The organism is Microbacterium sp. NPDC089695 (genome assembly GCF_044749085.1).
Classification (GTDB): Bacteria; Actinomycetota; Actinomycetes; order Actinomycetales; family Microbacteriaceae; genus Microbacterium.
In genome coordinates, this window is sequence record NZ_JBIVHG010000001.1 from 1,677,005 (window position 1) to 1,904,873 (window position 227,869).

Consider the following 227,869-nt stretch of genomic DNA (forward strand, 5'->3'; position numbering starts at 1 on the left):
TCGACGACGTGCTGGCGCGGTTCTGAGGCCCGCGCCGTCCCGCCCCGTCCGGCCTATGCATAGGAACCCGCGCGTAAACTGGGAATCGTGCCACTCGCCTCGACGGACCGTCCGATCCGCAGCGGCCGCCCCTCCCGCATCCGGCGCTCTCGCCGTGCGGTCGGTGCCGCGCTCGCCGCGGTGCTCGCCATCGGCTTGAGCGCCTGCGCCCCCGACGCGGTCAGCGACTCGTTCCTCAGCGGTGACAACACCGGCTACGTGGCGGCCGACGGCGCGATCGTCGAGATCCCCGTCGCCGACCGCGGCGAGCCCGTCGTCTTCGGCGGCGTCACGGAGGACGGCGAGGACTTCGACAGCGCCGACATCGCCGGCAAGGTGACGGTCGTGAACTTCTGGTACGCCGGGTGCGCTCCGTGCCGTCTGGAGGCGAAGGACCTCGAGACCGTGTGGCAGGAGCAGGGCGGCGACGGCGTCGCCTTCGTCGGCATCAACACGCGTGACCAGGCCGACACGGCCAAGGCGTTCTCCACCGAGTTCGGCGTGACCTACCCGAGCCTGATCGACGTCGACACCGCCGAGGCGAAGCTCGCGTTCGCCGAGGTGACGCCCATCCAGGCCACCCCCACCACGCTCGTGCTCGACAAGCAGGGTCGGGTGGCCGCGCGCATCATCGGCCCGATCGACGGCACCTCGGTCCTCTCGACTCTCGTCAAGGACGCGCTGGCGGAGGACTCGTGAGCCCGGCGGGGGCGCCGTGAACCCCGAGGCCATCATCGGCTCGGGCGCCCTGTGGCTCGCCGTCCCGGTCGCGATGCTCGCGGGTCTCGTCTCGTTCCTGTCGCCCTGCGTCCTGCCGCTCGTCCCCGGCTACCTCGGATTCCTCGGGGGAGCGGTCGCTCCCCGCGGCGGAACCACCACGACGGATGCCGCGGCACCCGCTCGTGGTCGGCTGCTGCTCGGCGTACTCCTGTTCATCCTCGGCTTCAGCATCGTCTTCATCGCCTTCACGGTGCTCGGCGGCACCGCCGGAGTGTTCTTCCTCGTCTGGGGCGACCTCATCACGCGCATCCTCGGCGTCGTCATCATCCTCATGGGGCTCGTGTTCCTGGGGATCTTCGGGTTCGCACAGCGCGAGCTGCGCTTCCACGTCGACTCGAAGTACGGCATGATCGGCGCCCCGCTGCTCGGCATCGCCCTCGGCCTCGGATGGGCCCCGTGCATGGGCCCGACACTTGCCGCGATCCTCGCGCTGTCGTTCAACGCCGGCGACCCCGTGCGTGCCGGATTCCTCGGCCTCGCGTACTCGCTGGGCCTCGGCATCCCGTTCCTGCTCGTGGCGCTCGGGTTCGGCTGGGCCAGCCGGACGGTCGGATTCCTGCGCCGCCACATCCGCGTCGTCAACATCATCGGCGGCGTGCTGCTGATCGTCCTGGGCATCCTCATGGTGTCGGGACTGTGGACCGACATCATGTCGCGCCTGACGGCGGTGATGAGCAATGTCACGACCCCGCTCTGACGATGAGAAGCCCGACCAGAGGACCCCTCGTTCCGTGAAGACCACGACCAGCGACACCAGCAGCGACCCGCTCCGCCCGTCCGACCACGTCGACGGCGGCGACGACGCGATCACGCAGCCGCGGCTCGGATTCGTCGGCTGGCTGCGGTGGGGGTGGCGTCAACTGACCTCGATGCGCACGGCGCTGATCCTGCTGCTGGTCCTGGCGATCGCCGCGATCCCCGGCTCGATCTTCCCGCAGCGCATGGCCGACCCCAACGGTGTGACGCAGTGGCAGCGCGACAACCCCGATCTCTTCCCCGTGCTCGACGGGCTGAAGATGTTCGACGTCTATCTGTCGCCGTGGTTCTCGGCGATCTACCTGCTGCTGTTCACCTCGCTCGTGGGGTGCGTGATCCCGCGTATCAAGCACCACGCGAAGGCGCTGCGCGCGCTGCCGCCGCGCACGCCCGCCCGCCTGAAGCGCCTCGCCGACTTCCGCGCGGTCGACCGCACGTCGACGGATGCCGCGGCCGACGCCGCCGCCACGATCGACGTCGCCCAGAAGCAGCTCAAGGCGCTGGGATACCGGGTCGAGCGGTATGACGACAAGCGGTCGGCTTCGGTCTCCGCCGAGCGCGGCTACTGGCGTGAGACCGGCAACCTGCTGTTCCACCTTGCTCTCGTCGGCGTGCTCATCACGATCGGCGTCGGGGGAGGGTTCGCCTACACGGGCCAGCGGGTGCTCGTCGAGGGCGAGACCTTCGCGAACACGCTGCTCGACTACGACTCCATGAACCGCGGGCGCTTCGTCGGCGACGGAGCACTGGCCCCGTACTCGATGCGCCTCGACACGTTCGACGTCAGCTACCAGCCGTTCGGCGAGCCGGGCTCCGGCCAGGCCGGCAACTTCTCGGCCAACGTCACGGTGCTCGAGAACGGCGAGGAGCGCACCGGCGCCGTGAAGGTCAACGAGCCTCTCGGGGTCGCCGACGACAACGTCTTCCTGCTCGGCAACGGCTATGCGCCGACCATCACGGTGCGCGACCCCGAGGGCGACGTCGTGTTCACGAACAGCACGCCGTTCCTTCCGCAAGACAACAACATGACCTCGCTCGGCGTCATCAAGATCCCGGACGGTCTCGCGGAGCAGGTCGGTCTCGTCGGCTTCTTCTACCCGACGACGGGTGTGCTCGAGAGCGGCGCGTTCTTCTCCGCCTACGGCGACCTGACGAACCCGACGCTGACGCTCGACGTGTACACCGGCGACCTGGGCATCGATGACGGGGTGCCGCGATCGGTGTACGTGCTCGACACCGACGGCATGACGAAGGTTACCGGGCGTGAGACGGATCTCGAATCCATCGAGCTGAGCCCGGGCGACACCGCCGAGCTGCCGAACGGACTCGGCACGGTCGAGTTCGAGGACGAGTCTCCGGCCGGAGCGACCGACGCCTCGCAGTCGGTCAAGCGCTTCGCATCCCTGCAGATCCACCGCGACGCCTCCGGTCCCTGGGTGCTCGGCTTCGCCCTGCTCGCGTTGGGCGGCCTGATGCTCGCGCTGTTCGTGCCGCGGCGCCGCGTCTGGATCAAGGCGACCCCGGGCGACGGCGCGGTCTCCCTCGAGTACGCGGGTCTCGCACGCGGCGAGGATCCCACCCTGGCTCTCGCCGTCGACGACATCGTCGCGGGTCACGCGCGCCTTCTCGACGCGGCCGGCGTCACGACGGCGGCTCCGACGACGGAGGCGGATGCCGAGGATGCGGGCGACGGGTCGTCTCGCTCCGCTCGCTCGACGACCGCGCCTGCGCACGAGCCCGACAGCCCCGCATCCGACACCCCGAAAGTAGACTGACACCATGTTCGAACTCGAAGTGATCTCTCCGGTCCTGCTGTGGACGGCGATCGCGATCTATGCGGCGGCCTTCGTGGCCTACGCCTTCGACCTCGCACGTCGGTCCCAGCTCACGGCGGATGCGGCGAGCGTGCGCGAGTTCGAGCTCGTCGGCGCCCGCGGCGGCGCGGTCACGGCGGCCGCGAAGGGCGGTGTGACGGCATCCGGTTCAGATGCCGCTCCGAAGCGGTTCGTCATGGCCCGCATCGGCACCTCGCTCACCGTGCTCGCGTTCCTGTTCCACCTCGCGGCGACCCTGACGCGCGGCTTCGCGGCGGGGCGCGTCCCCTGGGCGAACCTCTACGAGTTCGCGATGACCGGCACCCTGCTGATCGTCGCGGTGTTCCTCGCGGTGCTGATCAAGCTCGACCTGCGCTTCCTCGGCACGTTCATCACGGGTCTCGTGGTGATCCTGCTCGGTCTCGCGGCGACGAACTTCTACGTCGAGGTCTCGCCCCTCATGGACCCGCTGAAGAGCGTGTGGCTCGTGATCCACGTGTTCGTGGCCTCGCTGGGGACGGCGTTCTTCGCGCTCGCGTTCTCGCTGTCGGTGATCCAGCTCATGCAGGCGCGGCGCGAGCGTCTGATCGCCGAGGGTGCCGAGAAGGCCGGCCCGGGGTTCCTGCGCACGTTCCCGACCGCCGAGCGCCTCGAGAGCATGGCGTACCGGTTCACGATCATCGGCTTCATCCTCTGGACCTTCACGCTGATCGCCGGATCCATCTGGGCGTACTACGCATGGAGCCGCTTCTGGGGCTTCGACGTCAAGGAGACCTGGACCTTCGTGATCTGGGTGCTCTACGCCGGCTACATCCACGCGCGCGCGACGCGCGGCTGGCGCGGAAACCCCTCGGCCTGGCTGTCGATCGTGGGCTTCTCGGCCGTGATCTTCAACTTCACGATCGTGAACGTCTTCTTCAAGGGCCTGCACGCCTACTCCGGCCTGAGCTGATCCGTTCCCGGTCACAGTTTCGGAGTTCGGACCCGACACGCCGCGTATCCCTTCGGATGCGCGGCGTGTCTCGTCTCGGCTCCGAAGCCGTGCACGGACGGGGGCGCGATCAGGCCGCGGCCAGGGCGGCCTTGGCGGAGGTCGTCCGACGGAGCGTCACCGCGAGGGTCGTCACCACGAGCGACAGCACGCCCCACACCACGAGGGCCGCGGCAGCCCCGCCGTTCGCGGCGATGAGACCCGAGAACGCGGATGCCGTCGGCAGCGCCGCCCCGAGGTCGGCGAGCCATCCGGGCACGGTCGACACGACCCCGGTCGCGATCGCGAGCACGCCGACCAGCGCGCTGATCCACCGGCCGATGCCGCCGAACACGGCCACCAGTGCCTGATTGACTGCCGCGAACGCGACGCCCGCGAGCACCGCCATGCCGGCGAACGCCCACCAGGTGCCGGCGTCGTAGCCCGCGACGATCTGCACGATGAGCGACACGAGCACGCCCTGGGCGGCGCCGATCGCCGCGGCAGGGGCGAAGGCGCGTAGAGCCAGTCCCGCCGACGAGCGACGCGAGGTCAGCGTGCGGGTCGTGTGAGCGCGCAGCACGATGAACGAGGCCAGCGCGCCGAACCAGAGCACGACGGCGGCGAGCAGCGGGATCGCTGTCGGCCCGAAGATCGTGTTCCCCGACCCCTTCGCCGCGACGGGATCGGCGATCACCGAGGCGAGAGAGGTCGACTCGTCGTCGCTGAACGAGGGGAGCGAGTCGGATGCCGTCGCAAGGCCGTCCGCCAGGTCGCTCGTGCCCGTGGCGAGTGTGTCGAGGCCCGTGGTGAGCTCGGTCGCTCCGGTCGCGAGATCCGTCACACCGGAGGAGAGTTCGTTCGCGCCGGAGGCGAGGGAGCGTGCTCCGGAGGCGGACGGCACGAGTCCCTCATCGGCGAGCTGCGTGAGCCCGCCCGAGAGCTGGGTCGCGCCGGCGCCGGCCTGCGAGAGCTGGCCCGCGATCGTCGACGTCGCCACGGCGTTCGCCTGCGTCAGGCCCGCGGAGGTCCCCTCGGCCTGATCGGCGAGGGTCGAGAGGTTCGCGCAGAACTCGGCGCCCGCGAGCAGCGGCTGGCACTGGTTCGCGAGGTCACGGGCGCTCGTCGCGACGGCCGCCGCCCCGCCGCTCACCTGCGCCGGGATGACCCCCTGCGCCTGCAGCTGCTGCGCTCCGGCGGTCAGCCCCTGACCGATCGTGCTCGCGCCACCGGCGGCCTCGCGGGTCTTCGTCGTGAGGGTGTCGAGACCGGTCGCGAGCGACGACGCACCCGAGCCGAGCTGGGTCGCCCCATCGGCCAGCTGGGCTGCTCCGTCCGGGATCGCGGCGGCGCCGGTCGCGGCATCCCGTGCTCCCGAGGCGAGCTGGGTCGCACCGTCGGCCGCCTCGCCGATCTGGTCGCCGATGGTCGTGAACCCGACCAGCACGTTCTTCATGGTCGCCTCCGACAGCATGGTGCCGGTGCTGGATGCCGCGACGTCGGCGATCTGGCTCGTGATGAGGTCGTCGGCGACGAGGCCGTCTTCGGGCGTCGTGACCCGGATCGTGGCCTGCTCGGCCGTGCCTCCGCCGTCGGAGATCGCCTGTCCGGCCGAGGTCGCGGCGGCCGAGAAGTCCTCGGGGATCGTCACGACGGCCTGGTACGAGCCGTCGGCGAGACCGTCGGCGGCGTCGTCCTCGTTCGAGATGACCCAGGTGAGGTTGGAGTCGAGGTCGTCCGAGCCGTCGACCAGACCGGCGGCGAGCTGACGGCCGAGGGGCGTGAGCTGTCCGTCGATCGTGACGGGCTCGTCGAGGTTGACGATCGCCGCGGTCATCGAGTCGAGGCGCTCGGTCGGGTTCTGCAGTGCGGCGACGAGGATGCCGCCGACGGCCGCCGGGAGCAGCAGGATGCCGAGGATGGTCAGCCAGGTGATGGGCTTGCGCGATCGGGCGCGCTCGATGGGGAGGGTCATGCGTTCACCTCGGTGGTGGCGGGCGCGGCCGGTGCGGTCGCGGGGGCGTCGATGTCGATGAGGAGGGGGGACGGGCGCCCGGCGGACTCGAGCAGGTCGCGGGCGGGGTCGGCGGAGACCGCCGTGACGACCAGGGCGGTCGACGGGTCGGCATCCCGCAGACGCGCGGCGACCTGATCGCGGTCGGCCCGGCTCAACCGGTCGACCCCGTCGATCACCACGACGGTCGGGCGGCCGCGCAGGGCTTCGTCGAGCTCGGATGCCGCGGCCGCTCCGTCGGCTGCGAGGACCGCGCCGACGTGAGCGCGCACCCAGGCGGCGCGACCGGGAAGCAGGTGTCCGGCGACGCGGAGGCGTCCGTCGTCGGGCGTCACGCGGCCGGCGATCGCGAGCGCGAGCACGCGCAGCGCGCCGGACGACGATCCGGTGAGTACGGCCGATCCCGAGGGGGCGACGCGCAGGTGCACGCCCTCGACACCGGCATCCGCGATCGTGAGGTCGTCGGCCGCCACGACCGCGTCGTCTCCCGGCCAGTCCGCGAGGTGGCGCTCGCGCTCCACGGCCTCGCCCTCGATGTCGACGCTCGGCAGGATCCTCTCGAGCCAGGCGGGGATCTGCCAGGCGTGCTCGCCGAGGATCGCCATGAGGGCCGGGATGAGGGTCATCCTCACGAGGAACGCGTCGATCGCGATCCCCGCCGCGAGTCCGAGCGCGATCGGCTTGAGCGAGGAGTCGCCTTCGGGCACGAACGCGACGAACACCGCGAACATGATGAGACCTGCGGCAGTGACGACCTTGGCCGACCCGGTGAATCCGCTGCGCACGGCGCGCAGCGCGGCGGCTCGGCGGGTGAGTCGGTCGGGGCTCTTGGCATCGGGGTCGTGCACGAAGTCCTCCCGCATGCGCGAGACGAGGAAGACCTGGTAGTCCATCGCGAGACCGAACAGCACGCCCATCAGGATGATCGGCATGAAGCTGATGATCGGCCCGACCTTCGCGACGTGCAGCAGGTCGGCGAACCATCCCCACTCGAACACGGCGCCGACGATGCCGAACCCCGCGACGATCGACAGCAGGTAGCCTGCCGCGGCCGTGATCGGCACCCACAGCGAGCGGAACACGATCGTGAGGAGGATGAGCGACAGGCCGATCACGAAGATGCCGAACGGCAGCAGAGCGTGGCCGAGCTGGTCGGAGATGTCGATGCCGACAGCCGTGAACCCGGTGACCTTGAGGTCGATGCCGTACTCGTCGAGCCACTCGTCATGGTGCGAACGCAGCTCGCGTACGAGGTCGGCGGTCGCGGGATCGTCGGGCGCCGTCTCGGGGATGATCTGCACGATGCCGGTGTCGGCGGTCTCGTTCGGGGTCGAGAGTGCGACCTCCTTGACGCCGTCGATCTGCGCCACCTCGTCGCCGAGGTCTTCCATGAGGGCGAGCGGGTCGGTCGAGGTGACGATCGTGCCGGTGAGGATCAGGGGACCGTTGAACCCGGCGCCGAACTCCTCCGCGACGAGGTCGTAGCTCTGCCGCGCCTCGTTGTCCTTCGGCAGCACGCCCGCGTTCGGCAGTGCCAGGTTCAGGCTCAGCGCGGGGATCGCGACGATGCCCAGGCCGAGGACGACGGCCAGCGACACGAGGATCGGGCGCTTCGTGACGCCGCTCACCCAGCGGTCGCTGAACCGACGGCGGGGCGCGGGTGCCGGCTTGTCCTTCGCGGGCTTCCGTTCGCGGCGAGGACGCCCGACGATGCGGCCCTTCATGAACCCGAGCATCGCGGGGGTGAGCGTGACGGCGATCGCGACGGCCACCGCGACGGCGGCGGAGGCCGCGACGCCCATGGTCGTGAGGAACGGGATGCCGGCGAAGCCGAGGCCGATCAGCGCGATGAGCACCGTGACGCCGGCGAACACGACGGCGGAGCCGGCGGTGCCCACGGCGCGGGCCGTGGACTCCTCGGGGTCGACGCCGTCGCGCACCTGATCCTGATGCCGCGCCATGATGAACAGGGCGTAGTCGATGCCGACGGCGAGGCCGAGCATGAGGGCGAGCAGCGGCGTGGTCGACGACACGGTCGCGAAGGCTGTCGCGGCGAAGATCCCCGCCATCGAGATGCCGACGCCGAGCACGGCCGTGAGCAGCGGGAGACCGGCGACGACGAACGAGCGGAACGTCACGATCAGCACGAGCAGGGCGATCAGCAGTCCGACGGCCTCGGTGAGTGTCACGCCGGGTATCGAGGTCGCGAACAGGTCGCCGCCGAGGGCGGTCTGCGACCCCTCCGGCAGTTCGTCGGCGAGATCGGCGACCACCGCGCGCAGGTCGTCTTGCGTCTGAGCGGACACGTCGGTCGCCTGCCCGTCGAACTGCAGGCGGATGATGCCCGCGGTCTCGTCGTCGTTGATCATGCCGCTGACGGTCTCGTCGTAGGGCGAGGTCGCCGCGAGCACGGAGTCGTCGAGGTCGGTCAGGTGATCGACCGCATCCTCGATGTCCTGTCGATACGCGTCGTCGGTGATCGCATCGCCCTCGGCTGCCACGACGACGATCTGCGCGCTGGTGCCGCTGACCTGGGGGAAGGAGCGTTCGAGCTGTTCGAGTCCCGCTTGCGACTCCGTTCCCGGGATCGAGAACGAGTTGTCGGTGCCTGCTCCGAGCACGAGGGCGCCGGCGCCGGCGAGGCCGAGCGCGAGCATCCAGGAGACGAGCACGCGCCACGGGTGCCGGTAGGACCAGCGGCCGAGCGACGACAGGAGAGTGGACACTTTGCTCCTCGGGTGACCTGTTGGATACATGGATGTATCCGATACATATCTGTATCGTAAGGTGATTCGCCCGCCGGAGTCTGTGTGCAGGGTGTGAGAATGAATGGTCAGGAGGATTCGATGACGACGCCCGCTACTCGCAGCCGCGAGAACACCCGAGCGCGACTGCTCGACGCCGCAGCCCAGGTCTTCGCCGAAGTCGGCCTCGACGGGGCCTCGGTCGAGGCCGTCTGCGACCGCGCCGGATTCACTCGCGGCGCGTTCTACTCGAACTTCGAGTCCAAGGACGAGCTCTTCCTCATGCTCGCCGGCAGTGTCGCCGAGCAGCGCGTGAGCGCCGTACGGGCCCGTGTCGAGGAGATCGCCGCCGACGGAGGCCTCGCAGAGGACTGCGATCCGATCGAGCTCGTGCAGCAGATCATGGATGCCGGGAGCGACGACCGCCTCGGGGTCATGCTCATGAGCGAGATCCGAATCCGTGCACTGCGCGATGCGGCCTTCGGCGCCGCGTACCTCGCACAGGAGCGCGAGATGGTGACGAGCATCGCGACGATCATCACCGACATCGTCGAGGCGAGCACGCTCGAACTGCGCATTCCGGCGGAGGCGGCGGCACGCATGCTCATGATCATCTGGGAGGGCATGACCGTGCGCGGGGCGATGGCCGGTCACGATTCCGACCAGCTCCGTCACGCCGGCAGCGAGGAGCTCGGCCGCCTCGTGCAGCTGCTGCTCGTCTGAACGGTCCTAGTCCGCGGCGAGCATCTCGTGGCAGCGGCGGAGGCGGTCGAGCCACCAGTCGCGACGGTCGGCGGATGCAGCCAGACGATCGAGCGCCGCGGCATCGGGTACCGCGCGGGATGCCGGGATCGCCCCGTCGACCGGGCGCCGATCGGCCACGTCGTCGAGGAACAGGGATGCCGTGCCGAGGCCGCAGTCGTAGTCCAGTGTCGGCAGGGCTGCGGCGAGGGCCGCGCCCTGCGAGAGGCCGATCGCGGTGTCGAGGGCGCTGGAGACGACGACGGGGAGGCCGGCCGCCGTCACGATCTGCAGGGCGTGCGTGACGCCGCCCAGGGGCTGAGCCTTGATCACCAGGAGGTCGGCGGCCTTCGCCCGGGCGACTGCGAGAGGATCCGACGACTTGCGCACGCTCTCGTCTGCCGCGACCGGGATGCCCATGTACTTCACGCGTCGGCGCAGGTCGGCGAGCTCGGGCACGGCGGCGCACGGCTGCTCGACGTACTCGAGGTCGAACTCGGCGAGGGCGTGCACGGCGTGCTCGGCCTCATCGACGTTCCACAGGCCGTTCGCATCGACGCGGATGCGGCCCTCCGGGCCCATGATCTCGCGTACCGCGCGGACGCGGGCGACGTCGTCGGCGAGCGACTGCCCGGGCTCCGCGACCTTCACCTTGGCCGTCCGGCATCCGGCGAACCGTGCGAGGACCTCGGGTACCCGGGCCGCGTCGACCGCGGGAACCGTCGCGTTCACGCGGATGCCGTCACGCACCGGCGCGGGTTGGGGGCGCCACGCGAAGTCGATCGCGGCAGCGAGCCAGGTCGACGCCTCGGCGTCCTCGTACTCGACGAAGGGGGAGAACTCGGCCCACCCCTCCGGACCTTCGAAGAGCAACGCCTCGCGGGTGTCGACCCCGCGGAAGCGCGTGTGCATCGGGAGCGAGACGACGCGGGCCGAGTCGAGCAGGTCTGCGAGCGGAGGGATCATGCGCCCATTCTCGTCGATGTCTTCGACACAGACATGTGTCGTTGACAATGGTGTGTGTCACACACTAATGTGATCGACATGAACGAGACGCTCGACACGCACCTGCAGGAACTGCGCCGCGGCACCGTGGTGCTGGCGTGCCTGCAGCTCCTGCGCACCGCCGGATACGGCTACGCACTGCTCGAGCAGCTCGAGGCGCGGGGGTTCGCGACCGACGCCAACACGCTGTACCCGCTGCTGCGCCGTCTTGAGAAGCAGGAGTACCTCACGAGCGAGTGGAACACCGACGAGGCGCGGCCCCGCAAGTTCTACCGCACATCGGAGGCCGGCATCCGGCTCGCCGACACCCTCACCTCCGAATGGCGTTCCCTGACCACGGCGATCGCCTCCCTCACCTCCGAGGAGAACTGACATGCCCATCACGGCCACACTCACCGAGCGCTACATCAGTGCGACGATCCGCGGTCTGCGTCCGGAGACGCAGGACGACGTGCGCGCCGAGCTCGAAGCATCCATCGCGGATGCCGTCGAGGCCCGTATCGGGCAGGGCGAGAGCTCTGAGACCGCCGAGCGCGCCGTCCTCACCGAACTCGGCGACCCCGGACTCCTCGCCGCCGGCTACGCCGACCGGCCGCTGCACCTGATCGGCCCGAAGTACTACCTGACGTGGTGGCGGCTGCTGAAGCTGCTGCTCTGGGTCGTGCCGGTGTTCGTGCTCCTGGCCGTCGCGCTCGGGCAGATCCTGTCGGGCGCGCCGACGGGTGAGGTGATCGGCTCGTCGGTGGTCGCGACCCTCGGCGCCGTCGTGCACATCTGCTTCTGGACGACGCTCGTGTTCGTGATCCTGGAACGGTCGAACAGCGAGACAAGCCTGCCGGAGTGGGATCTCGATCAGCTTCCCGAGCCGAGCGCGAACGGGGTCGGGCGTGCTGACGCGATCGCATCGATCGTCTTCCTCGTGCTCGGCGTCGGCGCCGTGCTGTGGGACGCGCTGCTCGGGTTCTTCCCCACGGGCGGTGCGCCCATCCCGCTGCTGAACCCCGGGCTGTGGCCGTGGGGCGTGACGATGCTCTTCGTGCTGATCGCGGCCGAGACGCTGCTCGCGATCGCGGTGTACGCCCGAGGCCGCTGGACCGTCGGCCTCGCCGTCGTGAACACAGTGCTCGCGGTGGCCTTCGCGGTGTGGGCGTTGATACTACTGGTGCGCGGCGAGCTCGTGAACCCCGCCTTCCTCGAGTTCGTCTTCGCCGACGGCATCGTCGAAGACGACGTGCTGCGCATCCTCGCGATCGTCACCGGCTTCTGCCTCGTCGCCTTCCCGCTCTGGGACATCGTCGACGGCTGGATCAAGACGGCGCGCGCATCCCGCTCGTGAGCCTCGGGCGTGCAGGAATAGGCTGGATGCCGTGACCAGCGCATTCGTCTCCGACCTGTTCGACCCCGACGAGTGGACGCTCGCGCCCGGCGCCGAGGACTACACCGACATCACGGCGCACGTGACGCACGACGGCGGTGTCGCGCGCATCGCCTTCGACCGTCCGGAGGTGCGCAACGCCTTCCGCCCGCACACGGTCGACGAGCTGTACCGCGCGCTCGACATCGCCCGCCAGGACCCGCGCATCGGCGCCGTGCTGCTCACCGGCAACGGGCCGAGCCCGAAGGACGGCGGATGGGCGTTCTGCTCGGGCGGCGACCAGCGCATCCGCGGGCGCGACGGGTACAAGTACTCCGACGACGAGACGGCCGTGCACGACCCCGCGCGCGCCGGGCGCCTGCACATCCTCGAGGTGCAGCGGCTCATCCGCTTCATGCCCAAGGTCGTGATCGCGGTCGTGCCCGGCTGGGCGGCCGGCGGCGGGCACTCCCTGCACGTCGTGTGCGACCTCACGATCGCCTCGGCCGAGCAGGCGCGCTTCAAGCAGACGGATGCCGATGTGGGCAGCTTCGATGCGGGCTTCGGCTCGGCGTACATGGCGCGGCAGACCGGGCAGAAGTTCGCGCGGGAGGTGTTCTTCCTCGCGGAGGAGTACTCGGCGCAGCGAGCGTACGAGGCCGGTGCCGTGAACCGTGTGGTGCCGCATGCCGAGCTCGAACGCGAGGCGCTCGCGATGGCCCGCACGGTGCTGACGAAGTCGCCGACGGCGATCCGCATGCTGAAGTTCGCGTTCAACGCGGTCGATGACGGTCTCGTCGGACAGCAGGTGTTCGCCGGCGAGGCGACGCGTCTCGCGTACGGCACCGACGAGGCCGTCGAGGGTCGCGACTCGTTCCTCGAGAAGCGCGCTCCCGACTGGTCGTCGTTCCCTTGGCACTACTGAACCATCGGGTCTGACAGAGGCGAGGCGCACATGGTCGGGTTGATCGCGATGGATGCCGAGGATCCGGTGCTGCTGCGTGACGCTCTCGCCCGTGCTCTCGACGGCGGACCGGCTCTGGGATTCGGGATGCTCGGCGACGCGCCCGACTGGGTGCCGCGGGGCACGGCGGTCGTCATCGCGACCTCGGGGTCGAGCGGCATTCCCAAACGTGTCGCTCTGAGTGCGGAGGCGCTGCGCGCGAGCGCCGAGGCCACGGCTCGGCGCATCGGTTCGGGACGCTGGCTGCTCGCGCTGCCGGGCGGATACGTCGCAGGGCTCCAGGTGGTCGTCCGCTCGATCCTCGCGGGAACCGAGCCGGTCGCGCTGGGCGGCCGGTTCTCGCCCGACGCGTTCGCCGAGGCGACGCTGTCGATGCTGCGACCGGCACCGGGCGACGGCATCCCCGAGCTGTACACGTCTCTCGTGCCCGCGCAGCTGTCGACGCTGCTCGATGCGGCCGCCGACGCGCCCGTGCGCGCGGCGCTGCAGGCTTACCGTGCGATCCTCGTCGGCGGTCAGGCGCTGCCCGAGCCGTTGCGCGAGCGGGCGTCCGACCTGGGCGTCCGCCTCGTGCGCACGTACGGTTCGACCGAGACCAGCGGCGGATGCGTGTACGACGGCGTTCCGCTCGAGACCGTCGCCGTGCGGACCGTCGACGGCGAGCTGCGCATCGCTGGTCCGATGCTCGCCGACGGGTATCTCGGCGACGGCGAGCTCACGGCCCGGACCTTCACGCATGACGAGCACGGCATCCGTTGGTATCGCACGGGTGATCTCGGTCTGGTCGACGACGGAGTGGTTCGGGTGCACGGCCGCGCCGACAACGTGATCGTGTCGGGCGGCATCAACATCTCGCTCGACCGCGTCGAACGCATCGTGCGTCGCGTCGCGGGTCTCAGCGGCGCCGTGGTCGTTGGCGTCGAGGACGCGCGGTGGGGAGAGGCCTCGGTGATCGTGGCTCCGCGCGGAGAGGCGCTGCGGCGGAGTGAGTCCGACCAGCTCGTGCAGGCTCGCGAGGCCGTGGCCGCGGAGCTCGGCAAGCACGCGCGTCCCGACCGGATGGTGCTCGTCGACGAGCTCGAGGTGCTCGCGTCGGGCAAGCCCGATCGCGAGGCGATCCGCCGGGCCGTGGTCGACCTGCGCTGAGCGCGAGAGCGCTCCGTCGGCGAGAACGTAGGCTCGTCGCGTGGAGATCCTGCGGTTGGCCGGCGGCCCCGGCGTCGGCAAGAGCGCCGTCGCCCGGCGGGTCGCGCAGCGCCTGCGCGACGACGGTGTGCGCGCCGGATACGTCGACATCGACCAGCTCGGCATGTGCTATCCCGCGCCGCAGGCGGATCCCGATAGATGGGCACTGAAGGAACGAGTGCTGGAGCGCGTCGCACGCGGCTTCGCGGATGCGGGGATGCAGACACTCGTCGTCTCCGGCGTCGCCGAGACGCGCACTCCGCCGACGCACGGGCGCCCCGCGACCTCGATCTGGCTCGACGCCGCAGAGTCGGTCCGTCGCGCGCGCCTGGCCGTGCGCGACTGGCCCGACGATCAGACGCTCAGGGCGCTCGCCGCCGGTACCGAGGAGTCCGCCCACGCGCACGCGGACTGGATCCGCATCGCGACCGACCACCTCACGGTCGACGAGGTCGCCGACGCGGTCGTCGACGTCGTCCGCTGCGCCGACGCACCGCTCGCCGAGCAGGCGCGCCCCGCGACAGTCGTCTCGGAGGCGCATGGGAGCGTGCTCTGGGTCACCGGACCGCGCCTCGCCGGCGCCTCGACGATCGGATGGCGGTGGGCCTCCGAGCTCTGGGCCGACGGGGTCCGGACGGGATTCGCGGACGCCGCGCAGCTCGCGTTCACGGGCGACTCCGACGCCCCCTCCGACGCGCTCGCGCTCGCCGGAGTCGTCGCCCTGCACGAGTCGTTCGCGCAGGTCGGGGCCGAGCACCTCGTGGTCGTGGCCCCGGACTCGATCGCGTCGGACGACGTCACCTCGGCGTTCCCGCACGCCGAGGTGGTCGTGCTCCGTCTCATCTCCGACGCGACATCCCGACGTGCGCATGCGGAGGAGCGACGGCACGGCCGCGGCCCGCACCTGGCAGGCGACGACGTGGTCGGTGCATCCGATGCCGAGATCGAGGCGCTGCTCGCGGCGACGGCATCGAGCGCAGCGTCCGCCGCAGCTCCCGGCCTCGTGGCCGTCGACACCTCGGGCATCGACGTCGACGCCACGGTGCACGCGGTGCGCACGGCGCTCCTGGCTCACGGCCCGGCGGATCGTCGCCCCTCTGGTTCCTGACACACTGGAGCATGGCCACCTACACGCACGGGCACCACGAGTCCGTCCTCCGCTCGCACAGCGTCCGCGACATCTCGAACTCCGCGGAGTATCTGCGGCCGCACCTGCACGCCGACACGCGACTCCTCGACGTCGGGGCCGGGCCCGGCAGCATCACGGCCGACTTCGCCGGACTGGTGGCGCACGTGACCGCGACCGAGCTCGACGAGTCCGCGCTGTCGCTGTCGCGTGATCTGGCAGCGGGACTCGGGCTCACGAACCTCGACTTCTCGGTCGAGGACGTGCATGCGCTGAGCTTCGCCGACGACTCCTTCGACGTCGTGCACGCGCACCAGGTGCTGCAGCACGTGGGCGACCCCGTGCAGGCGCTCCGGGAGATGCGCCGGGTCGCTGTGCCCGGCGGGGTGGTCGCGGCCCGCGATGCCGACTACGCGGGCTTCCACTGGTTCCCGCTGCTGCCCGAGCTCGACGCCTGGCTCGATCTGTACCGGCGCGCGGCGCGCGCGAACGGAGGCGAACCCGATGCCGGGCGCCGCCTGCTCGCCTGGGCGCGTGCGGCGGGCTTCGACGAGGTCACGGCGACGGCGTCGACCTGGTGCTACGCCACCGCCGAGGACCGCGCCTGGTGGGGCGGGATGTGGGCCGATCGCATCCTCGAATCCGCGCTGGCCCGCCAGCTCGTCGACGGCGAGATGGCGTCGCCGCCCGATCTGCGGGCGATCAGCGACGCGTGGCGCCGCTGGGCCGACGACGGCGACGGATGGTTCCTCGTGCCGCACGGCGAGATCATCGCCCGCGCATGACGTCGGCATCCGCCGGCGGATACATCCCCAGGCGGATGCGAGCCGTCTGCCGCGCCGCGTAGCGTGGGGGAGTGATCCGCCCGCTCTCGCGCACAGCGCTCGTCCTCGACATCATCGGGGCGTCGCTGCTGTTCATCATCTTCACCCCGATGTCGGTCGTGTTCTACGGGCCCGGAACGACGGGCCCCACGATCGACGGCGGCGCGATCGCCGCGGTCGTGATCTCCAGCATCCTGATGTTCGGGGGCGTCGCGATCGGACGCCTCGCTCCGGGGCTCGCCCTGATCGCCGCGTGGGTCGGCGCGGTGCTGCAGATGATCGCGGGATTCGGGCCGCTGCCGTCCGATGTGGCGATCCTCCTGGTGCTCTATGCGACGTCGGCGTGGGGCTCGAGGACCGTGCTGTGGTGGGGTTTCGGATCGGCGATCGGTGGGGGATTCGTCGCCGCGACCTACATGATCATCGTGAACGGCGTCGCGTTCGGCTCCGGCAGCGGCTGGGACAAGATCACCGCGGGCACCCTGCTGCTCGCGCTCTCGCTGCTCGCGCTCGGCTTCTCGTGGGTGTGCGGTCTGCTGTGGCGGGTCATCCTCCGCGCGCGCCGCACACGGACGGCGCAGCTGCAGGCCGAGTCGCTGGCTGCCGAGGAGCAGGAGCGCGTGCGCATCGCGCGCGACATGCACGACATCGTGGCGCACTCGCTCGCCGTCGTGATCGCGCAGGCCGACGGCGCGCGCTACGCCGCGGCCGCGAAGCCGGAGATGGCGACCGAGGCGCTGGGCACGATCGCGCAGACCGCCCGCGGTGCGCTCAGCGACGTACGGCTGCTGCTCACCCAGTTGCGCCACCGGCAGGGCGACGGCCCGCAGCCGACGCTCGCCGACCTCGAGGCGCTGTTCGCGCAGGTGCGGCAGGCGGGCATCGAACCGCGCATCACGATCGACCCGACCCCGCCCGGAGAGCCGCCGGGCGCGATCCAGCTCGCCGTGTACCGCATCCTGCAGGAGGCGCTCACGAACGCGCTCCGCCACGGCGACGGCGCCGTCGACGTGCACCTCGCATGGCTCCCCGACCGCGTCGACATCCGGGTGCGCAACACGGTGGCACCGCACCGCACGGCGGCGGCGGGCGGTCACGGACTCATCGGCATGCGCGAGCGCGCCCAGCTCGTGGGCGGTAGCCTGCAGGCGGAGCGTGTGGGGGCGGAGTTCGTCGTGCATGCGACGCTCCCGATCGGAGATGGTGAATGATCAGGGTCCTGCTCGTCGACGACCAGGCGCTGTTCCGTGCCGGCATCCGCATGCTCATCGCCTCGCAGCCCGACCTCGACGTCGTGGGTGAGGCGGGCGACGGCCGCGAGGCGATCGACCTGGTGCGGTCGGTGCGCCCGGACGTGGTGCTCATGGACATCAGGATGCCGGTCATGGACGGCCTCACGGCGACCGCCGAGATCCTGTCGCAACCGGACGCCCCCCGCATCGTGATGCTCACGACCTTCGACCTCGACGAGGCCGCGGCGCGCGCGATCCGGCAGGGGGCGAGCGGGTTCCTGCTCAAAGACGCCGACCCCGAGTTCCTGCTGGCAGCGATCCGCACGGTGCATTCCGGGTCGAGCGTGATCGCCGCCTCCGCGACGCGCGAGCTGTTCGAGCACTTCGCCGAGGCGCCGAAGCCCGTGCCGCCGCAGTTCGCGGCGCTCACCGACCGCGAGCAGGAGATCTTCGCGCTCGCGGCCCGCGGGCTCTCGAACTCCGAGATCGCCGCCCGCGAGTACCTGAGCGAAGCGACCGTGAAGACGCACATCAGCCGCATCCTCTCGAAGCTGTCGCTGCGCGATCGCGTGCAGCTCGTGGTGTTCGCGTTCGAGCACGGACTCGCCTGACTCGGGTGCGACACCGCTCCGCCGGATCATCCTCCAGATGTAGGCGGATGCGCCGACAGGCCGACGCGCCGGGAGATGCCCCGGAAATAGCGTCGATGACATGGAGATCACGACCAGCGACCTCGGGCTCGCCGCCCGCGTCCAGCACCTCACGAAGACCTACGGTTCGGGCGAGGGCACGGTCCACGCCCTCGACGACATCAGCGTCGGCATCCGCCGTGGCCAGTTCACGGCGATCATGGGCCCGTCGGGCTCGGGCAAGTCCACGCTGATGCACATCATGGCCGGCCTCGACAGCCCGACCGGCGGACGCACCTGGATCGGGGACACCGAGATCACCGGCCTCGGAGACCTCGACCTCACCATCCTGCGCCGCCGCCGCGTCGGCTTCATCTTCCAGGCGTTCAACCTGGTGCCCACGCTCACCGCGCTCGGCAACATCCTGCTGCCGTTCGAACTCGACGGCCGTCGTCCGAGCGCGCTCGAGAAGGCGCGCATCGACGGTCTCATCGAGACCCTCGGGCTCGGCTCACGGCTGCAGCATCGTCCGCACCAGCTGTCGGGCGGACAGCAGCAGCGCGTCGCGATCGCCCGCGCGCTCGCCACCGCACCCGATCTCGTGTTCGCCGATGAGCCGACCGGAAATCTCGACTCGAAGACCGGTCGCGAGGTGCTGCAGCTGCTCGCCGCGGCCAGCCGCGATCACGGACAGTCGATCGCCATGGTCACGCACGATGCGATCGCCGCGAGCTACGCCGATCGCGTGCTGTTCCTCGGAGACGGCCGGATCGTCGCGGATCATCCGCGGCAGAGCGCCGAGGAGATCTCGGCGTACATGCTGGCTGCGGAGGTGGCGGCATGACCGCCGTGGCCGAACCGCTCACGCGCACCATCGTGCCCGAGACCGCGGCGACGGGACCGCGGCTCGCGTGGCTGCGCGACCGCGGCATGGGGGCCAGCATCCTCGTCGCGGCGCTGTCGGCGGGCTTCGGCGTCGTGCTCGTCGAGACCACGGCCTTCCTGGGGGCGGTGCTCCAGGCCGACCCCTTCATCGGCGACAGCGACACGCTGGCCTTCGTCGTGGCTCTGCTGTCGGTGCTCCTGACCGCCGTCGCGATGTACGTCGCGGCGATCGTGACGGCGAACACGTTCTCGACGATCATCGCCGGTCGCACCCGGCAGATCGCCCTGATGCGGTTGATCGGCGCGACCGCGCGGTCACAGCGCGCCGAGGTCGGGCGCCAGGGGTTCGTCGTCGGTGTGATCGGCGCCCTGATCGGGATGCTGGTGGGGCTCGGCGTCTCGGCCGCGGGTGTGCAGATCGGCTCGGCGTTCATCGCGCACGTGCCGAGCGACTTCACGATCGCTCAGCCGTTCGTCGTGCTGCCGGCTGTCGGCGTCGCGCTCACGACATGGGCGGCCGCATGGGCGGGGTCGCGTCGGGTGCTCGCCGTGACGCCGTTGCAGGCGATCGGGGGATCGGTCGAGCGCACGCATGACGAGGTCTCGCGCAAGAGCCGTCACGTCGGCGCCTGGGTGCTGGTGATCACGGGAGCGCTGCTGCTCGGGGGCGGCGTGCTCGCGGGACTGCTCACCCCGGCGGGCATCGTCATCTCGTTCGTCGGCGGACTGCTGTCGTTCACGGGCTTCGTGATCGGCGCCGTGCTGTTCATGCCCCCGGTGCTGCGGCTCGTCGGTCGGGCGTTCGGCTCGGGTGCCACCGCACGGCTGGCCGCAGAGAACGCGCTCCGCCACCCCGAGCGGTCGTCGCGCATGGCGATCGGCGTGGTCATGGGGGTCACGCTCGTCACGATGTTCGCGGTCGCTCTGGAGTCGGTAAAGCAGATGCTGATCGGGCAGTCGGAGGAGTCGATCCCCGACGAGTTCTTCGCGCCGTTCGACGCCTTCGCCGGAGTGATGATGGTGCTCGTCGCCGTCTCCGCCGTGATCGCGGCGGTGGGGCTCGTGAACCTGCTCACGATCGGGGTCGTGCAGCGGCGACGCGAGCTGGGGCTGCTCCGCTCGATCGGGCTGTCGAACAGGCAGGTGCGCACGATGGTGCTGCTCGAGGCGACGCACATCACGGTCGCGGCGACGCTCACGGGACTCGTGCTCGGCGTGCTCTACGGGTGGATCGCGGCGCAGTCGCTGCTGGGCTCGACCCCCACGCTGCCCGATTTCGAACCGGCCGGTCTGGTGGCACCGCACGTGCCGTGGATCCCGGTGGCGGCCATCGTGGTCGCGACCGCCGCGTTGACGCTGGTCGCGGCGGCGACGCCGACGCGCCTCGCGACCCGGGTCGCCCCTGTCGAGGCGCTCGCCGCCGACTGATCGCGACGTCTCGCTGCCCCCGTCGACATACGAGCGGCGGGGGCAGCGGCGCACCCTAGGCTGGACGGATGCCGACTCCCTTCGACCAGTCCACGTACCAGGTGCGCCTCGAGTGGGGGGTCGGCGGGCTCGCACGCCTGGCGCCCGCCGACGTCGTGGTGGTCGTCGACGTGCTGCGGTTCTCCTCGACGGTGGCGGATGCCGTGGCCTCCGGTGCCTCGATCGCGCTCGATGACGCGCTCGCGTGGTCGCGCAACGGCGCGGCCGTCGCCGCGTCCGCAGGCGACGCCGTCGTGCTGATCGGCGGGATCCGCAACGCCTCGGCCGTCGCCTCCGCCATCACGACGATCCAGGAGCGCCGTCAGGCCCGCACCTCGGTCGCGGTGATCGCCGCGGGAGAGTCGGATGCCGACGGCATCCTGAGGTTCGCGGTCGAGGACCATCTCGGTGCGGGGGCGGTGATCGACGCTCTCACGACCCGCGGCATCGATCACACCGCGCCGGACGCCGCCGTCGCCGCCGAGGGGTTCCGCGCGCTGCGGCGTGCCCTTCGCCACATGGTCTCGGCGAGCGGATCGGCGCGGGAGATCGCCGACGGCGTGCCCGCGACCGAGCGGATGTCGGCAGCAGGCGTCACCCCGACCACGGCGACCGACGCCGCACAGCTCGATGCCGTCGACGTCGTTCCCGTGCTCCGTGACGGGGTCTTCGTCGCGTTCGAGTGAGTCTGATCGACGAGGCGATGCGCTCGACGTAGGGTCGGGGCATGAGATACGTGCCCGCTCTCATCCTCGACGCCGTCTTCGTGCTCGTGTTCGCGGTGATCGGCCGCGCCTCGCATCAGGAGGACCCCGGCGGCTTCCTCATCACGGCCTGGCCGTTCCTCGTGGCGCTGCTCGCGGGTCATCTGATCGCCGCTGCGCTGCCCGCCCGCCCACGGCGTCCGTGGTCGCTCCCGTGGGGCGTCGTCGTGTGGGTCGTGACGGTGACGGGCGGCATCCTGCTGCGCCTCGCATCGGGCGACACGGCGCAGGTCGCCTTCGTGATCGTCGCGACGCTGACTCTCGGCGTGCTGCTCGTGGGGTGGCGGGCGGTCGCCGCGCTCCTGCGTCGTCGCGCGGGGCGCTCTGCCGAAGCCGATGCGGAGGCCGATGCCGATGCCGATGCCGATGCCGATCCTGATGCCGATCCCGATGTCGACGTCGAGGCGACCGGAGACCCGGGCGTCGCCGAGGCCCCGTGGGCGCCGCACGAGGGGTCGGACGAGCCGCATCCGCGCTCGTGACCGCTCCTGCCGTCAGCGCGACATCTGCGCCGCGAGCCGCACGTCGGCGCTGATCTCACGCCGGGTCCACGTGAACAGGTGCCTGGCGTCGTACGTGCGTGAGCATCGCGCGCACGAGGTCGCCCTCGACGGCCGGCGGTGTCGGTAGGTCACGTGTCCTGCAGGGCAGCTGCCGACCCACGGAGCGAGTTCGACGGCCGTCTCGCCGTGATGCGTGGTGCCGCCCACGTAGCCGAGGTCACGCGCGACACGCTTCCAGGTCGGACCGTGCGCGGCGGCATGACCGGCGAGGGCATGCGCGACCTCGTGCAGCAGCACCTGATGGATGTCGTCGTCGTCGAACCGCGCGGCGAGGTAGCGCGACACGGTGATGCGCTTCTTCGAGTAGTCGCACTGCCCTGCGCGGCGCTTCGCGTGGTCGAAACCGAACGACCAGCTGTCGTCCAGATGCAGTGCGATGAGTGCTTCGCCCCAGACGCGCACCCGTTCCAGTTCCGCCATGCGCTCAGGCTAAGCCATACCGCCGACATCGCGGCGCAGGAGGGGCATGGTCAGCCGGCGAGCAGCTCCGACGATCGCCGGCGCTCGGCCGCCTCGATCGCGAGCAGCACGGTCTCGAGCTCGCGATCGTCCGCTCCGGCCTCGCGGCGCAGGAACAGCGACTGCTTGAAGCTCTCGCGCGCAGCGTCGTAGTCACCCGACTCGTAGGCGTTGCGGCCGTGGTGGTGGTGTGCGAACGCGGCGATCGACACCCAGCGCTGGCCCTCGGCCTCCGAGGCGCAGGTCGCGAGCTCCTGCTCGGCGGCCGCGTGGGCGCGTCGATGCTGCAGCACAGTGGCGTGGAGCACGCGGGCTCGCAGCACGTCCTTGCGCGTGCCGGCCATGCGTGCCTGCCGCACGGTGTCGTCAGCGAGCGCGAGCGCCTCGTCGAGCCGATCGAGGACCTTCAGCAGCCACACGCGTTCGAGGAGTGCGGGCAGGCTGCGCTGATGGGAGATCTCGTCGAGGCGTGCCGCGCATTCATCGAGATCGACCAGTTCGCGAAGGCTGTCCCGGTCGTAGCCTCGGATGACACTCATTGCTCTCCTTCCGCAGCATCCCCACACCAGTGTGCCCTCGATGAGCCCGATGGCCGGGGCGGCACGCCCCGGCCGGGCGCATCCGATTCCGAGACGCGCGGTCAGCGCAGGAACAGCGAGGCGTCGGGGCGCGGTGAGGCGACGGCATCCGCGTCCGTCACGATGCGTGCGCCCTGGATGAACGCCGCGACCTCCGCGCCCTGCGCGATCTTGGCCGGATGGGGCCCGGCCGCGAGCATCCGCGGCAGCCACTCGGTCGGCAGCGGCGTCGCCGATGCCGCGATCACGAGGTTGCCGAAGCGGCGTCCCTTGAGCACCTGGGTGTCGGCCAACACCCCGATCTCGGGGAGCACGTCGGCGATCGTCGCGACCTGACGGCGCGCGAAGGCGAGACCAGGGCCATCGGCCACGTTCACGAGCAGCACTCCGGTCGGGGCGAGCAGGGTCCGCAGCTCGCGGTAGAACTCGACGCTCGTGAGGTGTGCGGGAGTCTGCGCGCCGGAGTAGACGTCGGAGACGACGAGGTCGCACCTGCCCTGCAGCGCGTCAGGCAGACGGCCCACCCCCTCGCGGGCGTCGCCGATGCGCACCCGGATCGCGGCGCCGCGGGGAAGGGGCAGGTGCTCCCGCACGAGGGTGGCGAGCGGCGCCTCGAGCTCGATCACCTGCTGGCGGGAACCGGGACGTGTGGCCTCGACGTAGCGCGGGATCGTGAGCGCCCCGGCCCCGAGGTGCACGGCCGTGAGCGGACCCTCGGGGAGCTGGTCGATGACCGCGCCCATCCGCACGATGTACTCGAAGTGCAGGTGGGTGGGGTCGTCGAGATCGACGTGCGACTGCGGGGTGTCGTCGACGATCAACTCGAAGCCGCTCGTGAACTCCGACGGCGCGATGCGTGCGAGCCCCCCGTGATCGAGTCGCGCGTGCGGCTGCTCGGTGTCCCGTGAGCGTGTCCTACCCATATTCCGAGACTACGCGTGCCCGGGATCGCCGTCGTTCCCGGGCTGCCAGAAGCACATATCGGTGTACCGAGATGTCGCGGGAATGCGCTGATAGCTTCGGCGGCGCAGATGACGCTGGATCTCTGCATCCCCTCGGCGCCCCGTCATCCCCGGTGCGCCGCACCCGAGAGATGAGGATGCCCGTGGGCATGAGGAAGACCCTGAGAGCGGGAGCCGTGATCGTCGTCGCGGCGGTGGCACTGACGCTCCTGCCCGGAGGGATCGGGGCCGCGATGGCCGCCGACAGCGTGGAACGCGCGGAGATCGCCTCCATAACGACAGAGCAGCTGCAGGTCCTCACGGAGGATCTCGCACTCTCGCCGGCGGTGTACACCATCCGCCGCGCGGACTTCGTGTTCCTCACGACGATCGACCCGGCGACGGGAGAGAAGATGCCGATCGCGTCGGCGGAGGCGATCGACTGGAGCACCGTCGCGCTGCAGCGCTGCTCGATGGTGCGACCGGCGGTGACGACCCCGCCGCCGCGCGCGGGTCAGCCGCGGCCTGCGGCGCCCGACTGGGCGCGGTACTGCGCGGACGCGCGGATGGCCGAGTTCACCTGGCTCGACGGCGCCGCGATGGGAGTGCCCGTGTACTACGCACACGAGCTCGACGGACGGCTCGTATGCATCAGCGCCACCGGGACGGAATGCCTGCGCAGCGCCCCGGGCGTCGACATGAACGCCCAGAGCGATCGGCTGCTCGTGAAGACCGCATCCTGCGTGTCCTCCGAACCCGCGAAGGCGCTCGCCGAGCAATGCCGTCTTCTGCGGAACGCCCTGCGCTCTCCCCAGCTCGCGGAGGCCGACGGCTCGTACGCCCGTCAGCTCGCGCGCATGGACCGACTGTTCTGGCAGGCCCTGAACGAGGCGACGTCTCGGGTCGAGAGGCAGATGAACTACACGACGCGTCTCGCTGAGCTCACGGCACGGGCTGCCGATGCTCTGAAGGCGCAGAGGAGCAGCTGTCCGAGTGGCAAGGGCAACGGCATCTGCAACCGTGCCAGAGACGCCAGGGTCGCGGCTGACGAAGAGGTGAAGGCATTCACGCGCGAACGCAATGACAAGGTCAGTGCGGCGCAGTCCGGGGCCCGACTCCATATGGCGGAGGACTGGCACCGTCTCCACGAGTCCTGGGCCGCGTCGGACGATACTCACTTCGCCGCACTCATGCGTGTCGAGAGCAAGGAACTGGCGGAGCTCAAGACCATTCGCGACGCCTACGCCCAGGCCGCGGCTGACGACCACGCGGCGTACGTCGCTCTTGAAGAGGAGTGGAAGCGCACGCGGTCGGGTATCGAGGCGGCGGAGTCGATCCCCTTGATCGGGCCGCTCATCCGCAGGATCGAAGCGTACGAGGCGAACCCGACCGGAGCGAACCTCCGCAAGATCTTCCTCGGCGGGTTCGGACTCGCCGGTGAAGCCGTCGAAGGGGCTGTCGAGCTCACGGCCGAAGGCAAGCTCTCCGACGAGAAGCAGGCGTTCCTCATGAAGGCGTTGCAGGACGTCGCGACGAACTCGGACTTCGGCACGGCGCTCGAGGCGATCGCCTCGGACTTCGAACGCGACCTCGGCGACGAGGCCGTCGAAGGGGTGCGTCAGACCGGTCTGTGGTCGAGCGACGGCTCCGCGGGCATGCCTCCGTCGTCGCCCTTCCGGGACTTCGCGCATCTGCGCGCCGAAGCGCCGAGGATGCAGATCTTCGATTGGCTGGCGAAGAACGACCAGGCGGCGCAGTTCCGTTCGAAGTTCACCCCTCCGGCGGGGGCGGCGGCGTTCGCCGATCCCGTCGGCGACGAGCAGACGATCGCGGACATGCGACCGACGGTCGCATTCGAAAGGGGCATCGAGGCGGTGTTCGCGCACGCCATGGGCGCGGGCTACGCCGACGTCGCGCATCAGAACCCGACCTACGCGGGGTGGGATCAGCGACGCGTGACCCGCGAACTGATCAAGGTCGTCACCGACAAGGCGTACATCCAGCAGATCGAGCCGCGCTGGGTCACGTCCTCGACGCTCGGAGACCGACCGGCGGGGATGATCTTCGACGCGGATCATGCTGTGATCGTTCTGAACTCCGACCGGGTCAGCGCCGACAGTCCCGAGCTCGGCAAGTACTACTTCGAGGAGCTGGGGCACCTCGCAAACTGGTGGCGATGCGAGATCTTCGACGTGCCGATCGCTGCCTGCACAGGACAGGGAGACGTCGGAGCGAGGTTCCGCGACGCGGTCATGCTCGACCCGACGCTGTCCACGGAGCCGTTGTCCGCCCAGCTGCTGAGACTGCCCGAGCATGCGGAGTCGGATCTGGGGGCGGTCACGTTCGCTGACAGATCGGTCGTGAAGATGGAGGGATGGTCGTCGTTCCGGACTCTCAACCAGCATCTCGCGGGCCGCGGCAAGTTCAGTTTCCTCATGCGTGCGGGCATCGACCTGGAGAGCAGGTATCCGGGCCTCAGCGACGAATTCGATCTCGAGATGGTGGTGGGAGCTCCATCCATGACCAAGCTCGGAGACCCGTGGAAGACGTCCTCCAAGGGGGAGTGCGCGGTCTCCGACCTCGGGACGGCGAAGGACTGCAACGTCCCGACGCTGACCATGGCTTTCGCGTTCCGCGATGTCATCAAGGCCTCGGTCACCAGCATGCCGAAGGTCAAGGACTCGCGGGTGGCATCATCCGGGATCGTCGACCTCTCGCCGAGCCTGATCCGCAAGCACGGTGTCCGACTGTTCTTCCAGCCCCGACCCGGTGATTTCGAAGGGTGGGAGCTGAAGGCGGAGCATTCGATCTACTTCAAGGAGTTCTCGGCGTCGCTCGATGCCAAGCTCGATTTCTCGAAGGTCGTGGAGGCTGCGACCGACCGGAAGCTCCCTGCTCCGCACACCCTGCAGTTGGCGAGCAAAGCCGCGGTCGAGGGGCTGTATGTCGTCGAGATCCCCACGAACGACAAGGATCTGCTGGCGCTGTGGCTCTCCTTGGACGTGGGTTCCGCCGCACTGGGATGCGTGGCGGGCATCGCTGTGGCCGCGGTCGCGGAACAAGACCCCTTGGCCTTCTGCCACGCAGGCTCCGACGTCGTGGAGGGCATCGAGACCGCGCTCGAGAGCTTCGACAAGCGCTCGACCGCGCTCTTCGCGGTTGACACGACGGTGGCAGTCCCGCTGTCCATCGAGTACAAGGTCGCCGTGGGCGCGAAGCCGACGTCACAGACGGGGGCACCGCGCGTCTGGCCGCACGATGACATCCCCCTGGATCACATCATCACCGGGGGCGCGGTTCCGGATACACCCGTCAGGGCGCAACCGGCATCCGTCGTGCAGGCGAAGACGTTCGGCACCAAGGTCTCCTCGGCCTTCAAGAAGCTCAAGGAGACCAGCCTCACGGGCCTGGTCCTCTTCCGCCCTCGGGTCGGCTGGGACATCGCGGATCGGGTGATCAACCGGGGCGACCACCTTCTGCCGTCGTCCAGCATCAAGGAGTGACGACGAGGGTGACCGCCCGAGACGCCGGCCGGTCACCCTCGCCGGCGTCGCCGACTCAGCGGCTCTGGTTGCCGACCGAGCAGGTGTCCTGGTCGACGCTCTGGCCGGAGATCTCCGGGGGGAGCGTCGCTCGGGGCGCCGCGCTCGGATCCGGCGTCGCGGCACCGTCGTCGGGGGCGGGCGTCGCGAGTTCGACACTCCTGTTGGTGGCGACGTCGCCGGACAGGGTGATCGGCTCGCCCGCCGCGAGCGCGGCCCACAGCGGTGCCGCGGTCTGCTCGTCGGGCACGACCTTGACGCCGGGGTTGTCGGGATCGTCGAGGTTCGGGTACTGCACGAACACGAAGTCGGAGAACCGCACGTCCTTGAGGGCGAGCGCGAGTTGGCTCATGGTCAGCGGGTTGCTCAGCTTGTCGCTGGGGACGATGTTGTCGGCGACCGTGTTCGCGAGCCGCAGCACCGTCGACGGGTCGCTGAGCGTCTCGGCGCTGAGGATCTTCTTCGCCAACCGCGACATGTACTGCTGTTGATTCGAGATGCGCGCGAGGTCGCTCTCGTCCCCCACACCGTGACGGGTGCGGAGGAACGCGAGCGCGGACGCGCCCGATACGGTGTGGGTTCCGACTCCCAGTTCGATGCCGGCCTGCGAGTCGCGGATGCCGTCGCCTGCGACGCACACCTCGACACCGCCGATCGCGTCGGTGATCGCGATCACGCCGTCGAAGCTGATCTTGGCGGCGAACTCGATCGGGATGTCGCTGAGCTCCGTCACGGTCTTCGCGACGCACGAGATGCCCGCGTGCTCGAAGACGGAGTTGAGCGGCGCCTTCGACATCGAGGACGCCGTCGATCCGTCATCCCTCGTGCACTCGGGTACCGCGACCATGAGGTCGCGCGGGAACGAGACCACCGTGACGTTGCGCGGCGCCGCCGACACGTGCACGAGCAGGTTCACGTCGTTGCGCACGCCTTCGTCGGTGTCTTCGCACCGCTCGCCGCGCAGCTGGGTCGAGATGTCGCCGCACTCGTCGGTGCCGACGACGAGGATGCTGAACGCCTTGTCGGCCGGGTACGCGCCGAGTGAGGGAGGCGCGACCTCGCCGCCGCCTTCGAGCGCGACGGCGCCCTCGCCCGCACGGTTCACGAGGTCGCCGACCACGAAGCCGGCGACCGCGATGGTCGAGACCAGCAGCACGCTGAGAGAGACGCCCAGGATCTTGAGGAAAGATGAGAAGGCTGTGGGCGTCGGGAGAGTCGCATGACGCGCGACAGTGGACCGTCTCGGATCGTCGAGGGCGCCTGACATGCCGCAGAGCCTACCCGCGAAGCCTGACGAAGCCTGACGAAGCCTGATGTTACGGCTGCGTGACGTTTCTGAGAATAACTTGCAGGGAATTAGTTAGTCGTGAATACTTTTTCCTACGTGGTAGGCACCCCGATGCCTCCAGGACGTTCAAAGAGGAGATCCCTGATGCACAAGCGCATTCTTCCGGTCGTGGCGCTCGGCGCCGCGGCCACCCTGGGCCTGGCGGCCTGTGCCGGCGGTGGCGCCGGTGGTGACGGCGGTGCCGTCGACGGAGAGGGCCAGGAGCTCACCGTCTGGATCATGAAGGGCACCAACCCCGACGCGAGTGCCTTCTACGACGAGGTCTCCGCCGCGTTCGAGGAGGAGACGGGAGCCACGGTCACGATCGAGGAGATCCAGTGGGCCGACGCCCACGACCGCTTCGTCACGTCGATCGCCGGCGGAACGACCCCCGACATCGCCGAGACCGGCACCACCTGGACCGCCGAGTTCGCCGACGCCGGCGCCCTCGAGCCGCTCGACGCCTACGTCGACGCCGACAAGGGCCTCCGCGACGACCTCGTCGAGGGTCTCGCCGTCGCCGGCACCTACGAGGACGAGCTCTACGGCATGCCGTGGTACGCGGGCGTCCGCTCGATCGTCTACCGCACCGACGTGTTCGACGAGCTCGGCCTCGAGGCCCCGAAGACGTGGGACGACATCGTCGCCGCCGGCGAGGCCATCAAGGCCGCCAAGCCCGACATGCTGCCGTTCCCGGTCGCCGGTGACGCCGAGTTCCAGGTCTACCCCTGGGTCTGGGGCGCGGGCGGCGAGGTCGCCACGCAGGACGGCGACGAGTGGACCAGCGAGCTCGACAGCAAGGAGTCGCAGGCCGGCATCGAGTTCTACACCGGACTCGCGACCGAGCACGGCTTCTCGTCCGCAGGCGCCACCACCTGGAAGGAGACCGACCTGCGTGACGCGTTCACCCAGGGCAACGTCGCCATGATGCTCTCGGGCTCGTGGACCCCGAAGGCACTCATCGAGGCCAACCCCGACCTCGAGGGCAAGATCGGCGCGGCCGTGATCCCCGGTGAGGACGGCGGCATCGCTCCGTCCGTGCTCGGCGGCTCGCACCTGTCGGTGTTCAACACGACCAAGAACGCCGACCTCGCGTGGGAGTTCGTCAAGCTCATGACCACGGGCGAGTTCGCCGAGAAGTGGGCGAACGAGACCGGCTACTTCCCGGGCGTCCAGTCGGCGATGGAGGAGGCGCTCGCCTCGACCGACCCGCTCGTCGCACCGTTCGCGCAGCAGATGGTCGAGGGCGGCGCGTCCGTGCCCGTCACTCCGAACTTCGGCGCCGTGCAGGCGAAGAAGACGACCAACGCCATGATCCAGGCCATCCTCAGCGGGCAGAAGGACGTCGCCACGGCGACGAAGGATGCCGCTGCTGAGATGACCCAGCTGCTCAACCAGTAAGACAGTTAGGCATTACCACCCCATGTCGATGGTGCAAGCGCCACTGCCGGCCACGAAGGCGGAGTCCTCCTCCGCCTCCGTGGCCGGCGGCCGGCCGCGCAAGCGAGGCCTCTCGCTGATCACGGCCCGCCCCTGGCTCCTCCTCGCTCCCGGGCTGATCATCCTCGCGGTGCTCATGCTCTGGCCGCTCGTCCAGGTGTTCATCTACTCCCTGCAGGACTACGGGCTGCGTGAGATCAACACGGGCGAGAGCAACTGGATCGGCTTCCAGAACTATGTCGAGGCGCTCACCAACCCGACCCTCTGGACCGTCGTCCTCCCGAACACGGTCGGCTTCGCGGCCGTCGCCGTGTTCGCCACCGTCGCGGTGGGCACTCTCGTGGCGCTGCTGCTCGCGCGGCTCGGGCCGGTGTGGCGCACCATCGTCTCCAGCTGCATCATGGTCGCCTGGGCGATGCCCGCGGTGACCGGCACATACGTCTGGACCTTCATCTTCGATGCCGACCGCGGCATCTTCAACACCGTGCTGCAGAACCTCGGCCTCATCGACGGCGCCGTGAACTGGTTCACGAACCAGTGGTCGTTCTACGGCATCGTGCTCCTCAACGTCGTGCACCACGGCTTCCCGTTCGTCGCCATCACGGTCCTCGCCGGTCTGCTCGGCGTCTCGAAGGAGATGCTCGAGGCCGCTGCCCTCGACGGAGCCAATGCCTGGACGCGCTTCTGGAAGATCATCTTCCCGACGCTCAAGCCCGTGTTCTCGGTCGTCATCATCCTGTCGACGATCTGGGACTTCAAGGTCTTCGCGCAGGTCTACCTGATGCCCGGCGGAAGCGGCGGCAACCGCCAGGTGCTCAACCTCGGCGTGTGGTCGTACGTGGAGTCCTTCGGGCAGAACCGCTACGGCTTCGGTGCCGCGCTCGCGGTGCTGCTCACGCTGGTGCTGATCGGCATCACGATCGTCTACATCCGCTCCCTCATGAAGGAGGACGAGCTGTGAACCCGCGCCCCCGGCTGCGTTCGCGCATCGGCGTCGGGATCGGCGTCGCCGCCGTCCTGATCTTCACGCTGTTCCCCGTCTACTGGATGGTCTCGAGCGCCCTCGACAAGAAGGCGTCCTCCGGCGGCCAGTCCCTGCTGCCGCAGGAGTTCAGCTTCGACAACTTTGCGTTCGTCCTCACCGAGGGCGGGTTCGGCACGTTCCTGCGGAACTCCGCGATCGTGGCGCTCGTCACGGTGCTCGTCAGCGCCCTGGTCTGCCTGCTCGCCGCCGTCGCCGTCGCGCGTTTCAAGTTCAAGTTCCGCACGACGATCCTGATGATGATCCTCGTGGTGCAGATGGTGCCGCTCGAGGCGCTCGTGATCCCGCTGTTCCTCCAGGTCAAGACGCTCGGCCTGCTCAACAGCATCCTGGGCCTCATGGTCGTGTACGTCGCGCTGTCGCTGGCTTTCGGCATCTGGATGCTGCGCGGCTTCGTCGCCGCGGTCCCCGTCGAGCTCGAGGAGGCGGCGTACATCGACGGCGCGAGCTGGTGGCGCATGTTCCGTTCGATCCTGCTGCCGCTCGTCATGCCCGGACTCGTCGCGACCAGCATCTTCAGCTTCATCACGGCGTGGAACGAGTTCATCTTCGCGATGACGATCCTCGGCGCCCAGACCGACCAGTACACCGTGTCGATCGGCCTGAAGTCGTTCTTCGGCCTGTTCGCGAACGACTGGGGGAGCATCATGGCCGCCTCGACGATCATCACGCTGCCGGTCATGGTCTTCTTCATCATCGTGCAGCGCCGTCTCTCGGCCGGCATGGTGGCGGGAGCGGTGAAGGGATGAGCGACGAGCTCGAGCAGCTCGCGAACCGCGTGCTCTGGCCCGGCTTCTTCGGCACGGAGGCGCCGGAGTGGCTGCTCGCTGAGCTCCGTGACGGCCTGGCCGGGGTCGTGTACTTCGGGCAGAACATCGGCGAAGGGCTTCCGGCGCTGAGCGCCGCGATCCTCGAGGCGAACCCCGACGCGCTGATCGGCATCGACGAGGAGGGCGGCAGCGTCACCCGGCTCGAGTCCTCGACCGGCTCCACCCTGCCGGGGGCGGCACAGCTCGGGCGTCTGGACGACGTCGAGGCCACGCGGGCGACCGGTGCGGAGCTCGCGCGTCGCGTCGGCGCGATCGGCGGCAACGTCGTGCTCGGCCCCGTCGCCGACGTCAACACCGATCCGCGCAATCCCGTGATCGGCGTACGCTCGTTCGGCGCCGACGAGGCTCTCGTCTCGCGGCACGCGGTGGCCGAGGTCGAGGGGATCCAGGGCGGCGGCGTCGCCGCGTGCGTCAAGCACTTCCCGGGGCACGGCGACACGCACCTCGACTCGCACCACTCGCTGCCGGAGATATCTCTCGACATCGAGGAGTTCGAGCGCGTGCACCTCGCGCCGTTCCGCACGGCGATCGACGCGGGTGTCGACTCGATCATGACGGCGCACATCGTCGTCCCCGAATGGGGCGACGCGCCGGCGACTCTCAACCCGCGGGTGCTCGGGATGCTGCGCGAGTGGGGCTTCGACGGCGTGATCATCACGGACGCTCTCGACATGGCGGCCGTTCGCGAGACCGTCGGCATCGGCGGGGGAGCGGCGCTCGCCCTCGCGGCCGGCGCCGACCTGCTGTGCATCGGCAATCCGACGAATCCGGGGGAGGCCGCGCTGGCCGATCAGGACGAGCGGGACTTCCGGGCGGCGCGTGACGGCATCGTCGCGGCGCTCCGCGACGGCTCGCTCTCGCGGGAGCGCGTGCAGGAGGCGGCGCACCGGGTGCGCACTCTCGCTCGGACGCTGCGTGAGCGGATGGCCGGTGCGACCGCGCAGACAGCCGATGACGCTGCGTTCGACGCTCGCGAGATCGTGCGACGCACGATCTCCGGGGCCGAAGCCCAGGCATCCTCTCTCGCGGTCGTCGATGCGCGGCGGCGCTCGTCGCTCGCGGTCGACAGCGCCTCGGCGTACGTGGCCCGTGCGCTCGCAGGAGACGACCACAGCGAGCGCCTCGATGTCGCCCGCGCCACACTCGAGGAACAGGATGCCGCGCTGGACGCGGCCGTCGCGGCGGACGGCCTGACCGTCGTCCTGATCGACCGTCCCGACGCCGATCCGGCGCAACGCGACCTCGTGCGGCGCGCAGGGCTCCGCGACCCCGATGCGGTGGTCGTCAACGTGGGCCTCGCGCCCGAGCACGACCTGCCGCTGCCGCTCGTGCAGGTGGGGGCGGCGAGCCGGATCGCGGCCGAGCTGGCCGGCGAGCGCCTGCGGCGTGCATCGGTTTCATCACCGAACGGTGCAGTCGAGGCCGACTGAGGCAGGATGGCATCGTGGACGCTGACGTTCTCGCGCTGGTACGCCGATCGATCCCCCGCCTGACTGCCGCCGAGGCACGGGTCGCGGAGACGATCCTCGGTGACCCCACGCTCGTCGTCGACCTCGCCATCAACGACCTCGCGCGGCTGTGCAACACCTCGCTGTCGACGGTCGCCCGCTTCGCGCAGTCGCTGGGCTTCAGCGGCTACCGCGAGCTGCGTGTCGCGGTCGCACGCACCGTGACGCTCGCGCAGGCGCAGCAGGCCCGGTTCAGTCTCGACACCACCGCGATCGACCGCGACGACGAGCCGCCGGCCATCGCGGCCAAGCTCGCGGCGCAGGCGATCGACGCGATCGAGAAGACGGCGCTGGGGCTCGACGCGGCGGCGCTCGATCGCGTGGCGCACGCCGTGGTCGCCGCCCGGCACATCGACGTCTTCGGCCAGGCGGCATCGTCGCTCACGGCGCAGGACCTGCAGCAGAAGCTCGCCCGCATCGGCTGCTCGGTCGCGCATTCCGCGGATCCGCATCTCGCGCTCACCTCCGCGTCGCTGCGCACCCGCGAAGACGTGGTGATCGCGTTCTCGCACGGCGGTGAGACGCAGGAGGTCGTGCGTGCGGCGGAGCTGGCCCGCGATGCCGGGGCACTGACGGTGGCCGTCACCAGCGTCCCCGACTCGTCGCTCGCCCTGGCCGCCGACGTGGTGCTGCTCACGTATGCGCAGGAGTCTCCGTTCCGCATGGCGGCGATGTCGAGCCGCATCGCACAGCTCGCGCTCGTGGACGTGCTGTTCGTGCGGGTCGTGCAGCTGCGGGGCGAACCGGTCGCGATCCCGCTGCAGCTCACCCACGACGCCGCGGCCGCGCGTCGTCGCGCTCCCCGCCGCTGACGCTTCGAGGCGCGCACTCAGTCGATGTGGTCCCGAGTGCTCGTGAGCGCCCGCGTCGCGATGCGGTGCGCCCTCGCGAGGCTGCCCTCGAGTGAGAGACCGGTGAGCACGCCGGCGAGGAATCCTGCGGCGAAGGCGTCCCCGGCCCCGATCGTCTCGACCACAGGGACGTCCAGGGCGTCGCTCTGCAGCCGCTCGGTGCCGTCGAAGGCGACGGCACCGAGCGGATCCGTCACGAGCAGGAAGCGCGGCTCGGGCACGAGCGCTCGAACCGCGTCGGGGTCGTCGGTGCCGAACACCGCCTCGGCGTCGTGGCGGGTGCAGAAGACGACGTCGGCGCGATGGGCGTACTCCGTGAGCACGCGCCGCCCCTCCTCCTCGCGTCCCAGCCACAGCACCGCTCGCCAGTTCACATCGAAGCTCAGCATCCGATCGCGGCCGTCGGCGGCGAAGAGCGCGTCCTGCGCCGCGCGGGCCGACGCTGAGAGCGACGGCGTGATTCCCGAGGTGTGCACGAGCGCGGCCTCGGCGAGCAGCGCGGCCGCGGCCGGCGTCGCGAGCGTGTCGGGCGACAGGCCGGCGGCCGCCGAGCCTGCCCGGTAGTAGTGCATGGTCGCGTCGATGCTCCCGTCGACGGCTGCCGTCAGCTCCTTCACGTAGAGCCCGGTCGGGGCGTGCGGATCGATCTCGACGGCGGTCGCGTCGACGTCGAGCCGTCGCAGCTCCCCGGTGAGGAATCGACCGAACCCGTCGTCTCCCACGCGTGACACGACGGCGCTGCGGATGCCGGCCGAGGCCAGCGCGATCGCGGCGTTCCACTCCGCTCCGGCGAGCGAGCGGTGGAAGGTGCGATTGTCCTCGAGGGGCGCGGCCGTGGCAGGGACGAGGGAGACCAGGCCCTCGCCGACGCACACGGCGAGGGGAGACGTGTCGGGCACGTTCTGGAGGTTACCGGATCGCCCCCGCGACGGTCAGGCCGATATCGGATCGAGATACGCAGGTGTTTGGTTTATCGGAACGGGCTGGGTAACTTCGAAGGAATCACCGTGAGCCGGGGTGAAAGCACCCCGATCGCGCAAGGAAGCGCCCCACAGGGAAGGTCATACACATGCACCACTCGATCACGCGTCGGCGAGGTCTGATCGCCGTCACCGGAACGGCGCTGGCCGCGCTGGTCCTGTCCGGTTGCGTCGCCAGCGAGCGCGGCGACGGCGACGGCGGAGCAGCGGGCGATGTCGACGGCACGTTCGTGTTCGCCGCCTCGTCGGACCCCGCGAGCCTCGACCCCGCCTTCGCGCAGGACGGTGAGACGTTCCGCGTCTCGCGCCAGATCTTCGAGGGCCTCGTCGGCACCGAGCCCGGCACGGCCGACCCGGCCCCGCTGCTCGCCGAGAGCTGGGAGTCGTCGGACGACGGCATGAGCCACACCTTCACCCTCAAGCAGGATGTGACCTTCCACGACGGCACGCCGTTCAACGCCGAGGCCGTCTGCGCGAACTTCGACCGCTGGTACAACTGGACCGGTCTCGCCGCCTCCGAGGCGCTGGGCTACTACTACAACAAGCTCTTCAAGGGGTACGCATCCGACCCCGCGAACGCCGTGTACAAGTCGTGCACGCCCGACGGCGACTACTCGGTCACGATCGACCTGAACAAGCCGTTCGCCGGTTTCGTCGCTTCCCTCTCGCTGCCGGCTTTCGGCATGCAGAGCCCCTCGGCTCTCGCCGAGTTCGGCGCTGACGAGGTCAGCGGCACGGCCGAGGCTCCCGTGCTCTCCGAGTACGCCATGGGCCACCCGGTCGGCACCGGCCCGTACCAGTTCGAGGAGTGGGCGCCGGGCGAGCAGGTCACGCTCAGGGCCTACGGCGACTACTGGGGCGACGCAGGGCAGATCGACGAGATCATCTTCCGCACCATCGACGACCCGACGGCCCGCCGCCAGGCGCTCGAGTCCGGTTCGATCGACGGCTACGACCTTGTCGGCCCGGCCGACACCAAGGCGCTCGAGGACGACGGCTTCACGATGGTGTCGCGTCCGCCGTTCACCATCCTGTACCTCGCCTTCAACCAGGCCGTCCCGGAGCTGCAGGACCCGAAGGTGCGCGAGGCCCTGTCGTACGCGATCGACAAGGACGCGCTGATCAGCCAGGTCCTCCCCGAGGGCACGGAGAAGGCGATCGAGTTCGTTCCCGACACGGTCAACGGCTACAACCCCGACGTCACGACGTACGATTACGACCCCGAGAAGGCGAAGGCGCTGCTCGCGGAGGCCGGCTACACCGAGGCCAACCCGCTGACGCTCGACTTCAACTACCCGGTCAACGTCTCGCGTCCGTACATGCCGGACCCCGAGCAGATCTTCACGGTGCTGTCGTCGCAGCTGTCCGAGGTCGGCGTCCAGACCACGCCGGTGTCGCAGGAGTGGGGCGAGTACCTCGACCGCATCACGGGCACGCCCGACCACGGCATCCACCTGCTCGGCTGGACCGGCGACTACAACGACACCGACAACTTCGTCGGCGTGTTCTTCGGCCAGCAGAGCGCGGAGTGGGGCTTCGACAACGCTGAGCTGTTCCAGAAGCTCACCGAAGCGCGTGGCGTCCCGAGCCTCGACGACCAGACGGCTCTGTACGAGGACATCAACGAGATGGTCGCGGAGTTCATCCCCGGCGTCCCGCTCGCGCACCCGGCGCCGACCCTGGCGTTCGACCCGCGCGTGAAGAGCTACCCTGCCAGCCCGGTGAACGACGAGGTCTTCACGGACATCGTCCTCACCAAGTAGGTCTGACCGACGGATGCCGACCCGGACTCCCGCATCGCGGGGGTCCGGGGAGGCGTACCCTCTGATCGACGGAGTTCTTCGTGCTGCGCACCATCGGCAGGCGACTGCTGTTCCTCATCCCCACCCTCGTCGGCCTCAGCATCCTGTTGTTCGCCTGGGTGAGGGCCCTCCCCGGAGGCCCGGCCGTCGCTCTTCTCGGTGAGAAGGCGACCCCGGAGGCCGTCGCCCGGATCAACGAGCTGTACGGCTTCGACAGGCCGATCATCGAGCAGTACTTCGTCTGGGTCGGCCGCCTCCTGCAGGGCGACTTCGGCACGTCCATCCAGACGAACCGGCCCGTCGTCGAGGAGTTCTTCCGACGTTTCCCCGCGACGATGGAGCTGAGCGTCATGGCTCTCATCTTCGCGGTGGGCGTCGGCATCCCCCTCGGGTACTGGGCCGCTCGACGTCACGGAAAGCTCACCGATCACGCATCGGTGGTGCTGAGCCTGATCGGCATCACGATCCCGGTGTTCTTCCTGGCGTTCATCCTGAAGTACGTCTTCGCGGTGCAGTTGGGCTGGTTGCCGTCCGACGGCCGCCAGAACCCGCGCATAGACGCGACGCACGTGACCGGCTTCTACGTGTGGGACGGGATCATCACGGGGGAGTTCGACGCCTCGTGGGATGCGATCCTGCACCTGATCCTCCCGGCGCTCGCGCTCGGCACGATCCCGCTCGCGATCATCGTGCGCATCACGCGCGCGAGTGTGCTCGAGGTGCAGAACGCCGACTACGTCCGCACGGGGCGCGCGAAGGGCGTCGGATCCTCGACGCTCCGCAACCGCTTCATCCTGCGCAACGCGATGCTGCCGGTGGTGACGACGATCGGACTGCAGACCGGTCTGCTGATCTCAGGCGCCGTGCTCACCGAGACCGTGTTCGCATTCCCCGGCATCGGCTCGTTCCTCGCGAGGGCGATCTTCACGAGGGACTTCCCGGTGCTCCAGGGGTTCATCATCTTCATCGCGATCGCGTACGCGCTCATCAACCTGGCGGTCGATGTCTCGTACAGCATGATCGATCCGAGAGTGAGGGTGCAGTGATGGCCCGGCTCGCACACGAGAAGGAGGCGACGTCATGAGCGTCTCGCTCCCCCCGGCACAGGGCCCGTCCGCCGCAGGCGGCGAGCTGATCGACACGGTCGCCGTCGCCCAGGCCGGCCTCAAGGAGGGCCCCGGCGGCTTCTGGCGCGACGTGTTCCGCCGCCTGCGGCGCAACCCCACCGCGTGGATCGGCGCGGCGATCGTCTTCGCGTTCCTGCTCGTCGCGGTGCTCGCGCCGATCCTCGCGCCCTATCCCGAGACGGCGCTGCCGGGCGCGAAGTTCATCACGCCGACGTACATCCCCGGCCCGGGAGAGCTCCCCGAGTTCCCGCTCGGCCTCGACCGCTTCGGCGGCGACGTGCTGTCGAAGCTGATCTGGGGTGCGCAGGCGTCGCTGCTGGTCGGCGTCATCTCGACCGCGCTGGGTCTGGTCGGCGGCATGCTGCTCGGACTCATCGCCGGGACCTTCGGCGGGTGGGTCGACACGATCATCATGCGTGTGGTCGACATCATCCTCTCCGTGCCGAACCTGCTGCTGGCGGTCTCGATCGCGGCGATCCTCGGTCAGACTCCCTTCGCCGTCATGATCGCGATCGGCGCCTCGCAGGTGCCGATCTTCGCGCGACTGCTGCGGGCGTCGATGCTGCAGCAGCGATCGAGCGACTACGTGCTCTCGGCGCAGACCCTCGGTCTCGGCCGAGGACGCATCACGATGTCGCACGTGCTGCCCAACGCGATCGGCCCGGTCATCGTGCAGGGCACGCTCACGCTCGCGACGGCGGTGATCGACGCCGCGGCACTGTCGTTCCTCGGGCTCGGCGGCGGTCGCCCCGAGACCGCGGAGTGGGGCCGCATGCTGACCTACGCGCAGAACGAGCTGGCGATCGCCCCGTGGCTCGCCTTCCTCCCCGGCATCTGCATCGCGATCACGGCGCTCGGCTTCACCCTGTTCGGTGAAGCGCTGCGAGAGGCCATGGATCCGCGCACGAGGGCTCGATGAACCGGGGCGAGGGCGTGATGAACGATACGAAGGAGAATCGGATGCCGGGTGCACCCCTGCTGTCCGTGGAAGGTCTGGCCGTCGACTTCTCGACCATGGACGGCGTCGTCCATGCCGTCGAGGGCGTCGACCTGGAGATCGCGGAGGGCGAGACGGTCGCGATCGTCGGCGAGTCCGGTTCGGGCAAGTCGACCACGGCGATGGCCATCATCGGATTGCTCGCCGGCGGCGGCCGCGTCGCCGCGGGCAGCATCCGTCTCGACGGTCGCGAGATCGCCCACGCGCCGGAGAACGAGTTGCGCACGATCCGCGGCCGCGACATCGGTCTGGTCCCGCAGGACCCGATGTCGAACCTCAACCCGGTGGCGAAGATCGGCACGCAGGTCGCCGAGACGCTGCTCGCCCACGGTCTCGCGACCAGGCAGAACGTCGACGCGAAGGTGGTCGAGGCGCTGACGGCGGCGGGCCTGCCCGATCCCGAGCGTCGCGCGAAGCAGTACCCGCACGAGTTCTCGGGCGGCATGCGCCAGCGCGCCCTCATCGCGATCGGGCTGGCGTGCAAGCCGCGGCTGCTGATCGCGGACGAGCCCACGAGCGCGCTCGATGTGACGGTGCAGCAGACGATCCTCGACCAGATCGGCGCGATGACCCGCGAGCTCGGCACCGCGGTGCTGCTCATCACGCACGATCTCGGCCTCGCCGCCGAGCGTGCGGAGCGGGTCGTCGTGATGCACCGCGGCCGGGTCGTCGAGCAGGGGCCAGCGCGGCAGATCCTCGAGGCTCCGCAGCACCCGTACACGCAGTCGCTCGTGAAGGCCGCGCCCTCCGTGGCCGCTGCGCGTCTGCGCCCGGAGGCCTTCCAGGTCCAGGAGCGCACCGAGGAGCCGACTGCCGCTGACACGGCGCCGACGGCTGTCGACAACATCGTCGAGATCGAGAACCTCACCAAGGTCTACCCGGTGCGGGGGCAGAAGGAGGACTTCGTCGCGGTGAACGACGTATCGCTCGCGATCCCGCGCGGCGAGACCGTCGCGATCGTGGGCGAGTCGGGCTCCGGTAAGACGACCACGGCGCGGATGCTGCTGAAGATCATCGAGCCGACGAGCGGACTCATCCGCTTCGAGGGCAAGGACGTGTCATCGCTGAGCCGCGCGGAGACGAAGGACTTCCGCCAGCGGGTGCAGCCGATCTTCCAGGACCCGTACTCGAGCCTGAACCCGATGTTCACGATCGAACGGCTGATCTCCGAACCGCTGGAGTTCTATCGCCGGGGGAGCGGCGCGGAGCGTCGGGCGAGGGTGCGTCAGCTCCTCGACGACGTCGCCCTGCCGCAGTCGATGCTTCGCCGCTACCCGTCGGAGCTCTCGGGCGGCCAGCGCCAGCGCGTCGCGATCGCCCGGGCGCTCGCGCTCTCGCCCGACCTGATCGTGTGCGACGAGCCGGTGTCGGCGCTCGACGTGCTCGTGCAGGATCAGATCCTCACGCTGCTGGGCGACCTGCAGCGGGAGTACGGACTCAGCTACCTGTTCATCTCGCACGACCTCGCGGTGGTGCGGCTGATCAGCGACTACGTGTGCGTCATGAAGGACGGCGCCCTGGTCGAGGCCGCGTCGTCGGAGGAGATCTTCACGAATCCGCGCGACCCCTACACACGGCGTCTGCTGTCGTCGATCCCCGGCAACGAGCTCGACATCGCGTCCTGAGACGGCGCGTCCGAGGCCGGTTTCGGATGCTTTTACCGCAGCATCCGAAATTGGTCAAGGACTTCGCTTGCCATGTCGCACAATCGCGTCTATAGTTGGTAGTTGCGCTCGCTTCTCCGTGCCCTCATATGGTGGTCGGCATCTCGTTGAGTATTCGAGCGCGCACTCCACCTGACGACAAAGGAATCGAGAAGCCCTGCGGGGCTCACGGAGGTTATTCCCTTGGCTGCTGCTCGCAACGCATCCACATCCACCACCACCAAGAACGGACGCGGAGCATCCCGCCTCTCGTTCGCCAAGATCTCCGACACGCTGACGGTCCCCGACCTTCTCGCCCTGCAGACCGAGTCCTTCGGTTGGCTCGTCGGCAACGACGCCTGGAAGGCTCGTGTCGAGGAGGCCAAGCAGGCCGGTCGCACCGACGTCAACGAGGTGTCCGGGCTCGGTGAGATCTTCGAGGAGATCTCCCCGATCGAGGACCTCGGCGAGACGATGCAGCTCTCGTTCACGAACCCGTACCTCGAGCCCGAGAAGTACTCGATCGAGGAGTGCAAGGAGCGCGGCAAGACGTACGCCGCCCCGCTGTACGTCGAGGCCGAGTTCATGAACCACCTCACGGGTGAGATCAAGACGCAGACGGTCTTCATGGGCGACTTCCCGCTCCAGACCGACAAGGGCACGTTCATCATCAACGGCTCCGAGCGCGTCGTCGTGTCGCAGCTCGTCCGCTCGCCCGGCGTCTACTTCGACAAGACCCCCGACAAGACGTCCGACAAGGACATCGTGTCGGCGCGCGTGATCCCGAGCCGTGGCGCATGGCTCGAGTTCGAGATCGACAAGCGCGACCAGGTCGGCGTCCGCATCGACCGCAAGCGCAAGCAGTCCGTGACCGTCTTCCTGAAGGCGCTGGGCATGACGAGCGAGGAGATCCTCGCCGAGTTCGCCGGATTCCCCTCGATCGAGGAGACCCTGGCGAAGGACACCATCGTCACGAAGGAAGACGCGCTCCGCGACATCTACCGCAAGCTGCGTCCGGGCGAGCAGGTGGCCGCCGAGGCCGCCCGTGCGCTCCTCGACAACTTCTACTTCAACCCGAAGCGCTACGACCTCGCCAAGGTCGGCCGGTACAAGATCAACCACAAGCTCGGCCTCGACTCGCCGCTGTCGGACTCGGTGCTCACCGTCGCCGACATCGTCGCGACGATCAAGTACCTGGTGCGCATCCACGCCGGCATCGAGACGTTCGACGGCATCCGCGGCGGCAAGCAGTCCGAGATCCGCATCGCGACCGACGACATCGACAACTTCGGCAACCGTCGCATCCGCGCGGTCGGCGAGCTGATCCAGAACCAGGTCCGCACCGGTCTCTCCCGCATGGAGCGCGTCGTCCGCGAGCGCATGACCACGCAGGACATCGAGGCGATCACGCCGCAGACCCTGATCAACGTGCGCCCCGTCGTCGCCGCGATCAAGGAGTTCTTCGGAACGTCGCAGCTGTCGCAGTTCATGGACCAGAACAACCCGCTCGCGGGTCTGACCAACAAGCGCCGCCTCTCGGCTCTCGGCCCCGGTGGTCTGAGCCGTGACCGCGCCGGCGTCGAGGTCCGTGACGTCCACCCCTCGCACTACGGCCGCATGTGCCCGATCGAGACCCCGGAAGGCCCGAACATCGGTCTGATCGGTGCTCTCGCGACATTCGCGCGCATCAACTCGTTCGGTTTCATCGAGACCCCGTACCGCAAGGTCGAGGGTGGCGTCGTCACCGAGCACATCGACTACCTCACGGCATCCGAGGAGGTCGACTTCAACATCGCGCAGGCCAACGCGCCGCTCGATGCGAAGGGTCGCTTCACCGAGAGCCACGTGCTCGCGCGTCCCAAGGGCGGCAGCGGCGAGGTGGACCTCTTCCTGCCCGAGGAGATCGGCTACATCGACGTCTCGCCGCGCCAGATGGTGTCGGTCGCGACCTCGCTCGTGCCGTTCCTCGAGCACGACGACGCGCAGCGCGCGCTCATGGGCGCCAACATGCAGCGTCAGGCCGTGCCGCTGCTGCGCAGCGACTCGCCGCTCGTCGGAACCGGTATGGAGGGCTACACCGCCATCGACGCGGGTGACGTGCTCACCGCCGAGAAGGCCGGTGTCGTCTCCGAGGTCTCCGCTGACCGCGTCGTCGTCATGCTCGACGAGGGCGGCACGCAGGAGTACCACCTGCGCAAGTTCGACCGCTCGAACCAGGGCACGTCGTACAACCAGAAGGTCGTCGTCAGCGCCGGTGAGCGCGTCGAGGTCGGAGAGGTCATCGCCGATGGCCCCGCCACCGAGAACGGCGAGCTGGCCCTCGGAAAGAACCTCCTCGTCGCGTTCATGACGTGGGAGGGCTACAACTTCGAGGACGCCATCATCCTCAGCCAGGACCTGGTGAAGGACGACACCCTCTCCTCGATCCACATCGAGGAGTACGAGGTCGACGCCCGCGACACGAAGCTCGGCAAGGAGGAGATCACCCGTGACCTCCCCAACGTCAGCCCCGAGCTCCTGAAGGACCTCGACGAGCGCGGCATCATCCGCATCGGCGCCGAGGTCCGCCCCGGCGACATCCTCGTCGGCAAGGTCACGCCGAAGGGCGAGACCGAGCTGTCGGCCGAGGAGCGTCTGCTCCGCGCGATCTTCAACGAGAAGAGCCGCGAGGTCCGTGACACCTCCCTGAAGGTGCCCCACGGCGAGCAGGGCACGATCATCGCCGTCAAGGAGTTCAACGCCGAGGACGGCGACGACGAGCTCGGCTCCGGCGTCAACCGCCGCGTCGTGGTCTACATCGCCCAGAAGCGCAAGATCACCGAGGGCGACAAGCTCGCCGGACGCCACGGCAACAAGGGTGTCATCGCCAAGATCCTCCCGATCGAGGACATGCCGTTCCTCGCTGACGGCACGCCGGTCGACATCGTGCTGAACCCGCTCGGCATCCCGGGTCGAATGAACTTCGGCCAGGTGCTCGAGACCCACCTCGGGTGGATCGCGAAGCAGGGCTGGAAGGTCGAGGGCACTCCGGAGTGGGCTGTGAAGCTCCCGAAGGACGCGTTCGAGGCCGCCCCCGGCACCAAGGTCGCGACCCCGGTGTTCGACGGTGCGAGCGAGGAGGAGATCTCCGGTCTCCTCGACGCCACCACCCCGACCCGTGACGGCGTGCGCCTGATCGACTCGACCGGCAAGACGCAGCTGTTCGACGGCCGCTCCGGCGAGCCGTTCCCGGCGCCGATCTCCGTGGGCTACATGTACATCCTGAAGCTCCACCACCTGGTCGACGACAAGATCCACGCGCGTTCGACCGGTCCGTACTCGATGATCACCCAGCAGCCGCTCGGTGGTAAGGCGCAGTTCGGTGGACAGCGCTTCGGTGAGATGGAGGTGTGGGCCCTCGAGGCCTACGGTGCGGCATACGCGCTCCAGGAGCTCCTCACGATCAAGTCCGACGACATCCTCGGCCGCGTCAAGGTGTACGAGGCCATCGTCAAGGGCGAGAACATCCAGGAGCCCGGCATCCCCGAGTCCTTCAAGGTGCTCATGAAGGAGATGCAGTCGCTCTGCCTGAACGTCGAGGTCCTCTCGGCCGACGGCACGGCTGTCAACCTGCGTGACACCGACGACGAGGCCTTCCGTGCAGCGGAAGAGCTCGGAATCAACATCTCCTCCCGCTTCGAGGCCGCCTCGATCGACGAGATCTAAAGGGCGGGGCCGCCGCTCTCGGCGGCGGCCCACCCACTCGATTTCTCAACAGAATTTCCGACACAGGAGAACTAGTGCTCGAGTCCACAACTTTCGACGAGCTTCGCATCGGCCTGGCGACCGCCGACCACATCCGCGCGTGGTCGTACGGCGAGGTCAAGAAGCCCGAAACCATCAACTACCGCACCCTCAAGCCGGAGAAGGACGGTCTTTTCGGAGAGCAGATCTTCGGCCCGTCCCGCGACTGGGAGTGCGCCTGCGGCAAGTACAAGCGCGTCCGCTTCAAGGGCATCGTCTGCGAGCGCTGCGGCGTCGAGGTCACCAAGTCCTCGGTGCGCCGTGAGCGCATGGGTCACATCGAGCTCGCCGCTCCCGTCACCCACATCTGGTACTTCAAGGGCGTGCCCTCGCGTCTCGGCTACCTGCTCGACATGGCTCCGAAGGACCTCGAGAAGGTCATCTACTTCGCGGCCTACATGGTCATCTCGGTCGACGAGGATGCTCGTCACCGCGACCTCGGCACGCAGGAGAACAACATCCGTCTCGAGCTGAAGACGCTCGGCGACCGCCGCGACTCGAAGATCGCGGAGCGCCTGGCCAAGCTGGAGGAGGAGCTCGCGGCACTGGAGGCCGAGGGCGCCAAGGCCGACGCCAAGAAGAAGGTCAAGGACGCCGCCGAGAAGGAGATGTCGCTCATCCGCAAGGGTGCCGACGAGGCGATCGCCAAGCTCGAGCGCGTGTGGGAGGACTTCCGCACGCTCGAGGTCGGCGCACTGCGTCCCGAGGACGACGTCTTCCACGAGCTGCAGGACCGCTTCGGTCAGTACTTCGAGGCCTACATGGGCGCCGAGTCGATCCAGCGTCGCCTGGCGTCGTTCGACCTGGCCGCCGAGGCCGAGAGCCTGCACCTGCAGATCTCGGAGGGCAAGGGCCAGCGCAAGATCCGCGCGATCAAGCGTCTCAAGGTCGTCAACTCGTTCCTGGAGACCGGCATGAGCCCGGCCGCCATGGTCCTCGACGTCGTGCCGGTGATCCCGCCGGAGCTGCGCCCGATGGTGCAGCTCGACGGTGGCCGCTTCGCGACCTCCGACCTCAACGACCTCTACCGTCGTGTGATCAACCGCAACAACCGTCTCCGTCGTCTGATCGATCTCGGCGCTCCCGAGATCATCGTCAACAACGAGAAGCGGATGCTGCAGGAGGCCGTCGACGCCCTGTTCGACAACGGCCGTCGCGGTCGTCCCGTCACGGGTACCGGTAACCGCGCCCTGAAGTCCCTCAGCGACATGCTGAAGGGAAAGCAGGGTCGTTTCCGCCAGAACCTGCTCGGCAAGCGCGTCGACTACTCGGGCCGTTCGGTCATCATCGTCGGCCCGCAGCTGAAGCTGCACCAGTGCGGTCTGCCCAAGCAGATGGCGCTCGAGCTCTTCAAGCCGTTCGTCATCAAGCGCCTGATCGACCTCGGTCACTCGCAGAACATCAAGGCCGCCAAGCGCGCCGTCGAGCGCACGCGTCCCGAGGTCTGGGACGTGCTCGAGGAGATCATCCGCGAGCGTCCCGTGCTGCTGAACCGTGCGCCCACGCTGCACCGTCTCGGCATCCAGGCGTTCGAGCCGCAGCTCGTCGAGGGCAAGGCCATCCAGCTGCACCCGCTCGTCTGCGCGGCGTTCAACGCCGACTTCGACGGTGACCAGATGGCCGTGCACCTGCCGCTGTCGGTCGAGGCTCAGGCCGAGGCCCGCGTGCTGATGCTCGCGTCGAACAACATCCTGAAGCCGTCCGACGGCCGTCCGGTCACCCTGCCCTCGCAGGACATGATCATCGGTCTGCACCACCTGACCACGGTCAAGGAGGGCGCAGCCGGTGAGGGCCGTGCGTTCGGTTCCGTGGGCGAGGCGATCCTGGCGAAGGACGAGGGCACCCTCGACCTGCAGGCCAAGGTCCGCATCCGCATCCCGGGTCTGACGTTCCTCGAGGGCGAAGCCCCCGAGGGCTACGACCGTCACGGTCTCGTCGACGCCTCGCTGGGTCAGGCCATCTTCAACGACGCGCTGCCGAAGGGATACCCCTTCGTCCGCGAGGTCGCCGACAAGGGCAAGCTCTCGCAGATCGTCAACAAGCTGGCCGAGGAGTACCCCAAGGTCGAGACGGCTGCGTCGCTGGACCGCATCAAGGACGCCGGTTTCTACTGGGCCACGCGCTCGGGTGTGACCGTCGCCCTGAGCGACATCCTCACCCCGCCGAACAAGGCGGAGATCGTCGCCGGCTACGAGAAGCAGGCCGCGAAGGTCCAGTCGCAGTACGAGAAGGGCCTCACGACCGACGCCGAGCGTCGTCAGGAGCTCATCAAGATCTGGACCGAGGCGACCGACGAGGTGCAGGCCGCGATGCGTGCGCACTTCCCGCAGGACAACACCATCAACCGCATGGTGTCGTCGGGTGCCCGTGGTAACTGGCTGCAGATCCGCAACATCGCGGGTATGCGAGGCCTGGTGAACAACCCCAAGGGTGAGATCATCCCGCGTCCGATCATCTCCTCGTACCGCGAGGGTCTGTCGGTGGCGGAGTACTTCATCGCCACGCACGGTACCCGTAAGGGTCTCGCCGACACCGCTCTGCGTACCGCCGACTCGGGTTACCTGACCCGTCGTCTGGTGGACGTCTCGCAGGACGTCATCATCCGCGAAGAGGACTGCGGCACGTCGAAGGGCCTCGAGCTCCCGATCGCCGCTCCGAACTCGCAGGGCGAGCTCGTGCGCGACGCGAACGTCGAGAACTCGGTGTTCGCTCGTACGCTGGCGTCCGACGTGGTCGACAGCAAGGGCGAGGTCCTCGCGGCTGCCGGCGACGACGTGGGCGACGTGCTCATCGACAAGCTGGTCGAGGCGGGTGTCGAGACCATCAAGGTGCGCTCGGTCCTGACCTGCGACTCCGCCGTCGGTGTCTGCGCGCAGTGCTACGGCCGTTCGCTCGCGACCGGCAAGACCGTCGACATCGGCGAGGCCGTCGGCATCATCGCGGCCCAGTCGATCGGTGAGCCCGGTACCCAGCTGACGATGCGTACGTTCCACACCGGTGGTTCGGCATCGGCGGATGACATCACGCAGGGTCTGCCCCGTGTGCAGGAGCTCTTCGAGGCCCGTACCCCCAAGGGTGCGTCGCCGATCGCCGAGGCCGACGGCCGCATCACGATCGACGAGACCGACAAGGCCAAGAAGGTCATCCTGACGCCCGACAACGGCGACGAGCCCGTCGTCTACCCGGTGCTGAAGCGTGCGACGCTCCTCGTCGAGGACGGCCAGCACGTCACGGTCGGTCAGCCCCTGCAGGTCGGCACGCTCGACCCCAAGGAGGTCATGCGCGTCATGGGTGCCCGCGAGGTGCAGCGTTACCTCGTCGGCGGCGTCCAGGGCGTCTACCGCTCGCAGGGTGTGCCGATCCACGACAAGCACATCGAGGTCATCGTCCGCCAGATGCTCCGCAAGGTCACCGTCGTCGATCACGCCGACACGACCCTGCTGCCGGGTGAGATGGTCGACCTCAAGCGCTACCAGACGATCAACCGCGAGGCCGTGGCAGAGGGCAAGCGCCCCGCGTCGGGTCGTCCGGAGCTGATGGGTATCACGAAGGCGTCGCTCGCGACGGAGTCGTGGCTGTCGGCCGCATCGTTCCAGGAGACGACCCGCGTGCTCACGCAGGCCGCCATGGAGGGCAAGCGCGACCCGCTGGTCGGTCTCAAGGAGAACGTCATCATCGGAAAGCTCATCCCTGCCGGAACGGGACTCTCGAAGTACCGCGACGTCACGGTGGAGGCGACCGAGGAGGCCAAGAGCGAGCGCTACCCGAACCGGATCTTCGCATCCGACGGGGCGTACGCCGACGGCGACTTCGGTTACGTCGACTTCGACGCGTTCTCGACCGACGACATCACGCCGGGCACGTACAACTGATCACGTGCTGAGTGAGTGAGAAGGCCCCGGGCATCCGCCCGGGGCCTTCTTCGTGTGCTCGGTGCTCGGGACTCGCGGTGTCAGTCGAAGAGATGCGCGACGATGCTGGCCGTATAGCCCGTCGGGGCGAGGTTCGAGTAGCGCGTGTCGATCAGCACGTCGTCGCGCCAGAAGAGGGTGCGTCCGTCGGTGACCGGGTACTGCGGGTTCTGCCAGGTCTTCTCGCAGCGGGTGCCGCCGTCGGGTGTGAAGCACGTGAAACCCTCGTTCGTCACGAGAGCGTTGAGCATGTCGAGGGCGGGGCCACGGTTCATGCGCGCGATCGTCGTCACCAGGTTGGTGGTGTCGGCGCCCGGATCGCCCCAGATGCACGTGAGGGTGCCGTTCTCGCCGACGCCGGACGGGCCGAACGCGGCGTCGTTGAGAGGGATGCCGTCGAGCTGCGCCAGCACGTCGTCGGAGAGGATCGCGCGGCAGTCGGTCGGCAGCGTGACCGCGTCGGTGGCCGTCGGCGACGGCGTGGGGGATGCCGTGTCGTCGGGTGTGGAACTCGTGGTCGGGTCGGGCGCCGAGCTGGGCTTCGCATCGTCCGTCCCTGTCGCGCCGCACCCGACGAGCACTGTGGCCAGCAGGAGGGCCGCGGCGGAGGCGGCGAGTCGACCGTTCATGGCCCCACCGTACCGCCGGGTGGTCGCGGATGCCGTCATTCGCTGCGTGGCATCGCCGCCGACCGGTAATCTCGGCTGAATGAGCACTGATTCTGCCGCGGTCGTCATCGGCGACGCCCTCATCGACGAGATCCATGACGCCGGCGGTGTGCGCGAGCTGGTCGGCGGGGCGGCGCTCAACGTCGCGGTCGGCCTGCGCCGGCTGGGCGTCGAGACCGCACTCATCGCGATGGTGGGCGACGACGAGGCAGGGGATCACATCCGCGAGTACCTCGCAGACCACGGCGTGCGGCTGATCGAGAGCGTGGCGCCGCTCGGGTCGTCGCGCGCGATCGTGCAGCGCGGCTCCGACGGTGAGCCCGTGTACCTCTTCAACGAGGCGGCGCAGCGGCGCAGCATCCGGTACTCCGACGAGGCGCGGGAGGCGATCGCTCAGGCATCCCTCGTCGCGGTCAGCTGCTTCCCGTTCGACGTGCCCGCCGAGGTCGACGCCCTCGCCGACGCCGCCGGGGGAGCGCGCCTCGCGATCGATCCCAACCCGCGGTCGGGCATGCTCAGCGACCGTGACGAGTTCGTGCGCGGCTTCGAGCGTCTGGCGGCCGACACCGCGATCGTGAAGGTCGGCGCCGATGACGCGGCGCTGCTGTACGACGGTGACCTCGACGCGCTGCGCGCGCGACTGCGAGGGCTCGGCGTGCGCGCGGTGCTCGCGACCGCAGGAGCCGAGGGCGCGATCCTCGAGACGGATGCCGTGACCGTGCACGCACCGATCTCGGCGCTCCCCGGCCGCGTGGTCGACACGGTCGGCGCCGGCGACGCGACGCTCGCCGCGGTGGCCGCGGGGCTCGTCGACGGCACTCCGACGGCCGCCGATGACTGGCAGGAGCTGCTCGACCGGGCCATGGATGTCGCGGCCGCGACCGTGCGCGCGGAGGGCGGTCTGCTGCGCACCCCGGAGTCGCTGGGGGAGTCCGAGAAGGGCGTGCGCGGCAGCTGACGTCTCGATTTCTCCGGCCCGCCGCATCCGGGTATGATTGTGACTCGTGCCCCCGGTTGGCTGTCGAAGTCGGACGGGCGCACAACGGCGAGTTACCCAAGCGGCCAAAGGGATCTGACTGTAAATCAGACTGCACTGCATTCGGGGGTTCGAATCCCTCACTCGCCACCAGACCGTAGAGGCCCGGAATCTCGCAGAACTTTGCGAGTCCGGGCCTCTGGCTTTGGTGGAGGACGATCAAGCCATCCCCTCGGGAACCCCTCGGAGCGATGTCGATACCCGTGGGGATACCTGGTTCGCTAGATGTTGTGGTTTACTCGCATTACCGCGCTGCATGACCAAGGAATGAGCCTTGACTGACGCTTCTCCACGTAACGTTTCGCCAACCCCCGCTCCACTCGGGGCGATGGTCGAGACGGAGCAGAAGAACCAACTGAGTTTGGCGTACCTTCAGATGGTCGCGGCGGCTGCCGGTTTCGAAGTTGCGTACTGGCAAGCGGACTACAACGGAGTAGACGCGACGCTTCGTAGCTACGCTTCGTACGACATGCAGGACGGTGCCGAGATGGACCTCCAGCTGAAGTGCACGAGCCACACGGGACATGTGCATCCTGAGTACATTTCGTACTCGCTGGAACGTGCGGTGTACGAGAAGCTGTCAAGCACGCGACGATTCCAGCTCGGTGCCCTAGCAGTTCTTGTCGTCCCCGAGGATGCTTCGACCTGGCTGCATCAGGATGAGGAAAGGTTGTTTGCGCGAGGCTGCATGTACTTCAGCCCCGCCACCGAGTGGGATCCGATCGAGGGCGATGCTCAGACGAAAACCGTTCGCTGCTACCGAGAGAACATTCTCTCCGTGGAAGGCCTAGCCACCTTACTGCACGCGTCAGCCGCCTATCGGTGGACAGTATGAACTCATCTCACGGCATCGATGCACTGAGCGATCTGGAGTCGTCGCTAACGCCAGCTTCTGTTAGGCAGTGGTTGGCGGCGCAGCGTTGGAGTCTAGTCCAGTCTGATGATGGAGTTGCTGAACTTTGGGCGCGACCGGAGTCGGAGGATTTGGGTCCCATACGCAACGTGCTTCTTCCGCTCGCGACCACGTACGTTGACTTTCACAGGCGGTTCCGTTCTGCTCTCGATGACCTGCGCCGCGCGTATCAACTCAGCATTTCCGATCTAGCGCAAGATATCGCATCAGTCAGCACCGATATTTTCTTCGTTCGGCTCGACCAGACAACCATGGACGGCACGATCCCCTTCAAGCAAGCGACTGCCCTCCTCGGTTCGATTCAGAAGATGGTTCGAGCAGCAGCGACCACAGCGGCGAACCCCGAGCATTCACACACGGGACGCCGTCCCGCCGCCGTCAACGAGTTCCTTGAGGATGATCTGCGCTTCGGCCACACGAAGCGCGGCTCCTTCATCATCACTGTGGCTGCTCGTGTCGACGATCCGCAAGCACATGCTGGACCCCAGGCGCTAGACATCGTTACGAGGGAAGCATCTGAGCCGGGCCTCAAGCCTTTCTCTCGTCGAGTGATGGAGACGCTCGCTTCAGGTCTGGCGGCGACGAAGCGTCATCTCGCGGACGGCGAAGACGTCGCTGAATACGAGGACTTCGAGTCCGCTCGCGTGGATGGAATGAGCTACGAACTTGTGCAGTCGCTTCTAGAAGTAAGTGATGTAGACGGGCTGCATTCGGTTGACCTGTCATTCCAGTGGGCCACCGCGGGTCCACCCGCACCTCCGATTACCGACGAAGTGACGATTCGCGCCAGCGAGCTCGACCGTCTACAGGTAGTACGGGATCGATTGAAGAAAGTGGACGTTCCGGAACAACAGACGCTCACCGGTCGAGTCACTGATCTCAGCCGCGAGGAGTTGGGCGGGGGACAAGAGGAACGCTCGATCTTGCTGGAAGCCGAAGTCAACGGCGGTCTGAAGAAGATCAAGGTTCCATTGACTGCGCCCGAGTACGACTGGGCAATCTTCGCACATCAACGGCGGCTTCTCTTGACGGTCTCAGGAACGCCCGTTCGACGTGGTCGTTGGGTCCTCGATGGAGAGGTTTCCGTAGATACTCGCTTTCTCGAGATCGCCAAGCGTGAAGAGGAAGCTTCTGGGCGATCGGTCGATGACCGCGACTAGCTCATCCCGATGCGGGGGAGCGGCTGAATCGGCGTGGCCGCGGCGCTGAGGGCATCGAGTCCGGCCATGTCATGCGTTCCGGCGAAGAGGTGCATGTAGGTGCTGTAGGTCACGTTAATGTTTGAGTGCCCCATCCACTTCGCCACGTCGTGAATGTTGTATCCGGCGGCTGCGCACGCGCTCGCGTAGAAGTGGCGAAAGGCGTACCAGACCACTGGCTCGATGCCGACAGCCTCCATCGCTGGCAGCACGTAGCTGCGGTGCACAGACTCGTGGCGGAAGGGTACGTCGTAGCTCAGCGGCGCGCGGCTACCGGGAGCGCCGCCCTTGCGCCTCCCTGGCCATAGGAGCGCGTCGGGGTCGGCCCGGTGAGGGTGCCGGGCGATGTGCTCGCCGAGCGCCGCGAGAAGGCTGGGCGCGAGCGGCACGTCACGGACGGACTTGGCCGACTTGGGCGTGAGGTACTCCCAACCGACGCCCGGTGTGCGCTGCGCCTGGCGGCGAACTTCAACGTGGCGGCGCAGGAAGTTGATGTCGCGAATGCGCAGAGCCTCCAGCTCGCCGGGTCGCACGCCAGTGTACGCGGCGAAGCGCACGACGAGTCCGTACGGTGCGACGTCGTCCAACCACTCTGCGATCGCTCCCACCTGCCCCGGCGTCAGAAACACCGGTTCCTCGCGGACCACCTGCGGCTTGTCGATGACGGCGCAGGGGTTCGTGGAAATCAGTCGGTGCTTTACGGCGTAGCGGAAGACCTTCGAGAGTGCGATGACGATACCGCGCCGCGTGCTGGCGGACAACGGCTGCTTGCGCTTGCCGATCTTCAACTCCAGGTCGGCCATCCAAGATTCCACGTCCAGCGATGTGATGGTGTTGATCCGCCGGTCGCCGAAGGTCGGATAGATGTGCAGTTTGTACGCGTCCTCGTAGCCTCGCCGCGTCTTCGGCTTTAGGCGAGTGCTCGCGTCCAAACTCGCTCGTGCAACCTCGCGAAAGCGCCTTGCATTCTTGACGAGGGCGTCGGTGCTCTGTCCGTCTGCAAGTTCGTTCTCGATCCGCAGGGCGAAGCGTTCCGCCTCGCGCTTGTTCGGGAAGGTGCGCTGACGGAACTTGCCGTTGGCGTCCTTCCAACGCGCTTCGAAAGCGATGCCGCCTGAACGGGGTACTTCTCGAACGTGTGCCATGTTCATGCTCCTTGGTGAGGGCGATCAGGGGTTGGTGTCGGTGGGGCGGGGTGGTGTGCGGTACTCGCCGGGGAGGGCACGGGCGACGCGCTCCTGAGCGCCGAAGTCGCCGAGGGGCCAGTGCGGGGCGTGGGGAGGTTCCCAGATGTAGCGCCCCCAGACGTGGACCCCGCCGTGAGCGCGCAGCATTCGCGTGACAACTGTCGGGCACTCAGGCTCCAACACGACGACGTCGCCGGGCTGCAGCCGCTGGGCCTCGACCGGCCGAGTGTCCGGCTTGAGGTTGTAGCGCGTGCCGAGCGTCTTCCGTGTGGGAAACGGGCGGTGCACGGGGATCACTCCTCTGGAGCCTCGGGCACGGCGCGGAGGAACGTCTTGCCCAGGGCCAGGTAGCCCGAGCGCCCGATTGCCCGCGCGGGTAGGGTCGCACCGAGCAGGTTACGGACGACGACGCGGACCATCGGCGGCGAGAACGTGGCGACGGAAGGTTGCAGCCGGACGACCTCGACAGGGTGGCTCGGCTCCTTGGTTTGGAGGTTGTGGCGGGCGAAGATCAGGTCGCCGACTTCGAGGTCAGCAACGGCGACGGTCGCGCCGGGTGTGTAGTGCTGGGTCATGTGGTGCTCCTTGTTCAGGCGGCGGGTGCCGCTGTGGTGTCCTTGGTGGTGAGGCGCTTGTGCACCTTCGCGACGGTGTTGACGGTCCAGGCCTCGCCGGTCGCGGTCGTGAGGCCTTCGGCGTTCAACGCATCGGCAGTGCCGGCCAGCGTCAGACCGGAGCGCTTGAGCGCGAGCAACCGGTCACCCGTGGCAGTGGGCAGGGCAGAGAGACGGCCCATGTGCTTGCCCTGTCGAGCCGCCGCCTGCATCGCGGCCGAGGTTCGTTCGCCGATGATGCGGCGTTCCCACTGAGCGACGGACATCATGACGTTGGCGATGAGCTCGCCGGTCGGGGTTGATGTGTCGACGCCCAGGTCGATGGCGACGAGGGACCAGCGGCGTGCTCGGGCAAGCTCCAGCACGCCCGCGAAGTCGGGCACGGAACGGCTCAGGCGGTCGAGCTTGGCGACGACCAGGCCCGCGACATCGCGCTTCTTCGGGTGCAGACGGGCGAGTGCTGACTGAAGCTCCGGCCGGTCCATGTTCTTCGCGGACTTGCCCTCGTCCACGTACCAGGCGATGTCCCAGCCGTGACTGACGGCGTAGCGCTGGATCGTGTCGCGCTGCGCCTTCAGGCCGAGGCCGGACGCAGCCTGCTCCTCGGTGCTCACGCGCAGGTAGCCGATCATGGTCGTCATCGGTCGGTCTCCTCGAAGTCGTCGTTGATCTGGCCGGTGAAGTTCTCGCGGAGCATGGCGTCGAACTGTTCTCGCGCGTCCAGGGGCATGTAGATGAGTTCCGACATCTGCTTGAGCAGTGCATCGAACTCGGGGTTCTGATCGAACATGACCTCTCCTTGGTGTGGCGTCAACCTATGTTGACGAGAGAAGAATGCCTGAAGGGTCCCCTTATGGCAAACGTGGCCGGTCAGAGGGGGTTTCCGGCCTCGTGGCTAGGTGGCCATATGCGTGGTCGGCGGGGTCAGCCCGCACCCGGTGCCTCAGCCGGTGTCGTTTGGCCCAGGAGCGCCATCCTCGTGTGGCGCCGGGGCATCTTCGCGACGAGCCATGACCAGATCGAACAGACGCCGGGCGTATATCTCGGCTTCAAGCCAGAGATCGGGGTCGTCTGCGATGATCAGGAGCCGTTCAATGCTGATGCCGAGCTGCCAGCGACGGCGAACCCGGTCGAGCTTGTCGGCGCTCATCGCCGCTTCCGTCGGTTCGGCTGAGTCATGGTCGCCTCGGCGTTGCGGGGGTGGCGATCTCCGGCCCGGTCAGCGTTGCGCTCGCGCTCGGCGCGCCTCACCCGACGCAGTTCGTTGTCCTCGCGGTCCTGCTGCTCGGCCATCGCTGCGTCGTCGTCGCTCCGACCGCCCGCGCGACGCGACCTCGAATTCGCGGGAGCGCCGCTCAAGACCTCTCGCTCCGCAGCTTCCATACGGGCGCGTTCCACCTGACTCAGGGCACGCTTGGGGTCGCGGCTGCGGGCGCGCTCTACCTGTGCGTCCAGCGCTCGGTCGTGGCGATTGCCCTCGTATGTGGCGTCAGAGTTTCGCGGCATCAGCGGTGCGTCGTCGTCTTCGATCACCACCGCGTCCACGATGTTGGAGTCGTCGTCATCCGCAACATCCACGAGGGCATCCCCAACGAAGTCCAAGAACGACTTCGGCTGCTCTACGCCGATCTGCAAGACGGTCCTCTCGGACACACCCGCACGGTTGAGCAGGTCTTGTGCAATCTGCGTTCGAGTCTTCACATCGATGTCAGGATTCGCCATCATCTCGACCAGCAGATCGGCCGCATACCCGGACGCTTGCTGAATGCGCTCGGCAGCCTTCGCCTTGGCCTGGCGCGTCGCCCCGCCGTGCATCACGCAGACACGTAGACCCTTCATCGCATACCGTCCGCACTGCTGGCCGGTGTGCTTGCTCATCGCCGTGCACTGGCGCTTGGGTGACAGGTACATGTCCTGAATCGAAGTCACCTTCAGGTCTGCATCACCTAGGGGTTCCGAAGCCTTCCGTGCTGCTTGGCTTGAGGCAGGCTTCTTGGAACCTTTGTCCTCGGGCATGTTGTCCTCGTTCTTCTTCCTCATGGTCTGCAACCTTTCTGTTCTGTCTTCTTTTCAGGGATCTCGTGCGAACCGATACCGCGCCCGCCTATAAGAGGCGCGGGCGCGGTCAATCGGTAGCCGAGCCCGGGCGCGGTGTGGGCGCGGTCAGGCGCGGTGGGCGCGCTTCTCACTTCTCGCCCTCTTTCGTCAGCGTGAGAAGTGGGCGGGGCACATAGAAGTGGCACGACTTCTGCCCCTGCTTCTCGACGCGGATGGTGCCGTTCGCGATACCCAATTTGATCGCGGCATCAATCTGCGTGTTGCCGCCGTCGACTTCCTCGCGGATTGTGCGCAGCCCCGCACCGGGGTCCTGGACCAGGTAGTCCTCGACCAAGGGGAGGAGCCGCTCACCTTTGCTCTGGGCGCGGGTGATGGTGCCGGTTGAGAGGCGACTACTGGCAACATCGAACTCAAGCGAGACCTCGTCTGCGCCGACGCCGTTGCGACCCTCCGCGCGGAAGTACCGTCGCCCCGTGTTGTCGCGGGTCAGGAGCCAGCGAGCGTCGGCGTCGTCATCCACCACCGTGGCTCCACGGCCATGCTCAGCGCCGACTTCGTGCTGCATCCGGCCGGTGTGAACGGGCATAAGCGTGCCGAGGATGCCAGCGCGCTCCACAATCTCGTCGATGGTGTCGAGGAACACCCGCACGTCGTCGTTCGCGTTCTCCGAGCCGAAGCCGCGCAGCGCTCGCCCGAAGGGGTCGAGCACCCAGTAGACGATGTCGTGGGCTGTGAGCCAGCGCACGGCCTGCTCTCGGTGGAACTCGTTCGCGAGCGAGAGACCCTCACCGCGGAGGGATTCCAGGAACACCCGCTTCGTACTGCGCAGGCCGAGAGCGCCGTACATATCCAGGGCGTCATCTTCGGTCAGCTCGTAGTCGAAGATGCCGATGTTGCCGGGGAGTTCGAACACCTCGAACCGATCGAGGAACGGCTCGCCGTCCGCGAGCGACCGCACGAGGTTGCCCGCCAGGGTCGTCTTCCCGGCCTTGAACTGGGCGGTCAGAGTCGCCTTGTGGCCCTGCATCTGCAAGCCACGGACGATGGCCGGCTTGACCTCACGCGGTTTCGCGAGCGCCTCGCGCAGCGATACAGAAGCGAACCCGGAGAAGGTGGCCTTGGCGACCTCGGCGGCGAGCAGCGCACGAGCCTCGCGCTGCACGCGCATGCTCTCGGCAGCTTCTGCGATGCGGCTTTCTCTTTCAGTCTCAGCATCAGGCTCCGTGGCAGCAGCCTCTGCGATCTCGGCGCGCAGCATCTCGGGTGTGACGATCTCGAAACCGTCATCGGGGGCATACTTGCCGACGACATCCGCAGCGTCCTTACCCTCGACCGGATAGACAAGCTCGGGTTCGAGTCCCGTTACTCGAACAACGGACTCGTAGACCTCCAGCGCGTGCTTCTGGCCAGGCTTTGAGGCCTTATCGTCGTTGTCCACGACGATGACGAGACTGCCCTTGAAGCCGCGAAGGTGCGCAGAGTGGGCGTCAGTCCACTTCCCAGCTCCACCGCTGTTGCACGTGGCCACGGCCTCGTAGGCGAGTTCCAGCGCCTCGACGTCCTTTTCTCCCTCGACGATCCAAATGTCATCGACTTCGGTACCGTGCGCGACCAGCTCGGCAACCGCTGGCAGTCGGTACGGAATGGGGTCGGCGTCACCAAGTCCCATTACCCACCGCGCACCATCCCAATGCTCCTGGAAGAAGCCCTTGGGATCGGTACGGTTGACCCGATTCTGCCTGCGACCGTCCTCGTCCTCGTAGACGTACCTCGCAACGACCTCGCGCTTCGGGTCAAGTTCACGCTTCGTGAAACCAAGCGCGGCGACGATCTCGGCGAAGGTACAGTTTGCATGGCAGGTCGCGACGACTTTGCCCTTGTCGCCCCACGCCACAGACAGCGAAGCATGGTCGTCGTCGTGGCTCGGGCATCGGGCCTTGTACTGCAGGTCCCCTTGATAGGAGACCTCCTGCAGTTTGTCGAGCCACTTCTGGAGCAGCGGCGGTACTTCGGTGTTCACAGTGATTCCTTCGATGCGGAGCGCTGAGCCTTGATGGACGCTCGGGAGAGGTCGGGTCAGGCGTCGTTCGAATGCGCAGCGATGAATGCCTCAACCTGGGCAGGCGTGTGACGCGCCGCAGCGCCCGTGATGCGGACGCATTTGAGCTTCCCGCTCTGTCGGAGTCGTGCGACCTGACGTTCGCTGATGTGCAGGATGTCCGCGACTTCGGCGGTGTCAAGCAGCCGCGACGAGGCAGGGTGCTCGGGGTTGATGATCGACATTGCAGGTCTCCTTGGAGAGAGCTGCGCTTAAATGCAGAAAAGGCGCACGGTGGGAGTCGCCACCCTCAGATTGAAGGTGGTTCTCCACTCGCCCGTACGCCTGTACTCCGGAGGATTCAGCGTGAGCAGCCTCGAATTAGTCGAGCCTGGATATGTCGTAGTGGTGCTGCATTTGGTGTTGCTCGTCAGCTTCGGTTACGTATGGAGCCGTGCGTTTCGTATATCGCCGAGCCGGATCTCCGGCTCGCTGTCAAGCCTACTTGATCTGCTGCGGACGCCGCTGGTCAGGCCTGGCCAGGCCGATGCGGCATGCCCGAAAGCAAAGGTTCGACATTTGTTTTCTACGTGAGTGGTCACGCTCGTCAGCGGGCGTGAGTTCGCTTCGCTCGCATCCATGCAAGGTTGGCAGAGCGGCAATTTCGAATATCGCCGTCGAGGTGTATCACCTGACGATGCCGGTAGAACGGTCGAGGTCGCGCGACGAACGCGCGGGCGACCAGGATCGCCACGGGTATCCAGGGCTTGTTGCGCTGGGTCGGGGTGGATATGTCCACACAGAGCACCCCGCCCACGATCCGCGGTCTCAGTCGCTGGCCGTCGCGCTTCGTGTAGATCCAACCGCTCGCATCGGCGCGCAGCCCCGGGAACCCCGGCACCGAGCGCGGGGCGCTGGCGCGAGAGTAGGGTTTCTCCCGATCGTCTTGCTTCGTGTTCATGATTGCGATCATCTCCTTCATCGGGTTGGGGAACAGCGGCTCGCTCGGCTTCGGCTGGCGGGCCGCTGTCTGCTTCAGTAGCCGACGAGTCCGGCGGCGCGGCCGAACGCGAGCGGCATCAGCGAGTACAGGTGCTGGGCATGCTCGACGGGGTCCGCCAGTGCGGCGCGGACGGTGTGGGCCTCGCTCGCCATGCCGCGAAGCACCTTGATCTCGCGGGCGCGGATGTGGTTATCGAGTTTGTTGAACTCCTTGACGACGACGCTGGTGTCCTCGCCTGCCTGCAGGCGGTCGCGTAGTTCCTCGATCTTGTCGAGGTAGGCCAGCGCCTGCCCGGTGCGCCCCTTGTTGTGCTCCAGCATCGCGTCGGCGCGAGCGATGGTGTGCCGCTCTGCGACTCGTACCTTGTCGAAGAGCTCCTCGTCGGTCTTGCGGATCGCCTCTGCCTCCTCGGTGCTGCCGCCGTATCGGCGCTGACGTACCTGCTTGCGCAGACTGTCGATAGACCGTGCCGGAACGCGGGCATCGAAGTAGGTGCCTTCGTCTCCGGAGCGCGACACGGTCGCCGCGCGGCTCTGGCCGTCGCGGTAGTCGTCGGGGTCTGCGCTGGTGCTGACCTTCTTGATGGTGGTCATGGGGTAGCTCCTCTCAGCCGATCCGGTTCATCCGCTTGCGGTGATCCTGCAAGATCTGGGGGTTCGCGGTGTTCTTCATCCGCTCTTTGACGGCGCGGCGCTCGTCCTCCTTGGCGAAGGCGGCAGCGAAGTCGTCGGTCATGGCTTCGAGTGCCTCGTCCAGAAGTTGCGCGGCCTGGGTGTAGTCCTGTTCGGCCTCTTCGAGCCGGGCGATCTGTGTGTGTCCCATCGCGGGGTACTCCGGGAGGTCGTCGTGGCGTGGGTCGAGGTATGCGCCGAACGGGTTCGTCGATGACACCGGCTGCTTCTCACGCACCGGCGTCGCCTCGTCCTCTTCGCGCCAACGGGCCTCCTGGTCGCGACGCCGCGCTGCCGAGATGCGCCGGTTGCGTGCGAGGTCGAACTCGCTTGTGAGCACCTCACGGTCCGCCTCCGCTACGTCTGAGCCGAAGCGCTGAACGAACTCCTCGGTGGTCTCGTTGCTGTCCAGCGAGGTCTGGAGCACCTCGCGCTCCTCCGGCGTGAGGAACGTGAACGTGGTGAAGGCATTCACCGATCGGTTCCCCTTGCGCCGGTGAGCTTCCAGCTCGTGCTTGGTCAAGGTCCGCTTGATAGGCATCGTCAGTTCTCCTTCTTGTAGGTGGTCGTGGGTAGTGCAGCGGCGATCTCGAGCGAGATCAGCCGGTACGGCTCGAGACCCGCGTGAATCAGGCCGCGCAGCACCGTGCGCTTGTTCGTGCGGCTGATCTTTGCGAGCAGGTCAATGGCCTCGCCGGTAGCGACGGGCACGCTGGTTTCCACTCGCACGACGTCTTCAGGCAGCACCTTCGGGCGGTGGCTGGGGTTGGTCATGTCGTCTCCTCGTCGGGGCATTTCCCCGTGGTTAACTCTCGCGTGGGTTGTCGGCAGAAAGCAAACGCGATTCATCGTCTGACCTGGGCAAAGTTGGAACGTTGAGATACGCGTGCAGGATCGCGGATGTAGTAGAAAGGACGCGAACCGACACCCGACCAGGAGGAATCATGACCCCGAACTACGACCAGACATTCCAGGACCGCAGCGAGTATCAGGGCGAACGCGGCCCGCAGTACCGGACACCCGCCGGCCAGCCGCGAGCGCTGAGTGTGGCCGAGCGAGCGCGGCTCATGCGCTCCGCAGGGATCGCGGACAGCCTGCCGAACGGCACCGACCCAGAGGAATACGGCGAGCGGCTCGCGTAGACCCGCCACCGCACCCAGGAGAATGGTCAGGGTGTGAAGAACGCCCCGACTCCGGTACGCCGGGACGGTCGGGGCGTTCTACGTGGGCAGGCTGGCGCTGCCGCAGCGCCCCGATACAGTCAGTCATGTGGAACGCAAATTTCAAGTATTCGTGAGCTCGACGTACACCGATCTGGTCGCAGAGCGCCAAGAGGTGATGCAGGCGTTGCTTGAGATGGACTGCTTACCTGCTGGAATGGAGATGTTTCCGGCCGCCGATGAGGACCAGTGGACGCTGATCAAAGAAGTCATCGACGAGTGCGACTACTACATCGTCATCGTTGGAGGTCGATACGGTTCGGTCTCCGCCGAGGGTGTTAGCTACACCGAGATGGAGTACGACTACGCGGTGGCATCCGACATACCGGTACTTGGATTCGTCCACGGGAATCCTGACGACATTCCAGCGGGCAAGTCCGAGTTGGGCAAGGAGGCCCGCGAGAAGCTCGATGCGTTCCGCGCAAAGGTCATGACTCGGATGGTGAAAAGGTACGCCTCTCCGACAGAACTCGGATCAGTAGTTTCGCGAGGCTTGAACCGAGCGATCAAGCGCAATCCCCAGCCCGGATGGGTCCGTGGCGACCAGGCGATGACCCCAGAGGTTCGGACTCAGATTGCCGAGTTGAAGGCGGCTCTCGCGGACGCCAAGAGAGAGAAGGCCGAGGACGAGGCCGCCGCACGCGCGAAGCCCACTGAGCTGAATCTCGAGTACGAACACGGAGCAGATCAGGTTACTTTCGAGTTCCACCTCGATGGTTGGGAAAGCAGTCGCGGGCGCAGCATCGATATGACTGCCGAACTTACGTACGAGTGGGACGAGGTCATTGAGGTTCTTGGCCCGTTCATGATTGAAGAAGCACCTGAGCCAAGTCTCCGGGAACGTTGGGACTCGCACATGTTCAACGACACGCAACGACTCGACGACTGGCCGAAACTGCGAAGCAACGATACGGCAAGCATCACTGACAACTCGTGGGGCGCAATCATCGTGCAGCTGCGCGCCTTGGGCGTGATTGCCGTTGGCGACAAGAAGCGAACTCCTTCCGACAAGTCGATTTACTGGAAGCTCACACCCGCTGGCGACGAGTACGTGGTGAAGCTGCGGGCAAAACGTCGTGAGGAAGAGAGCGAAGATCCGGCCATCGAGGAAGCTCCTGTTGCCTAGGTTTGACCTCACGGCTTCTGTGCGCCTCGACGGCTGGGGTTCGAGTGCCGGGAACCCCTCCGAAACCCCTCCGACCACGCTTGACCAGCGCTCTCCGATGGGGTGCGTTCTCGCCCACTCAGCCCTGTGAGGGCGGGCGAGAACGTACGTCAGTGGTCATCCCTGGTCGGCACCGGCTTGCTGGGAAGGGGCGTTACCGAACAGCTGTAAATCAGACTGCACTGCATTCGGGGGTTCGAATCCCTCACTCGCCACCACCGGGTGTTCTCGGATCTACAGCTCACATGTTCTCGCATCTAGAACACGACAGCAGAAGGGCCATCGGATATCCGATGGCCCTTCTTCGTTCTCAAGTTGCGAAGTCCCGCACTCCACGTGAGTAAATCTTCGCTCTCGCCGTGACCGACTTCGTCCTCGATCCGTGCATAGCGGCGTCGATGAAATCGAGACGCAGCGGGATGCGCGCATGCTGGCCTAGTTCGCGACGGATTAGACCTGACACCGGTCGCGTGCGCTGAGTGTTCATGCGCCATCATGGGGATCATGAGCAGGAACACTCTCGAGCAGGGCAAGCCGCGTATCGGTTGGATGATTGACGGAGACCCGCAGACTCCCGAAGTAGCAGTGATGCTCGAGCTGACTGAGGACGCGATTCACCTCACGATCCCCACCAAAGGGATGTTTGGGCCGGACGACCCCTACGCGCGCTGGTTCAGCAACGGAACGCACTACGGGGACGATCCAGATAAGACGAAGTACCGGTACTCACCCCCAAAGAACCTGCTCTTCTACGACCACCTGGGCCCCGTCGTTCTCGTCGGCTGCTGGGCGGGCGCATCATCTTCGAGCTCGAACGGCGCCGGATTCGGCCGTGTATCCGCCGAGTACGCCGCAGTCGGGCAACACGACCGGAACCTCGACCAGATCAACGGCATTAGGGCGGAGATGCCCGCGCTGAACGCGTGGACGGGGATCAGCAGCAGATCCTCAAAAGTGACCTTTGACGCGAAACAGCGAACCCGCATCTTGACCGTTGAGATGAGCTCACCAGCGACGACACGCTTGTCTCGAACGAAGAACTTCACTCTCGCGCCCACGTGGAGGACGTCTGCCCCCGAGTCAGATACGCATGCCACGCATGATGTCGTGCAGCTGGTGACCGAAACCCGCCGAGGCGACGACTGGGAGGCGCACCTCGCGCCGCACCGTGCAGTCCAGGACCTCATCTCGCTGTCCGCGTGGCGGCAGCTCGGTTTCTCTCGCATCGAAGTAGGGAAAATGGAACCTGTGCACCCGCGCCGGCGCGAAGCTGTGGGCGCGAGCGAAGAGATCCGTTGGTCAGAGCTCATCACCCACAGGCTGCGCAAGCACACGCCTTGGAAGACTGATCCGCGGTTCTTGTTCCGCTACGACGACATCGGTGCCGCTGGCGTCGCGCGATGGCTGCGGCTACGTGTGAAGTATGAACGCGCCATGCTCCCCCTGGCCAGCGTCATCGGGCAGCACGGGATGTTCGTAGAAGCCGCCGTGTTGCAGACTGGGATCGCGGTCGAGGCGCTCGGGTATCAGCTCGCCAGCGAGGCAGTGCCCTCGGGGTTGAACACGCGCGGGCAGATCTCGTACAACGACGCAATGGACCGCGTCGTCAGCGAGCTGTCCTTCGTGCCGGTCGCTGACGTCGAGGTGTGGAAGTCCCGGTCGAGGCGCAGCTACATGGGCGTGAAGCACGCGGATCAGCCCACACCCGACATGCTCACCCTCGCGAACGCCTACCGCGAGAACGCTCTCGTTCTCCGCTACTGGATCGCGGGACGCCTAGGCTGCAAGGCGAGCACACTTGAGGCGCGACTGGCAGGGGACCCGCTCGGATTCGAGTACGAACCAGTGTCGTAGTGGCGCTCCAGGACTCGTCGCAGGAGCACTGAAGTATCGCCCGACCTCAATTGTCGGTCTGCCTTCCCGCCATCGTGCTGACGCAACCGAAGGCCGAGACGCGGTCGAGTTCTCCCCCGCGCAGATTTGCGGCCGCCCCGTTCGGCTGCTCTCGCGCGGGGGAGACAGCCCATCAAACCCGGGACTGGGGGCCGCCGTCTGTGCGTGAGTGTATTCGCCAGCGACTTGGGCACCGAAGCCAGCCTGTAAGCGCCGCCCTTGCGTGGCGTGCTCCTGCGGTGAGGAAATCGGAGGTCGCATCGACATGTTGAGCGGTTCTGTTGACGGAGATGGTTCAGTGGGTACATGGCTCGTGGCTCTCGCCGTCAACGGCAAAACTTCACCGCAGCGTACGTCGCCGAGGAGGAGAGCGCCCTCGACACGCATCTGGAACGCATGATTGCCGACGTTCATCAGTCAGATGATCCCGTCGGCATGCTCAACGCCCGAATCGACGAACAGCTCGCGATACTCGTCGCGCAGCTGGCGCATCACCGTCCGGAGCGGGTGGTAGAGCTCGCGAGAGTGGTGTGCCTACCCTGGCAGTTCGGGACTTTCGAGAAGCCCAACACAGATGGAGGGCCACCAAAGATCGAGCTCTTGGCATTGTTCGCTCTCGTCGCGAGCACGACCACTGAGAATGGCTCATCCCGGAAAGAAGCATTCAACGGTCTCTTCATGGAAGCTAACGAATGGGTCGACTCCGCTGGCACGCTTCTACAGCTGTCGCAGGCGCTCCTCGCTGTGAAGGCAGAGGATAACCCCGTGGAGCGCGTTGCCGCCACGGCCCGGGGGAGGGAAGTGTGGGTTCGAAACTCGTCCTACCCGGACATGGTGTCGCGAACACACCGCCGCCTGTTTGACCACGCGGAGACCGCCGCTCACCTTCGGAGCTCCATCGGGTTCGATGCAGATGAAGCGACGCGCGTCCTCAGCGCGCTCCATCGGCTGCAGTCTGACGCCGTGACCGCACGTCTGGGCGTGTACACCGACACGTTGAAGGCGCGCCCGGAGTTATTGGCCGGGATGGAACTGTACGGGCTGACGCTGGAGGAGAAAGTCGCGTTCAACCAGTTCTTTCAACCGACCGCCGACGTCGTCGCGTTCTCGACGGCGGACGTCGATGCTCTGGTGCAGTGCGGAGAGAGAGTCGTGAAAAGGGTCCTTGACCACTTCAGCGTCTCGTCCGGCACGCGAGTGAGCAGGGAGATCTTGGACGCGTTCGCTTCCGGAGATAATCCTCTGCGAACCCACCCCGTGCTTCGGACGGCCGAAGGTCGCTACACCCTCGTCCACGAGGCGCTCGTGCAGCCTGCTGTGCGAGAGAACCTCGAACAGACGATGAGGGCCACCAAGACTGTGTGGGAGCCGTACCAGAAGCGGCGCGGAACAGTTCTAGAGGAGATCGGAAAGGAGGCCTTTGAGCGTATGCTGCCCGGGATGACCACCTACTTCGCATTCGACTACTTCGTCCCGGTGAATGACGCGGAGGAGCTCCTACCTCCCGAGAAGTACACGAAGAAGGTCGAAGGTGACATGCTGTTCGTCATCGACGACGTCGCCATCATCGTCGAGGCGAAGGCGGTAGCGATTACGCCGGACGCGCGGGCGGGCATCACCAGCAAGCTCCGGCGGAACCTGGCGGACATCGTCACGACGGCGGCGAACCAGGCGAACAGGCTCCGTCGACGAATCGTCGAAGACGGCGGGGTGCGGTTGAAGGCCGGCGGATGGGTGGACCTGTCGCATGTGCGAGAGATTCACACTGTCGCCCTGAGCCTGGAAGACCTCACCGCGGTCGCGACCGGAACTACGGCACTGGTGGAGGCAGGCCTGCTTCGAGCTGATGAGGTGCCGTGGGTGGTCTCGATTCACGACCTGCAGATCATCGCGCAACTCATCGACCGTCCCGCCGATCTTCTCCTGTACCTTCGCCGGCGTCGTGACCCGGAGATGCCGGCGTTCTATCGCGCCGTGGATGAGCTGGACCTGTTCCTCTTTTACCTCGATGCAGGCCTCTACGTCGCGCCAGACCCGAAGGTGATGGCCGCCGAACTCTCTTACGCATCGGCCGACGACGCTCGCGACCTGCGTCTTCGCGAACAGCAGCAACCTGCCATCATCCACCCAAGGACCAAGCCGCTTGACGCATGGCACCAGTCGCAGATCGACCCCGCGGCGCCGAAAGCCCCCAAGCCCCACCGCACCGCCCGCCCCATGGACAAGCTCACCGCAGAACTCGCCTCACGGAAAGACTTTGGCTGGTTGAGTATCGGCGCCACACTCCTGGCAGGCGACATGGACACGCAGAATGAGTTTGCGCGGATCCCTCGGATGCTGTTCGCTAAACGACGCGGCGACGGGCAGGGGCGCAGTCGCTTCGCGGATGCAGGCAACACACTCGCGGAGTCATGGGCGCTGGTGTGGGTGACGCGTCCTCGTCGCCAAGCGGCGGAGGAGTGCAGGGCAGAGGCGGCCACTTATCTCCGGGACAAGAAGTACCAGACGAGGATCCCCAGGGGTGCAGCCTTCATTTTCGATGAGCACACCAAACGCCTCGTCGACGTCGTCTATGACGGAGAAACCTTGCCGCGGAGCGCTGAGATGGACGAAGCGACGAAGTATCTGGATCCGCTGCCGACGGACGCCTCGAAATAGCTGGCACCCCGGCATTGGGGAGGGCGCTGACTCCACACCGGGCGTCGCAACGGTCGACGAGAGAGCTGCAGATCAGGAGACCGTTACTCACGTGGACGACGGTGCCTGGAGGAATAGCGTCGTCGCTCGAGAGGATTCGCCGCGTACATGGGCGTCATGACCCCTGTAGCCTCAGGGCCTCCCGGAGATCCGCGAACACCCCACCACAGGGGTGTTCGCGTGTCCAGAGGGTCCGCGTTCACCGATCTCTCACATCGATCATCGACCGCCAGCACGCTGGCGGCCTCCACTCAGGGTCGAAGTCGACCGCACCGCTATGACTTTGCCGCCTCGGGTGGGCGCGGCCCGCGGCGGTGTAAGCGCCATGTCAGACGCTTTCTGCCTCGTCTACGGGTCGCGGATGCGCGTCATTGGCGAGGTACGCCGCGTAAGCCCGAACCCCTTCATCCGTCCCATAGTGCTAAAGCGCGAGGCGACTCAGGCGTGACTGAAGATCTTGGAACTGTTGCCACGGGTCGGGCTGGTTTCCGAGGCGTGCGGCGTACGCAGCGCTGATCCGAGTGATCTCTGCGAGCTCGACCTCTGCCACTCTTCCAGCGTTGATGCTTTTGTTCAGGTACGCCTTGACGCGTCGCTGCTGGCTTTCGCTGTGCTGGTGCGCTTCGTCGAAGGTCACCAAGGACTCGCTGCTGCGCCTGTTCGCACTCATGCCTGCACCTTAACGCTGTCGCGGAACCAGGAGCCGTCGCCTCACTCGCGATGAGCGGCTGCGAGTCGACTCATAGCGTTGCCGGTCTCTTTCTCACGTGCTCCGCCCGTCGGGGAACCTGTGGTCCGAAGGCAGCCTGGAGGTGTAGACCCAAGTGGCGCTCGCGCCACGGTTCTGGCACCATCCGGAGGGTGCGCAAGAGCCGACTGATCGTCATCATCGCGTCGGTCGCTCTGCTCGGGGGTTGTGCGGGCCCGGCGCCGACGCCGCACGAACCGGAGTCACCAGCAACGGAGCAGACTATGATTGACGAGAACGCGCTGCCCGCAGCGGCGCCGACTTTCGCGGCCCACTTCACCGACCCGATCTACGACGACCCCGCCGACGAGTTCGCGCCCTTCGGCACCGACGAGGGGTGGGAGATCCTCCACGAGTGGGCGGAACGCCGCGGTGAACTCCACCCGAAGACCACGCTCGAAGACCTGATCGTCGAGAGCGGATTCGGCGACATCGTGGCGGAGATCGACACCGATGCAGGGCCGGGGATCCCCGAACCGGGAGGGCAGATCGACGCAGCGACGATCGTCGTCGGCACGGGCTTCACAATCCTGCGCCTGACGGGTCGCATCGACAAGGAGGGCCTCGAGCAGACGCTCAAGGCCCTCGACATCCTCATCGACCACTACGGGCCGTCAGAGGCGCTCGTGCGCCAGCGCGCCGACCTCGAGTCCTGGCGTCAGTAGTCGGCGTGCAGCCGCAACCTCGTCGCGATCTCGGCGGTCTGCTCCTGCGGCGTGGCATCGATCGCGACCTCGATGGCCTTCTCGTCGGCATCCAACGCCTGCAGCGTCGCGAACTGCGAGTCGAGCAGCGCTGTCGGCATGAAGTGCCCCTGTCGGCGCATCATCCGCTCGAGGATGAGCTCGCGGTCGCCGGCGAAGTGCACGAATGTCACGGCGTCGCGGCGCAGCACGTCGCGGTAGCTGCGCTTGAGAGCGGAGCACGTGATGATGCCGGGCTCTCCAGCTGCAATCCGCTCGTCGATCCAGTCGGCGATGCGGTCGAGCCACGGCCAGCGGTCGTCGTCGTCGAGCGGGTGGCCCGACGCCATCTTCGCCACGTTCGCCGGCGGGTGCAGGTCGTCGCCCTCTTCGAACGTCCAGCCGAGGCGACCGGCGAGCATCGCCGCGACCGTCGACTTGCCGGTGCCGGCGACGCCCATGAACACGAGCACGGGAGGCTGCATGGTCATCATGATCACACGACCAGACTCAGCAGCAGCGTTCCGGCGAGACCGGTGACCGAGATGAGGCATTCGAGCACGGTCCACGACTTGAGCGTCTGCGGGATGCTGAGTCCGAAGTACTCCTTGATGAGCCAGAACCCGGCGTCGTTGACGTGCGACAGGAAGACCGAACCCGAGCCGATCGCGAGCACGAGGAGCGCGACCATGGGGGAGTCGAGCGTCTCGGTGAGCGGCTGCAGGATGCCGGCGGCGGTGATCGTCGCGACGGTCGCGGAGCCCGTGGCGATGCGGATCACGACGGCGACGAGCCAGGCGAGGATGAGCACCGAGACCGACGAACCCGACACGAACTCGGCGATCACGCCGCCGATGCCGGTGTCGACGAGCACCTGCTTGAACCCGCCACCAGCGCCGACGATCAGCAGGATGCCGGCGATCGGCCCGAGAGACGAGCCGACGATGTCGTTGATGCGCTGACGGTCGAACCCGGCGCCGCGGCCGAGGATGAAGAATCCGGCGATCACGGCGATCAGCAGCGCGATCACAGGGGTGCCGAGGAAGTCGAGGGCGAGCTTCCACGGGGCGTCGGATCCGGCGGCGCCGATGTCGGCGATCGCCTTCCCGAGCATGAGGATGACGGGGAGCAGGATGCTGAACAGCGTCGCGCCGAACGAGGGGCGGCGCTTCGGCTCGTCGCCGGCATCCTCCGCCGTGACGAACAGTTCGGGCACGGGCACGTCGACCCAGCGGGCGGCGAACCGGGCGAACAGCGGTCCGGAGATGATGACCGCGGGGATCGCGACGATCACGCCGAACGCGAGCGTCAGCCCGAGGTTGGCGCCGAGCGCGTCGATCGCGGCGAGCGGGCCGGGGTGCGGGGGAACGAGGCCGTGCATCGCCGAGAGGCCGGCGAGGGTCGGGATGGCGATGCGCATCAGCGATTGGCCCGAGCGCCGCGCGACGAGGATGATCACGGGGACGAGCAGCACGAGCCCGACCTCGAAGAACATCGGCAGGCCGATCACGGCGCCGATGAGACCCATGACCCAGGGGAGCGAACGGGCACTGGCCTTGGAGACCAGGGTGTCGACGATGCGGTCGGCGCCGCCGGAGTCCGCCAGGAGCTTGCCGTAGATCGCGCCGAGGGCGATCAGGATGCCGACGCCGCCCATGGTCGAGCCGAAGCCGGCCGAGAAGCTCGTGACGGAGTCGCCGATGTTCATGCCGGCGATCGCGCCGGTCGCGAGGGCGCCGACGGTGAGTGACAGGTACGGGTGGAGTTTCACCCAGGTGATGAGGGCGATGATGATCGCGATGCCGATGACGGCGGCGGCGATGAGCTGCCCTGCGGGCTGCGCGGGCGCGACGGTCTCGGCGGCTGCCGCGAGCGTGCTGGTGGTCGGGATGAGCGATGCCATGAGCTTCCTTGATCCGGGCGAGTGAACGGCCTTATGTCGTACATAATAAGCACGCCGCACTCGACATGTAAAACATATACGCGTCCGCCGATGATCACACTCGTCGTGATGGGCATCCTGCAGGCATACTCGAGATATGACCGCGCCCCGGAACGGCAGCCCGCTCCACGATTCCCTCGTGGACGAGCTCGGTCGTGCGATCGTGCACGGCGTTCACGCACCGGGGTCGCGGATGCTCACGGTCGAGATCGCGGAGCAGCGTGGCGTCTCGCGCTCCGCCGCGCGCGAGGCCGTGCGGGTGCTGGAGTCGTTCGGGCTCGTGTGGGTGCGCCGCAAGTCCGGGGTCGAGGTGCGGCCCCGCGCCGACTGGAGCGTGTACGCCCCCGAGGTGATCGCCTGGCGACTCGACGGCCCGGGCCGCGACGAACAGCTCCGCGAGCTCAGCCAGCTGCGGTCGGCGATCGAGCCGTTGGCCGCGCGCCTTGCGGCGGAGAACGCGACCGCCGAGCAGAAGGTCGATCTCGTCGCCCTCGTCGTCGAGATGGGGCAGGAGGACCACGAGGCCGATCATGAGCGCTACCTCGCGGCCGACGTCCGCCTGCACCGCCTCCTCCTCGAGGCATCGGGCAACTCCATGCTCGCAGCGCTCGGTGACACCGTCGAGGCCGTCCTGCGCGGGCGCACGCTGCATGACCTCATGCCGCACGTGGCGAACCAGAGCGCCGTGCAGTGGCATCGCGACGTCGCGTTCGCGGTCGCGAGCGGCGACGCGGATGCGGCCGCCGCCGCGATGCGCGACATCGTCTCCGAGGCCGACGAGGCGATGCAGCGCGCCGCAGACTGAGCATCGCGGATGCGTGACACCGAGGCCCCGCATCCGCCACACTGAGTGCCATGGGATCAGCGTTGACCACCATCGGACTGCCCGTCGCACTGGGCATCATCATGCTGGGCCTCGGGCTCAGCCTCACTCTCGCCGACTTCGCCCGGGTGCTGAAGCAGCCGAAGGCGGTGATCGTCGCCCTGCTGTGCCAGCTCGTGCTGCTGCCGGCCGTCTGCTTCGGCCTCGTGCTCCTCTTCCAGCTGCCGCCCGTGCTCGCGGTCGGCATGATGATGCTCGCGGCCTCGCCGGGCGGGACCACGGCCAACCTCTACAGCCACTTGTTCCGCGGCGACATCGCCCTCAACATCTCCCTCACGGCCGTGAACTCGGTGATCGCGGTGATCACGCTCCCCGTCATCACGAACCTCGCGATCGCCTACTTCGAGCCCTTCGACGACCAACTCGGTCTGCAATGGTCGAAGGCGCTCGAGGTCTTCGCGATCGTGCTGCTTCCGGTCGCTCTCGGCATGCTCATCCGACGGCTCTGGCCGCGGTTCGCCGCAGGCATGGACAAGCCCGTGCGCATCGCATCCATCGTGATCCTCGTCGTCGTGATCGCCGGCGCCGTGGCCTCGAACTGGGAGCTGCTGGTCGACAACGTCGCGCGGCTCGCCCTGATCACAGTGCTCTTCTGCCTGGTCAGTCTGGCGATCGGGTTCTTCGTGCCGCGGCTGCTCCGGGTGGGACGCCGCCAGGCGATCGCGTCCTCCTTCGAGATCGGCATCCACAACGCCACGCTCGCGATCGTGATCGCGCAGTCCGTGCTCGGATCCGTCGAGCTGAGCCTGCCGGCCGCGGTCTACGGCGTGCTCATGTTCTTCATCGCCTTCGGGTTCGGCTTCCTGATCCGCGAGAGGGCGGGATCGTCGGAGGCGAGCGCGTCGTCCGCATGAGGAATCGACCTGCCTAGACTGGGCGGATGCGAGCACTCACCGAGGCAGAGGTCCGTGCGTCCTTCGTCAACGCGGATGCCGACGAGCTGCGGGTCATGGAGATGCCGCACGACTTCGTGCTGATCGACTGGGACTACCTCGACTTCTTCGCCTGGAGGGACCCGAGCGCGGGGCGCCGGGGATACGTGCTCACGCAGCGCGACGACGGCATCAGCGGCATCGTGCTGCGCTCCACAGACCCCGGTCGCGCGCGCTCCGGCATGTGCAACATCTGCCACACCATGCAGCCGGGCAACCAGGTGTCCCTGTTCTCGGCACGCCGCGCGGGGGATGCCGGCGCGCGCGGCGACTCGGTCGGAACGTACATCTGCGCCGACCTCTCCTGCCATGAGAACGTGCGGCTCGCGCATCCGCTCGCGCCGAACGAGGTCCGTGCCGCCGGGCAGGTCGACCACCGCCTCGACGGCACGCGGCGACGCATGGAGGCGTTCGCCGCGCGCGTGTGGGCGACGGCCTGATCGCGATTAGCCTGGGGGCATACGTCCTGTGCTCGAAGGAGAAGCCATGAGCGATGTCATCCTGTTCACCGTCGACGAGGGGCTCGCGAGGCTCACACTCAACCGACCGGCGAGACTGAACGCCTTCAACGCGGAGCTCGCCCACGCGTGGCGTGATGCGACGATCGAGGCGACGAGCAGAGATGACGTCGGGGCCGTGCTGATCGACGCCGCAGGGCCGGCGTTCTGCGCAGGTGGAGACGTGATCGAGATGGCGACGACCGGCGGGTCCGAGAGCGACATCGCCGCGCTCGCCGAGGTCATCAACACCGGCATCCGCGCCCTCACGGAGTCGTCGCTGCCGGTGGTCGCGGCGGCGCACGGTACCACGGCCGGAGGAGGGCTCGGCATCCTCTTGAGCAGCGACTACGCCGTGGTCGGCGCCCGCTCGAAGCTCGGCAGCCTCTATGCGAACATCGGCCTCACGCCGGATCTGTCGGTCTCGGCGCAGCTCGCGCGAGCCGTGGGTCAGCGCCGTGCGCTGCAGCTCGTCCTGCAAGACCGCCTGCTCACGGCCGAGGAGGCCGTCGATTGGGGGCTGGCGGCCGAGGCCGTCGCGGGGGAGGATGCCGCGGCGGAGGCGTCGCTCGTGCGGGCGCGCGCCGAGGAGGTCGCGCGCTTCTGGCTCGCCGGTGCCGCCGCGGCGTACGGGCAGGCCAAGCGGCTCGTGCGCTCGCAGCCGGAGCGCACCTTCGCGGAGCAGCTGAGCGAGGAGGCGCGGTCGATCGGAGCGGCGATGGCCACGAAGGACGCGCAGGCGCGCATCGCGGCCTTCGCATCGTCGAGTCGTGGTGCCCGCTGACTCCAGCTGCACATCGTCCGTCGAGGGCGCGCTGTCCACGACGGATGACGGATCGCGGCCGGTCACGACGGTTCCGGTGACCTCCGTGCAAGGATGAACGCAATGCCGCTCAACGAGAGGAACGCGATGTCCCAGCCGGAGGTCGCCCAGCAGCCGCAGCAGCTGGCCGAGAAGAAGAACATGTCCCTCCTCATCCGAGGGGCGATCTGGATCGCGATCGGCGCTCTCATCGCTGCCGCTCTCGTCTGTGTCGTGTGGGTGCTGATCGGTGACCAGGACGGTCTGATCGGACGAGCGTTCCTCACGATCCTGCTGCTCGCCGCGTTCGCGGGCATCGCGATCCTCGAGGCGGGACTCGCACCCAACCGCCCCGACTGGCTGGCGCTATCGAGCATGGTGACGTGGATCGTCGCTCTCCTGGTCGGCGCGGTGAAGATCTGGCTGCCGGAGGACGACGGGTACTTCGCCGGGGCCGAGCGGTTCTTCCAGCTGCTGCTGGTGATCGGCATCCTGCAGCTCGCGCTCCTGCATGTGCGCCTGTTCACCCCGGCGGCCGAGCGCCACCGCACCTCGTTCACGCGGGTCATCTACGTCTTGACCCTGGTGTTCCTCGCCGGCCTCGTCGGGATGCTGGTGTTCTTCCTCACCTTCCCGCACACATTCGAGTACCGCGAACTGTACTGGCGGATCGTCGTGGCTCTGACGATCTTGGCCGCCGTGGGGACGACGCTGATCCCGCTGCTCAACGCCCTGTTCGCGCCCAAGAAGCCCGCCGTGCGCTCGCACGGCATCGCGCAGGCGCCCGCGTGGCCCACCTACGCCGATGGGGTCACCCCGCTTCCCGCGCTGCCCGACGGATCGCCCGACTGGAACGCGTACTACACGGGGCAGCCCTCGGCGCTTCCGCCCGCACAGCCGCAGTTCGCGGTGGCAGCGCCGCAGCCGTTCCCGGTGCCGGTCGCTCCGCAGGCGGCGGTCCCGACATCGCCTCCGCCGCCGGCCCCACCCGCGCCGGCTGCGCAGATGCCACCCGTGCCGCCGGCCCCCGACGGCCCTGCCGCCTACCCGCCGGCTCCGCCGCTGCCTCCGCAGTGAGCGGCGTCATCGAATTGCGCGACCTCGCCGGCGAGGTCGCGCGGGAGGCTGGCGAGCTCGCACGACGGCGTCGCGCAGAGGGAGTCCATCTCGCTGCCACGAAGTCATCGCTGGCCGACATCGTCACCGAGGCCGACCGCGAGGTCGAGGGCCTCATCCGCGACCGTCTGCGAGCCGCGCGTCCGGGCGACGGGTTCCTCGGCGAGGAGTCGGCTCCGGACGCCGGGGCGACGGGGATCACCTGGGTCGTCGACCCGATCGACGGCACGGTGAACTACGCATACGGCATCCCCTCATATGCGGTCAGCATCGCCGCCGTGCGCGGCAGCACGGCGCCGGCGGAGTGGGAGGCGCTCGCGGGAGCCGTGTACGCGCCCGCCACCGACGAACTGTTCCATGCGGCGAAGGGCGAGGGTGCGCATCTCGCGGGTATGCGACTGTCGGTCACGTCCGAGACGCCGGCGGGTGCACTCCTCGCGACCGGTTTCGGCTACGACCCGGCCACGCACGACGGCGACCTCGCGACGGTACGACGTGCGATGACCATCGCCCGCGATCTGCGGCGAGCGGGCTCCGCGGCGCTCGACCTGGCATTCGTCGCCGCAGGGCGGCTCGACGGGTACTTCGAGCGCGGACTCAAGCCGTGGGACCTCGCAGCGGGCGCACTGCTCGTCTCGGAGGCCGGCGGTCGGGTCACGATCCTCGACACCGAATCGACGAGACCCATGCTCATCGCGGGTGGCATCCGGGTTCACGACCGACTTCGGGCTATCGTGGGGGAAGAAACGTGAGCGATTCATGGCTTTCCCAGCCTCCAGGGGTTAGTGTTTATCCGATCGTTACTTTCATCGGCCCGAACGATGAAGTCCTCAACGCCCTGCGGCGTGACGTCTGACCCGAGAGAATTCGCTTTGCCCTTCGAGAACCCCCAGGCTGCCTCTGCGCCCACGCGCCGGTCCAGCCGACTCCGCACTGCGCCTGTAGAGGTGCCCGCGGTCGAGGCGACGGCAGCCGACTCCGAAGACACGACCCCCGTCTCCGCAGCCCCGCTGTCGCGCCGCGCCGCCCGCCAGCGACTCAACACCGCTGAGGTGTTCGTCGCCGCGACAGCGGTCGCCGCCGCCACCGCCGCGACGGATTCCGCGCCGGCTGCAGAGGGCGAATCGGCACCCGGGAGCCCGGCCACCGCCGAGGCCGCCGCGGTCACCGAGTCCGAGGCTCCTGCGGCCGCCGAACCCGAGGTCGAGACCGTCGCGGTCTCCGAGCCCGCTGAGCCCGCCGCGCTTCCCGAGCCCGAGACCATCTCCGAGCCCGCTCCCGAGGTGGCGGCGAACGCCGACGCCTTCGAGACGGCATCGCGGGCATTCCGCACCGTCGCGCCGCAGACCGCTCCGACGCAGACCAGCTCCACGGCGGACGAGGCTTCGGCCGCAGACGAGGAGTCGGCCGCAGACGAGGGTTCCGAGGCCGCAGATGCCGTGCCCGGCATCCATGTCGCTCGCCGTCGTCCGTCGGCACGCAAGTTCTTCGCGGCCGGTGCGACCGTCGGTGTGATGGGGCTCGCCGGTCTGCTCGCCGTCGGCATGACGCTTCCCGCCGAGGCCGTGGCCGCGGTGCAGGGTGCGACGCCGCTCGCTGCGACATCGCTCGTCGCCTCCGACGCGGTCGCAGCCGACGACGACGAGATCCAGGCCTTCGTGACGTCGTCCGACGTGCAGAACGAGTCGCTCGCGCGCTCCGACAGCTTCTCGACCATGTCCCTCGTCGAGGTGGCGTCGGAAGAGGGCATCAACTACTCCAACGAGGTCTTCACCAACGACCCCGACGCGGCGATCCAGTGGCCGTTCAAGGTCGGCGTGGGCATGAGCTCCGGATACGGCATGCGCTGGGGCCGTCTGCACGAGGGTATCGACTTCGTCCCGGGCGAGGGCGCTCCGATCCAGGCGATCGCCGATGGTGTCGTGCGCATCGCGACCGAGCAGGGCGCCGCCTACGGCGTGACCGTGTACATCGACCACGTGATCGACGGACAGGTCATCACGAGCCACTACTCGCACATGCAGTACGGCTCGCTTCAGGTCAAGGCCGGGCAGACGGTCAAGGTCGGCGACGTCGTCGGTCACACCGGCAACACGGGCCGCTCCTACGGCGCGCACCTGCACTTCGAACTCATCATCAACGGGTCGACCATCGATCCGCTCCCGTGGCTGCGGGAGAACGCCGGTCGGTACTCGTACTGACCCTCTCGATTTCATGAGGACGCCATCGTGATGGTATTCTCGTGTGGTTGCCCCGCGAGGGGCAGCACGCCCCGATAGCTCAGTGGCAGAGCACTTCCATGGTAAGGAAGGGGTCGTCAGTTCAATCCTGACTCGGGGCTCGCAACATCCGCAGAACACCGCGGAGGCAGTGCGGCAGGGTAGCTCAGTTGGTGAGAGCGCACGACTCATAATCGTGAGGTCGCGGGTTCAAGCCCCGCTCCTGCTACAGGACGAAGCCCCGGATGATCCGGGGCTTTTCTGCATCCGGGGGAGTGCGAGCGGCACGCGCACCGAACCTCGCCTTCTGAACAGGTGTGCGAAGCGGGCTCCTCGATTCGGGCCGGTTCGCCTCGTCGCCCCCGATCGGTCCGGTCGCGTTCACCCGGATGTCACCTCGCGGCGGTTCTGTCGCGTCGAGAGGGCGGATCCAGCCTTCTTCCGACGTCATCCCACGGGTGCGTCGGGACGCTCAGGAAGGAACGCAGACATGCCCTCGTCACCCGCCCCCGGGACGCACCGCCGCCGTCGCATCCCGCTGCTCGCCGCGGTGATCGCCGCCGGAGCGCTCATCGCATCGCCGCTGATGCTCGCGGCACCGGCATCCGCCGCCGAGGCCTCCCAGATCACGCTCGCGAGCACCGAGGTCGCCGCCGGCGATGCGCTCACGGTCGACTTCGCCACCGACCGCCCGACCGCGAAGAACTGGGTCGCCATCTACCCGACGTCGAAGCCGGAGCCGTGCGACGCCTGCGGCATGGCCTGGGCGTACGCGCCGGGCGCCTCCGGGTCGCTCACCCTCCCGACGAAGGACCGCGCGGGCAACGACCTTCCTGCGGGGAGCTATCGTGTCGAGTACCTCTACAACGACGGGTACACACGCGTGAGCGCACCGGCCACCTTCACGATCGCCGACGAGCCCTACGAGGGCCCGGAGGTCGACCCCACCAAGCCCATCAACCTCTCGGTCATGCAGCTCAACCTGTGGGGCAAGTCGACGGACGCCGTCATGCTCGACGAGATCGGCGCCGACCTGATCTTCGTGCAGGAGGCGCAGAACGGTGCCGTGGCGATCGCCCGCGACCTCGGTTTCGACGTGCACTCCACCGGCGGCAGCGCCGCGGTCATCTCGCGCTACCCGATCGTGGATGCCGGTGTCGTCACCGTGCCGGGCACGCAGGGCGGCTGGATGAAGGCCATCGTGCAGGTCGGCGACACGCAGATCGCCGCCTACGGCGGACACCTCGAGTACCGCTATTACGCGACGTACCTGCCCCGTGGCTATGCGGGTGACGTGCTCGCCCCCGGGTTCCCGACCGAGTGGCGGGGCTGGAACAAGCTCAGCGCCCCGGTGACCGATGTGGAGCGGATCCTCGCGGCCAACGACGCCTCGGGGCGCCCGGCCGCCGCCGCCGCATTGACCGCCGATATGGCCGCCGAGCGCGAGGCCGGACGCATCACGATGATGGGCGCCGACATGAACGAGCCGTCCGCCCTCGACTGGACCGACAGCACGGCCGACCTCTACGACCACAACGGCGTCGTGGCGCCATGGCAGACCACCGCCGTCCTCCGCGACGGCGGCCTCGTCGACGCCTACCGGGCGATGTACCCCGACCCGGTGACGCACCCCGGCTTCACGTGGCCCGCCGACACCCCCGGCGTCGACGTGTCGCAGCTCGCCTGGGCGCCTGAAGCCGACGAGCGCGATCGCATCGACTATCTCTTCTTCGCGCCGGACGAGCGGCTGACCCTCACGAGCACGCGCCTCGTCGGACCGGTCGGCGACATCGTGCGAGGCGCCCGCGCGCTCCCGGTGTCGGACGAGGAGATCTTCACCCCGCAGACGCGATGGACCAGCGATCACAAGGGGCTGCAGTCCCAGTTCGTCGTGTGCGGCGAGGCCTGCCAGGCTGCCGCCGAACCGGGTGAGCTCGTGGTCGGCACCCCGACCGTGACGGGTACGGCGAAGGTCGGCGCGACGGTCACCGCCGACCCGGGCGCGTGGACGGCCGGCACCGCGTTCGCGTTCCAGTGGATGCTCGACGGAGAGCCCGTGGAGGGCGCGACCTCGGCGGCGTTCGCGATCGCGCCGGACGCGACCGGTCGTCAGTTGTCGGTGCGGGTCATCGGCTCGCTCGACGGCTACGCCCCTGCTGAGGCGACGAGCGCGTCGGTGACGGTGACGGAGGAGGGCGAGGAGCCCGGTGCCGAGAAGCCGACCGTGACGCTCGGGACGCAGAAGGTGACGGCGGGTGGGACTCTCGAGATCAGCGGCAGCGGCTTCGACGCCGGAGCGGTGCTGCGTCTCGAATTGCACTCCACGCCCGTGTCGCTCGGGTCGGCGACGGCCTCGGCGTCCGGTGACTTCGCGAAGACCGTCACGATCCCCGCGTCGATCCCGGCCGGAGCCCATACCCTCGTCGTGATCTTCCCCGACGGCACGCAGCTGCGCACGCCGGTGACCGTGGCGGCCGCCCAGGGCGGTGCGACGGCCGACGAACTGGCGCAGACCGGCGGAGCGCTGTTCGGCGCCGCACTGTGGGCGGCGCTGGCGGCGCTTCTCGTCGGAGGGATGCTGGTGCTCCGCCGACGCGTGCAGCAGCGATAACCGCCTCCACCCGCGTGGCCGCCCCGATCGTCTCGGGGCGGCCACGCGCATGTCCGTGGTGCGTGCGACGATTCGTCTCTGATCGGATCTCGGACGGGAGGCGCCATGCGCGACGAGGCCTCCGTGCTGCATGCTGATCTCGATGCGTTCTACGCCTCGGTCGAGCAGCGCGATGCCCCCGGGCTGCGAGGTCGTCCGGTCATCGTCGGCGGCGGCGTCGTGCTGGCCGCGAGTTACGAGGCGAAGGCCCGGGGCGTGCGCACCGCGATGGGTGGGCGGCAGGCCCGCGCACTCTGCCCCGACGCCGTGGTCGTGTCGCCGCGCATGGATGTCTACGCGCGGGCGAGCACCGATGTGTTCGCGATCTTCCGCGACACCACGCCGTTGGTCGAGGGCATCTCGATCGATGAGGCATTCCTCGAGGTCGGCGGGCTCCGACGCATCGCCGGGACGCCGGAGCAGATCGCGGTGCGCCTGCGCGAGCGGGTGCGCACCGAGGTGGGCCTCGCGATCTCGGTGGGCGTCGCGCGCACGAAGTTCCTCGCCAAGGTCGCGAGCGCGGTGAGCAAGCCCGACGGGCTGCTCGTCGTCGAGCCCGATCAGGAGCAGGCGTTCCTGCTGCCGCTACCCGTCGAGCGGCTGTGGGGCGTCGGTGCGAAGACGGCCGAGAAGCTGCACGGCCTCGGCATCCGCAGGGTGGGCGAGCTGGCCGAGCTCGAAGCGGCGACAGCCGAGCGTCTGCTCGGGCGCGCGGCCGGGGCACACCTGCACGCCCTGGCGCGATTGCGCGATCCGCGCGCCGTCGACACCGCTCGCCGCCGCGGCTCGATCGGCTCGCAGCGTGCGCTGGGCACGAGACCGCGCACACCCGAGGAGCTCGACATCATGCTCACGCAGATCGTCGATGGGCTGTCGCGGCGACTGCGGGACCGCGATCGGGTCTGCCGCACCGTCGTGCTCCGGTTGCGCTTCGGCGACTTCGCGAAGGCGACGAGGTCGCGATCGTTGCGCACGCCGACCGGTCGCACGTCCGTGCTCCTCGCTCTCGCCCGAGGTCTGTTGGCCGGAGCGCTCGTCGAGATCGCGGATCGCGGGATCACCCTGATCGGCGTCTCACTCTCGCAGCTCAGCAGCGCCGCGGACGCGCCCGCCGAGCTCGCTTTCGACGATGAGGAGGGCGGCGAGCGGCTCGACACCGTGCTGGACGCCGTGCGGGAGCGGTTCGGCGCCGCGTCGGTGTCGCGGGGCACACAGCTCGGGCGCGATCCCGGGTGGTCGACGCCCGTGCTCCCGGAGCACGAGTGACGGCGTTGTGGGTCAGGGTCGCGGCGGACTCCACGGCTCGCCGGGGCCGACAGCGGTCGCGACCCGGCGCGCGAGGGCTCCGAGCTGACGCGCCTGCGCCGCGGTGAGGGTGTCGAACACGAGCTCGCGGACCAGCGCCTGATGGCCCGGGGTCGATGCGGCGACCTTCTCGTGCCCGGCGGACGTGAGCCTTCCCCGCGTGTACCGGCCGTCGTCGGGGTCGACCTCCCGCCGCACCCAGCCCTTGCCCTCGAGGCGCGTGATCGCGCGCGAGAGGCGCGAGAGGGTGCAGCTCGCGTAGGCGGCGATGACGCTGAGTCGCAGCGTCCGGTTCGGCGCGAGGTCGAGGGCCTGCAGAATGCCCTGCTCGAAGTGCGTGAGGCCGCTGTCGCGTTGGAGCTGTGCGTCGAGCGCAGCGGGGAGGCGCTCGAGCAGCGAGGCGACCGAGGCCCAGATCTCGAGCTCGTCGGGCGAGAGTCCGTCGGACGTGGAGCCGGGCATCCCTTCACCATACCTGACTTGCCTGAGCAAGTTAAATCAACTACCGTGACGTGCTCAGGCAAGTGAAATTCGACGTGTCAGGCGTCGATGACGGGAGTGGACATGGACCTCGGACTGCGCGGCAGGTCGGCATTCGTGAGCGGTTCGACCCAGGGGATCGGCTATGCGATCGCGTCGGCGCTCGCTGTCGAAGGGGTGCGCGTCACCCTCAACGGTCGGACAGCAGACCGCGTCGATGTGGCGGTCGCGGGGCTGCGGGCGGAACACCCCGGTGCGGAGGTCACGGGAATCGTCGCCGACTTCGCGCGAGCAGAAGAAGTCGAACGGGTGACCGCCGCGCTCGACGACGTCGACATCCTGGTGAACAACGTCGGGCTGTTCGGACTCGCGGCTTTCGACGAGATCGACGACGACGAGTGGATGCGCTACTTCGAGGTCAACGTCATGAGCGGGGTGCGTCTCTCGCGCCGCGCGCTTCCCGGGATGCTCGACCGCGGGTGGGGGCGCGTCGTGTTCATCGGCAGCGAGTCCGGGGTCAACGTGCCGCCTGACATGGTGCACTACGGCACGACCAAGGCGGCGATGATCGCGCTCGCCAACGGCCTCGCGAAGCTCACCAGGGGCACGGCCGTCACGGTGAACACGGTGCTGGGCGGCCCCACGTACTCCGAAGGCGCGGCCGCGGGAGTGGCTGCGGCGGCGGAGGCGCAGTCGATGTCCGTCGAGGCGATGCGCGATGCGATCATCGGCCAGAACACGACCACGCTGCTCGAGCGTTTCCTCGAACCCTCCGAGATCGCCCACCTCGTGACATACCTCGCGAGCCCGCGGGCATCCGCGACCACCGGCGCCGCGGTGCGCGCCGACGGGGGAGTGCTCACCGGCATCCTGTGATCCGAGCGTCCGCCGCGGGGATGTCAAGGGGATCGCCACCCTCGCGAGAGGGACCGACGATGGTGCTCCTGAAAATCGACGACGGGAGCGATCATGTCAGACCCTCAGCAGTCCCAGAACGGCGACCCCGGGATCGACGCCACGGGTGTCGACGCCGACTTCGTGACCAACGACCCGGACCCGGCCCCGGACGAGGCCACGCCGGGCCCAGAGCAGGTCAGCGGCGACGGGGACGGGGATGCCGACGATCCGGATTTCGATCTCTCCGACCTGCCGTAGGGTCCCTGCCGGTCACCCGCGCGTGCGGGCGACGAGCTGTGCGCGACTGCTGCACCCCGTCTTGCGGAGCAGGTTCGACACGTGGAACTTCGCCGTGTTCTCGCTGATCGACAGCGTGCGGGCGATGTCGCGATTGCGGTTGCCGCCGACGAGAAGCTGCAACACCTCGCGCTCGCGCTCCGTGATCTCGGTCGGGAGATCCCCGTCGAACTGCGCGGCAGGCGGATCCAGCGGCACCGTGATGGCTATCTCCGAGCCCCACCCGTCCGTCGAGGAGACCTCGATCTGCCCGTCCAGGGCGACGACCCGCTCGGTGATGGGCCTGAGCGCTTCGTCTCGAGCGCTCATTCGTCCCCGGCCGTCATCGCGGATCCGGATCAACAGGTTCAGGCCGTCGCAATCCCACTGGATGCGCACACGCTTCGCCTCACCGTGGTCCACGATGGCGAGCACAGCGCTGCGGACGATGGCACGCGCGGCGAATGCGATCTCTCCCGGCAGCGCTCTGCCGGTACGGGGAGGTTCGACGAACTGCACGTCGAGGTCGCCGTAGCGCATGAGCGGTCGCAGCGTGGCCTGGAGACGTTCGAAAGCGCGAGTGACGGGTTCCAGCAGCGAACGCTGGCGGTCGTCGGCCGCAGACCGCAGGCGGATCAGCGCGGAGGTCGCGATTTCGATCGCGGTGGTCCGCGAGGCGTGGTCGTCGAGTCGCGGGGAGCGGAGTGTCGCGAGGATCGACTCGAGCGTGACGGCGTGGTCGTCGAGGTGCTCGTCGATCGCGCGGGAATCACGGGGTGACATCGTCGCCTCCTCCTCGTCCGGGTAGGCCTACACGTTCAGGTAGGTAGAACTCCTCCATCGTAGGTGACGGCGGAGCAGCGGGCCAGGCGAGGGTGAGATCATGAACGCGGAATCCGAACTCGACGTCGTCCGTTCGATCGAACTCATCAAGGGCGAACTGGCCGACCTGCTGGAACGGATGGTGGGCTCGACCGACGATTCCGCGCGCTCGATGACCGTCGCCGCCGAGACACTCGTGCGGGCGCGGAGGGTCTTCGTCCACGGCGCCGGCCGCTCCGGGCTCGCGCTCCGGATGGTCGCGATGCGACTCATGCATCTCGGACTCATCGTGCACGTCGTGGGTGATTCGACGACTCCCGCGATCCGATCGGGAGATGTGCTGCTCACGGCATCCGGTTCCGGGACGACCGCAGGAGTCGTCCGTATCGCGCGGGCCGCTGTCACCGCGGGAGCCGATGTCGTGGCCGCCACCGCCGTCGCGGGCTCTTCGCTCACCGACCTCGCCGCCGTGACGATCGTGATCCCGGCGGCGCAGAAGCTCGATCGCTCGGATGCCGTCTCAGCCCAGTACGCCGGGAGCCTCTTCGAACAGGGCGTCGTCGCGATCGGAGACGCGTTGTTCGATGCGCTCCAGCGGCGGTCGCACGAGACGACCGCCGAGCTGTGGGCCAGGCACGCGAATCTCGAATGACGTCGTCAGGCCTACGCGAGGGCGACCGCCCACGCGTGTCACCGAAGGAGAAAAACCTATGAAACTGCAGTTCGCGATCGACACCCTGTCCACCGACGACGCGCTTCGGCTGGCCGCCGCGGCTGCGCCGCACGTCGACATCCTCGAACTCGGAACGCCCCTGATCAAGAGTGAGGGACGCGCCGCGATCACCGCGATCAAGCAGGCCCACCCGGAGAAGCTCGTGCTGGCGGATCTCAAGACCATGGATGCCGGAGAGCTCGAGGCCGACCTCGCTTTCGCCGCCGGCGCCGACTACGTCACGGTGCTGGGATGCGCGGGCGACAGCACGATCGTCGGCGCCGTCGCCTCGGCGAAGAAGCACGGGAAGGGCGTCGTCGTCGACCTCATCGGCGTTGCCGACAAGCCCGGTCGCGCGAAGGAGGTGGTGGCTCTCGGAGCCGACCTCGTCGAGATGCACGCCGGTCTCGACGAGCAGAGCGAGGAAGGGTTCACCTTCGCGACGCTTCTTCGAGACGGAGCAGAAGCGGGCGTGCCCTTCGCGGTGGCCGGCGGGGTCAACGCGGAATCGGCCCCGAGTGTTCGCGACGCCGGAGCGGTGATCGCGGTGGTCGGCAGCGCCATCTACAGCGCTGCCGATCCCGCACACGCTGCGGCGTCGATCCGGCAGACGGTCGCCTGACGTCCGACGATGTGACACCCCGGCCCGGCTCCCGGGTCGGGGTGTCGTCGACGGATGCCCCGACCGGAGCGGATCGCGTACGGTGGGGGCGTGCGACGAGGGAGATCGCACCCACGGTCCTACGGACGGGAGCGGCAGTGGACATGCACGTGACCGAGAGCGCGGCGTTGCCCGACGCTCTCGCATCCTGGTGGCTCTCGCGGTCTCGGGAAGTCGCCCGAACCTGGTTCGGCGGAGGCCAGATCGGCCTGTTCGCGGCGATCGATCGCGAGCTCGTGCTCTTGGACGCTCTCGTGGCGGAGTGCGACAGAGACGCGGACCCGCAGCGGGATGCCGCCGCTCTGGAGTCGATCGCATTGCTCTGGCCGCACTGGGCGGCCGGGGGTCGGATCCTGCCCGTGCTGGCCAGGATGCGCGCGCTCAGCGCCCGGGTGGGAACGTCCGCCGCGATCGGCGACGCCGCAAGACTCGCCCAGCAGCAGGCCGGATGGGCGTATGCCTGGCTCGCTCTCTGCACGGATGACGTGGTGGCCGCGGACTGGGGCATCGAGCTGCTTCGCGCGTCGATGTCGGTGGATCCCTCGGCGAGCGAGGCCGCGAAGCTGGCGCAGATCACCGGTATCCGCGCGCTCCATGCCGGCGACGCCGACCTCGCCCGTGAGCGGTTGCACGCGGCGCTCGAGCATCACCAGGGAGGAGAGGATGCCGACGTCTTCGTCGACCTCTCGTTCCTCGCGGCGGCCGACTCCGTGGCCGGAGATCAGGAGGCGGCGTTCGACCATTGCGAGCGGGCGATCGCGCTGTGCGACGAACGCGGTGAACGCTGGATCCGCACGTACGTCGTCTGGGCGTTCGCGCTGAGCGCCTGGCGAGACGGCAACCGGCATCGCGCGTTCGTTCTCGCCCTCGACGGTGCGGAGGCGGCAGCAGACGTCGGCGACGAGTACGCCTGTGCCCTGTGCGTCGAGGTCGCCGGTTGGTACGAGTGCGTCGAGGGCGACATGCGTCGCGGTGCACGTCTGCTCGGAGCAGCGGATGCGCTACGCGCCACGAGCACGATGCCGCTGCACTTCTGGGGTACAGGCGCACAGCATGCGGATGCGATCGAACACGCGTCCCGCCGGCTCGGCCGCGGGCTCCTCGAGAAGGAGCTCGAGACCGGTCATGCTCTCGGGATCATCGAGGCGTCGAGGTCGCTGTTCGTTCCGGTCGTCGAGCAGATAGACTCCTCCGGCATCCATCCGCCGCCGACGCCGCGGCAGCGCGAGATCGCCAGCCTGATCGCCGAGGGTCGCAGCAACAAGGAGATCGCCCGACTGCTCCTGATCACGGTGCGCACGGTCGAGTCGCACATCGAGCACCTGTTCGAGAGGCTCGATGTGTCGTCTCGTGCTCAGGTCGCCGCCTGGAGCGTGCGCGAGGCTATGCGTCGATCGTGAGGCCGGCGCCGATCGCACGCGAGACGCACGGGAAGAAGCAGTCGTTGGCCTCTCGCTCAGCGGCGTCGAGCACCGAGTCGCGATGGTCGACGACGCCGTCCAGAACAGAGAGCTCGCAGGATCCGCAGATGCCCTCGCGGCATGAACTCGGCACGAACACGCCGGCTTCGCCCAGGCAGTCCAGCGCGGATTTGTCAGGCGGCACCGACACGGTGCGACCGCTGCGCGCGAGGTGCAGATCGAACGGCTGATCGTCCTCGGGCGATCTGTCGAGGGCGACCGGGACGAACCTCTCGGTCACGAGCGTGCGTCCCCGCTCGAGCGCCGCGGCCTCGACGGCCTCGATGAGCTCGGTCGGCCCGCAGCAGTACACCGTCGACCGGGGGAGTTCGTCGAGGACGGCCGCGATATCGGGGCGCCCCCGGGTCGCGCTCGACCAGATCGTCACGCGGTCGTCGTCGGGGAGACGGTCGGAGAGCGGCTGCGGAGCCGGCGCGCGCGTGGTGTAGAGCAGTCGCCAATCCGCCCCGCGGGCGATGGCGCGCTCGAGGATCGGGAGGACGGCGGTGATCCCGATGCCTCCCGCGATGAACGTGAAGCTCTCCGCATCCCGATACGGGAATGTGTTGCGGGGCGCGCCTATCTCCAACGTCGCGCCCGCATGAGCGAAATCGTGGACCCAGCGCGAGCCGCCGCGCCCTTCGGCGTCCTTGCGCACGGCGATCGACCAGCGGCCGTCGTCGGCCGGGCCGCACAGTGAGTACTGGCGTACGCCGTGGGGCGTGGGCAGATCGATGTGGTCCCCGGCCTCCCATGCGGGAAGCGTGTGGCCGGGAGTCGCCTCGAATCTGATGCGGACGACATCGTCGCTCAGCGGTGATCTGTCGACGACCTGAACCGGGATAGTCACGGTCATTGTGCACCTCTCAGGGGATCGGGTCTCGCCCTCAGCCTCGTGGCGTCGGCCGCCGCCCTCCATCCGTGATTCCCCCGATGGTCTCCGTGTGGGTGCGGTGTCACCCTGGACCCGTTGGGACGAAAGGACGAAGACATGGCCCACACGAGACTCGACCCCGCATCGATCACCCTCGCGGATCTGGAGCGCGACCCGTACGAGGTGTACGCGTCGTTGCGGCCGCAGCAGCCGATCGTCTGGATGCCGGCGCTCGACGCCTGGCTGGTGACGCGGTGGGACGACTGCGTCGCGATCGGCGGCCAGCACGACGATCTCGTCCCCGGCCACGACGTCGACGACGAGTTCTTCGGGGCGCCCAATGTGCTGCGTATCGAGGGCGATGAGCATCGCGGGCTCCGCGCCGGGATCGATGCGCGACTGCGCCCTCGCGTCGTCAAGTCGTACGTCGAGGATGCGGCGCGTCCCGTCGCGATCGACTACATCGAGCAGGTGCGTGCGAAGGGGCGCGCTGACCTCACGACCGAGGTGTTCGAGCGCATCAGCGTGCGCGTGGTGGGCGACCAGCTCGGTCTGCGCGACGTCGACGACGCCACACTCGTCCGCTGGTTCCACACCCTCAGCGAAGGACACACGAACGCCGAGGGAGACACGGAGCGCGCATCGGCCGCCGCGTCATCGCTCGCGGAGATCGACTCGTTCCTCCGCGATCGCGTCGAGCGGATGCGCCGCGAGCCGGACGGCAGCATCATCGCGCACATGCTGCACGGGGGGATCGCGCCGGGAGGCGAGCCTCGTCGGTACGAGGATGTCATCGGATCGATCCGGGTCATCATCCTGGGCGGATTCCAGGAGCCGGGGAACGCCGTGGCGAACACGTTCCTCGGACTCTTCTCACGACCAGAGCAGTTGAGCGAGCTGGCGGCCGACCCGGAACGACTGGCGAACACGGCGTTGCAGGAGGGACTGCGATGGATCGCACCGATCGGCACCGTCACCCGCACGGCGCGCAACGACATCGAGCGTGGCGGCGTGGTCATCCCCGCCGGCGCCCGGATCCAGTTGGCGGTCGGATCCGCGAACCGCGACGAATCGCGCTACGAGGAGGCGGAGCGGTTCGACCTCGATCGGATGCTGCAGCCGAACGCGACATTCGGGTACGGCGAGCATTACTGCGCAGGGCACTTCCTCGCCCGCGACATCGGGCGCATCGTGATCGAGGAGACCGTGCGCCGGCTGCCTGGTCTGCGGCCCGACCCGACCGAGCCCGCGGTGGTCTCGGGTTTCTCGTTCCGCGGCGCGAAGCACCTCCCCGCCGTGTGGGACGCGTGACCCGGACGTGGCCGCATCGCACTCGCGATTGACCGCCAGCGACCCTCGTGGAGCGCATCGCCGCTTGGATAACGTCGCAGACAACACGGAGCCCGACATGGACGCCGAATCGAAGGAGATCACCATGGCACATTCACAGACGCGAGACCTCGCACGCTACCGCGAGCTCGCCCAGGCGTCGTCGCTGCAGATGCGCAACCCGCAGGCTCGAGCCATCTTCGACCGCATGCTCTCCGCCGACGTGCGCGTCGACTGGATGCGCGATGAGCAGGCGGGCATGTTCATGGCTCCCTTCGTGTCGCCGGCGGTCGCCGCGGCGGCCGACATCGTGTGCGTCGGGATCCCGATGGAGAAGTCGGTGCCGTTGCGCTTCGGCACGGCGAAGGCTCCCGGGATCGTGCGCGAGTGGTCCCAGTGGTGTGGCCCGGTGCACGAGCCCTTCGGCACGGTCCCCTTCGATCAGTGCTCGATCGTCGACATGGGCGACCTCGACCTCCGCGGCGACTCGATCGACGACCAGGCCGCGGAGATCCAGGCGGCGTTCACGCCCTTCGCGGATGCCGGAGCGAACACGTTCGCGGTCGGCGGCGAGCACACCATGACCCTGCCGATCCTGCGTTCGCTCGCAGCGCGGGGCCCGCTCGGACTCGTGATCTTCGACGCGCACTCCGACACCGGCGGCGGTCTCGACCCCGACAACCGCGACCCGCTCGCCGTGTACGACGCATCCTGGTTGCGCCTCGCCGTCGTCGAGGGTCTCATCGATCCGGAGCGATGCATCCAGATCGGTTTGCGCGGACGCACGAACCACTTCTGGGACTTCGGGCACGAGACCGGCATGCGCATGATCTCGGCCGACGACTTCGCCGAACTCGGAGTCAGGGAGACCATCGCGCAGGCGCTCGAGGTCGTCGGCGACGGTCCGTGCTATCTGACGCTGGACTCCGACGTGATCGACCCGATCGACCTCCCGGGCGTCGGCCTGCCCGAACCCTTCGGGGTGCGCGCTCGCGACGTCCGCGACATCATCCGTGGTCTGCGCGGACTCGACGTGGTCGGGGCGGACCTCACAGAGCTCGCCCCGCTCCTCGATCCCACTGAGCAGTCGGGCAATATCGCAGCGCACCTGTGCTTCGAGATGCTCGCCGTCCTCGCGGATGCGCGTGCGCGCCGCGAAGGCATGATTCGCCAGACCGACTGGTCTCCCGAGTCGGCCTGACAACACTGACGGACCCGAATCCGTCGGTCGATGCTGCTCGACGCTGAGCGGCACGCATCAGAAAGGTGTCATCGTGAGTACATCCACCCCCCTCAGAGCCAACAGCCTCGGTGTCGTGGGGATCGCGTTCTTCGTCATGGCCTCAGCCGCGCCGATCGCCGCGTTCGTCGGCGCCGTCCCGGTGATCTTCGCCTACATGGGGCCCGCGGTGCCGCTCGTCTACCTGATCGTCGGAGGGGTCGTCGCGGTGTTCGCGATCGGCTACCTGAAGATGAACCAGTACGTGACGAGCGCCGGTGGCTTCGTCGCCTACATCGCCAAGGGGCTCGGTCCCCAAGCGGCATCCGCGTCGTCCGGCATCGTGGTCGTGACGTATGTGGCGCTCCAAGTGGGCCTGTGGGCGTCGTTCGGCGCGTTCGCGCAGCAGCTCATGACCCGGATCGGCATCGACGCACCCGTGTGGGTGTGGGTGCTGGGCACGGCCGTGGCGACGACCGCGTTGAGCATGCGAGGCGTCGACGTGAACCTCCGCGCTCTCGGTGCCCTCATCGCGTGCGAGCTGATCGTCGTCGTGATCTTCGTGGTCTCCGTGCTCATCAGCACCCGCAACCAGGATCTGTCGCTCGTGAGCTTCGACCCGGCGCAGCTCGTCAACCCCGGACTCGGCGTCGCGACCCTGTTCGTCATCACGTGCTTCACGACCTTCGAGGCGACGACCGTGTACTCCGAGGAGGCGCGGAATCCCCGCCGTACGATCCCGATCGCGCTCTACATCGTGATCGCCTTCATCGCCGTCTTCTTCGCGGTCGGAACGTGGGCGGTCAGTTATGCGGTCGGCCCCGACCGCATCCAGGAGATCTCGCTCGCGAACGTGACGACCGTGATCTTCGACGTCGCGAACCAGGCGGCGGGGCCCTGGCTCGCGATCACGATGGAGATCCTCGTCGTGACGAGCTTCATCGCGATGATCATCGGCATCCAGAACATGTTCGCCCGCTACTGCTTCTCTTTGGGGCGCGCAGGAGTGCTGCCGCGATCGCTGGCACGCGTGTCGAGCACCACCCGTTCGCCGGCGTTCGCTGCGCTGGCCAACGCGATCGTGGTCACCGTCGTCGTGCTTCCGCTCCTCTGGGCCGGGCTGGACCCGATCCTCGACATCTATTCGTGGTTCATGGCGCTGGCCACGATCGGATGGACCACGATGCTCCTGATCGCGTCGATCGCCATCGTGGCGTTCTTCCTCGTGCGCAAGGGCGAGAGCGGTCTGATCTCGACGAGGATCGCCCCCATCGTGTCCGTGATCGCGGCCGGCGCCATCGTCGTCCTCGGGATCAGCAACTACGGGGTCCTGTCCGGCGGCGGGGCGGTGGCCGCGTGGCTACTGCTCCTGCTCCCGCTCGGATTCGCGGCCGGATGGATGCGCGCGAGAGCGCGCCGCGGGCTGATCGATTTCGATGTGAAGTTCACCGAGAGCCAGATGGCCGAATTGAAGGGATGACAATGTCCGACACTTCCACCACCGCCACGGCGGATGCCCCCGCTGCCGCAGTGTCCGACGCGCAGGACTGGCAACGGCGCGACGGATACGACGGACCGGAGTCCTTTCCTCGGGAGGTGATGGGGTACGTGCACGAGGAGTCCGACGCACTCGCGGGCCGCGAGCTCGTGGTGACGACGGCGGACGGTCGGCGCATCACCGTGCAGTTCGGCGACCGGGGGACGCTCACGGTCGCGGATGCGGACGACCGTCCCAGTGGCCCCCTTCCGTACCGGGCATACGAGAGCCCGACGGATGTCTTCTTCGTGTCCTACGAATACCCGGATGACGGACGGCGCAAGTCCGTCCTCGTCGTCGATCTCGCTCACGGGACCGCGGTCATCGTGCACAGCGTGGTGCCTTCCGACACCGCCGACGGTCATCAGGTCGCACTGAGTCACATCAGTGGGACGGTCGACGTCGCTGGAGCGGACATCACGGTGGCGACTCCCGGACCGGTCGAAGGCCTGCCTGGGTTTCGCTTCGTCCTCGACTACGACGGTCAGTACGTCTACGAGATCGACATCATCTCCGAGACGCTGATGAGCTGGCGCGGGATCGTCGGCAACGTGGGTCTCCAGGACACGGAGGAGTACACCACGACCGAACTCGCCCCGGGGCTCTTCGTCCTGAGCTGGAGCGAGCACGTCGAGACGCTCGCCCTCACGATGCTCGTCGATCTGAATGCGCGGCGGAGCCACAGCACTATGGTCGGCTACGTTCCCACCGAGGACCTCGTGCTCGCCGTGGCGCTCGGCGCGGAGGTGATCGATTCGAGCCGGATCGGCGTGGCCGTGCGGAGCGTCGACGCCGCGGAGTCGGGGCCGGCCGCAGAGGCCCACCGCGACGTCATCGCCCGCTCTCACCTGCAGGTCTGGAACGAGGGGCGGTTCGACCTCATCCCCGAGATCTATCACGAGGATTTCGCCGCGCACTTCGTGACCGGCATCGAGGTGCGCGGACGAGAGGCGTTCCAGGCGTTCATCGAAGACCATCGTGTGACGTTCCCGGACTGGACAGAGCGCATCGACGACATCTTCGTGACCGGAGACCGCGCCGCCGTGCGGTACACGTCGACGGGCACCCACGTGGGGGAGTTCATGGGAGTCGCCGGTACCGACCGACCAATCGTCGTGAACGAGACGTCCCTGTACCGGATGGCGGAGGGCAAGATCGTCGAGCAGTGGGGTTTCCCGGATGCTCTGCATCTGATCCAGCAGATATCCGAGTGACGCACGCATCGGCGGGGCGAGGAGTCATCCTCGCCCCGCCGATCAGCGTGTGCGCTCCTCATCGGTGCCGCGCGACACCTCTCCCACCGTCGCCCGGTACTCGGTCGGCGTCATGCCGAGCCACGACTTGAACGCCTTGCGGAAACTCGAGGTGTCCCAGAACCCCAATCCGCGGGCGATGTCGTCGACGGTCGCCGACGAGTACCGCAGCATGTCGGTCGCCGCGTGCGTGAGGACGTCGACGCGGATCTCCGAGAAGCTCAGCTGCTCGGCCGACAGGCGCCGCCGCAGGGTGCGCGTGCTCACGGACATCTCGCTGGCGATGCTCTCCATGGTCTGCTCCCGGAACGAGGACTCCAGCATGGTCTGACGCACCCGCCATCCGAAGCTCGCGTGCCCTTCGAGGCTGGCGAGGAGCAGCGCGCACCCCTCCTCGGCAGCGGCGCGCAGTAGGTGCAGGGACTCGTCCCCGATCTCGATGTCGAGCACGTCGCTCGAGAACGTCAGGGAACAGATCGTGTCGGTGACGGGGGTGGCCCCGATGCGGTCGCGCCAGACGTCGGAGTCTCCGAGGCTCTCGAGGTCGAGTCGCAGTTCCTTCGCGGTCGCCGGCCGATCGAGGAACGAGTCGACGATGGCGTGCACCCCGCCGAAGGTCTCCTCGACCACGAGTCGGCGTGCGTGACGGTCGGTGTAGACGTCGTTGATCACGAGGCGGGCGTCGCCGCCGTCGAGGACCAAGCTCACATCGACCAGGGCGCCGAGCGTCTTGAAGTACTTCACGAAGAGCACGAGTGCGTCGCGGACGGTCTCGCAGCACCGCATGGCATGGCCGAGGATGCTGAAATGATCGAGGCGCATGCTCGCTGCGTGGTCGAGTCCCAGCCCCTGCCGATCGATCGCCGCGGCGACGTTCTCGTAGATGCGGCGTTGCTGGCGACCCGACATCACGGAGCCGAATCCGCACAGGTCGTTGGCGCTCACGCCTGAGCCTTCGAGGCACGCGCTCGTGGGGACGCCGTTCTGCAGTGCCCGCTCCACCAGGAGGCGCGCGAAGACGGACGGATACAGCGCTGAGAGGCTGTAGCCGGGTCTTTGTTCCAGCGGGCGGATGACCTGCATCACTCTGCTCCCCGGGTGGGATCGAACGGGTCTCGTCCGAATATATCGGCCCGCCGTGGCCCCGCGAGCCTGCTCGGCGGGGTGAAAGGTGCTGCTGTGCGCGATACCGGTATTCCGCTCGTGGCGCGGATTCTGCGCTCGTCACCGGGCTAGGGTGAGCATCATCCGGTGGGGGTGGTGGCGTGGTATTGGGTCTCCGAACTGAAGACAGGGCGACGTGGCGCGATTCCGTGTTCGACGACCTTCGGCTGTCCGACGACGGCCGATCGGTTCTCGACGCGGCGATGGAACGATCGCGCAGGGCGATCCGGTCGGCCCGCTCATCGCTCGCCGGCGACCCCGAGCTCCCGGAGGGGCACGACGTCGTCGCCTTCGGATCGCTCGCGCGGTTCGAACTCACTCCGCAGTCGGATCTGGATTGGCTCATCGTCGCCGCCGGTGCGAAGCACGCGTTCGACACGGCACCGATCATCGAACGGCTCAAGTCGCGCCTCGTGGAGGGTGTCACGCTCAGCAACCCGGGCGACAGCAAGCTCTTCGGCGAGATCATCTCGGTCGACGATCTCGTGACGCACATCGGCTTGCAGGAGGACACGAACCACACCACGACTCGCCGGATCCTCTTCCTCGAGGAGTCGGTGTCGCTGGCACACCCCCGTATCCACGAAGACGCGATGCGCCGTGTGCTGCACGCGTATCTGCATGCGAAGAAGGAGTCGGATCAGATCCCGCGGTTTCTCCTGAACGACATCATCCGCTACTGGCGGACGATCGCGGTCGACTACCAGGCGAAGGCCGTGCAGAAGAACCCCAAGGCGCTGAGGTACCTCAAGCTCCTGATCCCGCGGAAACTCTGCTACGTCGCATCCGTCGCGCCGCTGTATGAGCTTCATCGGCGGCGAGGGGAGCGCGACAACGATGTGAAGATCGACTACCTCGTCGACCAGTATTCGACGCCCGCCCTCGAACGGCTCCTCGACCTCCTCGCCGGCCTCGCCCGCGCGGGGGATCCGGATGTCGGAGAGCGGTGCGCGCGCGTCGCGCAAACGGCGAGCACATTCATCGAGCGCTCTGGCGACGCCGACTGGCGCGCCGCGATCGAAGCGGACTTCCTGACAGAGGATCCCCGAATGTCGGACCACTTCGGCACAATGCGTACACTGGGGAAAAATCTCCACGAGGATCTGTGCGGGATCTTCCACGCAGAGCCTTTCGCCTCCTTCTCGCGAGAGTACATGGTGATCTAGAGATGTCTTCACTCACGAGCAGTCTCGACGTCGACACGCCCTGCCTGGCGTGCGGGTTCGAGTTGTGGGAGCCCATAGTCACATCGACCCACGGGAAGCTCGGGCTGTACAACGACGATCGATTCCCGGGGCGCTGCATCCTCGCCTTCCCCCAGCACGTGGATTCCCTCGAATCCCTGCCGATGGATTCGATGCTGGGATTCCTCCGCGACATCCAGGTCGCGATGAAGGCCATTCGCCTCGCCACGGGCGCGCGACGGGTGAACGTGTCCATTCTCGGGAACCGCGACCCGCATCTCCACGCCCACCTGGTGCCCCGATGGCCGGAGCGAGAGGCGCGTCCCGATTGTTCTCCGTGGGACGATCCCCGGGAGAAGGGGATGCTCTCCGCTGATCGGGTGGAGGAGCTCAAGGACGCGATCCGCAGCAGCGTCCGTGGTGTCGACACGCGAGGGCAGCGGGTCGGCGATCTGCTTCCGTACTTCGAAGTCTGACCAGGATGCGCGGGGAGCGCCGACCGCTCGTGCGAAGCGGCCGGCGCTCCCGTCGCGCGTCAGGCGGCGCGCAGCCCCTCGACGAGCGGTGTCGTCGGGCGGCCGATCAGACGTGCGAGGGTGCCGTCGGTGTCGGCCAGCGCGCCACCAGCGATGCCCGCGTCGAGCGCGACGACGAATCCGGCCGTGCCCTCATCCAGGCCTGCGGCCTGGAGTGCGGCGAGCTGCTCATCGGACGTGAGTCGTCGGTACTCGACCTCGCGCCCGGCGATCTCGGCGATCGCGGCGGCGAGATCGCCGTATGTCCACGCGACGTCCCCGCCGAGCTCGTACGTGCGGCCGATGTGGCCGTCATCGAGGAGCACGACGGCGGCGGCTTCGGCGTAGTCCTTGCGGCTCGCTGAAGCGACGCGTCCGTCGCCGGCCCCGGAGGCCAGCACGCCGGTCTCGGCGGCGCGTGCGACGTCGGCCGCGTAGTTCTCGGTGTACCAGTTGTTGCGCAGGATCACGGCCGGAAGACCCGACGCCGCGATCGCCTCTTCGGTCGCCTTGTGCTCGGGAGCGAGCACGAGGTCGCTCGTCGTCGCCTTCGGTGCACTCGTGTACACGAGCTTCGAGACTCCGGCGGCCGTGGCGGCGTCGATCACCGCGGTGTGCTGCGCAGTGCGCTGACCGACCTCGGAGCCGGAGATCAGGAGCACCGAGTCGATGCCGTCGAGGGCGGCGTTGATCGACGCGGGGTCGGTGTAGTCGAGATGGACGACGCGCACGCCGAGACCCTCGGCCTTCGTGACGTCGCGCGCGCCGGCGACGATCGTCTGCGGGTCGGCACCGCGCTCGAGGAGGCTCTGGATGACGAGGCGGCCGAGCTGGCCGGTGGCTCCGGTGACGAGGATGGTCATGGCGTGTCCTTTCGTAGGTGACCTCTCGCACAACCTCCCATCGACCATCGAGCATTCCGATCTGCGGGTACCCACTTTGAAGTAAGGTACCTACATGACGGTGAGTTTTGCGCAGATAAAGGAGTCGATCCCGCAGGTCTTCGAGCCCGGGTGCAGCACGCGCGTCATCCTCGACCACGTGATGAGCAAATGGGGCGTGCTCGTGCTGTCCAGCCTCTCCGACGGCACACGCCGATGGGGCGAGCTGCGCCGCGAGGTCGGAGGCATCAGTGAGAAGATGCTCGCCTCGACCCTCCGGACGCTGTCGAACGACGGTCTCGTGCATCGGGAGTCGTTCCCGACGGTCCCACCCCATGTCGAGTACAGCCTGACTCCGCTCGGACGCGATCTCATGGAACGGATGCTGCCGCTCGTCGCGTGGGTCGCCGATCATGCGGACGGCATGCTGGACCGCGACTGATACGACGGAATCCGTCGCTAGAGGCTGCAAGAAACTGCGAATTCCACCACTCGAAGAAAACGATTGACGCGAGATGCGTGGGAGCCGTATGTTCTGAGCATGTCAGCAACGACGCCCATCCACCTGGAACGACCTGACGGCAAGGGCCTCGCGAGCGGCTCACTGGGGCTCTGGGGGTCGACCGTCATCGGTCTCGCCTCGACCGCCCCGGTGTACTCGCTGGTCGCGACCCTCGGATTCGTGGTGCTCGCCGTGGGCGCGCAGGCGCCGATCGCGTTCATCATCGCCTTCATCCCGATGCTGCTCATCGCGTTCGCGTACCGCGAGCTCAACAACGCCGTGCCCGACTGCGGCACGACGTTCACCTGGGGCACCAAGGCCTTCGGCCCGTGGGTCGGTTGGATGGGCGGCTGGGGCGTGGCCGTGGCCGGCATGGTCGTGCTCGCCAACCTCGCGCAGATCGCCTCCGTCTACTTCTGGTCGCTGATCGGCTTCGACCTCGAGAACAACGACTGGCGGATCATCCTCGTCGCGGTGTTCTTCATCGCGGCCATGACATGGGTGAGCTGGCGCGGCGTCGAGATCGGCGAGCGCATCCAGAACATCCTGCTCGGCATCCAGTACCTCGCCCTCGCGATCTTCGTCATCGCGGCGCTCTGGCAGTTCTTCGGCGGAACGGCGCCGAACGCGACGCCGTTCGACATCGCGTGGCTGAATCCCTTCGCGTTCACGGACTACTCCGGCTTCATCGAGGCGATCCTGCTCGCGCTCTTCATCTACTGGGGCTGGGACACGTGCCTGGCTCTCAACGAGGAGACCAAGGACCCCAAGCGCATCCCCGGTCGGGCCGCCCTGCTCACGACGATCATCCTGCTCTTCACCTATGTCGCCGTGACGATCGCGGCCATGATGTACGCGGGACTCGGGGAGGACGGCACGGGGCTCGGCAATGAGGCGAACGCCGACGACTTCTTCCTGGCCATCAAGGACGGACTGCTCGGCCCGTTCGGCTGGGTGCTGGTGGTGTCGGTCATCATCTCGGCGATCTCGTCGACGCAGACCACGATCCTGCCGACCGCTCGCGGCACCCTCGCGATGGGCGTGTACCGCGCTCTGCCGGCGAAGTTCAAGGACGTGCACCCGACCTACAAGACGCCGTCGTTCTCGACCATCGTCATGGGAGTCGTCGCCTCGGCGTACTACGTGGGCATGACGCTGATCAGCGACAACATCCTGCAGGACTCGATCCTCTCGCTCGGGCTCGCGATCGCCTTCTACTACGCGATCACCGGGTTCGCCTGCGTGTGGTACTTCCGCAAAGACATCACGCGCTCGGCCCGGGACTTCTTCTTCAAGGGCCTGTTCCCGCTGCTCGGCGGTCTCATGCTCACCTACGCGTTCGTGCAGTCGGCGATCGACATGTGGGACGTCGACTACGGCTACACCGTGCTGTTCGGCATCGGCGGCACGTTCGTGATCGGCATCGGTTCGCTCGCGTTCGGGCTGGTGCTGATGTTCGTCTGGTACCTGTTCCCGCGGTCGAAGAGGTTCTTCCGCGGTGAGAGCCTGAACCGCGAGACCGAGGTCATGGTCCCGGATGAGCCGGCGACGGCCATCCGTTCGATCGACGGGGGAGTCTGACCGCACCCGTAGGCTGGAGTCGTGCGCATCCGGCTCGACATCGCCTACGACGGAACCCACTTCCGCGGGTGGGCGAAGCAGCCCTCTCTCCGCACGGTGCAGGGGGCGCTCGAAGACGCCCTCGCCCGCATCGTCGGTTCCGAGGTGCAGTTCGTGGTGGCGGGTCGCACGGATGCCGGGGTGCACGCCTCCGGCCAGGTGGCGCACGTCGACCTCGACGAGGAGCAGTGGGCGCGCGTCGAGTCACGACACGGCCGCGCCGCCGCCGATCCGGCGGGGTCGCTCGCCGGCCGCATGCGCGGTGTGCTCGGTGCGTACCCCGATGTGACCGTGACCCGCACGGCTGTCGCCCCCGAGGGGTTCGACGCGCGGTTCTCGGCGGTGTGGCGCCGCTACCGCTACCGGCTGGCCGATCAGGCGGCCGGGTACGACCCGCTGCGCCGCCTCGACACCACGACGCATCGCAGCGTGCTGGACGCCGAGGCCATGGACGCCGCCGCACGCACCCTGATCGGACTCCACGATTTCGCCGCGTACTGCAAGCCGCGCGAGGAGGCGACGACGATCCGCACGCTGCTGGACTACCGGTGGACCCGCAATGCCGAGGGGGTTCTCGTCGCCGAGGTCAAGGCCGACGCCTTCTGCCACAGCATGGTGCGGGCGCTGGTGGGCGCGTGCGCCGCGGTGGGCGAGGGGCGTCTCGGCGTCGACGACCTCGTGGTGCTGCGCGACGCCCTCACGCGCACGAGCGACTTCAAGGTGCTCGCGGCACGCGGCCTCACGCTCACGGAGGTCGGGTACCCCGCCGACGAGCTGCTGTCGATCAGGGCGGAGCAGACCCGCGCGCGGCGCGAGACCGCAGCGGACTGAGCGCCGTACACTGAACTTCCTCCGAGCATTTTCACGCAACGACGAGGGATGTGTGATGGACGGTGTCGACGATCGAGGGAGCGCTTTCGCCGCAGCCTTCCGCGCCGCGATCGCGGAGCGGGGCATCACGCTCACCCGGCTGAAGTCGCTGCTCGCGGACGACGGCAACCCGGTCTCGGCGGCCACCCTGAGCTATTGGCGATCGGGCGACCGTCATCCGGAGGGGCCGCAGTCGCTGAGCGTCGTCGAAGGGATCGAGAACAGGCTCGGCCTCGATCGCGGGCACCTGACGAGCCTGCTCGGGCCGTCATCGCGGCTCGGGCCGGTCGCTCCGCCACGGCTGCCGTTCGACGAGGAGCGGGAGCAGCGGGAGACCGCGGAGACCCTGCACGCACTGAACGCGGCGGCGCAGGACTCGCTGCGCGACCTCTCGACGCACGTCACGGCTTTCGTGGGGACAGACGGTGCTGTCGAGCGCATCGTGATGAGATCGCTCGTGCAGGCCACTCGCGGAACGATCTCCGAGATCCCGTTGATCGACGTGGCCCCCGTCGAGAGCGACGTGATGTCGGTGATCTCCGATGTGGTCGGCGGACGTCTCGACCGGGAGTACCTGCATCCGGGTCGGCTCCTCTCCGGTGTGGTGATCGCCCTCGACCAACCCGTGACGACCGGGGGCACGACCCTGTTCGAGTTCACGGAGACGTTCCCGCCGGGGTACCCGCCGCGACAGTACGTGTGGCACGCGACGTCGCGCCCGGCACGGGAGACCGTCATCTGGGTGCGCTTCGCGCCGGACGCGATCCCCACCTGGTGCGAGGAGTACGTCGAGACCGAGGAGGAGTACGCATCGTCCATGCGTGGGATCCACGGCGGGGCGGTGCACGTGGCGCGTCACGGTTTCGGGCCGGGCGTGCTCGGCATCCGCTGGGGGTACGACGGCTGATCCGGAGCTGCCGCACAGTCGCGGGGAGTAGCGTGGAGCCGCTATGAAGGTCATCTCCTACAACCTGCAGAAGCACCGCGCCGCGGGCGAGCTGACCGCGCTCGCCGCGGAGCATGATCCCGATCTCCTGTGCGTGCAGGAGTGCGACGTGCAGCATCTGCCCGATCGCATCGGCGATCTCGCGCTCGCCGATGCGACCCAGGGCAACCGACTCGGTCTCGCCCTGTTCTACCGCGAGAGCGCGTTCCATCTGCAGGCGCTCCGCTCGATCGAGCTCAAGAAGTCGCTGCACGACCGGATCGCGAAGCCGGCCCACGAACGGGTCCTCGGGGCGCGGCTGCGCGACATCGACGCCGGTCGCGAGTTCATCGCGGCGTCGTTCCACGCGGCGCCGCTCACGGCTCTCAACTCTCTGCGCCGCCACCAGATCCGGGCGGCGCTCACCGAACTCGCGACGCTGGGCGACGGGCTGCCTCAGCTCATGGTCGGGGACTACAACTACCCGGTGTTCAAGGAGAATCTCGGACATGCGGTGCGCGAGCACGGCTACGCGCTCACGCTCAGCGACGACCACACCTACACGCGCTATCGGGTCTTCCGGGGGCACTACGACTTCGCGACGTCGTCCGGATTCGAGATCGAACGCGTCACGACGCTGCCGCAGCGGTCGAGCGATCATCGTCCGATCCTGGTGACGGCTCGCTTCGACTGAGCGGTGGGGCTGAGCGGCGGCATCCGGTTTGAGGGATCGTCGCAGATGACGTAAGCTGTCTCTTTGGTACTCGACTGCCGGGTGCCACGAACGTGAGCCCTCCACTGGCGTGTTCCCCGAAGTCCTGTCCTCAGGCCACAGGGAACCACCCCGGAGTGGGATTCACGAACCTCTCCGTTCGAACAAGAAAGCAGCTCTATCGTGACGCGCACTTTCACTCCCAAGGCTGGCGAAGTCCAGCGCGACTGGGTCGTCATCGACGCCACCGACGTCGTTCTCGGCCGACTGGCCTCGCACGCTGCAGCGCTCCTGCGCGGCAAGCACAAGCCGACCTTCGCCAACCACATCGACTCGGGTGACTTCGTCATCATCGTGAACGCCGACAAGGTCGCGCTCACGGGTCAGAAGCTCCAGAAGAAGCTGGCCTACCGTCACTCGGGTTACCCGGGCGGCCTGAAGTCGGTCACCTACGCCGAGCTCCTCGAGAAGAACCCGGTCCGTGCTGTCGAGAAGGCCATCCGTGGCATGCTCCCCAAGAACAGCCTCGGCCGTCAGCAGCTGTCGAAGCTCAAGGTGTACACGGGTGCCGAGCACCCCCACGCCGCGCAGCAGCCCCAGCCGTACACCCTCGACCAGGTCGCCCAGTAAGCGCCGTACAGACTAAGGACATACTCGTGGCTGACATCCAGGACTCCACCGAAAACCTCCAGAACTTCTCGACGTCGACTCCCGAGACCGACGCTGTCGAGGCGGCTCCCCGCCCCGTGCTCAGCGTTCCGGGTGCCGCTGTCGGCCGTCGCAAGCAGGCCATCGCCCGCGTGCGTCTCGTCCCCGGCTCGGGAACGATCACGGTCAACGGCCGCTCGATCGAGGACTACTTCCCGAACAAGCTGCACCAGCAGCTGATCAACGACCCGTTCACGGTCCTCAACCTCGCCGGCGGCTACGACGTCATCGCGCGCATCTCCGGTGGTGGCCCCTCGGGCCAGGCCGGTGCGCTGCGTCTCGGCATCGCCCGTGCCCTCAACGGCATCGACGCGGAGAACAACCGTCCGACCCTGAAGAAGGCCGGCTTCCTGTCGCGTGACGCTCGCGTCAAGGAGCGCAAGAAGGCTGGACTCAAGAAGGCCCGTAAGGCGCCTCAGTACTCGAAGCGTTAAGGTCGACCGCTCCGATGCCGATCTTTGGCACGGACGGTGTGCGAGGACTCGCCAATGGCATCCTCACCGCCGACCTGGCGCTCACCCTGGCCCAGGCGACTGCTGTCGTCCTGGGCCAGGGCCGTACTGCGGAAGCTCGCATCGCCGAAGGCAAGCGCCTCACCGCAGTGGTGGCCCGTGACCCCCGCGTCTCCGGTCACTTCCTCGAGGCGGCCGTCGCGGCCGGCCTCGCCTCCTCGGGGGTCGACGTGCTCGAGGCGGGAGTCATCCCGACGCCTGCTCTGGCGTTCCTCGTCGCCGACCGTGACGCGGACTTCGGCGTCATGATCTCGGCGTCGCACAACGCGGCGCCCGACAACGGCATCAAGATCTTCGCCCGCGGCGGCGTGAAGCTCCCCGACATCGTCGAGGAGCGCATCGAGGCCGCCATGGCGGGGGAGAAGCTGCGCCCCACGGGCGCGGACGTCGGCCGGGTCATCCGTTTCGCGGATGCCGAGGATCGCTACGTCGTGCACCTGCTCGGATCGCTTCCGAACCGCCTGAACGGCATCAAGGTCGTGCTCGACTGCGCCCACGGCGCGGCATCCGGCGTGTCCCCCGAGACGTTCCGCGATGCAGGCGCCGAGGTCACCGTGATCGGCGCCGACCCCGACGGCTGGAACATCAACGACGGCGTCGGATCGACCCACCTCGACAACCTCGCGGAGGCCGTCGTGCGCCTCGGTGCCGACATCGGCATCGCTCACGACGGTGACGCCGACCGCTGCCTCGCCGTCGATGCGCAGGGCAATGTGATCGACGGCGACCAGATCATGGCGATCCTGGCCGTCTCGATGAAAGAGCGCGGTCACCTCACCGACGACACCCTCGTCGCGACCGTCATGAGTAACCTCGGCCTGCACGTCGCCATGCGCGAGCACGGCATCACCGTGCGCCAGACCGCGGTCGGCGACCGGTACGTGCTCGAAGACATGAACGCCGGCGGATACGCGCTCGGCGGCGAGCAGTCCGGTCACGTCATCATGAGCGAGTACGCCACCACGGGTGACGGGCTCCTCACCGGACTGCACCTGGTCGCCGAGATGGCACGCCAGCAGAAGTCGATCGCCGAGCTCGCCGCGGTCATGACCGTATACCCGCAGGTGCTCATCAACGTGCGCGGCGTCGACAAGGACGCGGTCGACGGCGACGAGGTCGTGCAGGAGGCCGTGCGCGCCGTGACCGCCGAACTCGGCGACACCGGTCGTGTGCTGCTGCGCAAGTCCGGCACCGAGCCGCTCGTGCGCGTCATGGTCGAGGCCGCCGACGCGGCGTCGGCGCAGTCCTACGCCGAACGCCTGTCCGACGTCGTGCGCGAGCGCCTCGCGCTCTGACGACGCAGGCCCGAGCATCCGACGGTTCGTCGAGCGCTGGGTCAGCCCCGCTGGCCCAGCTGCTCGATGTACCGCAGCAGCACGCCTTCGCGCAGCGCCCACGGCGAGACCTCGAGCTCATCGAGCTTCAGCGCGCTCATCGCCGTGTGCAGGGACACGGCCGCCGCGACGATCTGGAACGTGCGGTCCGCGGTGATCCCCGGCAGCTCCTGCCGCGCGGATGCGGGGAGCCGGGCCAATCGGGGGATCCACGACCCCAGAGCCGCGCGAGGAAGAAGCATCCGCTCGGATCCCGACCACCCGGGCACCGGGTAGCCGACGAGCTTCGCGAGCGAGCGGATGGCCTTCGACGACCCCACGACGTGATCGGGGCGGGGGAGCGCCTCGAAGCGCGGCAGCACAGACGCGAGCGTGTCGGCCGCATGCGCGCGCAGGCGCTCGACGTCGTCCTCGCCGGGCGGGTCGCTCGGCAGGAACTGCACCGTCATGCGCCCGGCGCCGAGGGGCACGGATGCCGCGGCGTCCGGAAGCTCCTCTCCGCCTGCCGCGATCTCGAGCGATCCGCCGCCGATGTCGAGCAGCAGGATCTGACCCGCCGACCATCCGAACCACCGTCGCACCGCGAGGAAGGTGAGCTCCGCCTCGGTCTCACCGTCGAGCACCTGCAGCGGCTGGCCGAGCGCCGCCTCGATGCGGGCGATCACCTCCGCGCCGTTGCGGGCGTCGCGCACGGCGCTCGTCGCGGTGGCGAGCAGTTCGTCGACGCGCTCCTCCTCGGCGACCCGTCGCGCGCGGTCCACGGCATCCTCGAGCGCGCGCACGCCCTCCTCCGAGATCGCGCCGTCGTCTGTGAGGTAGCGCATGAGGCGCAGCACGGTGCGATCGCTCGTCGTGGCGAGCGGCCGTCCGCCCGCGCGCACGTCCGCGGCCAGCATGTGGACGGTGTTGGAACCGATGTCGAGGACTCCCAGGCGCACGCAAAGAGACTACCGCCGCACCGATGCGCCTGCGGTCGCACGGATACGATGGTGCGGTGACCACCGTCGACCCCGCGCTGCCCCTGTCTCCATATCGGGAGATCGGGCGTGACGAGTGGGCTCGACTCGCGGCGGGACTCGATCAGCCCCTCACCGAGACGGAGGTGGTCGAGCTGCGCGGCATCGGCGACCGCCTGGATCTCACCGAGGTGCGCGAGGTGTACCTGCCGCTGAGTCGCCTGCTCAGCCTGTATGCGAGCGCGACCAAGCGCCTGGGCGCCGCGACCAGCGACTTCCTGCAGGAGGATGACACCACGACACCGTTCGTGGTCGGCGTCGCCGGATCCGTGGCCGTCGGCAAGTCGACGATCGCGCGCCTCCTCCGCGAGCTGATGGGTCGGTGGCCGGGTACGCCCCGCGTCGAGCTCGTGACGACCGACGGATTCCTGTACCCCAACGCTGAGCTCGAGCGTCGCGGCCTCATGGACCGCAAGGGCTTCCCGGAGTCCTACGACCGCCGCGCGCTCATCGAATTCCTCACGGAGGTCAAGAGCGGGGCCGCCGAGGTCCGTGCGCCGTTCTACTCGCACATGCGGTACGACATCGTGCCGGATGCGCACGTGGTGGTGCGGCGTCCCGACGTGGTGATCGTCGAGGGCCTCAACGTGTTGCAGCCGCCGCCCGCGCCGAACGACGTCGCGGTGAGCGACCTGTTCGACTTCTCGATCTTCGTCGACGCCGACACCTCGCACATCGAGAAATGGTACGTCGACCGGTTCCTCGCGCTCCGCCAGGGTGCGTTCTCGAACCCCTCGTCGTACTTCAACGTGTTCGCGCACCTCACGGACGAGGAGGCGATCACGACCGCGCTCGGCTACTGGAACGAGATCAACATGCCGAATCTCGTCGAGAACGTGATGCCGACCAAGCACCGGGCACGACTCGTGCTCAGCAAGGGCGCCGACCACAACGTCGAGAGCGTCCTCCTGCGCAAGCTCTGACCCGCGGCATCCCGCTCGGTCACGGGCGTCGAGGAGTTCGTTCGGAACCTTCGCAAAATTCCCGGCTTACTCTTAGACCCATGTGTGGAATCGTCGGATACGTGGGCCCGCGGCCCAGCCAGGACATCCTGCTCGCAGGTCTCGCCCGTCTCGAGTACCGCGGCTATGACTCCGCGGGTGTCGCCGTCATCGACGGCGAGGGCACGCTGGGCATGCGCAAGAAGGCCGGCAAGCTCGCTGTGCTGCGCGACTCGCTCGCCGATGCGGCACTCGCCGACGGCAACACCGGCATCGGACACACGCGGTGGGCGACGCACGGCGGCCCCACCGACGTCAACGCGCACCCGCACCTCGCGGACGACGACCGTCTCGCCCTGATCCACAACGGCATCATCGAGAACTTCGCCACCCTGCGCGACGAGTTGATCGCCGCGGGCGTCGCCTTCCGCAGCGAGACCGACACCGAGGTCGCCGCGGCGCTGCTCGGCCGTGCCTACCGTGAGAACGGCGGCGACCTGCAGCTCGCCTTCCGCAGCGTGGTGAACCGACTCGAGGGCGCGTTCACGCTGCTTGCGATGCACCAGGACCACCCGGGCCTCGTGGTGGGCGCTCGCCGCAACTCCCCGCTCGTGATCGGACTCGGCGACGGCGAGAACTTCCTCGGCTCCGACGTCGCGGCTTTCGTCGAGCACACCCGCAAGGCGCTCGCGATCGGTCAGGACCAGATCGTGTCGATCACGCCGGATGCCGTGACCGTCACCGACTTCGCCGGTGCGCCGGTCGAGGCCGAGCCCTTCGACGTCTCGTGGGACGCCGCCGCCGCCGAGAAGGGCGGATGGCCGAGCTTCATGGCCAAGGAGGTCGCGGAGCAGCCCGAGGCCGTCGCCAACACGATCCGCGGCCGCATCCAGGGCGACCAGGTGGTCATCCCCGAGCTCGACGGTCTCGACGACCTCTTCACCGGCATCAACCGCGTCATCATCACCGCGTGCGGAACGGCGTCGTACGCCGCCCTCGTCGGCAAGTACGCGATCGAGCAGTGGGCACGGGTGCCCGTCGACGTCGAGCTGGCGCACGAGTTCCGCTACCGCGACCCGGTGATCGGCGACGACACGCTCGTCGTGTCGATCAGCCAGTCGGGCGAGACGATGGACACGCTCATGGCCGTCAAGTACGCGCGTGAGCGCGGCGCCCGCACGCTGTCGATCTGCAACACCCAGGGGGCGACGATCCCGCGCGAGTCCGACGCGGTCGTGTACACGCACGCAGGGCCCGAGGTCGCGGTCGCATCGACCAAGGCGTTCTCGGCGCAGATCACCGCGCTGCTGCTCCTCGGTCTGCACATGGGCCGTGTCCGCGGCACGGTCGGCGACGCCGCTGCCGACGTCGCCGAGCTCACGAGCCTGCCCGAGAAGGTCGCCAAGGTGCTCGAGAGCGAGCAGGAGCACGTCTCGCAGCTCGCGAGCTGGATGGCCGACACGCGCTCGGTGTTGTTCCTCGGTCGTCACGTGGGCTACCCGATCGCGCTCGAGGGTGCGCTCAAGCTCAAGGAGATCTCGTACATCCACGCCGAGGGCTTCGCGGCCGGCGAGCTCAAGCACGGCCCGATCGCTCTGATCGAGCCGGGGCAGCCGGTGTTCGTGCTGGTGCCCTCGCCGCGCCACTCGGCACTCGTGCACTCGAAGGTCGTCTCCAACATCCAGGAGATCCGCGCCCGCGGAGCGCGCGTGATCGTGGTGGCCGAAGAGGGCGACGCGGCCGTGCTGCCGTTCGCCGACGAGGTCATCCGCATCCCGCTCGCCGGAGCGATGTTCGAGCCGCTGCTCGGTGTCGTGCCGCTGCAGATCTTCGCCATGGCGCTGGCCACGGCCAAGGGCCTCGACGTCGACCAGCCGCGCAACCTCGCGAAGTCCGTCACGGTCGAGTAATCGGTCGGGGCGTCACGCCCGCATGTCGAAACGACGGATGCATGTCGAGAACCGGTGTCTCGGCATGCATCCGTCGTTTCGACCTGCAAGTGAGCGTCATGCGCGGGCGCGGGCGAGCGCCGGAAGGATCGCCGCCAGCACCGCGTCCCAGTCGTGGATGAGCAGCGCATAGTCGAAGCGCAGAGTTTCATACCCCAGGGCGGATGCGGCCGCGTCGCGGCGCAGGTCATGGTGACGCCGCTCAGCACTCGCGTGGTTCAGGCGACCGTCCACCTCGAGGATCACCCGTGATTCGATGACGAAATCGACGCGGCCCACACCGCTGATCGCCACCTGACAGTCGAGTCGGATGCCGAGCAGGTGAAGCCGTAGGCGCAGGATCGACTCGAGACCGCTCTGCGCGTCGGGACGCGCGAGATCGACGAGCCATCGCGCGGATGCCGGGAGCTCGCGTCGGATCCTCTTCCTGTCGTGCGCGGAGAGCTGGCGTCGATTCCAGGCCGACTCGTACGCCGCGAAGAACGCTTCGGCTCCCAGGCATCGATACGAGTGGATGAGCCCGACGGCGAGTGGAGCGATGCCGAGTCCTGCGGTGCCGGGGGAGTAGTGCGCGACGCACGCACAACCCTCATGAGGGTGTACACGACCCGATCCGCCGAGCCATACATGGATCGCGCCGTCGTCTTCCGGCAGAGTCCAGACGGCGTACGCGCGGAGCGCAGCGGCACACGTGAGGGCGCCTCCGTGGGCCGCGGCTGCGACGACCTTCGCGTCCGCAGTCGGCACCGCGAAGATACCTGCGCGGACGCGGACGATCGTGCCCCCGGCGACGGCCCGTCGGAGACGGTCGCGCGAGCATCCGTATTGCTGGAGGACCGTGCCCCGAGAAATGCCGTCGAGGCGAGTGAGTATCTCTGATGGATCGAGCATCCTGCGATCCTCGGACATCCGGGCCCTCCCCGGGGATGGGGAGAGGACCTTCGTGACGGATGCATCGAATCGCCGATTGTGGAGAAAGAGTCGCGCGCTCAGATGCATGCCCGAAATCCGGATGCATGCCGCAGGCCGTCAGTCCGGCATGCATCCGTGGTTTCGACCTGCGAGTGAGGGACGGTCCCGCGACCGGGCGCGCGCGAGTGTCTCAGGACGGCCGGGTGACGGGCGCGACTAGGCTGAACGGGTGATCATCGGGACCGGCATCGACCTCGTCGACATCCCGCGGTTCGAGCGGACCCTCGAGCGCACCCCCCGGTTGCGCGAGCGTCTCTTCGCGCCCGCCGAGCGTGCGCTGCGGCTGCCGTCGCTCGCGGCGCGGTTCGCGGCGAAGGAAGCGCTGATCAAGACGCTCGGCGGATCGGACGGCGTGCACTGGACCGAGATCGAGATCGCTTCGGAGCCGTCCGGGCGCCCGCACTTCGTCCTGTCCGGCACGACCGCCGCGGTCGTCGCGGAGCGCGGGATCACCCGCCTGCATCTGACCCTCACCCACGACGCGGGTTTCGCCGCCGCGTTCGTCGTCGCGGAAGGAGACCCGCTGTGACCGTCCCGTTCCGAGAGGCGCGCATCGACCTGGATGCGATCACCGACAACGTCCGGCACTTCCGGCGCCTGACCGGCGTCGACGTCATCGCCGTGGTCAAGGCCAACGCCTACGGTCACGGCGTCGCCGCGGCAGCCGTCGCCGCGCTCGCGGGAGGCGCGACCCGCCTCGGCGTCGCCGAGATCCCCGAGGCGCTCGAGCTGCGCCGACAGGGCATCACGGCGCCGATCGTGGCCTGGCTGCACGCGCCCGGCGAGCGGTTCGAGCGCGCGGCCGAGGAGGACATCGAGCTCGGCATCTCGTCGTTCGACCAGCTCGAGGCGGCGGCGGTCGCGGCCACGGTCGATCGGCCCGTGGGCGTGCACCTCAAATTCGAGACGGGCTTGTCGCGCAACGGCATCGCCCCGGGCGACTGGCAGCGGGTGCTGGCGGAGGCGGCACGCCTCGAACGCATCGGCCGACTGCGCATCATCGGCCTCTTCAGCCACCTCTCCAACACCTCGCCGCAGGACGACCGAGAGGCGCTTGCCCGCTTCGAGGATGCGGTCGCTGCGGCGGCGTCTTTCGGCATCCACCCCGAGATCCGCCACATCGCGGCGACCGCAGCGGCGATCGACCTGCCCGAGACGCGTCTGGATGCGGTGCGCATCGGCGTCGGGATCTACGGCCTGTCGCCGTTCGAGGACCGCTCGTCGGCCGACCTGGGGCTTCGCCCGGCGATGACCCTGCGCGGGGCGGTCGCTGCCGTCCGGCGGGTGCCCGCAGGCGCCGGCGTCTCCTACGGCTACGACCACCGCACGCCGCACGACACGACGCTCGTGCTCGTTCCGCTCGGCTACGCCGACGGGGTGCCTCGCCATGCCTCGGGCCGGCTGCCGGTGTCGATCGCCGGTCGTCGCCACACCAACGTCGGCCGCATCGCGATGGACCAGTTCGTGGTCGACGTCGGCGACGCCCCGGTGTCGATCGGCGACGAAGTGGTGCTGTTCGGGGATCCGACGCTCGGCGTCCCCTCGGCCTCGGAATGGGCGAACGCCGCATCGACCATCAACTACGAGATCGTCACGCGCATCGGCGCCCGAGTGCCGCGGAGGTCGGCGTGAGCGTCGACCCGGCGTTCCTGGGCCGCCACGAGATCGACACGGCCGGGGCGATGGAGCAGCTGGGGTTCCGGATCGGCGAGCAGCTCGGGCGCGGCGACCTGCTGATCCTCACCGGTCCGCTCGGAGCGGGCAAGACCACGTTCACGCGGGGGCTCGCCGAGGGACTCGGCGTCCGGGGCCCGGTGCAGAGTCCGACGTTCGTGATCGCCCGCACGCATCCTTCCCTCGTGGGGCGGGCCCCGCTCGTGCACGTCGACGCGTACCGGCTCGGTTCCGGTGCCGAGCTCGAAGACCTCGACATCGATCTCGACCGTTCGGTCGTCGTGATCGAGTGGGGTCGCGGCATGGCGGAGGACCTCGCGGAGTCGTGGTGGGACATCGAGCTCGAGCGTCCCGTCGGCGTCGACCACGATGTGGATCCCGCCGACCTCGATTCCGACGCTCCTCGCCACGTGACCATCGCTCACGGCAGGCGGGCAGCCCCGCCCCAGGCGGCGCAGACTACCCTGGAAGGGTGATCCTCGCCGTCGACACCTCTCTGGGAACCGCCGTCGCGATCGTCGCCGACGACGGAGCCCTCCGTGCCGAGGCGGCGACCGACGATCCGCTCGGCCACGCCGAGGTGATCGGCGACCTCCTGCGCGACGTCGTCGACGGCGCCGGCGCCGGCGCGATCGACCACGTCGTCGCGGGCATGGGGCCCGGACCCTTCACGGGCCTCCGCATCGGCATCGCGGCCGCTCGCACGTTCGCTCTCGGCCGCGGCGTTCCCGTCGTCGCCGTGCCCAGCCACCTCGCCGCCGCCCTGACCGCGATGGAGGTCGACGGCGTCGACGGACTCTTCGCGATCGTGACCGACGCCCGACGCCGCGAGGTCGCCGTGACGGTGTTCGACGGCCTCGACGCCGACGGCATCCCCCGCGTCGAGACCGACACGGCGCTCGTGGCTCGGGCGAACGTCGACGAGGCGCTCGCCGGCATCCGCGCGATCGAGGTCACCACGCTCTCGGCCGCCGACCTGGCGCGCGTCGGCGCGCGGGCGCTGGCGGCCGGCCGCACCCTCGCGGGCGAGGAGCCGCTGTATCTGCGGCATCCCGACGTGACGGTGCCGGGCGCCCCGAAGAAGGTGGGCCTGTGACGCTCCGCACTGCGACCCCCGACGACCTCGACGCCATCATGGCCATCGAGCATCGCTCGTTCCCGACCGACGCGTGGAGCGCGCAGGCGATGGCGCTCGAGCTCGGCAGCCCCCACGGGCGTTATCTCGTCGACGAGCACGAGGGCACCGTGATCGGCTACGGGGGCGTGCGCGCGCTCGAAGGAGCGGGGGATGCCGACATCCAGACGATCGCCTTCGACGCGGAGCACCGGGGCGCAGGCCGCGGGCGCGCGCTGCTGCGGGCCCTGCTCGAGACCGCTGCCGACCGCGGCGCGCGCGAGGTGTTCCTGGAGGTGCGCGCCGACAATCCGGGTGCCGAGGGGCTGTACCTCTCCGAGGGGTTCGAGGAGATCGGGCGACGCCCGCGCTACTACCAGCCGGATGACGTGGATGCGATCGTGATGCGGCTCGTGCTGCAGCACCGACGGGGTGCGGCCGCGGATGCCGCGAAGGAGGCGACCGCATGACCGAGCCTCTGGTGCTGGGCATCGAGACGAGCTGCGACGAGACCGGGATCGGGATCGTCCGTGGCCGCATGCTGCTGTCGAACACGATCGCGTCGAGCATGGACGAGCACGCCAGGTACGGAGGGGTCGTTCCGGAGGTCGCGGCGCGCGCGCACCTGGAGGCGCTGCAGCCGTCGATCGATGCGGCTCTCGCCGAGGCGGGCGTGCGGCTCGACGACCTCGACGCGGTGGCCGTCACGAGCGGACCGGGTCTCGCCGGGGCGCTCATGGTGGGCGTGGGCGCAGCGAAGGGGCTCGCCGTCGCTCTCGACAAGCCGCTCTATGCCGTGAACCATCTCGTGGGGCACATCGCCGCCGACATCCTCACCCCCGACTCCGCGCCCCTCGAGTACCCCACGGTCGCGCTCCTGGTGTCGGGCGGCCACACCTCGCTGCTGCATGTGCGCGACCTGACGACCGACGTCGAGATGCTCGGCGAGACCATGGACGACGCGGCAGGCGAGGCCTTCGACAAGGTCGCGCGGCTGCTGTCGCTGCCGTACCCCGGGGGCCCCGAGATCGATCGGGCAGCCCTCGACGGCGACCCTGACGCGATCCGCTTCCCCCGCGGTTTGTCGCGCGCGTCCGACATGGCGGCGCACCGCTACGACTTCTCGTTCTCGGGTCTGAAGACCGCTGTCGCGCGGTGGGTCGAGCGCTGCGAGGCCGAGGGCGTCGAGGTGCCCGTCGCCGACGTCGCGGCGAGTTTCCGCGAGGCTGTCGTCGATGTGCTCGTGACCAAGGCCCTCGCGGCGTGCACGGATCTCGGGGTGCCGCGCCTGCTGCTCGGCGGCGGTGTGATCGCGAACCGCCGGCTGCGCGATGTCGCGCTCGCCCGAGCCGAGGCCGCAGGCGTCACGGTGCGCATCCCGCCGCTGTCTCTGTGCACCGACAACGGGGCGATGATCGCAGCGCTCGCCGCCGAGCTGATCTCTTCGGGCCGCCGCCCGTCGACGCTCGCCTTCGGCGCGGACTCGACTCTGCCCGTGACCGAGATCCAGGTCGGCGAGAGCATCGCGGTGGCGTGATGGGTCGCGAGAATCCGCTCACGCCCGCAGGGGCGGACTCCGCCTCCTCGGGAGAGCCCGCGACGCCCCGCACGAGTGTCGAGAGCCCGAGCGGCGAGGTCGAACGGCCGGCGGGCTCCGCGCGGCTGCCCGGCGCTCGCCGAGACGGCTACACGAAGCTGCCCACCGGCCCGGTCGGTATCGAACCGGTCGTGGTGAGCGGTCCTGACGTCGATTCCCCGCCGCGTGAGCCGGACTGGGAGCCGACGACCGCGACCGTGGTCGCCGTCGACGACACCCGACTCGCGCCGTGGGCGCTGATGGCGGCGATCGTCGCCCTGGGCGCGTCGCTGTTCGTCGGCTGGGCCATCCCGATCGCGGTCGTCGCGGTCATCGCGGCCGTGATGTCGCTGCGTCGCCCGGTGGAGAGCAGAGCGATGGCGCGGTGGGCGCTGGTGCTGGGACTGTGCGCGACCGTCTACAGCCTGGGCTGGCTGGTGTGGGCGGGGATGCAGTTCGAGAGGCTCGGCTGAGCATGGCCGACGACGACATCCGCGAGCTGCGAGCGCTGCAGGCCAAGGCCTACGGTCGCGCAGGAGGGCTCACGGATGCCGAGGCGGCGCGCCTTCGAAAGATCGAGGGTGTTCGCACCCGCGCGAATCCGGCGCCGACGGGCACCATGGATTCACCCGCGTCCGTGGGGTCCTCGTCGATCCGCCCGTCAACCGGGTCCGCGACGGTCACGGTCGCGACCACCGCTCCGACACCCACCGCTCCGACACCCGCCGCTCCGACACCCGCCGCCCCGACACCCGCGGCTGGATCCGACTCCGACGAGGGCGCCGCTCCGCAGGCCGACACCCCGTCGCTCCGCTCGCTGCTCGCCCGGCGTGGACTCGCCGTCGCGCTCACGATCGTCGCGTTCATCGGCGTCGGCATCCTCTGCGGGTGGCTCGCGTTCGGCGATCGAGGCGGTGAGACGGCCCCGCAGCTCTCGGCCGATCAGCAGGGGTGGCAGGGAGACCTGATCGCCTCGGGGATCTACGACACCGGCTCGATCCGAGCGGTCGCGATCGAACGCGACACGGTGGTCTGGTACGCGACGCAGCGGGACGGTACGAACATCTGCCTCATCCTCGGCGACGGGGTCAAGACGGCGCCCACGTGCTCGACCCGCGAACAGGTGCTCACCGGAGGCGTGTACGGCTCGCTGTCCGAGACGTCCGGCGAGGGTGACGACGCCGACGACGTGCGGTATCGGGTCGACGCGCAGCTCTTCCTGAGCTCCCGCGGCGACCCGGCGGTGATCGCCTACAGCTACGTCGCGCCGTCCGAGGGATCCTCGATGTACGCGAACCCTGAGGAGCTCGCGATCGCCGATTCGCTCGTGGAAGCCGGATTCGACGGTCGCTCGCTCGCGGTGGTGGGATATGACGGCGACGTGCCGCTCTGGGTGGGCACGATGACCGGAACGCAGATGTACTGCCTCGTGTACGACGGCTCCCGGCCGGAGCCCGACATGGAATGCCGCGACAATCCGATCGGGATGCCTGACGAGGAGCCGCTCGTGCTCGACCGGGTCGATGGCGACGGCGAGACGACGAGGTACGAGTACACGGTCGGCTACGCGCAGCAGTATCTGACGATCAGTCACGGAGAGGGCTCCGATGCCTCCCGAGGATGACGCGGCGGAGCTTCGTGCGCTGCAGCAGCGCGCTTACGGTCGCGACGGCGGGCTGACGGCCGAAGAGGCTGCGCGGCTGTCCGAGCTCGAAGCCGCCCGGGTGGCGCGGGAGCGGAGCGCCGAGTCCGAGCCGTCGAGCTCTGCGCACGCCGCACCGGCCGACGCGGTGCCGACGGGCGCGGATACGGCCGCTGCGGAGCCGGATGCCGTGGTGCCCGAGCTCGTGGAGCCGGCGGCCGATCCCGCCCCGGCGCCGGCCCGCGCCCTGCCAGGGGCCCTCCGCGCGCATGCGTGGACGGCGGTCGCGGCATCCCTCGTGCTGCTGCTGATCGGCGTCGCCGTCGGGTGGGGAGTGTTCGGGCGTGACGACCAAGTGCTCTCGTCCGCACAGCAGGAGCGACGTCTCGAGCTGCAGCAGGGGGACTACGACGCGGGCTCCGTGCGCCTGATCGCGGAGGACGACGACGCCGTGGTCTGGTACGCGACGCGCAGGGACGGTGAGATCGCGTGCGCGGTGCTCGACGTCGGCGAGGCCTCGCAGGATCAGTGCGCGCTCGACGACGCCGACGACGGTCAGCCGCTCACCGTGTCGATGTCGGTGCCGGTCGCCGACCCCGACGATCCGGCCGACGAGTACGGCACCTCGATCTCGGCGACGGTGGGCTACTCGACGTCCGGCGAACCGCTCGCATGGATCTACCGCTGGGAGATCGACGACGCGATGCTCGGGCAGTTCGAAGGGTCGGAGCGCGAGCGGGCCGAGGCCCTGGTCGCCGAGGGATACCTCCCGGGGCTGTCGATCGTCGGGTACTTCCACGACGAGCCGGTCTGGCTGGTGGACAAGCCGGCGGACGGCACGCAGACCGGCGGCTTCGTGCAGTGCATGGTCGTGGACGCCGCGAGTGCGGCCACGGCCTGCCGGGTGTCCGACGACCGGCGCGCGGGTCTTCGCGCGCTCAGCCTGGAGACCGCCGAGGACGGAACCCCGGTGCTGTGGACGCTGCAGATCCGGTTCACGGGGTGGGGCACGCCGTACCTGACGATAGAGCAGGGCGACCCCGATGATGCCGGGGCCGCGTACGTCGAGCTGGGCGGCGAGCACGGCGACCCGATCCTCGTCGAGGTCCCTTCGGCGGGGACGGACGGCTGAGGTCAGTCCGCTGCGGGAACGCGATCCGCGAGGATCGCACGGCGCTGGTCGCCGATGCGGGTGAGGAACAGCGTGGCGGAGGCATCGCCCCGCAGCGCGAGCTTCTTGCGGAACGCGGCCGGGTCGATGTCGACGCCGCGCTTCTTGATCTCCAGGGTGCCGATGCCGTGCGCCTTCAGCACCGCGCTGATCGCCTTGGGGTTCGCGGGCATGGTCTCGCGCACGCGGAACGACTGCACGAAGGGACTCGTGAGCGCAGCGTCCGACGTCAGGTACGCGATGTGCTCGTCGAGCATGCCGGCGTCGAGGCTGCGCGCGACGTCGCCGATGAGACGGGCGCGGATGACCGCGCCGTCGGGTTCGTGCACGAAGGCGCCGAGCGCGCGCGCCGGCTCGTCGACGGCGTCCGCTGCGGCGGTGAGTTCGTGCGAGCGCTCGCCGCGGATGACGAGGGCCGAGCGACGGATGCCGTCGCGCGCGAGCGCCCCGGTCCAGAGCACGAGCTCGACCACGCTGCCGTCGGCGCTGACCCACTGCGCCTCCGCATCGGAGGGGAGAGCGTCGCGGTCGTGCCCCGGGCCGAGCTTGATGCCGGTGGGGATGCGCCCGGCGACGTCGTACGCCCAGTCGAGGGGCGGCGAGTAGTCGTCGGACGAGACGCGGCGCGTCTCGCTGTGCCCCGAGGTGCGCCGTGCCGGGTCCATCCAGACCGCCTGGCCCGCAGCCGGCGCGGGCACATGATCCTGCGCGGTCCCGTGCCGCACGGCAGCGGTCTCGGCGAACGGCGCGAGGTTGAAGGCGGCGATCGCGGCCGTCACCTCGTCGGCGTCGACGGCGGTGACGTCGAGCCCGGCGGCGGCGAACGCGAGCGCGTCGCCGCCGATCCCGCATCCGAGATCCGAGACCCTCGTGATCCCTGAGCGTCGCATCCGCTGAGCGTGCCGTGCGGCGACCGCGAGCCGGGTCGCCTGCTCGAGACCGGCGCGGGTGAACAGCATCCGCGCCGCGAAATCGCCGAACTTGGTCGCGGCTCTCGCGCGCAGGTGCGCCTGACCCACCACGGCCGAGACGAGGTCGGGGGAGTGCCCCGCCGCGCGCAGGCGCGAGACCGTACGTGCGACATCGGCGACGCCGTCGACCGGCCCGAGCCCGTCGAGCAGCTCGAGTCCCTCGGGGGTGAGCAGGGCGCGCAGCTCGGTCATCTCCACACCCTCAGCTTAGGCGGGCGTGCCCAGGGCGCCGGGTCCGTCGGCTGGCACTCGCATTGCATGAGTGCCAGCCGACGCCGTAGACTGCTGTTAGCACTCTCGGGTTGAGAGTGCGAACGAGTCTTTCGTGTCAGCGTCAAGAAAGAAGAGGTAGACCGTGTCGGTTTCCATCAAGCCGCTCGAGGACCGCATCGTCATCAAGCAGGTCGAGGCCGAGCAGACCACCGCGAGTGGCCTGGTCATCCCCGACACCGCCAAGGAGAAGCCCCAGGAGGGCGAGGTCGTGGCGGTCGGCCCCGGCCGCATCGACGACAACGGCAACCGTGTTCCGCTCGACGTCGCCGTGGGCGACCGCGTGCTGTACAGCAAGTACGGCGGCACCGAGGTGAAGTTCGGCGCAGACGAGTTCCTCGTCCTGTCGGCCCGCGACGTCCTCGCGGTCGTCGTCCGCTGAGACCACTCTTCGGAAGGGCTCGGATGCTTCGTGCATCCGAGCCCTTCCTGCGTTCAGCCACACGGCATCCGATTCCTGCCATTCTCCGCGGGCGACCGCCCTTCGGCGGATCCGGCCGACGCGCCCGCACTAGGGTTGTGCGGTGACCTCGACGAACCCCGCGACCCGCGCCACCCAGACCGCAGGGGTCGCGTACGCGGGCGGCGCCTACCTGCTGTGGGGCGTTCTCCCGCTCTACTTCCTCCTGCTCGCCCCCACGGGGCCGTGGGAGGTCGTCGCCTGGCGCGTGCTGCTGTCGCTCGTCTTCTGCATCATCCTGCTGACGGTGATGCGCGGCTGGGCCGCGTTGCGCACGATCATCCGGCAGCCGCGCCTGCTCGGCTGGACCGCACTCGCCGGTCTCCTCATCTACGTGAACTGGCAGGTGTTCCTCATCGGGACGCTCACCGGGCACGTGCTGGAGACCAGCCTCGGCTACTTCATCAACCCGATCACCACCGTGCTCCTCGGGGTGTTCGTGCTGAGGGAGCGCCTCCGCCGCCTCCAGTGGACGGCCATCGGCATCGCGGCCGTCGCCGTCATCGTGATCGTCGTGCTGTACGGGGACTTCCCGTGGATCGCACTCTCGCTCACGGCCTCCTTCGGCCTCTACGGGCTCATCAAGAAGAAGATCGGACCGGCCGTCGACGCCGTGAGCGGCCTGACGCTGGAGTCGTTCTGGCTCATCCCGATCGCCGTCGTGCAGCTGATCCTCGTGGCCACGACCCCGGAGGGCCTCACGATGGGCGCGAACGGCCCCTGGCATGTGGCCCTGCTCGCGTTCGCGGGCGTCGCGACAGCCGTGCCGCTGCTGCTCTTCGCCGCGGGTGCCCGACGCATCGATCTCACCGTGATCGGCATGATCCAGTTCGTCACGCCGGTCATGCAGTTCCTGATCGGAGCGCTGGTGCTCGGCGAGCCGATGCCGATCGAGCGGTGGATCGGGTTCGTCCTCGTGTGGGTCGCGATCGTCGTGTTCGTGATCGATCTGCTGCTCGCGGCACGCCGCGGACGACGGGTGCTCGTGACCGCTCCCTGAGCGGGGTCCCGGGCGTCGTCGGATTCTCCCGAGGATCGTTAACGCACCGAAATGTTGGCGACTCCTGATCGAGACTTTCTGCACCTAATGTGTAGAACATCCGACCGCGGTTCATATCCGCGGCCAGTCACGCAAGGGAGCATCATGACCGTATTCACGCGCTCGCGCAGCGCCAAGATCATCGCAGGGATCGCGCTCGTCAGCGCGTCTGCGCTGGTCATCTCGGGCTGCAGCAGCACGCCCTCCGACGAGGGCTCCGGCGGCGGCGACAAGCCCGCAGCCGACCTCACCCTCAAGCTCGGCTCGCTGCTGCCGCAGACCGGATCGCTGGCCTTCCTCGGCCCGCCCATGGAGTCGGGCGTGGGTCTCGCTGTGCAGGAGATCAACGACGCCGACGCCGGTATCACCATCGACCTCACCGCCGAGGACGAGGGCGACACCGACACCAAGGCCTACGAGACCTCGATCACCAAGCTCCAGGGCGCAGGCGTCTCGGCCATCGTCGGCGCCGCGGCGTCGGGTGTCTCGAAGCTCATCCTCGACGGCAACGTCAGCGCCGGCATCCTGCAGATCTCGGCGTCGAACACGTCGCCGGACTTCACGGCGTGGGACGACGACGGACTCTACTTCCGCACCGCCCCCAGCGACCTGCTGCAGGGTGAGGTGCTCGGCAACCTGATCGCCGAGGACGGCGCGAAGACGTTGGGCATCATCTACCAGAACGACGCCTACGGCACCGGCCTCGACGCGGCGATCAAGGAGACGTTCGAGGGCACCGGCGGCGAGGTCGTCGCCGAGGCGTCGTTCAACGTCGGCGATGCGCAGTTCGACGCCCAGGTCGAGACGATCAAGGCACAGAACCCCGACGCCGTCGCGATCGTGTCGTTCGACCAGTTCAAGACCATCGCGCCGCTGCTGGTGAACGCCGGCATCTCGGCCGACAAGTTCTACCTGGTCGACGGCAACCTGTCCGACTACGGCTCCGACATCCCGGTGTCGCTCGAGGGCGCGCAGGGCACGAAGGCCGGTCCCGCACTCGAGGACGACTTCACCGACCGTCTGCAGACGTACTGGACGGGTGAGGGCAACGCCGAGGTCAAGGACTTCACGTACGCGGCCGAGGCCTACGACGCCGTCGTGCTCGTGGCGCTCGCGTCGCTCGCGGCGGGTTCGACCGAGGGCGCGGACATCGCGGCCAAGATGCAGGAGGTCTCGGGCGGCTCGGGCGACGGTGAGAAGTGCACCACGTTCGCGGACTGCGCCAAGATCATCAACGACGGCGGCACGGCCGACTACGACGGCTACTCCGGCGAGGTCACGTTCGACGAGGCGGGCGACCCGCAGGGCGCCACGATCGGCATCTACAAGTACGGCGCCGACAACACCATCGAGCGCACCAACTGATCTCCTCAGCACACGCTGACTGATCGCGCGAAGGCCCCGGATGCGAGCATCCGGGGCCTTCGTCATGTGCAGGGGGACCGCGTTTCGTCTCGCTTCGCTCGCTCAACGACCGGGAAGGACGCTCGCTCGACGACCGCGGACTCGCGCGGGCACGAGAGAGGGGCGGATGCCGCAGCATCCGCCCCTCCGGTGTCTCAGGCTCTCAGGCCGCGTCGGTCCCGAGGGTGCCGAGGTACAGGCCGATCACCTTGGGATCGTTCAGCAGATCGCGTCCGGTGCCCTCGTACGCGTCCTTGCCCTGGTCGAGCACGTAGCCGCGGTCGCAGATCTGCAGGCAGCGCCGTGCGTTCTGCTCGACCATGATGGTCGTGACGCCCGCCTTGTTGATGTCGGAGACGCGGATGAACGCGTCGTCCTGGCGCACGGGAGAGAGACCGGCGGACGGCTCGTCGAGAAGCAGCACCGAGGGGTCCATCATGAGCGCGCGCGACATCGCCACCATCTGGCGCTCGCCGCCGGACAACGACCCGGCGCGCTGCTTGAGGCGCTTGCCGAGCTCGGCGAAGATCCCCGTCACGAACTCCAGACGCTCGGCGTACGCCTTGGGATTTTGGTACAACCCCATCTGCAGGTTCTCCTCGATCGACAGCGACGGGAACACGTTGTTCGTCTGCGGGACGAACGCGACGCCGCGCTTCACGAGCTTGTCGGCCTTCAGGTTGACGATGCTCTCGCCGTTCAGTGTGATCTCGCCGCTACGCACGTTGACGAGCCCGAAGATCGACTTCAGCAGCGTCGACTTGCCGGCGCCGTTCGGGCCGATGATGCCGATCAGCTCGCCCTGACGTGCGACGAGGTTGGCGCCGTTGAGGATGTTGACGCCGGGCAGGTAGCCCGCGTGCACGTCCTTCAGCTCGACGACGACGTCATCGTTCCCGGGTGCCGTGCCGTTCACGGGTGTGGTGTCGCTCATGCGCGTCCCTCCTCGGACTCCTCGGCGGCCAGCTCGGCGTCCGCCTCCGCCTCGATCTGCTCGCGCAGCTTGACCGCCGCGGTGTCGGCGAGCACGGGGATACGCCCGGTGACCGCACCGAGGTCCACGTCCTGGTGGGCACCGAGATAGGCGTCGACGACCGCCGGATCCTCCATGACCTCCTCGGGCGGACCCTCGGCCACGACCTTGCCCTCGGCCATCACGACCACCCAGTCGGCGATGTGACGGACCATGTGCATGTCGTGCTCGACGAACAGGACGGTCATGCCCTGTTCCTTGAGGTCGAGGATGTGGTCGAGCAGCGACTGCGTGAGCGCGGGGTTCACGCCGGCCATGGGCTCATCGAGCATGACGAGCGTCGGGTCGCTCATGAGCGCCCTGGCCATCTCCAGCAGCTTGCGCTGACCGCCCGAGAGCGCCGCGGCGAAGTCCTTCTCCTTGGCGTCGAGCTTGAAGCGCGTGAGGAGCTCCCGTGCCTTGACCTCGATCTCCTGATCCTGTGAGCGCCACAGGAACGGGAAGAGGCTCGACCAGAAGCCCTCGCCGCGCTGATGAGGCGCGCCGAGTTTCATGTTCTCCAGCACCGTGAGCAGCGACAGCGACTTCGTGAGCTGGAACGTGCGCACCTGTCCCATACGGGCGACCTTGAACGACGGCACACCCGACAGATTCTTCCCGTCGAACGACCATGACCCGCTGTTCGGCTTGTCGAAGCCGCACAGCAGGTTGAACAGGGTGGTCTTGCCGGCCCCGTTCGGTCCGATCAGCGCGGTGATGGCGCCTCGCGGGATCTCGACGTGCTCGACGTCGACCGCGGTGAGGCCGCCGAAGCGCCGCTGCACGGCATCCACGACGAGGATCGGGTCGACCTTGGCGACGCCGGGGGCCGCAGGCCCCTTCGCGAGTCCCGTGGTCTTCGGACGGCGGATGCTCCCGGTCGAGGGCGCCGCGGCGGCGCCCTCTTCGGGGATCAGTTCATTTGACAAAGGTCATCTCCCTCTTGTCTCCGAGGATGCCCTGCGGTCGGAAGATCACGAGCAGCATGAGTGCGACGCCGACGAACACGAACACCAGCGTGGACGCCTGGCTGTCGGACATCGGCAGGAACCCGGCCTTGGCCATGCCGGGGAGCAGGTTCGCGAGGAACGCGAACACGACCCAGAAGAGGATCGCGCCGAGAGTGGGACCGAACACGGTGGCGGCCCCGCCGAGCAGCAGGATCGTCCACAGGAAGAAGGTCAACGAGGTCGTGTAGCTGCCGGGGACCACGGCGGAGGGGAGGACGAACACGATGCCGCCCGCCGCGCCGATTATGCCGCCGACGACGAGGGCCTGCATCTTGTAGGCGAACACGTTCTTGCCGAGCGAGCGCACGGCGTCCTCGTCCTCGCGGATGCCCTTCAGCACACGGCCCCACGGGCTGCGCATGAGCGCCCAGACGACGAGGATCGCGAGAGCCAGCACGATCACGCCGAACACCCGGTTCCACAGGTCGTTCGCCGTGTACGTCCACGGTCCGAACCCGTATGTCCCGGGCGGGAAGGGATTCGCGTCGCGGAATCCGCCGTTATACTGGGCGAGGCCGTCGGCGGAGTTCGTGAACTCGTCGAACAGCTGCGTCGTGAAGAGCAGACGCACGATCTCACCCGCGGCGATGGTCGCGATCGCGAGGTAGTCGGCTCGGAGCCGCAGCGTCGGGATTCCGAGGAGCACGGCGAACAGCGCGCCGCCGCCGAGGCCGATGAGCATGCCCACCCACCAGGGGAGCCCGAACGACAGGACCGAGATCGCGTAGCCGTAGCCGCCGACCGCCATGAACGCCGCCATGCCGAAGTTCAGCAGTCCCGCGTAGCCGAAGTGCACCGCGAGGCCGGTCGCTGCGAGTGCGTACGCGATCGTGACCGGGCTGAACAGGTAGACAGCGGTGTTGGAGAAGATGCTTCCGAAGTCCATCGTCAGCCCAACCTTTCCTTGCGTCCGAGCAGACCTTGCGGTCGCACCAGGAGGATCACGATGAGGACCACGAGCGCGCTGGCGTACTTGAGGTCGGAGGGGATCCACAGCGTGGACATCTCGACCGCGATCCCGACGATCAGCGACCCCACCAGGGCGCCGAACGCGGTGCCGAGGCCGCCGAGGGTGATGGCCGCGAAGATGAGCAGCAGCATCTGCATGCCCATGTCCCACTTCACGCCGGGGCGGAAGTACGCCCACAGGATGCCGGAGATCGCCGCGAGCACGCCGGCCAGGATCCAGACGATGCGGATGACCTTGTCGACGTCGATGCCTGAGGCCGCGGCGAGCTGCGGGTTGTCGGAGATCGCCCTGGTGGCCTTGCCGACGCGAGTGCGCGTGAGGAACCAGGCGACGCCGAGGATGACGACGATGCTGACGCCCATCGCGATCATGTCGATGTAGGACAGCGAGATCGGGCCGAACTGGATCGGCGTCGGGCTCGCGCCGGGGAGCTGCCTCGTGCCACCCCCGATGAAGTACTGGAAGACATATCGCAGAGCGAGCGAGAGGCCGATGCTGACGATCATGAGCTGCACCACGCCCAGGCCTCGTCGGCGCAGCGGACGCCAGAGCCCGGCATCCATCGCCCAGCCGAAGAGGCCGCCGCCGATCACGGCGGCCGCGATCCCGAGCCAGAGCGGCAGGTGCCAGAAGCTCGTCGTGACGAGGGCGACGAGACCGCCCCAGGTCACCATCTCGGCGTGCGCGAAGTTCGACAGTCGGGTCGTGCCGTAGATGAGCGCGGCGCCCATCGACGCGAGTGCGAGGAGCAGGCCGAAGTTCAGCCCACCCACCAGTCGCGACATGAACTGGTCGAGGAACGAGGAGGTGATCCGCTCGCCCTCACCGAGGAACAGGTTCGTGATCTTGGTTCCCGTCAGGCCGAACTCGACCTCGAAGGACGCCGTCGTCCCGGAGATCGGCTGCGTGCCTTCCGGCAGCTGGGCGGCGTCGACGATGACGCCGTCGGGCAGCGTGTCCTCGTCGACCGTGAGCGTGTACTTCTCCTTCTCGGGTACGTACAGACGCCACTTGCCCTCGGCATCCGTCTCGGTCTCGGCGTCGAAGCCGTTGCCCTCGATGGTCATCACGACGCCCTCGACGGGCTGATCCTCGAAGGTGATCACGCCGGCGAAATAGAAATCGGTGATCTCCTGGCCGTCGTCGGTCTCCTCCGCGGATGCGGATGCGGGTGGCTGCAACCACAGGAATGCAAGGGCGAGAAGCGACGCGAGAAGGGTGATGACCCATCGCGTTCCGCATCGCTTCGCCGAGATCGTCGGACTCACAGAACCTCCCAGTCCAGTACACAGACCAAGACAGGGTGTTCATCGGCCTTGATGTACGACGGTATGAGCGTAATGTGTCGGCTCTGTTTCGACCAAGGCACGATCTGCTCACGGCGGCCACGATCTCATCACGAAGTTGCGCGGACGGGGAGCGGCGGTCGCCGTCGCATGCGTCCGCGATCCGCACCGCACCGGGAATTTCCTCAGCCTCCCGACGCTTAGAATTGGTACACGCCACCAGATCGCGCCCGCAGGAGGAGTATTCATGGATCAGCACGACCCCTTCGGTTTCGTCGGACTCACGTACGACGATGTGCTGCTCCTCCCGGGGCACACCGACGTCATCCCCAGCGAGGCCGACACCTCGTCGCGGATCACGCGCCGGATCTCGGTCGCGACTCCTCTTCTCTCCAGCGCCATGGACACCGTGACGGAGTCGCGCATGGCGATCGCGATGGCCCGTGAGGGCGGCATCGGCATCCTGCACCGCAATCTGTCGATCGCCGACCAGGCCGCGCACGTCGACCGCGTCAAGCGCAGCGAATCGGGCATGATCACCGACCCGATCACCACCACCCCTGATGCCACGGTCGAGGAGGTCGACGCGCTCTGCGCCAAGTACCGCATCTCGGGTCTCCCGGTCGTCGACCCGGACGGTCGCCTCGTCGGCATCGTCACGAACCGCGACATGCGCTTCGTCTCGGGCTTCGAGCGGCAGACCACGTTCGTGAAGGACGTCATGACGAGCGACGGCCTCGTCACCGCGAAGGTCGGCGTCGCCGCGGGCGAGGTCATCTCACTGTTCGCGAAGCACCGCGTCGAGAAGCTCCCGCTCATCGACGACGAGGGCAAGCTCGCAGGCCTCATCACGATCAAGGACTTCGACAAGAGCGAGAAGTATCCGCTCGCCACCAAGGACGACCAGGGTCGCCTGCGCGTCGGCGCGGCGATCGGCTTCTTCGGCGACGCGTGGGAGCGCGCAGAGGCTCTGCGCGACGCGGGTGTCGACGTCCTCGTCGTCGACACCGCGAACGGCCAGTCACAGGGCGTGATCGACCTGGTGAAGCGCCTCAAGGCCGACGAGAGCTTCGCGCACATAGACGTGATCGGCGGCAACGTCGCGACCCGCGAGGGCGCTCAGGCACTCGTCGACGCGGGTGTCGACGCCGTCAAGGTCGGTGTCGGTCCTGGCTCGATCTGCACGACCCGCGTGGTGGCCGGCGTGGGTGTGCCCCAGGTCACCGCCGTCTACGAGGCGTCGCTCGCGGCGCGTCCCGCAGGGGTCCCCGTGATCGCCGACGGCGGTCTGCAGTACTCGGGCGACATCGCGAAGGCGCTCGTGGCGGGGGCGGATGCCGTGATGCTCGGTTCGCTGCTCGCCGGCACCGACGAGTCGCCGGGCGAGATCGTCTTCCAGTCGGGCAAGCAGTTCAAGCAGTACCGCGGTATGGGGTCGCTGGGCGCCATGCAGACCCGCGGCAAGCAGACGTCGTACTCGAAGGACCGCTACTTCCAGGCCGATGTGCCGAGCGACGACAAGCTGATCCCCGAGGGCATCGAGGGCCAGGTCCCGTACCGCGGCCCGGTCTCCGCCGTCGCGTACCAGCTGGTGGGCGGCCTGCGGCAGTCGATGTTCTACGTCGGCGCGCGCACGATCGAAGAGCTCAAGACCCGCGGTCGCTTCGTGCGCATCACGGCGGCGGGGCTCAAGGAGTCGCACCCGCACGACGTTCAGATCGTCGTCGAGGCGCCGAACTACAAGCGCTGACCGATCCGCAGAGCGGAGCCGCGAAGGGGACGGATGCCGTGTGCATCCGTCCCCTTCCGCATGTCCCGAGCGCGGCGTAGCGTGCGGGGTATGTGCCGCAACATCGTGCCTCTGAACAATCTCGAGCCCGCCGCGACCGACGACGAGTGCCATGACGCCGCGCTGCAGTTCGTGCGCAAGATCGCGGGCACGACCTCTCCGTCGCGGGCGAACCGCGACACGTTCGATCTCGCGGTGGAGGAGATCGCCCGTGCGACGCGCGCTCTGATCGACGGTCTGGTCACCTCCGCGCCTCCGAAGAATCGCGACGAGGAGGCCCACAAACGCCGTGCCCGGTCGGCCGAGCGGTACGAGGCGATCCGCGTCTATCAGGCGGAGAAGCGGGCGGCACGCTCGGCATCCTGAACGACGCGACGGATCACCTGCGAAAAGTGGGGTCCGTCAGGGCGGGGATATGCCAGTATTTAGCAATACCCGCTCGACTTCCCTTCGAGCTCCGGGGAGGGAGGACCCTCGGAGCACGACGCCGGCTCACCCACCGGCAGGGGGATTCCCCATGGAGAGCTGCCCAGATGCCTGAGGATGCACCCCGCGTACTCGTCGTCGACGACGATCCCGACGTCGCGCTGCTCGTCCGCACCGTTCTCGAACGACGTGCCGGATGCGAGGTCGTGACGGCCGCCGACGGGCAGTCCGCCATCGAGCGCCTCGAGACCTTCGCCGCCGACGTCGTCGTGACCGACATCGAGATGCCCGGTCTCGACGGACTCGAGCTGCTCGCCGAGCTGCGACGCCGCAACCCGACCGTACCCGTGATCGTGATGACCGCGCACGTGTCGGTCGACTACGCCGTGTCGGCCCTCCGGGCGCAGGCGGACGAGTTCCTGACGAAGCCGCTCGAGAACGCCCGACTCATCGAGGCCGTGACGCGGCTCGCCGCCGAAGGGCGAGCGCGGCGCGACGCCGGGCGGGCGAAGCAGGTCGTGCTGGCGATCGGCGCGCACCCCGACGACGTCGAGATCGGCGTCGGCGGCATCCTCGCCGCGCACGCGCGCGCCGGTGACGAGATCACGATCCTCACGCTCTCGCGCGGAGCGCGCGGAGGCGACGCCGACAGCCGCCAGCACGAGTCGCTGGCGTCCGCGGAGCGCCTCGGCGCCCGACTCTTCCTGAAGGACCTCGTCGACACCGAGATCTCCGGGGGCGGAGCGACCGTGCGCCTGATCGAGGACGTCGTCGCCGAGATCCAGCCGACCGTCGTCTACACGCACTCCGACCACGACCGTCATCAGGACCACCGCGCCGCGAACGAGGCCACGCTGGTCGCGACGCGTCGCGTCGGTACCGTGGCCTGCTATCAGAGCCCGTCGTCGACCATCGACTTCCGTCCGACCCGTTTCGTGCGCATCGACGACTACCTCGCCGAGAAGCTCCAGCTGCTCGCCTGCTTCGCCTCGCAGACCGCGACGCGAGACTACCTCGACCCCGCCTTCGTCACGGCGACGGCGCGCTACTGGTCGCGGTTCGGCGGCGGCGCCGCGGTGGAGCCGCTCGAGGTCGTCCGCGAGACCGCCGAGTTCATCGGCGTCCAGGAACTGACGAAGATGGAGCGCTGATGCCTGCACGCGTACTCGTGACCGGTGCCGGAGGCCCGGCGGGGGTCGCGGTGATCCGCTCGCTCCTGCGCCGCGCCGACCTCACGGTCTTCGCCGCTGACATGGACGGATGGGCGAGCGGCATCTACCTGGTGCCGCCGGAGCGCCGACGCCTCGTGCCGCCCGGCCGCGACGACGACTTCGTTGCCGCGATCGCACGTATGGTGCACGACGACGAGCTCGACCTCGTGATCTCGACGGTCGACGTCGAGCTCGTGGCTCTCGCCGGACGCCGCGACGAGCTGTCGCCCGCGGTACTGGCCGCGCCCTCGGAGCAGACCCTCACCACGGCGCTCGACAAGGTGCTGCTCGCCGAGAGCTGCGAGTCCACCGGGCGCAGTCCGCGCACCGTGCTCGCGGGAGACCAGGCGCTCGCCGTCGACTGGGACTTCCCGGTGTTCGCGAAGCCGCGGCAGGGTGCGGGGAGCCGCGGGATCCGGCTGGTCCCCGACCGTGCCGCTCTCGAGGCGCTGCCCGTGGACGAGGGGCTCATCGTGCAGGACTTCCTCCCCGGCGAGGAATACTCGGTCGACGTGATCGCGGATGCCGCGGGGCGTGTCGTCGCGGCCGTGCCGCGCACGCGCGCTCGGGTGGACTCCGGCGTCGCGATCGCCGGGCGCACGGTGCACGACCCCGAGCTCGTGGAGACGGCGACGCTGATCGCCGAGGCCATCGGGCTGGTCGGCGTCGCGAACGTGCAGCTGCGCCGTGACGCGGCCGGCAGGGCGATGCTGCTGGAGGTCAATCCGCGCTTTCCGGGAGCGCTCCCACTCACTATCGCGGCCGGCGTCGACATCCCGTCGCTCGTCGCCGATATGTACCTCGGCATCGAGCTGCCCGCCGCCGTCCCGTTCCGCGAGGTCGCCTCGGTGCGATTCCTCGAGGACGTCATCGTCGAGATCGACGACGTGCTCGTCTCGGCGCACGCCGGTCATCAGGAGGAGCTGTGAGTCACCCCGCGCTCCGCGGAGACCACCACGTGCACTCGACGTTCTCGGACGACGCCGTGTCGACGCTCGAGGAGAACGTCGCCGCCGCGCACAGCCGCGGTCTCACGACGCTCCGACTCGTCGACCACGTGCGCCGCGACACCCACTGGGTGCCCGAATACCTCGCTGCCGTCCGCGCGCTGCGCGTGCCGGAGGGGCTGACCGTGCTCACCGGCGTCGAGGCGAAGATCCTCGACGCGGCAGGGTCGCTCGACATCCCCGACCTGCCGCCGGGCATCGACCGGATCCTCATCGCCGATCACCAGTTCCCGGGCGTCGACGGACCTCTCGGCCCGACCGCCGTGCGCGAGCGCATCGCGAACGGATGGGCGCCGTCCGACGTGCTCGACCAGCTCGTCGACGCCCTGATCGCGGCGATGCACCGGCATCCCGGCAATCAGCTCGCGCACTGCTTCTCGATCCTTCCGAAGATCGGCCTGTCCGAGGACGACCTCGGCCCCGAGCGCACGGCATCGTGGGCGCGCGCCGCAGGCGAGACCGACACGCACGTCGAGGTCAACGAGAAATGGGGATGCCCGGGGCGCCCGCTGCTCGACGCCCTCCGCGACGCCGGCGCCGTGATCGTCGCGTCCACCGACAGCCATGAGGCCGCCGATGTCGGCCGCTACGAGCGCGTCGCCGCGCTCCTCGACGAGGAATCCTGATGTTCGAACTCTCCTGGCTCGAGGCGGCGCTCGTCGTCGTCCTGCTCCTGTGCGTGCTCCTCGGCACGCTCCCGGTCATCAACACCGGTCTGCAGTACCTCGCGCTCCCACTGCACGCGTTCCGCAACCACTACGACAAGGCGGCGCCGCACCACCCGCGCATCGCCGTGCTGATCCCGGCCTGGAACGAGGGGCTCGTGATCGGCCCGGCGATCGAGCGTCTGCTGCAGCTCGAGTACCCGTCCGACCGTCTGCGTGTCTTCGTGATCGACGACGCGTCGACCGACGACACCCCCGACGTGGTGGCCGCGAAGGCCGCGGCCCACCCCGGACGCGTCGTGCACCTGCGCCGCGAGCAGGGCGGGCAGGGCAAGGCGCACACTCTCAACCACGGACTCGAGATCGTGCTCGCGGACGAGTGGACAGAGTCGGTGCTCATCATGGACGCCGACGTGATCTTCGCGCGCGACTCGCTCCGCAAGCTCAGCCGTCACCTCGCCGACGAGGAGGTCGGCGCCGTCACGGCGTACATCGCCGAGGGCAGCCGCGACCGCAACTACCTCACCCGGTTCATCGCGATCGAGTACGTGATCGGTCAGCTCTCGGCTCGGCGCACCCAGAACGTGGGAGGCGCGATCGCGTGCCTCGCGGGGGGAGCGCAGCTGCACTCGCGCGCGAACCTCGAGGCCATCGGCGGGCGGATCCCCACGGGCACGCTCGCCGAGGACACGATGACCACGTTCGAGGGGCAGCTGCACGGTCGTCGGATGGTGTTCGAACCGCACGCCGTCGTGCTCGCCGAGGAACCGCGCACGATCGACGCGCTGTGGAAGCAGCGTCTCCGTTGGGCGCGCGGCAACGTGCAGCTCACCTCGATCTACCGCAAGCTGTGGTTCCGCCCGAGTCGAGAGCACAACCTCGGCAGCTTCGCCTTCGGGCTCGGGTGGTTCACGATCCTGTTGCTGCCCGCGTTCATGCTCCTCGCCGCGGCGGGCATGCTCGCCCTGCTCGTCCTGCACAGCGACATCGCGGAGTTCGTGTTCCGCTTCATGTGGATCTCCGCCGCGTGCATCTACCTGTTCTCGATGCTGTACTCCGTGCAGCTCGATCCGAGGATCGGCAGGCAATCGTGGCGCGAGGCGATCATGTTCCCCGGACTCGGGGCTCTGATCCTCATGGCGATCGCGCTGTTCCCCTGGCTGTTCGAGAGCGGCCTCCGCGACATCGGCCTCGCGGTCACCGACCAGACGCGCTTCACCTGGGCGGTGATCTTCTACCTGTGGGGTCCGATCTCGATGCTCGGCATCTGGCTCGCCCGGGCGGTCGAACCGCTGCCGGGTGGCCGCTTCTTCGCGGGGCTCCTGCTCTACGTGTGCGGCTACGGATCGCTGTTGTGCGCCATCACGGTGGACTCCTACATCAAGGAATGGCGCCGAGCCGACGCCGCTTGGATCAAGACCGAGAAGATCGGACGGGTCGACGCATGACCGATGCACCCAGACAGAGCGCCGAGGAACAGGAGATCGCGCAGGACGCCCGTCGGGAGAAGAGACTGATCCCGCAGGCGCTGCTCTCGATCGCCGTCGTGGTGGTGGTCGTCGTCGTGCGAGAGCTGCTGCTCCGATGAGCGCCCGCCCGTTGGCGCTCGTGGTCGAGGACAGCACCGACCAGACGGCGCTGCTGCGGCGCCACTTGGAACGCGAAGGGTTCGAGGTGTTCGCGGCTGCCGACGCCGAAACGGCGATCGCGGCCTTCGACGCGATCACGCCGACCGTCGCGGTCGTCGACCTGCTGCTGCCCGGCATCTCGGGAGCGGAGTGCGTTCGCCGCATCCGTGAGCGGTTCCCCGACTGCTTCCTGATCGTCAGCTCGGTGCTCGACGCGACCGACTACCCGGAGGCGGATGCCGCGCTCCCGAAGCCCATCGTCGGCGCCGACCTGCGCGGTATGCTCCGGACGCTGCGCCGATGAACGCGGATCACATCGACGTCCCGGCGGACCGCGGGTGGCGGAGGTTCTTCGACAACCCCACGCCCCTCATGAAGCAGGGGCCGACGGCGATCGCCGTCGGCGTCGCCGCGCTGCTCGTGGCCGCCGTCCCCGGCATCCCGATGACCATCCCCGCGGCCGTCGCGGTCGGAGTGGTCGCGGTGGCCGCCGTCACGCTGCTGGCGGCCGTCTACGCAGCCAGGGGAGTGTTCGACGGCTGGTTCGTCATGCTGATCCCCATCGTCGACCTCCTCGGGATCGGGGCGCTGCGCGCCGGGACGGGCGGAGCGAGCTCGCTCTTCTCCTCGCTCGTGCTGCTCCCCGTCATCTGGATCGCCGCCGCACCCGGCATCCGGCAGGTGTTCATCGTCGGCGTCTTCACCTCGATCGCCCTCCTCATGCCGAACCTGATCGATCCACCGGAAGACGCCGTCGACTGGCTGCGCGGCGTGATCGGACCCCTCGTGTTCGCGGTCGTCGGCGCGATCGTGAACGAACTCGCCCGCCTGCACAGGCTGCGCACCGCGCAAGCCGAGGCGAGGACGACGGAGCGCACCGCGGCGCTCGCGTCGGCGGAGCAGGTGCTGGCCCAGCTGCGCGAGAGCGAGCACCAGTACCGGGCGCTGTCGGAGTCGTTCACGAGCCTGTGGAACTCCATCACAGGACAGGCCGTGATCGCCACGAACAACTGCGGTACGATCACGGCCTGGAATCCGGGGGCGGTGCGGCTGCTCGGCATGAGGGTCCGTGAGGCTCTGGACGATGTGTCCGTCGATCGCTTCTTCGACCCCGAGATGCTCGAGCAGTTCGTCGACTCGGGTGACCGCGATCCCGCAGATCGGCTGCACCCGGGTCTGCGGGCGCTGTTCGAGGAGGCCGACTCCGGGCGATCGGTCATCGCCGACCTCGACGTGCGCACGGTCGGCGGTTCGGCCGTGCCCGCGCGTGTCACGGTGTCGCCCTATCAGGATGCGGACGGCTCCCGGCACGGCTACCTGCTCGTCATCACCGATGAGACGCGCGCGGTCGAGGTCGCACGGATGAAGGACGAGTTCGTCGGGATGATCTCGCACGAGCTGCGCACACCGCTGAGCGCGATCATCGGCTTCCTCGATCTGCTGCAGAACGATCCGGCACAGCCGCTGACGACCGAGCAGCAGGAGTTCGTCGCGATCATCGAACGCAACGCCCAGCGCCTGCTCAACCTCGTCGGCGACCTCCTGTTCACGGCGCAGGTCGAATCGGGGAGGTTCCCGCTCGAGCGGACCGATGCCGACCTCACGACGCTCGTGCGCGATGCGGTCGCGTCGTCGCAGCCGCACGCTCGCGGTGCGGGCATCGAGCTGATCGCGGAGGTGCCGGACGCGCCCCTGCGCACGATGGCGGACGCCGGGCGCCTCGGCCAGGCGCTCGACAATCTGCTCTCCAACGCGATCAAGTTCACACCGTCCGGCGGGCGGGTCACGGCCGCCGTGCACGAGCGCGACGGCGGCATCGAGCTGTCGGTGCGGGACACGGGGCTCGGCATCCCGGAGGACGAGCAGGGGATGCTGTTCACCCGGTTCTTCCGGGCGTCGACGGCCACACGCAACGCCGTGCCCGGTGTGGGGCTCGGACTGACGATCACGCGTGCGATCGTGCTCGCGCACGGCGGCACCATGGACGTCACGAGCAAGGAGGGCGTCGGGACCGAGTTCCGCATGTTCCTGCCGACCGCGCCGCGCACCGAGGCGCTGCAGATCATCACGACGCCCCACTCCTGATAGCCTGGTCGGCTCGCCATGCGGGCGGAAGGACGGCTACGCAGGTGGGATACATCGATGTCACGGGGGTCTCGTTGACCCTCCCCGACGGTCGGCCGCTGCTCGACGAGGTGACGTTCCGTGTCGGTTCGGGATCCACGAGCGCACTGATCGGGCCCAACGGCGCGGGGAAGACGACTCTGCTCCGCATCATCCGCGGCGAGGTCGCGCCGGATGCCGGGGTCGTGACGATCGACGGCGGTCTCGGCGTCATGGACCAGTTCGTCGGACACGGCGGGGCCGGCCAGACCGTGCACGAGCTGCTGGTGCGGGTGGCGCCCGTGCGCATCCGTCTCGCAGCCGAGGCGCTGGAGGCGGCCGAGAACGCTCTGATCGAGCGCGACGAGCACGACACCCAGATGGCCTACGCCTCGGCGATCGCCGAGTACGCCGACGCGGGCGGCTACGAGCACGAGACCGTGTGGGACCAGTGCACCGTCGCGGCGCTCGGTGTGCCGTTCGAACGCGCCCGTTACCGTGAGCTCACCTCGCTGTCGGGCGGAGAGCAGAAGCGGCTCGCTCTGGAAGCGCTACTGCGGGGGCCGGACGAGGTGCTCCTGCTCGACGAGCCGGACAACTACCTCGACGTGCCGACCAAGCGCTGGCTCGAGGAGCAGCTGCGTCAGACGCCGAAGACCGTGCTCCTGGTCTCGCACGACCGGGAGCTGCTGGCCAGAGCCGCCGACCGGATCGTGACCCTCGAGCCGGGCGGCGCGGGTGCCACGGCGTGGGTGCACGGCGGAGGCTTCGCGACGTATCACCGGGCGCGGAGCGATCGGATGGACCGGCTCGACGAGCTGCGTCGGCGGTGGGACGAGCAGCACGACAAGCTCCTGGCGCTGGTCGCGGCGCTCAAGGTCAAGGCTGCGGCGAACGACGGCTTCGCGTCGCGGTATCAGGCCGCCCAGACGCGCCTGCGTCGGTTCGAGGAGGCCGGTCCGCCCGAGGAGCGCCCACCGGCGCAGGACTTCGACATGCGACTGCGCGGCTCGCGCACGGGCAAGCGCGCCGTGGTGGTCGATCGTCTCGAGCTCACCGGCCTCATGCGCCCGTTCGATGCCGAGGTCTGGTACGGCGACCGCGTCGCGGTGCTCGGCTCGAACGGTTCGGGGAAGTCGCACTTCCTGCGGCTCCTGGCCCGCGGGGGCACCGACCCCGACCCGAGCCTCGGCCACGTGACGTCGACGGGGGAGCAGCTGGCCGCGGTCGCGCACACGGGCGCCGCGGTGCTCGGGGCGCGGGTCGTGCCAGGGCTGTTCGCGCAGACGCACGCGCACCCGGAGTTCGTCGGTCGCACTCTGCTCGAGATCCTGCATCGAGGCGATGAGCGTCGCGCCGGGATGCCGCGGGATGCCGCGAGCTCCGCGCTCGACCGCTACGGTCTCGTGCGGCAGGCGCAGCAGACGTTCGAGTCGCTGTCGGGTGGGCAGCAGGCGCGGTTCCAGGTGCTGCTTCTCGAGCTCTCCGGCGCGACGCTGCTGCTGCTCGACGAGCCGACCGACAACCTCGACCTGGAGTCGGCGGAGGCGCTGGAGGAGGCGCTGGTGCGCTTCGAGGGCACGGTGCTCGCGGTCACGCACGATCGATGGTTCGCCCGCGGATTCGACCGGTTCCTGGTATTCGGATCCGACGGCGCGGTGTATGAGTCGGACGAGCCGGTGTGGGACGAGAAGCGGGTGGCGCGTGCGCGCTGAGGGCGCGGGCGGGCGGGCGCTGCCGTCGGGGGCCCGGTGCACGCCCGGTAGGCTGGAGGGGTGACCATGGAGATCGAGCTCGGCCGAGGCAAGCGCGCACGCCGCGCATACACGTTCGACGACATCGCGGTGGTGCCGTCGCGGCGCACGCGCAACCCGGAGGACGTGTCGACCGCATGGACGATCGACGCCTTCGGCTTCGACATCCCGGTGCTCGGCGCCCCCATGGACTCGGTCGTGAGCCCGCAGACGGCGATCATGCTCGGGCAGCTCGGCGGCCTCGGCGTGCTCGACCTCGAGGGGCTGTGGACGCGCTACGAGGACCCGGAGCCGCTCCTGGCCGAGATCGCCGGCCTCGACGGCGACGTCGCGACCGTGCGCATGCAGCAGCTGTACTCCGAGCCGATCAAGGCGGAGCTCATCCGCCGCCGGCTCGCGGAGATCCGGGATGCCGGGGTCACGGTCGCCGGTTCGCTCACCCCTCAGCGCACGCAGGAGTTCTACGACACGGTCGCCGCAGCCGGGGTCGACCTGTTCGTGATCCGCGGCACCACGGTCTCCGCCGAGCACGTCTCGAGCGTCGACGAGCCGCTGAACCTCAAGAAGTTCATCTACGACCTCGACGTCCCGGTGATCGTCGGCGGTGCGGCCACCTACACGGCGGCGCTGCACCTCATGCGCACGGGTGCCGCCGGCGTTCTCGTCGGCTTCGGCGGCGGAGCCGCGTCGACGACCAGGGCCACGCTCGGCATCCACGCGCCGATGGCCACCGCGGTCTCCGACGTCGCCGCCGCCCGCCGCGACTACCTCGACGAGTCGGGCGGACGCTACGTGCACGTGATCGCCGACGGAGGGGTCGGCACGTCCGGCGACATCGTCAAGGCGCTCGCGATGGGCGCCGACGCCGTCATGCTCGGCGTCGCCCTCGCGCGTGCGACAGACGCCCCCGGGCGCGGCTTCCACTGGGGTCCCGAGGCGCATCACCCGAAGCTTCCGCGCGGTCGCCGCGTCGAGGTCGGCGGGATCGGCACCCTCGAGGAGATCCTCTACGGACCGGCACCCGTCGCCGACGGCACGGCCAACCTGATCGGCGCGCTGCGCAAGTCGATGGCGACCACCGGATACTCCGACCTCAAGGAGTTCCAGCGGGTCGAGGTCGTGCTCGCCCCGTACGAGGCCTGAGCCCCGCATCACCGTGTCATCCCCCGCTCTGTTCCCGCCGACCCTGCGTGAGGTCATGCTCCGCGGGCGCTGGATCGCGATGCTCGTGCTGTGCCTCGTGGTCGCCGGAGTCTTCGCGTGGCTGGGGCAGTGGCAGCTCGAACGGGCGATCGAGACCGATCCGCCGCCGCCCGGCGCGACCGAGCAGGTGCGTCCGCTGACCGACGTCGTCGAGCCGGGGGCGTACCTCCCGGAGCCGCTCGTCGGCCAGCGCGTCGAGACGTCGGGCGCCTGGATCGCCGAGGACTTCCTCGTCGTGTCGAGCCGCTTCAACGACGACATCGCGGGGTACTGGGTCACGGGGCAGCTGCGGGTGGCCGATCGCACCTCGATCGCCGTGGCGATCGGCTGGACCGACGATCGGCGGACGGCGGATGCCGCGGTCGAGGAGCTCGAGGCCCAGGCCGACGGTTCGACGGTCGATGTCACGGGACGCATCATCTCGGATGAGGGGCCGTCGGTGCCGCCGAAGAGCGATCCGGAGCGCATGGATCGGATGTCGCCCGCCGCGCTGCTCAGTCGCTGGCACGACACTGCCGACCTCGACGTGTACCGCCCGTATCTGGCGTCGACGACCGCGACGGCCGGCCTCGTCGACATCTCGTCGCCGGCTCCCGAGGAGCAGTCGCCGGTCAACTGGCTGAACGTGTTCTACGCGGTCGAGTGGGCGATCTTCGCGGGCTTCGCCTTCTACCTCTGGTACCGCCTCGCGAAGGACGCGTGGGAGCGCGAGGTCGAGGAGTTCGAGGACGACGCCGCGCCCGCGTGACGCCTCGAGCGGGCACGCGCATCCGCGCATCGTCCAGTGCGCATCTGAGCGTTCCGTGCATCCGCTTTCCACCTTCGTCGGGGGTGCGCTCGGGCCGTTCGGTTAGCGCTGGATGACCAATCGGAAAACTCCGTTGATGATGTCGCACGCCCTCCTTAGGCTCGCATCATGTGCGCCGGCTGGGAATGCGCGCTGTAGTGGCTCCAAGAGAGCCGTCGCCAGAGGAAACCGAGGAGACAACGATGATGCCCGCTTTCGATACCGCGAACCGCGAGGTTCCCGGGGCCGAGCGCAGAAACCGGAGGCGTCTCGGCGTTCTCGCCGGCACCTGCGTCGCCGCTCTGGGCGCCGGCGCACTGATCGCCGTGCCCGCGTCCGCCGACGTCACCGGGACGGGGGTCGTCATCAACGAGGCGTACCTCTCCGGCGGCAGCGCGGGAGCCGCGTACACGAACAAGTTCGTCGAGCTCTACAACCTCACGGATGCCGCGATCGCCCTCGACGGGATGTCGCTGCAGTACCGATCGGCCACCGGCACCGGTGCGTTCAACGGCGTGGCCCCGCTGAGCGGAAGCATCCCCGCGGGCGGCCACTACCTCGTGCAGGGCGGCAGCAACGGCGCGAACGGCGCGGCGCTCCCGACCCCCGACGCCACGGGCAACCTCAACCCGAGCGGTACGACCGGCACCCTGGCACTCGTGAACGGCACCGCGCCCGTGACTCTCGCACCGGGCTCGGTCGCCGGCGTCGACGGCGTCATCGACGTGCTCGGCTACGGCACCTCGAACACGTTCGAGACCAAGGCCGCGACCGCCCCGGCGGGCAACACCGACGTCAAGTCGCTGAACCGCACAGACGGCGTCGACACCGACGACAACAGCGCCGACTTCTCGCTCTCGGCGACCATCACCCCGCAGAATTCCGGTGGAACCACGCCCGAGGAGCCGGAGGAGCCCGAAGAGCCCGGCACCGACCCCACCACGGTGTCGATCGCCGAGGTGCAGGGCACGACCGACGTCTCGCCGCTGAACGGCCAGACCGTGACGGTCGAGGGTGTCGTGACGGCCGACTACCGCACCGGCGGATACAAGGGCATCGTGATCCAGACGCAGGGCTCCGGCGGCGCGAACGACGCGACCCCCGGTGCGTCCGACGGCGTGTTCGTCTTCCTCAACGCCCTCGCACCCACGCTCGCGATCGGCGACCTCGTCTCGGTCACCGGCTCGGTGAGCGAGTACTTCGGCCAGACGCAGATCAACCCGGCATCCCTCGCCGGCATCTCCGTCGTGCAGGCCGGTGTCGGCGTGCCCGAGGTCACTCCGCTGCCCGACACCGTGCTGGGCGCCGACCGCGAACAGTACGAGAGCATGCTCGTCGCTCCCACCGGCACCTACCGTGTCGCCTCGAGCCACCAGCTCTACAACTTCGGCACGCTGTGGCTCAACGCCGGCGACGACCTCAACGTCAAGAGCACCGAGATCGCACGTCCGGGCGAGGAGGCGACGGCGATCGCCGCGGCCAACCGCGCGAACCGCCTGCTGCTCGACGACGGCTGGTCCATCCAGGTCACCAACAACGGCCACCCGAACGACCAGCCCTACTTCACGAAGGACCTGGTCGTCCGCAACGGCGACACGGTCGACTTCCGTGACAACGGCTACGTGCTGTCCTACGGCTTCGACGACTGGCGGCTGCAGCCGGTCGTGCCGATCGACGACACCTCGTCCGACGACCTCAAGGTCGGCTTCGAGGCGACCAACCCGCGCGTCGAGTCGGCGCCGGAGGTCGGCGGCGACGTGCAGGTCGCATCGTTCAACGTCTTCAACTACTTCACGACGCTGAAGAGCCAGAACTCGGATGCTCGTGGCGCGGCGAACGCGGCGCAGTTCGAGATCCAGAAGTCGAAGATCGTCGCGGCGATCAACGGCCTCGACGCCGAGATCGTGTCGCTCATGGAGATCGAGAACTCGATCAAGCTCGGCGGCTCCCTCGACGCGGCGCTCGCCGATCTCGTGGACGGTCTCAACGATGATCTGGGTGAGGACGCGTGGGACTACGTCCGCACGCCGGATGCGCTGGACGACGCGGCGACGACGGACTTCATCACGAGCGCGATCATCTACAAGAAGGACGACGTGAAGACGGTCGGCGACAGCCTCACCGTCACGGATGAGAGCGTGTGGGGCAACGCCCGCGAGCCGATCGCCCAGGCGTTCGACATCGACGGCCGCATCGTCTCGGTGGTCGCGAACCACTTCAAGTCGAAGTCCCCGCCCACGGGGGCCGGCGCCGAGCCGGCCGACGGCCAGGGCTTCTTCAACGCCGACCGCGTCGCCCAGGCGAACTCTCTCAAGGAGTTCACCGCGACGATCGAGGACGAGACCGGCAGCAGCGACATCCTGCTGATCGGCGACTTCAACGCCTACGCGAAGGAAGACCCGATCGACGTCTTCACGAGCGCGGGCTGGAGCGACGTCGCCCCCGAGAAGGCACCGGGACAGCACACGTACACGTTCGACGGCGAGCTCGGCTCGCTCGACCACGTGCTCGCGTCGCCGTCGCTGGCCGCTTCGATCACCGGTGCCGGCGTGTGGAGCATCAACTCGCCCGAGTGGAGCGACCGCGGCTACGCGTTCGGCGCCACGGAGGCCGGCACGCCCTTCCGCTCGAGCGACCACGACCCGATCGTCGTCGGGGTCTCGTCGGAGATGGCGCCGGTCAGCATCGACGTCGTCACGATGAACGACTTCCACGGCCGCATCGAGGCCGACGGGGCCGCAGCAGGCGCCGCGGTCGTCGCGGGAGCCGTGCAGCAGTTCCGTGACGAGAACCCGAACACGATCTTCGCCGGGGTCGGCGACCTGATCGGCGCGTCGACGTTCACCTCGTTCATCAACGACGACAACCCCACGATCGACGCGCTCAACGCGGCAGGTCTCGACGTGAGCGCCGCGGGCAACCACGAGTTCGACCAGGGCTGGGAGGACCTGCGCGACCGCGTGCAGGACCGCGCGGACTGGGAGTACATCTCGTCGAACGTGTTCGTCACCGAGACGGGCGAGCCCGCTCTCGCTCCCGCCTGGGTCAAGGAGCTCGACGGCGTCAAGGTCGGGTTCATCGGCGCCGTCACGGAGGACCTCGATTCGCTGGTCTCCCCGGAGGGCATCGAAGACCTCGAGGTGCGCAGCATCGCCGACTCGGTGAACGCCGTGGCCGACGACCTGCGTGACGGAGACCCGTCGAACGGCGAGGCGGATGTCATCATCCTGCTCGTGCACGAGGGCGCGGCGAGCGTCGAGCTCTCGAGCATCACGCCGACGTCGCCGCTGGGCGAGGTCGTCTACGGCGTCGACGATGATGTGAACGCGATCGTCTCGGCGCACACGCACCTGGCCTACAACCATGTGATCGACGGACGTCCGGTCATCTCGGCCGGGCAGTACGGCGAGAACCTGGGCCTGATGAACATCCAGGTCGACCCGAAGACGAAGGAGCTGCTCTCGATCACCAACGAGATCAAGCCCCTGACGGCGAACGGGCAGGCTCTGTACCCGGCTGTTCCGGCAGTCGCCGACATCGTCGCCAAGGCGAAGGCCGAGGCCGACGTGCTCGGCGCCGTCAAGGTGGGCGACATCACCGCCGACTTCAACCGCGCTCGCCAGAGCAACGGCTCGGAGAACCGCGGCGGTGAGTCCACGATCGGCAACTTCGTGGCGGACGTCCAGAAGTGGTCGACCGGTGCGGACATCGCGATCATGAACCCCGGCGGCATCCGCGCCAACCTCACGTACGCCTCGTCGAACGCGAACGACCCCGCGGGCAACGTCACCTACCGGGAGGCGGCGACGGTGCAGCCGTTCGCCAACACCCTGGTGACGCTGACGCTCACGGGCGCGCAATTGAAGAGCGTGCTGGAGGAGCAGTGGCAGCCGGCCGGAGCGGCCCGTCCGTTCCTCAAGCTCGGGCTGTCGGAGGGTCTCGTCTACACGTACGACCCGACGGCTGCGCAGGGCTCGCGCATCACGTCGATCACGCTGAACGGCACGCCGATCGACGCCGGCGCGAACTACACGGTCGCGGCGAACTCGTTCCTCGCCGCGGGTGGAGACAACTTCTTCACGCTCGCGCAGGGCACGGACAAGCGCGACACCGGGAAGATCGACCTGCAGTCGATGGTCGATTGGTTCGATGCGAACAAGACCGCGACCCCCGACCTCGCCCAGCGCGCGGTGGGCGTCACGCTCAGCGCTCCGGATGCCGACGGCTACTCCGCCGGTGACCAGGTGACGGTCGCGCTCTCCTCGCTGGCGTTCAGCGCGGGCGAGGCGGCGCCGGGCGAGGTGACGCTGTCGCTGGGCGGCACGCAGCTCGCGGCCGGTGCGATCGACCCGACCATCGTCGACACGACCGACGAGGCCGGGCGCGCGTCGCTCACGTTCACGGTTCCGTCCGGGGTGTCCGGCGACCAGCCGCTGACCGTGACGGTGCCCTCGACCGGGACGACGGTGCAGGTGCCGTTCACGATCACGGCGGAGGAGCCCGAGGAGTTCGCGGGCACGATCGAGGTCGACAAGAAGGTCACCGCAGGCAAGAAGCTCCGCGTCACCGGCGCCGACTTCGAGCCGGGGGAGTCCCTCACCATCGTCCTCGAGCCGAAGAAGGGCAAGCCGGTTCAGGTCGGCACCGTTCAGGTCAAGGCCGACGGCACCTTCGCGACCTCGGTCACGGTGCCGAAGAGCACGCCGGCCGGCAAGTACACGGTCGCGGTCTCGCAGGCCGACGGCGACACCGCGACGGCGACCGTCACGGTCAACCGGGCAGGTGGCATCGGAGGCATCATCGGGGACATCCTCGACTGGCTCTGGGACCTGATCTCCGGGTGGTTCTGATCCGCTGACGCGATCACGCACGGAGGCCGTCGGGAGTGATCCCGGCGGCCTCCGTCGCGCGCGCGCTGTGTGCGATGTATATCGCTTGGGCGTGATCGCGGGGGTACATTGTTTGCATGCAAACCGCGATTCACGACATCGCCCACACGACGCCGATCTACACGTTGACCGAGGCGGCGCACATCATCAATGCGCCGCTCACGTCGTTCGGTCGTTGGGCGCACGGACATCGCTTTCGGCAGCGCAGTGCGGGTTCGTGGGGGTGGACCGACCCCCTTCTCACCGGGGTTCGTGACGGACGGGGCTACACAGTTCCGTTCAACGCGCTAGCCGAGGGATTCATCATCGAGTCCTTCCGTCGCGCGGGGCTGCCGATGGCGCGAATCAGGCCAGCGATCGACGTGCTCCGCAAGGAGATCGGCTTGGAGCATGCGCTCCTCAGCGAACGGCTGAAGACCGACGGCGCGGAGATTCTGATCGAGAACGGCGAGCGAGAACTCGTCGTCGTTCGAAACCATCAGGGAGTCTTTCGAGACGTCGTCGATCAGTACCTGCAGAGCATCACCTATCGAGACGGTTTTGTGGAGTTCGTGCAGTTGCCGACGTACGAGCGTGCTGAGGTGATCGTTGATCCACGTCGCAACTCCGGTCACCCGACACTGGCGCGGATCGGCGTCCGCGTAGAAGACGTCGTGAGTCGTATCCGCGCGGGCGAGCCGATGTCTGAGGTCGCGGACGACTTCGGGCTCGAGTCGCATGAGCTTCGGTCGCTCGTCGTGCAGGCTGCCTGATCATGTCGGCGAGCGCGCGCTTCCTGCTGGATCGTTCACTGGGTGGGCGCATTCTCGTCGCCCGTCTGCGCGATGCTGGTTGGGATGCGCGTACACTCGCCGAACAGTACGGGGATGCTCGTGCACAGCGCATGGCAGACGAGGAGTGGATCGCCGAGGGAACCAGATCGGGATACATCCTGCTGGTGAAGGACCATCGTGTCGCAGTCCGACCATTGGAGGCACTGGCGATCTACATGCACGATGCGCGAGTCGTGGCCTTCGCCCGCGGGGATCTGACGGCGTCGGCCATGGGCGACATCTGTCTTGCCCATGCCGCCCCGATCCATCGACTGGCTCAGGTGAGTCCGCCGTTCGTCTTCTCGCTCTCTTCGCATGGAATCGCGCGCAAGCATCTCAACGCGCCGTGAGGACTCGCCGGAACTCCCACGTCAGGGGACGAGGACCTCGACGTCGGCCTGGGCGAGGGCCGCGGCCATGTGCGGCGCCGGGGGAGCGTCTGTGATGAGGTAGTCGGCGCGTTCGAGCAGGGCGATCTGCGCGAAGAAGCGGCGCCCGAGCTTGGTGGAGTCGGCGAGGATCGCCGTGCGCTCGGCCCGCTCGATCATCTCGGACATCATCGCCGCATCCCCGAGATTCGACGTCGAGTACCCGGCCTCGTCGACCGCGCCGACGGCGATGAGCGCGAGGTCGCACCTGATGTCGACCTCGGGGCCGCCCGCTGTCATCGTGAACGCCACGGGCCCGGTCGTCGCCTGGGTGATCGAGCGCACGGCGCCTCCGAACACGTAGAGGTCGCGGAACACGGTGGGGGAGAGCTCGCCCGGGATGCGCAGGTTGTTCGTCGCGATCGTGAGATCGCGGTGGTTGCGCAGCGCCCGCGCCACGGCGAGCGTCGTCGTCCCGGCGTTGAGCATGATCACCGAGCCGTCGTCCACGAGCCCGGCGGCGATCCGCGCGATCCGCTCCTTCTCCTCGGTCTGCACGCGCATGCGCACGTCGAGCGCCTTGTCCTTGAGCGCTCCGCCCGTGGCGCTGACCGCGCCGCCGTGCGTGCGCACGAGCACACCTTCTCGGTCGAGTTGATCGAGATCACGTCGGATCGTGTCGATCGAGACCCCGAAATGCGCTGCGAGGTCGCCGACCGTCACCTGTCCGGTCTGCTCGACGTAGGCCGCGAGGTCGGCCTTCCTTCCCGCGGGGAGGCGCCGTTTGGGTGAGGAACCTGATGCGTCCATGCAGACATCTCTAGCACATCCCGGAGAAATTCCTGCATACTTCCGCAGAAAACCGCACATGCTCCCCGGGTCAGCGTGGCGTTTCTTCCATCGACTGGCCGAACATGCGATATCTCGAGCAGGTAACGCCGCCAGAAACCTGTTGCGCCCCCGCACATCTCGGCATAACATTGCTCAAAACCGCATGAACAAGCATTGAGGCGCGTGATGCGGCACGATCTCGAAGAGGAGAAGTGATGATCACAGCAGGACGTGGGCGACGCACCCTGAAGCTCGCCGGCGCAGCGACAGCAGCCGTGACAGTTCTGGCCGTGGCGGGATGCGCGGCCGGCGACAGCGGAGACGGCGGCGCCGACGGCGGCGACGTGACGATCGAGTTCGCGCAGTGGTGGGAGCCGGAACTCCCCGACGGCGAGTTCCGCGCGCTCATCGACAAGTTCGAAGACGAGAACCCCGGCATCACGGTCGACCTCGTCAGCGGACCCTATGCATCGACCAAGGAGCAGCTCTTCGCGGGCGCGGCCTCCGGCACCATGCCCGACGTGGTCGGACTCGACGGGGCCTGGGTCAACGACTTCGCCTCGCAGGGCGTCATCGCCGACCTCACCGCACTCATGGACGAGTACGACTACGACGACAGCGAGCTGGCCAGCCAGATCCAGGTCGACGGCAGCACGTACATGATCCCGGTCGTGAACTTCGTCTACCCGATGTTCACGAACGACACCCTGCTCGCGCAGGCGGGCGTCACCGCGCCGCCGACCACGCGCTCCGAGTTCGCGGATGCCGCGGCCAAGGTCACTGCGCTCGGCGGCGACGTCTCGGGATGGGTGCTCCCGCTCTCACTCGAAGCCCCGAACGGCGTGCAGAACGACGTCATGTCGTGGGTGTGGGCCTCCGGTGGCTCGATGCTCAAGGACGGCCAGCCCGACCTCACCAACGACGACGTCACCTCGGCGATCGACTACATCGGCGGTCTGTGGGACGACGGCGTGATCGCCTCCGGCTCGTTCACGATGAAGGAGCAGGACAAGGTCGAGGAGTTCACGAACGGCCGCGTCGGCATGATGATCGACTCCCTCGCGCACATCAACCTGATCCGCGAGTCGAACCCCGACCTGCAGTTCTCGATCTCGGCGATCCCCGCCGAGGACGGGTACGACGGAGAGCGCGGCATCCCGTACGCGTCCTGGGGCATCGGCGTCGCCGAGAACTCCGAGCACAAGGAGGCCGCCTTCAAGCTGGTCGAGTTCCTCATGAGCCAGGACACGAACTCCGAGCTGTCGACCATGGCGAAGGCGTTCCCCGGCAACTCCGAGTCGGTGCCGGACTTCGTGAACGACGACGAGCTGTTCAAGACGGCGTTCGAGATCTACCAGGCCGGCTACCCGGCCAACGAGTTCACGGGGCTTCCCGTGGCCGAGGATCTGATGCGCCAGCTCGGCGAGCAGCTGCAGTCCGCGTTCGACGGTCAGCAGTCGATCGACGACGCGCTGAAGAAGGCACAGGAGTCCTGGCTGAAGGAGTTCTGATCCTCCGCCCGACCCTCGCATGAACGGGGTGCCGCGTCGTGAACCCGATACGACGCGGCACCCGACCAACCAAGGAGCACCGGTTCCCATGAGCCTGAAAGTGTCCGACGACACCGAGGTGATCGTCACGGGCGTCGCCCACTCGCGGCGTCGTCGGCAGCTGCGCAAGACCACCGAGTCCTACGCCTTCCTGTCGCCCACGGTCATCCTGCTGTTCGTGCTGATGATCGTCCCGATCGTCATGGTGATCGGCTACTCGTTCCAGGACAACGTGATCCTGAACAAGTCGCCCGAGTTCGTCGGCATCGCCAACTACGTCGAGATCCTCGCCGACTCCGGCTTCTGGAAGGCGACCGGCAACACGATCCTCTTCACGGTGGTGAGCGTCGCCGCGCACCTCGTGCTGGGACTGGCGTTCGCGATGATGCTCAACAGCCCGCTGCTGGGACGTTTCTCCCGCTCGATCTTCCGGGCGCTGTACGTGCTGCCCTGGCTCTTCACGGTCGCCGTCATCGCGGTGCTGTGGCGCATGCTCCTCGCGCCCAACGGCGTCGTCAACTTCCTGCTCAACACCGACATCGAGTGGTTGGCCTCACCGCAGCTCGCTCTCGGCACCATCATCTTCATCAACATCTGGGCGGGGTACCCCTTCTTCATGGTGAGCCTGCTCGCGGGTCTCCAGGGCGTGCCCGCCGACCTGCACGAAGCCGCCCGCGTCGACGGCGCGAACGCCGTGCAGCGGTTCTGGAACGTCACGATCCCGCAGCTGCGGCCGATCATCATCAGCCTCGTGCTGCTCGACCTCATCTGGACCTCGCAGCAGTTCGCCCTGATCTGGATGACCACGGGCGGCGGTCCGATCGACGTCACCGAGGTGCTCAGCACCTTCACCTACAAGCTCGCGTTCGCCAAGTACGACTTCTCGCTCGCCGCCACCTCCGCGGTGCTCGTGCTGCTGATGTCGATGGTGCTCGCCGTGTTCTACGTCCGTCACCAGAAAGCGAGGGACTGATCATGGCTCTCACTGCCGTCGCGCAGCGCCGCGTCGCGAAGTCCGGGCTGATCCTCGCCGTGATCCTCGGCGCCGTGTTCGCCGCAGGACCGGTTCTCTGGATGCTGTCGAGCTCGTTCAAGTCGAACACGCAGATCTTCGAGCTCCCGCCGCGTCTCATCACCGACACGTTCTCGTTCGACGCGTACGTGGCGATCTTCACCAACCCCGAGACCATGCGGTTCTTCCTGAACAGCTACGTCGTCGCCGGGTCCGTGACGATCCTCACGCTGCTCGTCGCGATCCAGGCTGCCTACGCCTTCAGCCGCTTCGAGTTCCGTGGCAAGCGCATCCTCAACGTCGTGATCGTCAGCGTGCAGGCGGTGCCGCCGATCACGCTGCTGATCCCGTACTTCGGCCTCATGGTGGCCCTCGGGCTCTACAACTCGTACCTCGGCCTGATTCTCACCTACATGGTGTTCACGCTGCCGTACGCGATCATCATGATGACCGGCTACTTCAACACGCTCCCGAAGGAGCTCGATGAGGCCGTGCGCGTCGACGGCGCGGGATCGATGACGGCGCTCTGGCGCATCCTCGTGCCGATCTCGGTGCCCGGCATCGTCTCGGTCGGCATCTACACGTTCATGATCGCGTGGAACGAGTACCTGTTCGCGCTGACGCTGACGCGTTCGATCGACATGCGCACGGTGCCCATCGGCATCCAGCTCCTCATGGGACAGCACTCCTACGACTGGAACCAGATCATGGCCATGAGCGTGCTCGGGTCGATCCCCGTGCTCATCCTCTTCCTCTTCTTCCAGAGGTACTTCATCAGCGGTCTCACGGCGGGGTCCGTGAAGAGCTGACCCCCCCCGGCCCTCGACTTCACACCATCACGAAACAGGAGAAACACGTGCTCTACACCGGCAAATCCATCCTCGACGTCGCCAACGAGAACAACTTCGCGATCCCCGCGTTCAACATCAGCGACTGGGCGATGTTCAACGGCGTCATCGACATCAGCGAGGAGCTGGACGCCCCCGTCATCATCGCCATCCACCCCGACGAGGTCTCGCACATCACAACCGACCTCATCCAGGCGATGCACTCGCGGGCGCACCGCGCCAGCGTCCCGGTCGCGATCCACTGGGATCACGGCGGCACCTACGAGCAGATCATCCAGGCGATCAAGGCCGGATTCACCTCGGTCATGATCGACGCCTCGCTGCTGCCCTTCGACGAGAACGTCGCGCTCACCCGCAAGGTCGTCGAGGCCGCGCACGCGGTGGGCATCCAGGTCGAGGGCGAGCTCGGCACGATCGGCGCGAACGACAGCTACGGCGAGTCGGGTGCGGCGGAGATCATCTACACGAACCCCGACGACGCGGTGCGCTTCGTGCAGGAGACCGGCGTCGACAGCCTCGCGATCGCGATCGGCACCTCGCACGGCCTCTACCCGAGCGACAAGAACCCCGAGCTGCGTCACGACCTGCTGGAGCAGATCAAGGCGGCCGTGAAGATCCCGCTCGTGCTGCACGGCGGATCGTCGAACCCCGACTCCGAGCTGAGCCGCGCGGTCGAGCTGGGCGTCAACAAGATCAACATCTCGAGCGACATCAAGGTCTCGTACCACAACCGGATGCGCGAGATCCTCGGCACCGACGAGCGCCTGCGCGAGCCGAACGCGATCCAGCCCGAGCCGATCGCCGCGATGAAGGTCACGGCGGCCGAGAAGATCCGGCTGTTCGGGGCCGACGGCAAGGCACCGCTGTACTGAGCGGCTGTACGGAACGGCAGACTCGGAGGATGATCGGCGACGTGGACAGGAAGCTCGTGCTCGGACTCGGCGGCACCGTCGACTACGAGCTCACGTGGGACTCGGCGGTGCTCGACCGGCTCGTCGGCGAGCACGGCGTGCGTCGACACGAGCTCACGACCACGGCGCCGATCGTCGACGAGCGGTCGCTGCTCGTCGCGATCGTGTCGTTCGTCGCGTCCGGGGCGGGCGCCGAGAGGTTCGTCGCCTCCTCGGCGGTGATCGAGGCGTTCGCCGCGCACTTCGACGTCACGGTGACGCTCGGCGGCACAGGAGTGCGGGCCGGGCTCGTGCTCGACGCCCTCGGCATACCGAGCGTGCAGCACCTCGTGAGCATCGACGACCACGTGCGGCGGCTGCTGCCGGCATCCCTCTCGTACATCTGCTCGGCCGCGGACGACACGCTCGACCCGCATCTCATCGTGCAGTATCCGGCGGGCGCGCACGTTCGTCTGACCGACGGCGACGTGATCTCGCCCGCCGCCAACAGGCTCATCTTCGCGAACGACCCTCCGAACAGGAACATGCTCCTCGCGGATGCGCTCGCCGGCGAGCTCGGCGACGCCGACGTGTTCCTCGTGTCGGGGTTCAACACGATGCAGGATCACGGCCTCCTGGAGCAGCGGCTGGCGACGCTGGAGGAGGCCATGCGGTCCCTCCCCGCGGATGCGCTCGTCTACTACGAGGACGCCGGGTTCTACTCGCGCCCGTACGCCGAGACGGTGCGGCAGCGGCTGCTCGACCGGATCGACGTCTACGGGATGAACGAGGACGAGCTGCAGGAGTACCTCGGCAGGCCCGTCGACCTCCTCGACCCGAGCGATGTGGTCGACGCGCTCACGGCGGTACGAGAGGTCATCCCGGCCGCGGCGCTCGTCGTGCACACCCGCTACTGGGCGATCGCGATCGGACCGGATGCCGCGCGTCACCGCATCGCTCTCGAGAGCGCCGTGCAGGTCGCCGCGACCCGCTACCGCGTCGGCGATCGCCTCACCGCCGCGGACGTCGTCGAGACGGCATCCGGCGATCGTCACGCCGCGGGTCGCGCGCTGGTCGAGGAGGTGGAGGCCCGTATCGAGGGCTCCGTCGGCGTGGCGGCGTTCGCGATCGACGTCGCGATGCCCACCACGATCGGGCTCGGCGACACGTTCGTGGGCGGCTTCCTCGCCGGAGCCGTCAGACCGGAGACCCTCGGGCGACACCTCGCTCGGCGGGAGGAGACCGTATGAACCCCGTGATGCTGTCGTCCAATCGCCCGCCCGAGCGGTTCTACCGCGGGGGAGCGCGCATCAGCGCCTTCCGGGGAGAGGTGCGCGACGCCCCGCGCGAACCCGAGGACTGGGTGGGTTCGGTCACGACCGTGAACGGCGATCCCGCTCTCGGGCTCACCCATCTGCCCGATGGGCGGTTGCTGCGCGACGCGATCGCCGCCGACCCGGTCGCATGGCTCGGTGAAGAGCACGTGCGTCGCTGGGGCGACGACACACGACTGCTCGTGAAGCTGTTGGATGCCGGGCAGCGCCTGCCCGTGCACGCGCACCCGCACGACGACTTCGCCGCGACGCACCTCGGTCGCGCGCACGGCAAGGCCGAGGCCTGGTACATCCTGCAGGGCGGCACAGTGCACGTCGGACTGACGCGTGACGTGCAACCTGCCGAACTCGCCGGCCTCGTCGAGAAGCAGGACGTCGACGGTCTGCTCGCGCTGCTGCACGAGATCGAGGTCGCCCCGGGCGACGTCGTGTGGGTGCCGCCGGGGGAGCTGCACGCGATCGGCGCCGGCATCCTGCTGCTCGAGCTGCAGCAGCCGGAGGACCTCTCGATCCTGCTGGAGTGGCAGGACTTCGCGATCGACGGCCCGGCGCTCGGCCACCTCGGCCTCGGTTTCGATCTCGCGCTCTCCGCGGTGAACACCCGCGGCCGCACGGCGGAGGCGATGAGCGACCTCGTGCGCCCCGCCCCGGCATCCGGTTCGGCGTTCCCCGCGGCGGCCGACGAGTACTTCCGGCTCGAACGGATGCCGGTCGACGGCGAGGCCGTCGTGGATGCCGGATTCGCGATCGTCGTCGTCAGTTCCGGCGAGATCATGCTGGGGGAGGATCGGGTGTCGGCCGGTGCGACTCTCCTCGTGCCGCAAGGGGCGGGGGAGCTCGCGGCGAGCGGCGTCGGCGAGCTGCTCGTGGCGCGCCCGCCCGCGCCCTGAGGCCGGATCGGGCGCTGCGCCGCGCCGACTAGACTGGGGACATGCCCGAACCGAAAGTCGCCAGCTTTCCGGCGATCCGTGGCGCGCTGAAGTTCTACCAGGTCGCGTCGATCATCACGGGAGTCATGCTGCTCCTGCTGCTCGCCGAGATGGTGCTGAAGTACACGCCGATCCACCTCGAGCTCTTCGCCGGAGGATCGGGCGGGCCGCTCTGGTTCGCCGGCGTGCTCGCGGGGGCCGACTGCCAGTGGTGGTCGCTCTTCGCGCCGATGACGAACTCCTGCGAGATGACCTCTCTGGGCGACGGCTTCAACCTGTCGCTGTTCATCCTCGTCGCACACGGCTGGTTCTACGTCGTCTACCTGTTCGCGTGCTTCCGCGTGTGGAGTCTGATGCGGTGGCCGTTCCCGCGGTTCATCCTCCTCGCGCTCGGCGGTGTCATCCCGCTGCTGTCGTTCTTCATGGAAGCGATCGTCGCCCGTGAAGTGAAGACCTATCTCGCCACCCGCGAGGCCGCCGAGGCCTCCGCCCCTGCCACGGAAGGTGTCCGTTGACCGAACAGTCCGAGACCCAGCAGCGCCCTGCGCTCGTCGTCGACTTCGGCGCGCAGTACGCGCAGCTGATCGCCCGTCGCGTCCGTGAAGCGGGCGTCTACAGCGAGATCGTGCCGCACACGGCCACGGCGGCGGAGATCGCCGAGAAGAACCCGGTCGCGATCATCCTCTCCGGCGGACCCTCGTCGGTGTACGAGGAGGGCGCACCGCGCCTCGATCCCGCGGTGTTCGAGCTCGGCGTCCCGACCCTCGGCATCTGCTACGGCTTCCAGTACATGGCCCAGACCCTGGGCGGCGAGGTCGCGAACACCGGCCTGCGCGAGTACGGCGCGACGGATGCCGTCATCTCCGGCGACGGCGGCACGCTGCTCGGCGGCCAGCCGGCCGAGCAGAACGTCTGGATGAGCCACGGCGACCAGGTCGCCACGGCCCCCGAGGGCTTCGAGGTCCTTGCGACCACGAGCGCCACCAAGGTCGCGGCGTTCGCCGACGAGCGGCGCCGTTTCTACGGCGTGCAGTGGCACCCCGAGGTCAAGCACTCCGACCACGGCCAGCGCGTGCTCGAGAACTTCCTGCACAAGGGCGCGGGCCTCGCATCCGACTGGAACAGCGACAACGTGATCGCCGAGCAGGTCGAGCGCATCCGCGAGCAGGTGGGCGATGCCCGCGTCATCTCCGCGCTCTCCGGAGGCGTCGACTCCGCCGTCTCCACGGCCCTCGTGCACAAGGCCATCGGCGACCAGCTGACCGCCGTGTTCGTCGACCACGGCCTCCTACGCAAGGGCGAGCGCGAGCAGGTCGAGAAGGACTACGTCGAGTCGACGGGCGTGCGCCTGATCACGGTCGACGCGGCCGACACGTTCCTCGGCCACCTCGCCGGTGTCACCGACCCCGAGGAGAAGCGCAAGATCATCGGCCGCGAGTTCATCCGCGCGTTCGAGAAGGTGCAGCTCGACCTCGTCGCCGAGGCGAAGGCCGACGGCGGCGCCCCGGTGAAGTTCCTCGTGCAGGGCACCCTGTACCCCGACGTCGTGGAGTCGGGCGGCGGCGCTGGCACCGCGAACATCAAGTCGCACCACAACGTGGGCGGGCTGCCCGACGACCTCGACTTCGAGCTCATCGAGCCGCTGCGCGCCCTGTTCAAGGACGAGGTGCGGGCGATCGGCCGCGAGCTCGGCATCCCCGAGGCGATCGTCGGCCGCCAGCCCTTTCCGGGGCCCGGTCTCGGCATCCGGATCATCGGTGAGGTCACCGCTGACCGTCTCGAGATCCTGCGTGAGGCCGACGCCATCGCCCGTGAGGAGCTGACCAAGGCAGGACTCGACCAGGAGATCTGGCAGTGCCCGGTCGTGCTGCTCGCCGACGTCCGCTCGGTGGGCGTGCAGGGCGACGGTCGCACCTACGGCCACCCGATCGTGCTGCGTCCCGTGTCGAGTGAAGACGCGATGACCGCCGACTGGACGCGTCTGCCGTACGACGTGCTGTCGAAGATCTCCAACCGCATCACGAACAGCGTGCGCGACGTCAACCGCGTGGTGCTCGACGTGACCTCCAAGCCGCCGGGGACCATCGAGTGGGAGTAAGCGGTTGAAAGGGCGCGGATCTTCGGATCCGCGCCCTTTCGCGTACCGGTCGGAGTCGGCATCATGGCCTCATGACCTCTGCGCGGACGAAGCTCACGGTGATCGGTGCGGGAAGCGTGGGGGTGAGCGTTGCCTACGCCGCGCTCATCCGGGGGAGTGCGGCCGAGGTCGCGCTCTACGACATCGCGACCGCGAAGGTGGATGCCGAGGTGCTCGACCTGTCGCACGGCACGCAGTTCACGGCTGCGGCGGTGAGCGGCGGCTCGGATCTGTCGGTCGTCGACGGCAGCGACGTCGTGGTGGTCACGGCCGGCGCGAAGCAGCAGCCCGGCCAGACCCGGATGGAGCTCGCCAGCACGAACGCCCGGCTCTTGGAGCGCCTGATGCCGCAGCTGGTGGAGCGCGCGCCCTCGGCCGTGTTCCTGATCGTCACGAATCCGGCCGATGTCATGACCGTCGTCGCACAGCGCGTCACGGGACTGCCCCCGCACCGGGTGTTCGGCTCGGGTACGGTGCTCGACACCTCGCGGCTGCGGTGGCGTCTGGCGCACCGCGCCCAGGTGAGCACGGCGAGCGTGCACGCCGACATCGTGGGCGAGCACGGTGACACGGAGTTCCCGCTGTGGTCGAACGCGACGATCGGGTCGGTGCCGATCCTCGATTGGCCCGCCGACGAGCCGTTCACGACCGAGGAGCTCGACCGCATCGCGATCGAGGTGCGGGACGCCGCGTACACCGTGATCCAGGGCAAGGGCGCGACGAACCTGGCGATCGGTGTGAGCTGCGCGCGCATCGCCGAGGCCGTGCTGCGCGACGAACGAGCGGTTATGCCCGTCGCGACCGTGCTCGACGGGGAGTACGGCATCCACGGGGTGGCGCTGTCGGTACCGTCGGTGGTGGGTGCCGAGGGTGCCGCGCCGCTCGGCGAGACGCCCATGGACGACCGCGAACTCGGTCTGCTCCGCGCCTCCGCCGACGCGATCCGCACGGCCGTGGACGCGCTCGGCTGAGCGTCCGGAGAAGAATCTCGAAGAAGTTCGCGGGCGATGTCGATCTCCGTCGTTCCCGTTCGACGTCTTCAATGAGAGGGTCGAATCACGGCCCCACCGAACAGGAGAACATCATGAAGTACATGCTGATCATGCGCGCGACCGACGAGGCCGTCGAGGCGTACAAGGACATGCCCTTCGAGCAGGTCATCGAGGCGATGGGGAAGTACAACGAGTCGATGATCAAGGCCGGAGTGCTCGCGGCGGGCGAGGGCCTGACCGACGCGGCCGAGGGCTTCGTGGTCGACTTCAGCGCCGAGACGCCGCTCATCACCGATGGCCCCTACGGAGAGACCAAGGAGCTGTTCAACGGCTTCTGGATCCTCGAGGTGTCGAGCCGCGAGGAGGCCGCCGAGTGGGCGAGCCGTGCACCGCTCGGACCGGGGTCGTTCCTCGAGGTGCGTCGCGTGACCGACGCCTCGGACTTCCCCGCCGACAACGAGTGGATCCAGAAGGAAGAGGGCTGGCGCGAGGAGCAGGCGCAGCGCGCCCAGCAGTGAGTCGGCGGGGGCGCGCACCGATGGTGCACGCCCCGGCTCGATCACCCCGCTTTCTTGACTGTGTAGGTGAAGACGTCGGAGCGCAGCACGTCTCCGGAGGTCTTCACGATCTTCACCGTGTGCTCGACGTCCTTCAACCCGGCGGCTGTGAACAGCTCCTGCGATGTGAGTCGCGCCGTCGAGCTCGTGTCGACCGTCGCGACCTTCTTGTCGTCCAAGAACACGTCGACCGTCCCCTGATCGGGGGACTTCGGTCCGATCCACGAGACCGCCGTGCCTCGGAAGGTGAACGACACGCTGTCACCGTCCGTTGCGGTGGCGTGCACATCGTCCAGATGGTCACCCGTGAAGGCGAAGTCGAGAACAGCCTCGCCGACGGGCAGCGTGCCCAGGTACGCGGACGAGAGCGTGACCGTCGAACCAGACAGCGTGTAGTCGGTGTCGCGGACCAACGGCTCCCCGCTCACGCTGATCGACTCGAGGGCGCTCGGGTCGCGGAGCACGTCCACGGTGACGTCGGCCGGCTCGGCCTTGTTGAAGGCCCCCGATGTCGTGCTCAGCTGACTGTCGAGCGTGACCACGAGCTTGTCGAGGAGCATGAACGACCCGGACTTCTTCACCGCACGGAAGGTGTGGCTCCCGCTCGGCAGATCGGACACGCTGTACGCGACCTGCTGCGACAGCCGACCGTCCTCGGGGGCACGATAGGTGCTCACGGTGTCGACGAGTTGGCCGTCGAGGTAGATCTCGACGTCGCCCTGGGACTCGTGCAGCTCGGTGACGTATTGGATGCCGGTGCCCTGGAAGGTGTACTCGAAGGCGGCTCCGTTGGCTTCCGCGTAGTGGACGTCGTCGCCGTGGTCACCGTTTCCGCGGTTGTTGCTGTATCCCCACGAGCCGCTGTACGCGATGCGCGAGTCATCGTCGTTCAGCGTCACGGTGAGGCCGGTGGAAGGAGGCGTCGGGGTGCCTCCGCCCGGGGCGTCCGTGACTGCGACCGTGAACGGCTGCGAGGTCGCGGGAGTCTCGTAGCCGCCGTTGCGCGCCCAGTCCCCGTCGTAGGCGACGCGGAGTGCGTCGTCGTTCACCGTCACCACGGAGTTCTTGGTCGGCGTCACCTTGAGCAGGCGCACACCGTGGATCGGAACGCCCTCGGCCGTGAAGCCGCCGTCGGCGGTGCCGAGGTTCTTGCCCGCCCAGAGATCGCGGACCTTCGCAGACCCGCCGAGGCCGATGTCGGCCCAGTCCACCGTGATGTCGGCATCCGTCCGACCCAGGTTGTAGAGGGCGACCGTGTAGGTCCCGTCGCGGTTCAGCGCGTACCAGACCTGGTGCTTCGTCGCCGTCGCCGTCGACACGGGGCGGGCGGGTATCCCGGCCTGGTTGACGGCGATGACCTCCTTGTTGGTGAGGAGGTCGAGACCGTACTCATCGAGGTCGGTCAGATCGTCCCCCACGTAGAACGGAGCAGCTGCGGTCGCCCAGAGCGTCGCCGCCGTGCGCCGTTCGTCCTTCGTGAGCCCGTCCATCTTGCCGTTGCCCACGTTGAGCGAATCGAGATCATTCCATCCGGCCGGGCCGCCGTGGCGCCACCAGTCGGACAGGCGCGGGAAGAGTCGTGAGACGGTCTCCCAGCTCACCAGTGCCTCGTCGCCGCAGTAGCACTCGACGTCCCAGTCGATGCGCCATCCGTCGGCGTACTGCTTCCAGTAATCGGCGTAGCCGATGTCGACGGCCCAGGACAGCTCGAACCAGATGTCATTGCGCTCGAGGGCCTTCGACCACGCGGCGACCTCCTCGCGGGCGTCCATCGACAGATCGCTCACACCGGAGCCCGGGGTCACGCTGTCGAACTTGATGAAGTCGACGCCCCACTCGCCGAGGAGATCGGCGATCGAGTCGATGTACTTCTCGGCGCACGGATTGTCGAAGTCGATCCGGTAGCCGTACCCCCAGTAGTCGCCCTGCTGAAGGGGCTGCTTGAGCAGGTTCTCGGTGGTGCATCCGGGAGCGCCGTACACCGGCAGTGCCTTCTGCGCCGTCTCGAGGCTCATCCCGGGGATCAGGTAGAGACCCACCTTCTGTCCGTTGGCGTGCACGTGGTCGATCACGGCGTCGAGGCCATCGGGGAACAGGGTCGTGCTGGGGATCGGGCGACCGTACTCGTCTTGTCCGCCGTTCCATCCGGCGTCGATGTTGATGTACTCATATCCGTACTTCTGCAGCTTCTCGTGCATGGCGTCGGACTGCGACATGATCTGGTCCGCCGTGATCCACTGGCCGCCGGCGTACACCTGCATGCTGTAGCTGCTCCAGCCCATGTACGGGCCGTCTGCGGACAGCTCGGAGACGCCGTCGTCCGAGGACATCCGACGGGCGTCCTTCGCGACACCGCTGTCCGCACTCTCGTCGGGCGTCGGCGCGGGTGTCGTCTCGTCGGGCGTCGGGGTTGGCGTGGGTGCTGTCTCGTCGGGAGTCGGGGTCGGCGTGGGTGCCGCGGTCTCCGTGGGTGCCGCTGTGGGCGTCGGATCCGGGTCGGCCACTTCGGCCCAGGACATGCCGGGCGCGAGGCTCAGGGCGAGCGCCGTCGCGGCGAGCGCCGCCGTCACCGACGCCGCCCTCTTCCTCTGGCGATGGGTCTTCATTGCGTTCCTCTCGTTCGACTGCTCTGTCGGGGATGGGGAGGGCATGCGTGCTCAGTCGTCGACTCGCTGCACGTGCAGGAGCATGGCCTGTTGCGGGTTGAGTGTGGGCAGGGGGACGCCGGCGGTGACGAGGACCGTGCCGGGGAGATCGAATCCTCCAGCGGCGGCGCGCGCCACCCAGGCGGGATCGTCGCCCTGGTGACGGCTGGCCGCGCCGAGTTCCTCGCGGATCGTCACGCGGTAGTGCGCACGGGGGTCGAGCCCCGGAAAGCCGACGCGACCGCATTGGCCGGGTGCCGAGGTCGTGACGCGGCTCCACGTGAACAGCGCCGACGAGCCGTCCTGCGCGACCAGGCCTGTGAGAGCCGTCGCCTCGTCAGCGAGGTCGGCGTTCACGACGCGTCCGCTGTGGAGCAGCGACCGGAACTCGCGGTACATCGTCGCCCAGCGTCCGATCGCTGAGAGCTCCTCGTCGTCGACCGCCGTGAGATCCTGCTCGATGCCGGCGTGCGCCGTGAGGGCGGTGGCGAGGCGGAACGACAGGTCGGTGGTGCGCCCCGTCGTGTGCGAGCGCGCAGCGCCCAGGTGCGAGCCGACGAGCTCGGGCGGGATGAGCGCTCGCGTCCACCGCTCGATCTGCACCCGCTCGACAGGATCGTTGCAGTCCGAGGCCCACACGCGGTCGGTGCGGTCGAGGATGCCGAGGTCGATGCGTCCTCCGCCGCCGGAGCAGGTCTCGATCTCCAGGGACGGATGCCGGCGCCGCAGCTCGTCGAGCAGACGGTACAGCGCCGCGGTCTGCCGGTGGACGCTGGGACGGTCGCCGTCCGCGCCGCGGCTGACGGCCTCGAGCAGGTCGCGGTTGTGGTCCCATTTGAGGTAGTCGATCGCATGCTCGCGCACGAGCGCGTCGATGCGCTCGAGCAGGTAGTCGTAGGCTTCCGGGCGGGCGATGTCGAGGACGTACTGCGACCGTGACTCCGGCCCGAGTCCTTCGGCGGGGCCGAGCACCCAGTCGGGGTGGGCACGGGCAAGGTCGGAGTCGAGGTTGATCATCTCGGGCTCGAACCACAGGCCGAACTGCATCCCGTGTCCGCGCACGAGGTCGACGAGCGGGGTGAGCCCGTCGGGCCACACCTCCTCGTCGACGAACCAGTCGCCGAGTCCGGCATCCGCTTCCCGCCGTCCGCGGAACCAGCCGTCGTCGAGCACGATGCGCTCGACCCCGACGGTGGCGGCGCGTTCGACGAGCGCGGTGAGCCTCGGCATGTCGTGGTCGAAGTAGACCGCCTCCCACGTGTTGAGCACGAGCGGGCGAGGTGAGCGCGGGTGCGTGGCGCGGCTGCGGAGCCGGCGATGCAGTCGATCGCTGACCTCGTCGAGTCCGTGGCCGGACCAGACGAAGACGACGGTCGGTGCGTCGTATCGTTCCCCGTCGGCGAGGATGATCTCGCCCGAGTGCAGCGCTTCGCCGGCGCCGAGCACGCCCGAGAATGCCCCGGCTCCCTCAGTGAGCCGTTCGGCGAGATAGCGCTGCTCGCCGCTCCAGGCGAGGTGCACCGCCCACACCTCGCCGTGGCCGAAGCCGAAGCCCGGGGTGCCGACGGCGACGAGGAAGGGCGAATCATGCCCCGGTTTGCCGCGGTGCGCCGCACGCAGGTGGGTGCCGAAGCCGAACGGCGTCCGCTGGGGGGCTCGCTCGCGGCACCACTTGCCCGTGAAGTCGAGGATCTCGGCGGCGCGCTCCGGCAGGGGCAGCAGCGCGAGCGCGCCGTCGAGCGTGTAGGGCGCGTCGCCGTGACGCGGGCTGAGCGCGGCGTCCCTGATCACGGAGGTGTCGACGGAGAGCACGCCGTGTGCGTCGAGGCGGTAGGTGAGCCGAGTGCGCAACCCCGTGACAGCGTCCTCGAACTCGAGGCGGATGGTTCCGCCGGATCCGTCGCTCGCGACCACATCGTGCGACACCAGGCGCGGGTGCGGGGTCGTGGCCCTGCCCTGCGCGTTGCCCGCGAGGGCAGCGGTCCCCGACCAGCCTTCGTGCTCGGTGGGAAGCACCGAGAACGAGCGAGGTACGTCGGGGGAGTTGTTGAGCTGGGCGGGTCCTGCGGTGAGCAGGAGGGCGGAGGCCGAGTCGGCGTCGAGGATGCCGAGATCGCCGCCCCAATGCAGGATGCGCGGAATCGGGTCGACGATCTCGAGGACGAAGGAGACGCCTAAGGCGCGGAGTGCGACGACGGCGTCGGCACGGGAAGTCATGGGGATGCAGACCCTCCGGTAGTTACTTAACAACGTCAATAAATCACGTTCAACGGAGGTGCGCAAGCATCCTCTGGAAATCCGTCGGGTGAAACTCGCCGTTTACTTTTCACCGATGCCGTGATTTTATTACGTCGTAAAGTAACCCTGCCCTTGGAGGGCGATCATGACGCTCAGAGCTGAGCACACACTCCCGACGGAGGTCTCGACGCCGAGTCCCCGACCTGCCGCCCGACGGTCACGATTCGCGCGCAGCCTGCGCCGGTACTGGCAGCTCTACCTGCTGCTCCTCATCCCCATCATCTGGTTCATCGTGTTCCGCTATGTGCCGATGGCCAACGCCGTGATCGCGTTCAAGAACTACAACCCGATCGACGGCGTGTGGGGGAGCCCCTGGGTGGGGTTCGATAACTTCGCCGCGCTGTTCCGCAATCCGGTGTTCCCCCGCCTGGTCGGGAACACGTTCATCCTCGCGGCCTACACGCTCATCGCGAGTTTCCCCCTGCCGATCATCCTCGCGCTCGCGCTCAACGAGGTCCGGCTGCGGTTCTTCTCCCGCACGGTCCAGCTCGTGACCTATGCGCCGTACTTCATCTCCACGGTCGTGGTGGTGTCGATGACGATCCTGCTGCTGTCCCCTCGGGTCGGTCTCCTCGGTCGCACCTTCAGCTTCTTCGGCGCGGGGCAGGTCGATCTCCTCGCCGACGCGGATTTCTTCCGGCACATCTACGTCGCGACCGACATCTGGACCACGACGGGATACTCCGCGGTGATCTACCTCGCTGCGCTCGCCTCGGTCGACACGTCGCTGTACGAGGCGGCCAAGATCGACGGCGCCTCCCGGTTGCAGAAGATCTGGAACGTCGACATCCCGGCTCTGCTGCCGACAGCGTCCATCATCCTCATCCTCGGCGTCGGCAACATCATGGCGATCGGCTTCGAGAAGGCCTTCCTGCTGCAGAACGCGCTCAACCTGTCGACGTCGGAGATCATCCCGACCTACGTCTACAAGACCGGCATCCTGAACGCCAACTTCAGCCTCGGCGCGACCATCGGCCTGTTCAACGCGGTGATCAGTCTCGTGCTGCTCCTCGTGGTCAACACGGTCTCCAAGCGAGTGACGGGAAACGGACTGTGGTGACCACGATTAATTCCGAGGCTCCTCTCACCGAGGAGATCGTCGTCGCGAAGACCGAGAGGTGGCGTCGGCGGCGTGATCCGCTCACGCGCGGCGTGAAGGTCAGGGAGACGAGGGCGGACCGGGTGTTCGTCGTCGCCGCCTACATCCTGTTGTCGGTCTTCCTCCTCGTCGTGCTGCTGCCGCTGCTGAACATCGTCGCGAGCTCGCTCTCGAGCCCGCAGGCGGTCTCGGCTGGGCGCGTCTTGTTCTGGCCCGTGGACTTCACGTTCCGGGGCTACGCCGAGGCGCTCGGGAACCCCGCCATCCTCCGCGGCTTCGGCAACTCGATCTTCTACACGGTTGTCGGCACTCTCATCAGCGTGGTCGGGACGGTCGCCGTCGCGTACCCGCTCTCGCGGACACAGCTCTTCGGTCGCAAGGTGATCACGGGCGGCGTCGTCTTCACGATGCTCTTCAGCGGCGGAGTCATACCCATGTACTTGGTCGTACAGTCGCTCGGACTGCTCGACACCCGCTGGTCGATGCTGCTGCCGAACGCGATCGGCGTGTGGCAGGTCATCATCGCGATCGTCTACTTCCGCTCAGCGGTCCCGGACGAGGTCTATGAGGCCGCGCAGCTCGACGGCGCCTCCGAGCTGCGGATCCTCTGGACGATCGTGCTGCCGCTCGCGAAGCCGTTGATCGCCGTGATCGCGCTCATGTACGCGATCATGCAGTGGAACTCGTACTTCGACGCCCTCCTATACCTGCGCGACGCGGATCTGCAGCCTCTGCAGCTGGTCCTCCGGGGCCTGCTGATCCTCAACGACTCGGGCGGCGGCGGAGACGTCGTCGAGCAGCTGCGCCGCAGGGAGCTCGCCGATCTGCTCCGTTACTCCACCGTGGTCATCGCGACCATCCCCATGCTCGTGGCCTACCCGTTCGTCGCGAAGTACTTCAGCAAGGGGATCATGGTCGGCGCCGTCAAGGGCTGACCCCCACAGACCCACCGCAACACCATCAACCGGGCAAAGGAGATTCCGGAATGACACACAGCATCATCCGCGGAGCGGCGGCCATCGGCGTGCTCGCTTTGGCGACGGGCGCCCTGGCCGCCTGTACCTCGGCGAGCGACGACAACGGTCAGCTCGTCGCGTTCGGGCCACAGGGCGACAACGGCTCTCTGGCGGACAACCAGTTCACCCAGCTGCTCGAGAAGAAGTTCGACATCGACTTCGACTGGCAGACGACGACCTACGACGGCAGCGTCGCGGGGGAGAAGCGCCAGGTCTCGCTCGCGAGCGGCGACTACCCCGACGCATACTTCCTCGTGCCGTGGGTCGATGCGTTCTCGCGCAGCGAGATCCTCAAGTACGGGCAGCAGGGCGTGCTCGTGCCGCTCGAGGACCTCATCGACGAGTACGCTCCGAACCTCAAGGAGCGCTTCGAGGAGAAGCCCGACTGGGAGCAGTCGGTCACGGCGCCCGACGGTCACATCTACGCGATCACCCAGTGGACGGAGTGCTTCCACTGCAGCTATCCCTCGAAGCTCTGGGTCAACAGCACCTGGCTCGACAAGCTCGGACTCTCGCAGCCGACGAACACCGAGGAGCTGCGGGAGATGCTCCGGGCCTTCAAGAACGACGATCCGAACGGCAACGGCAAGGCCGACGAGGTCGCGCTCAGCGCGTCGGCATCGGAGCCGGTGATCAACTACTTCATGAACGCGTTCGCGTACGCCCCGTACGGCAGCCCCTCGAGCCCGCCCCCGATGGTCATGGACGACGGCAAGGTCACGATGTCGGCGACGTCCGACGGGTGGCGCGCAGGTCTGCAGTACATCGCCTCCCTCGCTGACGAGGGGCTCATCGACACGGCGTCGTTCACCCAGAACGGCAACGCGCTGCGAGCGCTGGGCGACAACGCCGACGCGGAGATCCTCGGCGCGGCCGCGGTGCTGCACCCCTATGAGATCGTGACGGCGGACTCCCCGGACGGCCGCGACACGCATTACGACGCGCTCGCGCCGATCAAGGGTCCGGACGGCACGCAGTTCGCCACCTACCGGTCCCCGGTCAGCCCTCTCGGCATGTTCGCCCTCACGAACAAGTCGACGGAGGAGGAGCGCATCAAGGCGATCAAGGTCATCGACTACCTCGTCACGGATGAGGGAGATCGCCTGGGCGCGATGGGTCCCGAGGGTGAGGCCTGGGTGCCCGCGGAGGACGGCGACGTGGCGCTCGACCCCGAGCTGGAGCCGACCTTCACGCCGCTCACCTACGACGAGACGTCGAACGCGTCCTGGCGGTCGATGGGTCAGTACTGGGACTCGCTCGAGTACCGCAACTCGCAGGTGGTGCCCGAGGACGTCTACAGCCCCGACGGCTACGAGCGTCGTCTGCTCGAGGCGACGAACCTGTACGAGCCGTTCGCTCCCGACGAGGACCTCCTTTTCCCGGACGCGAAGCTCTGGCCCGACCCCGACACGTCCGCGGAGATCGCGGACCTGCAGACGAACATCGCGACCTACGTCACGCAGGCGCAGGCGGAGTTCGTCACGGGTCAGCGGGACATCGACGACGACGGTGCATGGCAGTCCTACCTCGACGACCTGTCGGGACTCGGACTCGAGCGTTACCTGGAGCTTCAGCAGAAGCTGTACGACGCACTCTGAGCGCGGGAGCCGATGCGCGGGATGGGACTTCTCATCCCGCGCATCGCCGCGTACCGGACCTCACCGGACGAGCGATTGGATGGCTGCGGCTGCGGCACCTCGCGCCCAGTCCTCGAAGGTGTGGGGCCGGGTGACGATCCGGCACTTCGCCGCCGCGCCGAACGCGTGGGACTCGAAGGCGTCACGCAGCGTCTTCTCGAACAGGTCGAAGTTCGACACGCCCTCCCCGCCGATGATCACGACCTCGGGACCGGTGAGATTCACCAGCGTCGCGATGGCGGTGCCGATCAGGCGGGCTGCTTCGCGGAAGGCTGCCTCCGCTCTCGGCTCGCCGGCATGAGCGAGCTCGACGGCCTCGGTGATCGTGACGGGACGCCCGATGGCCGACGACAGAGCCGATTCGATGGCCGGCGTCGCCGCCGCGGCCTCGACGCATCCTCGTCGCCCGCAGGGGCAGACCAGTGCCGGATCGGCGAGCGGGAGATGTCCGATCTCGCCGGCGACGCCGAAGGCTCCGCTGACGACCTCGCCGTTGAGGTGGAGGCCGCTGCCGATGCCGCGTCCGATGGTCACGATGGCGAAGGATGCCGTGCCGAGGCCCACTCCGAACCAGTGCTCGCCGATCGTGAGGGCGTGGACGTCGTTCTCCAGCGTCACCGGCCACGGCACGCGCTGCGCGAGCAAGTCGCCGAAGGGGACGTCGGCCCAGCCCATGATGTTCGACTCCCGGACCATGCCGGTGGACGTGTCGACGTCGCCGGACACCGACACGCCGATGCCCGCGATCGCGGCGACGCCGTCTCCCAGCTCGCGTGCGAGGTGGTCCGCCACCTCGACGATGGCATCGAGGACGGAGTACGGATCGTCCGCCGCGAGGGCCAGACGCCGACTGGCGAGGATCGTGGTGCCGAGGTCGGTCGCGACCGCGATCACCTCGTCGACGTTGACCTTGACGCCGATCATCACCATCGACTCGCGCACGATCGACACCGGGCTCACGGGACGCCCGGGGGTGCCGTCGCGATGCGATGCCGGCGGCGCGTCGACCAGTCCTGCGGCGACGAGAGGTGCGACGGCCTTCGTGACGGCGGCCTGGGAGAGACCGGTCTGGCGCGCGATGTCGATCCGACTGATGGGGCTCCTGGTGAGGATCGCCTCGAAGACCCGCGATCCGGCATGAGACGCCGAGCGGATGAGAGTCGTGCGCGCGGCGGTGTCCTGATCCATCAGATCCTTCGGTTCGTGTCGGCTATCGTAGCGAATCCGACGTGCTCGGCGAGGGAGCGCGCGCGGCGAGGTGCAGGGCCGCGAACTCCAGCGCGTTCTCCTCGTCGAGATCACCGCCGGCCTCGTGCCCGTTGTACGGCCACAGCACGACCGTCTTCGGCCCTCCGTACGCGTGGAAGGCGGGGAGCACGGTCGCGGGCGGGGCGATGCCGTCGAGCATCCCGGTGCTCAGCAGCGCCGGCGCCGTCGCGCGCTTGGCGTGGTTCACTCCGTCGAAGTACCGCAGGGTGTCGAGGGCGGCGGCCGCGTCACCGCGTCGATCGGCGAAGTACTGGGTGAGGAGCGCGTACGGATGCTCGACGCTCAGGGTGGCCGCCCGGTCGAGCTCGCAGAGGAACGGCGCCTGGATGACGGCCACCGCGAGGTCGGGAACGAGGCCGGCGATCGCCAGCGCGATGCCGCCGCCCTGGCTGGCGCCGACGACCCCCACGCGGGCGGCGTCGACGAGATCGAGCGATCTCACCGCGTCGACGGCTCGCACGGCGTCGGCGTAGACCCGCCGGTAGTAATACTCCTGAGGTGACCGAAGCCCGCGAGTGAGGAACCCTCCCGCCGACGGACCGCCGTCGGCGTGGTCGTCGTCGGTGTCGCCGTGCCCCTGGCCGCGGGCATCGACCACGAGGTGCGCGTAGCCCGCCGCCGCCCAGCGGAGATCGCGCAGTGCGTGCCCTCGTCCGTTGCCGTAGCCGAAGAACTGCACCATGCCGGGCAGCGGCCCGTCCGTGCCGTGGGGCACGCGCAACCACGCTCGGATCTCGGTGCCGCCGTACCCGCGGAAGCGCACGTCGAAGACGTCGACCTGCGTGAGCCGGGTGGGATGCGGGATCAGAGTCAGGTCGAGCGGCAGGCTCCGGGTCTGCGCGATCGTGTCGGACCAGAACGCGTCGAAGTCCTCGGGCTCTGTCTGGGTGGTCAGCGCATCGACGACGGAGATCTCACCGTGCACGCGCATCCTCCGCCCGGTCCGAGTCCTCCGCCGCCGGGGCCGCGGGGACGTCGACGGTGCGCCCGGCCGGGACGTCGATCCGCATCACCCGGTCGTCCACGCGCACTCGAGCAGATCGGTCCTCGGTCCCGGGGTTGTGCAGAGCGGCCGCTGCGACGCGGTCGCTCGACCACGACAGGTCCAGCAGCAGTCCGGTGCGGACGGCGATGCCGCGCACCTCGCCTTCGTGCCACGACGCGGGCAGCGCGGGCAGCAGGTGCACCTCGCCCGCGTGGCTCTGCACGACCATCTCCGTGATGGCCGCGGGGAAGCCGAGGTTGCCGTCGATCTGGAACGGCGGGTGCGTGCTGAAGAGGTTCGGCAGCAGTCCGCCCCACTCCGAACCGTCGACGGGTCCGTGCCGGGAGGCGTCGCCGTCGAAAGGGGTCAGAGCCTCGTCGAGGAGGGCTTCCGCGCGGTCGCCCTGACGCGCGCGGGCACGGAGTGCGATCTTCCACGCCCACGACCAGCCCATGGCGCCCGGTCCTCTGGCGTCGAGGAAGCGGATGGCGGCGTCGAGGAGCTGCGGGGTGCCCTCCGGTGTGATGCTGTCGAGGGGGTAGAGGCCGACGACGGGGGAGAGGTGGCGGTGCAGCGGCTCGTGCTCGCGCACCTCCGCGCCCCACTCCAGAATCCGCCCGTCGCCGCCGATCGCCAGCGGCGCGAGCCTGTCGCGGGCGCTGCGCACCTCGGCTTCGAGAGCATCGTCGATCCCGAGGTCGTGCATCGCGCAGAGCGCGCGCACGAACAGCGCGTCGATGAGGGCGAGGTCGGAGGCGGACGCGTGACCCAGGGGGGTCGGGAGACCGTCACTCGCGACGTAGGAGTTCTCGGGGGAGGTCGAGGGGGAGGTGCGCAGGAGACCGTCCTCGTCCTCGACGAGCCAGTCGAGGCAGAACTCCGTCGCACCGCGCAGGAGCGGCCAGATCCGTGTCCGCAGCAGCTCGCGGTCGCCGCCGAACGCGTAGGTGTCCCAGAGGTTGTGGGTGAGCCAGACGCCGCCCATCATCCAGATCGCCCAGCTCGCGGCGCCCCTGCCGTTCCCGACCGGGAGCGCCCACCCCCAGATGTCGCTGTTGTGATGCGCGACCCATCCGCGCGCGCCGTACAGCTCGCGTGCGACATCGCGGCCCGTGACGGCCATGCGTTCCACGAGCGCCAGCAAAGGCTCGACGACGTCGATGTCGTGCACCACGGGTGCCGCCCAGTAGTTCATCTGGGTGTTGATGTTGATCGTGTAGTTCGACGACCAGGCCGGGCGCAGCTCGGCGTTCCAGATCCCCTGGAGGTTCGCCGGAGGGCTGCCGGCGCGCGAGCTCGACGCAAGGAGATAGGAGCCGTACTCCGCGGCCACCGTGGCGCGGAGCTGCGGATCGTCGCCCCGGAGGACGTCGCGATCCACGCTCCATGAGCCTCCACGCCGACCGCCGATCGCGAATCGCGCCCTGGTCGCACGTCGCCGGTCGGCGACGTGCTCGGCGAACAGCTGCGCGGGGAGGCGCACCGCAGTAGTCGCTCGCTTCGTGGCGCGATCCCGGATCGCCTCGCGTGAGGCGGTCCGCCAGTCCCCGTCGGCGTCGACCCACCACGACTCGGCGCGTGACGATGTGGACAGGGCGATCAGCAGTCGGCGGGCTCCACGGACGGCGACGCGCCCGGCGGCGCTGTCGATGTCGCCGTCGGAGTCGACAGCCGCCACGACGGCGGCGTAGGCGTCGAACGCCCCGGGGTCGGAGTCCCCGTCGGCGTAGCGGTGCGGCGGGTCGATCGTCTGCTCGTGCAGGGGCGCCCCGTCGATCGGGACGTCGACGTCGAGTGCGATGAGATCGGGCAGGGCGACGGATCGTCCGCGCAAGGGTGTCGAGAGCTCGACGGTGACGTCGAACGTGTCGTCCGAGGTCATCTCGATCAGAACCGCCTGCGCGGGGGCGGACACCCACGAACGCCGATGCACCGTGCCTCGTGGAGAGCGCAGGTCCTCGATCACGCACGCGTCGTCGAGATCGAGCGTGCGTGCGGGGACGACCGGCACGCCGTCGACGATCTCGACGCGGAGGTCTGCGAGGGGGAGGAACTCCTGCGAGTACGGGCCCTCGAAGGCCATGAGGAGCTCTTCCGCGTCTCGCACGTCGCCGACGTGCAGCGCTTGGCGCACCTGGGCGAGGCGCTCGGGGCCCGCGCCGCGACCGGTCACCGCTCGGAGGGCCTCGGCGGGGCCGTCGGGTGTACCCGACCAGACGGTCGAGTCGTTGAGCCGATAGAGCCCGGACGCGCCTCCGAACGCCATCGCGCCGATGCGCCCGTTGCCGAGCGGAGTCGCCTCATCCCAGCGGGTGGCCGGAGCGTCCCAGGTCAAGCGCAGGTTGTCGTCCATCATCGCACTCCGGTGTGATCGGTTCAGGGGCATCCATAGCGTAGGAAGAATTAATTGCCGCTGTCAAGTAACCGCGATCCGGCCACGTCACGACCGCGGCTGCACGGAGATCGCGACCGTGGAGCCGTGCCCCTCCGCATCGACCAGGATCGTCCCGTGTGCACGCTCTGCATGCACGCGCCGATCGCCGATCCGCGCGGTCGTCTCGTCGAGCACTCCGTCGGGATCCGGCAATGCGATCGGACGATCCGCGTCGACGATGGCGTGCACTCCCTCGTCGGTGCGCGTCCACCGGAGCCAGGGATCGTCGCTGGCGCGCAGGCGTGGTTCCGGCACGGCGCCGAACACCGCGTGACCGTGCGTGCGGTTCCACCCGCTGAGACCCTCCAGTGTGCGTCGCTGATCGTCGGGAATGCGCCCCGAGGCCTCGAGGCCGATGTTGAGGAGCAGATTCCCGCCTCTCGACACCACGTCCGCGAGAAGGCGCACCGCGTCGTCGGCCGACAGGAGGTGCTCGGGACCCTCGTTGCGGTTGTGCCCGAACGAGAGGCCGATGCCGCGGCAGTTCTCCCACGCGTCGCCGACCTCGACGGCCGTGCCGTGCACGTACTCGCTGGTGCGGAAGTCCCAGTGCGATTCCCCCCACCGATCGTTCACCACGCCGTCGGGCACCGCGTCGTAGAAGGTGCCGAACGCGTGCGCCAGGCTCTTGGGTCCCGGTTCGATCCCGGCCTGCGGCCAGCGGATGTCGCCCCAGAGGATGTCGGGGCGGTAGCGCTCGATGAGGTCGATCACGTGGTCGTGCGCGTACTCGGCGTACGCGAGGTCGTCGGGAGCCGGAGCGTCGTCGCGGTCGATGGGCGGCAGATCGGAGAAGTGCCAGTCGAGTCCGCCGGAGTAGTAGACGCCGAACCGGAGGCCCCGGGCGCGGGTGGCGTCGGCGAACGCGGCGACGAGGTCGCGCTGCGGTCCGCGGGCGACGGTGTTGCGCCCGTCGGTGGCAGGCGCATCCCACAGGGTCACGCCGTCGTGGTGCTTGGCGGTGGGGATGAAGTAGCCGGCGCCCGTCGCGGCGACGACGGCGAGCACCTCGTCGGCGTCGAATTCCTCGGCCTTCCACTGGTCGAGGAAGTCGTCGTAGGGCGTCCCGCCGTGCACCTCCTGCTGGTGCTGCTGTGCGGGCGAACCTTCGATGCGGATCGTGTTGGCGTACCACTCGGCATAGGGGTTGTGTGCGTACCACTCCTCGCGCGGCACAGCTCCGAGCTCGCCCGTCGGCTCGGCCCAGGCGGGCACCGAGTACGGCCCCCAGTGCACGAAGATCCCCAGCGCGGAGCCGCGGAACCACTCGGGCAGCGGGCGCTCGAACGCGCGGTACTGCGCGGGGCGAACAGGATCGGTCTTGAACATGGCCATCGTCGGCACCTTTCGTCACATCCTTGTGAAGAGCTTCTGTTATCAGCTATCCTATAGGAAATCTGGAACTCGACGAGGAGCTTCAATGACACTGGCAGACTTCCGACGCCCCACCGCTCCGATCCCTGGCGGTGAGTGGTTCAGCGGCGCGGGCTTCGGCATCTTCGTGCACTGGGATCAGGCATCCCAGCAGGGCATCGAGATCTCCTGGCCGCTCGTCGGCCGCTCGATCATCCCGGGCGTGGATGCCGTCGACGATGCGGTGACCGTGGCCGAGTACCAGGCCACGGCGCCCACCTTCGACCCGCAGAGCTGGGATGCCGCGGACCTGGCCCGCCGGGCGAAGGCGGCCGGCGCCACATACGTCGTCTTCACCGCGCGCCACCACGCCGGATACAACATGTTCTTCACGGAGCAATCCGACTTCGGCGTCGAGCACGGACCCTTCGGTCGCGACATCACCCGAGAGTTCGTCGACGCCGTGCGCGCCGAGGGCCTCAAGGTCGGGATCTACTACAGCCTCCCCGACTGGAACCACCCCGACTATCCGGCGTTCCGCGACGATGATCTCCCATACAAGCTCGAGCACTGGCCCGCGGCGGGGATGCCCGAGTTCGCCGACACTCCGGATGCCACCGACCGTCACCGCCGCTCCAGCCCCGAGGAGTGGGCGCGCTACCTCGAGTACGTGAGGGCTCAACTGACCGAACTGCTCACGAACTACGGCACGATCGATCTGCTCTGGTTCGACGGAGACTGGGAGCGCTCGGCAGCGGAGTGGACCGCCCCGGGTCTGCGTCGCCTGATAAAGGAGCTGCAGCCCGATGTCGTGATCAACGACCGGCTGCCCGGGCAGGGCGACTACCGCACGCCCGAACAGGGCTTCCCTCTCACCGTGCCGACCGGGCCGTGGGAGCTGTGCCTCACGATCGGCGACCACTGGGCCTGGCGCAAGCAGCTCGACAACGAGAAGTCCGCGCGCTCGCTGCTGGTGACCCTCATCGACGTGGTTGACCGCGGCGGCAACCTGCTGCTCAACGTCGGTCCCGGCCCTGACGGCACCCTGCCCGAGATCGAGAACGAGCGCCTGCAGGAGTTCGCCGATTGGATGCAGGCGCACGCCGAGTCCGTGATCGGCGTGCAGCCCACGCAGGGCATCGACTTCCACGGTCCGATCACCGCCCGCGAGGGACGCCTCTACCTGCACCTCACCGCGATCCCGGTCGACGAGATCATAGTGCGCGGCCTGCCGGTGCGGCGGATCACCCGCGTGCACCGCCTCGCCGACGGCCTCGAACTGCAGCACGACGCCAGCTTCGAGGTGCACGAGGCCTCGACCGCCGGCGACGACTCCGGCGAGCTGCGCATCGTCGCCCCGGCATCCGGCAGCGGCGCCCTCATCGACGTCATCGCCATCGACTTCTCCACCGAGTGACACCCGAGTAACCCGAGCAGTACCCCTCATCAGCAACGCATCAGTCGCAGCATCCAATGAAGGAGGCAGTCAGCATGAATGCAGTCTCGAACCGGCGCGCCACGCGCCTCGTCCTCACCGGCGTCGCCGGCCTCAGCGCCCTCGCTCTCGCGGGGTGCGCCAGCGGCGCGGGCGGAGGCGGCGGCGAGGCCGGCGGCCCGCTCGTGCTTTACACCTGGGCCGCCAGCGAAGGCGATCAGGCACAGTGGGCCGATTTCATCGACGGAGCGAAGGCCGAGGATCCCGACCTCGACATCTCGGTCGAGGGACCGAGCTTCTCCGACTACTGGACCAAGGTGAAGACCCGCCTGTCGGGGGCGAATCCGCCCTGCCTGCTCACGACCCAGGCTGCCCGTGCACAGGAGCTCGGCGACCTGCTCATGCCGCTCGACGACCTGATCGAGAAGAGCGGCTTCGACATCGAGAACATCGACGAGTCGATGCTCAGCGGCATGACGGTCGACGGCACGATCCGTGCGATCCCCTACGACGCCGAGCCCATCGTGCTGTTCTACAACGTCGAGGCGTTCCAGGCCGCCGGTCTCGACCTGCCAGGAGCGACCTACACGCGCGAGCAGTTCGTGTCGGATGCCAAAGCGCTGACCGACGGTGACAAGAAGGGCCTCGCGCTCGCGCCCGGCATCTTCATCCCGAACGCGTGGTCGCTCGCCGACGGCGTGCCCGCGGTCACGGAGGACGGCGAGCTCGACCTCCAGAACCCGGAATTCGTCGACCAGATCCAGAGCTTTTTCGACCTCGTCGCGGTCGATGGTGTCGCGAAGGCCCCCGAGGCTGCCGACGGCTCCGAGGTCTCGCAGCAGGCGTTCACGAGCGGCGAGGTGCCGATGCTCATCGAGGGTCCGTGGATGTACGGCAGCTTCGCGGATGCCGCGGACTTCACCCTCGGCGTCTCGATCGTGCCGTCGACCAGCGGCGAGACGGCGGCGATGACCGCGGGCTCGGGTTTCGGCATCGCCGCGAACTGCGAGCGTCCGGATGAGGCCTTCGCCGCTATCGAGGCATTGACCTCGCTGTCGGTGCAGGAGAAGCAGGCCGAGGCGCGAGGCATCGTGCCCGCGCGTATCGAGGCGCTCCCGGCCTGGGCCGAGGGCAAGACGGAAGGATCGTCGGAGGTCGTCGAGGCGCTGCTCTCGAACGCGACGCCCCAGCGCACCACCCCGACCTGGAACCAGGTCGAGACCCTCATGACGCAGTACGGAGTGCAGGGGTACCGGGGTGAGCTGACGGCCGAGGAGATCATGGAGACGATCACGAACTCGGTGGGCGGCTGAGCGGGATGGCGATCATGAGCGAGCGGAGCGAGGCCACGGCCTCCTCCGCGATGCCCGGCGCGGCGGGGGTGCCCATCGGCGCCTCCGCCCCGCCGGGGCCGCGGCCGCCTCGACGCCGCGGACACGGGTGGGTGGCGCTCGCGTTCCTCGCCCCGGGGATGATCGGATTCGTCCTCTTCATCCTCACGCCGCTGTTCGGGTCGGCCTTCATCAGCCTCTTCGACTGGAAGCTGTTCGGGAGCCCCGACTTCATCGGCATCGACAACTACGTCAAGCTGTTCCGCGACCCGACCTTCTACACGGTGCTCGGTAACACGGTCATCTTCGCGGTGGTCTACACGGCGCTGAACCTGTTCGTCGCTCTCACGATCTCGCTGTGGCTCAACACCCGCATGAAGGCGGCAGGCGCGTGGCGCGTCGTGTTCTTCCTCCCCGTCATCACCCCGATGGTCGCGAACGCGCTCGTCTGGCGACTGCTGCTCTCGCAGGACGGGCTCGTGAACTCGATGCTCGCGACCGTCGGCATCGACGGACCCAACTGGCTCTCGGACTCCGCCTGGGCGCTGCCCTCCGTGATCGCAATGTCGGTGTGGCAGTCGTTCGGCTACAACGTCATCGTGCTGTCGGCGGGTCTCAGCGCCATCCCGAAGGAGTTGCTCGAAGCATCCCGCATCGACGGCACCAGTGCCTGGCAGCGCCTGCGCTACATCGTGCTGCCGCTGCTGTCGCCCTCGCTCTTCTTCTGCTCGACCATGACGATGATCGGGGCCTTCCAGGTCTTCGTCCAACCGCTGTTCCTGACACAGGGCGGACCGGGCGAGAGCACCAACACGTTCGTGCTGTACCTCTACCGCAACGGCTTCGTTTTCGACCGGCTCGGCTACGCCTCCGCCCTGGCGTGGATCCTGTTCGTCGTGGTGATGCTCATCACGGCCCTGCAGTTCGTCGGCCAGCGCAAGTGGGTGAACTATGAGTGACCATAACCTCACGGCGACCGCGCTGCTGATCCTCCCGCGCCGTCGGCACCAGCGCCGGGCATCCCTCAAGGAATGGTTGAACACCGCCGCGATCGCGCTCGTCGCGCTGATCTTCGCGTTCCCTTTCATCTGGATGTTCCTCACGGCTCTCAAGCCCGAGAACGAGGTCTTCACGGCGACGCCGCAGATCTTCGGCTCCGAGGTGCGCTGGGCGAACTTCGTCGAGGCGTGGACGGTCGTGCCCTTCGGGCGCTTCATCCTGAACGGCTTGATCGTCGCGATCGCCGGTGCCGCTCTCTCGGTCGTCGTCGCCGTGCTCTCGGCCTACGCCTTCTCGCGACTGCGCTTCAGGTTTCGCGACAAGCTGTTCCTGCTGTTCGTGCTCACGCTCGTGCTGCCGCAGGAAGTGCTGGTCGTGCCGCTGTTCATCATGATCAACAGCTGGGGCTGGAACGATACCTACGGCGCGCTCATCATCCCGTTCGCGTTCACCGCCTTCGGCACCTTCTTGATGCGGCAGTTCTTCCTCACGATCCCGATCGAGTACGAGGAGGCGGCCCTCATCGACGGCGCCTCGCGCCTTCGCACCCTCTGGTCGGTGCTGCTGCCGCAGTTGGTCGCGCCGCTGAGCGTGCTCGCGGTCTTCTCGTTCATCGGCTACTGGAACTCCTACCTGTGGCCGTTGATCATCATCAACACGCAGGACATGGCCACCGTGCCGCTCGGACTGGGGATGTTCACCGGTCAGTTCGGCACGCAGTGGTCGCTACTCATGGCGGCGTCGACGCTCGCCGTCATCCCCTCGTTGATCCTCGTGCTGCTGCTGCAACGGCAGCTCATCAAGGGGGTCACCCTGGGCGGACTCGGAGGACGATGATGAACGCATCGCAGAGCACGGGCTCGAGCACCCTCGACGCCACCACCCGCTTCGCCGACGTGACGGCAGGCAGCCGGATCGTGCACGTCGAGGCGCAGCTAGTCGACCTGCCGGTCGAGACCGTACGCACCGACGCGCTGCAGACGTTCGTCAAGCAGGAGACGATCTTCGTGCGGATCCGTACGGCCGACGGCACCGAGGGTGTGGGGTACAGCTACACGATCGGCACCGGCGGCGGGGCGGTCCTGAGCCTGCTGCGCGAGACCCTGCTACCCGCACTCGTCGGGCTGGAGGCCGAGCGCCCCGAGGCGGTATGGCTCGCGCTGTTCGGCATCACCCGGGCCACGACGGTCGGCCCGATCACCGCGCTCGCGCTCGCCGCGGTCGACACAGCGGTGTGGGATGCCAAGACCCGCCGAGCGGGTCTGCCGCTCTGGGTCGCAGGCGGCGGCGCATCGCCGTCGATCCCCATGTACGACACCGAGGGAGGCTGGCTGCACCTCACCACCGACGAGCTCGTCGCGCACGCCGTGGCGTCGAAGGAGCGCGGCATGGGCGGGGTGAAGATCAAGGTCGGCAAGCCTCGCGGGCACGAGGACCTCGAGCGCCTGCGGGCCGTGCGCGACGCTGTGGGACCCGACCTCGACATCATGGTCGACGCCAACCAGTCGTTCACGGTCGCGGAGGCCGTGCGTCGGGCGCGGCTGTTCGAGCAGGTCGACGTGTTCTGGTTCGAGGAGCCGCTGCCCGCCGAGGACATCGAGGGCCACCGCCAGCTCGCCCGCTCGACGTCGGTGCCGATCGCGGTCGGCGAGAGCATGTACTCGATCGGGCATTTCCGCGAGCATCTCCAGCGCGGCGGCGCCTCGATCGTGCAGCCCGACGTCGCCCGGGTCGGCGGCATCACGCCGTGGCTCAAGATCGCTCACCTGGCCGAGACGTTCAACGCGCCGGTCGCCCCGCACTTCCTCATGGAATTGCACGTGTCGCTCGTGTGCGCGATCCCGAACGCCCTCTACCTCGAGCACATCCCGCAGTTGCGAGCCGTCACGACCGCAGAACTGCACATCGAAGGCGGGCGTGGCTGGGCCCCGACGACGGCGGGACTCGGCATCGCGTGGGACGACGGGGCGCTCGGGCGGTTGATCGTCTCGTGATCTCGCCTGCTCCCGTGCGGATCGGTCGCGGCGGGCTCTCGGCCCCGCCGATCGGCTACGGCGCCGCCGCGCTCGGAAACCTCTACAGCGCGCTTGCCGAGGATGCGTGGCCCGAGGTGGTGCCTGCAGCCTGGGCCGGCGGCGTCCGCTACTTCGATGTCGCGCCGCACTACGGCCTCGGGCTGGCCGAGAGACGGTTGGGCGAGAGCCTGCGCGGGGTGCCGCGCGAGGAGTACATCGTCTCGACGAAGGTCGGCCGGCTGCTCGAGCCTCAGGATGCACGCGGGCGCGACGACCTGGCGAACCTGTTCGACGTGCCCGCGGATCACCGGCGCGTGCGGGACTACTCGCGTGACGGGGTGCGGCGCTCGATCGACGACTCCCTCACGCGGCTCGGCCTCGACCGGATCGATCTCGTGCTCGTGCACGATCCCGACGACTTCGAGACCGAAGCCCTCGAGGGGGCTTTCCCGGCGCTCAGCGAACTCCGCGCCGAGGGGGTCATCACATCCTTCGGGGCTGGGATGAACCAGAGCCCGATGCTCGCCCGGTTCGTGCGGGAGACGGATGCTGACGTGATGATGGTGGCGGGGCGGCTGACCCTGCTCGACCAGTCCGCGGCCGACGACCTGCTTCCCATCGCGGAGGAGCGGAACGTCTCCGTGCTCGCGGCGGCGGTGTTCAACTCCGGCATCCTCGCGACGGATGCGCCGGCTGAGAGCAGCACCTTCGACTACGGGCCCGCGGCCGGCGCGCTCGTCACCAAGGCCCGCACGATGGCCGCGATCGCGCGGCGGTACGACCGCACCCTTCCCGAACTCGCCGCACAGTATCCACTCCGTCTTCCGGCGGTCGCGGCGATCGTCGTCGGCGGTGCGAGCGCGCAGCATCTGGCGCGGAACAGCAGACTGCTCGAGCGTCCCGTGCCCGAGGAGACGTGGGTGCAGCTGCGCGAGGAGGGTCTGCTGCCACTCGACCGCGCGCCCGCGCGCCAGCCCTGAACGGGCACGGGGTGGAGCCTACAATGAGACTCGTGTTCACGGACGACGAATCGAAGGCGGTGCGGCCGATTCCCGCACGCCGGGCGCTCGTCGACGACGTCTACGACGCGGTACTGGGTCTGCTCATGGATCGGGTCATCGAACCGGGCGCCCGCGTGAACATCGACGCCGTCGCCCGAGACCTCGATGTGTCACCCACGCCGCTGCGTGAGGCGCTGAGCCGGCTCGAGGCGGAAGGCCTCGTCTCCAAGCGCGCACTCAAAGGGTACGTCGCTGCTCCACTGCTCGACGCCGACGGCCTGCGCGACCTCTACGACATGCGCGAGCTGCTGGAACCGGAGGCGGCTCGACGCGCCGCGGAGCATCTGGACGCGGAAGCCGAGGCGACGCTCACGGAATCCGTCGCGCAGATGCGCGCCGCATCCGCGCCGGATGACGACGAGAACTTCCGCAACTACCGGCGGTTCATCGACGAAGACCTGCACTTCCACAACCTGATCGCGGAGCAGGCACACAGCCCGCTGCTCGCCGACTCGATCGTGCGGTTGCGCTCGCACATGCACCTATACCGGCTCAACTTCCGGCACGATTTCGAGGATGCGACGGTCGGCGAGCACGAAGCCATCCTCGAGGCGGTCCGACGCCGCGATCCGCAGGCGGCGGCCACGGCGATGAGGTCCCACATCGAGAACTCGTATTCGCGCCTCGGGCCGGTGCTCTTCGTTCCGACGGACGACGCCTCGGCGTGATCTGCAGGGGACGCGAAGCCCCTACTGCGAGAACGAGCCGGTCGAGGCCATGAGCTCGTCGACCGTGGTCGAGCTCATGCGGCGTCCTCGCGTCTCTCCGCCGAGGATGACGGCGACCCCTCCCAGCAGGCACGCGCCGATGACGAACAACGAGACGAGCCAGGTGCCTCCGGAGGCCGCCGCGACGAGGGCGACGGCGATGAGCGGGGTCGTGCCGGCACTCACGGCTCCGGCCAGCTCGCGGGAGAACGCGAGTCCGGTGAAGCGCGCGCCGCCGGTGAACAGCTCGGCGAAGTACGCTGCCTGCGGACCGAACATCGCGCCGACCCCCAGTCCGAGGCTCGCCACGATCGCGAAGACGATGAGCTCGGGAGCCTCGCCGCCTCCGATGAGCCAGAAGTAGGGGAAGGCGAAGAGCGCGGAGAACGCGATGCCGAACAGGATCACCGGTCGCCGTCCGATCCGGTCGGAGAGTAACCCGAACAGCGGGAGCATAACCATCGTGACGGCGGTGCCGACGGTTGTCGCGGCCGGCCCGATCGACGCCGCGAGTTTCAGGTTGCCCACGAGGTACGCCGTGATGAATGCGAGATTGATCGACGACACCACGTTCTGAGGCAGCTGGGCGAGGAAGAGCGTCAGCATGGCCTTCTTCTCGCGCGCGAAGACGGTTCGCACGGGCGACGCCGGTGCGTGATCCGCATTCTGGATCTCGACGAACGCCGGACTCTCGGCCAGTCGCAGACGGATGATGAGGGCCACGACGACCACGAGCGCACTCAGGAGGAACGGGATGCGCCAGCCCCAGGACAGGAACTGATCCTCCGGAAGCTGCGTCACGATCGCGAACACACCTGACGCCATCAGCAGGCCCAGATAGACGCCCGCGGAGGGCCACGCGCCGTGGAGCCCACGACGCCGGGAGTCTGCGTGCTCGACGGAGAAGATCGCCGCTCCGCCGAACTCGGCCCCGGCCCCGATGCCCTGCACCAGACGGAGGACGATGAGCATGACGGGCGCCCAGACGCCGATCTGCTCGTAGGTGGGTGTGAGGCCCATCAGGAACGTCGCGGTGCCCATGATCATCAGAGTGAGGACGAGGACCTTCTTGCGTCCGAGGGTGTCGCCCATCCAGCCGAAGATCAGACCCCCCACCGGCCGGATCAGGTAGCCGACCGCGAACGTCGCGAACGCGACGAGGGTCGCGACGACGGGATCCGAGTTCACGAAGATGATCCGGTTGAACACGAGTGCGGCTGCCGTGCCGTAGAGATAGAAGTCGTACCACTCGAGAGCGGAGCCGACGAGTGCAGCGGCGCCCACTCCGAGCATGGAGCGGTGCTCGGGCTGCGGGTCCTGAGAGGAGCTGAGAGAAGACAACATCGTCCTTCCGATCGAAGAGTCGACGAGATGTCGCGAGGACCCTCATCGACTGATCTCTAATCCTATAGGCAATAGGATCCACGAGCAACGGGTGGATCGACATCTCGTCGGGCGACAAAGATGAGGTCTAGAGTGACTCCACATGACGGACGGACACGGCAGCGAGACGGCGCGCTCCGCCCCCGACCGGGGAGCAGCGGAGCGCGCCGTCGCCGCGGTGTGGCGCATCGAATCGGCGAAGATCGTCGCGACGCTCACGCGGATGGTGGGCGACTTCGGTCTCGCGGAGGACCTCGCTCAGGAGGCCCTGGTGGATGCGCTGCAGCAGTGGCCGGTCGACGGGGTGCCCCGCAACGGCGCGGCCTGGCTCACGGCGGTCGCGAAGCGCAAGTCCGTCGACGGCTGGCGGCGTCGGGAGCGGCTCGACGACCGGATCGCCGTGATCGCGCACGATCTGGAGCGCGAGCAGGACGAAGCCGCCGACGCACTGCCCTGGGACCCGGATGCCGTCGACGACGACGTGCTGCGCCTGATCTTCATCTCCTGTCACCCCGTGCTGTCGCGGGAGGCGCAGGTGGCGCTGACGCTGCGCGTGGTCGGCGGCCTGTCGAGCGAAGAGATCGCCCGCGCGTTCCTGGTGCCGACCGCCACGGTGCAGCAGCGCATCGTGCGGGCCAAGAAGACGCTCGCGGCGGCGCATGTGCCGTTCGAGATGCCGCCGCGGGAGGAGCACGCCGCACGGCTCGGCGCGATCCTGGGCGTGCTGTACCTGATCTTCAACGAGGGGCATGCGGCGTCGAGCGGCGACGACTGGATGCGCCCGGAGCTCAGCGTCGAGGCGATCCGGCTGACCCGGGTGCTCGCTGCTCTCATGCCGACCGAGCGCGACGTGCACAGCCTGCTCGCGCTGGAGGAGCTCACCGCGGCGCGCTTCCCGGCCAGGGTCGACGCGAACGGCGACCCCGTACTGCTCGCCGACCAGGATCGTCGCCGCTGGGATCGCGGCCGCATCGCACGCGGCAGGGCGGCCCTCGCGGCGGCGGATGCGCGGGGCACGGGCCGCGGCGCCTACGGACTGCAGGCCGCGATCGCGGAGTGCCACGCGGTCGCCCCCTCGGTCGAGGAGACCGACTGGGACCGCATCGTGCTGCTGTACGAGGCGCTCGGCCGTCTCGCGCCCTCGCCCGTGGTCGAGCTCAACAGGGCGGCGGCCGTCGCGATGGCGACGGGCCCGGCATCCGCTCTGCGCATCGTCGACCAGCTCTCGGCCTCGGGCGCGCTGCGCGGCTACCACCTGCTGCCAGCGACGCGCGGTGAACTGCTGCTGCGCCTCGGCCGCGACGAGGAGGCCCGCAGCGAGTTCGCGACCGCGGCATCGCTCGCCGGCAACGACCGTGAGCGCGCGCTGCTCGAGGCCAAGGCCGCCGGATCCTGAGGGATACGCGAAGAGGCCCGCCTCCGCAGGGAGACGGGCCTCTGTCGTGGCTCTGCGGTCAGTTGTTGCCGCGGACGATCGCGATGATGCGCAGGATCTCGACGTAGAGCCAGACGACCGTGACCATGATGCCGAAGGCACCGAGCCAGCCGTACTTGCGGGGAGCGCCGTTGCGCACACCCTGCTGGATCTGGTCGAAGTCGAGCACCAGCGAGTACGCGGCCATGATGACCACGAGGACGCCGATGATGAGTCCGAGCGGGATGCCCATGATCGTCGCGCTGTAGAGGCCGAAGGCCTGGCCGGCAGGCAGGACGCCCGTCCACATGAGGATGAGGTTCAGCACCGAGAAGACGAGGTAGCCGACCATCGCGATCATGAAGATCTTCGTGGCCTTCTTCGAGGCGCGGATCTTGCCGCTCGCGAACAGCGCCAGTGTGACACCGACCACGGAGACGGTGGCGAGGGTGGCCTGGAAGACGATGCCCGGCCAGATCATCTCGAAGAACGCCGAGATGCCGCCGACGAAGAGTCCCTCGAAGGCCGCGTAGGCGAAGATCAGCGCGGGGCGCACCTTCTTGCGCGAGGTGAACGTGATGACCATCGCGAGCACGAAACCGCCGAGCGCGCCGACGATCCACGGCAGCATCGACACGCTCTGCGTCGAGGCGAGCGAGACGCCGCCGAGCGTCCACACCCAGCCGATGACCGCGGTGACGAGGAGGATCGCGAAGAGGCCGGCCGTCTTCCAGACCGTGTCCTCGACCGACATGCGGTCGGTCTCGATGGAACCGGCCGGGGGAGCGGCGTACATGCCCTCCAGCTGGGCATTCGCAGCGGCATCCATGGTGCCGTGCTGGAACGACGCGGCCTGTGCACCCTGAGCGCCCTGCGGCGCACCGGGGTAGGTCGCGACGTTACGCGGATCCTGCTGCTGGAACGCCGGATTGTTGAAAGCGAAATTGCTCATGGTGGGCCTCACTCCAAAAGGGGGTCGTAGGTCGCTTTCCTCCACGATACCCGCACGGGCGTGTCGTGAGGGTGTCTTACGCTGTGAGCGTGCCAAGGAAATCCCCCCTCGTCATCGGCCACCGCGGTGCGCCCGGCTACCGGCCGGAGCACACCCGCTCCTCGTACGAGCTCGCGCTCGCGATGGGGGTGGATGCCGTCGAACCCGACGTCGTGGCGACGAAGGACGGCGTGCTCGTCGTCCGCCACGAGAACGAGATCTCCGGCACGACCGACGTCGCCGCGCGGCCAGAGTTCGCGGCGCGCAAGACGACCAAGCGCGTGGACGGTCAGGCGCTGACCGGCTGGTTCACGGAGGACTTCACCTGGGAGGAGCTGGCGACCCTCCGCAGCAGGGAGCGCCTGCCCGAGGTGCGACTGTCGAGCGCGAGCTTCGACGGCGGTCAGGGCATCCTCCGGCTGATCGACGTTCTCGACATCGTGCGCGACGCGTCGGTCGAGCACGGTCGCGAGCTCGGCGTCGTGCTCGAGGTCAAGCACGCCACCTACTTCGAGAGCATCGGGATGCCGTTGGCGCCGCTCATCGAGCGCGACCTGCGCGCATCCGGGTGGGCGGCCGGCGAGCTGCCGCTCGTGATCGAGTCGTTCGAATCGACCGTGCTCGCACAGCTGCGCGACCGGGGCATCTCCGCGTCGTACATCTACCTGATCGAGGCGGCGGGACGCCCGTACGACCTGTTCGCGGCTCAGGGCAAGAGCGCGCAGACATACGCGGCGACCGTGGAGCCGCGCGGACTCGACGCTCTGGTCGGCGCCGTCGACGGCATCAGCGTCGACAAGAAGATGCTGCTCGCCCGCGGCAACACGATCGTGGCCGACGCGCACGCCCGCGGTCTCTCGGTCTTCACCTGGACCTGTCGCCCCGAGAACCGCTTCCTCTCGAAGGAGTTCCGGGGTGCCGGCGGTAAGGAGGCGTTCGGCGACTACGAGGCCGAGTGGGGCGTGATCGCCCGCACCGGCATCGACGGCGTGTTCGTCGACCACCCTGACCTGGGCGTGGCGTTCTTCCGCGGCTGAGCAGGGAACCCGCGGAGAGGTCAGCCTCCCCGACGCGACGCCTGCGGGATGACACACTGGCCCGATGACCGGAATCGTCGTCGACAACGTCAGCCGCTCGTTCGGGGCCGTCCAGGCGGTGCGCGGAGCCACTCTCCGCGCTCAGCCCGGCCGCGTGACGGGACTCGTCGGTCCCAACGGTGCGGGCAAGACCACTCTGCTGCTCATGCTCTCCTCGCTGCTCGCGCCCGATGGCGGCCGGATCAGCATCGAGGGGGTCGACCCCGTGCAGGATCCCCTCGCGGCGCGCCGGCTCCTCGGATGGATGCCGGACGCCCTCGGGGCCTGGCCGTCGCTCACGGCCCGCGAGACCATCGTCACGACGGGTCGGCTGTACGGGATGGCCCGGGCTGAAGCCGCCGCCCGCGCCCAGGACCTCCTCGCTCTCGTGGGTCTCGTCGAGCTGGCCGATGCGCCCGCGAAGGTGCTCTCGCGAGGGCAGAAGCAGAAGCTGGGTCTCGCCCGCGCGCTGGTGCACGACCCGCGGGTGCTGCTGCTCGACGAGCCGGCGTCCGGCCTCGATCCGGAAGCACGGGTGCAGCTGCGGTTCCTGCTGCGCCATCTCGCGGCGGAGGGCCGCACCGTGCTGATCTCCAGCCACATCCTGTCGGAGCTCGAGGAGGTCGTCGACGACGCCGTGTTCCTCGTCGCGGGTGCCGTCGTCGATGCGGGAGCCGCTCAGGCGACGGCGCGCGCGTGGCGCGTGCGCATCGTCGGCGCCGACGTCACTCGTCAATCGGCTGATGCGTGGCAGGTCGTCTCCGCACTCGGCATCCCGCACGAGACGGTCGGCGCGGACCGAGGCGACGTGCTCGTGCCGTTCGCGACCGAGGACAGCGCCGCGGATGGGCTGCGCACGCTCGTGTCGGCAGGTCTGCGTGTGGCGGAGTTCGCTCCGGCGCAGAGCGCGCTCGAGCACACGTTCCTCGCGCTGCATCGTCCGACCGCGTCACCCTCGGCGCCGGCGGCTCCGCCGGTGCAGGGCGCTCCTCCCGCGCCACCAGCGCCAGCCCCACCGGCACCCGCGCCGCCCGCCCCGCGACCGGCCGAGGAGGCAGGAGCATGAGCCTCACCAACATCGCCGTCATCGCGCGACTCGAGCTGACGCAACGCCTCCGCAGCGTCGGCTGGTACGTGCTCCTCGGGGTGTTCGCCGTCATCCTCATCGGCGTCACCCTGCTCTCGTTCGCGGTCTACTCCTGGGGCGACTTCGTCGGCGCCGGTGTGTTCTCGATCGTCGTGCACATGGTGCTTCTGCTCGTCGTCCTGGTCTCGCCGACCTTGAGCGGCAACGCGATCAACGGCGACCGCGACGCCGCGACCCTCGCCGCGGTGCAGGTCACCTCGGCCTCGACCGGCGACATCATGCTCGGCAAGCTCTTCGCGGCCGTGGCGACCGGCGGCGCGTTCCTCGTCGTCGCCCTGCCGTTCCTCGCGATCTCCCTGCTCGGCGGGGGAGCGAACCCGCTCGTGCTCCTCGTCTCGCTCCTCGTGCTCATCGCCGAGATCGTGATCGTCGCCGCGATCGGCGTCGCACTGAGCGGTCTCATCGCACGGCCGCTGTTCTCGGTCGCTACGACGTACCTCGTCGTGGCGGGCCTCGTGCTCGGCACCGTGATCGCCTTCGGGCTCGGCGGCGCGGCGGTGCGCACCGAGGTCACACAGGAGATGCACGACTACGACCCCGAGACCGGCCAAGTCGATTGCAGCACCGTGACGGGGACGTCGAGTTACGACGTGCCGCGCTTCGATCTCGTGTGGTGGGCGCTGGCGGCGAACCCGTTCGTCGTGCTCGCCGACGCCACCCCGACCGAGTACACCCCGCAGGGATATCCCGTCGACATGTTCGGGCAGATCAAGCTCGGGGTCCGTTCGGCGCAGCTGTCGCCGGTCGTGCAGAACTGGGACGAATGCGGGGAGGACTTCGCCGCATATCCGACGCCTCGCGAGGTCATCGACTCCACCGTGCCGAGCTGGTTCGTCGGCCTGGGGGTGCAGGTCGTGCTCGCGGGCGGGCTGTTCGCCGGGGCGTGGGCGCGCACGCGGACGCCGGCGAAGCGGCTGCCGCCGGGGACGCGCATCGCCTGAGCGACGAGGCATCCGGGCCACGGACACGGGCGTGCTCGAGCGAACGGCCACCGCTCGTTCACCTGCCGTGCACCGGGGAGTCCCCGCACGGACACGCGCACTCGGTGTCCTGGGGTCACACCCGTCTGCATCCCTCTCAGGAGACCCATGTCCCGCCTGCGTTCCGCGGCGGCGGTCACGGCGGTCTGCGCACTCAGCGCGGCCGCTCTGCTCGCCGTCCCCCTGTCAGCCACCGGTGCCGAAGCCGGCATCCGCATCAACGAGGTCGAGTCCGACGGGGGAACCCCCGGCGACTGGATCGAGTTCGTCAACACCGCCGAGACGTCGGTCGACCTCTCTGGCTACGTCGTCAAGGACAACAAGGACGACAGTTCGTACACGTTCCCCGAGGGCACGATCGTCGAGGCCGGCGCGTTCCTCGTGATCGACCAGCTCGACGACGCGACGGGAGCCGGCCAGTTCGACTTCGGTCTGGGCCGCGAGGATGCGGTGCGCCTGTTCGATCCGCTCGGGACGATCGTCGACGAGACGTCCTGGACCGGCCACGCCGCCGTCACCTGGGGCGCACGCGACGTCGACGGAGCGGTCGAGTGGGCCGGTACCGCCGAGTCGACCAAGGGCGCCGTCAACGTCTTCCCGTCGAACGAGCCGACCAGCGGTTCGATCGTCATCAACGAGGTCGACTCGCAGCCCGCCGACTGGGTCGAGTTCTACAACCCGGGCGACGAGGCCCTCGACATCTCGGGCTACGAGATCCGCGACAACTCCGACGACCACCGCTGGCAGTTCCTCGCCGGCACATCGATCGCCGCCGGTGAGTTCCTCGTCGTCGACGAGGCGAGCGTCGGCATGGTCGGCGGCGTCGAGGCGCCGTTCCGCGAGCCGATCGGCATCGGCAGCGCCGACCGCATCCGCCTGTACGACGCGACCGGCACGATGATCGACGACACCCTGCCGTGGACCGGGCACGCCGCGATCGACGGCGACTTCGCCGCAGCGACGCTCGCGCGCTGCCCCGACGGGCAGGGAGTCTTCGCCCTGGCGTACGCGACCCCGGGAGCCGCGAACTCCTGCGTGATCCCCGACGTCGTGATCAACGAGATCGAGTCGAACGGCGACGCCACCGACTGGATCGAGGTGCTCAACACCGGCAGCACGCCCGTCGACATCTCGGGCTGGACGGTCATGGACAACGACCCCGTCGGTCACGCGTCCGAGACCACGCCGCTTCCCGCCGGCACGATGCTGGCCCCGGGCGCGTACTTCGTGTTCGACCAGAACATGAACTTCATCTTCGGCCTGGGGAACGGCGACACCGTGACCCTGCGCGACGCGAACGGCAACACTGTCGACGAGCACGTCTACGCCGCTCATGCGGCCGGTGTGCTCGCCCGCTGCCCCGACGGCACGGGCGACTTCCTCGACATCGCGACGTCGACCAAGGGTCTGCGCAACGCCTGCGGCAACCCCGTGCGCATCAACGAGGTCGAGTCGGACGGCGGCACTCCCGGCGACTGGATCGAGCTCGTGAACCCCACGGATGCCGTGCTCGATGTGTCCGGCGTCGTCGTGAAGGACGACGACGACACGCACGCGTACGCGATCCCGGAGGGCACCACGATCGCCGCGGGCGGCTACCTCGTGATCGAGGGCGCCGACCTCGGCTTCGGCCTCGGCGGCGGCGACACCGTGCGCGTGTTCGACGGCGACCTGCTCGTCGACTCCACGACCTGGGGCGAGGGACACGCGGCGACCACGTGGGGGCGCTGCCCCGACACGACCGGCGTCTTCGGCGTGACCGAGCGCAGCACGAAGGGTACGGCGAACGTCTGCGCCGGGGAGATCCCCGTTTCGCCGTGGCCGGGCTCGGCCGACGTGCGCGTGCTCGACACCGCGCCCACCTTCCTGGAGGACAGCTCGGGTCTCGACGTGCAGGAGACCGCCGACGGCACGTTCCTCTGGGCCGTCGACAACGGCGAGGGGCGCATCTGGAAGCTCGAGGCGCACGCCGACGGCTCGTTCTCGACGATCTCGGGCTGGGAGTCGGGCAAGCGCGTCCGCTTCCAGAAGGACGCGTCGAACCCGTCAGCGGCCGGTCCCGACACCGAGGGCATCACGGTCGACGGCGACGGCTTCGTGTACGTCGCCTCCGAACGCGACAACAGCGCCAAGGGCGTCAACCTCAACACCGTGCTGAAGGTCGACCCCGAGGCCGCCGCCGGCGATCTGGTCGCGCAGCAGGAGTGGGATCTCACGGCCCTGCTCCCCGCAGTGGGCGCGAACCTCGGCATGGAGGCCGTGCAGTGGGTGCCGGATTCGGCGCTCGACGGGAAGCTGTTCGACGTCAACACCGGCGCGGCCTACGACTCCGCGGACTACGCGGGCCACGGCGACGGACTGTTCTTCGTCGCGGTCGAGGACAACGGCCACGTCTACGCGTTCGCGCTGGGCGCCGACGGCTCGGCGACGCTCGTGTCGGAGATCGCCCCCGGACTCGCGGGCGTCATGGCGCTCGACTACGACAGCGTGCTCGGCGTGCTGTGGGCCGTTTGCGACGACGGATGCCAGGGCCGTTCGGCCCAGATCACGCTGAACGGCACGGATGAGCCCGGTCTCGCGCACTTCGCGCGCCCGGCAGGCATGCCCGACATCAACAACGAGGGCTTCGCCACGGCGCCGGCCTCGCTCGCGATCGACGGCCAGCGCCCCGTGTGGTGGTTCGCCGACGGCTACGCGTCCGAGGCCCTGCGCACCGGGACCCTCCCCGCGACCGCGGGGGAGAACCCCGGGGGCGAGAACCCCGGGGGCGAGAACCCGGGCGGCGAGAACCCCGGTCAGACGCCGCCGCTGCCCGGCTCGGCGCTCACCGACGACAACCGCAACGGCGTCGAGGTGAACCCGAGCGTCGCGGGACGCGGTGACCGGGTCACCGTCTCGCTCGGTGCCGACCGCGCCGGGGAGGGCATCGCGGTATGGATGTACTCCGACCCCGTGCTGCTCGCGAGCGGTGCGGCCTCCGCGGCGGGCACCTACACCGTCACGATCCCGACCGACGCGCCGCTCGGCGCGCACCGCATCGCGGTGTACACCGCGTCCGGCGAGCTCGTGGGCTGGGCCGACATCCGCGTCACGGCCGGCGGCGCTCTCGCCGTCACGGGAGCGGAGACTCCGGTGGTGGGCATCCTGCTGGCGATCGCGCTGCTCGCGGCCGGTGCGGTGGCGATCCGCCGCCGCCGTCAGACCACGTGACGGCATGACACGGAACGGGCGGGGCGCATGCGCGTCCCGCCCGTTCCGTCTCCGCACCGCCTACCGGTGTCGGTGGTGCGGCCTAGACTCGTAAGGCCATGACCGAAGCCCCTCTCATCGTTCCCGGATCCGTCGGCCCGCGCTCCTCGGGGGCCGAGGGGCACGACGACCTCCTCGCCGGCCTCAACCCGCAGCAGCTCGAGGCCGTGACCTATCGCGGCCCGGCGCTGCTCATCGTCGCGGGCGCAGGGTCGGGTAAGACCAGCGTGCTGACGCGCCGCATCGCCTCGCTGCTGCGTTCGCGCGAGGCGTGGCCGAGCCAGATCCTCGCGATCACCTTCACCAACAAGGCCGCGGGCGAGATGCGCGAGCGCGTCGAGGGCCTGATCGGCGACGCCGCGCGGGGGATGTGGATCTCGACGTTCCACTCCGCGTGTGTGCGCATCCTGCGTCGTGAGGCCCAGCAGTTCGGCTTCACGAAGTCGTTCACGATCTACGACTCGGGCGACTCACGAGCGCTGATCAAGCGTCTCGTCAAGGAGCACGAGGCCGACGCCTACGGGCTGACCCCGGCATCCGTGCAGGGCCGCATCTCGAAGCTCAAGAACGAGCTGTCGGATGCCGAGGCCTACGCGCGGCAGGCGAACATGAGCGACCCCGCCGAGCGCATCTTCGTCGAGCTCTTCACCGACTATCAGCGGCAGCTGCAGAAGGCGAACGCCTTCGACTTCGACGACCTGATCGGGCAGACCGTCTACCTGTTCCGCGCCTTCCCGCAGGTGGCCGACACATACCGTCGTCGGTTCCGGCACATCCTCGTCGACGAGTACCAGGACACGAACCACGCGCAGTACGCGCTGATCCACGAGCTCACGCGACCGGTGTCGGGTGACGCCCCCGACCCGTATGCCTCCAACGGCATGATGATCTTCGAGCCCGAGACCACGCCTGAGCTCGAGGGGGCATCGCTCACGGTCGTCGGCGACTCCGACCAGTCGATCTACGCGTTCCGCGGTGCCGACATCCGCAACATCAGCGAGTTCGAGCGCGACTTCCCCGGGGCCAGGGTCGTGCTCCTCGAGCAGAACTACCGCTCGACGCAGAACATCCTGTCGGCGGCGAACTCGGTGATCGGCAACAACTTCGACCGCAAAGACAAGAAGCTCTGGAGCGACAAGGGCGACGGCGACAAGATCATCGGCTTCACCGGCTACTCGCAGCACGACGAGGCCCAGTTCGTGGCCGACGAGGTCGACGCGCTGCGCCGGGCCGGCATGCCGTACTCCGAGATCGCCGTGTTCTATCGCACGAACTCCCAGTCCCGCGCGCTGGAGGAGATCTTCATCCGATCCGCCGTGCCGTACAAGATCATGGGCGGCACGAAGTTCTACGAGCGGGCCGAGATCAAGGATGCTCTCGCGTATCTGGTCGCGGTCGCGAACCCCGCCGACGAGATGGCGGTGCGCCGCATCCTCAACAAGCCGCGCCGCGGCATCGGCGACGTGACCGAGACCGCGATCGCGCGCTTCGCGGAGGACAACGACATCACGTTCCGCCAGGCGCTGTCGGTGCCGGGGCAGCTCGGTGTCGGGCCGAAGATCCAGGCCGGGATCGCGCAGCTCGATGCGACGCTCGCCGAGGCCACCGAGATCATGCTCCCGGCCTCCGGAGAGGTGCCGCCGCCCACCTCGGTCGCCGACGGCCTGAGCGTGCTGCTGTCGAAGAGCGGCTACCTCGATGCGCTGCGCGCGAGCCGCGATCCGCAGGACGAAGCGCGCGTCGAGAACCTCGACGAGTTCGTCGCGGTCGCCCGGGACTTCGCCCGCAACAACCCCGAGGGTACGATCGTCGACTTCCTGACCGAGGTCGCGCTGGTCTCCGACGCCGACGACCTCGACGACGAGTCGGGCACGGTGTCGCTCATGACCATGCACACCGCGAAGGGGCTCGAGTTCGACGCCGTGTTCGTCACCGGCGTCGAGGAAGACCTCATCCCGCACCGTATCTCGGCGGGTGAACCGGGCGGTCCGCAGGAGGAGCGCCGGCTGTTCTACGTGGGCATCACCCGGGCGCGCAAGCGCCTGCACCTCTCGCTCGCGATGACCCGTGCCCAGTTCGGCGAGGTGTCGGTCGCGATGCCGAGCCGCTTCCTCCAGGAGATCCCCGCAGGGCTGATCGACTGGCGACAGTCGCCCGGCGACGTGAACTCGCGCGGAGGCATGCAGTCGCGAGCATTGAACGCGCGTCGTGCCGGCGGGTTCGGAGGCAACGGATCGGGCGATCGCTTCGGCGTGAAGCCGCTCCCCGGCCGCGACTCGCTGAAGCCGCTGTCGACCGCGATGGACAAGTTCCCCAACCGGGTGACGGCCAAGATGCGCGACAACGGCGACCTCGAGCTCGCTGCCGGGGACCGCATCCGTCACTCCGACTTCGGCGAAGGTCGGGTCGACGCCGTCACGGGTGAGGGGGCCAAGCGCATCGCACACGTGCGGTTCGATTCGGCGGGGCAGAAGAAGCTGCTCATCAAGGTCGCCCCGATCGAGAAGATCTAGGCGTCGCGCGGGTTAGGCTGGCTGATATGGCACTGTTCTCCCGCCGCAAGAAGTCCGCAGACGAGGCCGTCGACCTGGGCGAGACGGACGCGACCGCATCCGTCGAGACGCCCGTCGACGCCGATGCGCCTGCCGAGACCACCGGATCCATCGAGTCCGAGGCGGCCCCCGAGTCCGACGCCGCTGTCGAGCCCACGCCGACCATCGGGATCTCCGTGCAGGCCTTCCGCGGCGTCGGCGCACAAGCCGGGCCCGAGGTGTCGCTGCCCGCACCCGACACGTCCGCGCCCGCCACGTCGCTCGAGACGCCGGTCGCCGACGCGCCCGTGACCGCGCCCCGGGCCACGGCTGCGCCCGCCGCAGCGCAGCAGGAGCGGCGACTGCCGCTGGCGGCCACGGTTCCGCCCGAGCAGACCGAGACGGTCGCCGGCATGAAGGACAACGTGCTGTTGCGCGAGGCGCTCGCCGAGATCGAGCAGGGCGCCAGCAACGAGCAGCTGCTCGGGGTGCTGCGTCAGGCTCTGCAGGGGCACCTCTACATCCGGGTCAACGGCGATGCCCGCGCGCAGATCAGCGAGGGCAAGCCGCTGTCGGTGGCGGTCGTGCGCGACGGCGACCGGCAGTTCATGCTCGCGTTCAGCTCCGCTGGTGCGGTGCGCGACTCGGTGCAGCTCGAGAAGGACCCGACCGCGACCTCGGCGGTCGCGCAGCCGGTGACCTCGGTGCTGCAGCAGGTCGTCGTCGGCGACTTCGCCGGCCTCATCGTCGACAACGCCTCGGCGCCGCATCGCGTCGTGTTCCCGACCGAGCTTCTCGAGAAGACGCTCGAGCAGGCCGATGTCGAGATGACGGTCAAGACGATCCTGGCGACGCCGCGCGCACAGGACACGGCGACCAAGCTCGGCGAGGCGCTCGCCGCGAAGCGCATGTGGGTGGCGGTGAACGAGGGCGCCGGCACCGGTCAGCCCGGCATCGCCGAGGCGCAGACGGCCGACGGCAAGCGATTCCTGCAGCTGTTCTCGCATCCGCTCGAGGTCATCGCGCTGGGGCGAGGAGATCGTCCGCTGCCGTTCGATCCTCAGCAGCTCGCCTCGCTGCTGGCGAGCCATGCCGACATGGTCGGTGTCATCGTCGACTCGGCCGGCCCGTCGTTCGCAGTCGAGCGCGACGCTCTCGCGCCCGTGCTCGCGCTCGCCGTCGATCTCGACGACTGACGCGAGAGATTCGCGCCGCCCCGCGGCGCGGCGGGTCTTCCGCGTGTCGCACCGTCGCCCTATGGTCGGATCATGGCCTCCGAACGCGTGCCCCTGACCGTGGTCGATCCCGACGGTGCCCGAGAAGTCGTGCTGTCGAGTCCGAACAAGGTGATCTGGCCCGACGTGGGCGTCACCAAGGCAGAGCTCGCCGAGTACTTCCAGGTCGTGAGCACCCCGTTCCTCGCTGCCAACGGAGGTCGGCCGGTGTCCCTGGAGCGGTTCCGCGACGGGGTCGGCTCCGGCGAGTCGCGGCCCGACGGCTTCTTCTCGAAGAACCCGCCCAAGGGCACGCCCGACTTCGTCGACGCCGTCACCGTGACGTACAACAGCGGCCGACGGCATCCGCAGATCGTGCTGAACCGGCCGAGCGCGATCGTCTGGGCGGCGCAGATGAACACGATCGTCTTCCATCCGTGGGCGTCGCTCGCCGACGATCCCGACGACCCGGTCGAGCTGCGCATCGATCTCGATCCGCAGCCGGGCACGACGTTCGCCGACGCCGTGACGGCCGCGCATGCGCTGCGCGAGGTGCTGCGCGAGGCCGGGCTCGAGGCGTTCGCGAAGACGAGCGGCAACCGCGGGCTGCACGTGTTCGCGCCGATCGCCCCGACGCACGAGTTCCTCGACGTGCGGCACGCCGTGATCGCCGCGGGACGCGAGCTGGAGCGTCGGATGCCGGAGCAGGTCACGACGAACTGGTGGAAGGAGGAGCGCGGCGAGCGCATCTTCATCGACTTCAACCAGGCGAACCGCGACCGCACGATGGCGGGCGCCTACAGTCCGCGAGCGCTCCCCGCGGCGACGGTCTCGACCCCGGTGCACTGGGAGGAGCTCGACGGCCTCGACCCCGCGATGTTCACGGTGCGCAGCATCCCCGCGCGACTCGACGAGGTCGGCGACCCGTGGGCCGACATGCAGGCGAGCCCAGGGCGCATCGACACCCTGCTCGGGTGGTGGGAGCGGGACGTGGCCGACGGGCTCGGGGAACTGCCCTTCCCGCCGGAGTTCCCGAAGATGCCCGGGGAGCCGCCCCGCGTGCAGCCCAGCAAGAAGGTCGCCGCGCACTGGGACGAGAACGGCGACCCGGTCGACGCCTGAGCGTCGGGGCACTCAGCCGATGACATCGGCGAGATCGTAACCCGCCACGGTCTCGAGCTGCTCGTACGTGCACGAACGCGCCTCGCGGTCGTGCCGCCACCGCTCGAACTGCACGGTGTGCCGGAACCTCGCGCCCTCGAGCTGGTCGTAGCGCACCTCGAGCACGAGTTCGGGGCGCAGCCGCACGAACGACACTTCCTTGGCGCCGCTGAACCGTGAGCGCTCGCCCTCGCCGGTGACCGCCGCTCCGTCGTCGTCGCGTTCGACGAGAGGGGCGAGCTCATCGACGAGCTCCCGTCGGCGCTGGTCGCTCCACGCGGCGACCCCGCCCACCTGCCGCAGCACGCCGTCGGCGTCGTAGAGCCCGACGAGCAGCGACCCCACGCCCGAGCCCGACTTGTGGATGCGGTAGCCGAGCGCGACCACATCGGCGGTCCGCGCGTGCTTGACCTTGATCAGCGTGCGCTTGCCCGGGGCGTACGGCTGATCGAGCGGCTTCGCGACGACGCCGTCGAGGCCCGCGCCCTCGAATTCGGCCAGCCAGCGCACCGCGGCGTCGCGGTCACGCGTCGTGCGCGTGATGTGCAGTGGGTGCTCGACCCCGGAGAGCATCTTCTCGAGCCGTGCGCGGCGATCGGAGAACGGGGCGTCGCGCAGGTCGTCGTCGCCCTCGACCAGCAGGTCGAAGGCGATGAACATCGCCGGGGTCTCGTCTGCGAGCTTCGCGACCCGGGAGGCCGCGGGGTGGATGCGCTGACTGAGCGCCTCCCAGTCGAGGCGCTGGGCGCCTGCGGGGCCCGTCGCGACGACGATCTCGCCGTCGAGCAGACAGGGACCGGGGAGAAGCCGCGGGATCGCGTCGACGAGCTCGGGGAAGTACCGGGTGAGCGGCTTTGCGCCGCGCGAGCCGATCTCGACGGTCTCGCCGTCCCAGGCGACGAGTCCGCGGAATCCGTCCCATTTCGGTTCGAACAGCAGTCCGCCCGGCGTCTTCGCGGGGTCGGGGACGGATGCCGCCGCCTTCGCGAGCATGGGGGAGGGGATCTCGTAGCGCATGACCCTATCCTGGCCGCGAAGCGGCTGCGGCAGAAGAGTCAGAACAGGTCGTCGAGCGCGACGCGCTCCCCGGCATCCCGGAGCGCGGTGCGCGCCGCGTGCCAGCCGGCCATGCCGTTGACCCCCGGCCCGGGCGGTGTGGAGGCCGAGGCCAGGTACACGCCGCGCATCGGGGTGCGCCAGGGGGCTGGGCCGAGCACGGGCCGTCGCAACGCCTGCGGGATCGTGAAGGCGCCGCCGAGGATGTCGCCGCCGATCTCGGAGGGGTTGATCGCCTCGCGGGCCGACGCCGGCACGGCATGGTGGGCGAGGATGCGGTCGCGGAACCCCGGCGCGAAGCGCTCGACCTGACGCGTGACGAGTTCGGTCGGATCGAGGTCGGAGCCCTGCGGTACGTGGATGTAGGCCCAGAGCACGGCCTTGCCGTCGGGGGCTCTTGTCGGATCGAGCACGGAGGGCTGCACGCTCAGCACGTAGGGTCTGTCGCTGACGCCGCCCCGCGCCACGGCGTTCTCGCTCTCGCGCACCTCGGCCGCGGTACCGCCCAGGTGCACGGTCACGGCCTGCGCGACCTCGGCGTTCGTCCACGGGATCGGGCCGTCGAGGGCGAAGTCGACCTTCGCGGCGGCCGGTCCGTACCGGAACCCCTGAAGGGCCCGCGCATATCGCGCGGGGATGTCGCGGTGCGTCAGGGCGAGACGGGGGGAGGTGTTCAGCATCAGCAGGTCGCCCGCGCCGGGATCGCCCCAGTCGAGCTCCCCGAGGTCGGTGACATGGTGCCCGGTCACGACCGAGCCGCCGTGCTCCTCGATGTCGGCGACCAGCACGTCGGCGATGCGCTGTGCGCCGCCACGGGGGTACATCCACCCGCCGGCGTGCCCCTGCGCCGCGAGGAGCAGGCCCGCGGCGGCGCCGGCGAGCGATGGCAGGGGGGTGTTGGCGTGGGCGAGGACCCCCGAGAGCAGGGCGGCGGCGGTGTCGGTGCGGAACGCGCGGCGAGCGAGCGGCGTGCCCTGATCCAGCATCCGCAGGGCGAAGCGCACCGACGTGAGCGGGTCGCGGGGAACCCGCAGCATCTGGTTGCCGGTGAAGTCGACCACGCCGTCGATGTGCGTGCTGAGCGGACGGAGCAGGGCGAGCCATGCTCTCTCGTCGACGCCGAGACCGGCGGCCGTGCGCTCGATGTCGCGCCAGGCGACGGCGGCGCGGCCGTGATCGAGCGGATGAGCGTACGAGATCTCGGGGGTGATCCAGTCGATCCGCTCGGCGAGGCCGAAGGCCCGGAAGAACGGCGAGGAGAGGGCAGCGGGGTGCACGGCCGAGCACACGTCGTGGACGAATCCGGGAAGCGTGCTCTCGGCGCTGCGGACACCGCCTCCGATCGTGTCCGCGGCTTCCAGCACGCGCACCTCGTAGCCGGCCCGGGCGAGCGACGATGCCGCCACGAGCCCGTTCGGGCCGGATCCGATGATCGTCGCGCGCACCATGCGGCCAGTCTTCCACGTCGGATCGTGAGATCCTGGAAGCGATGAACGAAGTCCAGGGCCCGACCCCCACCGGAACCTCCCGTCCGTACCGATCCCTGCGTGAGGCGCTGCGCGCCCACCGCATCGCCGAGGAGAACCACGAGTTCATCACGGCGATCATGGATGCCGTCGGCATCTCCTCCTACATCGACCGCGGTCGGTACATCGAGGCGATCCGTCGCGGCGCGGGAGCCAGCCTGCACATCGGCAGGACCTACACGAACGGCTTCACCGAGGACGAGCTCGTCGTCGTGGGATCGACGCCCCTGCGCCTGCGGGCGAGCGAGGGACGTGCGCCGTACTACTACGTGACGCACCCGAGCGAGTTCCGCCCGATCGCGCCGGCGAAGGCGAAGAGGTCGTCGACGCCGCGTGGGGCGGCCGCTCCGCGCGTCGCTGCCGCGCCCAAGCCCGTCGAGCGCGACTACGGCGTGTGCGACGTCTGCTTCATGGTGAAGACTCCCGCGGGCGGCTGCGGCTGCGACTGACGGGCCGGGCGAGCGGCGCGCTCAGACGAAGGCGCTCATTCCGGTGATGTCGCGGCCGAGCAGCAGCGCCTGCACGCTCTCGGTGCCCTCGTAGGTGTGGATGGCCTCGATGTCGGCCATGTGCTGCATGACGCCGTTCTCGAGAAGGATGCCGTTGCCGCCGAGCAGGTCGCGGGCGATGCCGGCGACGCGCCGCGCGGCCCGAGTGTTGTGGAACTTCGCGAGCGAGGCCTGCGTGGGGCGCAGCACTCCCGCGGTCTCGAGGTCTGCCAGGCGGCGGCAGTACAGCTGCATGGCCGTGAGGTCCTCGAGCATGTGGGTGAGCCGTTCCTGCACCATCTGGAACTTGGCGAGCGGTCTGCCGAACTGCACCCGCTGCGTCGCGTACGACAGGGCCGCCTCGTAGCAGGCCGTCGCATGCCCGAGCGCCGACCACGCCACGCCCGATCGGGTGGCGTACAGCACGGTCGATGCGTCCTTGAAGCTCTTGGTCCCCGGAAGCACGGCGTCGAGAGGCACGCGCACGTCGTCGAGGCGGATGTGCGCCTGGTGGATCGCGCGCAGCGACGCCTTGCCGGGGATGACGGTCCCGGTGTATCCCGCAGTGTCCTGCTCGACGAGGAAGCAGCGCACCGAGCCGTGCTCCGCGGCGGTCTCGTCGTCGACGCGCGCCCACACGAAGGTGACGCCGCCGGAGGCGCCGTTGCCGATCCATTTCTTGGCGCCGCGAATCACCCATTCCTCGCCGTCGCGACGGGCAACGGTCTCCAGCGACACCGAGTCCGAACCGTGGTCGGGCTCGGTGAGCGCGAAGGATCCGAGCACGGACCCGTCGGCGAGCCCGGTGAGCCAGCGCTCCTGCTGAGCCGGGGAGCCGAAGAGGGCGAGGGTGCGCAGCGCGAGGCCGCCCTGCACCGCGAGCACGGTGCCCAGCGAGCCGTCGCCGCGCGAGATCTCCATGTTCACGAGCCCGGCCGCCAGAGGGGAGAGTCGGGTGAGGGACGGATGGTCGATCCCATCGACCACGAGGTCCATCTCGCCCATCCGTCGAGCGGCGTCGAGCGGGTACTCGCCGCGGTCCCAGGCGCCGGCCATCTGCGGGCCCACCTCGTCGATGTACGCCTTGGCTCGATCCCAGGCCGCGCGGTCGGCGGCGGGGATGTCGGCGAAGACGGCGTAGTAGTCGCTGTCCTGTCGTCCGGTGATGTCGTATGACGTGACGCTCTCGCCGGGGAACGGGGAAGCTGCGGTGCTCATGGGGACTCCTTCGTGGACCTGAGTATCGTACTCCCTGATACTCGGTTTCACCACGTGGGGCGCGACGAGCCGTTCGAGCCTCCGATAGCGTCGGCTCAGTCGAGCTGCGAACGCAGACGCCGGGTGATCTCGGCGACCGGCATCGAGCGGGGGAAGACCGCGACCACGACGTCGTCGGGGGCACCGGTCTCGGCCTCCGCGGGAACGCCGTATCGCCGACGCACGTCGCCGAGCGCCGTCTGCAGCGTCGACAGCGGCACCTTCTTGCGGCCGCGCAACAGCTGCCGCAGCACGTGGTTGTGCACCGCGGTCACGAGAGCGGCGAAGCCGACGGCATCCAGGGGATCCACGCCCGGCAGGGCGCTGCGCAGGTAGTCGTCGAAGAGACGCTCGTAGCGGAACACCGTGATGATCTCGCGCTCGCGCAGCACCGGCACCTGCCGCACCACCTGGTACCGGCGCCGCGCGAGCTCGGGGTCGCGCGCGAAATGAGCGAACACCGACTCGGATGCCGCGCACACCGCACCCCACGGATCGTCGTGCCCCTCGGAGAGGTACTCGCGGAGCTGGTCGAGCATGACCTCGTGATCCGCGAAGACCACGTCCTCCTTGCCGCCGAACTGACGGAAGAAGGTCGACCGGGAGACCCCGGCGGCCTTGGCGATCTGCTCGACGGACGTCTGGTCGAACCCCTGGGTCTGGAACAGCTCGAGTGCTGCGGCGACGACGGCGTCGCGCGAATCGGAGAAGTCTCGCATGACCGAAAGCCTAGAACCTCGACGACCTCGTGCCGATGGTTCCTGCGCTCCGAGACGTTCAGGGCGAGGTAGTAGGCTGGGGGACTGGTCGATGTCTCGACATCGAGAGAATTACCAGACAGCAGCCCAGTGAAGGAACCACAGTGGATCTGTACGAGTACCAGGCACGAGACGTTTTCGAGAAGTACGGAGTGCCGGTCCTCGCCGGCATCGTCGCGGACACCCCCGAAGAGGTGAGGGCGGCGGCCGAGAAGATCGGCGGCGTCGTCGTCGTCAAGGCCCAGGTGAAGACCGGAGGCCGCGGCAAGGCCGGCGGCGTGAAGGTCGCCAAGACCCCCGATGAGGCGTACGAGGCGGCCAAGGCCATCCTCGGCCTCGACATCAAGGGCCACGTCGTCAAGCGCGTCATGGTCGCGCAGGGCGCCCGCATCGCCGAGGAGTTCTACTTCTCCGTGCTGCTCGACCGCGCCAACCGCTCGTACCTCTCGCTGTGCTCGGTCGAGGGCGGCATGGAGATCGAGGAGCTCGCCGTCGAGCGCCCCGAGGCGCTCGCGCGCGTCGAGGTGAACCCGCTCACCGGCATCGACAAGCAGAAGGCGGTCGAGATCGCCCGCGCCGCGAAGTTCCCGGAGGACCTCGTCGAGAAGGTCTCCGACGTGTTCGTGAAGCTCTTCGACGTCTACAAGGGCGAGGACGCGACGCTGGTCGAGGTCAACCCGCTCGTCCGCACCGAGGAGGGCGACATCATCGCCCTCGACGGCAAGGTCACGCTCGACGACAACGCGAGCGAGATCCGTCACCCGGAGCACGAGGAGCTCGAGGACAAGGACGCCGCCGACCCGCTCGAGGCCAAGGCCAAGAAGTCGGGCCTCAACTACGTGAAGCTCGACGGCGAGGTCGGCATCATCGGCAACGGCGCCGGTCTCGTCATGTCGACGCTCGACGTCGTCGCCTACGCCGGCGAGAACCACAACGGCGTCAAGCCCGCGAACTTCCTCGACATCGGCGGCGGCGCCTCGGCGGAGGTCATGGCCAACGGCCTCGACGTCATCCTCGGCGACCCGCAGGTCAAGAGTGTGTTCGTCAACGTCTTCGGCGGCATCACCGCCTGCGACGCCGTCGCGAACGGCATCAAGGGCGCCCTCGAGACCCTCGGGTCGGCGGCCTCCAAGCCGCTCGTCGTGCGCCTCGACGGCAACCGCGTCGAGGAGGGTCGCGCGATCCTCGCGGAGTACGCGCACCCGCTCGTGACCCTGGCCGCCACCATGGACGAGGGCGCCGACAAGGCCGCCGAGCTCGCCAACGCCTGAGACTGAAGGACGAGAAGAATGTCGATCTACCTCAACAAGGACTCCAAGGTCATCGTCCAGGGCATCACCGGCGGTGAGGGCACCAAGCACACCGCGCTGATGCTCAAGGCCGGCACCCAGGTCGTCGGCGGCGTCAACGCCCGCAAGGCCGGCACCACCGTGTCGCACACCGCTCAGGACGGCTCCGCCGTCGAGCTCCCCGTCTTCGGCTCGGTCGCCGAGGCCATGAAGGAGACCGGCGCCGACGTGTCGATCGCGTTCGTGCCCGGCGCCTTCACGAAGGACGCGATGATCGAGGCCATCGACGCCGAGATCCCGCTGCTCGTCGTGATCACGGAGGGCGTGCCGGTCGGCGACTCGGCCGAGGCCTGGGCGTACGCGCAGAGCAAGGGCAACAAGACCCGCATCATCGGGCCGAACTGCCCCGGCATCATCACCCCGGGTGAGGCGCTCGTCGGCATCACGCCCGCGAACATCACGGGCAAGGGACCGATCGGCCTCGTGTCGAAGTCGGGCACCCTCACGTACCAGATGATGTTCGAGCTGCGCGACCTGGGCTTCTCGACCGCCATCGGCATCGGCGGCGACCCGGTCATCGGCACCACGCACATCGACGCGCTCGCCGCGTTCGAGGCCGACCCCGAGACCAAGGCGATCGTCATGATCGGCGAGATCGGCGGCGACGCCGAGGAGCGTGCGGCCGACTACATCAAGGCGCACGTCACGAAGCCGGTCGTCGGCTACGTCGCAGGCTTCACGGCGCCCGAGGGCAAGACCATGGGCCACGCCGGCGCCATCGTGTCGGGCTCCGCGGGCACCGCGCAGGCCAAGAAGGAGGCCCTCGAGGCCGCCGGCGTCAAGGTCGGCAAGACGCCGTCCGAGACCGCCGCCCTGATGCGCGCTGTCATCGAATCGCTCTAGCCAACTGGTCACTGAGCGAGGAGCGCAGCGACGAGTCGAAGAGCGTCGAGTCGCTCTGACGCGCTAAGCTGTACGAGAAGGCCCCGGGCTCCACCCCGGGGCCTTTCTCATGCCCGGAACCGTCTGACGACGGCATCCGGCGTCCTGCGCACGACCGTTCCACTTCGGGGGCCGACACGCCACATGTCGGATGTCCGCGGCGGAACGGTCCGATATCTGGCGTGTCGGCCCCCGAAGTGTGTGTGTGGCCGCGCACCTCCCGGGACGAGAAGAGGGGCGGATGCCGCAGCATCCGCCCCTCTTCGTGACCGCGTGCGTGCGGGTCAGACCCCGACGCCGAACAGCGCCTCGATCGGACCACGTGCGAAGAACAGCACGAAGCCGGCGGCGACGATCCAGAGCAACGGGCTGATGGTCTTCGCCTTGCCGGACAGCGCCTGAACGAGCACCCAGCTCACGAAGCCCGCCCCGATGCCGTTGGCGATCGAGTACGTGAGCGGCATCACCGTGACCGTGAGGAAGACCGGGAGCAGCACGCCGAAGTCCGTCAGGTCGATGTACTTGATCTGCGCCATCATCATCGCTCCGACGATCACGAGCGCCGCGGCCGCGATCTCGGTCGGCACGATCGACGTGAGCGGCGTGAGGAACATGGCGAGCAAGAACAGCGCGCCCGTGACCACGTTCGCGAACCCGGTGCGGGCGCCCTCGCCGATGCCGGCGCCCGACTCGATGAAGACGGTGCTCGACGACGACGAGGTGCCACCGCCGACGATCGCGCCGACGCCCTCGACGACCAGCGCCGACTTGATGCGCGGGAAGTCGCCCTTCTCGTCGGCGAGGTCGGCCTCCTTGGCGAGGCCCGTCATGGTGCCCATGGCGTCGAAGAAGTTCGAGAACACGAGCGTGAAGACGATCATGACGATCGCGACGAGGCTGACCTTGCTCAGGTCGAAGCCGAAGTCCACGGCGCCGACCAGGCTGAGGTCGGGCAGACCGAACGGGGCGCCCGAGAGCGCGGGGACCGTGAGGCCCCACCCGCCGGCGTTGCCGTCGGCCGCGGCGCCCAGGTGCCAGATCGCCTCGACGATGACGGCCAGCACGGTGCCCGAGACGAGGCCGATCAGCAGGCCGCCCTTGACCTTGCGCGCCACGAGGATGCCGGTGACGATCAGCGTGACGATGAAGAGAACGGTGGGGACGGTGGCGACGGATCCGCCGACGCCCAGCCCGACGGGCGGCGACGCGGCCAGGGTCGCCGTGACGAATCCGGAGTTCACGAAGCCGATGAAGGCGATGAAGAGTCCGATGCCGACCGTGATGGCGATCTTGAGCTGGAACGGCACCGCGTCGAAGATCATCTTGCGCAGGCCGGTCACGGCGAGCAGCACGATCACCACGCCGTTGATCATCACGAGCGCCATGGCCTCGGGCCAGGTGACCTGGCCGACCACGGAGAACGCGACGAAGGCGTTGATGCCCAGACCCGCCGCGAAGCCGAAGGGCAGCCGCGTGACGACGCCGAACACGATCGTCATGATTCCGGCCGTCAGCGCGGTCGCCGCACCGACGGCGCTGAAGTCGAGCATGGTGCCGTCGACGTCGGCCGAGCCGGACAGGATGATCGGGTTGAGGATCACGATGTAGGCCATCGTGACGAAGGTCACCAGGCCCCCTCGCACCTCGGTGCCGATCGTGGATCCGCGCTTGCTGATCTCGAAGAAGCGATCCAGGGCGTTCTTCGGCTCGGCGGAACGCGTGGGGGACGGGGCAGTTGACATTCGGGAAACCTCCGTGGGAGACGATATCGTGTCGGCCGCCTCGCGCGCGCCCACGGGCGACGGCCCGGTTCTCGTCGTAGTCTCGAAACGCTATGCAACGCCTCCTCGTCGCGATCCTCGCCGCCGTCGACGCCGCCATCGCGGCCGCGGTCGGCCTCGCCGTGCTGCTGGCGCCGCTCACCCTGCTGTGGACCGTCGCGTTCGGCGGTGCCGCGGACTGGGGAGCGCTGTGGCCGCTGACCGGCACGCTCTGGCAGGTCGGGCACGGAGCTCCGATGGACATCGAGCTGTCGAGCGAGGTCGTGCGCGCCGCGGGCATCGCACCGGATGCGGCGGCGTTCACGCTGTCGGTCGCCCCGCTGGCCCTTCTCGTCTTCACCCTGTTGTTCGCCGGTCGCTCCGGCGGCCGGGCGGCGCGCGCGGGAGCGTGGGGGCTGGGCGTGCTCGCCGGCACCGCGACCATGGCCGTCATCGCCGCGGGCGTTGCCTTCACGTCTCGTCTGGAGGCCGCGCACACTCCGCTCGTGCTCGCGATCGTGCTGCCGCCCGCGGTCTACCTGCTGGGTGCGCTCGCCGGTGCCGTGCGCGTCGCCTGGGAGGACGGCGACGGCGGTCTCGTCGATCGCGTGCACGACGCGGTCGACGCGTGGGGCGAGTGGGGCCCGGTGCCCGCCGCAGTCGTCCGGGGCGCCGCGATGACGGTCGTCGCGGTCACCGCGCTGGGCGCGCTCGCGGTCGCGCTCATGGCACTGACCCGTGGCGGCGAGGTGGTCGCCCTGTTCCAGGCGGCGCGCGTCGACGGCCTCGGGGCCACGGTGCTGACCCTGGGCCAGCTCGCCTATCTACCCACGGTCATCGTCTGGGCGGTGTCCTGGCTCGCCGGACCCGGGTTCGCGGTCGGCGTCGGCACCGCCGTGTCGCCGGCAGGCACCCAGCTCGGCGTCGTTCCCGGCATCCCGATCTTCGGGCTGCTGCCCGAGAACACGTCGATCTGGATGCTGATCGTGGTGCTCCTCCCGGTCGGGGCCGGGGCGTTCGCCGGGTGGGCCGTGCGCTCGCGGCTCGTGTGGGAGGGCACGCCGCTCGGAACGGGGCCGCGCGCGGCGATCGCGGCCGGTATCGGCGTCGCGACCGCGGCTGTCACCGCTCTGGCGTCCGTGCTCGCGTCCGGGTCGATCGGTCCCGGACGCCTCTCCGAGGTCGGCCCTGCGCCGCTGCCGTTCGCGCTCGCCCTGGGAGGAGAGGTGCTCCTGGGCGCCGCGATCCTCCTGCTGTCGCCCCGTCACCGCGACGAGCTCGCCGAGGAGCGCACCGACCGGTGGAACGCCGAGATGGCGGCGTCCGCTCCGCCGTTCGACGACCGACTCGACCGCGCGGACTTCGAGACATCCCCACTCGCGGATGCCGAGGGGTTCCGGTTGCCGCGCCGGGATCCGACGGATCCCCTCGGCTGACACGCGGTCGGGGCTGCCACGGGGCGCCGGGTAGACTTGCCCCGTGCTCACGGTCGCCGTTCTCATCTCGGGCACCGGCTCGAACCTTCGCGCCCTCCTCGAGGCCGCTCGTCATCCCGATTTCCCGGCGAGGGTCGTGGTCGTAGGAGCCGATCGTCAGGCCGACGGTCTCGCACACGCCGAGGAGTTCGGCATCCCCAGTTTCACCGTGCCCTGGCACGAGCACGAGAGCCGCGAGGCGTGGGGCGAGGAGCTGGGTCGTCAGCTCGCCGTGTGGGACGCCGACCTCGTCGTCCTGAGCGGACTCATGCGCCTGCTGCCGCCGTCGCTCGTCGCGGCCCATTCGCCGCGCCTCATCAACACGCACCCCGCGTTCCTGCCCGAGTTCCCCGGCGCGCACGGTGTGCGCGACGCACTCGCCGCAGGCGTCGATCAGACCGGCGCGAGCGTCATCGTGGTCGACGACGGCGTCGACACCGGGCCGATCCTCGCGCAGGAGCGGGTGCCGATCCTCGACGGCGACACCGAGCACAGCCTGCACGAGCGCATCAAGCCCGTCGAACGCCGCCTCCTCATCGACGTGGTGCGCCGCATCGCGACCGGTGAGCTCTCGCTGACCCCCTGATCCATCCCGCACGCCCTTTCGCTGAAGGAGTACTTCCATGGCCGGCCCCCGCCACGACCACTCGCTCTACCGTGACCGCGACACCGTGCGGATCCGCCGCGCGCTCGTCTCGGTGAGCGACAAGACCGACCTCCTCGTGCTCGCGACGGCGCTGGCCGACGCGGGCGTCGAGATCGTCTCGACCGGCTCGACCGCGGCGGCGATCCGCGAGGCCGGGCACGAGGTGACCGATGTCGCGGCCGTGACGGGCATGGCGGAGATGCTCGACGGGCGTGTGAAGACCCTGCACCCCAAGGTGCACGGCGCCGTGCTCGCAGACCTGCGTCTCGAGGACCACGAGCGCCAGCTCGCCGAGCTCGGCATCGAGCCGTTCGAGCTCGTGGTCGTCAACCTCTACCCGTTCGTCGAGACCGTCGCCTCGGGCGCCGAGGGCGACGACGTCGTCGAGCAGATCGACATCGGCGGACCCGCCATGGTGCGCGCGGCCGCCAAGAACCACGCGAACGTCGCGATCGTCGTGTCGCCGCAGTCGTATCCCGGCATCATCAGGGCGATCGAAGCCGGAGGCACCGCACTGGTCCAGCGCCGGGAGCTCGCGGCCCGTGCCTTCGCGCACACGGCGGCGTACGACACCGCCGTCGCCTCGTGGTTCGCCGAGGGAACCCTCAACGACGGCGACGACCTTCCCGAGCACCTCACGATCCAGGCCGAGCGCCTCGCGACCCTGCGCTACGGAGAGAACTCCCACCAGCGAGGGGCGATCTACACGCGCGCCGGAGGGCACGGCATCGCGCAGGCCCGACAGCTGCAGGGCAAGGAGATGTCGTACAACAACTACGTCGACGCGGATGCCGCCCTGCGCGCCGCGTACGACATGGTCAAGCCGGCCGTGGCCATCATCAAGCACGCCAACCCGTGCGGCATCGCCACGACCGCTCCCAACGCCCTCGACCCGATCGCGAGCGCCCACCTGCGCGCGCACGAGTGCGACCCGGTCTCGGCCTACGGCGGCGTGATCGCCGCGAACGGCACCGTGACGCTCAAGATGGCCGAGAACCTCAAGGACATCTTCACCGAGGTCATCGTGGCACCGTCGTTCGAGCCCGCAGCGCTCGAGGTCTTCAAGGCCAAGAAGAACCTGCGACTGCTGCAGCTGCCCGAGGACTGGCAGCAGGAGCGTTTCGACGTGCGTCTCGTCTCCGGCGGACTGCTGCTGCAGGACGCCGACCGCTTCCCCGACGACATCGTCTCGGTCGCGAAGAACTGGGAGCTGGTGTCGGGCGAGCGTCCGGACGAGCGGGAGATGGAGAACCTCATCTTCGCGTGGAAGGCCTGCCGCGCCGTGAAGTCCAATGCGATCGTGCTCGCGAAGGACACCGCCACGGTCGGCGTCGGCATGGGCCAGGTCAACCGGGTCGACTCGTGCCGTCTGGCCGTCGAGCGCGCGGGCGACCGCGCAGCGGGGTCCGTCGCGGCATCCGACGCCTTCTTCCCCTTCGCGGACGGCGCCCAGGTGCTGATCGATGCCGGGATCACGGCGATCGTGCAGCCGGGCGGATCGGTGCGCGACGAGGAGGTCGTGGACGCGGCCCGCAAGGCCGGCGTCACAATGTTCTTCACAGGGGAGCGCCACTTCTTCCACTGATGCGGGGCTCCTGACGCCTCTCCACAGTCATGTCCGATTTCCGCCAGCCGGTGTCGGTGGGGCGTGACAGAGTGGAGGCATGAGCTTCCCGGTGATCGACTTCGACGAGCGTTATCGCGCGATCAGCGCGCGCGACACGCGCTTCGACGGGCAGTTCGTGACGGCCGTGCGCACGACGCGCATCTACTGCCGTCCGAGCTGCCCCGCGCGCACGCCGAAGCCCGAGAACGTCACGTTCTACCCCACCAGCGCCGCAGCCCACGAGGCGGGTTACCGCGCGTGCAAGCGCTGCCTCCCCGAGGCGGCTCCCGGTTCTCCCGCGTGGGATCTGCGCAGCGATGTCGCGGCGCGCGCGATGCGCCTGATCGCGTCGGGTGTGGTGGAGCGCGAGGGCGTGTCGGGGCTCGCGACGCGGCTCGGCTACTCGACGCGGCACCTCACGAGACTGCTGTCGGGCGAACTCGGCGCCGGCCCCCTCGCCCTGGCTCGCGCGCACCGCGCCCACACGGCGCGCATGCTGCTCGTCGGCACCGACCTCGCCGTGTCCGACGTCGCGTTCTCCGCGGGCTTCGCGAGCATCCGGCAGTGCAACGACACGATCCGCGAGGTGTTCGGACTGACGCCGGGGGAGCTGCGGGCGCGACGCCGCCTCGCGTCGACCGCCGCACCCGGGGCGATCGATCTCGTGCTGCCCCACCGCGGGCCGCTCGACGCCTCCGGCATCTTCCAGTGGATGTCGGCGCGCGCGGTCGACGGCGTCGAGCAGGCGACCGCGTCGTCGTTCTCGCGACACCTGCGGATGAGCGGCGGTCCGGCATGGTTCGAGGTGAGTCAGGATGCCGGGGAGCGGCTGCACCTGCGCGCCCGCGTCACGCAGCTCGGCGACCTCGCGCCGCTCGTCTCGACCGTTCGGCGCCTCTTCGACCTCGACGCCGACCCGCTCGCGATCGATCAGGCGCTGAGCGCGCACGCGGAGCTGGTGCCGCTCGTGAGGCGTACGCCGGGCATGCGCGTGCCGGGGGCGGCCGACCCTCACGAGATGCTGATCCGCGCGATGGTGGGGCAGCAGATCACGGTCGTCGCCGCGCGCAAGGCGCTCACGGCGCTCACGGATGCGCTCGGCGAGCGTGTCGACGGCGGCATCCTGTTCCCGACCATGACGGCGATCGCCGAGCGCGGAGCCGAGGTTCTGCGCGGTCCGGCGGCGCGGATCCGCGCGATCGTCGGAGCCGCCGGCGCACTGGCCGACGGTTCGCTGCGTCTCACCGTGGGCGACGACGGCGTCGAGCAGCGGGCGGCGCTCCTCGCCATGCCCGGCATCGGCCCGTGGACCGCCGACTACGTGCGCATGCGGGTGCTCGGCGACCCCGATGTCATACTGCCCGGAGACGTCGCTCTGCGCGCCGGGGCCGCTGCCGTCGGGCTGCCAGCAGAACCCCGCGCTCTCACGGCGTGGGCCGACAGGGTGTCGCCCTGGCGCAGCTACCTCAGCGCACACCTGTGGCGGTCGGCGCCGGTGCGGCCTGCACGTTCGGCCCGGGCCACCGGTGCCACAACCTCCCCCCTCCCCGCTCTCTCGAAGGAGATCTCATGAACGCCCTCATCCAGACCATCGACACTCCCGACGGCGCGTTCACGATGCTCGTCGACGAGCGCCAGCGCGTTTTGGCCTCGGGGTGGACGGCCGACGCCGAGGCGATCCTCGGTCGCCTCGCGGTCTCGAACCGCCCTGACGCGGTGCGCGAGGGCGAGTCCGACGCCGCCGCCGCGGTCGCCGCGTACTACGGGGGCGACCTCACGGCGATCGACACGGTCGTCGTCGCGCAGTCCGGCACTTCACTGCAGCGCGCCGGGTGGGACGCGCTCCGCGAGATCGAGCCGGGAACTCCGCTCACCTACTCCTCGTTCGCGGAGCGCCTCGGGAACCCGCGCGCGGTGCGCGCCGCGGCGTCGATCTGCGCGCGCAACGCTCCGGCGCTGTTCGTCCCGTGCCACCGGGTGCTGCGCTCCGACGGTACGTTGGGCGGTTTCGCCTGGGGCCTCGACGTCAAGGAGAGCCTGCTCGCGCGGGAGTCGACCTCGCTGTTCTGAGGGCCTGCGACGCGAATCGGGAATGAGGCTTGCGTCCAGCCGGTTCACAGGAATAGGCTGGTGGGCTGTCGCGCCGACCGGACGACACCGCCGAGGCCCTGAGGAGGACACCATGACATCGATCGCATCTGCGCAGATCGCCGCTCTCGGCTCGACCCCGGCGCGTCCGCTCCGCTAGCGCTCACACCGCCCGCACGGAGTCCTCGCGACCTCGCGCCGCACCTCCGCCACCGGGCATCCGGTGTCGAGCGTGCCGCACCTCGGACCCTGACACGATCCGGACCACGACCCACCCGGCTCATCCCGAGTCCGGTCGTCCGTCCACCCCGTTCCGCACCCTTTCTCCATACGAAACTCATCTGAGAGACATGTCTTCCTCGCCTTCACTGTCGAACAGCTCCCCGTCGTCCTCCCTCTCCACTCCGGCCGCCCTGTGGCGCCTCAAACCGTTCGTGCGACCCGTCATCTGGCGCCTCACGGGCGGTGCCGCGAGCGCGCTCGCCGCCGCCGTCATCGCGCTGATGATCCCGATCGTCCTCGAGCAGATCATCCGCGGCCCCGTCCAGTCCGGTGCGATCGACGCGATCGTCTGGGGCGCCCTCGCCGTGTTCGGCCTCGCTCTCGGCGAGGCGCTCATGGTCTGGCTGCGTCGCCAGTTCGTGCTCAACCCCTCGACCCAGGTCGAGTACACGATGCGCACCGAGCTCTACTCGCGCCTCCAGACCCTGCCCGTGGCCTTCCACGACCGCTGGCAGTCCGGTCAGCTGCTGAGCCGCATGATGCAGGACATCGGCCTGATCCGCCGGTGGCTCGCCTTCGGACTCGTGCTGCTCGTCGTGAACGTGCTGACGATCGTGATCGGCGCCGTGCTGCTGTTCCGCTGGCACTGGCTGCTCGGCACGATCTTCATCGTCACCGCGATCCCGCTGTGGATCCGGGGGTACCTCTTCGAGAAGCGCTACGGCGCCCTCACACGGCGCAGTCAGGATCAGGCGGGCGACCTCGCGACGAGCGTCGAGGAGAGCGTGCACGGCATCCGTGTGCTCAAGGCCTTCGGCCGCGGCAAGCACGCCCTGAGCCGCTTCAGTCGTCAGGCCGAGACCCTGCGCGAGACCGAGATGAGCAAGGCCGGCGCCATCGCGTCGATCTGGTTCTGGCTCGACCTCATGCCGCAGATCGCGTTCGGGCTGAGCCTGATGTCGGGCATCTGGCTGATCTCGCAGGGCGCGATCGAACTGCCCGAGCTGTTCGCCTTCTTCGCGATGGCGACCGTGCTGCGCTGGCCGATCGAGTCGATCGGCTTCCTCTTCTCGTTCATGCTCGACGCGCGTACGGCCACGGACCGTGTTTTCGACATCTTCGCCGAGACGAACACGATCACCGATCCCGAGAACCCGGTGCACATCGACCAGCCGCGCGGCGAGCTCGCCTTCGAGGGCGCGCACTTCCGCTACCAGGATGCGGGGTCGCACGAGCGCGACCTGCTCGACGGGATCGATCTCGTGCTGCGGCCCGGCGAGACCATGGCGCTCGTCGGTCTCACCGGAAGCGGTAAGACAACGCTGACCACGCTGCCGACGCGTCTGTACGACGTGACCGGCGGGCGCGTCACCCTCGACGGCGTCGACGTGCGGGATCTCCCGCTCGCCGAACTGCGCCAGCACATCGCGATGGCCTTCGAGGACGCGACGCTGTTCTCGGCGACCGTCCGGGAGAACGTGCTGCTCGGGCGCGCCGACCTCGACGTGCACAGCGATGAGGCCGAGCGGGTCCTCCGCGAGGCGCTCGACGTCGCGCAGGCCGCGTTCGTCGACTCGCTGCCCGAGGGCGTCGAGACCGTGATCGGCGAAGAGGGGCTCAGCCTGTCGGGCGGGCAGCGTCAGCGCCTCGCGCTCGCGCGTGCCGTCGCGGCGAAGCCCAAGGTCCTCGTGCTCGACGACCCGCTGTCGGCGCTCGACGTCGACACGGAGGCGCTCGTCGAGGAGGCGCTGCGCCACGTGCTCGCCGACACCACGGCGATGATCGTCGCGCACCGACCGTCGACGGTCGCACTCGCCGACCGCGTCGCGCTGCTCGAGTCGGGTCGGGTGACGGCCGTGGGCACCCACTCCGAGCTGTTGAAGACGAGCAGGCACTACCGGCACGTGATCTCGAGCCTCGAGGCCGAGGAGGCGGCGCGCACCGGCGCGATCCCCGTCATCCGCGACGCGCAGGACGAGATCGACGAGACCGTGCGCGAGGGCATCAGGAACGAGACGCCCGACGACGAAGAACTCTTCACCGAGAAGGAGGTGCAGCGATGAGCTCCGCCATCACCGGAACCCAGGACGAAGACCGCTCCGCGTACACGCGGGAGGAGAGCCGTGCGATCCGGCGCCGCTCGCTGCGTCTGCTCGGATCGCTCGTTCGTCCGCTCAAGCCGCAGATCGTGCTCGCCGCGGTCGTGCTGGTGATCTCCACCGCACTCCAGGTGTCGGGTCCGATCCTCATCAGCATCGGCCTGGACCGTGCGCTCCCGGCCGTGCTCGAGCGCGCCGACTGGATGCCGACCTTCATGATCGGCGGCATCTACCTGCTCGCAGGGGCCGTGGCCGCGATCATGATCGCCTGGTACGTGATCATCGCCGCGAAGCTCACGCAGGCGATCCTGCTCGATCTGCGCAAGCGGATCTTCCTGCACACGCAGCGCCTGAGCCTCGAGTTCCACGAGTCGTACACGTCGGGTCGCATCATCTCGCGCCAGACCAGCGACCTCGACTCGATCAGGGAGTTGCTCGACGGCGGCCTGAACGAGCTCGTCTCCGGAGTGCTGTTCGGGCTGTTCACCTTCATCGCCCTGTGCATCTGGGACTGGCAGTCGGGCCTGATCCTCGCGATCGGCGGCATCCCGCTGTTCTTCCTGATGCGCTGGTTCTACTCCCGCTCGCAGCTCGTGTACCGCGAGTCGCGGGTGATCAGCGCCAAGGTCATCGTGCAGTTCGTCGAGACCATGACCGGCATCCGCGCCGTCAAGGCGTTCCGCAAGGAACCCCGGAACGACAAGACGTTCCAGGACATCGCGGGAGACTACCGCGACGTCAACCGCCGCTCGATGCTGCTCTTCGGCACGTTCGAGCCCGGGCTCATGGGCGTCGCCGCCTTGGTGCTCGGAGTCGTCGTGGTGTGGGGCGGCATCCGCGTCTCGACCGACGCCCTCACGGTCGGCGTGCTGCTCTCGGCGGTGCTGTACGTGCGCAACTTCTTCGCGCCCATGCAGGAGATCGCGATGTTCCTGAACTCCTACCAGTCGGCCACGGCCGCGCTCGAGAAGGTCTCGGGCGTGCTCGAGGAGGTGCCGACGGTGCCCGACCCCGAGAAGCCGGTCGACCTGTGGGAGTCGCGCGGACACGTCCGGTTCGACGAGGTCACGTTCGGGTACAACGGCGAGAAGACGATCCTCCCGAACTTCTCGCTCGACATCCCGGCGGGCCAGACCATCGCGCTCGTCGGCACGACGGGCGCCGGCAAATCGACGCTCGCGAAGCTCATCTCGCGGTTCTACGACCCGTCGGTCGGCACCGTCACGCTCGACGGCGTCGATCTGCGCGACCTGCACCCCAAGGACCTGCGCCGCGCGATCGTGATGGTCACGCAGGAGGCGTACCTGTTCAGCGGGACCGTCGCCGACAACATCGCACTCGGCAAGCCGGACGCCTCGCTCGACGAGATCCGAGCCGCAGCGCGTGCGGTGGGAGCGGACGCGTTCATCGAGGCGCTGCCCGACGGCTACGGCACCGACGTCAACAAGCGCGGCGGCCGTGTATCGGCGGGACAGCGGCAGCTGATCTCGTTCGCGAGAGCCTTCCTCGCCGACCCGGCGGTGCTGATCCTCGACGAGGCGACCGCGTCTCTCGACATCCCGTCGGAGCGTCTGATCCAGGACGCCCTGCAGACGCTGCTCAAGGACCGCACGGCGATCATCATCGCGCACCGTCTCTCGACGGTCGCGATCGCCGACCGGGTGCTCGTCATGGAGCACGGGGAGATCATCGAGGACGACAGCCCCGACGCCTTGATCGGCGGCACGGGCAAGTTCGCGCAGCTCCACGCCGCGTGGCAGGAGACCCTGGTCTAGTCCGGGGCTCGCCGCCGGCGGGCCAGCGTCCCAGGCGCTGCCCGCCGGCACTGGGTAGCATCGAGGCATGGACCCCGTGCTGCTCGTCGCCGAGTGGTGGTGGATTGCGCCCGTGGCTGCGGGCGGGGTCGCGGCGGGGGCGATCACGATGCGGAGGCGCACCATGAAGAGCGGCCGACGGCTCGCCTACGACGCGGCGCGACAGGAACTGCGCCAGGCGCAGCAGCTCGCGGCGGAGCGACGCATGGCCGCGAAGCTCGCCCGCGCCGAGTACGTCCGCATCGCCGCCGAACGCAGTGCCCGTCGTGCCACGCCCGAACAGGTGGCCGGCGCGAAGCGGTTGCTGCGCGACAAGGAGAACGACGCGAAGGCCGCGATCGCGGACGTCCGCGCCAAGCAGGTGCGGGTGAGTGCCGCGCGGGCGGCGATCCCGGCAGCGTCCGCGCCTCGCCCGCTGGAACGGCTGCAGACGGAGCATGACGCGATCACCGCGCGCTGGATGCGGTACGAGACGGATGCCGCGCTGCAGATCGCTTATCCGGCGATGACGGACGTGAAGCAGCCCGCCACCGCGGCCTATCTACGTGCGGCGAGTGTGGCGGTCGACGCACGGTACGCGGCCACTGCCACGGTCGCTCCCGCAGAGTACTCCGCCTACCGCGACGCGGTGGCCGAGCTGGAGCGGGCGTTCGAGGCCGCCGAGCACGCAGCCAAGGTGCAGGCCGGTGAGGTCCCGGCGGCGGCGACCTGGCAGGACGCGGCGCAGGATGTGCTCAGTCGCTCCGCCGAGGCGATCGACAAGGCCGCGGGTGCCGCCGCGTCTGCGCTCGCCGCGTGGACCGAGCGCAGACGTCCGACCAAGGACTGAGCTCGCGGCACCGACCTCAGTCCGTCACCTCCGCCGGTGACTCAGTCCGTCACCTCCGAGAGATCGACGTCGTACTTCTTCGCCACACCGTCGGGCGTCGTGACGGTCACGTACGCCGTGCCCTCGCCGCCGGGGAACACGCGGATGCGGAGCCCGTCGTGGTAGTCGTAGTCCGGGCGATCGGTCCGCGCACCCCAGGGAAGTGCAACGCCCGGCCGCACGTACAGGGGGAGCGAGTCGTAGCCGTGCGTCTCGCGACGCCACCCGCCGCCGGTGACCGTCTCGCCTGAGAGCAGTGACGTCCACTCGCCGCTCGGCAGGTAGAAGTCGACTGTGCCGTCGGCCGTGAACACCGGGGCGACGAGCAGATCGGAGCCGAGCATGTACTGGCGGTCGAGGTACCCCGTCGCGTGGTCGTCGGGGAACTCGAGCGCCATCGGCCGCATGAGCGGGATGCCGGTGCGCGCGGCCTCGAGACCCTGCTGGTAGAGGTACGGCATGAGCCGCATCTTGAGATGCGTGAAGCGCCGCGTGACGTCGACCGCCTCCTCGTCGAACTCCCACGGCACACGGTACGAGCTCGACCCGTGGAAGCGGGAGTGGGAGCCGAGCAGGCCGAACGCCGTCCAGCGCTTGAAGACGCCCGCGTCCGGTGTGCCCTCGAAGCCGCCGATGTCGTGGCTCCAGAATGCGAAGCCGCTGAGGGCGAGGGAGAGACCGCCGCGCAGCGTCTCGGCCATAGACGCGTAGGTGGAGGTGGAGTCGCCGCCCCAGTGCACGGGCATGCTCTGTCCGCCGGCCGTGGCCGAGCGCGCGAACAGCACGGCGTCGTCGGCGCCGCGGGCTTCGGTCAGCACGTCGTGCACGGCACGCTGATCGCGACGGGGACCGTCTGGTTCGCGTTGGATGCGAGGAACGTGAGCGGGATGAGGAACTCGTTCCACGTCCAGATGAAGAAGAAGATGAGCAGCACCGACAGGGTCGGGCGGCTGATCGGGAACACGACGCGCCACAGGATCTGCCAACGGCTCGCGCCGTCGAGCGCGGCTGCCTCCAACACCTCCTTGGGGAAGGTGCCGTACACCGACGACAGCAGGTAGGTGCCGAACGCCGCCTGGATCACCGTGAACACGATGATGACCGACCAGACGTTGTCATACAGGCCCACGGATTTGAACATGTAGTACAGCGGGTAGAGCAGCGCCTCCTGGGGGAGAAGGTTCGCGAGCAGGAAGAGCAGCACGATCCAGGAGCGTCCGCGGACGCGGCCGATGCCGATCGCGAAGGCATTGAGCATCGAGATCACGACCGCGAGCACCGCGACGACGCCCGAGATGAAGATCGAGTTCCACACCTTCTCGGGGAAGTTCACCCGCTCCCAGAAGGCGATGATCCCTCCGAAGTCGAGGGTCTCCGGAAACGCGAGGGGCCCGGAGGTGGCGTAGTCGACGGGCGACTTGAACGAGTTCACCAGCACGAGGTAGAACGGGGCGATCACGAGGAGCGCGCCGATGACGACGAGCGCGAGCATCAGCCAGTCGACGGGGCGTTTCTTCGTCATCCCGCCGCGCGGGCGGGTCTTGGCGGGCTTCCCGGTGACGATGGCGGTGGTGGCGTGCATCACAGACCCGCCCTTTCCTTGCGCTCGAGTGAGTTCTGCACCCGGATGAAGATGATCGAGACGATGACCACGACGATCGTGAGGACGGTCGCGATGGTGGCGCCGTAGCCGACGTTCCTCTTCGTGAAGAACTCCTGGTACGCGTAATACGCGGGCACCAGCGTGGAGCCTGCGGGTCCACCTCGCGTGATGATGTACACGGGTCCGAACACCTTGAGTGCGGCGATCGTGCATGTGAGCGTCACGACGAAGATCTCCGGGCGGATGATGCTCATCGTGATGGCGGAGAACCGCTGGAACCAGTTTGCGCCGTCGAGCTCCGCGGCCTCGTACAGCTCCGGGTCGACGCGCTGCAGGGCGGCCATGAAGACCACGACGGGGTACCCGAGCTGCACCCAGACCATCACGACCATGAGCACGATGAGGGCGGAGGGCATCTGCCCGAGCCAGTCGTAGGCGGGGATGCCGAAGGCGCCGAGGATCTGGTTGAGGGCGCCGTCGCCGCCCGGGCGCACGATCCATCCGATCACGATGCCGGCGACCGCGATCGGGAGGATCTGCGGCAGGTAGTAGGTGGCGCGCAGGAAGCTGCCGACCTTGCCGCTCTGCTCGAACGACTTCTCCTCGAACTCGACCGTGGCGCCCGTCTCCTCTTCGAAGATCGAGATGGCCTCGGCCCAGGCCTTGCCCATCGCGCTGTCGGCGCCTTCGTAGTGCCACAGCTTCAGCGTCTGGCCGTCGCCGCCCTCGTCTCCGGAGCCGGCGGTGCAGCCGCTGAGGGCGACACCGGTCGCGGTCAGCGCGGCCAGGGCGGCCAGCGTCGTTGTCCTGCGGATCTTGCGTGCCATCGTCGGCACTCCTTTCTCGGTGGCCCTCGGGCCGGGACACATCTCTGGGTCGTGTTCAGTTGTGATCGGGTCGTGTCGTCGAAGCGCTTCGACGACACTCATGCGGAATCGGTCGGCGGGCGGGTCATTCCCGCGCGGGGCGAACGGAGCCGACGGCGCGGTACTCCGGCGGAATCAGGTGGATGCGCGGCGCGGGTCTCGGCGTCTCCAGGTGTGCGACGGCGAGCTCCACGGCGAATTCGCAGGACTGCTGCGGCACCAGGGGGATCGTGTCGACCGGCACGGGGAGCGCCGTGGTGTCGAACGATGCGGCTGCCGAGATGACCGAGACATCGTGCCCGATGTGCAGGCCGGACTCGGCGAGTGCACCGAGGAGCGCGGTGTGCACGTCGTCTGCTGCGTGCACGATGAAGGCGCGATCGCCGCGGTCGAGAGCGGCCGAGACCGCAGCGCGCACCGCGACGGGATCGGTGGTGGTCATGCCCGTGGTGACCGCGCTGACGTCGAGTCCTCGGAGCGCGGCCTGCTCCTCCACGCCTCGCAGCAGTCGCCGCGGGAAGTTGGACTTGCGGTACGACACCTCGGTCTGCCCGAGGAGAGTGACCGCGCGGTGCCCGGCGTCGGCCATGCGGTCGACGGAGATCCGACCGGCGGCGTCGAAGTCGAGGTCGACGCAGGTGAGTCCCTCGGGATCGTCCGGGATCCCGATGAAGACTGTGGGCGTGCGCACGGAGCGGGCGATCGCGGCGCGCTCGTCGTCGGGCGCGACATCGAGGACGAGGATCGCGTCGGCGAGACGGCTCGCGGCGACGCGGTTCATGCCGTCGGCGGTCTGCTCGTCGGTCAGCAGCAGGATGTCGTAGCCGCGGCGACGCGCGGCGACCGCCGTCGCCAGCACGAACGCCATGTGGGTGGGGGCGTGGGTGTCGGCGCGCAGCGGCTCGGTCAGGGCGAAGATGTGCGTGCGGCGACCGGCCAGCATCCGGGCGCCGGCGTCGGGCTCGTAGCCGAGTGCGCGCACGGCGTGCTCGATGCGCAGTCGCGTCTTCTCAGACACGGGGCGCTTGCCGCTGAGCGCGTAGGAGACGGTGCTGATCGACACGCCGGCGGCCTCGGCCACCTCATGGATCGTCGTCATCGGGACTCCGTCGTCGCTCGTCAGGGCAAATCATCGAAGCGCTTCGCCAGCGCTCTGAAGCGATGATAGACAGCAGATCCGCATATGCGCAAGACTTTTGTGGTGGCTCGCAACAAATCCGTGACCAGCGCCGCCCACGACCTCTCCGAGAGAGCGTCCGAGGGCGACGAGGCCTCGATGGGGGAGGGGATTCGAGACCCCGCCGCCGGTCCTAGGACGTGACGCGGATCTCGGCGATGACCTCGGAGTACTCGGTCTCGCCGACCGGCGTGAAGCCGACGCGGAGGAAGAAGGCCTCGGGGCCGTCCTCCCCGGCCTCGTAGATGACGTTGACGTGGTCGACGCCGCGGTGCCGTGCCTCTTCGAGAAGGCTCTCGACCGCGAAGCGGCCGACGCCCTTGCCCTGGCCCTCGGCATCGACGTTGACCCGCCACAGCACCGACTGGAAGTGCTCCTCGGGTGCCTCCGGGTCGAAGTTGGCGCTCACGAAACCGACGACCTGATCGTCGTCGAGCACCACCCGCTGCCAGGATGTCTGGGGGTTGATGACGGTCGCGGCGATGCCGTAGGACACCGGAGCGAGGAACTGCTCCTGTCCGGGCTTGAGCGACAGGTTGTTCACGGCGACGATCGTCGCAGCGGAGAGTTCGACCATGCGCAGTTCGGACATGAACACAGGCTAACCCCTCCAGGCGCCCCGCACCCAGGGGCCGGGCGATTTCTCAGGCCGACGGACCGCTCAGGTATCTTGGTATCGAGACAATTCTGCCCTCGTGAACGGAGAACCTCCCGGTGACCGACGACGCCATCATCTACACCTACACCGACGAGGCCCCGGCTCTCGCCACGGCTTCCTTCCTCCCGATCATCCAGGCCTTCACGGGTCAGGCGGGCATCGAGGTCGAGACGCGTGACATCTCGCTCGCCGGACGCATCCTCGCCGCGTTCCCGCAGAAGCTGTCGCCGGAGCAGCAGGTCGGCGACGCGCTCGCCGAGCTCGGCGGGCTCGCCACGCTCCCCGAGGCGAACATCATCAAGCTGCCGAACATCTCGGCATCGATCCCGCAGCTCAAGGGCGCGATCGCCGAGCTGCAGGCGCAGGGATACGACGTGCCGGACTTTCCGGACGAGCCCTCGTCGCTCGACGAGAAGGACGTGCGCGCCCGCTACGACCGCATCAAGGGCTCGGCGGTCAACCCCGTGCTGCGCGAGGGCAACAGCGACCGTCGCGCCCCGCTCGCGGTGAAGAACTACGCCAAGAAGCACCCGCACCGCAACAAGCCTTTCGCTGAGGGTTCGAAGACCCGCGTCGCGACGCTGGGTCACGACGACTTCAAGCACAACGAGCGCTCCTGGGTCGCCGCGCACGACGACGTCCTGAGCTTCCGGCACACGGCGGCCGACGGCACCGTCACCGTGCTCAAGGAGGGACTCAAGGTCCTGCCGCGCGAGATCATCGACGCGACCTTCCTCTCGGCCTCGCATCTCGACGCGTTCCTCGCGGAGACGCTCGAGACGGCGAAGAACGACGATGTGCTCTACTCCGTGCACCTCAAGGCCACCATGATGAAGGTCAGCGACCCCATCATCTTCGGTCACGTGGTGAAGGCGTTCTTCCGCGATGTGTTCGCGCAGTATGGCGAGCAGCTCGCCGCGGCCGGCCTGAACGCCAACGACGGCCTCGGATCGATCCTCTCCGGCCTCGAGGCGATCGCGGGCGGCGACGAGATCGCGGCCGCGTTCGCGAAGGCCATCGCCGAGGGGCCGCGCCTCTCGTACGTGAACTCCGACAAGGGCATCACGAACCTGCACGTCCCGAGCGATGTGATCGTCGACGCCTCGATGCCCGCTCTCGTGCGCAACGGCGGCAAGCTGTGGGGCAAGGACGGCGGCGAGGCCGACACCCTCGCCGTGATCCCGGACTCCTCGTACGCGAGCGTCTACCAGGCCGTGATCGACGACGTCATCGCGAACGGTCCGCTCGACCCCGCGACGATCGGGACCGTCCCGAACGTCGGCCTCATGGCGCAGGCGGCCGAGGAGTACGGCAGCCACGACAAGACGTTCGAGATCGCGGCGCCGGGCATCGTGCAGGTGCTCGACAGCGAGGGCACCGTGCTGATCGAGCACGAGGTCGGGGTCGGCGACATCTGGCGCGCGACGCAGACGAAGCACATCCCGGTCATGGACTGGGTCAAGCTCGCGGTCGGCCGTGCCCGTGCGACCGGGGCGCCCGCGGTGTTCTGGCTCGACGCGAACCGCTCGCACGACGCGCAGATCATCGCGAAGGTGCACCAGGGCCTCGCGACGCTCGACACCAAGGGCCTGACGATCACGATCCTCGCGCCCGAGGAGGCCACGCGCTACACGCTCGCGCGCATGCGCCACGGCCTCGACACGATCTCCGTGACCGGCAACGTGCTGCGCGACTACCTCACCGACCTGTTCCCGATCCTCGAAGTGGGCACGAGCGCCAAGATGCTCTCGATCGTGCCGCTGCTCGCGGGCGGCGGTCTGTTCGAGACAGGTGCCGGCGGGTCCGCGCCGAAGCACGTGCAGCAGCTCGTCGAGGAGAACTACCTGCGCTGGGACTCGCTGGGCGAGTTCTTCGCGCTGGCGGCCTCGCTCGAGCACTTCGCCGACCGCACGGGCAACGAGAAGGCGCGCGTGCTGGCTGAGACGCTGGATGCCGCGACGGGGACGTTCCTCGAGGAGGACCGTTCGCCGGGCCGCGCCCTCGGCACGATCGACAACCGCGGCAGCCACTTCTACCTGGGTCTGTACTGGGCGCAGGAGCTCGCGAAGCAGACGAAGGATGCCGAGCTCGCCGCCGCCTTCGCGCCGGTCGCGGCGACCCTCTCCGAGAACGAGGAGAAGATCGTCTCGGAGCTGAACGCGGTGCAGGGGTCGGCCGTCGAGATCGGCGGCTACTACCGCCCCGACGACGCCCTCGTCGCCGCGGTCATGCGCCCGTCCGCCACGCTGAACGGCATCGTCGACGCCCTGAGCTGAGACCTGCACGACGAAGGGCCGGATGCTGCAGCATCCGGCCCTTCGTCGTATCCGTGCGGCTGCGGGACTCGACTCAGTTGTGCACCGACACCTCGAGGCCGACGGGCGCCCACTCGTAGACGAACTTCGCGACGTCGATCGGCATGTTCACGCAGCCGTGGCTCATGCGGTTGCCGAAGTTGCTGTGCCAGTACGTGCCGTGGAACGCCTCGTCGCCGTTGAAGTACGTCACCCACGGGACGTTCGGCGTCTCGGTGATCGACCCGTCGGGTTCGCGGCTCTTCATGGTCTGCATGCGCACGTGCGCGTAGACCTTGAAGTTGCCGACGTCGGTCGGGGTCGAGGCCTTGCCCGACGAGATCTTCCACGAGCGCACGACCGCGCCGTTCTCGAGCAGCGTCGCGGTCTGCGAGCTGAGGTTCACGTCGATCGTGCGCACCAGGTTCACCGACTCGAACGGCGTCTCGGTCACTTCGATGGGGAACACGCCTTCGCCGGCCTCGAGCTGCTGCGCGACGTCGGATGCGAGGTTCGAGGTGTCGCCGATCGCGCGGCCGTTGAGCCCTGCGGCCTCGGTGCGCAGGACGTTGCCGGCGGTGTCGACGATGTTGGTCGCGTTGACAGGAGCGCGGTCCACGGCGGCGGGGAGCGCGTCCACCGTCACCTGGATCGCCGTCTGATCCGCGATGATCTGCAGGCCGTCGTCGCCGTCTTGGATCGTGAACCACGATGCCGCGGTGCCGGGGGCGACCGGCACCGTGCGCTCGTCGCCGATGTAGAAGCCGATCGAGCGGAGCATGGTGTTCAGCGAGGTCGCGAGGGTCGTCGCATCGTCGTCGGTCACGGTCGGCATCGCCTCGGCGGGACCGCCGGGGAACTCGAGCGTCTTACCGCCGCCCGCGACGGTCTCGGCGAACGCCGCTCCCAGAGCGTCGAGGTCGACGCCGGTGCCGGTCTCGGAGGGGGTGATGACGAAGGCTGTGGTGGACGGGTCGTAGACCACTCCGGCGTCGACCGGGTCGTCGAAGCTCGCGGGCACGGCAGCGCGGAGCGCGGAGTCCGCCGTCGCGGGATCGAGGGCGACGTCTCCCGACATCGGCTCGCCCATCCACGCGCCGAGGTTCCACATCGGGTGCGCGGCGAAGGCCTGGTCGGCGAGGGCGGTGGCGTCGATCGACGCGCCGAGGTCGGAGCCGGTGAGCACGATGTCGTCGCCGGCTCCCGTGAGGGTCACCGTGGTCTCGGCGACGTGGGCGTTGATCGCGTCGGCGGCCGCGCCGGGCGTGAGCCAGCCGACCGGGATGCCGGCGACGGTCGTGCCGGGGGCGATCAGGATCATGGATGCGGCGCCGGCGGCGATCACGACGGCGCCCGCGCCGAGGCCGATCCACAGACCGAGGCGCTTCTTCTTGGGCGCGGGTTCGATGGGCGCCCACGCGAGCGGCTGATCGCCGCCCGAATCCTGACCGTCGAGGGCGGTGTCCGCCTCGGTCAGCTTCTCGGTCTTCGCATCCTGCGCTGAAATCAGATCGGTCACGAACTTCACCCCCCGGTTCTCACGTGGCCTTATCACATCCCATGGTACGGGATCGCTGATAACGGGGAGGCAACGGTCAGGAACGCGCGTCTCCGGGCGGGTCGTCAGTCGACGATGGCGATCCCGTCGATCTCGACGAGCATCTCCTCGCGCGGGAGCCCGGTGAACACGGTCGTGCGCGACGGCAGCACTCCGCCGGTCGTGTGGGCCTCGACGAATGCGCCGTACGCGTCGTTCATGATCGGGAAGTCCTCGCGCTTGGTCAGATAGACGCGCAGCATCACGACATCGTCGAAGGTCGCTCCGGAGGCCTCGACGATCGCCTTGACGTTCTCGAGCGTGCGGGTCGTCTGTGCCGCGACGTCGCCGGGGAACAGGTACTCGTTGGTCACGGGGTCGACGGGTCCCTGGCCGGAGACCTGCACGAACGGCCCCTTGCGGACGCCCTGCGAGAACGTGTGGGCGGGAGCGGGGGCGGCGTCGGTCGAGACGCGGGTCTTCGAAGTCATGCGTCCAGCCTAGTAGCCTTGTTAGATGCCTCTACAAATTCCGGATCCCGTGCTCGGCTCGTGGACGAAGGGGTTTCCGGCCCATGCGGCCGGCCTCGCGCTCTCGGAGGTCCCGGCCGCAGGGCTGCACCTCTCCGACCTCGTGACGCCCGTCCTGACGGTGCACGAGTCGGCGCTCGCCCACAACGAGGAGACCGTCTTCGGCTGGGCGCGCGCGCAGGGGGTGCTCCTCGCACCGCACGGCAAGACCACCATGGCGCCGGCACTGTGGCAGCGGCTCCTCGACGCCGGTGCCTGGGGCATCTCCGTGGCCACGCCATGGCAGGCCGAGGTCGCGGTGCAGGCGGGTGTCCGCACGGTGCTCATCGCCAACGCCGTCGCCGACGCCGCCGCCGCGGCCCGGCTCGGCGCACTGCTCGCCGCCGACGCCGGACTGCGCATCCTGTGCTGGGCCGACTCCGTCGCCACGGTGCAGATCCTCGCGACCGCGCTCGCCGATGCTCCGCGACCGCTCGACGTCCTGGTCGAGCTCGGCGGAGACGGCGGACGCACCGGCGCACGCACTGTGGACGAGGGGGAGAGGATCGCGGCAGCGATCTCCGCGGCCCCCGGTCTCCGTCTGGCCGGAGTGACGGGGTACGAGGGGCCGTTCGGCCCCGATCGGAGCGACTCCTCCGTCGCGGCGGTCGACGCCTACCTCGGCACCCTCGTCGCGCTGCACTCCCGGCTGACCTATCCCGACGGCATCCGCCCCGTGCTCAGTGCCGGAGGGAGCGCCTTCCCCGACCGTGCCGCGGCGATGCTCGCGCCCCACGGCGACGGCGCCGACGTGGTGCTGCGCTCGGGGGCGTTCCAGATCCACGACGACGGCTTCTACTCGCGCATGTCCCCGTTCGGGCCGCTGACCGGCACCGAGCGGCTGCGCTCGGCGATGCACGCGTGGAGCCGCGTCGTCTCGCAGCCGGAGCCGGGCCTCGCGCTGCTGGACGCCGGACGCCGGGACGTCCCCTTCGACATCGATCTGCCGACTCCGCAGTCGGTCGAGGGTGCGATCACCGCGCTCAACGACCAGCACGCCTTCCTCGCGCTCGCCGACGATGCCTCGGTCGCCCCGGGCGACGTCGTGCGGCTGGGGCTCTCGCATCCCTGCACCGCGTTCGACAAGTGGCGGGTGGTCGCGATCATCGACGACCCGGATGCTGCGGACCCGCGCGTGATCGGAGCGGTGGCGACATGCTTCTGAGCAGTGAGAAGCCGGTGCGCGTCTACCGCCGCGCCACCGTGGTCGACGGCACGGGGGCCGACCGCTACGACGCCGACGTGTTCGTGGAAGGCGCGCGGGTGGTCGCGATCGTGCGCGACGACGAGACCGCGCCGGAGCTCCCCGACACCGCGCTCGAGGTCGACGCGTCGGGCCTCGTGCTCGCGCCCGGCTTCATCGACATGCATGCGCACAGCGAGCTCGCGATCCTCGAGGGCTCCGCGCACACCGCCAAGATCCGCCAGGGCGTCACGACCGAGGTCGTCGGCCAGGACGGACTCGGCTACGCACCCCTCGACGATCGAGCGGCCGCTGTGGTGCCCGCGCAGATCGCGGGGTGGAACGGCGCCGCGGCATCGGTGCCGTGGCGGCGCATGGACGACCTGCTGCGCGCGTTCGACGATGCGGCCGTGGCCAACGCGGCCGTACTGGTGCCGCAGGGCAACCTCCGCATGATGGTCGTCGGACACGAGAACCGCCGGGCCACGGATGCCGAGATCTCCGCCATGTGCGCCCTGCTCGGCGATGCGCTCGACGACGGCGCGTTCGGCATGTCGAGCGGGCTCACGTACACACCGGGCATGTACGCCGACACCGCCGAGCTCGAAGCCCTGTGCCGTGTCGTCGCGGAACGCGGCGGGTACTGGGCGCCGCACACCCGCAGCTACGGCGGGGCGGCGCTCGACGCCTATCGGGAGGCTCTCGACATCGGGCGCCGCACGGGCTGCCCGATCCACCTCACGCACGCCACCATGAACTTCGCGCCGAACCGGGGGCGAGCCGCCGAACTGCTGGCACTGGTCGACGAGGCGCTCGCCGACGGCGTCGAGGTCACGCTCGACACGTACCCTTACCTGCCCGGTGCCACGACCCTCGCGGCGCTGCTGCCGAGCCGCCTCGCGGAATCGGGCGACCTGCTCGCCACGATCGCGGCCCTGGACGCCGACGGGCGCGAGGCCGTGCGCGTCGAGCTCGAGGAGATCGGCTGCGACGGGTTCCACGGCGAGCGCGCCGACTGGTCGGCGATCCAGATCGCGGGCACCGGAGACCCCGCGCTCGGCGACCTGGTCGGACGCACGGTCGCCGAGATCGCTGAGGCCAGTGGGCGACGTGCGGTCGACGTCGTGCTCGACACGATCCTCCGGGATGCCGGGGCGACCGGCATCCTGATGCACATCGGCGACGAGGACAACGTCCGCGAGATCATGCGTCACCCGAGTCACAGCGGCGGCAGCGACGGCATCCTCATCGGCGCCCGCCCGCATCCGCGTGGACGCGGCACCTTCCCTCGCTATCTCGGCCACTACGTGCGCGAACTCGGCGTGCTGTCGCTGGAAGAGGCCGTGCGCCACCTCGCCGGCACGCCGGCTGCGCGACTGGGGCTCGATCGGGGAGACGCGCCGCGCGGCGTGATCCGCGACGGAGCGACCGCCGACCTCGTGCTGTTCGACCCTCACGCCATCGCCGCGGGCGCCACGTTCGACGCGCCGCACGAACCGCCCGTGGGCATCGTCGAGGTGCTGGTCGGGGGAGTGCCCGTCGTGACAGGCGGCGAGGTCACGGGCGTCACCCCCGGACGTGCACTGCGCATGCCGCCGCCCGCGCACCGCGCGACCGTCCCTCATGCGCACGCGGACATCGATCCGCTCGCCGAGCCCTTCCACTGGTCGGCGGCGACCCCGGTGCACGCGCCGGACGCGCTCGCCGCCAGCGCGGCGAGTCTGCGGCGGCCGGGTGCGGACGGCACGGCATCCTCCGCGCCGGCGATCACGCTCCGTGTCGAGGAGTCGCTCGCCTCCGAGCCCTTCGCGCGCGATCGCGTCGCGTCCGAGGCGTTCCGCATCGCCGTCACCGCCGAGGGCGTGACGGTCGAGGGCGCGTCGCCCGCCGGCGTGTTCCGCGGCGCGACCGTGCTGCGGCAGCTGCGTGAGCCGGGAGCGGCCTCGTCGCGCATCCCGACGGGCTCGTGGACGGGAGCCCCCGCGTACGCGTGGCGCGGGGCGATGCTCGACGTCGCCCGGCACTTCCGCCCTGCCGACGACGTGCGGCGGTTGATCGACCTGCTGGCCGATCACCACCTGAACGTGCTGCACCTGCACCTCACCGACGACCAGGGATGGCGCTTCGAGGTGCCCGGCTACCCGCGCCTCACCGAGGTCGGAGCTCGGCGGACGTCGACCCAGCGCGGTCACGGCCCGCTCGCGACCGTCGAGCCCGGCGTGCACGAGGGGCATTACACGGACGCCGAGCTGCGCGCGCTCGTCGCGTACGCGGCCGACCGCTTCGTGACGCTGGTGCCGGAGGTGGAGCTGCCGGGGCATGTGCAGGCCGCGTTGGCCGCGTACCCCGAGCTCGGCAACGCCGACGTCGGCGAGCCGGTGACGGCGCCCTGGGATCGGTTCGGCGTGAACCCGCGCACGCTCGCGCCGACCGAGGAGTCGCTGGCCTTCGGGCGGGCGGCGATCGACGCCCTGTGCGCCGTGTTCGACTCGCCGTGGATCGGCATCGGCGGAGACGAGGTGCCCGTCACGGAGTGGGCGCAGAGTGCCGCGGCGGCGGAGCGGATGCGCGAGTGGGGCCTCGAGACCCCGCACGACGTGCAGCCGTGGTTCACCGCACACTTCGTGGCGCATGTGCGCTCACACGGACGCACGGCGCTGGCGTGGGACGAGGTGCTCGAGGGGGAGGTGCCCGAGGGCGTCGAGATCCTCGCCTGGCGCGGGCCCGTCGCGATGCGGGAGGCGCTGCGCCGCGGCATCCCGGTGATCGCGTGCCCCGACCTCGAGGTGTATCTCGACTACCCGCAGTCCGACTCCGCGGAGGAGCCGATCAGGGTGGGGCCGCCGCTGCCGATCGAACACGTGTACACCCTCCGCGTGGAGGAGGGCGCGGTCGGCGGCCAGGCGAACGTGTGGACCGAGCATCTCCCGACCCGCGACCGCGTGGACTTCGCGATGTTCCCGCGCCTCGCCGCGGTGGCCGAGCGGCTCTGGGACGGCGGTGACCCGCCTCCGTTCGAGGGCTTCGGCCGACGGCTGCCGACGCACCTTCGTCGGCTGGCTGATCGCGGTGTGCGGTATCGTCCTCTCGACGGACCGACACCGGATCAGAGGCGCCCCGGGGTGCCGGGGAAGCCGCTCACGCGAGCGGCGCGGGAGGCGGTCGTCGAGGGCCTCGTCGCCCGCCTCGTCGAGCGGGCGGAGGATGCTCCCGGCTCACCTGTCCCGTAATGTAACGTTTCGGTAACCCTGCGGGCGTCGCGCCGCGCAGGGGTTGCACAATTTTTGTTCGTAAGGTCTACTAACAAACATGTCCGTATCGGATGACACGCGTCCGTCGATGGCGTCGGAGCACGTCGGCGCGAGCGCGCACGCCTTCGGGCCGGCGCGCCACCTGCGCTCCCGCACCAAGGTGCTGCCCGAGCACGCGCGCGGCCACAACCGCGCCCTCGTTCTGCAGACCCTCTACCACGCCGGCGCCATGAGCCGAGCCGATCTCTCACGGGAGACGGGCCTCACCCGTGTCACGATCTCCGACCTCGTCGCGGAGTTCATCGCCGACGGCATCGTCATCGAGATGGGCGTCCGCGAGACGGTCGGTCCAGGCAAGCCGCCGATCCTGATCGACATCGACCGCGTCGGACACCAGATCATCGGCATCGACCTCTCGGGTCCGCAGGCCTTCGTCGGCGCACTGCTCAGCCTCGACGGCGACGTGCTCGAGCGCCGTGAGGTCGCACGACCCGAAACGGCCGACGGCGACGCCGCCTATGCCGCGCTGCTCGATCTCGCGCGTGCCCTCGCGGCCGTCGCGACCCAGCCCGTCCTGGGCGTGGGCATCGGCACGCCCGGTGTCGTGCGCCCCGACGGCGTCGTGCTCAGCTCGCCGAACCTCGGCTGGTCGAACCTGCCCCTCGAGGCCAAGCTCGGCATCGACCTCGACCTCCCGGTGCTCGTGCGCAACGACGCGAATGCGGCCGTGCTCGCCGAGTACACGTTCGGCGAGGCCAAGGCCGACTTCATGCTCATCAAGATCGGCCGCGGTGTCGGCGCCGGCCTCATCACCGGCAGCCAACCCCTGCTCGGCAGCCGTTTCGCCGCCGGCGAGATCGGCCACGTCGTGGTCGGGACCGACGGCGGACCGCGGTGCGCGTGCGGCAAGGACGGCTGTCTCGAAGCCTGGTTGAACGAGTCGAGGCTCCGCCCGGCGATCGCGGCCGAGCCCGAGGCGCGCGACGACATCCTGCGCGACGCGGGTACCCGCATGGCCATCGCGATCGCCCCGATCGTCGCGGCCCTCGATCTCTCCGAGGTCGTGCTCTCGGGCCCCGGCGACCTCCTCGACGGCGTGCTCGTGGATGCGGCGGTCGACACGCTGCACGCGCGCACGCTCGAGGGCGTCTTCGAGGACGTCGTGATCCGGCGTACTCTGCAGGACGACATCGTGCTGCGCGGTGCCGCCGTCATGGTGCTCTCCGGCCAGCTGGGCGTGTCGTGAGCGACGCGACCGATCCGAGCGCGGACGGGAGCTCCACCCGATGACGCATGCCATCGTGGCCGACCTCGCGGGGCGGCGGATTCGAGTGGGCCTGGACGTCGGCGGAACGAAGATCGACGCCGTGGCGATCACGCCGGGCGGCGACCTCCTGGCCCGGCTGCGCCGACCCACCGGCTGGGGCGAGGCCGCCGTCGTCGAGGGTGTCGTCGCGGCCGTGACCGAGCTCGTCGCCGAGGCGGGCGCCGACGTCACGGCGATCGAGTCGGTCGGCATCGGGATCCCCGGACTCGTCGACGCCGTGAGCGGACGCGTGCTGCATGCCGTGAACCTCGGCGTCGAATCCCTCGACCTGGCCGACCTCGTCGCCCGGCGCCTCGGGGCGCCCGTGCGCGTCGAGAACGACGTCAAGGCCGCGGCCCTGGGAGCGGCGGCGCTGCGCGGCATCCGCGGCTCCATGGCGTACCTGAACCTCGGCACCGGGGTCGCGGCGGGGATCGTCGTCGACGGCGAGATCTGGCGCGGCGCCCGCGGCACGGCGGGCGAGGTCGGGCACCTCTCGGTCGACCCGGCCGGGCGCCTCTGCGGCTGCGGCCAGCGGGGCTGCATCGAGACGTTCTGCGGCGGAGGAGCCCTCGCCCGCGCCTGGGACCGTCCCGGATCGCTGCCCGTGCGCGACATCCTCGACGCCGCGGATGCCGGTGACGAGCGCGCCCTCGCGCTCCGCGCCGACCTGTTCCACGGGGCAGCGGCGGCCGTGCGCGCTCTCGTGCTCTCCGCCGACGTCGAGCGCGTGATCGTCGGCGGCGGGCTCACCGCGCTCGGCGACCGGCTCGAGAGCGGAATCCGCGCTGCTCTCCGCTCGGGCGCCGAGACCTCGGCGTTCATGCGGTCCCTGCACCTCGACGAGCGCATCGAACTGCTTCCGGCCGGATCACCCGCCGCCGCCTTCGGAGCCGCCCTGGTCGGCGCCGCCACACCCCTCAAGGAGACCGTCACCCATGGCTGAAGTCGTCATCGTCGAGAACGCCGCCGCGGCGGGCGCGCTCGTCGCCGCCGAGATCGTCGAGCTGATCGACGGGCGCCCCGACGCCGTGCTCGGCCTCGCCACGGGGTCCACCCCGCTCCCGGTGTACCAGGCGCTGCGGACGCAGCTGTCCGGTCGCGACGTCTCGCGGGTGCGCGGCTTCGCGCTCGACGAGTACGTGGGCCTCGACCCCGCGCATCCCGAGAGCTACCGCTCGGTCATCACGCGCGAGGTCGTCGAGCCGCTCGGACTCGACCCCCACCGCATCCACGTGCCGAACGGCGCCGAGGCGACCATCCAGCACGCCGGCGACGACTACGAGCGCGCGATCGACGGTGCGGGCGGCGTCGACCTGCAGATCCTCGGCATCGGCACGGACGGGCACATCGGCTTCAACGAGCCGGGGTCGTCGTTCGCCTCGCGCACGCGCGTCAAGACGCTCACCGAGCAGACGCGAGAAGACAACGCGCGCTTCTTCGACACGATCGACGACGTGCCCCGGCACTGCATCACCCAGGGACTCGGCACGATCCTGCGCGCCCGCCACCTGGTGCTGCTCGCGTTCGGCGAGGGCAAGGCGCAGGCCGTGGCGGATGCCGTCGAGGGGCCGCTGTCGGCCATCCTTCCCGGATCCGCGATCCAGCTGCACCCGCACGCCACGGTCGTGGTCGACGAAGCAGCCGCCTCTCGACTGAAGCTCGCCGACTACTACCGCTACACCTTCGCGAACAAGCCGTCCTGGCAGGGCATCTGACCCGCTCCCCGCGCGTCCTCAGCGGGTGCGACTCGCCCAGGCCAGCGGCAGCAGGTGCTCGACGCTGAGAGGTGCGAGCGGCAGCGTCGCGGCATCCTCCGGCGTGATCCATCGCAACTCGGCGAGCTCGGCCTGCACGACGACCTCGGCGTGTGCGAACGTCACGGCGAACGCGTCGGCGATCACCCTGTGACCGGGTTCGTTGGCCGCGGCCGACACGAAGCGTCCGAGGGGCCGGAGGTCGCGCTCGGTGAGCACGAGGCCGAGCTCCTCGTGCAGCTCGCGGATCAGCGTCTGCGCCGGGGTCTCGCCGGCTTCGGGCTTGCCTCCGGGCTGCATGAACCGCGTGGTGCCCTGCTTGCGCACCACGAGCACGCGGTCGTCGGCGTCGACGATGACCGCGGCGCTGACGTGGATGTCAGGCATCGGCCGCGAACACCTTGCCGGGGTTCAGGATGCCGAGCGGGTCGAACACCCTGGTGATCTGCCGCTGGAGCTCCCACTGGTCGTCGCCGAGCTCGTCGGCGAGCCATCGGCTCTTGAGCGTGCCGATGCCGTGCTCGCCCGTGAGCGTGCCGCCGAGGGCGATCGCGGCGCGGAACAGCTCGTCGGCCGCCGCCCAGATCAGCGCGGGAGGCTCGGCGCCCTCGAAGATGAAGTTCGGGTGCAGGTTGCCGTCTCCGGCGTGGGCCACCGTGGGGATCGTGATCCCGTAGGTCTTCTCGATGCGGGCGATCTCGTCGAACATCGCCGGCATGGCGCTGCGGGGCACCGAGACGTCTTCGATCAGCGTGGTGCCGAGGGCGGACATCGCCGGGTGCGTCGACCGCCGGATCGCGAGCAGGCGCTCGCCCTCCTCGCGGTCGGACGAGACCTGGGTGACGCCGTCGTGCGCCTCGAGGATCGCGGCGATCACGGCCGCCTCGGCGACGGCGGCAGGACCGTCGGTCTGGATGGTCAGCTGGGCGCTGCCGGGTGCCG

General features: G+C 68.9%; 200 protein-coding genes, 3 tRNA genes and 1 pseudogene (2 of these 204 cut by a window edge). 144 read left to right on the forward strand and 60 right to left on the reverse strand.

The features are described 5' to 3' along the window. From ACIPYT_RS08165 to ccsB, 5 genes are all read left to right on the forward strand, one after another. On the forward strand, positions 1-26 hold the 3' portion of the coding sequence (locus ACIPYT_RS08165) for a MerR family transcriptional regulator (RefSeq protein ID WP_401072419.1). 379 nt of this gene lie to the left of the window's left edge; 26 of the gene's 405 nt are visible here — the last part of the coding sequence; its start codon lies beyond the left edge, outside the window; it ends in the stop codon at positions 24-26. A gap of 61 nt (positions 27-87) precedes the next feature. After that, the gene (locus ACIPYT_RS08170; RefSeq protein ID WP_401072421.1) at positions 88-738 is read left to right on the forward strand and encodes a TlpA family protein disulfide reductase; all 651 of its coding nucleotides are present in this window, start codon (positions 88-90) and stop codon (positions 736-738) included. 16 nt (positions 739-754) lie between these two features. Then, the gene (locus tag ACIPYT_RS08175; RefSeq protein WP_401072423.1) at positions 755-1,516 is read left to right on the forward strand and encodes a cytochrome c biogenesis CcdA family protein; all 762 of its coding nucleotides are present in this window, start codon (positions 755-757) and stop codon (positions 1,514-1,516) included. Next, positions 1,497-3,350, forward strand: a complete 1,854-nt coding sequence (locus ACIPYT_RS08180; RefSeq protein WP_401072425.1) for a cytochrome c biogenesis protein ResB — start codon at positions 1,497-1,499, stop codon at positions 3,348-3,350. The genes ACIPYT_RS08175 and ACIPYT_RS08180 overlap by 20 nt, the downstream gene beginning before the upstream one ends. 4 nt (positions 3,351-3,354) lie before the next feature. Continuing rightward, the gene (gene ccsB / locus ACIPYT_RS08185; RefSeq protein WP_401072427.1) at positions 3,355-4,341 is read left to right on the forward strand and encodes a c-type cytochrome biogenesis protein CcsB; all 987 of its coding nucleotides are present in this window, start codon (positions 3,355-3,357) and stop codon (positions 4,339-4,341) included. Between the two features lie 109 nt (positions 4,342-4,450). On the opposite strand, the gene ACIPYT_RS08190 is transcribed toward ccsB, so the two are convergent. Then, a complete protein-coding gene (locus ACIPYT_RS08190) occupies positions 4,451-6,334 on the reverse strand; it encodes a YhgE/Pip domain-containing protein (protein WP_401072429.1) in 1,884 nt (627 codons plus the stop codon). Further along, on the reverse strand, positions 6,331-9,099 hold the full coding sequence (locus ACIPYT_RS08195; protein WP_401072431.1) for an MMPL family transporter: 2,769 nt from the start codon (positions 9,097-9,099) through the stop codon (positions 6,331-6,333). Before ACIPYT_RS08195 ends, ACIPYT_RS08190 begins: the two co-directional genes overlap by 4 nt. A 120-nt stretch (positions 9,100-9,219) precedes the next feature. On the opposite strand from ACIPYT_RS08195, the gene ACIPYT_RS08200 reads away from it, so the two are divergent. Next, entirely contained in the window at positions 9,220-9,840 is a 621-nt protein-coding gene (locus ACIPYT_RS08200) for a TetR/AcrR family transcriptional regulator (RefSeq protein WP_401072433.1), read from the forward strand. A 6-nt stretch (positions 9,841-9,846) separates the two neighbouring features. Here ACIPYT_RS08200 and ACIPYT_RS08205 read toward each other — a convergent pair whose 3' ends face one another. Continuing rightward, entirely contained in the window at positions 9,847-10,824 is a 978-nt protein-coding gene (locus ACIPYT_RS08205; protein WP_401072435.1) for an o-succinylbenzoate synthase, read from the reverse strand. A 78-nt stretch (positions 10,825-10,902) separates the two neighbouring features. Between ACIPYT_RS08205 and ACIPYT_RS08210 the strand changes: the two genes are divergently transcribed. The 12 genes from ACIPYT_RS08210 (at position 10,903) to ACIPYT_RS08265 (ending at position 21,775) form a co-directional block, all read left to right on the forward strand. After that, positions 10,903-11,235, forward strand: coding sequence for a PadR family transcriptional regulator (locus ACIPYT_RS08210; protein ID WP_401072437.1), 333 nt, complete (start codon positions 10,903-10,905; stop codon positions 11,233-11,235). 1 nt (position 11,236) lies between these two features. Further along, positions 11,237-12,199: a permease prefix domain 1-containing protein gene (locus tag ACIPYT_RS08215; RefSeq protein ID WP_401072439.1), complete on the forward strand. Its 963-nt coding sequence runs from the start codon at positions 11,237-11,239 to the stop codon at positions 12,197-12,199. A gap of 31 nt (positions 12,200-12,230) precedes the next feature. Continuing rightward, positions 12,231-13,142 (forward strand): 1,4-dihydroxy-2-naphthoyl-CoA synthase, encoded by a 912-nt coding sequence (locus ACIPYT_RS08220; RefSeq protein ID WP_401072441.1) that lies wholly within the window; start codon positions 12,231-12,233, stop codon positions 13,140-13,142. A gap of 30 nt (positions 13,143-13,172) precedes the next feature. Further along, a complete protein-coding gene (locus tag ACIPYT_RS08225; RefSeq protein WP_401072443.1) occupies positions 13,173-14,327 on the forward strand; it encodes an AMP-binding protein in 1,155 nt (384 codons plus the stop codon). Positions 14,328-14,367: 40 nt separating this feature from the next. After that, entirely contained in the window at positions 14,368-15,474 is a 1,107-nt protein-coding gene (locus ACIPYT_RS08230; RefSeq protein ID WP_401072445.1) for a hypothetical protein, read from the forward strand. Positions 15,475-15,485: 11 nt separating this feature from the next. Further along, a complete protein-coding gene (locus ACIPYT_RS08235; protein WP_401072447.1) occupies positions 15,486-16,277 on the forward strand; it encodes a class I SAM-dependent methyltransferase in 792 nt (263 codons plus the stop codon). Between the two features lie 71 nt (positions 16,278-16,348). After that, entirely contained in the window at positions 16,349-17,527 is a 1,179-nt protein-coding gene (locus ACIPYT_RS08240) for a histidine kinase (protein ID WP_401072449.1), read from the forward strand. Then, positions 17,524-18,159, forward strand: a complete 636-nt coding sequence (locus ACIPYT_RS08245) for a response regulator (protein ID WP_401072452.1) — start codon at positions 17,524-17,526, stop codon at positions 18,157-18,159. The genes ACIPYT_RS08240 and ACIPYT_RS08245 overlap by 4 nt, the downstream gene beginning before the upstream one ends. A 100-nt stretch (positions 18,160-18,259) precedes the next feature. Beyond that, positions 18,260-19,021, forward strand: a complete 762-nt coding sequence (locus tag ACIPYT_RS08250) for an ABC transporter ATP-binding protein (RefSeq protein WP_401072454.1) — start codon at positions 18,260-18,262, stop codon at positions 19,019-19,021. After that, positions 19,018-20,490, forward strand: a complete 1,473-nt coding sequence (locus ACIPYT_RS08255; protein ID WP_401072456.1) for an FtsX-like permease family protein — start codon at positions 19,018-19,020, stop codon at positions 20,488-20,490. The genes ACIPYT_RS08250 and ACIPYT_RS08255 overlap by 4 nt, the downstream gene beginning before the upstream one ends. 68 nt (positions 20,491-20,558) lie before the next feature. After that, on the forward strand, positions 20,559-21,215 hold the full coding sequence (locus ACIPYT_RS08260) for a 2-phosphosulfolactate phosphatase (protein WP_401072458.1): 657 nt from the start codon (positions 20,559-20,561) through the stop codon (positions 21,213-21,215). A 41-nt stretch (positions 21,216-21,256) separates the two neighbouring features. Then, positions 21,257-21,775 carry a DUF3054 domain-containing protein gene (locus tag ACIPYT_RS08265; protein WP_401072460.1) on the forward strand — a complete coding sequence of 173 codons (519 nt, stop codon included), beginning with the start codon at positions 21,257-21,259 and terminating at the stop codon, positions 21,773-21,775. A 12-nt stretch (positions 21,776-21,787) separates the two neighbouring features. On the opposite strand, the gene ACIPYT_RS08270 is transcribed toward ACIPYT_RS08265, so the two are convergent. From ACIPYT_RS08270 to ACIPYT_RS08280, 3 genes are all read right to left on the reverse strand, one after another. After that, on the reverse strand, positions 21,788-22,276 hold the full coding sequence (locus tag ACIPYT_RS08270) for a SprT-like domain-containing protein (protein ID WP_401072462.1): 489 nt from the start codon (positions 22,274-22,276) through the stop codon (positions 21,788-21,790). 50 nt (positions 22,277-22,326) lie between these two features. Continuing rightward, positions 22,327-22,854 (reverse strand): hypothetical protein, encoded by a 528-nt coding sequence (locus tag ACIPYT_RS08275; protein ID WP_401072464.1) that lies wholly within the window; start codon positions 22,852-22,854, stop codon positions 22,327-22,329. Between the two features lie 101 nt (positions 22,855-22,955). Beyond that, a complete protein-coding gene (locus tag ACIPYT_RS08280; protein ID WP_401072466.1) occupies positions 22,956-23,816 on the reverse strand; it encodes a spermidine synthase in 861 nt (286 codons plus the stop codon). Positions 23,817-24,004: 188 nt separating this feature from the next. Between ACIPYT_RS08280 and ACIPYT_RS08285 the strand changes: the two genes are divergently transcribed. After that, positions 24,005-27,337 (forward strand): hypothetical protein, encoded by a 3,333-nt coding sequence (locus ACIPYT_RS08285; protein ID WP_401072468.1) that lies wholly within the window; start codon positions 24,005-24,007, stop codon positions 27,335-27,337. Between the two features lie 55 nt (positions 27,338-27,392). On the opposite strand, the gene ACIPYT_RS08290 is transcribed toward ACIPYT_RS08285, so the two are convergent. Further along, entirely contained in the window at positions 27,393-28,643 is a 1,251-nt protein-coding gene (locus tag ACIPYT_RS08290; protein WP_401072470.1) for an LCP family protein, read from the reverse strand. 165 nt (positions 28,644-28,808) lie between these two features. On the opposite strand from ACIPYT_RS08290, the gene ACIPYT_RS08295 reads away from it, so the two are divergent. Genes ACIPYT_RS08295 through ACIPYT_RS08315 form a run of 5 tightly spaced genes read left to right on the forward strand, consistent with a single transcriptional unit; the run spans position 28,809 to position 34,335 of the window. Next, a complete protein-coding gene (locus ACIPYT_RS08295) occupies positions 28,809-30,104 on the forward strand; it encodes a sugar ABC transporter substrate-binding protein (RefSeq protein WP_401072472.1) in 1,296 nt (431 codons plus the stop codon). A 22-nt stretch (positions 30,105-30,126) separates the two neighbouring features. After that, positions 30,127-31,104 carry a carbohydrate ABC transporter permease gene (locus ACIPYT_RS08300; protein ID WP_401072474.1) on the forward strand — a complete coding sequence of 326 codons (978 nt, stop codon included), beginning with the start codon at positions 30,127-30,129 and terminating at the stop codon, positions 31,102-31,104. After that, a complete protein-coding gene (locus ACIPYT_RS08305; protein WP_401072476.1) occupies positions 31,101-31,934 on the forward strand; it encodes a carbohydrate ABC transporter permease in 834 nt (277 codons plus the stop codon). The genes ACIPYT_RS08300 and ACIPYT_RS08305 overlap by 4 nt, the downstream gene beginning before the upstream one ends. Further along, positions 31,931-33,445, forward strand: coding sequence for a glycoside hydrolase family 3 protein (locus ACIPYT_RS08310; RefSeq protein ID WP_401072478.1), 1,515 nt, complete (start codon positions 31,931-31,933; stop codon positions 33,443-33,445). The genes ACIPYT_RS08305 and ACIPYT_RS08310 overlap by 4 nt, the downstream gene beginning before the upstream one ends. A 14-nt stretch (positions 33,446-33,459) precedes the next feature. Continuing rightward, complete coding sequence (locus tag ACIPYT_RS08315) at positions 33,460-34,335, forward strand: MurR/RpiR family transcriptional regulator (protein WP_401072480.1); 876 nt, start codon at positions 33,460-33,462, stop codon at positions 34,333-34,335. A 17-nt stretch (positions 34,336-34,352) separates the two neighbouring features. Here the strand turns inward: ACIPYT_RS08315 and ACIPYT_RS08320 are convergent, their stop codons facing one another. Beyond that, a complete protein-coding gene (locus ACIPYT_RS08320) occupies positions 34,353-35,273 on the reverse strand; it encodes a sugar kinase (RefSeq protein WP_401072482.1) in 921 nt (306 codons plus the stop codon). Positions 35,274-35,443: 170 nt separating this feature from the next. Between ACIPYT_RS08320 and ACIPYT_RS08325 the strand changes: the two genes are divergently transcribed. The 6 genes from ACIPYT_RS08325 to rpoC all read left to right on the forward strand — a co-directional run bounded on the left by ACIPYT_RS08325 (position 35,444) and on the right by rpoC (position 48,578). Then, complete coding sequence (locus ACIPYT_RS08325; RefSeq protein WP_401072484.1) at positions 35,444-37,117, forward strand: ABC transporter substrate-binding protein; 1,674 nt, start codon at positions 35,444-35,446, stop codon at positions 37,115-37,117. A gap of 80 nt (positions 37,118-37,197) precedes the next feature. Beyond that, positions 37,198-38,202, forward strand: coding sequence for an ABC transporter permease (locus ACIPYT_RS08330; RefSeq protein WP_401072486.1), 1,005 nt, complete (start codon positions 37,198-37,200; stop codon positions 38,200-38,202). Positions 38,203-38,236: 34 nt separating this feature from the next. Then, positions 38,237-39,202 carry an ABC transporter permease gene (locus tag ACIPYT_RS08335; protein WP_401072488.1) on the forward strand — a complete coding sequence of 322 codons (966 nt, stop codon included), beginning with the start codon at positions 38,237-38,239 and terminating at the stop codon, positions 39,200-39,202. Between the two features lie 41 nt (positions 39,203-39,243). Continuing rightward, a complete protein-coding gene (locus ACIPYT_RS08340) occupies positions 39,244-40,905 on the forward strand; it encodes an ABC transporter ATP-binding protein (RefSeq protein WP_401072490.1) in 1,662 nt (553 codons plus the stop codon). A 222-nt stretch (positions 40,906-41,127) separates the two neighbouring features. Continuing rightward, positions 41,128-44,628 (forward strand): DNA-directed RNA polymerase subunit beta, encoded by a 3,501-nt coding sequence (locus tag ACIPYT_RS08345; RefSeq protein WP_401072492.1) that lies wholly within the window; start codon positions 41,128-41,130, stop codon positions 44,626-44,628. A 74-nt stretch (positions 44,629-44,702) separates the two neighbouring features. Then, positions 44,703-48,578 carry a DNA-directed RNA polymerase subunit beta' gene (gene rpoC, locus ACIPYT_RS08350; protein ID WP_401072494.1) on the forward strand — a complete coding sequence of 1,292 codons (3,876 nt, stop codon included), beginning with the start codon at positions 44,703-44,705 and terminating at the stop codon, positions 48,576-48,578. 80 nt (positions 48,579-48,658) lie between these two features. Here rpoC and ACIPYT_RS08355 read toward each other — a convergent pair whose 3' ends face one another. Next, entirely contained in the window at positions 48,659-49,246 is a 588-nt protein-coding gene (locus ACIPYT_RS08355; RefSeq protein WP_401072496.1) for a hypothetical protein, read from the reverse strand. Positions 49,247-49,325: 79 nt separating this feature from the next. Between ACIPYT_RS08355 and ACIPYT_RS08360 the strand changes: the two genes are divergently transcribed. The 4 genes from ACIPYT_RS08360 (at position 49,326) to ACIPYT_RS08375 (ending at position 52,394) form a co-directional block, all read left to right on the forward strand. Continuing rightward, entirely contained in the window at positions 49,326-50,243 is a 918-nt protein-coding gene (locus ACIPYT_RS08360; protein WP_401072498.1) for a carbohydrate kinase family protein, read from the forward strand. 86 nt (positions 50,244-50,329) lie between these two features. Then, positions 50,330-50,414 (forward strand) — tRNA-Tyr (locus ACIPYT_RS08365). 235 nt (positions 50,415-50,649) lie between these two features. Then, the gene (locus ACIPYT_RS08370) at positions 50,650-51,156 is read left to right on the forward strand and encodes a DUF4365 domain-containing protein (RefSeq protein WP_401072500.1); all 507 of its coding nucleotides are present in this window, start codon (positions 50,650-50,652) and stop codon (positions 51,154-51,156) included. 167 nt (positions 51,157-51,323) lie between these two features. Beyond that, positions 51,324-52,394 (forward strand): hypothetical protein, encoded by a 1,071-nt coding sequence (locus ACIPYT_RS08375; protein WP_401072502.1) that lies wholly within the window; start codon positions 51,324-51,326, stop codon positions 52,392-52,394. Here the strand turns inward: ACIPYT_RS08375 and ACIPYT_RS08380 are convergent. The 9 genes from ACIPYT_RS08380 to ACIPYT_RS08420 all read right to left on the reverse strand — a co-directional run bounded on the left by ACIPYT_RS08380 (position 52,391) and on the right by ACIPYT_RS08420 (position 58,575). After that, entirely contained in the window at positions 52,391-53,584 is a 1,194-nt protein-coding gene (locus ACIPYT_RS08380) for a tyrosine-type recombinase/integrase (RefSeq protein WP_401072504.1), read from the reverse strand. The two genes, ACIPYT_RS08375 and ACIPYT_RS08380, sit on opposite strands and share 4 nt — an antisense overlap. An 18-nt stretch (positions 53,585-53,602) precedes the next feature. Continuing rightward, positions 53,603-53,908 carry a hypothetical protein gene (locus tag ACIPYT_RS08385; protein ID WP_401072506.1) on the reverse strand — a complete coding sequence of 102 codons (306 nt, stop codon included), beginning with the start codon at positions 53,906-53,908 and terminating at the stop codon, positions 53,603-53,605. Between the two features lie 5 nt (positions 53,909-53,913). Further along, complete coding sequence (locus ACIPYT_RS08390; protein WP_401072508.1) at positions 53,914-54,195, reverse strand: hypothetical protein; 282 nt, start codon at positions 54,193-54,195, stop codon at positions 53,914-53,916. Between the two features lie 14 nt (positions 54,196-54,209). After that, a complete protein-coding gene (locus tag ACIPYT_RS08395; protein WP_401072510.1) occupies positions 54,210-54,875 on the reverse strand; it encodes a recombinase family protein in 666 nt (221 codons plus the stop codon). Beyond that, positions 54,872-55,024 (reverse strand): hypothetical protein, encoded by a 153-nt coding sequence (locus ACIPYT_RS08400; protein ID WP_401072513.1) that lies wholly within the window; start codon positions 55,022-55,024, stop codon positions 54,872-54,874. Before ACIPYT_RS08400 ends, ACIPYT_RS08395 begins: the two co-directional genes overlap by 4 nt. A gap of 153 nt (positions 55,025-55,177) precedes the next feature. Further along, on the reverse strand, positions 55,178-55,384 hold the full coding sequence (locus ACIPYT_RS08405; RefSeq protein ID WP_401072515.1) for a hypothetical protein: 207 nt from the start codon (positions 55,382-55,384) through the stop codon (positions 55,178-55,180). Then, positions 55,381-56,274: a hypothetical protein gene (locus ACIPYT_RS08410; protein ID WP_401072517.1), complete on the reverse strand. Its 894-nt coding sequence runs from the start codon at positions 56,272-56,274 to the stop codon at positions 55,381-55,383. The genes ACIPYT_RS08405 and ACIPYT_RS08410 overlap by 4 nt, the downstream gene beginning before the upstream one ends. A 145-nt stretch (positions 56,275-56,419) precedes the next feature. Next, complete coding sequence (locus ACIPYT_RS08415; RefSeq protein ID WP_401072519.1) at positions 56,420-58,312, reverse strand: AAA family ATPase; 1,893 nt, start codon at positions 58,310-58,312, stop codon at positions 56,420-56,422. A gap of 56 nt (positions 58,313-58,368) precedes the next feature. After that, positions 58,369-58,575: a helix-turn-helix domain-containing protein gene (locus ACIPYT_RS08420; RefSeq protein ID WP_401072521.1), complete on the reverse strand. Its 207-nt coding sequence runs from the start codon at positions 58,573-58,575 to the stop codon at positions 58,369-58,371. A 121-nt stretch (positions 58,576-58,696) separates the two neighbouring features. Between ACIPYT_RS08420 and ACIPYT_RS08425 the strand changes: the two genes are divergently transcribed. Continuing rightward, positions 58,697-58,924 carry a hypothetical protein gene (locus tag ACIPYT_RS08425; RefSeq protein WP_401072523.1) on the forward strand — a complete coding sequence of 76 codons (228 nt, stop codon included), beginning with the start codon at positions 58,697-58,699 and terminating at the stop codon, positions 58,922-58,924. A 13-nt stretch (positions 58,925-58,937) separates the two neighbouring features. Here ACIPYT_RS08425 and ACIPYT_RS08430 read toward each other — a convergent pair whose 3' ends face one another. The 4 genes from ACIPYT_RS08430 to ACIPYT_RS08445 all read right to left on the reverse strand — a co-directional run bounded on the left by ACIPYT_RS08430 (position 58,938) and on the right by ACIPYT_RS08445 (position 60,778). Then, the gene (locus ACIPYT_RS08430; protein ID WP_401072525.1) at positions 58,938-59,291 is read right to left on the reverse strand and encodes a hypothetical protein; all 354 of its coding nucleotides are present in this window, start codon (positions 59,289-59,291) and stop codon (positions 58,938-58,940) included. 74 nt (positions 59,292-59,365) lie between these two features. Beyond that, complete coding sequence (locus ACIPYT_RS08435) at positions 59,366-59,926, reverse strand: hypothetical protein (protein WP_401072527.1); 561 nt, start codon at positions 59,924-59,926, stop codon at positions 59,366-59,368. 13 nt (positions 59,927-59,939) lie between these two features. Next, positions 59,940-60,527 (reverse strand): hypothetical protein, encoded by a 588-nt coding sequence (locus ACIPYT_RS08440; protein WP_401072529.1) that lies wholly within the window; start codon positions 60,525-60,527, stop codon positions 59,940-59,942. 20 nt (positions 60,528-60,547) lie between these two features. Continuing rightward, on the reverse strand, positions 60,548-60,778 hold the full coding sequence (locus tag ACIPYT_RS08445; protein WP_401072531.1) for a hypothetical protein: 231 nt from the start codon (positions 60,776-60,778) through the stop codon (positions 60,548-60,550). A 170-nt stretch (positions 60,779-60,948) separates the two neighbouring features. Here ACIPYT_RS08445 and ACIPYT_RS08450 point away from each other — a divergent pair, with 170 nt between their 5' ends. The 4 genes from ACIPYT_RS08450 (at position 60,949) to ACIPYT_RS08465 (ending at position 66,940) form a co-directional block, all read left to right on the forward strand. Further along, positions 60,949-61,146, forward strand: coding sequence for a hypothetical protein (locus tag ACIPYT_RS08450; protein ID WP_401072533.1), 198 nt, complete (start codon positions 60,949-60,951; stop codon positions 61,144-61,146). 82 nt (positions 61,147-61,228) lie between these two features. Further along, positions 61,229-62,350 carry a DUF4062 domain-containing protein gene (locus ACIPYT_RS08455; RefSeq protein ID WP_401072535.1) on the forward strand — a complete coding sequence of 374 codons (1,122 nt, stop codon included), beginning with the start codon at positions 61,229-61,231 and terminating at the stop codon, positions 62,348-62,350. Positions 62,351-62,893: 543 nt separating this feature from the next. Continuing rightward, on the forward strand, positions 62,894-64,243 hold the full coding sequence (locus tag ACIPYT_RS08460; protein WP_401072537.1) for a hypothetical protein: 1,350 nt from the start codon (positions 62,894-62,896) through the stop codon (positions 64,241-64,243). Between the two features lie 345 nt (positions 64,244-64,588). Continuing rightward, positions 64,589-66,940 carry a hypothetical protein gene (locus ACIPYT_RS08465; protein WP_401072539.1) on the forward strand — a complete coding sequence of 784 codons (2,352 nt, stop codon included), beginning with the start codon at positions 64,589-64,591 and terminating at the stop codon, positions 66,938-66,940. A 460-nt stretch (positions 66,941-67,400) separates the two neighbouring features. On the opposite strand, the gene ACIPYT_RS08470 is transcribed toward ACIPYT_RS08465, so the two are convergent. After that, the gene (locus ACIPYT_RS08470; protein WP_401072541.1) at positions 67,401-67,649 is read right to left on the reverse strand and encodes a hypothetical protein; all 249 of its coding nucleotides are present in this window, start codon (positions 67,647-67,649) and stop codon (positions 67,401-67,403) included. Positions 67,650-67,951: 302 nt separating this feature from the next. Here ACIPYT_RS08470 and ACIPYT_RS08475 point away from each other — a divergent pair, with 302 nt between their 5' ends. Next, positions 67,952-68,392, forward strand: a complete 441-nt coding sequence (locus ACIPYT_RS08475) for a hypothetical protein (protein ID WP_401072543.1) — start codon at positions 67,952-67,954, stop codon at positions 68,390-68,392. Here the strand turns inward: ACIPYT_RS08475 and ACIPYT_RS08480 are convergent. Both ACIPYT_RS08480 and ACIPYT_RS08485 read right to left on the reverse strand, forming a co-directional pair. Then, positions 68,386-68,895, reverse strand: coding sequence for a gluconokinase (locus ACIPYT_RS08480; protein ID WP_401072545.1), 510 nt, complete (start codon positions 68,893-68,895; stop codon positions 68,386-68,388). The genes ACIPYT_RS08475 and ACIPYT_RS08480 overlap by 7 nt on opposite strands. Positions 68,896-68,906: 11 nt before the next feature. Then, positions 68,907-70,313 carry a GntP family permease gene (locus ACIPYT_RS08485; protein WP_401072547.1) on the reverse strand — a complete coding sequence of 469 codons (1,407 nt, stop codon included), beginning with the start codon at positions 70,311-70,313 and terminating at the stop codon, positions 68,907-68,909. A gap of 136 nt (positions 70,314-70,449) precedes the next feature. Here ACIPYT_RS08485 and ACIPYT_RS08490 point away from each other — a divergent pair, with 136 nt between their 5' ends. From ACIPYT_RS08490 to dinB, 11 genes are all read left to right on the forward strand, one after another. Further along, entirely contained in the window at positions 70,450-71,157 is a 708-nt protein-coding gene (locus ACIPYT_RS08490) for a FadR/GntR family transcriptional regulator (protein ID WP_401072549.1), read from the forward strand. A gap of 50 nt (positions 71,158-71,207) precedes the next feature. Next, the gene (locus ACIPYT_RS08495) at positions 71,208-72,089 is read left to right on the forward strand and encodes a bile acid:sodium symporter family protein (protein WP_401072551.1); all 882 of its coding nucleotides are present in this window, start codon (positions 71,208-71,210) and stop codon (positions 72,087-72,089) included. Between the two features lie 26 nt (positions 72,090-72,115). Then, complete coding sequence (locus tag ACIPYT_RS08500) at positions 72,116-72,607, forward strand: FBP domain-containing protein (protein WP_401072553.1); 492 nt, start codon at positions 72,116-72,118, stop codon at positions 72,605-72,607. A 46-nt stretch (positions 72,608-72,653) separates the two neighbouring features. Further along, complete coding sequence (locus ACIPYT_RS08505) at positions 72,654-73,448, forward strand: enoyl-CoA hydratase/isomerase family protein (RefSeq protein WP_401072555.1); 795 nt, start codon at positions 72,654-72,656, stop codon at positions 73,446-73,448. 126 nt (positions 73,449-73,574) lie between these two features. After that, on the forward strand, positions 73,575-74,543 hold the full coding sequence (locus ACIPYT_RS08510; protein WP_401072557.1) for a hypothetical protein: 969 nt from the start codon (positions 73,575-73,577) through the stop codon (positions 74,541-74,543). After that, on the forward strand, positions 74,540-75,334 hold the full coding sequence (locus ACIPYT_RS08515) for an inositol monophosphatase family protein (protein WP_401072559.1): 795 nt from the start codon (positions 74,540-74,542) through the stop codon (positions 75,332-75,334). The genes ACIPYT_RS08510 and ACIPYT_RS08515 overlap by 4 nt, the downstream gene beginning before the upstream one ends. A gap of 195 nt (positions 75,335-75,529) precedes the next feature. Beyond that, a complete protein-coding gene (locus tag ACIPYT_RS08520) occupies positions 75,530-76,783 on the forward strand; it encodes a peptidoglycan DD-metalloendopeptidase family protein (protein WP_401072561.1) in 1,254 nt (417 codons plus the stop codon). A gap of 68 nt (positions 76,784-76,851) precedes the next feature. Then, positions 76,852-76,923 (forward strand) — tRNA-Thr (locus tag ACIPYT_RS08525). Between the two features lie 33 nt (positions 76,924-76,956). Continuing rightward, positions 76,957-77,030: transfer RNA gene (locus tag ACIPYT_RS08530), tRNA-Met, on the forward strand. Positions 77,031-77,291: 261 nt separating this feature from the next. Beyond that, positions 77,292-79,412, forward strand: a complete 2,121-nt coding sequence (locus tag ACIPYT_RS08535; protein WP_401072563.1) for an endonuclease/exonuclease/phosphatase family protein — start codon at positions 77,292-77,294, stop codon at positions 79,410-79,412. Between the two features lie 105 nt (positions 79,413-79,517). Further along, positions 79,518-80,717 carry a DNA polymerase IV gene (dinB, locus tag ACIPYT_RS08540; RefSeq protein ID WP_401072565.1) on the forward strand — a complete coding sequence of 400 codons (1,200 nt, stop codon included), beginning with the start codon at positions 79,518-79,520 and terminating at the stop codon, positions 80,715-80,717. A gap of 12 nt (positions 80,718-80,729) precedes the next feature. On the opposite strand, the gene ACIPYT_RS08545 is transcribed toward dinB, so the two are convergent. After that, positions 80,730-81,218, reverse strand: coding sequence for a MarR family winged helix-turn-helix transcriptional regulator (locus ACIPYT_RS08545; RefSeq protein WP_401072567.1), 489 nt, complete (start codon positions 81,216-81,218; stop codon positions 80,730-80,732). Between the two features lie 102 nt (positions 81,219-81,320). Between ACIPYT_RS08545 and ACIPYT_RS08550 the strand changes: the two genes are divergently transcribed. Together ACIPYT_RS08550 and ACIPYT_RS08555 are read left to right on the forward strand one after the other, a co-directional pair. Then, positions 81,321-82,112 (forward strand): SDR family NAD(P)-dependent oxidoreductase, encoded by a 792-nt coding sequence (locus ACIPYT_RS08550; protein ID WP_401072569.1) that lies wholly within the window; start codon positions 81,321-81,323, stop codon positions 82,110-82,112. Positions 82,113-82,205: 93 nt separating this feature from the next. Further along, positions 82,206-82,391 carry a hypothetical protein gene (locus tag ACIPYT_RS08555; RefSeq protein ID WP_401072571.1) on the forward strand — a complete coding sequence of 62 codons (186 nt, stop codon included), beginning with the start codon at positions 82,206-82,208 and terminating at the stop codon, positions 82,389-82,391. Positions 82,392-82,403: 12 nt separating this feature from the next. On the opposite strand, the gene ACIPYT_RS08560 is transcribed toward ACIPYT_RS08555, so the two are convergent. Beyond that, on the reverse strand, positions 82,404-83,192 hold the full coding sequence (locus tag ACIPYT_RS08560; protein WP_401072573.1) for a LuxR C-terminal-related transcriptional regulator: 789 nt from the start codon (positions 83,190-83,192) through the stop codon (positions 82,404-82,406). A gap of 100 nt (positions 83,193-83,292) precedes the next feature. Here ACIPYT_RS08560 and hxlB point away from each other — a divergent pair, with 100 nt between their 5' ends. The 3 genes from hxlB (at position 83,293) to ACIPYT_RS08575 (ending at position 86,004) form a co-directional block, all read left to right on the forward strand. After that, a complete protein-coding gene (hxlB, locus tag ACIPYT_RS08565) occupies positions 83,293-83,883 on the forward strand; it encodes a 6-phospho-3-hexuloisomerase (protein ID WP_401072575.1) in 591 nt (196 codons plus the stop codon). Positions 83,884-83,941: 58 nt separating this feature from the next. After that, positions 83,942-84,565, forward strand: a complete 624-nt coding sequence (gene hxlA / locus ACIPYT_RS08570) for a 3-hexulose-6-phosphate synthase (RefSeq protein WP_401072577.1) — start codon at positions 83,942-83,944, stop codon at positions 84,563-84,565. 149 nt (positions 84,566-84,714) lie between these two features. Next, a complete protein-coding gene (locus tag ACIPYT_RS08575) occupies positions 84,715-86,004 on the forward strand; it encodes a response regulator transcription factor (RefSeq protein ID WP_401072579.1) in 1,290 nt (429 codons plus the stop codon). On the opposite strand, the gene ACIPYT_RS08580 is transcribed toward ACIPYT_RS08575, so the two are convergent. Beyond that, positions 85,988-86,920 (reverse strand): PDR/VanB family oxidoreductase, encoded by a 933-nt coding sequence (locus tag ACIPYT_RS08580; protein WP_401072581.1) that lies wholly within the window; start codon positions 86,918-86,920, stop codon positions 85,988-85,990. The two genes, ACIPYT_RS08575 and ACIPYT_RS08580, sit on opposite strands and share 17 nt — an antisense overlap. 135 nt (positions 86,921-87,055) lie before the next feature. Here ACIPYT_RS08580 and ACIPYT_RS08585 point away from each other — a divergent pair, with 135 nt between their 5' ends. From ACIPYT_RS08585 to ACIPYT_RS08600, 4 genes are all read left to right on the forward strand, one after another. Next, complete coding sequence (locus ACIPYT_RS08585; protein ID WP_401072583.1) at positions 87,056-88,249, forward strand: cytochrome P450; 1,194 nt, start codon at positions 87,056-87,058, stop codon at positions 88,247-88,249. A gap of 124 nt (positions 88,250-88,373) precedes the next feature. Further along, positions 88,374-89,468, forward strand: a complete 1,095-nt coding sequence (locus ACIPYT_RS08590; RefSeq protein WP_401072585.1) for an arginase family protein — start codon at positions 88,374-88,376, stop codon at positions 89,466-89,468. Positions 89,469-89,541: 73 nt separating this feature from the next. After that, positions 89,542-90,966 carry an APC family permease gene (locus ACIPYT_RS08595; protein ID WP_401072587.1) on the forward strand — a complete coding sequence of 475 codons (1,425 nt, stop codon included), beginning with the start codon at positions 89,542-89,544 and terminating at the stop codon, positions 90,964-90,966. A 2-nt stretch (positions 90,967-90,968) separates the two neighbouring features. Further along, positions 90,969-92,237 (forward strand): ester cyclase, encoded by a 1,269-nt coding sequence (locus ACIPYT_RS08600; protein ID WP_401072589.1) that lies wholly within the window; start codon positions 90,969-90,971, stop codon positions 92,235-92,237. A 42-nt stretch (positions 92,238-92,279) separates the two neighbouring features. Here ACIPYT_RS08600 and ACIPYT_RS08605 read toward each other — a convergent pair whose 3' ends face one another. Beyond that, on the reverse strand, positions 92,280-93,359 hold the full coding sequence (locus ACIPYT_RS08605) for an AraC family transcriptional regulator ligand-binding domain-containing protein (RefSeq protein WP_401072591.1): 1,080 nt from the start codon (positions 93,357-93,359) through the stop codon (positions 92,280-92,282). Positions 93,360-93,589: 230 nt separating this feature from the next. Between ACIPYT_RS08605 and ACIPYT_RS08610 the strand changes: the two genes are divergently transcribed. Both ACIPYT_RS08610 and ACIPYT_RS08615 read left to right on the forward strand, forming a co-directional pair. Continuing rightward, entirely contained in the window at positions 93,590-94,606 is a 1,017-nt protein-coding gene (locus tag ACIPYT_RS08610; protein ID WP_401072593.1) for a nucleotidyltransferase domain-containing protein, read from the forward strand. A 2-nt stretch (positions 94,607-94,608) separates the two neighbouring features. Further along, entirely contained in the window at positions 94,609-95,100 is a 492-nt protein-coding gene (locus tag ACIPYT_RS08615; RefSeq protein WP_401072595.1) for an HIT family protein, read from the forward strand. A 59-nt stretch (positions 95,101-95,159) separates the two neighbouring features. Here ACIPYT_RS08615 and ACIPYT_RS08620 read toward each other — a convergent pair whose 3' ends face one another. Next, positions 95,160-96,002, reverse strand: a complete 843-nt coding sequence (locus tag ACIPYT_RS08620; RefSeq protein WP_401072597.1) for an SDR family oxidoreductase — start codon at positions 96,000-96,002, stop codon at positions 95,160-95,162. 94 nt (positions 96,003-96,096) lie between these two features. On the opposite strand from ACIPYT_RS08620, the gene ACIPYT_RS08625 reads away from it, so the two are divergent. From ACIPYT_RS08625 to glmM, 8 genes are all read left to right on the forward strand, one after another. Beyond that, on the forward strand, positions 96,097-96,462 hold the full coding sequence (locus ACIPYT_RS08625) for a winged helix-turn-helix transcriptional regulator (protein WP_401072599.1): 366 nt from the start codon (positions 96,097-96,099) through the stop codon (positions 96,460-96,462). Positions 96,463-96,561: 99 nt separating this feature from the next. Beyond that, on the forward strand, positions 96,562-98,103 hold the full coding sequence (locus ACIPYT_RS08630; protein WP_401072601.1) for an APC family permease: 1,542 nt from the start codon (positions 96,562-96,564) through the stop codon (positions 98,101-98,103). Between the two features lie 21 nt (positions 98,104-98,124). Then, positions 98,125-98,973 (forward strand): tRNA pseudouridine(38-40) synthase TruA, encoded by an 849-nt coding sequence (gene truA, locus ACIPYT_RS08635; protein ID WP_401072603.1) that lies wholly within the window; start codon positions 98,125-98,127, stop codon positions 98,971-98,973. A 55-nt stretch (positions 98,974-99,028) separates the two neighbouring features. Then, positions 99,029-99,919: a hypothetical protein gene (locus ACIPYT_RS08640; RefSeq protein ID WP_401072605.1), complete on the forward strand. Its 891-nt coding sequence runs from the start codon at positions 99,029-99,031 to the stop codon at positions 99,917-99,919. Between the two features lie 43 nt (positions 99,920-99,962). Next, positions 99,963-100,631, forward strand: coding sequence for an endonuclease/exonuclease/phosphatase family protein (locus ACIPYT_RS08645; RefSeq protein ID WP_401072607.1), 669 nt, complete (start codon positions 99,963-99,965; stop codon positions 100,629-100,631). A 201-nt stretch (positions 100,632-100,832) separates the two neighbouring features. Then, positions 100,833-101,279, forward strand: a complete 447-nt coding sequence (rplM, locus tag ACIPYT_RS08650; RefSeq protein WP_401072609.1) for a 50S ribosomal protein L13 — start codon at positions 100,833-100,835, stop codon at positions 101,277-101,279. A 26-nt stretch (positions 101,280-101,305) separates the two neighbouring features. Further along, a complete protein-coding gene (gene rpsI / locus ACIPYT_RS08655) occupies positions 101,306-101,791 on the forward strand; it encodes a 30S ribosomal protein S9 (RefSeq protein ID WP_050721664.1) in 486 nt (161 codons plus the stop codon). A 14-nt stretch (positions 101,792-101,805) separates the two neighbouring features. Further along, entirely contained in the window at positions 101,806-103,164 is a 1,359-nt protein-coding gene (gene glmM, locus ACIPYT_RS08660) for a phosphoglucosamine mutase (RefSeq protein WP_401072611.1), read from the forward strand. 41 nt (positions 103,165-103,205) lie between these two features. Here glmM and ACIPYT_RS08665 read toward each other — a convergent pair whose 3' ends face one another. Continuing rightward, positions 103,206-104,141, reverse strand: a complete 936-nt coding sequence (locus ACIPYT_RS08665; protein ID WP_401072613.1) for a Ppx/GppA phosphatase family protein — start codon at positions 104,139-104,141, stop codon at positions 103,206-103,208. Positions 104,142-104,164: 23 nt separating this feature from the next. Here ACIPYT_RS08665 and coaA point away from each other — a divergent pair, with 23 nt between their 5' ends. Both coaA and glmS read left to right on the forward strand, forming a co-directional pair. Next, complete coding sequence (gene coaA / locus ACIPYT_RS08670; RefSeq protein ID WP_401072615.1) at positions 104,165-105,142, forward strand: type I pantothenate kinase; 978 nt, start codon at positions 104,165-104,167, stop codon at positions 105,140-105,142. A gap of 80 nt (positions 105,143-105,222) precedes the next feature. Then, on the forward strand, positions 105,223-107,070 hold the full coding sequence (gene glmS / locus ACIPYT_RS08675; protein ID WP_401072617.1) for a glutamine--fructose-6-phosphate transaminase (isomerizing): 1,848 nt from the start codon (positions 105,223-105,225) through the stop codon (positions 107,068-107,070). Positions 107,071-107,166: 96 nt separating this feature from the next. On the opposite strand, the gene ACIPYT_RS08680 is transcribed toward glmS, so the two are convergent. Further along, entirely contained in the window at positions 107,167-108,000 is an 834-nt protein-coding gene (locus ACIPYT_RS08680) for an endonuclease domain-containing protein (protein ID WP_401072619.1), read from the reverse strand. 250 nt (positions 108,001-108,250) lie between these two features. On the opposite strand from ACIPYT_RS08680, the gene ACIPYT_RS08685 reads away from it, so the two are divergent. From ACIPYT_RS08685 to ACIPYT_RS08725, 9 genes are read left to right on the forward strand one after another with little or no spacing between them, the layout of a single operon-like run. Beyond that, positions 108,251-108,610: a holo-ACP synthase gene (locus ACIPYT_RS08685; RefSeq protein ID WP_401072621.1), complete on the forward strand. Its 360-nt coding sequence runs from the start codon at positions 108,251-108,253 to the stop codon at positions 108,608-108,610. Next, the gene (gene alr, locus ACIPYT_RS08690) at positions 108,607-109,713 is read left to right on the forward strand and encodes an alanine racemase (RefSeq protein ID WP_401072623.1); all 1,107 of its coding nucleotides are present in this window, start codon (positions 108,607-108,609) and stop codon (positions 109,711-109,713) included. The genes ACIPYT_RS08685 and alr overlap by 4 nt, the downstream gene beginning before the upstream one ends. Beyond that, positions 109,710-110,231, forward strand: coding sequence for a tRNA (adenosine(37)-N6)-threonylcarbamoyltransferase complex ATPase subunit type 1 TsaE (gene tsaE / locus ACIPYT_RS08695; protein WP_401072625.1), 522 nt, complete (start codon positions 109,710-109,712; stop codon positions 110,229-110,231). The genes alr and tsaE overlap by 4 nt, the downstream gene beginning before the upstream one ends. Continuing rightward, on the forward strand, positions 110,228-110,851 hold the full coding sequence (gene tsaB / locus ACIPYT_RS08700) for a tRNA (adenosine(37)-N6)-threonylcarbamoyltransferase complex dimerization subunit type 1 TsaB (RefSeq protein WP_401072627.1): 624 nt from the start codon (positions 110,228-110,230) through the stop codon (positions 110,849-110,851). Before tsaE ends, tsaB begins: the two co-directional genes overlap by 4 nt. Beyond that, on the forward strand, positions 110,848-111,339 hold the full coding sequence (gene rimI, locus ACIPYT_RS08705) for a ribosomal protein S18-alanine N-acetyltransferase (protein WP_401072629.1): 492 nt from the start codon (positions 110,848-110,850) through the stop codon (positions 111,337-111,339). The genes tsaB and rimI overlap by 4 nt, the downstream gene beginning before the upstream one ends. Further along, positions 111,336-112,406, forward strand: coding sequence for a tRNA (adenosine(37)-N6)-threonylcarbamoyltransferase complex transferase subunit TsaD (tsaD, locus tag ACIPYT_RS08710; RefSeq protein WP_401072631.1), 1,071 nt, complete (start codon positions 111,336-111,338; stop codon positions 112,404-112,406). Before rimI ends, tsaD begins: the two co-directional genes overlap by 4 nt. Beyond that, positions 112,406-112,918: a hypothetical protein gene (locus tag ACIPYT_RS08715; protein ID WP_401072633.1), complete on the forward strand. Its 513-nt coding sequence runs from the start codon at positions 112,406-112,408 to the stop codon at positions 112,916-112,918. Before tsaD ends, ACIPYT_RS08715 begins: the two co-directional genes overlap by 1 nt. Before the next feature lie 2 nt (positions 112,919-112,920). Then, a complete protein-coding gene (locus ACIPYT_RS08720) occupies positions 112,921-114,069 on the forward strand; it encodes a hypothetical protein (protein ID WP_401072635.1) in 1,149 nt (382 codons plus the stop codon). After that, on the forward strand, positions 114,053-115,219 hold the full coding sequence (locus ACIPYT_RS08725; RefSeq protein ID WP_401072638.1) for a hypothetical protein: 1,167 nt from the start codon (positions 114,053-114,055) through the stop codon (positions 115,217-115,219). Before ACIPYT_RS08720 ends, ACIPYT_RS08725 begins: the two co-directional genes overlap by 17 nt. A gap of 2 nt (positions 115,220-115,221) precedes the next feature. On the opposite strand, the gene ACIPYT_RS08730 is transcribed toward ACIPYT_RS08725, so the two are convergent. Then, positions 115,222-116,421: an SAM-dependent methyltransferase gene (locus ACIPYT_RS08730; RefSeq protein WP_401072640.1), complete on the reverse strand. Its 1,200-nt coding sequence runs from the start codon at positions 116,419-116,421 to the stop codon at positions 115,222-115,224. Positions 116,422-116,584: 163 nt separating this feature from the next. On the opposite strand from ACIPYT_RS08730, the gene groES reads away from it, so the two are divergent. The 3 genes from groES (at position 116,585) to ACIPYT_RS08745 (ending at position 119,363) form a co-directional block, all read left to right on the forward strand. After that, positions 116,585-116,881: a co-chaperone GroES gene (groES, locus tag ACIPYT_RS08735; RefSeq protein ID WP_017203655.1), complete on the forward strand. Its 297-nt coding sequence runs from the start codon at positions 116,585-116,587 to the stop codon at positions 116,879-116,881. Positions 116,882-117,023: 142 nt separating this feature from the next. After that, positions 117,024-117,959 (forward strand): EamA family transporter RarD, encoded by a 936-nt coding sequence (rarD, locus tag ACIPYT_RS08740; RefSeq protein ID WP_401072642.1) that lies wholly within the window; start codon positions 117,024-117,026, stop codon positions 117,957-117,959. Positions 117,960-118,103: 144 nt separating this feature from the next. Then, positions 118,104-119,363 (forward strand): ABC transporter substrate-binding protein, encoded by a 1,260-nt coding sequence (locus ACIPYT_RS08745; protein WP_401072644.1) that lies wholly within the window; start codon positions 118,104-118,106, stop codon positions 119,361-119,363. A 202-nt stretch (positions 119,364-119,565) separates the two neighbouring features. On the opposite strand, the gene ACIPYT_RS08750 is transcribed toward ACIPYT_RS08745, so the two are convergent. Genes ACIPYT_RS08750 through ACIPYT_RS08765 form a run of 4 tightly spaced genes read right to left on the reverse strand, consistent with a single transcriptional unit; the run spans position 119,566 to position 123,662 of the window. After that, on the reverse strand, positions 119,566-120,336 hold the full coding sequence (locus ACIPYT_RS08750) for an ABC transporter ATP-binding protein (RefSeq protein ID WP_401072646.1): 771 nt from the start codon (positions 120,334-120,336) through the stop codon (positions 119,566-119,568). Further along, positions 120,333-121,286: an ABC transporter ATP-binding protein gene (locus ACIPYT_RS08755; RefSeq protein ID WP_401074779.1), complete on the reverse strand. Its 954-nt coding sequence runs from the start codon at positions 121,284-121,286 to the stop codon at positions 120,333-120,335. The genes ACIPYT_RS08750 and ACIPYT_RS08755 overlap by 4 nt, the downstream gene beginning before the upstream one ends. A 46-nt stretch (positions 121,287-121,332) precedes the next feature. Next, positions 121,333-122,310: a branched-chain amino acid ABC transporter permease gene (locus tag ACIPYT_RS08760; RefSeq protein WP_401072648.1), complete on the reverse strand. Its 978-nt coding sequence runs from the start codon at positions 122,308-122,310 to the stop codon at positions 121,333-121,335. Between the two features lie 2 nt (positions 122,311-122,312). Beyond that, positions 122,313-123,662 carry a branched-chain amino acid ABC transporter permease gene (locus tag ACIPYT_RS08765; protein WP_401072650.1) on the reverse strand — a complete coding sequence of 450 codons (1,350 nt, stop codon included), beginning with the start codon at positions 123,660-123,662 and terminating at the stop codon, positions 122,313-122,315. Positions 123,663-123,927: 265 nt separating this feature from the next. Between ACIPYT_RS08765 and guaB the strand changes: the two genes are divergently transcribed. The 15 genes from guaB (at position 123,928) to ACIPYT_RS08840 (ending at position 142,304) form a co-directional block, all read left to right on the forward strand. After that, positions 123,928-125,430, forward strand: a complete 1,503-nt coding sequence (guaB, locus tag ACIPYT_RS08770; protein WP_401072654.1) for an IMP dehydrogenase — start codon at positions 123,928-123,930, stop codon at positions 125,428-125,430. 90 nt (positions 125,431-125,520) lie between these two features. Beyond that, a complete protein-coding gene (locus ACIPYT_RS08775) occupies positions 125,521-125,835 on the forward strand; it encodes a DUF2277 domain-containing protein (protein ID WP_401072656.1) in 315 nt (104 codons plus the stop codon). Between the two features lie 167 nt (positions 125,836-126,002). Continuing rightward, a complete protein-coding gene (locus ACIPYT_RS08780) occupies positions 126,003-127,046 on the forward strand; it encodes a response regulator (RefSeq protein ID WP_401072658.1) in 1,044 nt (347 codons plus the stop codon). Next, positions 127,046-128,035, forward strand: coding sequence for an ATP-grasp domain-containing protein (locus ACIPYT_RS08785; protein ID WP_401072660.1), 990 nt, complete (start codon positions 127,046-127,048; stop codon positions 128,033-128,035). The genes ACIPYT_RS08780 and ACIPYT_RS08785 overlap by 1 nt, the downstream gene beginning before the upstream one ends. Next, positions 128,032-128,739, forward strand: coding sequence for a PHP domain-containing protein (locus ACIPYT_RS08790; RefSeq protein ID WP_401072662.1), 708 nt, complete (start codon positions 128,032-128,034; stop codon positions 128,737-128,739). The genes ACIPYT_RS08785 and ACIPYT_RS08790 overlap by 4 nt, the downstream gene beginning before the upstream one ends. Beyond that, on the forward strand, positions 128,739-130,226 hold the full coding sequence (locus ACIPYT_RS08795) for a glycosyltransferase (protein WP_401072664.1): 1,488 nt from the start codon (positions 128,739-128,741) through the stop codon (positions 130,224-130,226). Before ACIPYT_RS08790 ends, ACIPYT_RS08795 begins: the two co-directional genes overlap by 1 nt. After that, the gene (locus ACIPYT_RS08800) at positions 130,223-130,366 is read left to right on the forward strand and encodes a hypothetical protein (protein ID WP_401072666.1); all 144 of its coding nucleotides are present in this window, start codon (positions 130,223-130,225) and stop codon (positions 130,364-130,366) included. Before ACIPYT_RS08795 ends, ACIPYT_RS08800 begins: the two co-directional genes overlap by 4 nt. Continuing rightward, positions 130,363-130,710, forward strand: coding sequence for a response regulator (locus tag ACIPYT_RS08805; protein ID WP_401072668.1), 348 nt, complete (start codon positions 130,363-130,365; stop codon positions 130,708-130,710). The genes ACIPYT_RS08800 and ACIPYT_RS08805 overlap by 4 nt, the downstream gene beginning before the upstream one ends. Next, entirely contained in the window at positions 130,707-132,491 is a 1,785-nt protein-coding gene (locus tag ACIPYT_RS08810; RefSeq protein WP_401072670.1) for a sensor histidine kinase, read from the forward strand. The genes ACIPYT_RS08805 and ACIPYT_RS08810 overlap by 4 nt, the downstream gene beginning before the upstream one ends. A 44-nt stretch (positions 132,492-132,535) precedes the next feature. Continuing rightward, positions 132,536-134,224: an ABC-F family ATP-binding cassette domain-containing protein gene (locus tag ACIPYT_RS08815; protein ID WP_401072672.1), complete on the forward strand. Its 1,689-nt coding sequence runs from the start codon at positions 132,536-132,538 to the stop codon at positions 134,222-134,224. Between the two features lie 66 nt (positions 134,225-134,290). Then, entirely contained in the window at positions 134,291-135,406 is a 1,116-nt protein-coding gene (locus ACIPYT_RS08820) for a GuaB3 family IMP dehydrogenase-related protein (protein WP_401074782.1), read from the forward strand. A gap of 55 nt (positions 135,407-135,461) precedes the next feature. Further along, positions 135,462-136,214 carry an SURF1 family protein gene (locus ACIPYT_RS08825; protein ID WP_401074784.1) on the forward strand — a complete coding sequence of 251 codons (753 nt, stop codon included), beginning with the start codon at positions 135,462-135,464 and terminating at the stop codon, positions 136,212-136,214. 245 nt (positions 136,215-136,459) lie between these two features. Then, on the forward strand, positions 136,460-141,103 hold the full coding sequence (locus ACIPYT_RS08830; protein ID WP_401072674.1) for an ExeM/NucH family extracellular endonuclease: 4,644 nt from the start codon (positions 136,460-136,462) through the stop codon (positions 141,101-141,103). Positions 141,104-141,219: 116 nt separating this feature from the next. After that, a complete protein-coding gene (locus tag ACIPYT_RS08835; RefSeq protein ID WP_401072676.1) occupies positions 141,220-141,894 on the forward strand; it encodes a DUF433 domain-containing protein in 675 nt (224 codons plus the stop codon). A gap of 2 nt (positions 141,895-141,896) precedes the next feature. Further along, the gene (locus ACIPYT_RS08840; RefSeq protein ID WP_401072678.1) at positions 141,897-142,304 is read left to right on the forward strand and encodes a hypothetical protein; all 408 of its coding nucleotides are present in this window, start codon (positions 141,897-141,899) and stop codon (positions 142,302-142,304) included. 21 nt (positions 142,305-142,325) lie between these two features. Here the strand turns inward: ACIPYT_RS08840 and ACIPYT_RS08845 are convergent, their stop codons facing one another. Continuing rightward, the gene (locus ACIPYT_RS08845; RefSeq protein ID WP_401072680.1) at positions 142,326-143,132 is read right to left on the reverse strand and encodes a DeoR/GlpR family DNA-binding transcription regulator; all 807 of its coding nucleotides are present in this window, start codon (positions 143,130-143,132) and stop codon (positions 142,326-142,328) included. Positions 143,133-143,368: 236 nt separating this feature from the next. Between ACIPYT_RS08845 and ACIPYT_RS08850 the strand changes: the two genes are divergently transcribed. From ACIPYT_RS08850 to ACIPYT_RS08895, 10 genes are all read left to right on the forward strand, one after another. Beyond that, positions 143,369-144,664, forward strand: a complete 1,296-nt coding sequence (locus ACIPYT_RS08850) for an ABC transporter substrate-binding protein (RefSeq protein ID WP_401072682.1) — start codon at positions 143,369-143,371, stop codon at positions 144,662-144,664. An 88-nt stretch (positions 144,665-144,752) separates the two neighbouring features. After that, positions 144,753-145,676 (forward strand): carbohydrate ABC transporter permease, encoded by a 924-nt coding sequence (locus tag ACIPYT_RS08855; RefSeq protein WP_401072684.1) that lies wholly within the window; start codon positions 144,753-144,755, stop codon positions 145,674-145,676. 2 nt (positions 145,677-145,678) lie between these two features. Then, on the forward strand, positions 145,679-146,524 hold the full coding sequence (locus tag ACIPYT_RS08860; protein WP_401072686.1) for a carbohydrate ABC transporter permease: 846 nt from the start codon (positions 145,679-145,681) through the stop codon (positions 146,522-146,524). 47 nt (positions 146,525-146,571) lie between these two features. Next, positions 146,572-147,435, forward strand: coding sequence for a ketose-bisphosphate aldolase (locus ACIPYT_RS08865; RefSeq protein WP_401072688.1), 864 nt, complete (start codon positions 146,572-146,574; stop codon positions 147,433-147,435). 29 nt (positions 147,436-147,464) lie between these two features. Continuing rightward, entirely contained in the window at positions 147,465-148,703 is a 1,239-nt protein-coding gene (locus ACIPYT_RS08870; RefSeq protein ID WP_401072690.1) for an ADP-dependent glucokinase/phosphofructokinase, read from the forward strand. Further along, the gene (locus ACIPYT_RS08875) at positions 148,700-149,677 is read left to right on the forward strand and encodes a class I mannose-6-phosphate isomerase (RefSeq protein WP_401072692.1); all 978 of its coding nucleotides are present in this window, start codon (positions 148,700-148,702) and stop codon (positions 149,675-149,677) included. The genes ACIPYT_RS08870 and ACIPYT_RS08875 overlap by 4 nt, the downstream gene beginning before the upstream one ends. 41 nt (positions 149,678-149,718) lie before the next feature. After that, positions 149,719-150,231, forward strand: a complete 513-nt coding sequence (locus tag ACIPYT_RS08880) for a DUF3817 domain-containing protein (RefSeq protein WP_401072694.1) — start codon at positions 149,719-149,721, stop codon at positions 150,229-150,231. Then, complete coding sequence (guaA, locus tag ACIPYT_RS08885) at positions 150,228-151,814, forward strand: glutamine-hydrolyzing GMP synthase (RefSeq protein WP_401072696.1); 1,587 nt, start codon at positions 150,228-150,230, stop codon at positions 151,812-151,814. The genes ACIPYT_RS08880 and guaA overlap by 4 nt, the downstream gene beginning before the upstream one ends. Before the next feature lie 71 nt (positions 151,815-151,885). Continuing rightward, positions 151,886-152,824 (forward strand): L-lactate dehydrogenase, encoded by a 939-nt coding sequence (locus tag ACIPYT_RS08890; protein WP_401072699.1) that lies wholly within the window; start codon positions 151,886-151,888, stop codon positions 152,822-152,824. 113 nt (positions 152,825-152,937) lie between these two features. Beyond that, a complete protein-coding gene (locus ACIPYT_RS08895) occupies positions 152,938-153,363 on the forward strand; it encodes a YciI family protein (RefSeq protein ID WP_401072701.1) in 426 nt (141 codons plus the stop codon). Between the two features lie 41 nt (positions 153,364-153,404). On the opposite strand, the gene ACIPYT_RS08900 is transcribed toward ACIPYT_RS08895, so the two are convergent. Both ACIPYT_RS08900 and ACIPYT_RS08905 read right to left on the reverse strand, forming a co-directional pair. Further along, complete coding sequence (locus ACIPYT_RS08900; RefSeq protein WP_401072703.1) at positions 153,405-156,008, reverse strand: X2-like carbohydrate binding domain-containing protein; 2,604 nt, start codon at positions 156,006-156,008, stop codon at positions 153,405-153,407. 51 nt (positions 156,009-156,059) lie between these two features. Continuing rightward, positions 156,060-158,264 (reverse strand): alpha-galactosidase, encoded by a 2,205-nt coding sequence (locus ACIPYT_RS08905; RefSeq protein ID WP_401072705.1) that lies wholly within the window; start codon positions 158,262-158,264, stop codon positions 156,060-156,062. A 166-nt stretch (positions 158,265-158,430) separates the two neighbouring features. On the opposite strand from ACIPYT_RS08905, the gene ACIPYT_RS08910 reads away from it, so the two are divergent. Genes ACIPYT_RS08910 through ACIPYT_RS08920 form a run of 3 tightly spaced genes read left to right on the forward strand, consistent with a single transcriptional unit; the run spans position 158,431 to position 162,058 of the window. Beyond that, positions 158,431-159,405 carry an ABC transporter permease gene (locus ACIPYT_RS08910; RefSeq protein ID WP_401072707.1) on the forward strand — a complete coding sequence of 325 codons (975 nt, stop codon included), beginning with the start codon at positions 158,431-158,433 and terminating at the stop codon, positions 159,403-159,405. Further along, positions 159,402-160,379 (forward strand): carbohydrate ABC transporter permease, encoded by a 978-nt coding sequence (locus ACIPYT_RS08915; protein WP_401072709.1) that lies wholly within the window; start codon positions 159,402-159,404, stop codon positions 160,377-160,379. Before ACIPYT_RS08910 ends, ACIPYT_RS08915 begins: the two co-directional genes overlap by 4 nt. Before the next feature lie 50 nt (positions 160,380-160,429). Further along, entirely contained in the window at positions 160,430-162,058 is a 1,629-nt protein-coding gene (locus tag ACIPYT_RS08920) for an extracellular solute-binding protein (RefSeq protein WP_401072711.1), read from the forward strand. Between the two features lie 60 nt (positions 162,059-162,118). Here ACIPYT_RS08920 and ACIPYT_RS08925 read toward each other — a convergent pair whose 3' ends face one another. The 4 genes from ACIPYT_RS08925 to ACIPYT_RS08940 all read right to left on the reverse strand — a co-directional run bounded on the left by ACIPYT_RS08925 (position 162,119) and on the right by ACIPYT_RS08940 (position 168,120). Further along, positions 162,119-163,285, reverse strand: coding sequence for an ROK family protein (locus ACIPYT_RS08925; RefSeq protein ID WP_401072713.1), 1,167 nt, complete (start codon positions 163,283-163,285; stop codon positions 162,119-162,121). A gap of 22 nt (positions 163,286-163,307) precedes the next feature. Further along, on the reverse strand, positions 163,308-164,297 hold the full coding sequence (locus ACIPYT_RS08930) for an acetylxylan esterase (RefSeq protein ID WP_401072715.1): 990 nt from the start codon (positions 164,295-164,297) through the stop codon (positions 163,308-163,310). After that, positions 164,281-166,707, reverse strand: a complete 2,427-nt coding sequence (locus ACIPYT_RS08935) for a glycosyl hydrolase family 95 catalytic domain-containing protein (protein WP_401072717.1) — start codon at positions 166,705-166,707, stop codon at positions 164,281-164,283. The genes ACIPYT_RS08930 and ACIPYT_RS08935 overlap by 17 nt, the downstream gene beginning before the upstream one ends. Before the next feature lie 84 nt (positions 166,708-166,791). Beyond that, positions 166,792-168,120, reverse strand: a complete 1,329-nt coding sequence (locus tag ACIPYT_RS08940; protein WP_401072719.1) for an alpha-L-fucosidase — start codon at positions 168,118-168,120, stop codon at positions 166,792-166,794. Between the two features lie 85 nt (positions 168,121-168,205). On the opposite strand from ACIPYT_RS08940, the gene ACIPYT_RS08945 reads away from it, so the two are divergent. From ACIPYT_RS08945 to ACIPYT_RS08975, 7 genes are all read left to right on the forward strand, one after another. Continuing rightward, complete coding sequence (locus ACIPYT_RS08945; RefSeq protein ID WP_401072721.1) at positions 168,206-169,555, forward strand: alpha-L-fucosidase; 1,350 nt, start codon at positions 168,206-168,208, stop codon at positions 169,553-169,555. 74 nt (positions 169,556-169,629) lie between these two features. Next, positions 169,630-170,886: an ABC transporter substrate-binding protein gene (locus tag ACIPYT_RS08950; protein WP_401072723.1), complete on the forward strand. Its 1,257-nt coding sequence runs from the start codon at positions 169,630-169,632 to the stop codon at positions 170,884-170,886. Between the two features lie 14 nt (positions 170,887-170,900). Beyond that, positions 170,901-171,863 carry a carbohydrate ABC transporter permease gene (locus ACIPYT_RS08955; RefSeq protein WP_401072725.1) on the forward strand — a complete coding sequence of 321 codons (963 nt, stop codon included), beginning with the start codon at positions 170,901-170,903 and terminating at the stop codon, positions 171,861-171,863. Continuing rightward, on the forward strand, positions 171,856-172,740 hold the full coding sequence (locus ACIPYT_RS08960) for a carbohydrate ABC transporter permease (RefSeq protein ID WP_401072727.1): 885 nt from the start codon (positions 171,856-171,858) through the stop codon (positions 172,738-172,740). Before ACIPYT_RS08955 ends, ACIPYT_RS08960 begins: the two co-directional genes overlap by 8 nt. Continuing rightward, positions 172,740-173,897: a mandelate racemase/muconate lactonizing enzyme family protein gene (locus tag ACIPYT_RS08965; protein WP_401072729.1), complete on the forward strand. Its 1,158-nt coding sequence runs from the start codon at positions 172,740-172,742 to the stop codon at positions 173,895-173,897. The genes ACIPYT_RS08960 and ACIPYT_RS08965 overlap by 1 nt, the downstream gene beginning before the upstream one ends. Continuing rightward, positions 173,894-174,898 carry an aldo/keto reductase gene (locus ACIPYT_RS08970; protein WP_401072731.1) on the forward strand — a complete coding sequence of 335 codons (1,005 nt, stop codon included), beginning with the start codon at positions 173,894-173,896 and terminating at the stop codon, positions 174,896-174,898. Before ACIPYT_RS08965 ends, ACIPYT_RS08970 begins: the two co-directional genes overlap by 4 nt. Before the next feature lie 23 nt (positions 174,899-174,921). After that, entirely contained in the window at positions 174,922-175,647 is a 726-nt protein-coding gene (locus ACIPYT_RS08975; RefSeq protein WP_401072733.1) for a GntR family transcriptional regulator, read from the forward strand. A 21-nt stretch (positions 175,648-175,668) separates the two neighbouring features. Here the strand turns inward: ACIPYT_RS08975 and ACIPYT_RS08980 are convergent, their stop codons facing one another. Continuing rightward, positions 175,669-177,030: an MFS transporter gene (locus ACIPYT_RS08980; protein WP_401072735.1), complete on the reverse strand. Its 1,362-nt coding sequence runs from the start codon at positions 177,028-177,030 to the stop codon at positions 175,669-175,671. Positions 177,031-177,172: 142 nt separating this feature from the next. Between ACIPYT_RS08980 and ACIPYT_RS08985 the strand changes: the two genes are divergently transcribed. Then, positions 177,173-178,465: an RNA polymerase sigma factor gene (locus ACIPYT_RS08985; RefSeq protein WP_401072737.1), complete on the forward strand. Its 1,293-nt coding sequence runs from the start codon at positions 177,173-177,175 to the stop codon at positions 178,463-178,465. Positions 178,466-178,523: 58 nt separating this feature from the next. Here the strand turns inward: ACIPYT_RS08985 and ACIPYT_RS08990 are convergent, their stop codons facing one another. After that, positions 178,524-179,435, reverse strand: coding sequence for a Bax inhibitor-1/YccA family protein (locus ACIPYT_RS08990; RefSeq protein WP_401072739.1), 912 nt, complete (start codon positions 179,433-179,435; stop codon positions 178,524-178,526). Between the two features lie 89 nt (positions 179,436-179,524). On the opposite strand from ACIPYT_RS08990, the gene ACIPYT_RS08995 reads away from it, so the two are divergent. The 7 genes from ACIPYT_RS08995 to ligD all read left to right on the forward strand — a co-directional run bounded on the left by ACIPYT_RS08995 (position 179,525) and on the right by ligD (position 190,793). Beyond that, a complete protein-coding gene (locus tag ACIPYT_RS08995) occupies positions 179,525-180,511 on the forward strand; it encodes a glycerophosphodiester phosphodiesterase family protein (protein ID WP_401072741.1) in 987 nt (328 codons plus the stop codon). Positions 180,512-180,575: 64 nt separating this feature from the next. Further along, positions 180,576-181,616: an ABC transporter ATP-binding protein gene (locus ACIPYT_RS09000; protein ID WP_401072743.1), complete on the forward strand. Its 1,041-nt coding sequence runs from the start codon at positions 180,576-180,578 to the stop codon at positions 181,614-181,616. Beyond that, entirely contained in the window at positions 181,613-182,638 is a 1,026-nt protein-coding gene (locus ACIPYT_RS09005; RefSeq protein WP_401072745.1) for an ABC transporter permease, read from the forward strand. The genes ACIPYT_RS09000 and ACIPYT_RS09005 overlap by 4 nt, the downstream gene beginning before the upstream one ends. A gap of 147 nt (positions 182,639-182,785) precedes the next feature. Continuing rightward, complete coding sequence (locus ACIPYT_RS09010) at positions 182,786-185,887, forward strand: lamin tail domain-containing protein (protein ID WP_401072747.1); 3,102 nt, start codon at positions 182,786-182,788, stop codon at positions 185,885-185,887. A gap of 98 nt (positions 185,888-185,985) precedes the next feature. Beyond that, positions 185,986-188,439 (forward strand): ATP-dependent helicase, encoded by a 2,454-nt coding sequence (locus tag ACIPYT_RS09015; RefSeq protein WP_401072749.1) that lies wholly within the window; start codon positions 185,986-185,988, stop codon positions 188,437-188,439. A gap of 26 nt (positions 188,440-188,465) precedes the next feature. Further along, entirely contained in the window at positions 188,466-189,653 is a 1,188-nt protein-coding gene (locus tag ACIPYT_RS09020) for an SseB family protein (protein WP_401072751.1), read from the forward strand. 72 nt (positions 189,654-189,725) lie between these two features. Further along, entirely contained in the window at positions 189,726-190,793 is a 1,068-nt protein-coding gene (ligD, locus tag ACIPYT_RS09025) for a non-homologous end-joining DNA ligase (RefSeq protein ID WP_401072753.1), read from the forward strand. A gap of 12 nt (positions 190,794-190,805) precedes the next feature. On the opposite strand, the gene ACIPYT_RS09030 is transcribed toward ligD, so the two are convergent. After that, positions 190,806-191,849 (reverse strand): ATP-dependent DNA ligase, encoded by a 1,044-nt coding sequence (locus ACIPYT_RS09030; protein WP_401072755.1) that lies wholly within the window; start codon positions 191,847-191,849, stop codon positions 190,806-190,808. A 38-nt stretch (positions 191,850-191,887) separates the two neighbouring features. After that, a complete protein-coding gene (locus ACIPYT_RS09035) occupies positions 191,888-193,336 on the reverse strand; it encodes a phytoene desaturase family protein (protein WP_401072757.1) in 1,449 nt (482 codons plus the stop codon). 41 nt (positions 193,337-193,377) lie between these two features. On the opposite strand from ACIPYT_RS09035, the gene ACIPYT_RS09040 reads away from it, so the two are divergent. After that, positions 193,378-193,863: a hypothetical protein gene (locus ACIPYT_RS09040; protein ID WP_401072759.1), complete on the forward strand. Its 486-nt coding sequence runs from the start codon at positions 193,378-193,380 to the stop codon at positions 193,861-193,863. A 21-nt stretch (positions 193,864-193,884) separates the two neighbouring features. On the opposite strand, the gene ACIPYT_RS09045 is transcribed toward ACIPYT_RS09040, so the two are convergent. After that, positions 193,885-195,120, reverse strand: a complete 1,236-nt coding sequence (locus ACIPYT_RS09045; RefSeq protein WP_401072761.1) for an acyl-CoA dehydrogenase family protein — start codon at positions 195,118-195,120, stop codon at positions 193,885-193,887. Between the two features lie 95 nt (positions 195,121-195,215). Then, positions 195,216-195,878, reverse strand: coding sequence for a TetR/AcrR family transcriptional regulator (locus tag ACIPYT_RS09050; protein WP_401072763.1), 663 nt, complete (start codon positions 195,876-195,878; stop codon positions 195,216-195,218). Between the two features lie 143 nt (positions 195,879-196,021). On the opposite strand from ACIPYT_RS09050, the gene sucC reads away from it, so the two are divergent. Continuing rightward, the gene (gene sucC, locus ACIPYT_RS09055) at positions 196,022-197,188 is read left to right on the forward strand and encodes an ADP-forming succinate--CoA ligase subunit beta (protein ID WP_401072765.1); all 1,167 of its coding nucleotides are present in this window, start codon (positions 196,022-196,024) and stop codon (positions 197,186-197,188) included. An 18-nt stretch (positions 197,189-197,206) separates the two neighbouring features. Beyond that, positions 197,207-198,109 carry a succinate--CoA ligase subunit alpha gene (sucD, locus tag ACIPYT_RS09060; protein ID WP_401072767.1) on the forward strand — a complete coding sequence of 301 codons (903 nt, stop codon included), beginning with the start codon at positions 197,207-197,209 and terminating at the stop codon, positions 198,107-198,109. A gap of 323 nt (positions 198,110-198,432) precedes the next feature. Here sucD and ACIPYT_RS09065 read toward each other — a convergent pair whose 3' ends face one another. Continuing rightward, positions 198,433-199,890 carry an NCS2 family permease gene (locus tag ACIPYT_RS09065; protein ID WP_401072769.1) on the reverse strand — a complete coding sequence of 486 codons (1,458 nt, stop codon included), beginning with the start codon at positions 199,888-199,890 and terminating at the stop codon, positions 198,433-198,435. Positions 199,891-199,982: 92 nt separating this feature from the next. On the opposite strand from ACIPYT_RS09065, the gene ACIPYT_RS09070 reads away from it, so the two are divergent. From ACIPYT_RS09070 to ACIPYT_RS09105, 8 genes are all read left to right on the forward strand, one after another. Further along, entirely contained in the window at positions 199,983-201,344 is a 1,362-nt protein-coding gene (locus ACIPYT_RS09070; RefSeq protein WP_401072771.1) for a DUF6350 family protein, read from the forward strand. A 43-nt stretch (positions 201,345-201,387) separates the two neighbouring features. After that, the gene (gene purN / locus ACIPYT_RS09075) at positions 201,388-201,969 is read left to right on the forward strand and encodes a phosphoribosylglycinamide formyltransferase (protein WP_401072773.1); all 582 of its coding nucleotides are present in this window, start codon (positions 201,388-201,390) and stop codon (positions 201,967-201,969) included. A gap of 37 nt (positions 201,970-202,006) precedes the next feature. After that, the gene (gene purH / locus ACIPYT_RS09080) at positions 202,007-203,614 is read left to right on the forward strand and encodes a bifunctional phosphoribosylaminoimidazolecarboxamide formyltransferase/IMP cyclohydrolase (RefSeq protein WP_401072775.1); all 1,608 of its coding nucleotides are present in this window, start codon (positions 202,007-202,009) and stop codon (positions 203,612-203,614) included. 79 nt (positions 203,615-203,693) lie between these two features. Next, a complete protein-coding gene (locus ACIPYT_RS09085) occupies positions 203,694-205,208 on the forward strand; it encodes an AlkA N-terminal domain-containing protein (protein ID WP_401072777.1) in 1,515 nt (504 codons plus the stop codon). Continuing rightward, positions 205,205-205,705, forward strand: coding sequence for a methylated-DNA--[protein]-cysteine S-methyltransferase (locus tag ACIPYT_RS09090; RefSeq protein ID WP_401072779.1), 501 nt, complete (start codon positions 205,205-205,207; stop codon positions 205,703-205,705). The genes ACIPYT_RS09085 and ACIPYT_RS09090 overlap by 4 nt, the downstream gene beginning before the upstream one ends. 368 nt (positions 205,706-206,073) lie before the next feature. Beyond that, complete coding sequence (locus ACIPYT_RS09095; protein WP_401072781.1) at positions 206,074-208,008, forward strand: ABC transporter ATP-binding protein; 1,935 nt, start codon at positions 206,074-206,076, stop codon at positions 208,006-208,008. Next, positions 208,005-209,819 carry an ABC transporter ATP-binding protein gene (locus ACIPYT_RS09100; protein ID WP_401072783.1) on the forward strand — a complete coding sequence of 605 codons (1,815 nt, stop codon included), beginning with the start codon at positions 208,005-208,007 and terminating at the stop codon, positions 209,817-209,819. The genes ACIPYT_RS09095 and ACIPYT_RS09100 overlap by 4 nt, the downstream gene beginning before the upstream one ends. Before the next feature lie 67 nt (positions 209,820-209,886). Next, positions 209,887-210,687, forward strand: coding sequence for a hypothetical protein (locus ACIPYT_RS09105; protein WP_401072785.1), 801 nt, complete (start codon positions 209,887-209,889; stop codon positions 210,685-210,687). Between the two features lie 41 nt (positions 210,688-210,728). Here the strand turns inward: ACIPYT_RS09105 and ACIPYT_RS09110 are convergent. From ACIPYT_RS09110 to ACIPYT_RS09130, 5 genes and pseudogenes are all read right to left on the reverse strand, one after another. Next, positions 210,729-211,559: pseudogene (locus ACIPYT_RS09110) on the reverse strand (TIM-barrel domain-containing protein); the annotation flags it as partial. Continuing rightward, complete coding sequence (locus ACIPYT_RS09115) at positions 211,538-212,308, reverse strand: carbohydrate ABC transporter permease (protein ID WP_401072787.1); 771 nt, start codon at positions 212,306-212,308, stop codon at positions 211,538-211,540. The pseudogene ACIPYT_RS09110 and the gene ACIPYT_RS09115, both read right to left, overlap by 22 nt. Then, complete coding sequence (locus ACIPYT_RS09120; protein ID WP_401072789.1) at positions 212,308-213,156, reverse strand: ABC transporter permease subunit; 849 nt, start codon at positions 213,154-213,156, stop codon at positions 212,308-212,310. The genes ACIPYT_RS09115 and ACIPYT_RS09120 overlap by 1 nt, the downstream gene beginning before the upstream one ends. Positions 213,157-213,280: 124 nt before the next feature. After that, positions 213,281-214,294, reverse strand: a complete 1,014-nt coding sequence (locus tag ACIPYT_RS09125) for a LacI family DNA-binding transcriptional regulator (protein WP_401072791.1) — start codon at positions 214,292-214,294, stop codon at positions 213,281-213,283. Between the two features lie 211 nt (positions 214,295-214,505). Continuing rightward, complete coding sequence (locus tag ACIPYT_RS09130) at positions 214,506-214,964, reverse strand: GNAT family N-acetyltransferase (RefSeq protein ID WP_401072793.1); 459 nt, start codon at positions 214,962-214,964, stop codon at positions 214,506-214,508. Positions 214,965-215,086: 122 nt separating this feature from the next. Here ACIPYT_RS09130 and ACIPYT_RS09135 point away from each other — a divergent pair, with 122 nt between their 5' ends. Continuing rightward, positions 215,087-217,306, forward strand: coding sequence for an NADP-dependent isocitrate dehydrogenase (locus ACIPYT_RS09135; RefSeq protein WP_401072795.1), 2,220 nt, complete (start codon positions 215,087-215,089; stop codon positions 217,304-217,306). Between the two features lie 73 nt (positions 217,307-217,379). On the opposite strand, the gene ACIPYT_RS09140 is transcribed toward ACIPYT_RS09135, so the two are convergent. Together ACIPYT_RS09140 and ACIPYT_RS09145 are read right to left on the reverse strand one after the other, a co-directional pair. Next, complete coding sequence (locus ACIPYT_RS09140; protein WP_401072797.1) at positions 217,380-218,852, reverse strand: L,D-transpeptidase; 1,473 nt, start codon at positions 218,850-218,852, stop codon at positions 217,380-217,382. Positions 218,853-218,947: 95 nt separating this feature from the next. Then, complete coding sequence (locus tag ACIPYT_RS09145; RefSeq protein WP_401072799.1) at positions 218,948-219,352, reverse strand: RidA family protein; 405 nt, start codon at positions 219,350-219,352, stop codon at positions 218,948-218,950. 25 nt (positions 219,353-219,377) lie between these two features. Between ACIPYT_RS09145 and ACIPYT_RS09150 the strand changes: the two genes are divergently transcribed. The 5 genes from ACIPYT_RS09150 to nagB all read left to right on the forward strand — a co-directional run bounded on the left by ACIPYT_RS09150 (position 219,378) and on the right by nagB (position 226,888). Next, entirely contained in the window at positions 219,378-220,595 is a 1,218-nt protein-coding gene (locus tag ACIPYT_RS09150; RefSeq protein WP_401072801.1) for an alanine racemase, read from the forward strand. Beyond that, a complete protein-coding gene (locus ACIPYT_RS09155; RefSeq protein WP_401072803.1) occupies positions 220,586-223,843 on the forward strand; it encodes a family 20 glycosylhydrolase in 3,258 nt (1,085 codons plus the stop codon). Before ACIPYT_RS09150 ends, ACIPYT_RS09155 begins: the two co-directional genes overlap by 10 nt. Before the next feature lie 79 nt (positions 223,844-223,922). Then, positions 223,923-225,110: an ROK family protein gene (locus tag ACIPYT_RS09160; protein ID WP_401072805.1), complete on the forward strand. Its 1,188-nt coding sequence runs from the start codon at positions 223,923-223,925 to the stop codon at positions 225,108-225,110. Between the two features lie 40 nt (positions 225,111-225,150). Continuing rightward, entirely contained in the window at positions 225,151-226,116 is a 966-nt protein-coding gene (locus ACIPYT_RS09165; RefSeq protein WP_401072807.1) for an ROK family protein, read from the forward strand. After that, a complete protein-coding gene (gene nagB, locus ACIPYT_RS09170; protein WP_401072809.1) occupies positions 226,109-226,888 on the forward strand; it encodes a glucosamine-6-phosphate deaminase in 780 nt (259 codons plus the stop codon). The genes ACIPYT_RS09165 and nagB overlap by 8 nt, the downstream gene beginning before the upstream one ends. 18 nt (positions 226,889-226,906) lie before the next feature. On the opposite strand, the gene ACIPYT_RS09175 is transcribed toward nagB, so the two are convergent. After that, positions 226,907-227,314, reverse strand: coding sequence for an NUDIX domain-containing protein (locus ACIPYT_RS09175; protein WP_401072811.1), 408 nt, complete (start codon positions 227,312-227,314; stop codon positions 226,907-226,909). Then, positions 227,307-227,869 carry the final stretch of an FAD-binding oxidoreductase gene (locus tag ACIPYT_RS09180; protein ID WP_401072813.1) on the reverse strand. The gene runs 802 nt beyond the window's last position, so the window shows 563 of its 1,365 coding nt (coding positions 803-1,365); its start codon lies off the right edge, out of view; it ends in the stop codon at positions 227,307-227,309. The genes ACIPYT_RS09175 and ACIPYT_RS09180 overlap by 8 nt, the downstream gene beginning before the upstream one ends.

What these genes read in the sequence shown, in the direction of transcription:
- ACIPYT_RS08180 (WP_401072425.1), top strand. Translation starts at nt 1,497, where the DNA reads ATGTCACGACCCCGCTCTGACGATGAGAAGCCCGACCAGAGGACCCCT.
- ccsB (WP_401072427.1), top strand. Translation starts at nt 3,355, where the DNA reads ATGTTCGAACTCGAAGTGATCTCTCCGGTCCTGCTGTGGACGGCGATC.
- ACIPYT_RS08190 (WP_401072429.1), bottom strand. Translation starts at nt 6,334, where the DNA reads ATGACCCTCCCCATCGAGCGCGCCCGATCGCGCAAGCCCATCACCTGG.
- ACIPYT_RS08200 (WP_401072433.1), top strand. Translation starts at nt 9,220, where the DNA reads ATGACGACGCCCGCTACTCGCAGCCGCGAGAACACCCGAGCGCGACTG.
- ACIPYT_RS08205 (WP_401072435.1), bottom strand. Translation starts at nt 10,824, where the DNA reads ATGATCCCTCCGCTCGCAGACCTGCTCGACTCGGCCCGCGTCGTCTCG.
- ACIPYT_RS08210 (WP_401072437.1), top strand. Translation starts at nt 10,903, where the DNA reads ATGAACGAGACGCTCGACACGCACCTGCAGGAACTGCGCCGCGGCACC.
- ACIPYT_RS08215 (WP_401072439.1), top strand. Translation starts at nt 11,237, where the DNA reads ATGCCCATCACGGCCACACTCACCGAGCGCTACATCAGTGCGACGATC.
- ACIPYT_RS08225 (WP_401072443.1), top strand. Translation starts at nt 13,173, where the DNA reads ATGGTCGGGTTGATCGCGATGGATGCCGAGGATCCGGTGCTGCTGCGT.
- ACIPYT_RS08235 (WP_401072447.1), top strand. Translation starts at nt 15,486, where the DNA reads ATGGCCACCTACACGCACGGGCACCACGAGTCCGTCCTCCGCTCGCAC.
- ACIPYT_RS08245 (WP_401072452.1), top strand. Translation starts at nt 17,524, where the DNA reads ATGATCAGGGTCCTGCTCGTCGACGACCAGGCGCTGTTCCGTGCCGGC.
- ACIPYT_RS08250 (WP_401072454.1), top strand. Translation starts at nt 18,260, where the DNA reads ATGGAGATCACGACCAGCGACCTCGGGCTCGCCGCCCGCGTCCAGCAC.
- ACIPYT_RS08255 (WP_401072456.1), top strand. Translation starts at nt 19,018, where the DNA reads ATGACCGCCGTGGCCGAACCGCTCACGCGCACCATCGTGCCCGAGACC.
- ACIPYT_RS08260 (WP_401072458.1), top strand. Translation starts at nt 20,559, where the DNA reads ATGCCGACTCCCTTCGACCAGTCCACGTACCAGGTGCGCCTCGAGTGG.
- ACIPYT_RS08265 (WP_401072460.1), top strand. Translation starts at nt 21,257, where the DNA reads ATGAGATACGTGCCCGCTCTCATCCTCGACGCCGTCTTCGTGCTCGTG.
- ACIPYT_RS08270 (WP_401072462.1), bottom strand. Translation starts at nt 22,276, where the DNA reads ATGGCGGAACTGGAACGGGTGCGCGTCTGGGGCGAAGCACTCATCGCA.
- ACIPYT_RS08275 (WP_401072464.1), bottom strand. Translation starts at nt 22,854, where the DNA reads ATGAGTGTCATCCGAGGCTACGACCGGGACAGCCTTCGCGAACTGGTC.
- ACIPYT_RS08280 (WP_401072466.1), bottom strand. Translation starts at nt 23,816, where the DNA reads ATGGGTAGGACACGCTCACGGGACACCGAGCAGCCGCACGCGCGACTC.
- ACIPYT_RS08285 (WP_401072468.1), top strand. Translation starts at nt 24,005, where the DNA reads ATGAGGAAGACCCTGAGAGCGGGAGCCGTGATCGTCGTCGCGGCGGTG.
- ACIPYT_RS08290 (WP_401072470.1), bottom strand. Translation starts at nt 28,643, where the DNA reads ATGTCAGGCGCCCTCGACGATCCGAGACGGTCCACTGTCGCGCGTCAT.
- ACIPYT_RS08295 (WP_401072472.1), top strand. Translation starts at nt 28,809, where the DNA reads ATGCACAAGCGCATTCTTCCGGTCGTGGCGCTCGGCGCCGCGGCCACC.
- ACIPYT_RS08300 (WP_401072474.1), top strand. Translation starts at nt 30,127, where the DNA reads ATGTCGATGGTGCAAGCGCCACTGCCGGCCACGAAGGCGGAGTCCTCC.
- ACIPYT_RS08310 (WP_401072478.1), top strand. Translation starts at nt 31,931, where the DNA reads ATGAGCGACGAGCTCGAGCAGCTCGCGAACCGCGTGCTCTGGCCCGGC.
- ACIPYT_RS08325 (WP_401072484.1), top strand. Translation starts at nt 35,444, where the DNA reads ATGCACCACTCGATCACGCGTCGGCGAGGTCTGATCGCCGTCACCGGA.
- ACIPYT_RS08335 (WP_401072488.1), top strand. Translation starts at nt 38,237, where the DNA reads ATGAGCGTCTCGCTCCCCCCGGCACAGGGCCCGTCCGCCGCAGGCGGC.
- ACIPYT_RS08340 (WP_401072490.1), top strand. Translation starts at nt 39,244, where the DNA reads ATGCCGGGTGCACCCCTGCTGTCCGTGGAAGGTCTGGCCGTCGACTTC.
- ACIPYT_RS08355 (WP_401072496.1), bottom strand. Translation starts at nt 49,246, where the DNA reads ATGAACGGTCGACTCGCCGCCTCCGCCGCGGCCCTCCTGCTGGCCACA.
- ACIPYT_RS08360 (WP_401072498.1), top strand. Translation starts at nt 49,326, where the DNA reads ATGAGCACTGATTCTGCCGCGGTCGTCATCGGCGACGCCCTCATCGAC.
- ACIPYT_RS08370 (WP_401072500.1), top strand. Translation starts at nt 50,650, where the DNA reads ATGGTCGAGACGGAGCAGAAGAACCAACTGAGTTTGGCGTACCTTCAG.
- ACIPYT_RS08380 (WP_401072504.1), bottom strand. Translation starts at nt 53,584, where the DNA reads ATGAACATGGCACACGTTCGAGAAGTACCCCGTTCAGGCGGCATCGCT.
- ACIPYT_RS08390 (WP_401072508.1), bottom strand. Translation starts at nt 54,195, where the DNA reads ATGACCCAGCACTACACACCCGGCGCGACCGTCGCCGTTGCTGACCTC.
- ACIPYT_RS08395 (WP_401072510.1), bottom strand. Translation starts at nt 54,875, where the DNA reads ATGACGACCATGATCGGCTACCTGCGCGTGAGCACCGAGGAGCAGGCT.
- ACIPYT_RS08400 (WP_401072513.1), bottom strand. Translation starts at nt 55,024, where the DNA reads ATGTTCGATCAGAACCCCGAGTTCGATGCACTGCTCAAGCAGATGTCG.
- ACIPYT_RS08405 (WP_401072515.1), bottom strand. Translation starts at nt 55,384, where the DNA reads ATGAGCGCCGACAAGCTCGACCGGGTTCGCCGTCGCTGGCAGCTCGGC.
- ACIPYT_RS08410 (WP_401072517.1), bottom strand. Translation starts at nt 56,274, where the DNA reads ATGAGGAAGAAGAACGAGGACAACATGCCCGAGGACAAAGGTTCCAAG.
- ACIPYT_RS08420 (WP_401072521.1), bottom strand. Translation starts at nt 58,575, where the DNA reads ATGTCGATCATCAACCCCGAGCACCCTGCCTCGTCGCGGCTGCTTGAC.
- ACIPYT_RS08430 (WP_401072525.1), bottom strand. Translation starts at nt 59,291, where the DNA reads ATGAACACGAAGCAAGACGATCGGGAGAAACCCTACTCTCGCGCCAGC.
- ACIPYT_RS08435 (WP_401072527.1), bottom strand. Translation starts at nt 59,926, where the DNA reads ATGACCACCATCAAGAAGGTCAGCACCAGCGCAGACCCCGACGACTAC.
- ACIPYT_RS08445 (WP_401072531.1), bottom strand. Translation starts at nt 60,778, where the DNA reads ATGACCAACCCCAGCCACCGCCCGAAGGTGCTGCCTGAAGACGTCGTG.
- ACIPYT_RS08450 (WP_401072533.1), top strand. Translation starts at nt 60,949, where the DNA reads ATGACCCCGAACTACGACCAGACATTCCAGGACCGCAGCGAGTATCAG.
- ACIPYT_RS08460 (WP_401072537.1), top strand. Translation starts at nt 62,894, where the DNA reads ATGAGCAGGAACACTCTCGAGCAGGGCAAGCCGCGTATCGGTTGGATG.
- ACIPYT_RS08465 (WP_401072539.1), top strand. Translation starts at nt 64,589, where the DNA reads ATGGCTCGTGGCTCTCGCCGTCAACGGCAAAACTTCACCGCAGCGTAC.
- ACIPYT_RS08470 (WP_401072541.1), bottom strand. Translation starts at nt 67,649, where the DNA reads ATGAGTGCGAACAGGCGCAGCAGCGAGTCCTTGGTGACCTTCGACGAA.
- ACIPYT_RS08475 (WP_401072543.1), top strand. Translation starts at nt 67,952, where the DNA reads ATGATTGACGAGAACGCGCTGCCCGCAGCGGCGCCGACTTTCGCGGCC.
- ACIPYT_RS08480 (WP_401072545.1), bottom strand. Translation starts at nt 68,895, where the DNA reads ATGCAGCCTCCCGTGCTCGTGTTCATGGGCGTCGCCGGCACCGGCAAG.
- ACIPYT_RS08485 (WP_401072547.1), bottom strand. Translation starts at nt 70,313, where the DNA reads ATGGCATCGCTCATCCCGACCACCAGCACGCTCGCGGCAGCCGCCGAG.
- ACIPYT_RS08490 (WP_401072549.1), top strand. Translation starts at nt 70,450, where the DNA reads ATGACCGCGCCCCGGAACGGCAGCCCGCTCCACGATTCCCTCGTGGAC.
- ACIPYT_RS08495 (WP_401072551.1), top strand. Translation starts at nt 71,208, where the DNA reads ATGGGATCAGCGTTGACCACCATCGGACTGCCCGTCGCACTGGGCATC.
- ACIPYT_RS08500 (WP_401072553.1), top strand. Translation starts at nt 72,116, where the DNA reads ATGCGAGCACTCACCGAGGCAGAGGTCCGTGCGTCCTTCGTCAACGCG.
- ACIPYT_RS08505 (WP_401072555.1), top strand. Translation starts at nt 72,654, where the DNA reads ATGAGCGATGTCATCCTGTTCACCGTCGACGAGGGGCTCGCGAGGCTC.
- ACIPYT_RS08510 (WP_401072557.1), top strand. Translation starts at nt 73,575, where the DNA reads ATGTCCCAGCCGGAGGTCGCCCAGCAGCCGCAGCAGCTGGCCGAGAAG.
- ACIPYT_RS08535 (WP_401072563.1), top strand. Translation starts at nt 77,292, where the DNA reads ATGCCCTCGTCACCCGCCCCCGGGACGCACCGCCGCCGTCGCATCCCG.
- dinB (WP_401072565.1), top strand. Translation starts at nt 79,518, where the DNA reads ATGCGCGACGAGGCCTCCGTGCTGCATGCTGATCTCGATGCGTTCTAC.
- ACIPYT_RS08545 (WP_401072567.1), bottom strand. Translation starts at nt 81,218, where the DNA reads ATGCCCGGCTCCACGTCCGACGGACTCTCGCCCGACGAGCTCGAGATC.
- ACIPYT_RS08550 (WP_401072569.1), top strand. Translation starts at nt 81,321, where the DNA reads ATGGACCTCGGACTGCGCGGCAGGTCGGCATTCGTGAGCGGTTCGACC.
- ACIPYT_RS08555 (WP_401072571.1), top strand. Translation starts at nt 82,206, where the DNA reads ATGTCAGACCCTCAGCAGTCCCAGAACGGCGACCCCGGGATCGACGCC.
- ACIPYT_RS08560 (WP_401072573.1), bottom strand. Translation starts at nt 83,192, where the DNA reads ATGTCACCCCGTGATTCCCGCGCGATCGACGAGCACCTCGACGACCAC.
- hxlB (WP_401072575.1), top strand. Translation starts at nt 83,293, where the DNA reads ATGAACGCGGAATCCGAACTCGACGTCGTCCGTTCGATCGAACTCATC.
- hxlA (WP_401072577.1), top strand. Translation starts at nt 83,942, where the DNA reads ATGAAACTGCAGTTCGCGATCGACACCCTGTCCACCGACGACGCGCTT.
- ACIPYT_RS08580 (WP_401072581.1), bottom strand. Translation starts at nt 86,920, where the DNA reads ATGACCGTGACTATCCCGGTTCAGGTCGTCGACAGATCACCGCTGAGC.
- ACIPYT_RS08585 (WP_401072583.1), top strand. Translation starts at nt 87,056, where the DNA reads ATGGCCCACACGAGACTCGACCCCGCATCGATCACCCTCGCGGATCTG.
- ACIPYT_RS08590 (WP_401072585.1), top strand. Translation starts at nt 88,374, where the DNA reads ATGGCACATTCACAGACGCGAGACCTCGCACGCTACCGCGAGCTCGCC.
- ACIPYT_RS08600 (WP_401072589.1), top strand. Translation starts at nt 90,969, where the DNA reads ATGTCCGACACTTCCACCACCGCCACGGCGGATGCCCCCGCTGCCGCA.
- ACIPYT_RS08605 (WP_401072591.1), bottom strand. Translation starts at nt 93,359, where the DNA reads ATGCAGGTCATCCGCCCGCTGGAACAAAGACCCGGCTACAGCCTCTCA.
- ACIPYT_RS08615 (WP_401072595.1), top strand. Translation starts at nt 94,609, where the DNA reads ATGTCTTCACTCACGAGCAGTCTCGACGTCGACACGCCCTGCCTGGCG.
- ACIPYT_RS08620 (WP_401072597.1), bottom strand. Translation starts at nt 96,002, where the DNA reads ATGACCATCCTCGTCACCGGAGCCACCGGCCAGCTCGGCCGCCTCGTC.
- ACIPYT_RS08625 (WP_401072599.1), top strand. Translation starts at nt 96,097, where the DNA reads ATGACGGTGAGTTTTGCGCAGATAAAGGAGTCGATCCCGCAGGTCTTC.
- ACIPYT_RS08630 (WP_401072601.1), top strand. Translation starts at nt 96,562, where the DNA reads ATGTCAGCAACGACGCCCATCCACCTGGAACGACCTGACGGCAAGGGC.
- ACIPYT_RS08640 (WP_401072605.1), top strand. Translation starts at nt 99,029, where the DNA reads ATGGACGGTGTCGACGATCGAGGGAGCGCTTTCGCCGCAGCCTTCCGC.
- ACIPYT_RS08645 (WP_401072607.1), top strand. Translation starts at nt 99,963, where the DNA reads ATGAAGGTCATCTCCTACAACCTGCAGAAGCACCGCGCCGCGGGCGAG.
- glmM (WP_401072611.1), top strand. Translation starts at nt 101,806, where the DNA reads ATGCCGATCTTTGGCACGGACGGTGTGCGAGGACTCGCCAATGGCATC.
- coaA (WP_401072615.1), top strand. Translation starts at nt 104,165, where the DNA reads ATGCGCCTGCGGTCGCACGGATACGATGGTGCGGTGACCACCGTCGAC.
- glmS (WP_401072617.1), top strand. Translation starts at nt 105,223, where the DNA reads ATGTGTGGAATCGTCGGATACGTGGGCCCGCGGCCCAGCCAGGACATC.
- ACIPYT_RS08680 (WP_401072619.1), bottom strand. Translation starts at nt 108,000, where the DNA reads ATGCTCGATCCATCAGAGATACTCACTCGCCTCGACGGCATTTCTCGG.
- tsaD (WP_401072631.1), top strand. Translation starts at nt 111,336, where the DNA reads ATGACCGAGCCTCTGGTGCTGGGCATCGAGACGAGCTGCGACGAGACC.
- ACIPYT_RS08715 (WP_401072633.1), top strand. Translation starts at nt 112,406, where the DNA reads ATGGGTCGCGAGAATCCGCTCACGCCCGCAGGGGCGGACTCCGCCTCC.
- ACIPYT_RS08720 (WP_401072635.1), top strand. Translation starts at nt 112,921, where the DNA reads ATGGCCGACGACGACATCCGCGAGCTGCGAGCGCTGCAGGCCAAGGCC.
- ACIPYT_RS08725 (WP_401072638.1), top strand. Translation starts at nt 114,053, where the DNA reads ATGCCTCCCGAGGATGACGCGGCGGAGCTTCGTGCGCTGCAGCAGCGC.
- ACIPYT_RS08730 (WP_401072640.1), bottom strand. Translation starts at nt 116,421, where the DNA reads ATGACCGAGCTGCGCGCCCTGCTCACCCCCGAGGGACTCGAGCTGCTC.
- ACIPYT_RS08745 (WP_401072644.1), top strand. Translation starts at nt 118,104, where the DNA reads ATGACCGTATTCACGCGCTCGCGCAGCGCCAAGATCATCGCAGGGATC.
- ACIPYT_RS08750 (WP_401072646.1), bottom strand. Translation starts at nt 120,336, where the DNA reads ATGAGCGACACCACACCCGTGAACGGCACGGCACCCGGGAACGATGAC.
- ACIPYT_RS08760 (WP_401072648.1), bottom strand. Translation starts at nt 122,310, where the DNA reads ATGGACTTCGGAAGCATCTTCTCCAACACCGCTGTCTACCTGTTCAGC.
- guaB (WP_401072654.1), top strand. Translation starts at nt 123,928, where the DNA reads ATGGATCAGCACGACCCCTTCGGTTTCGTCGGACTCACGTACGACGAT.
- ACIPYT_RS08775 (WP_401072656.1), top strand. Translation starts at nt 125,521, where the DNA reads ATGTGCCGCAACATCGTGCCTCTGAACAATCTCGAGCCCGCCGCGACC.
- ACIPYT_RS08780 (WP_401072658.1), top strand. Translation starts at nt 126,003, where the DNA reads ATGCCTGAGGATGCACCCCGCGTACTCGTCGTCGACGACGATCCCGAC.
- ACIPYT_RS08785 (WP_401072660.1), top strand. Translation starts at nt 127,046, where the DNA reads ATGCCTGCACGCGTACTCGTGACCGGTGCCGGAGGCCCGGCGGGGGTC.
- ACIPYT_RS08795 (WP_401072664.1), top strand. Translation starts at nt 128,739, where the DNA reads ATGTTCGAACTCTCCTGGCTCGAGGCGGCGCTCGTCGTCGTCCTGCTC.
- ACIPYT_RS08800 (WP_401072666.1), top strand. Translation starts at nt 130,223, where the DNA reads ATGACCGATGCACCCAGACAGAGCGCCGAGGAACAGGAGATCGCGCAG.
- ACIPYT_RS08805 (WP_401072668.1), top strand. Translation starts at nt 130,363, where the DNA reads ATGAGCGCCCGCCCGTTGGCGCTCGTGGTCGAGGACAGCACCGACCAG.
- ACIPYT_RS08810 (WP_401072670.1), top strand. Translation starts at nt 130,707, where the DNA reads ATGAACGCGGATCACATCGACGTCCCGGCGGACCGCGGGTGGCGGAGG.
- ACIPYT_RS08820 (WP_401074782.1), top strand. Translation starts at nt 134,291, where the DNA reads ATGGAGATCGAGCTCGGCCGAGGCAAGCGCGCACGCCGCGCATACACG.
- ACIPYT_RS08825 (WP_401074784.1), top strand. Translation starts at nt 135,462, where the DNA reads ATGCTCCGCGGGCGCTGGATCGCGATGCTCGTGCTGTGCCTCGTGGTC.
- ACIPYT_RS08830 (WP_401072674.1), top strand. Translation starts at nt 136,460, where the DNA reads ATGCCCGCTTTCGATACCGCGAACCGCGAGGTTCCCGGGGCCGAGCGC.
- ACIPYT_RS08835 (WP_401072676.1), top strand. Translation starts at nt 141,220, where the DNA reads ATGCAAACCGCGATTCACGACATCGCCCACACGACGCCGATCTACACG.
- ACIPYT_RS08840 (WP_401072678.1), top strand. Translation starts at nt 141,897, where the DNA reads ATGTCGGCGAGCGCGCGCTTCCTGCTGGATCGTTCACTGGGTGGGCGC.
- ACIPYT_RS08845 (WP_401072680.1), bottom strand. Translation starts at nt 143,132, where the DNA reads ATGGACGCATCAGGTTCCTCACCCAAACGGCGCCTCCCCGCGGGAAGG.
- ACIPYT_RS08850 (WP_401072682.1), top strand. Translation starts at nt 143,369, where the DNA reads ATGATCACAGCAGGACGTGGGCGACGCACCCTGAAGCTCGCCGGCGCA.
- ACIPYT_RS08855 (WP_401072684.1), top strand. Translation starts at nt 144,753, where the DNA reads ATGAGCCTGAAAGTGTCCGACGACACCGAGGTGATCGTCACGGGCGTC.
- ACIPYT_RS08860 (WP_401072686.1), top strand. Translation starts at nt 145,679, where the DNA reads ATGGCTCTCACTGCCGTCGCGCAGCGCCGCGTCGCGAAGTCCGGGCTG.
- ACIPYT_RS08870 (WP_401072690.1), top strand. Translation starts at nt 147,465, where the DNA reads ATGATCGGCGACGTGGACAGGAAGCTCGTGCTCGGACTCGGCGGCACC.
- ACIPYT_RS08875 (WP_401072692.1), top strand. Translation starts at nt 148,700, where the DNA reads ATGAACCCCGTGATGCTGTCGTCCAATCGCCCGCCCGAGCGGTTCTAC.
- ACIPYT_RS08880 (WP_401072694.1), top strand. Translation starts at nt 149,719, where the DNA reads ATGCCCGAACCGAAAGTCGCCAGCTTTCCGGCGATCCGTGGCGCGCTG.
- ACIPYT_RS08890 (WP_401072699.1), top strand. Translation starts at nt 151,886, where the DNA reads ATGACCTCTGCGCGGACGAAGCTCACGGTGATCGGTGCGGGAAGCGTG.
- ACIPYT_RS08895 (WP_401072701.1), top strand. Translation starts at nt 152,938, where the DNA reads ATGAAGTACATGCTGATCATGCGCGCGACCGACGAGGCCGTCGAGGCG.
- ACIPYT_RS08900 (WP_401072703.1), bottom strand. Translation starts at nt 156,008, where the DNA reads ATGAAGACCCATCGCCAGAGGAAGAGGGCGGCGTCGGTGACGGCGGCG.
- ACIPYT_RS08905 (WP_401072705.1), bottom strand. Translation starts at nt 158,264, where the DNA reads ATGACTTCCCGTGCCGACGCCGTCGTCGCACTCCGCGCCTTAGGCGTC.
- ACIPYT_RS08910 (WP_401072707.1), top strand. Translation starts at nt 158,431, where the DNA reads ATGACGCTCAGAGCTGAGCACACACTCCCGACGGAGGTCTCGACGCCG.
- ACIPYT_RS08920 (WP_401072711.1), top strand. Translation starts at nt 160,430, where the DNA reads ATGACACACAGCATCATCCGCGGAGCGGCGGCCATCGGCGTGCTCGCT.
- ACIPYT_RS08925 (WP_401072713.1), bottom strand. Translation starts at nt 163,285, where the DNA reads ATGGATCAGGACACCGCCGCGCGCACGACTCTCATCCGCTCGGCGTCT.
- ACIPYT_RS08930 (WP_401072715.1), bottom strand. Translation starts at nt 164,297, where the DNA reads ATGCGCGTGCACGGTGAGATCTCCGTCGTCGATGCGCTGACCACCCAG.
- ACIPYT_RS08935 (WP_401072717.1), bottom strand. Translation starts at nt 166,707, where the DNA reads ATGATGGACGACAACCTGCGCTTGACCTGGGACGCTCCGGCCACCCGC.
- ACIPYT_RS08940 (WP_401072719.1), bottom strand. Translation starts at nt 168,120, where the DNA reads ATGGCCATGTTCAAGACCGATCCTGTTCGCCCCGCGCAGTACCGCGCG.
- ACIPYT_RS08945 (WP_401072721.1), top strand. Translation starts at nt 168,206, where the DNA reads ATGACACTGGCAGACTTCCGACGCCCCACCGCTCCGATCCCTGGCGGT.
- ACIPYT_RS08950 (WP_401072723.1), top strand. Translation starts at nt 169,630, where the DNA reads ATGAATGCAGTCTCGAACCGGCGCGCCACGCGCCTCGTCCTCACCGGC.
- ACIPYT_RS08955 (WP_401072725.1), top strand. Translation starts at nt 170,901, where the DNA reads ATGAGCGAGCGGAGCGAGGCCACGGCCTCCTCCGCGATGCCCGGCGCG.
- ACIPYT_RS08960 (WP_401072727.1), top strand. Translation starts at nt 171,856, where the DNA reads ATGAGTGACCATAACCTCACGGCGACCGCGCTGCTGATCCTCCCGCGC.
- ACIPYT_RS08965 (WP_401072729.1), top strand. Translation starts at nt 172,740, where the DNA reads ATGAACGCATCGCAGAGCACGGGCTCGAGCACCCTCGACGCCACCACC.
- ACIPYT_RS08975 (WP_401072733.1), top strand. Translation starts at nt 174,922, where the DNA reads ATGAGACTCGTGTTCACGGACGACGAATCGAAGGCGGTGCGGCCGATT.
- ACIPYT_RS08980 (WP_401072735.1), bottom strand. Translation starts at nt 177,030, where the DNA reads ATGTTGTCTTCTCTCAGCTCCTCTCAGGACCCGCAGCCCGAGCACCGC.
- ACIPYT_RS08985 (WP_401072737.1), top strand. Translation starts at nt 177,173, where the DNA reads ATGACGGACGGACACGGCAGCGAGACGGCGCGCTCCGCCCCCGACCGG.
- ACIPYT_RS08990 (WP_401072739.1), bottom strand. Translation starts at nt 179,435, where the DNA reads ATGAGCAATTTCGCTTTCAACAATCCGGCGTTCCAGCAGCAGGATCCG.
- ACIPYT_RS09000 (WP_401072743.1), top strand. Translation starts at nt 180,576, where the DNA reads ATGACCGGAATCGTCGTCGACAACGTCAGCCGCTCGTTCGGGGCCGTC.
- ACIPYT_RS09005 (WP_401072745.1), top strand. Translation starts at nt 181,613, where the DNA reads ATGAGCCTCACCAACATCGCCGTCATCGCGCGACTCGAGCTGACGCAA.
- ACIPYT_RS09010 (WP_401072747.1), top strand. Translation starts at nt 182,786, where the DNA reads ATGTCCCGCCTGCGTTCCGCGGCGGCGGTCACGGCGGTCTGCGCACTC.
- ACIPYT_RS09015 (WP_401072749.1), top strand. Translation starts at nt 185,986, where the DNA reads ATGACCGAAGCCCCTCTCATCGTTCCCGGATCCGTCGGCCCGCGCTCC.
- ACIPYT_RS09020 (WP_401072751.1), top strand. Translation starts at nt 188,466, where the DNA reads ATGGCACTGTTCTCCCGCCGCAAGAAGTCCGCAGACGAGGCCGTCGAC.
- ligD (WP_401072753.1), top strand. Translation starts at nt 189,726, where the DNA reads ATGGCCTCCGAACGCGTGCCCCTGACCGTGGTCGATCCCGACGGTGCC.
- ACIPYT_RS09030 (WP_401072755.1), bottom strand. Translation starts at nt 191,849, where the DNA reads ATGCGCTACGAGATCCCCTCCCCCATGCTCGCGAAGGCGGCGGCATCC.
- ACIPYT_RS09035 (WP_401072757.1), bottom strand. Translation starts at nt 193,336, where the DNA reads ATGGTGCGCGCGACGATCATCGGATCCGGCCCGAACGGGCTCGTGGCG.
- ACIPYT_RS09040 (WP_401072759.1), top strand. Translation starts at nt 193,378, where the DNA reads ATGAACGAAGTCCAGGGCCCGACCCCCACCGGAACCTCCCGTCCGTAC.
- ACIPYT_RS09045 (WP_401072761.1), bottom strand. Translation starts at nt 195,120, where the DNA reads ATGAGCACCGCAGCTTCCCCGTTCCCCGGCGAGAGCGTCACGTCATAC.
- ACIPYT_RS09050 (WP_401072763.1), bottom strand. Translation starts at nt 195,878, where the DNA reads ATGCGAGACTTCTCCGATTCGCGCGACGCCGTCGTCGCCGCAGCACTC.
- sucD (WP_401072767.1), top strand. Translation starts at nt 197,207, where the DNA reads ATGTCGATCTACCTCAACAAGGACTCCAAGGTCATCGTCCAGGGCATC.
- ACIPYT_RS09065 (WP_401072769.1), bottom strand. Translation starts at nt 199,890, where the DNA reads ATGTCAACTGCCCCGTCCCCCACGCGTTCCGCCGAGCCGAAGAACGCC.
- ACIPYT_RS09070 (WP_401072771.1), top strand. Translation starts at nt 199,983, where the DNA reads ATGCAACGCCTCCTCGTCGCGATCCTCGCCGCCGTCGACGCCGCCATC.
- purH (WP_401072775.1), top strand. Translation starts at nt 202,007, where the DNA reads ATGGCCGGCCCCCGCCACGACCACTCGCTCTACCGTGACCGCGACACC.
- ACIPYT_RS09085 (WP_401072777.1), top strand. Translation starts at nt 203,694, where the DNA reads ATGAGCTTCCCGGTGATCGACTTCGACGAGCGTTATCGCGCGATCAGC.
- ACIPYT_RS09090 (WP_401072779.1), top strand. Translation starts at nt 205,205, where the DNA reads ATGAACGCCCTCATCCAGACCATCGACACTCCCGACGGCGCGTTCACG.
- ACIPYT_RS09095 (WP_401072781.1), top strand. Translation starts at nt 206,074, where the DNA reads ATGTCTTCCTCGCCTTCACTGTCGAACAGCTCCCCGTCGTCCTCCCTC.
- ACIPYT_RS09100 (WP_401072783.1), top strand. Translation starts at nt 208,005, where the DNA reads ATGAGCTCCGCCATCACCGGAACCCAGGACGAAGACCGCTCCGCGTAC.
- ACIPYT_RS09105 (WP_401072785.1), top strand. Translation starts at nt 209,887, where the DNA reads ATGGACCCCGTGCTGCTCGTCGCCGAGTGGTGGTGGATTGCGCCCGTG.
- ACIPYT_RS09115 (WP_401072787.1), bottom strand. Translation starts at nt 212,308, where the DNA reads ATGCACGCCACCACCGCCATCGTCACCGGGAAGCCCGCCAAGACCCGC.
- ACIPYT_RS09120 (WP_401072789.1), bottom strand. Translation starts at nt 213,156, where the DNA reads ATGGCACGCAAGATCCGCAGGACAACGACGCTGGCCGCCCTGGCCGCG.
- ACIPYT_RS09125 (WP_401072791.1), bottom strand. Translation starts at nt 214,294, where the DNA reads ATGACGACGATCCATGAGGTGGCCGAGGCCGCCGGCGTGTCGATCAGC.
- ACIPYT_RS09130 (WP_401072793.1), bottom strand. Translation starts at nt 214,964, where the DNA reads ATGTCCGAACTGCGCATGGTCGAACTCTCCGCTGCGACGATCGTCGCC.
- ACIPYT_RS09145 (WP_401072799.1), bottom strand. Translation starts at nt 219,352, where the DNA reads ATGACTTCGAAGACCCGCGTCTCGACCGACGCCGCCCCCGCTCCCGCC.
- ACIPYT_RS09150 (WP_401072801.1), top strand. Translation starts at nt 219,378, where the DNA reads ATGCCTCTACAAATTCCGGATCCCGTGCTCGGCTCGTGGACGAAGGGG.
- ACIPYT_RS09155 (WP_401072803.1), top strand. Translation starts at nt 220,586, where the DNA reads ATGCTTCTGAGCAGTGAGAAGCCGGTGCGCGTCTACCGCCGCGCCACC.
- ACIPYT_RS09160 (WP_401072805.1), top strand. Translation starts at nt 223,923, where the DNA reads ATGTCCGTATCGGATGACACGCGTCCGTCGATGGCGTCGGAGCACGTC.
- ACIPYT_RS09165 (WP_401072807.1), top strand. Translation starts at nt 225,151, where the DNA reads ATGACGCATGCCATCGTGGCCGACCTCGCGGGGCGGCGGATTCGAGTG.
- nagB (WP_401072809.1), top strand. Translation starts at nt 226,109, where the DNA reads ATGGCTGAAGTCGTCATCGTCGAGAACGCCGCCGCGGCGGGCGCGCTC.
- ACIPYT_RS09175 (WP_401072811.1), bottom strand. Translation starts at nt 227,314, where the DNA reads ATGCCTGACATCCACGTCAGCGCCGCGGTCATCGTCGACGCCGACGAC.